This window comes from Microtetraspora fusca (genome assembly GCF_001570365.1).
GTDB classification, from domain to species: Bacteria; Actinomycetota; Actinomycetes; order Streptosporangiales; family Streptosporangiaceae; genus Microtetraspora; species Microtetraspora fusca.
The window spans coordinates 1-226346 of the sequence record NZ_BBYK01000039.1; the positions used below are offsets into that span (position 1 = coordinate 1).

Sequence of the window (226346 nt, forward strand, 5' to 3'; positions counted from 1 at the left end):
TTCCGGGGCAACCCCTCTAACTTACCAGGCCGGAGAGGTTCTCGCAAACACTTCTTCGGGACCAGCGTGTTTCAAGGGGTTGTCGGCGTGTCCCGCACGCACCCATGCTTGATCGCCGAAGTGATCGGAAGGGGTTGTGCCGGGCGTTGCCGACAGCAAAAGATTAGCAGTCCTCTGGAGTGGCCGAGTACGGATCACCGACGCCCGCGGCTCCGGCGAGGCCGATGCCGTACGAATCGGAGGGCCTCGACAGCGCGGAGGCCGACCATAGACTCGGCCCGTGAGCAGCGATATGCCGCCTGTGGCGAAGAAGGTCCCCACCACCCGCACGCATCACGGGGACACCGTGATCGACGAGTACGCGTGGCTGTTCAAGAAGGACGACGCGGACACGATCTCCTACCTGGAGGCGGAGAACGCCTATACGCAGGAGGCGACCGGCCACCTGAAGGATCTGCAGGAGAAGGTCTTCCAGGAGATCAAGGCCCGCACTCAGGAGACCGATCTGTCGGTCCCGACCCGCAAGGGCGCCTGGTGGTACTACTCGCGCACCGAGGAGGGCAAGCAGTACGGCATCCAGTGCCGGGTCGCCGCGGACGGGGACGATCCGCCCGCGCTGACGGCCGGCGAGGCTCTCCCCGGGGAGCAGGTCCTCCTGGACGGGAACGAGTTGGCCGGCGACAGCCCCTTCTTCGCGGTCGGCACCAGCGCCGTCAGCCCGGACGGCACGATGCTCGCGTACTCCACCGACTTCTCGGGGGACGAGCGCTTCACGCTGCGGTTCAAGGACCTGCGCAGCGGCGAGCTTCTCCCCGACGAGATCCCCGGCATCTTCTACGGCGGAGCCTGGTCGGCGGACGGTTCGACGTTCTTCTACACGACCATCGACGAGGCGTGGCGTCCGTACCGCGTCCACCGGCACACGCTGGGGTCGGACGAGGACGTCCTCGTCTACCAGGAGGACGACGAGCGGTTCTGGATCGGCATCGGGCTGACCCGCAGCCAGCGGTACCTCGTCCTCAGCGCGGGCAGCAAGATCACCAGTGAGGTCCGCGTGCTGGACGCGGCCGACCCGACCGGCGAGTTCACCGTCGTACGGCCCCGCCACACCGGCGTCGAGTACGACCTCGACCACGCGGGCGACCGCTTCCTGATCCTGCACAACGACGGCGCCCGGAACTTCGAGCTGGCCACCGCGCCGCTCGACGCCCCGGGCACGTGGACCCCGCTCATCGAGCACCGCGAGGACACCCGGCTGCTCGACGTGGACGCCTTCAAGAGCCACATCGTCGTGCACTTCCGGCGGGAGGGGCTGACCGGCATCAGGATCCTGCCGGGCGACGGGGGCGAGCCGTACGAGATCGCGTTCCCTGAGCCGCTCTACGACGTCGCGCCGTCGGGGAACCCCGAGTTCGAGACCTCCCGGCTGCGGCTCGGCTACACCTCGATGATCACGCCGCCGTCGGTCTACGACTACGACCTCCCCTCGCGCGAGCTGATCCTCCTGAAGAGGAGGCCCGTGCTCGGCGGGTACGAGCCCGAGGACTACGAGCAGTTCCGCGAGTGGGCGACGGCCGAGGACGGCACGCGCGTGCCCATCTCGATCGTGATGAGGAAGGGCGCCGGGCGGCCCGCCCCCACCCTCCTGTACGGCTACGGCAGCTACGAGACCTCGATCGACCCGTACTTCTCGGTGGCCCGGCTCTCGCTGCTCGACCGGGGATTCGTCTTCGCCGTGGCCCACGTCAGGGGCGGCGGCGAGATGGGCCGCGGCTGGTACGAGGACGGCAAGCTGACCAGGAAGAAGAACACGTTCACCGACTTCGTGGCCTGCGCCAGGCACCTCAAGGCCGCGGGCTGGTCCAGCCGGATCATCGCGAGGGGTGGTTCCGCGGGCGGGCTGCTCATGGGCGCGGTCGCCAACATCGCGCCGGAGGAGTTCGCCGGGATCGTCGCCGAGGTGCCGTTCGTGGACGCGCTGAACACGATCCTGGACCCGTCGCTGCCGCTGACCGTCATCGAATGGGACGAGTGGGGCGATCCCCTGCACAACCCGGACGTGTACGCCTATATGAAGTCGTACTCCCCATACGAGAACATCGACGGCAGGCCGTACCCGCCGATCCTGGCGATCACCAGCCTGAACGACACCCGCGTGCTCTATCACGAGCCGGCCAAGTGGATCGCCAGGCTGCGTGCCACCGCACAGGGTGGGCCGTTCCTGCTCAAGACCGAGATGGGCGCGGGCCACGGCGGCAGGAGCGGCCGGTACGACGCCTGGCGCGAAGAGGCCTTCGCGCTGTCCTGGATCCTCGACCGAGCTGGAGTGACCGAATGACGTACACCGCGGCGGCCGACCGCTACGGCCCCATGCCGTACAACCGGACCGGACGGAGCGGGCTGAAGCTGCCGGCGATCTCGCTGGGGTTGTGGCACAACTTCGGCGACGACAAGCCGATCGACACCCAGCGCGCCATTCTGCGCCGGGCGTTCGACCGCGGCGTCACCCACTTCGACCTCGCCAACAACTACGGCCCGCCGTACGGCTCCGCCGAGATCAACTTCGGCCGCCTCTTCCGGGAAGATTTCGCGAAATACCGGGACGAGCTGGTGATCTCGACGAAGGCGGGCTACGACATGTGGCCCGGGCCGTACGGCGAGTGGGGGTCGCGCAAGTACCTGCTGTCCAGCCTGGACCAGTCGCTCTCGCGGATGGGCCTGGACTACGTGGACATCTTCTACAGCCACAGGTTCGACCCCGAGACGCCCCTTGAGGAGACGATGGGGGCGCTCGACCACGCGGTGCGCTCGGGCAAGGCCCTCTACGCCGGGATCTCGTCGTACTCGCCGGAGCGGACGAAGGAGGCGGCGGAGATCCTGCGCTCGATGGGGACGCCGCTGCTCATCCACCAGCCGTCGTACTCCATGATCAACCGGTGGATCGAGGGCGGCCTCCTCGACACCTTGGAGCAGGAGGGCGTGGGCTGCATCGCGTTCTCTCCGCTGGCGCAGGGCATGCTGACCGACCGCTACCTGAACGGCATCCCGCGGGACTCGCGGGCCGCGCAGGGCAAGTCGCTCGACCCGGCCCTGCTCTCGGACGAGACGCTGCGGCACATCCGCACACTCAACGAGATCGCCAAGGGGCGTGGCCAGACGCTCGCCCAGATGGCCCTGGCCTGGGCGCTGCGGGACCGCCGGATGACCTCCGTGCTGATCGGCGCGAGCAGCGTCGCCCAGCTTGACGACAGTCTCGACGCGGTGCGGCGGCTCGACTTCACACCGGACGAGCTGGACGCCATCGACAAGGACGCCGTCGAGGCCGGCATCAACCTCTGGGCCGCCTCCAGCGCCGGCTGATCACGCCCGCTCTCGCCTGTACGGCCCGCACTCCGGTACGCCGGAGGCGGGCCGTACGCGTTACAGGGCGTTGTGGCGCTGGAGCCAGGCGAAGGACGCCCAGCCGGGCAGCACGGGAAGCCAGAACGTCATCAGCCGGTACAGCAGCACGGCCGACAGGGACACCGATCCGGGCAGGCCCGCGACGGTGAGGCCGAAGGAGAGCGCGCCCTCGACGGCCCCCAGACCGCCCGGCGTGGGGGCGGCCGAGCCGATCGCGTTGGCCGTGAGGAAGACCACCGCGATCGCGGCGAAGCTCAGATCGCCGCCGAACGCCCGTACGCACGCGCCGAGGCAGATCACGAAGGCGATCGTCAGCAGCAGCGTCCCGCCGAGCGCCTCGACGATCTTGGACGGCGACTGCAGCACGTCGAGGAGCCGGGGCACCACGCCGGAGAACATCGCCCGCAGCCGTACGGTCAGGAACCGGCGCAGCGGCCGTACGGCCAGCACGATCAGGCTGAGCACGGCGACCGCCAGCAGCGCGATCAGCAGGCCCCGGGACGGGGTGAGGGACGGCGCGGCCTGGGTGCCGGTGATGTATCCGAAGAGCAGCAGCAACAGGATGTGGCACATCAGGCCGACGAGCTGGGACGCGCCCACGCTCGCCACCGCCGGCCCGGGCGGGATGCCGCGTTTCTGCAGGTATCGGGTATTGATCGCGACGCCGCCGACCGCGGCGGGCGCGACCAGCTTGACGAACGACGCGGCGAACTGCACCAGCATGGTCCGCCCGAGCGGCAACTGCTCCGGAACGAACCCGCGCAACATGATCGCGGCGGCCAGGTAGCTGAGCGCGGCGCCGACGAGCGCCACACCGCCCCAGGCCCAGTTCGCGGTGAGCACCACCGACACCAGGTTGACCTTGCTGAGCTGGGACAGCAGGAAGTACGCGGCGAGCGCGCTCGCGATGATCGTCACCAGCGTCCGAGGCCGGAAGCGTTCGAGCCGGACCTCGTCCACCGCGACCTGCGGCTTCAACGCCGCGATCTGCTCGCGCAGCGCGGGCAGCAGGTTCTTCTCCTTGCGCGCGGCGGCGCGGGTGCCGCGGGTGAGCGCGATCTGCTGCAGCAGCGGCAACGCACCGGCCAGCGTGTCCGCGCCGAGCACGGCGGCGGCGGAGGCGACCGAGCGCTCGGGACCCACACGCAGGCCCAGATAGGTGAGGAGCTGGGCCAGGTCGAGGCGGAGCAGCAGGTCGCCGGCCGCGATCTCGCCGCTTCTGGCGTCGACGAGCAGCACCCGGCCGTCCTTGTCCACGTGGATGCTCTCGCCGGTGAGGTGGCGGTGGGCGAGCCGGTGCGCCTCGAGCAGCCGCACCTGCTCCCAGATCTGGGCGAGCAACGCATCGTCGATCTCGTCGTCGCTGAGCTCCTCCAGCGGGCGGCTGTCGACGTGCTCGTACGCGAGGAGCGCCGCCTCGGTGCCCACCTCGCTGGTGCCGAGGAGGCGCGGCAGGTTCGCCCCCGCCGCCTGCGCCGCGTACGCCATCAGGGCCTCGCGCTCCAGCTCGGCGCGCAGTGAGCGGATGGCCCGCCGCCGCGTGTCCGGGTGCAGCCACACCCGGCGCCACAGCCGGTACACGATGCCGGCCACCTGCCGGTCCCGGTCGAGGACCGTCACGTCGAGCTGGGCGCCGCCGGCGAGGCCGACGAGGTAGCGGCGGCTGCCGGAGCTGTCGTCCTCGACGCGCCGCCCGCTCATGGGAGCGAAGCCGAGCCGTCTGAGCGCGTGGATCACCGCGCTGCCCGGAGGCCGGGTGTTCGCGCTGCCGATGCCGTACAGCGTGCCGTAGCCCACGGCGAGGCCGACCATGTAGGTGACGATCACGCCGAGGGCGGTCACCTTGGTCGCGGTGAACAGGGCGAACACGTCGAGCACGATCGCCCCCGCCATCAGCGTGCGCCAGCGCGGCCGGCGCGTCATCCGCACCGCCGTGGCGTACGCGATGGCGGGGGTGAGCACGGTGTTGAGCGGCTCGACCTCCCTGCCCCCGGTGAGGAGCTGTTTGAGGTCCGCGGCTCCCGAGCCGATCAGCCACTCGTCCAGCGTGTACGAGATCAGCAGGGCGAGGATGGCGGCGATGAGCCCCTGGGTGACGCGCATGCCGTCGCGGTGGAAGACCCGTTCGACGGCGAAGGCCATCGGGACGATCAGCACGGAGATGCCGCCGAGCAGCCCCGCGGCGGACGACAGCACGTCGGGCGCGCGGCCGGTTCCCGCCTGGACGTCGGTCTCCAGACCGTTGAGAGTGCGCTGCAGGGCGAGGGCGAGCAGCACCACGGCGGCGAGCGTGACCAGGGTGAGCAGGAAGCGCAGGGCGTCGGAGGGGCGGCGGATGCGCTGGGGTAGCAGGGGCTCAACGACGAGGACGGCTCCGGAATCAGGAGTCTCCGTCGTCGTATTCTTCTCCTTTATGCCCCTCACCACCAGCGATTCTGTGCGATCTTCGCACTCCGTGTCCACAATCGATGCATGCGACTTTCACTCGCCTCGGACAGCCTTGACGGCATAGCGTCACAGATCGTGACCGAAGCGGAGCGGCGCGGTCATTCAGTCACACTCTATGGAGCATTGGCTCCCGGTGGCCGGACGGATTGGGCCTGGTGCTGCGCGCAGGCGGCCCGCGACGTCGCGGCCGGCCGATCCGAACAGGCCATCGTGTGCTGCTGGACCGGTACCGGCGCCTCGATCGCCGCGAACAAGGTACCGGGCGTACGCGCCGCGCTGTGCGTAGATGCCGCGACCGCCGCGGGTGCGCGCACCTGGAACGACGCGAACGTGCTCGCGCTCAGCCTCCGCCTGACCTCTCGGCAGATCCTGACCGAGATCCTCGACGCCTGGTTCTCCACCGGGCCGAGCACCGCCGAGGACGACCGGGCGAACATCGGCCTGCTGAAAGAGCTGGAAGGCGCCTCGTAAAGTTACCGTCATGGAGTTGCGCGTTCTCGGTGCCTGCCCGCTCGACTGTCCCGACACCTGCTCGTGGGAGGTGACGGTCAAAGACGGCCAGGCCGTCGCCCTGCGCGGCAACCGCGACCACCCCTTCACCCGCGGCGCGCTCTGCGTGAAGGTCAACCGCTACCTGGAGCACAGCCGGGCGGCCGACCGGATCCTCCACCCGCTGAAGCGGGTCGGGCCGAAGGGCTCCGGGCGGTTCGAGCGGATCAGCTGGGACGAGGCGCTCACCACGATCGCCGACCGGCTGACCGCCATCATCGCGGAGCACGGCGGGGAGGCCGTCTGGCCGTACCAGGGCACCGGGACGCTGGGGTACATCCAGGGCGAGAGCGGCCTGGCCGGGCGGCGCTTCTGGAACGTGCTCGGCGCGTCGTACCACGATCTCAACATCTGCTCGCGCGCGGGAAACCTCGGCGTCAAGTACGTCAACGGCAGCGCCGGGGGCATGGACCCCGAGACGTTCGCGCTGTCCCGGCTGATCCTGCTGTGGGGGACGAACACCCTGACCAGCGGCCACCACATGTGGAAGTTCGTGCAGGACGCCCGCGCGAACGGCGCCCACGTCGTGGCGATCGACCCGATCAGGACCCGTACCGCGGAGCAGGCCGACGAGCACCTGCCGATCCGTCCCGGCACGGACGGCGCGCTCGCGCTCGGCCTGCTCTACGTGGTGCTGGAGGAGGGCGCGGAGGACCGCGACTACCTGGAGAACCACACGGTCGGCTGGGACGAGTTCCGCGCCGAGATCCTGAAATATCCGCCGAGCAGGGTGGCCGAGATCACCGGGCTGCCCGAGGCCGACATCCGCGCCCTCGGCGTACGGCTCGCGCACACCCGGCCCACCGCCATCCGCGCGACCATGGGCATCCAGCGGCACGAGGGCGGCGGCGCGGCGATGCGGGTGATCTCCTGCATTCCCGGCGTGACGGGCGACTGGCGGCACCCGGGCGGCGGCGTCTCCTACTCCACGTCCGCGCACTTCCCGTTGCACGTGGACCCGCGTGACGACCTGCTGGAGAAGCCGGTGCGCACGCTGACGATGACCCGGCTGGCCGACGGCCTGGACGAGTCCGTCAAGTGCCTGTGGGTCTACGCCGCAAACCCGCTCGGCTCGACCTCCGACCAGAATCGGGTGCGCGAGGCGCTGCTGCGCGAGGACCTGTTCACGGTCGTGATGGAGCAGTTCCCGACCGACACCGTCGACTACGCCGACATCGTGCTGCCCGCGACCATGCAGACCGAGCACATCGACCTGCACGCCGGGTACGGCCACATGTACGTGGTGTGGAACGAGCCCGCCGTCGAGCCCCCGGGCGAATGCGCGTCCACGTCGGAGACGTTCCGCCGGCTCGCCCGGCACATGGGCCTGACCGAGCCCTCGCTGTACGACTCCGATCTCGAACTGGCCGAGCAGCTCCTCACCGGGACGCCCGCCATCACGCTGGAGCGGCTGCGCAAGGAGGGGTGGGCGCGGCTGCCGGTCCCCGACCCGTTCGTCCCCTTCGCCGACGGCTTCCCGACGCCGTCCGGGAAGCTGGAGTTCGTCTCGGACCAGGCCGAGGCCGACGGCCTGCCCCGGGTGGCCGGCTACGTCCCCTCGCACACCGCCCGTACGGCCGTGCCGGGGAAGCTGACGCTGATCACCCCGGCACAGCACAACTTCCTCAACACGATCTTCAGCAACAACCCCGAGCTGCTCAGGCGCTCCAAGGGGCCGCGGGTCACGGTCAACCCCGTGGACGCCGAGGCGCGCGGGCTCGCGGACGGGCAGCTCGCCAGGGTGTTCAACGACAACGGCGAGTTCTCGGCGTACGTGGAGATCAGCGACCGGGTCCGGCCGGGCGTGGCCGCGGCGCCGAAGGGGCACTGGCCCAAGCTCAGCCCGGGAGGGGCCAACCCGAACGCCGTGGTGGACGAGCGCGACGCCGACATGGGCCGCGGCGCCGTCTATCACGACAACTTCGTGGACATCGCCCCCGCATAGAGGCCATGGTGCATGTAAAATGCATGCATGGTGGCTCTTCAAATCCGGGACGTACCGGCGGAGGTTCGTGACGCCCTGGCAGAACAGGCGAACGCTCGCGGGATGTCTCTCCAAGGACTCCTGCTCGAACTGGTGACGACCGAGGCCCGCCGCTCGCGGAACCTCGCCATCCTGAAGCGTGCCGGCGACCGTCCGGGCACGCATCTCGGCGAGGTCGGGGAGGCCGCGAAGGAGCTCGCGGCCATCCGATCCGAGCGGCTGGACCGCTCGGAGAGCGACAAGTGATCGTCATCGACGCGTCCGTCCTCGCTGAGGCGTTGACGGGATCCGGCCCAGTCGGAGAGGCGGCCCGCGCGGCGCTCACAGCTGATCCGCGATGGGCCGCGCCGCCTCATTTGAAGGTGGAGACGATGTCGGTCATCCGGGGACGCCTGCTGGGAAAGAAGATCAGCGCGGACGCCGCCGCAGAGGCCGCCGACGATCTGAGGGACATCGTGGTCGACAGAGTCGACGAAGACTGCCTGTTGCCCAGGATGTGGGCACTGCGCGACAACCTCTCGTCCTATGACGCCGCCTACGTCGCCGCGGCCGAGGCACTCCAGTGCGCGCTCGTCACCGCCGATCGCAGACTCGCCTCCGCAGTTGGGCCTCGCTGCCCTATTCGCGCTATCTGAGTCAGATGCGGAGCTTGAAGCCCTCGTGCGTGGGGGTGAAGCCAAGCGAGGCGTAGAAGCGGTGGGCGTCGTGGCGCGCCTTGTCCGTCGTGAGCTGGACGAGGCGGCAGCCGCGTTCGCGGGCCCGCTCGACGGCCCACTCCATCATCCGGCGCCCGATCCCCCGGTTCCGGTGCGGCGCGGCCACCCGGACCGCCTCGATCTGGGCGCGCTCCGCCCCGCGCCGGGACAGCCCGGGGATGAAGGTGAGCTGGAACGTCCCGACCATCTGGCCGTCCTCCTCGGCCACGATCAGTTCGTTGCGGGGGTCGGCGTCGATGGCCTCGAACGCGGCCATGACGTCGATTCCCTCGACGGGCTCGCGGGCCGCGGCGACGGCGTCGTCGTCGAGCATCGCCAGGATGGCCGGCACGTCCTCGCGCCGGGCGGTACGGAATGAAACAGACACGCGCTGAGCCTAGCGGCGGGGCGTAGGGGACCAAAGGGGCGGCTCAGGGTGCGCTCAGGGGTCTCCCCGATGCCGCGCACGCCCGCCGAGTTGCAGCCTTGAGCTATGAACGAACTGACTCGACGTGACGAGATGTCCCTCGCCGGAGCGGCTCTGCGCGGCGCGCCGTGGAAGGTCGCCGCCGTCTCGGGCGGAGTGGTCGCCGCGGTCGGCTTCCTGATGGGCTGGGTCCTCCCCGGCCCCGCCGACCTGGCCTGGTCGCTGTGTCTGGGCCTCCGTGTCTTCACGGTGGTGGCGGCCGTCGGCGCGATCGCGAAGCCGGATCACGGCGATCGGGTCACCCAGCAGGCGCGGCGCTGGTCGCTGCGCCACCCCTGGCGGTTCGCGCTCTATCCGGGACTCGGCTCCGCGGTGCTGATGTACCCGGTGCAGCTGGTCATCGGCCGGGAGGGCGTCTTCGGCGCGGCGTGGGACGCGCTGTGGGGTGGCGCGCTCGTCTACGTGATCACCGCCGTGATCGCGCTGTCGATGGGTCGCCGCACGCAGGGCAACGGCTGACGGGCGCTCCCGGGCGTCGCCCGCGGGGGCGGCGACGCCCCTCAGGCGCCGCGCTCGGCCTCGCTGCGGCAGACGCAGAACTCGTTGCCCTCGGGGTCGAGCAGCGTGACCCAGCCGGTGCCGTCCGCGTTGCGGTGGTCCTCGTACAGCGTGGCCCCAAGGCCGACGAGACGTTCGACCTCCTGGTCCCGGGTGGCGCCGTCGACGCCGTTGACGTCGAGGTGGAGCCGGTTCTTGGTCGCTTTCCCCTCAGGGACCCTGATGAAGAGCAGGTGCGGCGGCCCGTCGGGCCGGTCGAGCATGACCTCGTCGTCGCCGGGCTCGGACTCGACCAGCGGCCAGCCGAGGGCGGTGCTCCACCACCCGGCCAGCTCGTACGGACGGGCGCAGTCGACGGTCACCATGTGAATCTCAATCATGCGCTCACCCAAGCGAAACACCGCCAAAGCTGTCAAGCCGGTTATCCGTTGAAGGCGTCAACACCTGAGGGTTCCGCCGGGCGCGGATCGGGTCGCGACCGACTCCGGCCGGGACGAGCGCCGGCCGTACGTATCCACGAAGGCGGACTGCACCGGCCACGGAGTGTGTCCATGGTCGCGGGGATACCGACCGTCTGCCCCGGGTCGATCACCAGGACCGCGCCCGCGTAGGGGCGGCAGTGGCTCAGTGAGCGGCGCCGCCGGCCAGGTTGAGGCCGATCACGCCCAGGATGATGAACACGATCGAGACGATCTTCAGCAGGGACGCGTTGTCTCCCAGCAGGGCGATGCCGAGGAGCGCGGTGCCGACCGCGCCGATGCCGGTCCACACGGCGTAGGCCGTGCCGACCTCAAGGCTCTTGAGCGCCAGCGACAGCAGGCCGAAGCTGAGCACGGCGAAGACGAAGAACCCGACCGACCACCACAGATGCGAGAAACCGGCGCTCATCTTGAGCGAGTAGGCCATCGCGACTTCGAACAGGCCGGCGACGACGAGCAGGACCCAGGCCATGGCTCCCCCTTGGTACGAGACTGAACTTCCTGGTTACAGGGAGTGCGTCGTCTTCGCTTACCGGGTACGGCGCGTCTCGTCCGGGATGGCCGCGCGGTCGATCGCCGCAGGACCCATCAGTGGAGAAAGTAACACATCTCCACTTATTTGCTGCTATCCCACCAAATCGTGACGAACTGCCGCGGTGGGAGCGGCCACATCCCCAGCTCCTCCGCGGCCCGCGCCACCTCAGGGCCCCGCGCGGGGTCGAGGCAGAGCCGCAGGCACGCGGAGGACGCCATCTCCTCGATCGACTCGAAGGGCGCGTCGGGCGCGGTGTGCGCCTCGCTCTGCGCCGCGAACCCCATCTCGCGGGCGATCGCCAGCACGTCCTCGGATGTCGGTCGATCGGGCCTGGTCAGGCCATGAAAACGGCCCCAGAGCGGGTTCAGCCAGGTCGTCGGGTGGACCAGCGGGAGTTCGAGCACCACCCTGCGCCGCGCGTGCGCGTCGAGCGCGGCCAGGAACGGCACGAGGTCGGGCACGTTGAAGACGACGTGCGCGCACACGGCCACGTCGGCGACGGGCGTACGGTCGGCCACGTCCGGCCAGCGCCCCTCGACCAGCCGGATGGTGCCGCACCCGCTCTCACGTCCGCGCGCGGCCAGCGCCTCCAGCATGGCGCGGTTCTCGTCCACGGCGACCAGCGCCGCCGGACGCAGCGGGAGACTCGCCGCACCGGTACCCGCCCCGACGTCCAGCACCGACCCCTCGTCGGGCAGCGCCTCCCGGGCCCGCTCGTACGTCGGCCCCTGCGGTGCCGCGAGGACGGCGTCGGTCCTCCTGGCGAAGCGGGCGACCCGATGCGTCCACGGGCTGGCCGGCGCCTTCGCCAGGATCTCCTCAGGGATGGCCCAGGACTCGAGGTCCGCCCGCCAGCGTGCTGCTCGCTCATCAAGGCTCACAGTCGCCCAGAGTATCCATTTGCGCTCGCTGTGTTCATTGCGCTCGCTCCGCTCGCGCGGGCTCGGGGCGCCCACAGGCGATGTCTTCCCTCGTCGCTCGGAGTCGCTCGTCCCTCGCTGTGTCTATTGGCCTCGCTCCGCTCGGCGGCTCAGGGCGCCCGAAGTCGGCTCGTGCCCTCGTCACGTCCTCACTCCTTCGTCGCTCCGGGCGTTCCTCGGTTACTTCACCGCCGCGCCCCTCGCTCCCCACTCGCTCCTCAGTCCAGACACCGCCGCGCCCCTCGCGGGTGAGCGGTTGGCCTGGGTTCATGCACATGGCGCCCCTCGCGCGCACGGTCGCTCCTCAGCGTCCCTCGCGGGGTTGTGGGACATACCGGCACATTGCTTGCATATTGCCGGTTACCGGCGGGTAGCATTCCTTTAGAGTTACTGACTAGTACGTAACCCCCGACTGTCGTGGTTTCGAGGAGCGCACGAGATGGGCCACTACAAGAGCAACATCCGCGACCTGGAGTTCAACCTGTTCGAGGTGTTCGGGCGCGGGGAGATCCTCGGCGGCGGCCCGTTCCAGGACATCGACGAGGACACCGCCCGCAGCATCCTGGACGAGGTGAACCGGCTGGCCACCGGCCCCATCGCCGCGTCTTTCGAGGACGCCGACCGGCACCCGCCGGTGTACGACCCGGCCACGCACACCGTCACGATGCCCGAGAGCTTCAAGAAGTCGTACCAGGCGTGGGTCGACGCCGAGTGGTGGCGCATGGAGCTGCAGCCCGAGCTCGGCGGCACCCCCGCCCCGCGCAGCCTCGTGTGGTCGGTGGCCGAGCTGGTGCTCGGCGCCAACCCCGCCGTCTGGATGTTCGGCAGCGGTCCGGCGTTCGCCCGGCTGCTGTTCGAACTGGGCACCGAGGACCAGAAGCGGTTCGCCGAGCTGGCCGTCGAGCGCAACTGGGGCTCCACGATGGTGCTGACCGAGCCGGACGCCGGCTCCGACGTGGGCGCCGGCCGTACCAAGGCCGTACGGCAGGAGGACGGCACCTGGCACATCGAGGGCGTCAAGCGCTTCATCACCAGCGCCGAGCACGACATGGCGGAGAACATCTTCCACCTCGTGCTGGCCCGCCCCGAGGGCCACGGCCCCGGCACCAAGGGCCTGTCGATGTTCCTCGTGCCGAAGTACCTGGTCGACCTCGAGACCGGCGAGCTGCGTGAGCGCAACGGCGCGTACGTCACCAACGTCGAGAAGAAGATGGGCCTCAAGGTGTCCACCACCTGCGAGCTCACCTTCGGCGAGAAGCACCCTGCCGTCGGCTACCTCGTCGGCGACGTCCACGACGGCATCCGCCAGATGTTCATGGTGATCGAGCACGCCCGGATGATGGTCGGCACCAAGGCCATCGCGACGCTGTCCACCGGCTACCTGAACGCGCTCGACTACGCGAAGAACCGCGTCCAGGGCGCCGACCTGGGCCGGTCCGCCGACAAGACCGCCCCGCGCGTCACCATCACCCACCACCCGGACGTCCGCCGTGAGCTGATGCTGCAGAAGTCGTACGTGGAGGCCATGCGGGCGCTGGTGATGTACACGGCGACCTTCCAGGACTCCGTCCAGATCGCCGAGGCCGAGGGGCGCAGGGACGAGGCCGCCGAGGCGATGAACGACCTGCTGCTGCCCATCGTCAAGGGTGTCGGCTCCGAGCGCTCGTACGAGCTGCTCGCCCGCTCGCTCCAGACGCTCGGCGGCTCCGGCTTCCTGCAGGACTACCCGATCGAGCAGTACATCCGCGACGCGAAGATCGACTCCCTGTACGAGGGCACGACGGCGATCCAGGGCCAGGACCTGTTCTTCCGGAAGGTGCTCAAGAACCAGGGCGTCGCCCTCGGCTCGCTGCTCGGCGAGATCGCCGCGTTCGCGGGCTCCGAGGCGGGCAACGGGCGGCTGAAGGCCGAGCGGGCGCTACTCGGCGAGTCCGCGGCCGAGGTCAAGGCCATGGCCGACACGATGGCGGGCTGGGCGATCGCGTCGCTCGAGTCGCCGAAGGAGGTCTACAAGGTCGGTCTCAACACCACCCGGTTCCTGATGGCGCTGGGCGACGTGGTCCTGGCCTGGCTGCTGCTGCGCCAGGCGGAGATCGCGCTCGCGGCCCTCGGCGCCCCCGAGGCGCCGGACGCCGCCGACACCGCCTTCTACACCGGCAAGGTGGCCGCCGCGACGTTCTTCGCGCAGACGGTCCTGCCCCGGGTCGCCGCCGAGCGCCGGGTACTCGACGCCACGTCCCAGGACGTCATGGAGCTGCCGGAGGACGCCTTCTAGCCGTACCGGCTCCGAATCCGGCGATCGCGCGGTTCCCTCGGGAGAGGGCGCGCGATCGCCGCGTTTCCGGGTGACGCGTCGGGAGCCGGATGGGCTGACCCCACGGCTGAAGCCGAGGCCGCGCCCGAGAATTTTCGATCAGCCAGAGCCGGGTATGACCGTGGCATACGCGTTGTTTACCGTCCGGAGGTTCGGCGATGGGCATCGGGGTCAGCCTCTTCTTTCTCACGCTCGGAGCGATCCTGAAGTTCGCCATCGACCCCGATGTGCTCGGAAAAGCCGTGCACATCGATGTGATCGGCGTGATCTTCATGATCGTCGGAGGCGTGGGGCTGCTCCTCAGCGTCGTCCTCGGCTCCCGCCGGGGTGCCACCTCGGACAGCCAGCTCATGGAACACGAGAACCACCCGCCCAAGCCCTGAGCCGAGCCCGCGCCGTCAGGGTCAGACGGCGTACTGCACGGCGGCGCGGGACGCGAGGATCGGCTTGATGTGCTCGGCGATGATCGACAGGTGCGTCGGGTGGTCCCGGTAGGCCAGGTAGTCCTCGACGGTGTCGAAGTCGGCGACCACGGCGAACTCGTGGTTGCCGGGGTTGATGCCCGCGTCGGCGCCGACGGCGTAGCTCCTGATCTGCGAGATGATCCCCGGCAGGGTGTTCAGCCGCGCGGCCACCTCCGCCTTCTGCTCGGCGGTGGCGTCCTCGGTCCAGGTGAACAGCACGACGTGCCGGATCATGGTCGTCCCCTTCGCGGTGTGACTGCGGGAGGAAGCCTAGTGCTCGGCCGCCGTCGATTGACTCGGCGAGGGCGCGTCACAGCCAGTGCCACTCGACCGACGCCGCCCGCCTCCTGGCGGCCAGCCAGTCGGTGAAGGCTGCGGCGCCCGCCTCGGCCAAGGTGGCCGGGTCCTCCCCGGCCGGGCGGCGCTCCAGGACCACACCGGTGAGATGGCCGTCTCCGTGGCGTACGGGGCCGACCACGGCGCCCTCCGGGGCATCGCGGAGCGGCTCCGGCAACTCCCACGCCCGGCGCTCGCCCAGCGTCACCCGGGCCTCGCCGTACCCGAGCAGGCCGCCCAGGCCGCCTGGGTCACCGAGGCCGAGCAGGGACGCGACGTCCACGGGCCGGGGGCCGGTCGCCCAGAGCGCGCGCACCAGGTCGAATCCGGGACGGTGGGCGGCGAGATAGCCGGGCGCCAGCTCCGCCTCCTTGCGGCGCCGGAACCGCCGCCGCCGGGCGACCCCGGCGATGAACGCCTCGAACTGGGGCCCGGACATCCCCATCTCCGCCAGCCAGGAGAGCGTGGCGGCGCGGTCGTGCAGCCCCCAGGCCCCGCGGATCTCCCGGGCGGCCTCCCGGAGCTCCTCGTCGTCCACCGGTTCGTCGTCCGCGAGCACCTCGTTGTGGACGAGGCACTGCTCGACGATCTCGTCGTGGACCGCCACCTCCCGGCGGGTGAGGGTGCGCAGCATGGCCAGGACCTCCGCGACCGGGACGTGTACCCGGTCGACGGTGAGCAGGTAACCGGCCGCCCAGTGGGTGGAGTGTTCGATCAGCCATGGGACGCCGTCGTCCGCGGGGGTGCTGATCGCGACCGTCCCGCCGCCCGGATGGTTCACCAGGAGGTCGTAGTCCACCACCGGGGAGCCGGGGCGCACGTCCACGACGAGCTGGACCCGCGCCGCCGGGTGCCGGGCCGACCACTCGGCCACCGCGCGCCGGGCGTCCGGTACGGCGGCGCGGCGCCGGCGCAGCCCGCGCAGAAGCTCCACGCCTTCGGAGAGGACGCGAAGGAAGTCCTCGGCGCCGGCTCCCGTCGTCAGGGGCAGGGGGCTGCTCACGGTCTCTCCTCGGATGAGCCGGTGCCGCGCGACGAGGCCGTCCAAGGGGGCTGGGTGATGGCCTCGCCGCGCAGGTCCGCGGTGGCGCCCGGGCGGCATCCGATCCGCACCGATCCCGTTCTCCCGGGCGCCTGCGTCAAACGCTAGGCCGCCCTGCTTGGGGCCTACTGGTCTTGATCTTGGAGACGACTTGGGGGCGGCCCCGCCGATGCGGGACCGCCCCCTCACGCGTTCCGTGACCCCTCACGGGATCGCGGAGATCATCCCCAGGCCAGCATGCGCAGCGGGTCCTCCAGCATGGCGCCCACGTCGCGGAGGACGTAGGAGCCTTGCTCGCCGTCGATCACGCGGTGGTCGAACGACAGCGCCAGCGTGGTGACCTTGCGGACCGCGAGCTGGCCGTCCACCACCCACGGCATGTCGCGGATCTGGCCGATCGCCAGGATCGCCACCTCGCCGGGGTTGATGATCGGCGTGCCCGCGTCCACCCCGAACACGCCCACGTTGGTGATCGTGATCGTTCCGCCGGTCAGCTCGGCGGGCGTGCACTTCCCGGCCCGCGCCCGCTCGGTCAGCTCGGCCAGCGCCCGGGCCAGCTCGGGCAGGGACATCGCGTGCGCGTCCTTGATCTTGGGCACGATCAGCCCGCGTTCGGTGGCCGCGGCGATGCCGAGGTTCACGTACCGCTTGACGATGATCTCCTCATCGGTCCACGCGGCGTTCGCCATCGGGTGCCGCTTCACGGCGGTGAGCAGCGCCTTGGCCACCAGGAGCAGGGGCGAGACCTTCACCCCGGCGAAGTCCGGCAGCTCGCGCAGCCGGCGGACCGCCTCCATCGTCTCGGTGACGTCCACCTGGAGCCACTCGGTGACGTGCGGCGCGGAGAACGCGCTGGCCACCATGGCCTGCGCGATCGCCTTGCGCACGCCCTTCACCGGGATGCGCTCCTCCCCACCCGCCGGTACGGCTCCCGCCTGGTACGGCACCGCCACGGGCGCCGCGACGGCGGCCTGGACGTCGTCGCGGGTGATCGACCCCTGTGGACCGGTGCCCACCACCGTGGACAGGTCAACCCCGAGGTCCTTGGCGAGCTTGCGCACCGGCGGCTTGGCCAGCACGGAGACCCGGCCGCCCTGCCGGGGCACGGCCGGGGCCGGCGCCTGGGGCTGCGCCGGCACGGGGGTGGGCGCAGGAGCGGACACCGGAGCCGACGGCGCGGCGGCCGGCTGCTTGCGGGGGCGGCGCGTCGTCGTACCGGGCTTGACGCCGTACCCGACCAGCACCGGCTGGCGCTCCGGCTTGGGCGCCGGTCCGCCGACCATCCCCGGCTCCACCGCGCCCTCGACCGGCGGGACCGACTCTCTCGGCTCATCGGCGCCGTCCTCCGGGACGACGTCCACCGAGATGATCGGCGTGCCGACCTCGACGGTCTGCCCCTCGGACACCATCAGCGCGGACACGGTGCCCTCGTACGGGCACGGCAGCTCCACCACGGCCTTGGCCGTCTCGATCTCGACGATCGTCTGGTTGATCTTGACGGTGTCCCCGGCGGCCACGTGCCACTTGACGATCTCGGCCTCGGTCAGCCCCTCGCCCACGTCGGGAAGCTTGAACTCACGCAACATGAGGATCCTCCCTTTCCTAGTAGGCGAAGACGCGGTCCACCGCGTCGAGCACGCGGTCGAGGTCGGGCAGGTAGTGGTCCTCAAGGCGGGACGGCGGGTAGGGCGTGGAGAACCCGCCGACGCGCAGCACGGGGGCCTCCAGGTTGTAGAAGCAGTGCTCGGTGATCCGCGCCGCCAGCTCCGCGCCGAAGCCGCTGAAGACCGGCGCCTCGTGGACGACCACGCAGCGGCCGGTCCGCGCCACGGACTCGACGAGCACGTCCAGGTCGAGCGGGTTGAGCGAGCGCAGGTCGATCACCTCGACGTCGCGCCCGTCCTCCTCCGCCGCGGCCGCGGCGGAGAGGCAGGTCTTCACCATCGGCCCGTACGCGAGCAGCGTCACGTCCGAGCCCCGCCGTACGGTCCTGGCCCGGTCGAGGGGCAGGCCGGAAGCGGCGAGGTCCACCTCGGCCTTGTCCCAGTAACGGCGCTTCGGCTCGAAGAAGATGATCGGGTCGTCGCAGCGGACCGCGTCCTGGATCATCGTGTACGCGTCGGCCGGGTTGGAGCAGGACACCACGCGCAGCCCGGCGGTGTGCGTGAAGTACGCCTCGGGCGACTCGGAGTGGTGCTCCACCGCGCCGATGCCGCCGCCGCAGGGGATGCGGACGACGACGGGCAGCTTGACCGCGCCGAGCGAGCGGAGCGGCATCTTGGCGAGCTGCGTGATGATCTGGTCGGCGGCGGGGAACACGAAACCGTCGAACTGGATCTCGCACACCGGGCGATAGCCGCGCAGCGCCAGTCCGATGGCGGTGCCGATGATGCCCGACTCGGCGAGCGGGGTGTCGATGACGCGGTCCTCGCCGAACTCCTTCTGCAGGCCGTCGGTGACGCGGAAGACGCCGCCGAGCTTGCCGACGTCCTCGCCCATCACGAGGACCTTGGAGTCCTCCTCCATCGCGCGGCGCAGGCCCTCGTTGATCGCCTTGGCCAGGGTCAGTGTGGTCATCGGCCGGCCCCCGTCTCAGCGCCGTTCTCGAAGCTCGCCAGGTATGCCAGGTACTGCTCCCGCTCCTCGTCCACCAGGGCGTGCGGGCCGCCGTACACGTGGTCGAACATCGCCTGGGGTTCGGGGTCGGGCAGTTCGAGGCAGCGCCGGCGCACGTCCTTGCCGAGCGCGTCGGCCTCGGCGTCGACCTTCTCGAAGAACTCCTGGTCGGCGAGCTGGTTCTTGAACAGGTACGCCTTGACCCGCTCGATCGGGTCCTTCAGCTTCCACGCCTCCAACTCGTTGGCGACCCGGTAGCGGGTGGGGTCGTCCGAGGTGGTGTGCGCGCCCATCCGGTACGTGAACGCCTCGATCAAGGTCGGCCCCAGACCGTTGCGGGCGTCCGCGAGCGCCTTTCGGGTCACCGCGAGGCAGGCGAACACGTCGTTGCCGTCCACACGGATGCCGGGGAAGCCGAAGCCGGAGGCGCGCTTGTACAGCGGGATGCGCGTCTGCTTCTCCAGCGGCTCGGAGATCGCCCACTGGTTGTTCTGGCAGAAGAACACCACCGGGGCGTTGAACACGGACGCCCAGATGAAGGACTCGTTCACGTCACCCTGGGACGTGGCGCCGTCGCCGAAGTACACGATCGTGGCGGCCTCGGCGCCGTCGCGCTGGACGCCCATGGCGTACCCGACGCCGTGCAGCGTCTGGGAGCCGATGACGATCGTGTAGAGGTGGAAGTTGTGCTCGTACGGGTCCCAGCCGCCGTGGTTGACACCGCGGAACATGCCGAGCAGCTTCACCGGGTCGACGTCGCGGCACCAGGCCACGCCGTGCTCGCGATAGGTGGGGAACGCCATGTCGGCGTCGGTCAGGGCCCGGCCGGAGCCGATCTGCGCGGCCTCCTGCCCGAGCAGCGAGGCCCAGAGTCCGAGCTCGCCCTGCCGCTGGAGGGCGACGGCCTCCAGGTCGATGCGCCGCACCAGGACCAGGTCCCGGTAGAGCGAGCGCACCTCCTCGGTGGTCAGCTCGATGTCGTAGTCGGGGTGCTCGACTCGCTCGCCTTCCGGCGTGAGCAGTTGGATGAGCTCCGGGGGTGCGTCGGCACCACGAGGGGCTTCGGCTGTCACGTGCCACTCCTGTGCGTCTAGGGCCGCGCGCGTGTGGGGTCGCCACCCGAGTACGGCCGGGTCCTCACGCGGTCGGCGTCCATGGTGTGAATACCGGCCGCGTATGCGGACATCGTGGCAGAGGCCACTCCCCGCCGCGCAAGCCCCTTCTCGACGCCCACCCTTCCACGTTCCCCGAACCCCTTGGGCGAACCATGGTCATCAGGTGGGCGCGAGAGGGACTCAGCCTCATCCGGCGCGGTACACCACCCGGCCGTCGATCATAGTCAGCCAGGCGTCCACCCCGGCCAGCTCGTCCACGCCGAGAGTGTCGAGGTCGCGGTCGAGGACGACCACGTCAGCCAGCTTTCCGGGGGTCAGCGAGCCGATCCTGTCCTCCATCCGGACCGCGTACGCGGCGTCGATCGTGTGTGCGCGCAGCGCCTCGTCCAGGGTCACCGCCTGGTCCGCGCCGATCGGGCCGCCCTCGCGGGTGCGCCGCCGTACGGCGTTGGCGACGGTCTCCATCGGACGCAGCGAGGAGACGAAAGCGTCGCTGGACAGCACGGGGCGCAGCCCGGCGTCGATCTCCTCGCGCATCGGCTGGAGGCGGTGGCCCCGCTTCTCGCCGAGCCGCCGGACGAAGTCCGTCCCGCTGTCGAAGAGGAAGTTGGGCTGGTTGACGGGGATCACGCCGAGCACGGCGAAGTCGCGCACCTGGGCCTCGGTCGGGTGGCCGCAGTGCTCGATGCGGGGCCGGGAGTCGTCGCCGGTGACCGCCACGGCGGCCCTGATCGCGTCCAGCGCGTAGGACATCGCGAGGTCGCCCTGGGTGTGGATGCCGACCTGCCAGCCCGCCTGGGCGGCCCGCCGTACGAGCGCGGTGAGCTCCTCGGGCGAGTGGTAGGTGGAGCCGGTGAACTGGCCGTGCTCGCCGTACGGCTCGCTGAAGAGCGCGGTGCCGCCGAGCAGGGTGCCGTCGGCGTAGAACTTCATCGCGCCGAGGCGCAGCCAGTCGTCGCCGAACGGCCCGGCCAGCCCGATCTCGGCCAGGTCGTCCAGCATGTGCGAGAGCGGCATGCAGATCGTGCGGACCGGCAGCGTGCCGGCGGCGCGCGCGGCCCGGTAGATCTTCAGCTCGCGCCGGGACACCTGGGGGTCGCACACGGTGGTCACACCGGCGGACAGGTACGCCTCGCCCGCGGACGCGAGCCAGGAAAGCAGCTGCTCGGCCGGCAGGTCGGTGTGGAAGTTGGGGCCGTGGCAGCCGATGTCCACGGCGAGCGGCAGCAGCAGCTCCATCGCGGAGTCGAGCACCATGCCGGTCAGCCGCCCGCCCTCGTCGCGGAGGAAGGCGCCGCCGGCCGGGTCGGCGACGTCGGCGGTGATGCCCCGCCAGGTCAACGCGGCCGAGTTCACGACGGCCTGGTGCCCCGACACGTGGTAGATGATCACGGGGTGCTCGGTCGTGGCCTCGTCGATCTGGCGCATCGTCGGGCGGCCCTCGGGGTACTTGGCGTCGTCCATGCCGAACGCCCTGATCCACTGGCCCGGCGGGGTGACCGCGGCCTCGGCGGCGATCGCCGCCACCAGGTCGGCCACGCTGCCCACCCGCGGGTAGCGGGCGTCCACCGACACCAGCGACTCGGCGGTGGAGAGCAGGTGGTTGTGCGGGTCGATGAAGCCGGGCAGGACGGTGCGCCCGGCCGCGTCGATCACCTCGGCCCCCGGTCCGGCCGCCGCCAGCACCTCCTCGGCCCGGCCCACGGCGAGCACCCGCCCGTCCCGTACGGCGAGCGCCTCAGCGATCGGCCGAGCCCGGTCCATGGTGCGGACCTTGGCATTGGTGACGACGACGATCGACGACAACTCTCCTCCTCTGAATCGTGAACAGCTGATCGTGCGGGGGGTGACGTGGTGGGGAACGTTCCAGGAGATCTCAGGCGGTGGCGGACGCCCGCGCCGTGCTGGCGGCCGGCGCGTCGCGGTGCCGCGGCGCGATCGCCAGGCAGATCACGCTGAGCGCGCACATGCCGATGAGCAGGCCGATGGCCGGGGCCGGGCCGCCCCCGCCCGCCCTGACCATGGCGGTGGCGGCGAGCGGCGAGAGCCCGCCGAAGATCGCGCCGGCCACCTGGTACGCCAGGGACATGGCGGTGTAGCGGACCCGCGGGGCGTACATCTCGGCCAGCAGGGTCGCCATCGGTCCGTACGTGGCGGACATGGCGAGCCGCATGACGCCCATCAGCAGGAAGATCAGCACGGTGTTGTGCGACCCCATCACCATGAACTGGGGGACGGCGAGCGCGGCCACGGCCACCAGGCCGGTGATGACCACGCGACGGCCGCCGAACCGGTCGCCGAGCCAGGCGACGCCGAGGGTGGCGACCAACTCGACGAAGGCCGCGAAGCTGAGGCCGTTGAGCACGAGCTGCTCGGAAACGCCGACGTCGGGGCCGGTGGCGTACGCCAGCAGGAACGTCGTGGCGATGTAGTAGCCGCCGATGGCGACCGGCAGGGCGCCGATGCCGAGCAGGACGGGCACCCACGAGGTGCGCAGGGTCTCCTTGATCGGCAGCTCGGCCGGGGTCTCGGCCTGCACCTGCTGGAAGACCGGCGACTCCTCGACCTTGAGCCGGATGAACAGGCCGACGAGCACGAGCACGGCGGAGGCGAGGAACGGCACCCGCCAGGCCCAGGCGCGCAGCGCCTCGTCGCCGAGCAGCGTCATGAGGCTGAACGCGCCGGTCGCCAGCAGGGCGCCGGCCGAGTTCCCGAGCTGGGCGAAGCCGCCGTAGAAGGTCTTCTTCTCCTCCGGGGCGTGCTCGACGGCCATGAGCGCGGCGCCGCCCCACTCACCGCCCACCGCGAGGCCCTGCACGAAGCGGAGCACCACGAGGATGACGGGCGCGAAGACGCCGATGCTGGCGTACGTGGGCAGCAGGCCGACGATGAAGGTCGCCGCGCCCATCATCAGCAGCGTGACGACGAGGGCGGACTTGCGTCCCACCCGGTCGCCGAAGTGGCCGAAGACGATGCCGCCGAGGGGGCGGGCGAAGAACCCGACCGCGTACGTCGCGAACGAGGCCATCACACCGACGAGCGGGTCGGTGGAGGCGGGGAAGAACAGGTCGCCGAACAGCAGGGCGGCGGCCGTCGCGTAGACGTAGAAGTCGTACCACTCGATCGTGGTGCCGACGAACGCCGCGAAAGCCGCCCGGCGGGGGGCGCTTGCCGTCGAGGGGGCGCGTCCGTCCATGTGGTCCTCCGTTGAGCTGGGAATTCTGCGACCTTAGGGCCACCCGAACACGGGTTAACCTGGGCAAATCGCCCGTCGCGAGTGTTATCAGAGTGCAAACCGCACAGGGGGTCCCATGCCGCTGACCGTCGCCGACGTGCTCGCCATGCCCGGGCTGGAGGTCCGGTTGCTGACCGGCCAGGAGGGCCTGGGCAACCACGTCCGCTGGGCACACGTCACCGAGCTGCCCGACCCCGTGCCGTGGCTGCGCGGCGGCGAGCTGGTGATGACCGTGGGCCTCGGGCTGCCGTCGTCGCCGGAGGGGCGGCGCGACTACGTGCGGCGGCTCGCGGGCGCGCGATGCGCCGCGCTGGCCTTCGCCCTGGACGAGCGGATCACCGCCGTGCCCCCGGAGGTCCTGGAGACGGCGGCCGACCTCCGGCTGCCCGTGCTCGAGATCATCGGCGTCACCCCCTTCATCGCCGTCGCCGAGGCCGTCGCCCAGTGGCACGCGGACGAGCGCGTACGCGGAGAACGGCGTGCGGTCGCGGCGCAGGAGGCCATGGCGCGGTCCGCGCTGCGGGCCGGCCCCCTGGGCATCCTGCGCGCGCTGGCAGAGCATACGGGCGGCGAGACACTGCTCCTGGACCCGCGCGGACGACCTCGCAGCGCCTGCCCGGCCACCTCCGCCCCCGCCGTCTCATCCGCCTCAGGCGGCCCCGGGTCGCCGGGCCGGCCCGGCTGGCACGCCGAGGCCGTCGCCGCCGTCCGCGACTCCGCCGGGACCCCGCGCCGGGCGATCTCCATCGACCGGGGCGAGCGGGTGCTGCTCGTGCAGAGCCTCGGTTTCTCCGGCCCGCCGCGTGGCTGGCTCGCCCTTTGGTGCGCGGGCCCGGTCGAGTGGCACGTACGCGTGCTGGCCAACCAGGCGGCCTGCCTGCTCGCCATCGACCTGATCGGCGCGCACCGGACCCGCACCCGCGCGCACGCGCAGCGCGCGGCGCTGCTCGCCGGGGTGCTGGACGCGGACGAGGCGACGATGCCGTACGCCGCCGACCGGCTGGCCGAGGTCTGCCCCATGGCGCCGCCGCCCTACGAGGTCGTGGTCGCGCGCCCCAGGGACCCCGCTCCGGCGGGAGGCGGCCAGGCGGATCTGGCCGAGGCGGCGATCGACGCGCTGGCCGACGTCCTCGGCGACCCCGCCGCCGAGGAGCTCACCTTCGTCTGCCGCCGCCCCGAGGGGCTCGTCCTCGTGGTTCCCGAGACGACGCCGCGCCTCGGCCGGGCGCTCGCCGAGCGGCTGACCGCGCTCACCGGGCGGGACATCGCCGCCGGAGCCTGCCGTGCCGCCGACCTGCGCGAGATCGCCCCCGCCGTACGGCACGCGGCCGCCGTGGCCGGACGGATTCCGGGGGGATACGGGCACGTGGACGAGATGGAGTCGTGGGCGCTGCTGCGCGACGCGCTCGACCCCGACGGCGCCGGTCGCTTCGCGGAGATCGTGTTGCGCCCGCTGCGCGACCACGACGCGCAGCACGACACCGCGCTGCTGCCCACGGTCCGCACGTTCCTCGACTGCGCGCAGAACCTCGAATCGGCGGCGCGACGCCTGCGGGTGCACCGCAACACGCTGCGGATGCGGCTGCGCACGGCCGAGCGGGTCTCCGGCCGGTCGCTCTCCGACCCCCGGCACCGGCTGGAGTTGTGGCTCGCGCTCTCCCTGGAGGAGATGGTCCCCCCGGGCCGCCGGGAATGAGCCCGCGCGCCTGCGGATACCCTTGACCGCGACATCGGACACCAGCCCAGGAGGACACCAGTGGCGCGCGTCATCGTCGACGTCATGCTCAAGCCGGAGATTCTCGACCCCCAGGGCCAGGCGATCGCCCGCGCGCTGCCCCGGCTGGGCTTCTCCGGCGTCCAGGACGTACGGCAGGGCAAGCGGTTCGAGGTGGAGATCGAGGGCGAGGCCGACGAGGCCGCGCTCGCCGAGGTCCGGAAGATGGCCGAAACCCTTTTGGCCAACACGGTGATCGAGGATTTCACCGTTCACGTGGAGCGGTAAAACAGCACATTCCACACTTCAAAAAGCCGACAAAGCACCTAAGACGTAACATTGGCGCGACCACTGAATAACAGGCGCGTCATTTTGCGGTTAGCCCGGATTCCTCGGGGAAGCCTTTCACGGTGACCTTCAACACCGGGAGGGGTCCGGTGGACATCGAGTTCTCGCTGGCTTTACCACGGGATGCGATCGGCATTCCCCTGGTCCGCCGGGTGCTCGGCGACGCGCTGCGTTCGCTGGGCGTGACCGAGAGCTGTGTGTCCGACATTCTCCTGGCGACCTCGGAGGCGTGCGCCAACGCCGTACGGCACGGCGGACCCGCCGATCGCTACCGGGTGATAGCGGCCATCGGTGCGGGCCGCTGCGAGGTGCGGATCATCGACTGCGGCCACGGGCTCAACGCCATCCCCCGGCAATACCCGCCCGGAGACGCCGAGCACGGCCGGGGCATCCTGATCATGCAGTCGGTCGTGGACGAGATCTCCTTCGACATCACGCCGGGCCGCGGCACCACGGTCCGGCTGTCCAAGGAGCTCGCCTGGGACGAGGACGCCGTCGCCCGCTTCCTCACCCTGGACCGCCAGCTCGCCGCCGTCTGACCCGCGCTCCCCCGCGATCGACCGCCCCTCAGATTGGGGCGGTTTTGGCTTCACCCGATAACCTGAGGCGTACCGCCACAGACCGCCGCCCATGAATGAGGCGGTGGCGTGGCGCGCCCATGCCTTGGAGGGGAACCGTGGGGGTCCTGTCATGAACGCTGCCCGTGTGGGCGTCGTCACCTTTCCCGGAACACTCGACGACCAGGACGCGGCCCGTGCCGTACGGCTGGCGGGAGCCGAGCCGGTGCCGCTCTGGCACGCCGACCACGACCTCAAGGGGGTGGACGCGGTCTTCCTCCCCGGCGGGTTCTCCTACGGCGACTACCTGCGCTGCGGGGCGATCTCCCGGTTCTCGCCGCTGATGGACGAGCTGATCCCGGCCGCCCGCGCGGGCCTGCCGGTCCTCGGCACCTGCAACGGCTTCCAGATCCTCTGCGAGGCGCACCTGCTGCCCGGCGCGCTCACCCGCAACGGGGGTCTGCACTACATCTGCCGTGACCAGGGCATCCGCGTGGAGAACGCGGACACCGCCTGGACGTCCGACTTCGAGGCCGGCCAGGAGATCGTGCTGCCGGTCAAGCACGGCGAGGGCCGCTACGTGGCGGACACGGAGACCCTCGCCGCCCTGGAGCGCGACGGCCGGGTCGTGTTCCGCTACGTCGGGGGCAACCCCAACGGCTCGCTCAACGACATCGCGGGCATCACGAACGAGGCCGGGAACGTCGTCGGCCTCATGCCCCACCCCGAGCACGCCGTCGAGGAGCTGACCGGCGCCCCCAGCGTGGACGGCCGGGGCTTCTTCACGTCCATCCTCAAGAGGCTGGTGAACGCATGAGGAGTGGTGAGCGACCGATGAGTCTCGACTCCGTGAAGCGGGCCGCCGAGACGCCCGACGAGCCGATGCCGTACGCCGAGCTGGGCATGAAGGGCGACGAGTACCAGCGGGTGTGCGACATCCTCGGCCGCCGGCCGACCGGCTCCGAGCTCGCGATCTACTCGGTGATGTGGAGCGAGCACTGCTCGTACAAGTCGTCCAAGGTGCACCTGCGCCAGTTCGGCACCAAGGCGCCGAAGTCGGACGCCCTGCTGGTCGGCATGGGTGAGAACGCCGGCGTGGTGGACATCGGCGACGGCTGGGCCGCGACCTTCAAGATCGAGTCGCACAACCACCCGTCGTACGTGGAGCCGCACCAGGGCGCGGCCACCGGCGTCGGCGGCATCGTCCGCGACATCATGTCGATGGGCGCCCGGCCGATCGCGGTCATGGACGCGCTGCGCTTCGGCGGCGCCGACCAGCAGGACACGCGGCGGGTGCTCCCGGGCGTCGTCGAGGGCATCAGCCACTACGGCAACTGCCTCGGCCTGCCCAACATCGGCGGCGAGGTCGTCTTCGACCCCTGCTACATCGGCAACCCCCTCGTGAACGCGCTCTGCGTGGGCCTGCTGCGCAAGGACCAGATCAAGCTCGCCACCGCCCCCGGCCCGGGGAACAAGGTCGTGCTCTTCGGCGCGCGCACCGGGGCCGACGGCATCGGCGGCGCGTCCGTGCTCGCGTCCGCGACCTTCGAGGACGAGTCGCAGGCCAAGCGGCCCGCCGTCCAGGTCGGCGACCCGTTCATGGAGAAGCTGCTCATCGAGTGCTGCCTGGAGCTCTACCAGGCCGACGTGGTCGTGGGCATCCAGGACCTCGGCGCGGCCGGCGTCTCCTGCGCGACGACCGAGCTGGCCGCCAAGGGCACCGGCGGCATGACCGTGGACCTCAACCTCGTCCCGCTGCGTGACCCGACGCTGCGGCCCGAGGAGATCCTGATGAGCGAGTCGCAGGAACGCATGATGGCCGTCGTCACGCCGGAGGACATCCCGGCGTTCATGGCCATCTGCGAGAAGTGGGACGTACCCGCGACCGTCATCGGCGAGGTCACCGACACCGGCAGGCTGGTCATGACCTGGGACGGCGACGTGATCGTCGACATCCCGCCGGGCACCGCCGCCGACGAGGGCCCCGTCTACGAGCGTCCCTTCCACGAGCCGGCCGGCCAGGCCGCGCTCAACGCCGACGGCCCGGAGCGGCTGCCGCGCCCCGAGGACCTGCGCGAGACGCTGCTGCGGCTGCTCGGCTCGCCGAACCTCGGGTCCAAGGAGTGGGTGACCTCCCAGTACGACCGGTACGTCCGGGGCAACACCGTCCTGGCGCAGCCCGCCGACGCCGGCATGCTGCGTATCTCCGAGGTCATGCCCGGCGCGGAGGAGACCACCCGCGGCATCGCGCTGGCGACGGACGGGAACGGCCGCTACGCCCGGCTCGACCCGTACGCCGGGGCGCAGCTCGCACTCGCCGAGGCGTACCGGAACGTGGCGGTGACGGGCGCGGCCCCGCTGGCCGTGACGAACTGCCTCAACTTCGGCTCGCCGGAGGACCCCGAGGTGATGTGGCAGTTCGCCGAGGCCGTGCGCGGCCTCGCGGACGCCTGCAAGACGCTCGGCGTGCCGGTGACCGGCGGCAACGTGTCGTTCTACAACCAGACCGGCTCCACAGCGATCCACCCGACCCCGGTCGTGGGCGTCCTCGGCGTGATCGAGGACGTGGCCACGCGGGTCAGGTCCGGATTCACCACGGAGGGGCTGCGCGTGGTGCTGCTCGGCGACACGCGCGACGAGTTCGGCGGGTCGGAGTGGGCGCACGTGGCGCACGGCCACCTGGGCGGGCTGCCGCCGGCCGTCGACCTGGAGGCCGAGCGCGCCCTCGGGTCCGTGCTCGTCGAGGCGGCCCGCGACGGCCTGCTGGAGGGCTCGCACGACCTGTCCGACGGCGGCCTCGCCATCGCCCTCGCCGAGGCGTGCCTCGCCCAGGGCGTCGGCGCGACCCTCTCGCTGCCCGGCGACGACGCGTTCGTCGACCTGTTCAGCGAGTCGACGTCCCGCGCCCTGGTCTGCGTACGGCCGGAGGCGTTCGAGGCGCTGGCCGAGCTGTGCGGCCGGTACGAGGTCCCCTGCTACGGCCTCGGCACGACCGGCGGCGCGTCGCTCGCCGTCGAAGGCGTCTTCGAGATCCCGGTCGCGGAGCTGCGGGAGACGCACGCCGCGCCGCTCCCGGCGATCTTCGGCTGATCCGTGTCATCCGCCGGGGCCCGGGTGGCCCCGGCGGACGCCGTACTCCTCCGCGAGACGGCCCAGCAGGGCGACGAACCCGAGCAGCCACGCCGCGAACGCGATCCACACCTGGACGTTCCCGATGCTGACGAGGGCGGGGATCGCGGCGACCGCACCGAGGTTGTGGCACGCCGCGCCGTACATGCCGAGGGGGAAGACGATGCTCCACCATCCCGGCTCGTAGCTGAGCGGGACCCGGTGCCGCACGTGCCGCCACCAGCCGACGAGGATGAGCGCGGGATAGAGCCACGTGCCGAAGGCCCAGAAGATCAGCGAGACGTGCGGCGTGAAGAAGCGGGTCGCGAGCGCCGCGGGCGCCGACGTCATGGTCGCGATCTGGGTGCCGGCGACCGTGCTGATCGCGGTGGCGCCCATCGCCACCCAGTACGGCGGGGTGAGATCCCCCGGCCGGACCGCGTGAACCGCCAACCGCAGCGCGACGCAGATCCCGACCAGGCCGTAGAGGCAGACCGAGACGGCCCAGAAAACGAGTGCAAGCAGCGCGAGCACGTCCCGCCCGGCGTCCGCCGTCCGTTCCAGCGTCGCGGCCAGCACGGCCACGGACTGGCCGCCGACCACCCAGACGAACCAGGTTCCCTCCGCCCCGCCGAGCGGCTCCTGGCCTCTGCGGCTGAGCACCACCGCCCACGGCACGGCGTAGCCGAGGAGGATCCAGCTCAGCATGCCCACGGCGAGGAGCGCCGTCGCCGTGGTGCCGTGGCCGTCCAGGGCGAGCCGGGTGCCGAGCACGTTCGTCCCGGCGGTGAACGTGAAGAATCCGAACCCCCGGTGGGGATCGTGCAGGTCGTGCCGGATCTTTCGGGGGAACGCCGCGACCCGCCACACGGTGAGGGCGAGGAGGACGGCGTAGCAGGCGGCCGCCACCCACATCAGCGCCGCGGACAGCGCGGGCATCCCCGTGGTACGCAGGTCGATCGAGATGATGCCGGTCGCCATGACCAGGGCGAAATAGGCCGGGTGGAGATCGTGTACGGCACGGCGCAGCGTTTCCCCGGCTCCCGACGGACGCGTCACGTGCCCCGCCTCCCTCCGCTCCCCGCCGGATCACGACGCGGCGCGGACCGGCACGCGGGTCATCTCGGGCATACCCCCGCCGCCCCGTCCCTCTTCCGGCGACGTCCAACCCGTACCGGCCGCCGCCGCAAACATTCCCCACCCTTGAGAGCCCCTCTTCGGCGGGTGGGGGGAAGGCCCTCCCGGACGGGGTCCGGGAGGGCCTTCGGGGTGCGTGTGTTAGAGACCGACGACGTTGCAGGTGGCGGTCATGGTCGTGGAGGGGTCGCTCTCGGACGTGGCCGTGAGCTTGACGGTGGCGTGCTTGCTGCCGCCGTCGGCCCGCTGAGCGAACACGGTGACGGTCTTGTGATCTCCGGAGCCGACGGTCGCGAGCGCGTTGGGCGTGATGGTGGTCCAGCCCGTCCCCACGACCTCGGCCTTGAGCCGGTAGACGTCGCTGTTCAGGTACGCGCTGACGTCCTGGGGGTGCTGCCCCTGGGCGGGAGCGGCCTTGCCGGTGTTGAACAGCGGGAACCGGCAGGAGGACACGCCCTTCTGGGCGGCCGGGACACCGGCGCCCGGCAGGAGCTTGACGCCGCGCTTCTGCGGGCCCGCGCCGTCCAGCGAGCGGATCGCGACCGTGTAGGACAGGGTCCCCTTGGCGTCGCGGCGCACGTCGATGACGTAGAAGTGCAGCCGGTTGGCCTGGTCGACGTACTCGTACTGGCTGCCGGAGTCGGTGCCCGCGTGGAAGAGGGCGTCGGAGAGCTGGCGGTAGTCGCCGATCGTGATCGGGACCTTGGTGCCGTCCGGCAGGACGTAGTCGGTCATCCCGATGTCCTGTGGGTTGGCGTCGATCACCCACTCGAACGGCGCGTTGTCCTGGTTCTTCGTCTTGGCCAGGAGCACCCCGGAGTCGGGGGTGAAGGAGTCGGTGCCCATCCGGTCCACGACTTCGATCGTGTAGTTGTCGTAGTTGCCGCCGTCACACAGCGGGTTGGTCCGCGTGTCGCACGATCCGGTGGACTTGTCGCCGGTGTCGAAGGAGACGTTGACGCCCGCCAGGCCGTTCTTGCCCGGTTGTACGGCACGGGCCGTGACGTCGGCGACGACGAGACCGGAGTCGCGCAGCGCCTCACGCGACAGGCGCAGGACGTTCCCCTCGTCCACCATCTGCAGCTTGATCTTGTTGCGCAGCATGTGCTGGGCGCCCATGGACGCGCCCGCCGTGGGCGGGATCAGCCAGCGGCTGTGCGGGCCGCCGGGGCCGTTGAAGCTGCCACGGCTGAGCATCTCCCAGATGCCGGTGTACGCCCGGCGCATCGGCGTGCCGTACGGGTTGTTGTAATTGTCGGCGATGCCCATGATGTGGCTCAGCTCGTGGGCGTAGACGCCCATGCCGGAGCTCTCGGTCTGGACCGAGTCGATGCCGAAGCGCGCGTTCGGCCAGAACGTGGAGCCCGCGGCCCAGGAGGTCCACTCCACGTACCGGGTCTTGGACCAGTTCGGCAGGTTCGGGTCCGGCGGGCCGAACTCGTCGGTGACGTCCTCCTTGGTGGGGAACTTCATCATGCCGAACTCCTGCCAGGTGGACGACTCGTCCTGGCCGGCGCTGACATAGAAGACGAAGTCGAACCCGCCGGCCACCTCCTGGCCGACGTCGGCGAGCCAGGCGGCGTTGCCGTCGGTACGCAGGTTCTTGTCGCACCTGTCGCCCGCCGGGCACGCGTCGCGCTGGTACTCCATCCCGTACTCGTGCGACTTCCCGGGCATGGTGTACGGGCCGAAGCCCTTCAGCTCGACCCCGTAGCGTCCGCCGGAGTCCTCCATCCAGTACTCGTGGATGGTGTGCCCCTTGTTGAGCGCGTTGGGGGTGTTGAGGAAGTCCTGGTAGAACTTGGCGACCTGATCACGCGGGACGTCGTGGGCCTCCGCGCTGGGGTTGCCGAAGACCGTGGACCCCTTGGGCTGGGTGACGACGAACGGCTGGTTCGGGTAGTCGAGCAGGACCAGCGCTCCCTTGAAGGTGCGTGCCGACCCCTTCTTGCCGGGATCGGCCCAGTCGGTGCCAGGGATCTTCTTGTAGTCCGCCCACGTCATGTGGTCGGGGTTCGTCCAGTTCTGAGGGTCGATCGGCGCGACCACGCGTGCGGCGCGGCCGTGCAGGGCCTGGGCCTCGTCGGGCTGGTCGCGCTGCCAGGGCTGGGTCTGGGGCCAGTGGTCACGCCGCCAGGGATGCTGAGGATCTTGGGGAGGATCTGCGGACGCGGGCGTCGCCGCCAGTGCCGCCGGAACCACGACAATGGCCGCGAACAGGCACTGAAGCAGCTTTCTGGGGGCTTTCACGATTCAAGACGCTATATACGGTCTTGACGCAGATCATCGGTCAAATATAAGGAAGACCAACGGACACCCGTCCGACAGATGTTGGAATGCCCAGTTGGAGGCCGGGTGGCTGATCTGCAGAGCATCGTGGACGATCTCTCCCTGCGCCTCAACCGCCCGCTGCTGCTGGAAGACGGCCGCCAACGCGTGGTCGCGTACAGCGAGCAGGACGGGCCGGTTGACGACGCCCGGCGGGACTCGATCCTGCGCCGCCACACCACGCCGGAGGTGCGCGCGTTCCTCCGGGCGGCCGGCATCCACGAGGCCACCGGCCCCCTGCGCACGCCCGGCGCCCCGGAACTCGGGCTGCTGCCGCGGGTCTGCGTCCCCGTGCGGCACGAGGGCCGGCCGCTCGGCTTCCTCTGGTTCATCGACGTCGATCCCGCCATGGCGGAGCCGGAGATCGCGGTCGCGGCGGCGGTCGCGACCGTGCTGGCCCTCGTCCTCTTCCACGAGAGCCTGGCCGCCGGCCTGGCCTCGCGCCGGGAGCTCGAAGCGATCATGGGGCTGCTGCGCGGGGAAGCCGAGGCCGCCAGGACGCTGATCGAGGCGGGCGCCTTCCCGCACGACGTCCCCGTCACGGTGGCGGTCGCCAAGCCCGTCTCCGCCGACGCCAGCGAGGCGCAGCGGCTGACGTTGGAGCGCGGACTGCTGGCCGTACGGCGGCGCCTGGCCGGGCACCACCCCCTCCACGTGATGCGCTACGACCACGCCGTGCTGCTCACCGCGGGCACCACCGCCTTCCCCGACGAGATGCGGGCGGCGCTGGGCACGTCGGCCCTGGTCGGGATCGGAGCGCCCCGCCCCTCGCTCGCACGCGCCGTCGAGTCGTACGAGGAGGCGCTGCACGCCGCGGAGGTCGCGGCGAAGGTGCCGGAGCTCGGGCGCTTGGCGGAGTGGGCCCGGCTCGGCGTCTACCGGCTGCTCACACGTGTCCCCCACGGCAACCTTCATCCGGGACTGGAGCGGCTGCTCGACGACGCCCAGCACCGGCCGCTGCTGGAGACGCTGGAGACCTACCTCGACCTGGCCGGCAACGCCCAGGCCACCTCACGCCGCCTGCGCCTGCACCGGACGTCCCTGTACTACCGGCTGCAGCGGGTCGAGGAACTGGCGGAGACCGATCTCAGAGACGGCGTGGAGCGGCTGAGCCTGCACCTCAGCCTCAAGCTGGCCCGGCTGTCCGGGCGCTACCACTCGTCCGTGCCGTCCCCCGACAGGGCCATGTGACGGTCCGGCCGAACGTCCTCCCACGGGGGAGGCGATGTCCGGCTCTCCCGCGAAACCGTCCATGGGCACGAAAGCCCTTCCGGCACCGGTGTCCGGAAGGGCCTTCTCTCTTGTCGGCTGTGACGACGCGCCGTCAGCCCCAGCCACGTCTGCCGGGGTGGCGGCGGGTGCCTCACAGCCCGCCGCTCACTCGCTCGGAAGCGTGCTCTGGCTAGACGCAGATGACGTACACGGTGCCCTCGGCGTTCTTACCGGAGATCCTCCAGCCGGTCGGCGTGCCACCGTTGGTCCCCGGGTAGGGGGCACTCTCATAGATCTGCGCCGAGTTGCTGCCATCCGTGATCATGTAGCCGCCGCCGGTGGCCTTACCACCGCTGCAGGACACGACCCCGTACTTGGAGCGGGAGAAGTCGAACGGCGCTGTCACGATCTTGGGGGTCACCGATCCGCCCGTACCGGGATCGCCCTTCTCGCCCTTCGGCCCCTGAGGACCGGCGGGGCCGGTGTCGCCCTTCGGACCGGTCGCGCCGGTGTCACCCTTCGCACCCGGAAGACCGCGCGGCCCCTGCTCGCCCTGCTTGCCCTGAGGACCGGCCGGGCCGGTGTCACCCTTCTCGCCCTTCGGGCCGGTGGCGCCGGTGTCGCCCTTCGCGCCCGGCGCGCCGTCCTTACCGTTCTGGCCGTTCTGGCCGGGCTCACCCTTCACACCCTGCGGACCGGCCGGGCCGCGCTCGCCCTGGAGGCCACGCGGGCCCTGTGGGCCCTGCGGTCCCTGCGCACCGGTCGCGCCGGTGCCGCCGACGCCGACGGCGCCGGGGGTCCCGGCCTGGTTCCAGTAGATCTTGTACTCGGTCGGCTTGCAGACGGTCGTCGCGTTGACGATGCGCACGTAACCCGTCTTCTTGTTCACGCAGCCGTAGATGACCTTGGCAGCCGTGGATGCGGAGGAGGCGGTAGCCATGCCGCCCACCGCGAACAGGGATCCGGCGAGCACGCCGACCGACAGAACACCGATCGTGCGTCCGCCCGGCAACTTGATAGCCACGGAGGCGTCCCTTTCTCAAGCAAGAGAGAGTGCTCAACACTCTTGGTGCTCAAGGGACGTTTCGACCGTTCCATTGGATGGCGGCTCAAACATCACAAAGTCATCTCTTTCACCATCTGCCACTTTTCGTCCCGCCTCATGGGATCGCCATGTCATCACACGTACGGCGTACGCAAGAATCACGGGCATGGTGAGCGTCCCGCTGGAGCCCGGAATGCCGGAGTACGCCCCCGCCCTGCGGTACGCCTGGCGCGTCTGCTCCGTCACCTCGCTCGGGATGCTGCTCATCGGGATGAGCGCGAGCACCCTGAACGTTGCGCTCCCGGCGGTCGTCCGGCACTTCGACGCGAGCCCGCTGGCGTCGAACTGGATCCTGCTGGCGTACCTGCTGGTCAACACCGCGACGCTGGTGTTCTTCGGCCGGGTGTCCGATCTGTTGGGCCGCAGAGAGATCTATCTCGTGGGGTTCGCCCTGTTCACGGTGGCCTCCCTGCTGTCCGGGCTGGCGCCCGGCGTGGGCTCGCTGATCGCGCTGCGCGCGGTGCAGGGCCTCGGCGCGGCGATGATCATCGCCAACGGCTCGGCCATCATGACCGACGCCTTCCCTTCGGACCGGCTGAGCCAGGGCATGGGCGTCTACTTCGGCGTCCTCTCCGTCGCCCAGCTCGCGGGGCCGACGCTCGGCGGGCTCATCGCCGACCTCCTCGGCTGGCGGTGGATCTTCTGGATCAACGTGCCCGCCGGGCTTTTCGCCGTGATCTGGGGACTGTCCACGCTGCGCAGGTTCCCCGCGCGCGGCCCCCGCCAGTCGCTCGACGCCTCCGGCAACCTGATCGTGCTCGCCGTGCTGTCGGCGACGCTGTTCGCGGTCAGCGAGGGCAGCCTCCCCGCCGGGCTGTTCGCGGGCGCGCTCGTCCCGGTGCTCGTGCTGGTCGAGCGCCGGGCGACGAACCCGGTGCTGGACTTCCGCCTGCTCGGCGAGCGCGTGCTGCTGATGGCCAACCTCGCGACGTTCTGCAACGCGGTGGCGCGGGCCTCGCTGATCCTGCTCGCCGGGCTGTACTTCCAGGCCGCGCAGGGCGCCGACGCGCTGACCGCCGGCCTCGGCGTGCTGCCCGTGGCGGCCGGGATGGCCCTCGGCTCGCCGGTCTCGGGCGCGCTCGGCCGCCGGGTCGGCCCGTACGCGCTGGCGCTCGGCGGGAGCATCCTCTGCGTCGCCGGGCTGCTGATCCTGTTGCTCGGCTCCGGCCCGGCCACGCCGTACGGGGTCCTGGCGCTCGGGCTGTTCATGGCGGGCTGCGGCAGCGGGACCTTCCTGACCGGCAACACCACCCAGGTCATGGCCGGCCTGGCTCCGGAGAACCTCGGCGTGGTCAACGGCTTCCGCCTGATGGCGATGAACGTCGGGGTCGCGGTCAGCGTCGCCCTCACGCTGGGCGTGCTGACCAGCGCCGTCACCCCGCAGCTTCGCGCCCAGGTGTACGCCGGGACGCTCTCGCGGCTGAGCCCGGTGGCGCTGGACCAGCTCATGACGGGCTTCCGGTGGACCTACGCCGTGCTGTTCGGACTGGCGGTGCTCGCCGCGGTGTTCTCCGCGCTGGCCCGCGCGCCGCGCCCGCGCACGCCGCGGCCGCACGGCCCGCACGGCGTGGACGGCTAGCCTTCCGCCAAGGCCGCCTCCGGCCGCCGCTCCGGCACACCGGGAACGTTCCGTACGGCGGCGACGCACGCCGCGCTGAGGAGCGCGGACACCGTCATCACCACGGTCATCGGCACGGCGGTGTGCGCGCCGCCGAGGCCGACGAGCGGGGACACCGCCGCCCCGGCGCCGAACTGGAGCGCCCCCATCACGGCGCCCGCGATCCCGGCGGACTGCGGGGCCCGGCCGATCGCCAGCGCGCTCGCGTTGCTCATCACCGGCGAGAGCAACGCCACGGCGAGGAACAGCAGGGGCAGCCCGACGGCGGGCACGAGACGGCCGGTGACGGCGAGCACCAGCAGGGCGGCCGTGAGCACCGCGACCGCGCTCTGGGCGGTGCGCAGCAGCGTGCGTGATTTGAACCGCCCGACCAGGCGGGCGTTGGCGGCGCTCGCCGCGACCATGCCGAGCGCGTTCATGGCGAAGATCGCCGAGTACGCCGCGGTGGACATGCCGAGCACGTTCTGCACCACGAACGGCGACGCCGAGATGTACCCCATCAGCGCCCCGAAGCCCAGCGCGTACGCGAGGGTGTACCCGAGGTAGGCGCGGTCGGCGAGCACGACGCGGGCCGCGCGGCCGGTCGCGCCGAGCCCTCCCGCGTGCCGGTGCTCGGGACGCAGCGTCTCCGGCACGAAGAACAGCGCCGCGAGGAACATGGCGACCGAGGTCCCGGCGAGGACCCACAGGATGCCGCGCCAGCCCACGGGGCCGAGGAGCGCGCCTCCGGCGAGCGGAGCGACCACGGGGGCGATGCCGCCGATGGCGACCAGCGTGCTGAACGCCCGGGCGGCGGCGACACCGCGAGCGGTGTCGGAGATCACCGCGCGGCCGATGACGATCCCGGCGGAGCCGGCCAACCCCTGCACGGCGCGACAGGCGACGAGCACCCACACGTTGGGGGCCAGCGCGCACAGCACCGAGGCCGCGGTGCAGACGCCGGCCGCCACCAGGAGCGGGCTGCGCCGTCCCAGGCGGTCCGACAGCGGCCCCACGATCAGTTGCCCAACGCCGAGACCGGCCAGGAAGGCGGTCAACGTGAGCTGCAACGCGGCCGCGTCGGTGCCCAGGTCGGCCGCCATCGACGTGAACGCCGGCAGGTACATGTCGGTGGCCAGCGGCGCGACGGCGGACAGCAACGCGAGCGCCAGCAGGAGCGCCGGACGTACGCGGGAACCCTCGTGACCTGGGGGAATGCCGGGGGACGCACTCATCTCATTCTCCTACAAAAGTTATGAAGTCATAACTAACATATGGAGGGTGAGACACGATCCACCGGGGGCCGCGCGCGAACTGGCCGCCGCCCTGCACGACATCGCCCGGCATCTGCGCCTCCGGGGCGAGGCCGTCGCCGGCCTGCGGCCCCTGTCGCCCACGGAGTTCGAGGTCCTGCGCCTGGTGGACCGCTCCCCGGGCATCTGCCCCGGCGCCGTGGCCGAGGCGCTGGGGATGCGGCCGAGCAACCTGAGCGCGACCGTGCGCAAGCTGACGCAACAGGGCCTGATCGAACGCCGCACCGACCCCGACGACCGGCGCGGCGTGCGCCTCGCCCTCACCGGCGAGGCCGCCAAGGACGTCGAACGGCTCGAAGCCGCCTGGGCCGCGAACCTCGCGGCGCTCCTGGACCGGCTGCCCTCCGAGCACGCGTCGGCGCTGGTCGCCGCGCTCCCCGCGCTGCGCGCCCTGCGCGACGTCAGCCTGCCGGGCTGACCGCCGTTCCCTCCTCGCTCCGGCTGGCGGCCATCGCCTCGACGCCGCCGACCAGCAGGTCGAGCCCGAACGCGTAGTAGCGCTCGACGTCGACCTCCTCCAGCGTTCTGGCGTACTCGACGATGCACGGGTACTCGTCGGCGGGCAGGGATTCGAGGGACAGCCGCCTCTGCCGCCGCCACTCGGCGGCCTCCTTCGGCGGCACGCTGGGCGGCACGCACGGCTCCTGGTCCACCAGGGTCATCGCGCCGTGCAGCAGGTACGTCGAGATCAGGTACCCCTCCTGGAGGGTGAACCCCGCCTGGCGGAGCAGGTCGAGGGCCGTGTCCGTGGCCCGGGAGAAGCTCTTCACGTCGCCCTTCGTGACCATGCCGAACAGGGCGGGCAGGAACCGGTGCCGCCGCATCAGCCGGACCAGCGCCTCGACCATCGCGCGCATCCGGACGTTCCACGCCGCGCCGGGGTCGAACTCCGGCGTGACCTCCCTGAGCAGGTGGTCGGCCAGGCTGCTCAGGAGCTGTTCCTTGTTCTTGACATGCCAGTACAGCGCCATCGGCGTGACGCCGAGCTCCTGTGCCAGACGCCGTACGGTGACCGCTTCCAGCCCCTCGGCGTCGGCGAGCAGGACGGCCCGCTCGACCAGGGACTCCCTGCTCAGCTTCTCGGATCCCACTTGACAACTATACGACGTACAAGGTCTCCTATGCACCGTACATGTACGTTGTACAAGTACGCCGTATAGGAAGGTCATGACATGCAGCGGAAATGGTGGGCTTTGGTCGCGGTCGCACTCGCGACGTTCATGAGCTACCTGGACAACAACGTGGTGAACGTCGCGCTCCCGACCATCCAGCGCGACCTGGGCCTCACGATCTCGGGCCTGGAATGGATCGTCAGCGCGTACATCCTGGTGTTCGCCGGGCTGCTGCTGGTCGGCGGACGGCTCGCGGACGTCTTCGGCGCCAGGACCGTCTTCTTCGCCGGGCTCGGCGTCTTCACCGTGGCCTCGGTCGCGGCCGGCCTGGCGGGTGGCCAGGAGACGCTGATCGCGGCCCGGGCGCTCCAGGGCGTGGGGGCGGCGCTGCTCACCCCGACCGCGCTCGCCCTGCTTTCCGCGATCTTTCCCAACCCGCGCGAGCGCGCCACCGCCGTGGGCGTCTGGAGCGCCGTGGGCGCCCTCGCGCTGGCCGTCGGCCCGCTCACCGGCGGCCTGCTCAGCGAGAACGCCCACTGGGGATGGATCTTCCTGATCAACCTGCCGATCGGCGCGGTGACCGCGATCCTCGCCTTCCTGACGATCCGCGTTCCTCGGACGGAGCGGCGCGGCGGCGGGCTCGACCTGCCCGGTCTGACGTTCTCGGCGGTCGCGCTCTTCGCACTGACCTACGCGCTCATCGAGGGCGAGTCGCGCGGGTGGGGCTCGTCGCCGATCCTCGGCGCGTTCGGCGTGGCGGCGGTCGCCGCGGTCGCGTTCGTGATCACGGAACTGCGCACCGCCCGACCCATGATCGACCTCTCGCTCTTCCGCGAGCGGGTCTTCAGCGGCGGCCTGCTGTCGCAGGGCCTCTGGTCGTTCGGCGTGTTCGGCATCTACTTCTTCACCGCGATCTACCTGCAGAACGCCCTCGGGTTCGCCCCGACGGAGGCGGGCGCGGCCTTCGTGCCGATGGCCCTGCTCATGGCGGTCGTCGCGGCCACCTCGCCCCGGATCGCCGCGCGGTTCGGCAGCGCCCCCACGGTCGCCGCCGGGCTCGGCCTGATGGCCGTCGCGATCGCCGGGCTGTCCGGCGCGGGCGAGGGCAGCCGATATCTCGACCTGCTGCCCTGGTTCCTCCTCTACGGCGCGGGCGCCGGACTGCTCGTGCCGCTGACCAACGTCATCCTGGGCGTCATGCCCGCCACGCGGGTCGGCGTGGCGTCCGGCGTCCTGAACGTCTCGCGCGAGGTGTTCGGACTGCTCGGCATCACGATCCTCGGGGCGATCATGAGCAACCGGCAGAGCGTCCTCACGGGGCCGCCCATGCACACCTTCCTGGAGGCGTACCGGTTCACGCTGCTCATCGCTGCGGCGATCGTCCTGGTCGGCGTCCCGGTGAGCCTGTACGCGCTGGGCACCCGCCGCGCGCAGCCCGCGCCGATCGAGGCCCCCGTCGCCGAGCCCGTCGGCTGAACACCGTGACACCACGCCCGTACGACCGTCACCACGCCGTGGTGCGGAGAGAATGGGCGGATGCCGCCACGCAGACCGGACCCGGCGAAGGTCCGCACCGCCCTCGACGCCCAGCTCGCCGCCCTCGGGGAGCCCCCGTTCACCGGGCCGGACACGGCGCTGCTCACCGCCTGCGTCGCCGCCGTCCTCCGTGTGTACGACGGCGGCGGCGAGCCCCTGCGGGACGCCGCCCGCTTCGCCGTACGGCACCTGCTGGACGAGTTGGTCGCGCGGGCACCGGGGCGAACCGTGGAGGTGCGGGTGCCGCCGTACGCGGCCGTGCAGTGCGTGGAGGGGCCGCGCCACACGCGCGGCACCCCTCCGAACGTCATCGAGACCGACCCGCGCACCTGGCTGGAACTGGCCACCGGCCGGGCCTCCTGGCAGTCCGCCCTGACGGCGGGCCGCATCGCCGCGAGCGGATCACGCGCCGACCTGTCGGCCTACCTTCCGCTCCGCTGACAGAAGCCGCGGTAGCGATTGAGCACGTGCCTCCGCCGGACCAACGCTGAGTCTCGAGGTCAGACCGGCCCTTCATTACCGATAGCGCGCCGTCTCGCGGAGATCCTCGCGAGACGGCGCGCTACCGGGACGGGACCGTGGGCGGCGGATCAGCCGGTGAGGCCCGACCCGCTCAGCTTCTCCTCGATGCAGCGCTGCGTGGACGCCTGCGTGGGATGCGTCCTGACGTCGAAGCACTCACCGATCTTGTTGGTCTGGAACCAGTTGTAGAACACGACACCGATCACGGCCGCGAGGACGAGCGTCAGGACGCTCAGGACGATGCCCGTGACCGCGCGGCCCTTGCTGGAGCCGACCGCGAGCGCGACGACGCCGAGGACGGCGCCCGCGAGCGCCGTGAGCGCGCCGACCCCACAGAAGAACAGCAGGATGATGCTGACGATGCCGAGCACCATCGAGGCCGTGCCCAGCCCCTCGCCCCGCCGCCGCGGCTGCTGGTAGTACACCGCCCCGCCGTGCCGTCCCGGCTCGCCCGGATGGACGCGCTGGTCGCCGGTGGGAGGCTGCCCGCCGTCGGCGGGCGGCGTCCGGTCGCCGAAACGCTCCGACGGCTCGCGCTCCTCAGGGGGCCGCGGAGGCGTGGGGAAGCGTTCGCCGTACTCGCTGGGACGGCCCTGGGGCTCCTCCGGCCCCTCCGGCCCCTCCGTTCCCGAGTCCTTGCCGACGATGCGGACGTAGTCTTCGCCGCCCTGTTCCCAGGCGTACGACTCGTCCTGGTTCTCCGCCTTGAGCACGTGAACGTGCCCGGCGGCCGGGCTGCCCCCTGCCGGGAGTCCCCGGGTCGCGGCCCCCTCACCCGCGTACGGCTCTCCTGGTGAGGGCCGCGTGCTCCAGACGGGCCGGTCCTGGGCGCTCTGCCCACCGGGGACGCCCAGGCGCTCCATCGGCCCCGTCGCCACATCCGTGGCTTCGAAGGCCCCCGGCCCGGCGCCGATCTGGCCGGATCCCTGCGTGCCGAACGCTCCCGTCCCCGCGTCACCGGACCCTCGTGTGCCGAACGCTCCCGTCCCGGCGTCACCGGATCCCTGCGCGCCGAACGCTCTGGCGCCGACGTCGGATCCTCCCGTCTCGACCGGCTCTTCCCGCCTCGGAGCCCCGAAGGCGCCGGTCGCGCCGTACCCGTGCGCTCCGAACGCCGTGCCGGGCCTCGACGAGCCTGCGCCGCTTGGCGGCATCCCGCAGTGCTCGCAGACGACGCGCTCCGCCGGGGCCGCTGCGGACGGCGGCACGGGCGTCGGGGCCGGATCCGGGTTCTGGGGCGGGTACGAGTTCTGGGGCGGGTACGGCAAGGCGGGCGGCAGCCCCCATCCGGTCGAAGCCGCCGACGTGTCAGATGGGTACGCGGCCGGCGATTCGGCCCCGGCGCGCGGCAGGCCGGACGCGTCCGCGCTCATGCCGTACCGGCCGTCCGTGTACGGGTCGTCGGCGGGGCCGATCCGGTGATCGGGCCGGCCGTCCATCGGGGCGTCGGGCTGCCGGTCGGTGTGCGGGTCCGTCTGCCGGCCGCCGCTCGCGGGCCCCGCATACGGGTCGTTCCATACACCCGGGGAGGTGCCGGGCGGCTGCTCGTCGTACGGCCCGCCCGGCCGGCCCGGTGGCCCGCTCTGCGACGGGACGTGCGGCGGCACCTGCGCGGCTCCGGCCGACGGAGGAGATGTCTGTGGCGCCCCCGGTGCCGTGTACGGCGGGACCTGAGGCGGCTGCGCGGCATGGGCGGGCGGGACCTGGGACGGAATGGCCGCGGGCGGCAGGCTCCGCTGCTCCGGGGCCTCCGGCCCGCCGAACCCGGGGGCCTCGTGGCCGCTGCCCGCGCCGTAGCCCGCCGCTTCCGGCCCTCCACGCCTGCCGTACCCGTGGACCTCGCCGTACCCGGGGGCCTCCCCGCCGTACGCGCCGTACCCAGGGGCCTCCGGCCCCGCGCCGTATCGAGCCTCCGGCGTGCCGTACGCGGGGGCCTCCGGCCCGGCGCCGTACCGGGCCTCCGGCGTGCCGTACGCGGCTTCCGGCCCCGGCTGAGTGCCGTGACCTGCCGCCGCCGCGCCGTACGCACCGGCGTCGGCCCGCGGTCCGCCGTTCCCGGCGCGATCGCGCTGCCCCGTCGCGGCACCCGTATCGGGACCGGTGGCCCCCGGGTGCTGGGGCGCCGGAGGCTCGTACGGAGACTCACTCGCCAGGGGATCCTGGGCTGCCCACGCCTTGAGGCTCTCCCAGGTGGTCTCCGGCTCCGCCCAGGAGCGGTAGCCCGGGTCGGTGGCGGCGAGATCGTCGGAGAACCCGCAGTCGGTCCAGTCGCTGAAGTCCGTCTCGCCCGACTCCGCTCGCCGGCGGCTCAGGTCGCGTTCACGTCGGTCACTTCTGTCCCCTCCGAGGGGGTCAACCGGCGGCCGGCGGTCCGTACGCGCCGGATCAGCGGCGATTTCGCGGAAAGCTGAGCGGTTCTCTTCGGGCCGAACCGGGTCGGGCTCCCGGTATCCGGAGGGCTCCCACCAGGACCCCTCCAGGTCGGGCTCGTCCCAGGAGTTCACCGGAAGGACCAGCCGCTGCTCGTCCGGACGGGTCTCGTCGTCGGGCCGCTGGTCACGCTGGGGCTCCCACGCGGGCTTGTCAGGTGTCGTCACGGTCGCTCTCTCCCGGACCAGAGTTGGGCATGCCGGAGACCCAAGGCTCTCCCGGAGGGTGTGGACGGAACCCGGGCGACACGGCAAAGCCACGTCGATCGTTTCGCCGAGACTTTCCGTACCCGCGTGCGCGAGCAGGGAGAAGGCCGAAATAGACTCAACCATGTGCTGAAAGGCGACGGCCGACTGAGCCATGACCTCGACTCCCTCGACCGCGCACCCAAGGACGCCTGCGGCGTCTTCGGCGTGTGGGCCCCCGGGGAGGATGTCTCCAAACTCACCTATTACGGGCTGTACGCGCTGCAGCACCGCGGCCAGGAGTCCGCGGGCATCGCGGTCAGCGAAGGCAGCCGAATCCTTGTCTACAAGGACATGGGCCTGGTCTCCCAGGTCTTCGACGAATCGATCCTCGGGACGCTCCGCGGCCATGTCGCGATCGGACACTGCCGCTACTCGACCACCGGGTCGAGCGTCTGGGAGAACGCGCAGCCCACGCTCAGCTCCACCGAGCACGGCGGCCTCGCGCTCGCCCACAACGGCAACCTGATCAACACCGGCGAGCTCGCGCTCCGCCTCCCGCCGGACGCCACACGCGCGACGACCGACACCGAGGTGCTGACGGCGCTGCTCGCGCGGGACCGCTCGCAGTCCATCGAGGACGCGGCGGCCGAGCTGCTTCCCCAGGTCAAGGGCGCCTACTCCCTGGTCTGGATGAACGAGACGACCCTGTTCGCCGCCCGCGACCCGCAGGGCATCCGGCCGCTGGTTCTCGGCCGGCTCGAACGCGGCTGGGTGGTCGCCTCCGAAACCGCCGCGCTCGACATCGTCGGCGCGTCGTTCATCCGCGAGATCGAGCCCGGCGAGCTGCTGGTGATCGACGAGCGCGGGGTCCGGTCCAGCCGGTTCGCCGCCGCCCAGCCCAAGGGCTGTCTGTTCGAGTACGTCTACCTCGCCCGCCCGGACACGACCATCGCGGGGCGCGGCGTGCAGGCGACCCGGGTCGAGGTGGGCCGCCAGCTCGCCCGGGAGCACCCGGTCGACGCCGACCTCGTCATTCCCACGCCCGAGTCCGGCACCCCCGCCGCCATCGGCTACGCCGAGCAGAGCGGCATCCCGTACGGCCAGGGCCTGGTGAAGAACTCCTACGTCGGCCGCACGTTCATCCAGCCGTCGCAGACGATCCGCCAGCTCGGCATCCGCCTCAAGCTCAACCCGCTGCGCGAGGTCATCCAGGGCAAGCGGCTGATCGTGGTGGACGACTCGATCGTGCGCGGCAACACCCAGCGGGCCATCGTCAAGATGCTGCGCGAGGCGGGCGCCACGGAGGTCCACGTGCGGATCTCCTCGCCGCCGGTCGCATGGCCGTGCTTCTACGGCATCGACTTCGCCACCCGGGCCGAGCTGATCGCCGGGTCGCTGTCCGTCGGCGAGATCCGCGCCTCCCTGGGGGCCGACTCGCTCGGCTACATCTCCCTCGAAGGGCTGACCCGGGCGACCACGATCCCGGCCGATCGGCTCTGCCGTGCCTGCTTCACCGGCGAGTACCCCATTCCGATCGACCAGGACCAGGTCGGCAAGTACGTCCTGGAAGGGCAGCTGTGACGGGTCGCACGGGCGACCGGGCACGACCGACGAAGGGGAGCACATGACCAGCTACGCCGCCGCGGGTGTGGACATCGAGGCCGGTGACCGGGCCGTCGAACTGATGAAGTCCCGGGTGGCGCGCTCCCGGCGGCCCGAGGTGGTGGACGACGCCAGCGGGTTCGCCGGGCTGTTCGACGCCTCGGCCTTCCTGCGCTACCGCCGTCCCCTGCTGGCGACCTCGACCGACGGCGTCGGCACCAAGGTGATGCTGGCGCAGCGGCTCGGCAAGCACGACACGATCGGCATCGACCTCGTGGGCATGGTCGTCGACGACCTGGTGGTGTGCGGGGCGGAGCCGCTGTTCATGACCGATTACATCGCCTGCGGCAAGGTGGTGCCCGAGCGCATCGCCGACATCGTGGGCGGTGTCGCGGAGGGGTGCCGGCTCGCGGGCTGCGCGCTCATCGGCGGCGAGACGGCCGAGCACCCGGGCGCCATGGGCCCCGACGAGTACGACCTGGCCGGCGCGGGCACGGGCGTCGTCGAGGCCGACAAGCTGCTCGGGCCGGACCGGGTACGGCCCGGCGACGTGGTGATCGCCCTGGCCTCCAGCGGGGTCCACTCCAACGGATACTCCCTGGTCAGGCATGTGATCAAGACCGCCGGCCTGGACCTTGAGCGGGAGCTCCCCGAGCTGTCCCGCACGCTCGGCGAGGAGCTGCTCGAACCCACCCGCATCTACTCGCTCGACTGCCTCGCGCTGATCCGCGAGGTCGAGGTGCACGCCTTCGCGCACATCACCGGCGGCGGCCTCGCCGCCAACCTGGCCCGTTCCCTGCCCGGCACGGCCGACGCCCTGCTGGACCGGGGATCCTGGAGCCCGCCCGCGATCTTCGAGGTGCTCGCCGGGCACGGCGGCGTCCCGCAGTCCGAGATGGACCGGACGTTCAACCTCGGTGTGGGGATGTGCGCCGTCGTCCCTGCGGACCAGGCCGATCGCGCGCTGGCCCTGCTCAACGGGCGCGGCATGCCCGCCTGGGTGCTCGGCGAGGTCGTCCCCGGCTCGGGCGTGGCGCGCTACCGCTGATCATCGCGATCCCGGGCCGGCCGTCGGCCGGCCCGTACGCCAAAAGGCGCCCCGGCTGGGCCGGGGCGCTCGATCGGACCCGGACAACGTGAAGTCACCCGGCGTGGAAAGGGCCCCCGCCGGGTGTTTCAACCTCGACCGCTGTCAGGAACGGCTAACGGCGTCGGGACGAGTCTTTGCCCTCGCCCTCGTCATCGTCGATGGCGTAATCGGCGTACCGATCAGCCAGCTCGTCGTAAGGGTCATGCTCGTCACTGTGGCCGGAATCGCCCTCGTCCACGACTCCGAGCTCCGCGCGCAGACGCTCAAGATCAGTCCCGCCGCTGTTGTACTTCAGCTGGCGGGCGACCTTGACCTGCTTGGCCTTGGCTCGGCCGCGCCCCATTGGCTCGACCCCCTCATGCGGGGTCGCACCGGACCCCTCGTCGCTAACGCACCGCGCACTGGCGCCACCTGACTTTAGGCGCCAGTCTCTCGTTCGCCTATAACCGTACCTGTTTTGCGCGCCGCTCGGTACGCCGTATAGGCGTCAGCGGTCAGCGGCGGAGCCATATGCCCCTAAGCCGCCCCACTTCCGACATTCTGCGCTCGGCCAGCCTATCCGCAGCGGTGGCAGGCGGGACGCCGTCGTCGGCCGCCAGGGCGAAGATTCTGGCCGTCGTGTCGAAGATCTGGGCGGCCCTCGCCCGGGCTCGCTCCATGTTGAAACCCTCGATCTCGTCGGCCACCTGGATGACTCCGCCGGAGTTCACCACGTAGTCCGGGGCGTACAGAATGCCGCGTTCCACCAGCAGCTTTCCGATGCCCGGGTCGGCGAGCTGGTTGTTGGCGGCGCCGCAGACGACCCGCGCCCGCAGGAGCGGGACGGTGGTCTCGTTCAGCGCGCCACCGAGCGCGCACGGGGCGTAGACGTCGAGGTCGGACGCGATCAGCGCGGCGGTGTCGGCGACCACGTCCACCGAGGGCCGGCTGCGCCGTACGAGATCGGCGGCCTCCTCGTTGACGTCGCAGATCACGACCTCGGCGCCGTCCTCCAGCAGGTGGTCGACGAGCCTGCGGCCGACCTTGCCGACTCCCTCGACGCCGACCCGCCTGCCGCGCAGTGTGGGGCTGCCGAAGGTGTGCTCCGCGGCCGCCCGCATGCCCTGGAAGACGCCGAACGCGGTGAGGATCGAGGAGTCGCCGGCGCCGCCGTGCGCCGGGGTCCGCCCGGTCACATAGGACGACTCGCGGGCGACGATGTCCATGTCCTCGCTGTAGGTGCCGACGTCGCAGGCGGTGTAGTAGCGCCCGCCGAGCGACTCGACGAACCGTCCGTACGCGCGCAGAAGCGCCTCGCTCTTGTCCCTGGACGGGTCGCCGATGATCACGGCCTTTCCGCCGCCGAGGTCGAGCCCCGCGAGGGCGTTCTTGTACGCCATGGCCCGGGAGAGGTTGAGCACGTCGGCCAGCGCCGCCTGCTCGCTCTCGTACGGATAGAACCGGGTGCCGCCGAGCGCGGGCCCGAGCGCCGTGCTGTAGACGGCGATGATCGCGTAAAGGCCGCTGCGCTCGTCCGAGCAGAAGACGACCTGCTCGTGCCGGGGGCCTCGCCTGCCGGGAGAACTGGGGGATTCCGTCGCGGACTCGTTCCGGTCCGCTCCGGTCGTGACGCTGAGGGGCCCACTGTCCTTGTGGGAGAGCCCGAAGACGTCGATCACGGTGGTGACTCCTGACCGCTTCTGTCCGCCGCTCCGTTACGGCGGATCCTTCTGCCCGCCCGGCCGATCCGCCGTCGCAAGGGGTGGGGCGACGCCGAGGTCGAGAGCGGGCCGTCCACAGCCTAACCGGGCCGCGGCCCTCGGATCATGAAAAGCCGAGACGGCCCTCCCCAGCGTCCCCGGCCTCGTGGCACGATTCAGGTGTGCTGCCCTATGCCGCCTACCTCCGCGTCTATGAGCCGCTGGCCGCCTTCTCCCCCCGGGACCAGAAGATCTGGGCCGCATACGCCGAGTCCCGCGACCGCCCGCGCCGGGCCGGCGCGCTGGAGGTGGAGCACGGCGAGGCCGTCCGCCGGATCGTCGGCGTCCCACCGGCGCCCGCTCCCGAGCAGGAGAGCCGCAACGCGTACCTGCGCCGGGTCGAGGACGTGCTCTACGTCTGCCCGTGGCAAAGCAGGCTGCGGTCCTGGCTGGCGTTCGCCGCGTTCCGCGGCAGCACCCCGGTGAAGCTGGCCCACCGGTTCGTGCCGCAGGCGGTCGCCGAGCGGACGGCCGACGACTTCGACCGTTACAAGCGGTCGGGCACGCCGTTGCGCACGCACATCAGGAGCAGCACCTGGCACGTGCCGACGTCGTGGTTCGCCCCCTTCGACTCGACGGAGCGGTGGCTCGTCCTGGGCGGGGAGCCGGTGGAGAGCCCCGAACAGCCGGCGCAGGCCGTGGCCGCCCCCGCGCGCACCATGCTGTACGTCACCTCGATGGCCCAGGCGCGTCGGCGGGTGGCCAGGGCGCTCGGGGTGATCAGGAGGCACGCGCCCGAGACCGCCGCGTACGCCGATTTCGAGGACATCGGCAGGTGGCTCGAGGAGTTCCACCCCCACTCGCTCGTGGAGCTCGACTACGGCGGCCTGGTCCACCTCATGGACGACAAGACCCTGGAGGCCGACCAGTCGGTCGCGGAGCTTTCCGCCGCGCTCACTGGTTTGGACAACGGTCAGGAAGAACTTGCTTTCGCGATGTACCAGCGTGTCGTACTTCGCTGGAGGTCGATCCAGGCTCTCCAGTCTGCCAACTAAAGCCCATATCGCACCCCCAGACCTGCACTATTGGGTCATGAGATGTTCGATCTCAACATCTGCGAACTGAGTAGTTTGCCGTTTTCACTGCGATACCACGAAGCGTGTCGCTAGAATCACCGAGCGTGACATCACCACGTGGTCGTGGCGTTGCTCCCAGAGGGCTCGCCAATCGCGTTACGTGGCTGTATGGTCACATCGGGTGATACCGAAAATGATCCATGAAACCGCACTTATGGATCATTGGCGGACATCCGTGACAAGCGCCAGGACAAGTCGCAGGATCGCTGTCGCCGGTCCAACGGAGGAGAGGCCGCACACATGTCAGCTCGTACACCCGAGGCCGAGCCACTGCTCACCCCGGCGGAGGTCGCCACCATGTTCCGCGTCGACCCCAAGACCGTCACTCGGTGGGCGAAGGCGGGCAAGTTGACGTCCATCCGCACTTTGGGCGGGCACCGCCGCTACCGGGAGACCGAGGTCCGGGCGCTGCTGGCGGGGATTCCGCAGCAGCGCTCCGAGTAGGTCCGGGCGTCGCCCACCGGTTCGAGGGAGAGTCGTCCGCCGGTCGAGGGGAGACGGCGCGCTCGCGTCAGGGACGCAAGAGATGTGAGCGCGTCCATCACGGCATCGCACGCCCGTGGCCGCTACGGGCCACGGGAGGTGCCGTAGGCGCCGCCCTCCCGGCGCCACCGTCCCCCCGAGGTGCTTTCTTCCCGATCAGGACGTCTACTCGACCGTGACGATCTCCCGTACACGGTGGTCGTGTCGCCCGGCGACCTCCAGCAGCGCGGTCATGTGGTCGATCAGCATGCGTTCCAGCTCCGACCGCTCCATGTCGCGATGCTCCAGCCAGTCGAGGGCCGCGGTCTCCACCGAGGCGATCCACGATCTGAGCGTGATCCGCAGCACCGGGCCGGGATCGGCGACCCGCATCTCCTCGATGATCATCCGGAGCAGGCGTCGCCGTACGCCCTCGACGATCTCGCCCACCTCGCCCGCCCGGTTGGCCGGGCCTCCCTTGAGCAGCGCCGCGAAACCGGCGGCGTGCTCCTCGACGAAGTCGAAGTATCGGCCGAGCGCCTGGGAGAGCCGCTCCACCGGCCGTCCGGCGTTCTCTGGGCGAAGCCGGGCCTCGAGTTCCTCCGCCGCGCTGCGCAGCGAGGCGAGGTAGAGCTCCTGCTTGCCGCCGAAGTAGTGGTAGACGAGCGCCCGCGAGGCCCCCGCGGCGATGGCCACGTCGTCGATCGAGACGTCCTCGGCCTCGCGCCTGCTGAACAGCTCCAGCGCCGCGGTGATCAGCTCCTCGCGACGCCGATCGACGCTGAGCCGGCGGCGGACCGGTCGCGCGGCCGCCCTGTCCGGAGTCTTCCTGTCGCTTTCCGCCCGGGATATCGCGCGCACACACCGCAGACTAGCGGAGCACGATCGGAACTCTCGCGTGATTTGATCATGCTCGGCTTATCCCCGCCGGGGAGCCGCTCGTACCCGCGCCTCCGCGGCGGATAACCCCGGAAATACGGGCGTTGCCGAGAGAAACCCGTACCCTTACGGCTTCTCGATCGTTTGGTCAGACAGGTGCACGTCCGCGCATCGTGTGGGGAGAACCATGTCAGGACCGTCCATACAGACCACCGCCCGGCACGCCGTCGTGTCCGCGCCCGCCGCGGGACTGCCCGATGGCTTCAGCCCGCGGCCACGGCCGACGATCCGAAACGTGGCCGAGCGTGCCGGCGTCTCGAAGTCGCTGGTGTCGCTCGTGCTCCGGGGATCGCCGCACGTGAGCGAACACCGGAGGGAGGCGGTGCTGCAGGCCGCCAGGGAGCTGGGCTACCGGCCGAACGCGGTGGCGCGCAGCCTGGTCGAGGGCCGCACCCACCTCGTCGGCGCGCTCGTCGCCGACCTGCACAACCCGTTCTATGCGGAGTGCCTCGACGGCCTGCAGGAGAGCCTCCACGGCGACGGCCTGCGGCTGCTGATCGGCAGCGGCCGCTGGGACCCGGCGTTCGAGGACGAGGCCGTGGAGGCGTTCCTCGAACTCCGCGTGGACGGCCTGGTCCTGCTGGGGGTCGCCCCGTCCAGCCACACCCTCGCCGAGGCCGCCGCCTACACGCCGACCGTGGTGGTGGGCGAGCGCGACGTCGATCTCGACGGCGTGGACATCGTGGTGGACGACGACCAGCTCGGCGCCCGGCTCGCGGTCGACCATCTGGTCGAGCTGGGCCACCGCCGCATCGCGCACATCGAGGGCGCGCCGTCGTCGGCGGCCAGGTGCCGCTGCGAGGGCTACCTGGTGGCCATGCGCCGCCACGCGCTCGCGCCGTACATCATGGTGGAGCACGGCGACTTCACCGAGGAGGGCGGGCGGCGGGCCGCCAGGGCGCTGCTGGAGCGGCAGCCGAGGCCGACCGCGATCTTCGCCGCCAACGACATCGTCGCCATGGGCGCGCTCACCGCCGCCAGCGAGCTGGGTCTGCGGGTGCCCGAGGACCTGTCGGTCATCGGTTACGACAACACGCATCTGGCCGCGATCAACCACGTGTCGCTGACCAGCGTCGACCAGCCGCGCCGGGCGATGGGCCGGTCGGCGGCCGCCCTGCTCAGCCAGCGCATCACCGAGCCGGGGAAGGCCGGTCGGCTGCGCGAGGTCACGCCCCAGATCGTCGTACGGCACAGCACCGGGCCCGCTCCAAGCGATGTCCAAAGCTAGGTCAACCGGCGCGGCGTCCGCTCGTCGAGGGTGTTGACTCGGGGCAAGACGCCGACCCCCGGCGGGTCGCTCGGTGGGCGGCCAGAGCGACAACGGGGGGATTCATGCGTGATCCGGAACTGGTCTCCTGCGCGCAGCGGGCCGCCGCCGAACTGGAGCGGGCCTGGGCGCACTGGCTGGAGACGCGAGGGCGGAGCAGCGAGGTCGGCGGGGAGTCCGTGGCCAGCTACGTCGCCCACTCGATCGACCATCCGTGGGGGCGGCCCCGGGTGGTCCTCGGCCTGGACGCCGAGGACGCCCGCGAACTGGCCGCCCTTCTGGAGAAGCAGGAGATCACGGAGCCCGCTTGGTGACCTCGTTTACCCGACAACGCCGACATAGCGTCTGATCACGCGGACAGCTCGCGTAGGTTGGTGAGCTGACTTCTGCGAAGGGATCCAAGCGTGATCAGACGACCACTCATCGCCACGATTCTTGCCTGCTCCGGGCTGGGAGTCGCCGCGTGCGGTGGCACGGCGGGTCAGGCCGCCGCGGGCGGGGCGAACACCGGGCACACCGCCGCCTCGGCCCCCGTCGCGCCGCAGAGCCGTACGGCCGCGGTCGACACGGGGAAGGTCTCCGAGCGGGCGGCCACGGCGCCGACCGGTCCCGCCGCGAAGCCGCTCACAGGCAAGGTCATCCTCATCGATCCCGGGCACAACGGCGGCAACTTCAAGCATCCCGAGGTCGTCAACAAGCCGGTGAACGTCCTCACCAAGCGCAAGCCGTGCGACACGACCGGCACCTCGACCAACGACGGGTACAGCGAGGCCGCCTTCACCTGGGACGTCTCGAACCGGCTGGCCAAGCTGCTGCGGGCGGAGGGTGCGACGGTCAAGCTCGCCCGCGACAGCAACAGCGGCGTCGGCCCGTGCATCACCGAACGGGCGGCGATCGGCAACAAGGCCAAGGCGGACGCCGCGATCTCGATCCACGGCGACGGGGCCCCGGCGAGCGGGCACGGCTTCCACATCATCATGCCGAAGAAGATCAACGGCCCGGTGGACCCGGTGGTGAACGACTCACGGAAGCTGGGCGTCACGGTCCGGAACGCGTTCCACGCGGGGACCGGCCAGCCGTACTCGACCTACATCGGAAAGAACGCGCTGGACTTCAGGAACGACCTCGGCGGGCTGAACCTCTCGACCGTGCCCAAGATCTTCATCGAGGTCGGGAACATGCGCAACGCGGGTGACGCGGCCAAGATGAAGAACCCGCAGTTCCGCCAGAAGGCGGCGGCGGCGCTGGCGAAGGGGATCACGACCTACGTGTCCTGATCCGGTCAGCTCAGACCCGTGGGCGCGGAGTGAGCGATTTGGCATGATTCAGCCATGGATCACCTGCTTCCCCGCCCACAGTTGGCCGAGAGCGCGCCGGGATCGTTCGCCTTCACGCCCGGCACCGCCGTGTCGGGCCCCGCCGACCTGGTCGACTCCGTACGGCTCGCGCTCGCCGTCCTCGACCTCGGGAGCGGGGACGACGCGTCCGCGCGGGTGCGGGTGACCCGGGACCCGGGCCTGGGGCCCGAGGCGTACGCGGTCACGATCGGCGAGGACGAGGTGCTGATCGCGGCCGGAGCTGCGGCGGGGGCGTTCTACGCGGGTCAGACACTGCGGCAACTGCTGCCGGTGGAGGCGTTCCGGTCGGTCGCGCTCCCGGGGACCGAGTGGCGGGTGCCGTGCGGGCGGGTCGAGGACTCCCCCGCGTTCTCCTGGCGCGGCGCGCATCTCGACGTGTCCCGGAACTTCCTGCCGAAGCGGGAGGTGCTGCGGATGATCGACCTGCTCGCGCTGCACAAGATGAACCGGCTCCACCTGCACCTGGCGGACGACCAGGGATGGCGGCTGGAGAGCAGGGCGTACCCGCTGCTGCACGAGGTCGGCTCGCACCGGACCCGGACGATCACGAGCTTCTACCACGAGGAGCCGACCTACGACGGGGTGCCGCACGGCGGCTACTACACGCTCCGCGACCTCGCCGAGATCGGCGCGTACGCGCGGGCGAGGGCGGTGACCGTCGTCCCCGAGATCGACGTGCCGGGTCACGCCTCGGCGATCCTCGCGGCATACCCGTCGCTGGGGGCGACCCCGGGCGAGCGGCACCACGTGCTGGACCGCTGGGGCATCTCCCCGGCGATCCTCTCGCCGCTGCCGGGCACGGTGGACTTCCTGGCCGCCGTATTCGACGAGATCATCGAGGCGCTGGGCGAGGTTCCGTTCCTGCACATCGGCGGGGACGAGTGCGTGCTGGACGCGTGGGAGGCGTCCGCCGAGATCAGGGCGTACCAGGCGGAGCTGGGTCTGGACTCGTCCGGCGACCTGCACGCCTGGTTCCTGCGCCGGCTGGCCGACCTGCTCGCCGAGCGCGGCGTACGGGCGGTCGTCTGGGACGAGGCGTTCGTCAGCGGGATGCTGCGCGACGACACGCTGGTCATGCCGTGGCGCGGCGCTGCCGTGGGCCGCCGCGCGGCCGCCGCCGGGCACGAGCTGGTGGCGACCCCGGTCTTCCCGACGTACTTCGACTACGGCGAGGCGGCCTCGGCCGAGGAGCCGCTGGCGATCGGCGAGACCACCACGGTCGCGGACGTGGCGGCGTTCGAGCCCGCCCCCGCGACGTGGGAGGACGCGGAGCGCGCCCGGGTCGCCGGCCTGCAGTTCCAGCTCTGGAGCGAGCGCATCCCCGACGGCCGGACGCTGGACTACCGCGCCTGGCCGCGTGGCTGCGCCGCCGCCGAGGTGGGCTGGACGGGAGGCCCGGCGCGGCCGGACTTCACCGAGCGGCTCGCCCGCCATCTCGAACGGCTGGACGCCTTCGGAGTGGAGTACCGCCCGCTCGAGGGGCCGCGGCCGTGGCAGCGGGGCGGCGGGGCCAGGCGGCACCGTCCGGGTGTCATCGACGTCCAGGAGGTCATGCGGCGTCTGGACGAGATGACCCTCACCGCGGACTCCACCCGGCCCAGCATGTGACCGCCGCCGGGGTCGTCGCAGGCGATCGGTCCCGGCCCCTTTATGCGACGAACGGCCCGCGTCCCCGTGCTTCGGGACGCGGGCCGTCGTCGCGGTGTGGAGAGCGGCCTCAACCGAGGCGGTCGGCCGCTCCGACGACCTCGGAGATCGAACGGTAGCCGTGCCGGCGGAGCCGCCGGGAGAGCCCGCGGTGGATGCGCGAGGCCCACAGCGGACCGGCGTAGATCATGCCGGTGTATCCCTGGACCAGGGTCGCACCGGCCAGGATGCGCTCCCACACGTCGTCGAGATCCTCGACGCCGCCGACGGAGACCAGGGTCAGCCGGTCGCCCACCCGGGCGTGCAGCCGGCGCAGCACCTCAAGCGACCGGGCCTTGAGCGGCCGGCCGGACAGCCCGCCCGCCTCGTCGCTCACGACGCCGGGCCGCCCGATCGTGGTGTTGGTGGCGATGATGCCGGACAGGCCCAGCTCGACGGCCAGGTCGGCGACCGCGTCCACGTCCTCGTCCGCGAGGTCGGGCGCGATCTTCACCAGCAGCGGCGTGCGGCCCGCCACGCTCTTAACGCTCTCAAGGAGGGGACGGAGCAGCTCGACGGCCTGCAGGTTGCGCAACCCGGGAGTGTTGGGCGAGCTGACGTTGACGACCAGGTAGTCCGCGAGAGGCGCGAGCTCCTTGGCACTGGCCATGTAGTCCTCGGCGGCCCGCTCCTCGGGCACCACCTTGGTCTTGCCGATGTTCACCCCGACGACCGCGGGAATCCCCCGGGGACGGCGCAGCCGGGCCGCGGCGGCACGGGCTCCCGAGTTGTTGAAGCCCATCCTGTTGATGATCGCGCGGTCCTTCGTCAACCGGAAGAGGCGGGGCCGCGGGTTCCCCGGCTGGGGCCGCGCGGTGATGGTTCCCACCTCGACGTGGCTGAACCCGAAGGCCGCGAGCGCCTCGAAGCACTCGGCGTTCTTGTCGAACCCGGCGGCCAGGCCGAAGGGGCCGGGGAAGTGCACTCCGAAGGCGCGGACGCGGAGCGCCTCGTCACGGGGGGCCAGCCGCCGGTGCAGCACCCGTTTGGCGACCGGGAGGACCGCCGCCAGGCGGAGCGCCCTGATCGTCCAATGGTGGATGTCCTCCGCGTCGAGGCGGCTCAGGACCTGCGTGAACACGAATCGATACATCACCGGTCAGGGTAGCGGTTCGCCCCCGAGCACCGGTCGCCGGGCGGACCGGCGGGGTCGGGCGCCGCTTGCCGCGACGCCGGAGAGCTCGTCGCCCGGGCCGGTGAGCCCGGGGCGACGAGTGTCGGGTGGAGCCGGAACCTCGGGAACCGAGGCGGCCGGCGCTAGCCCACCTTCTTACCGTCCGGGCCCACCGCGTACCACTCGGCGCCGAAGTCCTTGAGCTTCTGACCCTTGGTGTCGCCGGGCTTCTCGTCCTTGACGAAGTAGTACAGCGGGTGGTTGTTGTACGTCACCTGCATCTTGCCGTCGGCGCGCTTGTGGGTGCCGAGGAGGTTCGCCTTGATGCCCTCGCCCGCCACGGGCTTGCCCTCGGAGAGGACCGGAGGCCAGGCCTCCGCGCAGGCGCCCGTGCAGGACGACTTGCCGTTCTTGTCCTTCTCGAAGAGGTAGACCGTGTGCTGGTTGGAGCCGACGAGGATCTTGCCGATGCTCGTCGGCATCACCGAGAGCCTGGCGGGGCCGGTCTCGGCGGGCATCGGCGTCATCATCTCCGAGGGAGACATCATGCCGGGCGAGGTCTCCTCACCGGCGACGGGGCTGGCTCCGCTGGTGTCGGTGCCGGAACCGCAGCCGGTCGCCAGAACGCCGAGCGCGAGCGCACCGACGTAAAGCAGTTTCTTCATGTTCGGCCTCCAAGGCAGTAGGCGAATACGGCTATCTAGGAGACACGCCACGGAGCCTTTCCACAGGCGAGACACGAAGTACTGAGAGATGCCTTTACAAGTCTTTTGAATTGGCGGTCGCCGGCCATTCCGCAGAAGCGCCGAATCGGCGACGCTTGGCCGTACGGGACGGATATTTCCGGCAGATCACATTTCGCGGCGCGCCGGGCGGGTGCGGGGCGGGCTCTCCGGAAGCCGCCGCCCGGCGCGGGGTGCGAAGTTCTGCGGCAACCACCGTTCCGAACGGCGACGGGGAGCGGCGCAGGGGCCGGGGAGACCGGCGTTCCCGGCGGGTCTAGGGCGGAGAACGCCGTTGGCCGTCCGCACGGCGTACGAGAAGGCCGGAACCCGGCCCGGACTGCGCGAAATATAACGATATGAGGGTTTTAATCGCCTATCGCGCGGCGATCGACTAGCGTCCCTGGTCACGGTCGAACTAGAGCGAGACGGGACAGATGAGCACGGAACAGGCACCCCCAGGGGTCGATCCGACCATTCCAAGCGTGGCGCGGATCTATGACTACCTGCTGGGCGGAAAGGACAATTTCGCCGCCGACCGGGCCGCGGCCGAGAAGGTCATCGCCCTCACCCCCAACGTGCGGGAGGGCGTGCAGGCCAACCGGCGCTTCCTGAGCCGCGCGGTGGAGTTCCTGGCCGGGACGGGGATCCGCCAGTTCCTGGACATCGGCGCCGGGCTGCCCACGCAGGAGAACGTGCACCAGGTGGCGCTGCGCGCGGCCCCGAACTCCCGTGTCGTGTACGTCGACAACGACCCCATCGTGCTCGCCCACGGGCGCGCCCTGCTGGCGGACAACCCCCGGACCATCGTCGTGGACGGCGACCTGCGGGATCCCGCGGCCATCCTCGGCGATCCGCGGGTCACCGGGCACCTCGACCTGGACCGGCCGGTCGGGCTGCTCATGCTCGCCGTCCTGCACTTCATCCCGGAGGACGACCTCGCCGAGCAGGTGGTCAGGACGCTGCGCGACCGGCTCGCCCCCGGGAGCGCGATGGTCATCAGCCACCTCTCGTTCGGCGACCTCGACGACGACGCGCTGCGCGAGGGCCGCGAGTTGTACGCGCGGACCTCCGCGGGCAACGCCACGCCCCGGACCAAGACGCAGATCCTGCGCTTCTTCGACGGCTTCGAGCTGGTGGAGCCGGGCCTGGTCTCCACCGGCGACTGGCGTCCCGAGGAGGGCGAGCCCGAGCTGCCCAAGCTCCCCGGCGTCGACGGCTTCAGCGGGGTCGGCCTGCTCCGGTAATGCACCGATACTGGGTGGATGCTGAGCAGCCACCGCCTGAGGGTGCTTCTCGAGGTCTTCAGGACGGGGAGCATCGCCGGAGCCGCGCGTAACCTGCGACTCTCCCCCTCCGCCGTCTCCCACCAGCTCTCCCGGCTGGAGGAGGAGGCCGGGGTGGGGCTGGTGGAACGCGCGGCGCACAGCCTGCGGCTCACCGCGGCCGGCCGGCGGCTCGCCACCCGGGCGCACGAGGTGCTCGACCTGATCGAGGCCGCGGAGAAGGACCTGCTCGCCCAGGCACGGGCCGACGCCGGGCAGCTCCGCATCGGGTTCTTCGCCTCGGCGGGCTACCGGCTGCTGCCGCTCGCGTTGTCCACCTTCACCGCCCGGCATCCCGCCGTCGAGCTGGACCTCGTCCTCGGCCAGCCGCACGACTTGCTGCCGGACGTGGAGCGGGGCGCCCTGGACGTGCTCGTCGTCTTCGAGCACGCGCTCGACCCGTGGAAGCCGCCGAAGGGCGTGGAGGTCACCCACCTGTTCGACGAGCCGCAACTGCTCGTGCTGCCGCTCGGGCACCCCGCCGGGCAGCGCCCCCGGGTGCGGCTCGCCGACCTGGCCGACGAGCCGTGGATCACCACGTACGGCACGGACACGCCGGTGTCGGTGCTGGAACGCGCCAGCGCGCTGGAGGGGTTCAGCCCGACCATCCGGTGCCGCAGCGACCACTACGAGGTGACCCTCGGCCTGGTGCGGGCCGGGCTGGGGGTGGCGCTGGTGCCGAGCCTGGGCGCGCACGGCGCCGGCGGCATCCAGGTGTGCCAGGTGGACGCGCCCAAGCTCTATCGGAGGATCGGCGCCGCGTCCCGGCCGACCAACCCCAACCCGGCGCTCCGCTCCTTCCTGGACTACCTCCGCGACGCCTCGGCCCGGATGCGCATCGCCCTGCGCTGACACCGCGAGGGGCTGTGTCTATTTGCGCTCGCTTCGCTCACGCGGGGCGCGGCGGTTTCTGGACTGAGGAGCGAGCGGGGAGCGAGGGACGAGCGACCCCGAGCGACGAGGGAAGACATCGCCTCAAGGGCGCCCCGAGCCCGCCGCGCCGAAGGCGCGGCAATTAGACACAGGCGCGGCGGTGAAGTAACCGACGAGCGAGCGGGCGAGGGACGAGCCCCGAGCGAGGAGGGCACGAGCCGACTTCGGGCGCCACGTGTCTACCTGCCGCGCCGAAGGCGCGGCAGGTAGACACGTCAGTGGACGAGCGCGGCGACGGCGCGGCCCACCTCGCGGATGGCCAGGACCAGGTCGTGCTCGCCGCCCTCCGGTCCGTGCGCCAGCACGGCGTACCCCACCCGGCGGGTTCCGACGAGCAGGCCCACGTCGGCACGGGTCCCCGCGTCGGTGCCCGTCTTGTTGGCCACCCACACCCCCGGGTACGGCACGGCCGTGCGGATCTCCCGGTCCTCGGGGTCGTGCGGCAGGAGCGCGGGCACCAGGCCGCGGTCCGTGTTGTGCGCCATCCAGCCGAGCATCAGGCGCTTCCACGGCTCCGGGCCGTCCAGGGAGGCGGCGAGGGCGGCCAGCTCCCGGGCGGTGCCGAGGGCGAAGGCCGGGGGGTGGACGGGAAGCCGCGGCTCCCTGATCCGGTCCAGGATCCGGGTCCTGACCAGCCCGAGCCCGGCCGCGACCGCGTCGACCCGGTCCAGGCCGAGCCGCCGCAGCAGCGCGTTCGTGGCGGTGTTGTCGCTGACCGACGCGGTGAGCAGCGCCAGGTCCCCGATCGTCCAGGTCCGGGCGGACAGGCCGGTCAGCAGGCCGGAGCCGGCCGCGTAGTCGTCATCGGCCAGTTCGACCGGCTCGCCGGGGTCGAGCTCGCCGTCGGCCACCCCTTGGGCGACCGCGGCGAGCAGCAGCAGCTTGCCCGTGCTGGCGAGCGGCAGCTCGACGTCCTCGTTCACGCCGATCAGGCCGGGCACGCAGGCGGCGAGCGTCCCTGGGCAGGACGCGGCGACCTCCTCGACCCGGGCGACCGCCGCCCGCACCCGCTCGTCAACCGTCATGGCCTCATCGATCCCGCTGCTCAATCTCCACTCCACCGTCAAAGCGCCAGTACCGTTCCCGGCCGCGCGCCGGTCTCCACACCCTCGCGGACGACGACCGCGCCGCCCACGACGACCGCGTCCACGCCCGAGGGCGGCAGTAGCGGATCGGTGAAGGTCGCGCCGTCCGCCACCGTGTCCGGGTCGAAGACCACCAGGTCGGCGTGCGCGCCGTCGCGGATCACACCGCGCCCGGCGAGCCCGAACCTGGCGGCCGCCATTCCGGTCATCTTGTGCACCGCGCTCTCCAGCGTGAGCAACCCCAGCTCGCGGACGTAGTGTCCGAGAACGCGTGGGAACGTGCCCGCCCAGCGCGGGTGCGGCCGGCCGCCCGGCTTGGGCACGCCGTCCGAGCCGATCATCGCGTACGGCGCGGCCAGCACGCGGCGCACGTCGTCCTCGATCATCGAGTGGCTGATGATCGTCACCTCGCCGCCCTCGGACAGGAGGAGCTCCGCGACCATGTCGAGGGGGTCGGCCGCCGCGGCGGCGGCCAGGTCGGCGACGGTCCTGCCCTCGGTCTGCGGGTTGCGCGGCGCGCAGGCGATCGAGATGCGGTCCCAGCCGCCGTTGCCGACCGTGTTCTCCCAGCCGGGCACGCCCTCGGCGATGGCGCGGCGCATCCGGCCCCGCTCCTCGGGGCTGCCCAGCCGGCGGGTGAGCGCGGCCATGCCGCCGTCGTTGGCCCACGGCGGGAGCATCGCGGCCAGCGCCGTGCTGCCCGCCGTGTACGGGTACACGTCGCAGGTCACGTCCATGCCGCCGGCCCGCAGCTCGGCGATCCTCGGCAGGGTGCGCTCCGTGCGGCCCCAGGCGTACTTGCCGGCCGTCTTGTGGTGGGAGACGTGCAGCGCCGCGCCGCTGCGGCGGGCGATCTCGACGGCCTCCTCCAGCGCCTCCTCCACGCGGGACATCTCGTCGCGCAGGTGGGTGACGTACGGCTTGCCGTGCCGGGCGGCGACCGCGGCGAGGGCCACCACCTCGTCGGTGCTCGCGTACGTGCCCGGGGTGTAGATCAGGCCGGTGGAGAGCCCGGCGGCGCCCTGGGAGAGGGCGCGGTCGAGCAGGTCGCACATGGCGGCCAGTTCGGTGGGGGTCGCCGGCCGGTCCACGGGGCCGAGCACTCCGGAGCGCAGGGTGCCGTGGCCGACGAGCGAGGCGATGTGGTTGGCCCTCGGCACCCGGGCGTGCGCCTCGGCGAATCCCGCGAAGTCCTGATACATGCCGACGTCGCCGCCGAAGGTCACCCGGGTGTCCGCCCGCATCGCGTCCACGCGATCGGGCAGCGCCGGGAACAGGCCGGACCCGCAGTTGCCGCTGATCTCCGTGGTCACACCCTGGATCACCGAGGCGCGCACCAGCTCGCGGTCGTCCTGGCGGAGCAGGGACACGCCGTCGGAGTGGGTGTGGACGTCGATGAACCCGGGCGCGACGGCCCGGCCGCGGGCGTCGATCACCTCGGCGGCGTCCACGGCGGCGCCGGGCGGCAGCACGGTCAGCCGTCCGCCGTCGGCGGCGACGTCCGCCTCGCGGCCGGGACGTCCCGTCCCGTCGAACACGAGGCCGCCGCGGATCAGGAGGTCGAATCGGCTCACAGAACCTGCCCGAGGAAGGTACGGAAACGGTCGTTCTTGGGCGCGGCGAGGACCTCGCGGGGGTCTCCCCGCTCCACGATCACACCACCGTCGACGAACACGAGCTGGTCGCCGACCTCGCGGGCGAAGCCCATCTCGTGGGTGACGACCATCATCGTCATGCCGCTCGCGGCGAGGTCGCGCATGACCGCGAGCACCTCCTGCACCAGCTCGGGGTCGAGCGCGCTGGTCGGCTCGTCGAACAGCATCAGCTTGGGCCGCATCGCCAGGCTGCGGGCGATGGCGACGCGCTGCTGCTGGCCGCCGGAGAGCTGGGCGGGGTAGTGATCGGCGCGGTCGGACAGACCGACCCGCTCCAGCAGCTCGGTGGCCTGCCGCCGGGCCTCGGCCCGGGACGTGCCGAGCACGGTGACCGGGCCCTCCATGACGTTCTCGATGGCCGTACGGTGCGGGAACAGGTGGAAGCGCTGGAACACCATGCCGATCGGCCGCCGCTGGCGGCACAGCTCGGCCGGGGCCAGCAGGTGCAGCCGGCCGCCCCGCTCGGCGTAGCCCATCAGCTCGCCGTCCACCCAGATCCGGCCGGAGTCGATGGTCTCCATCCGGTTGACGCAGCGCAGCAGGGTCGACTTGCCCGACCCGGACGGGCCGACCACGCACACCACTTGGCCGTGCGGCACGTCGAGGTCGATGCCCTTGAGCACCTCCACCGAGCCGAACCGCTTGCGCAGCGAGCGGATCTTGACCATCGGCTCGGCCTGCCCGGTCGTCATGCCGGCTCCTTCGCGAACGGCCGCAGGTTGCGGCGGACCCGTGCCCCCAGCGCGGCGTGGCCGCGCTCGAACCGCTTCTCGATGAAGTGCTGGCCGATGCTGGCGATCGTGGTGAGCACGACGTACCAGATCGACGCCACGATGAGCATGGCGATGACCTCGAAGTTGCCCAGGTAGATGCGCTGGGCGACGGTCAGCAGCTCGGCTCCGGCGATCACCGAGACCATCGACGTGGTCTTCAGCATGGAGATGAACTGGTTGCCGGTCGGCGGAATGATCACCCGCATCGCCTGCGGGAGCACGACCCGGCGCAGCACCTGCCCGTGCGACATGCCGAGCGCCTCGGCGGCCTCGCGCTGGCCGGGGTCCACCGAGCGGATGCCGGCCCGCACGATCTCGGCCATGTACGCGCCCTCGTTGATCGCGAGGCCGAGCAGCGCCGCCGTGAACGGCGTGATCAGCTCGTTGGCCTGCCACTCGATCAGCTTCGGCCCGTCGAACGGCACGCCGATCCCGAAGCTCGGGAAGACCAGCCCGATGTTGAACCAGAAGATGAGCTGCACCAGCAGGGGCGTGCCCCGGAAGAACCAGGTGTAGAGGCCGGAGGTGCCGCGCAGCACGGGGTTGTCGGAGAGCTGCATCACCGCGGCGAGCACGCCGAGGACCAGGCCGATCGCCATCGAGAAGACGGTGAGCTGGATCGTCACCCACAGGCCGCCGAGGATCCGGCCGTCCATGAGGAACGAGACGATCACGTCCCAGTGGAGGTTCTCGTTGACGATGACCGTGTACGCGAGCCAGACCAGGAAGAGGAGCGCGACGCCCGCACCGATCACGCGGCCGGGGCGCGGGGGCCGCACCGCCTCGATCGGCAGCTCGACCGGCACCTGGGCGGACGGCTCGCCGTCCTGGGATCCGGCGGAGCTCCCGGTGGAGGTCACTTCCATGGCGCGGTGTTCACCATGACCTCGGACACGGCGTTGGCGCCGACGCCGTACTTGTCGAGCACGCCCTTGTAGCCGCCGTCGGCCTGGAGCTCGCCCATCGCCTTGGCCACGGCGTCACGCAGCCCGGTGTTGCGCTTGTCGATCGCGATGCCCCACGGGCCGGCGTCGTACTGCTCGGAGAGCACCTCGTAGTTGCCGGTGTCGTTCGCGTACATGTGGGCGACGGGCGAGTCGACGATCGTGGCGACCGCGCGGCCGGAGTCCAGGGAGAGCAGGCCGGTCGGGGCGTCCTCGCTCTGCATGATCTTCATCTTGGTGGCGCACTTCTCGTTCTGCCGCTCGCCGATGGCCAGGTTGGAGCTGCCCTTGGCGAGGACCACCGTCTTGCCGCAGAGGTCGTCGAGGGTCTTGATGCCCTCGGGGTTGCCCTTCTTGACCATGATCGCGCCGCCGGCGTTGAAGTAGTCGACGAAGTCGACCGCGCCGCGCCGTTCCTCGGTGTCGCTCATCGACGACATCACGATGTCCCAGCGACCGCCCTGGAGGCCGGGGATGAGGCCGTCGAAGGCGGCGTTGGTGATGGTGAACTTGAGGCCCAGCTTCTCGGCGATGGCGGCGCCGAGGTCGGGGTCGACTCCGGTGAGCTCCTGGGTGCCCTTCTTGTACATCTCCATCGGCGGGTACCCCTCGGATGTGGCCACCCGCAGCTCACCGGTCTTGCGCACGGCCTCGGGCACCAGATCCTTGGCGGACTTGTCCGCCGTCGCCGCCGCGCCCTCGCCCGCGGCGGTTCCCGACGACGAACGCCCGCAGCCGCCCGCGAGCGCGGACACCACCAGCGCGCCAGCAATGGCAACAAATAGGCGATTTGCCATGGATCCTCCTATTTTGCGAACGATTGAGCATATGCTGGCGATGCCATGTCACAGCCCCAAGAGTCGTGAACGCTTGCGGGTCTGAGCCCCGAATTCTTCGATGCTCCTGCCGGGCCGCATCCCGCGCACCGCCTCCGTGCCATGCCCCGGCCGACGCTCTCCCTGCGTGGTACGACGGCGTAGACCGCCAGGCCACGGGGGCTTTCGTGGCCGCCGGTCCCCATCAACATCGGGGCCGGCCATCCGCCCTCGGCCGGATGGGCGAGCCGAGAGTGGCGAAGCTGGTGGGAGGTCAAGCCGCGCCTACGGCGGTCGTCCTTCTCGGTGACCTGATTGAACGGATATTCGGCGCGCTCCCACGACAGCCGGCCGCGGCCGGTGTGGGGGCGCAGGCCGGCGATCGCGGGTGTGCGGAGGTCATGGGGCCGCGATGGTTGGCCCTGACGCAGGGTCAATCTCCCAGCATGGTGGCATGACCACGAAATCCAGGGCGACGGAGGTCGCCGGACCGCACAAGTCGTACGGCGACCACGGCGACGATGGGGAGCGGGCCGAGAGAGGCGACAGGACGATGCGGCATTTCACGATCCATCACGACGGGGTCACGATCCCGGTGTCTCGCGGCGGCCGGGGACGGCCGCTGGTCCTGTGCCCTGGGCTGAACTCGACTCAGGCCGACCTACACGAGCTGACCGAGCTGCTGCGGCGCGACCACGACGTGGTGACCTTCGACCTGCGGGGCCATGGCCTCGCCTCGGCCGCCGACAGGTACTCCTTCGAGGGGTTCCTCAGTGATCTGATCGCCGTGTTCGCGGAGCTGGGACGCCTCGACCTGCCCGCGGCACCCGTGCTCGTGGGCTACTCACTGGGCGCGGACCTGGCTGTGCACTATGCCTCCGAGCATCCCGGCACCGTCGCGGAGCTTGTTCTCATCGACGGGGCGAACCCGGTGCCCGAGCCGTTCGTCACCGGGGCCCTCCTGTCGGAGTTCCGCGCGATGTGGGAGGAACTGGCGACGCAGCAGGAGGCCGTACGGGGCACCGCGCGTCAGGTGTTGCTCACTGCCCAGGAGATTCTCGACCTGAATGTCGAGATCGATGTGGTTCGGTCCGACATCCTTGACCGGTACAGGAAGATCGACCGCCCGATCAACATGATCATGTCAACCCGGATGGCCGGCGACAGCGGCGAAGGGCATGCGCCGCAGCTCAATCAGAACTGGCGTGCCGGCGTCGAGCGGCTGGTCCGCGAGCAGCCGCACATCGCCACGTTCCGGCTCGACGCCGACCACCGGCTCGTCTTCACCCACGCCCCGGAAATCGCCCGGATCATCCGGCGTACACAAGGCATGGCCGGCCGGGCCGACTCTTGAACACACCCTGGAGAGACTGGGGCGATGCTGACTATCGGTGAGCTCGCGTCGTACACCGGAGTGACGGTGCGCGCGGTGCGGCACTATCACGCGAAGGGGTTGCTGCCGGAGCCGGAGCGGGACCACTTCGGCTACCGCAGATACGACGCCGGCGCCGTGATCGAACTGATCAAGATCCGGACCCTTGCCGAGGCCGGAGTCCCGCTGGCACGGGCGCGGGAGCTGCTGCGGGCCGACGAAGAGGCGTTCGCCGCGGCGGTCGCCGACATCGACAAACGGCTGCGGGCGGAGATCCGGCAGCGGCAGCGGCACCGGGAGCAGCTCGCCCGGCTCGCCGCCGGGGACAATCTGGCGCTGCCACCGGAGGTGGTCGAGTATCTCGACCGGCTGCGGGTGCTCGGGGTCGACGAGCGGATCGTCCAGGTCGAACGCGACGGCTGGATCCTGCTGGCCGCGCGCTCACCCGAGCGAGTCCCGGAGTGGATGGCACGCAAGCGGGAGCAGATCGCCGACCCGCAGCTCATCGACTTCTATCTCACCCTGGGCCAGGCTCTCGACCGGACCGCCGACGATCCACGGCTGGTCGAGCTGGCCGACGAACTGGCCGCCTACATTTCGCGGTTGGCCGACGAACAGGGCGAGGACTACATAGACGACACCGACATCGAGCCGCCGCTGGTCAAGCTGATGGACACACTGGCGTTCGACACTGTGCCGCCGGCCCGTCGGCTGATCGAGCTGTTGAAAGGGCGAGGCTGGACCGGCTGGACCAAGCTCGAGCGCGTGGACCCCCCACGGGATGCGGCCGGAATCGGCCCCGGGCCCGTTCACCGTCCCCGGTTCCCGGTTCCCGGCCCCGACGCGTGATCGGGCGGAGCGCTCCCGGTAGCGTCCTCCTGCGCGTGGCGAAGGGAGAGCGGTGGCGGAGGCGGCGTCGATCGTTCTGCTCCTGCTGGTGCTCGCCTTCGCCGTCGTCAAGCCGAAGGGCCTGCCGGAGGTCGTGGCCGCCGCCCCCGCGGCCGTCGTGGTGGTCCTGGCGGGCCTGGTCTCCCCGGAGGTCGCCGGCGCCGAGGTGCTGCGCCTGCTGCCGGTGGTCGGCTTCCTGGCCGCGGTGCTCGCGCTGGCCCACCTCTGCGACCGGGAGGGGCTGTTCGAGGCCGCGGGCGCGCTGATGGCGCGCGGACCCGGGGGCCTGCTGATCCGGGTCTTCGCGGTCGCCTCGGTGGTCACGGCGGTGCTCAGCCTGGACGCGACCGTCGTGCTGCTGACCCCCGTGGTCCTCGCCACCACGTCACGGCTGCGCGTGCACCCCGCCCCGCACCTTTACGCGTGCACCCACCTCGCCAACACTGCGTCGCTGCTGCTCCCGGTCTCCAACCTGACGAACCTGCTGGCGTTCACGGCGAGCGGGCTGTCGTTCGGGCGGTTCGCGGCCCTCATGGCGCTACCGTGGCTGGCCGCGATCGCGGTGGAGTACGCCGTCTTCCGCCGGTTCTTCGCGGCGGAGCTACGGCCCGCGGAACGCCGCGCTCCGGCGCCGGGGCCGGGAGCGCCAGGGGTGCCGGTCTTCGCGATCGTCACGGTCGCGCTGACTCTCGCAGGGTTCGTCGTCGCGTCCGCCGCGGGCGTCAACCCCGCCTGGGCCGCGCTCGGGGGCGTGCTCGTGCTGGCCGTACGCGCGCTTACCCAGGGGCGGGTGACCGCGCGGGCCGTGCTCAGGTCCGCCGACCTCCCGTTCTGCGGGTTCGTGCTCGCGCTCGGGATCGTCGTACGCGCGGTGGTGGACGGCGGGCTGGGCCGTGCCGTACGGCCTCTGGTGCCGGAGGGGGCGTCGCTCCTCGGACTGCTCGCGATCGCGGCCATCGCCGCCGTGCTCGCGAACCTGTTCAACAACCTGCCCGCCGTGCTCGTGCTGCTGCCGATCACCGCCGTGAGCGGCCCCGGTCCCGTGCTCGCGACGCTGATCGGGGTGAACGTCGGCCCGAACCTCACCTACGTCGGCTCGCTGGCCACACTCCTGTGGCGGCGGGTGCTGCACGCCCACGACCACGAACCCGACCTGGGCCGGTTCCTGCGCCTCGGCCTGCTCACGGTCCCGCCGGCGCTCGTCGTGGCGGTGGCGGGGCTCTGGGCGGAGCTCCGCGTGATCGGCCCCTGAGCGCGTCCCTTCACAGGCTGCGCAGCGTGGCCAGCAGCTCCCGCTCCGCCCACTCGAAGAACTCCTTCTGGTGCTCGTGCCCGATCTGGACCAGGGCGACGTGGGTGAACCCGGCGTCCGTGTACTTGCGCACCGCCTCCACCACGGCGTCCACGTCCGCGCCGCAGGGCACCTTCTCCGCGACGTCCTCGGGCCGTACGGTCCCGGCGTACGCGTCGAAGTTCACCGGGGCGGGCAGCTCGGCCATCACCTTCCAGCCCGCGGCCGACCAGCGCCACAGCCGGTGGGCCCGCTCGACGGCGGCCTCCCGGTCGGTGTCGTAGGAGATCGGGAGCTGGCCGTAGACCGGCTTGTCCCGGCCGCCCTCGGCGAAGAACTTCGCGACCAGCTCGGCGTCCGGATCCACGGTGACCAGGCCGTCCCCGTACTCGGCGGCGATCTCGCCGGACTGCTCGCCCGAGGCGGCGATCGCGATCGGCACCGGCTGGTCCGGCAGGTCGTACAGGCGGGCCGAGTCGACGTCGAAGTGCGCCCCGCGATAGCTGGTGTAGCCGCCCTCGAACAGCTCCTGGATGATCTCGATGGCCTCCCGGAACATGTCGTGCCTGGTGTTGACCGGCGGCCAGCCGTGGCCGATCACGTGCTCGTTGAGGTTCTCGCCCGCCCCCAGGCCGAGCGTGAACCGCCCTTCGGACAGGACGCCCACCGTGGCGGCCTTCTGCGCGACCACCGCCGGGTGGTAGCGCATGATCGGGCAGGTGACGTACGTCATGAGTGGCAGCCGCTGCGTCGAGACGGCCGCCGCGCCCAGCACCGACCACGCGTACGGCGCGTGCCCCATCTCCTCCAGCCAGGGGAAGTAGTGGTCGGAGATTACGGCGTAATCGAACCCGACCCGCTCGGCCGTGACCACGTCGTCGACGAGCTGCCGGGCGGGCGTCTGCTCGGTCATCATCGTGTACCCGATTTGCACCATGGGGCACGAATACCCATCTCGCGCCCGCCCTCGCCGGGGCGGACGGTCTCTTTGCCGGAACCGGTTCCTGGGCAGTTCCGGGGCAAGTCGTGAATTTTTCACTGCCGCCGTGCGGCGCGGCTCCGAAGAATCGGAGCCATGGAAGCAATCCAGGTGGACGGGCTCAGGAAGAGCTACGGCGACTTCGAGGCGGTCCGGGAGATCTCCTTCTCCGTCGCCCGGGGCGAGATATTCGCCCTGCTCGGCAGGAACGGCGCGGGCAAGAGCACGACGATGGAGGTCCTCGCCGGGTTCCAGCGCCCCGACGGCGGCACCGTACGGGTGCTCGGCCTCGACCCGGTGAAGGACCGGGCCAAGGTGCGCAAGAGCACGGGGATCATGCTCCAGGAGGCGGGCTTCTTCCCCGACCTGACCGTGGCGCAGACGGTGGACTCCTGGCGGCAGCTCGTCCCGGCCGCCCGGCCGCGCGCCGAGGCCCTGGAGTTGACCGGGCTGACCGGCAAGGCGGGCACCAAGGTGCGCCAGCTCTCCGGCGGCGAGAAGCGGCGGCTCGACCTCGCGCTGGCCACGCTGGGCCGTCCCGACCTGCTCTTCCTGGACGAGCCGACGACGGGCATGGACCCGGAGGCGCGCAAGGCCACCTGGGACGTCGTCACTGACCTGGCGGCGCACGGCACCACCGTCCTGCTCACGACGCACTACCTGGAGGAGGCCCAGCGCCTCGCCTCCAGGATGGCGATCATGGACAGGGGCGCGATCGTGGCCGCCGGAGGCATGGCCGAGACGCTCGCCGCGCAGACCGGGCGGGTGGCGTTCGAGCTGCCCGACGGCGTGGAGATCCACGACCTGCCCGTGGAGGCCACGGCCGTGGAGGGCGGCACCGTGATCTGCCGGGTGCCCGACCCCGACGTGGCCGCGCAGACGCTCCTCGGCTGGGCCGGCGAGCGCGGACTGCGGCTGCGCGGCCTGGAGGTCCGTACGGCGACCCTCGAAGACCTGTTCCTCGATCTGGCGAGCAAGGAGAACGCGTGATGACGGCTCGTGAGACCCTGGCGGTCGCCCGCCTCGGCGGCCGGATCTACTGGCGGGACAAGCAGGCGCTGACCGCGACCGTGCTGACCTCCCTGGGACTCGGCATCGGCCTGCCGGTGCTGATGGACCGGGTACGTGCGGGCGACCCCTCGGTGGTGGCCGCCCAGTTGCTCGGCATGCTGGCGGTGGTTCTCACGCTCAGCGGGTTCAACCAGAGCGCCGTCTCGCTGACCGCCCGGCGCGACCAGCTCGTCCTCAAGCGGCTGCGCGCCACCGGGCTGAGCGACGGCGCGGTGCTCGGCGGCGAGCTGCTCAACATCATGGTCCAGGGCGTGCTGATCGCGCTGGTCACGACGGTGGCGGTGGTGAACCTCACCTCGGCTCCCGCGCCGCGCGACCCGATCCTGTTCGCCGTCTTCGTGGTGCTCGGCGCGGCCGTGATCACGCTGCTCGGCGCCGCCTGGACCGTGGTCATCCCCCGGGCCGAGGTGGCTGCCCCGATGAGCATCCCGTTCTTCATGATCGCCGGGCTGGGCGCCGGGGCCTTCGGGCCGATGGGCCAGCTCCTCCCCGGCTGGCTGACGACCGCGCTCGACCTGCTGCCCACCGCGGCGGTGGTCAAGGTGGGCAGGGCGACCTTCGCCGACGGCACCTTCGCCGACGATCTGCAGGCGGCGGCGGTGCCCCTGCTGATCCTGACCGTCTGGGCGGCCATCGCGCTCCTGGTGATCAGTCGCTGGTTCCGCTGGGAAGCGCGCCGGTCATAATCGAGCCGGTCGTCATCAAGTCCGGTCGCAATCAAGCCGGCCCGATCACGTCTGATCACGCCTGACCAAGCCTGATCGAGCCTGATCGAGCCGGTCATAATCGGGACGTCATGCGTATACGCTCGCAAACCTTGGCCATCGCCGTGGTCGGCACGATCTCGGTGGGGTTCACGATCAACCTGATCGCCTCAGTCCTGATGTTCGGCTCCCTGCCGCACGACGGAATCATGGTCGTCGCGATGGTCGCGTTCTTCGTCCCCCACTACCTCCATATTCGTGCGGCCCTGCGCGGACAGGCCTTCCGGGGGTTCCCGGTGGCTCTCCTCGTTCAGGCGGTGGCCACCTACGCGCCGTCCTTGGCCTTCGGCGGCATGTGGTACTTCTGGATCGCCCCGATGGTTCCGATCCTCATGGGCTCGGTGCTGCTCCGCCTGCGGTTCGCCGTGGCCCTGCCGATCGTGGCCTGCGCGATGGCCGTACACGCCTGGGTGTTCACGACCGTGCCGCCGGGCGGAAGCCTGTCGAGCGGGTTCTACTTCGCCATCACCGTTTTCGTCACCGGATTCGTGATCTACGCGGTGACCCGGCTCGTGGTCGTGACCAGAGAGCTGGAGCGGGCCCGCGCCGACCTGGCCGAGGCGGCGGTGCTGAAAGAGCGGCTGCGCATCTCCCGCGACCTCCATGACGGCCTCGGGCACAGCCTGTCTGCCATCGCGCTGAAGGGCGATCTCGCGCGGAGGCTGGTCGAGCGCGACCCCGCCGTGGCCGCCGGCGAGCTGGAGGAGCTCGTCCGGGTCGCCAGGGACGCCGCCCAGGACGTACGGCAGGTGGCCCGGGGGTTCCGGGAGATGTCGCTGTCGCAGGAGGTCGATCGCGGCGTGGCGCTGCTCGCGGCCTCGGGCGTCCGGTGCCACGTCAACCTCGCGGACGTCGAGGTGCCGAAGGTCGTGGGCGAGACCCTCGCCTGGGGCGTGCGCGAGGGGATCACCAACGTCGTACGGCACAGCCGCGCGACGACCTGTTCGATCACCACCTCCCTGCGCGGCCGGGCCGTACGCCTTGAGGTCGTGAACGACGGCCGCATCGAGGGGGACGGCGGCCCCGCCCCCGTCTCCGGCCGGAGCGGCGGCGGCGGCGGGCTGGCGGGCCTGCGGGAACGCGCGGAGCAGGTCGGCGGCTCGGTGGTCGCGGAGCGGGTCGGTGACAGCGGGTTCCGGCTCGTCATGGAGATCCCCGTGCCCGACGCGTCCTCCCTGGGGACGGCGGCCGGTCCCGGGACATCGGAGCTTTCCCAGCCGGAGGTGACCGGATGATCAAGGTGCTGCTCGCCGAGGACATGCATATGATCAGAGCGGCCCTGACGGCGTTGCTGCGCCTCGAATCGGACATCGAGGTGGTCGCCGAGGTGACCAAGGGTGACGAGATCGTCCCCGAGGCGCTCCGCACCCGTCCGGACGTGGCGGTCGTCGACATCGACCTCCCCGTCGTGGACGGCATCACCGCCGCGGCCGAGTTGCTCGGCCGCCTGCCCTCCTGCCGCGTCCTGGTGCTCACCGCGATGGGCCAGCCCGGGCAGGTACGGCGTGCCCTGCAGGCCGGCATCGAGGCGTTCCTGGTCAAGGACGCCCCCGGTGACCGGCTGGCGGACGCGATCCGCCGCACGGCCCAGGGACTGCGCGTCCTGGATCCGGAGCTCGTCGCGTCCGCGATGGAGTACGGCGCGAGCCCGCTGACTCCCCGGGAGGCGACCGTGCTCAAGGAGGCCGCCCACGGGGCGGCGGCGGAGGAGATCGCGGCACGGCTGCACCTCTCCCCCGGCACCGTGCGCAACTACCTGACCAGCGCGATCACCAAGATCGGCGCACGTAACAAGATCGACGCCATCCGGGTGGCCCAGGACGCCGGCTGGCTGTGACGAGGCGGCCCCGGGGCCGCACCGCGCGAGGACGAGGAGGCGGCCGGATGCCGGTCCGGGCAGGAGACCCAGCAGAGTTCGTCGTCATCACCGGAGGTCCCGGTTCCGGGAAGAGCACGCTGATCGACCGTCTTGAGGGCGCCGGGTTCGCGCGGTCGCAGGAGGCGGGACGCGCGATCATCCAGGACCAGACCGCGATCGGCGGGCGCGCCCTGCCCTGGCTCGACCCGGAGCTGTTCGCCGAGCTGATGCTCTGCTGGGAGCTGCGCTCGTACCAGATCGCGCGCGGCCACCAGGGGCCGGTCTTCTTCGACCGGGGAGTGCCGGACATCGTGGGATATCTACGTCTCGAAGGGCGCGCGGTGCCCGATCACGTGGACGCCGCCGCGCGGACCTTCCGGTACCACCCTCGCGTCTTCATCGCCCCGCCCTGGCCGGAGATCTACCGCCAGGACGTCGAGCGCAGGCAGTCGCTCGACGAGGCCGAGCGGACATACGCCTCCATGGTCGCCGCGTACACGGACTACGGGTACGAGCTGGTCACGCTGCCGCGCGGCTCGGTGGAGGAGCGGGTGCGCTTCGTCAGGTCGGAGATCGGCTGATCCGCGAGAAGTACGGATCAGTCGCAGCGGCCGAGCTCCTCGCAGAGGAGGCTGGCCCCGATGCCCACCAGCCAGATGTCCTTGGCGATGGCGACGCCCTCCTGCGTCGGCCGCAGGCTGCCCTCCTGGCGCAGGCCCGGCGTCTTCAGGTAGAGGCCCATCAGCCCGCCGGCGAACGCGGTGAGCGCCGCCCCGGCGACGACGGAGGGGACGACCGGGAGCACCAAGGCCACGCCGAGCGCGATCTCGCTCTTGGACAGCAGCTTGGCGAAGGTCATCGGTTCCATGTTCTTGAGGAAGGGATAGGTTCCGGACGCCATCCCGTGCAGCGCGGTGGCGGTCTCCTCGTCCACCGACGCCTTGCCGAGTCCCGAGTTCAGCATGAAGAGCCCGGTGGCCAGCCGTACGGGGATCTGGTGTGGCCGGACGAAAAGCCTCATGTCGCCCCCCGAAGAGTGATTTATCCGGTCTGTTCGCCCTACCCGGTGAGGTCGCCGCTATCCGCCGTCCGGGACGTTCATCGCGGCTCCCGCCCCCGGTCGGCTCCCGTCGCGGTCGGTACGGCCCTCGTACGGCAGGATGGCCGCTCATGAGGACGCTTTATCCGCCGATCGAGCCCTACGACTCCGGCCTGCTCTACGTCGGCCACGGCAACCGGATCTACTGGGAGGTCTGCGGCAATCCGGAGGGCAAGCCCGTCGTCATGGTGCACGGCGGCCCTGGAGGCGGCTGCACCGCCGACCACCGCCGCCAGTTCGATCCGGAGGCGTACCGGATCGTGCTGTTCGACCAGCGCAACTGCGGGCGCAGCCTCCCGCACGCGTCCGACCCCGCGGTGTCGCTGGAGGACAACACCACGGGGAATCTCATCGCCGACATGGAGCGGCTCCGCGAATTCCTGGGGATCGACCGCTGGATGGTCTTCGGCGGGTCGTGGGGCAGCGCGCTCTCCCTGGCGTACGCGCAGACCCATCCCGACCGGGTGTCCGAGTTGGTGCTGCGCGGCATCTTCACGCTGCGGCCGTTCGAGCTGCGCTGGTTCTACCAGGAGGGCGCCTCGATGGTCTATCCCGACCTGTGGGAGAGCTACGTCGCGCCGATCCCGGAGGACGAGCGCGGCGACCTCATCGCCGCCTTCCACCGGCGGCTGAACGATCCCGACCCGGCCGTACGGATCCCCGCCTCGCGGGCGTGGAGCGTGTGGGAGGGCTCGACCATCACGCTGCGCCGCGATCCCTCGATCGTCGCCAAGCACGCCGACGACGACTACGCCGTGGCGTTCGCCAGGATCGAGTGCCATTACTTCGTGAACGGCGGCTTCTTCACCGAGGGGCAGCTGATCCGGAACGTCGATCGGATCAGGCACATCCCCTGCGTCATCGTCCAGGGGCGGTATGACATGTGCACTCCGGCGATCACCGCCTGGGATCTGCACCGGGCGTGGCCGGAGTCGGAGCTCCACATCGCCGACGACGCCGGGCACTCCTACGCCGAGCCGGGCATCCTGGACCGTCTCATCGAGGCCACCGACCGGTTCGCCCGGCGCCGCTGATCTCCCGTCCTCACGTCGAGCGGCCGTCCCGGGCACTTCTAGGATCGAGGCATGTACCAGGGAACCGTGGACGGCCTGCACCGCTGGCCGGTCAAGTCCTTGCGCGGGGAGCGCCTCTCCGCCGCCCTCCTGGACCACCGGGGTCTGGCGGGCGACCGCGCGTACGCGCTGATCGACGAGCGCCCGACGCACGCGGGCAAGCGGCTCACCGTGCGCCAGTCGCCGCCGATGCTGGCCTGGGAGGCGGCCTACCCGGCCACCTGCGACGGCTCCCCCGAGCCGCCCGGCCCTCCGGTGCTCTACTCACCCGGCGGCGTGCCGTGGGCCTGGGACGACCCCGGTCTCCCCGACGAGCTGACGGAGTCGTACGGCGTGCCGCTGTCGCTGCGGGCGCAGGACGGCCAGCAGGATCGGGGCCCGACGGTGCTGGTCACCTTCGCGGCGTCGTTGCACGGCCTGGAGGAGGAACTCGGCGCGAAGGTCGAGCTGGAGAGGTTCCGCCCCAACGTCCACCTCACCACCGACGCGCCCGCGTTCGCCGAGGAGTCCTTCACCGAGGGCACGGTGATCACGCTGGGTGAGGCGGTCCTGGAGGTGACCGGCGACAACGCGGGCCCGTGCATCCGCTGCGCGGTGCCGAGCTGGGACCCGTACGGCCGGGAGCGCCGGCCCGAGCTGCAGAAGCATCTGATCGCGGCGCACGAGAACAAGTTCGGCGTGATCATGCGGGTGACCCGGCCCGGCACGGTGCGCACCGGGGACCCCGTGGAAGTCCGGCGGTAGCCGCCGCATCCCCGGTTTCGCAAGTCTCCCGTACGGCTTTATTCAGTGGCGTTCCCGACAAAGCGCACGAGACAGTGTGCGGATGGAACGTGACCTGATCAGCCACATCGCGCACGGCGACCACCCGATCGCCTCACCCATCAGCGAGGCGCACATCGATCGCCTGCTCACCCGGGCGAAGCTGCCCGAGGGCGCGCGAATCCTCGACCTGGGCTGCGGCGGCGGGGAGTGGACGCTGCGGGCGCTGGCGCTCTGTCCGAGCGCGACGGCGGACGGTGTGGACATCTCGGTGCACGCGCTCGACTCCGCCGCCCGAGCGGCGAAGGAGCGGGGCGTGAGCGACCGGATCCGCCTGCACCGGACGTCCGCGACCGAGTTCGGCGGCCCGGAGGGCGGCGAGCCGTACGACCTGGTGATGTGCATGGGGTCGACCCACATCTTCGGCGGGCTCGTCCCGACGATGGAGGCGGTCGCCGGTTTCCTGCGCCCGGGCGGCCTCGCCCTCGTCGGCGAGGGCTTCTGGGAGAGCCCGCCCTCCCCTGAGGTGGCCGGCCTGCTGGTCGACGACCCGGACGACTACGCGGACCTCGCCGGGACGGTGGCGCGGGCGGAGAGCGCGGGCTACGTGACCGTCTACGCGCACACCAGCGAGCGCGGCGAGTGGGACGAGTACGAGTGGTCCTGGACCGGCACCCTGCTGCGCTGGGCCGAGGAGAACCCCGGCCCCGACGGTGAGGCGGCGCGCGAGGCGGCGCTGGAGCACCGCGACATGTGGCTGAACGGCTATCGGGGCGTCTTCGGCTTCGTCTCGCTGCTGCTGCGCCGTACGCGGTAGGGCGGGGAATTCCGCACCACCCCGCACGGCCGTCGCGGAGGCTCTCGCGGCGCGGAGTCCGCGCCGCGAAAGCGACATTCTCCAGACCGGTCGATCTGATCACATCTCGTGCGATTTTCCGGAAATGGGGAACTGTTCGGCAATCACTAGCATCATCGTTTAATGTGACATAAGTGCCTATTGACGATCAGGTTGCCATAACCAGATACAGATGGCTCGACGCTCTTCGCGGGCTGGGCGCGACAGCGGTGCTGCTCGAACACATGACCTACCGCTTCCTGCCCGATCTCCGTCCGACCTGGTTCAACCTGGGGAACTATGGCGTCCTGGTGTTCTTCCTGGTCAGCGGCTACATCATCCCCGCCTCACTGGAGCGCAGGGGCGACGTGCGGGCGTTCTGGATCGGCCGGCTGTTCCGCCTCTATCCCCTGTACGTCCTGACCATCGCCGTCGTCCTCGCGATGACGCCGGTCCAGCCGCTGCGCGACAACATCGACCCCGTCGGGCACATCACGATGCTCATGGAGGTCACCGGCTCGTGGGCGTTCACCGAGCCGATGTGGACCCTTTCCTACGAGATGGTCTTCTACCTCCTCGTCACCGCCCTTTTCGTGGGCGGTCTGCACCGGCGCAGCACACTGTTCGCCCTGGCGTTCGCGGCACTGTCGGTGCTGGTGGCGTTCGTCATGCCGGCCCGGGGCCTGCTCGGCGGCCCGGTCGTGCCGGTCATCGTGCTCGCGGTGATCGTGGCGAGCCTCGGAGGCGTGCTGTTCGGCGCCGGGCGGGTCCGTACGGCCGGGGCGTTCGGATTGGGCGCCCTCGCCGTCGGGCTGATCGTGGTCGGCAGCCGGGTGCCCTGGCAGGGGGCGATGGTCCTGGCGGTCATGTTCACCGGCACGGTGATCTACCGCTGGGAGCGGGGCGAGATGTCGGGGATGTGGCCGGTCCTGGGCGTCGCGTTCCTGATCTGCCTGACGCCGTTCCTGAAGCCGGTGACGGTCAACGGCATGGCCAACCTGGCGACGGTCGCGCTGGCCGGGGGCACGTTCTGGCTCTTCCACGCCCTACGCGGGCGCCGGATCCCGTACGCGCTGGCCTGGCTGGGGTTGATCAGCTACTCCGTCTACATGCTGCACATGCCGGTGCTGCGGCTCTTCATGCTGGTCTCCGGCAACCCGCTCAGGTTCTCCTGGCCGGTCCAGCTCGGGCTCGGCCTCGCCGCCCTCGCGTGCATCTGCGGCGTGAGCTGGCTCACGTACCGCTTCGTGGAGCTGCCGATGCAGCGACTCGGGCGACGGCTGGCGAGGCGGCATCCGGCGCCCCTCATCCCCGCCCCGGAGCGCATTACCGTCTCTTAGCTCAGGTACGTAGATGCGAATACGTACCCATACGGGGGTTTATCCCCTCACGACCTGGGCGCGTCCCTCGGCATCCTGATGGTGGAAGAAAACCACGACGACCGGCCACGACCACCAGCGAGGATCTACCAAGGACACGACCATGTGCGAGCACCTGCCTTCCTGTCCTCCCGCCTCCGCCTCCGACCACGAGGCGGCCGTCCTGGTGGCCTACCACCCGGAACAGGGATGGGGACTGCTCTGCAACGGCGTGGTGGTCTTCGACGACAGCGGTGAGCTGCTGCCCGACGGGCGCAGTCTCCCGGCCGATCGGAAGCTCACGGGGTGTACGGCATGACCATCGACATCGCGACGGCGGGCGTTCGGAACGTCCCGTCGACTACTTTGTTCTCCGCGCGACGTAGCTGGGCCGTGAACTGGGACAGGTCGCAGGCCCCGGCCGAGGCCCCCCGCGGGCCGGAGCCGAGCGAGGATTTCACCGCCACCTGGGAACTCCCGCAGCGCCTGTCCTCGACGTGCATGGCCCGCCGGGTGACCCGCGCCCGGCTCTCCGCCTGGGGCCTGCCCGGCGAGACGATCGACATCGCCGAGCTGCTCGTCAGCGAGGTGGCCGGCAACGCGCTGCGGCACACCCACGGCCCGGTCCAGCTCTCCCTCTCCCTGGCGGACGGCCTGCTGCGGTGCGAGGTCGAGGACGCCGACCGGAACCCGCCGCGGCTGCGCGATCCGGGCCCGGACGACGAGCGCGGCCGGGGCCTGAACATTCTGCGACAGCTCGCCTGCTGCTGGGGCGCCGTCCCCACGTTCACCGGCAAGGTCGTGTGGTTCGAGCTGCCCGCGGACTCAAAGTTCTGATCCCGGCAGCAGCCCGAGCTGGGCGAGCAGCTCCAACTGGTCGAAGTAGAAGCGCAGGCTGACGATGAGCCCGCCCTCGACCGTGCACATGGAACAGCAGCGAAGCTGGATGGGGCGGCCGGTCCCGGGGATCGCCCGCCCGCCCGGCATCAGGTAGGTGCCCGCGTGGGTGCCCACCATCATCAGTTCCTCGGCCGCCAGGTCACCGTTGTCGACGGTCTCCCAGACCAGGGCGCGTACGTCGGGGAACGCGGCGAAGAAGTGCCCGATGTAGGAGGCGATCTCCTCGTGCCCCTCGGCGGGGCCCTCCGGGCTGATCCACACGGCCGCGGGGCTCACCACCCGTAACAGTGCGGCGATGTCGTGCTCGTTGAACGCGGCCGTGTGCCTGTTCAGGACCTCCCGGGCCTCCGTCATGGCGTCCCCCTTCCCGATCCGGCGACGCTCGAACGCGGAGGCCCGGCGACGGGGACGCCGCCCCTCGCGAGGGGCGGCGTCCCCGCGCTGTGTCAGCGGAGGAAGGCCGCCGCCACGCCGGCGTCCACCGGGATGTGCAGTCCGGTGGTCAGCGACAGGTCCCCACCGGTGAGCGCGAAGACCGCCGCCGCGACGTGCTCGGGCAGCACCTCGCGCTTGAGCAGAGTGCGCTGGCCGTAGGCGGGGTTGACGCCGTTGACCCGGATGCCGTGCTCGCCCAGCTCGGCGGCGAGCAGCCGCACCTGGTGCGCCTGGTCGGCCTTCGCCGCGCCGTACGCGACGTTGTCGGGGCCGGCGAAGACCGAGTCCTTGGACGAGATGGAGACGATGTCGCCGCCCATGCCCTGGTCGATCATGATCCGGGCGGACTCCCGGGAGACCAGGAACGAGCCGCGCGCCATGACGTCGTGCTGGAGGTCCCAGTCCTGGACGGTGGTCTCCAGCAGGGAGCGCGACAGCGACAGGCCCGCGTTGTTGACGATCAGGTCGACGCCGCCGAAGGCCAGCACGGCCTCCCGGAAGGCGGCGGCGATCTGCTCCTCGTCGGTCACGTCCACGCCCGCGGCGATCGCCACGTCCGAGGGCCGGTACGCGCGGGCGCCCAGCTCGGCGGCGACCTTCTCGGCGGCGGCGAGGTCGCGGTCGGCGACGACGACGCAGGCGCCCTCGGCCGCGAGTCGGCGCGCTGTGGCGGCGCCGATGCCGGAGCCGCCGCCGGTGACCAGGGCGATCCGCCCGGCCAGCGGCTTGGGCGCGGGCAGACGGCGCAGCTTGGCGTCCTCCAGCTCCCAGTACTCGATGCGGAACTTCTCCACCTCGGGGATCGGCGCGTACGCGGAGACCGCCTCGGCGCCGCGCATCACGTTGATCGCGTTGAGGTAGAACTCGCCGGCGACCCGGGCGGTCTGCTTGTCCTTGCCGAAGGAGAACATGCCGACGCCGGGGACCAGCACGATCGCCGGGTCGGCGCCGCGCATGGCGGGCGAGCCGGGGACGGCGTGCCGCTCGTAGTAGGCGCGGTACTCCTCGCGGTAGGCGGCGTGCCGCTCGCGGAGCCGCGCCACGGCCTCCTCGAACGGCGCGCCGGCCGGCAGGTCGAGCACCATCGGGACGACCTTGGTGCGCAGGAAGTGGTCCGGGCAGGAGGTGCCGAGCGCGGCCAGGCGCGGGTGCTCGGCCCGGGACAGGAAGTCCAGGACCTCGGGGGTGTCGGTGAAGTGGCCGACCTGGCGCACGTCGGTGCTCGCCAGCCCCCGGATGATCGGGAAGAGCGCGGCGGCCCGGGCGCGCCGCTCCTCCTCCGGCAGCGCCTCGTAGCCGGGCAGCACCGGCCCGAACGGCTCGGGCTTGCCGTGCTCGGCGATGTACGCCTCCGCGGTGCGGATGATCTCCAGCGAGTTGGCCTCGCACTGGGCGGAGGTGTCGGCCCAGGCGGTGATGCCGTGGCCGCCCAGGATGCACCCGATGGCCTGCGGGTTCTCCGCCTTGATCGCGGCGATGTCCAGGCCGAGCTGGAAGCCGGGCCGCCGCCAGGGCACCCAGACGACTCGGTCGCCGAAGATGCGCCGGGTCAGCTCCTCGCCGTCGGCGGCGGCCGCGATGGCGATGCCGGCGTCGGGGTGCAGATGGTCCACGTGCGCGGCCTCGACCAGGCCGTGCATCGTGGTGTCGATGGACGGCGCGGCGCCGCCCTTGCCGAAAGCGCAGAATTCGAACGCGGCGACCATCTCGTCCTCACGCTCGACGCCCGGGTAGACGCCGGTCAGCGCGCGCAGCCGGTCCAGACGGAGCACGGCGAGGCCGGCCTCGGTCAGCGTGCCGAGGTCGCCGCCCGACCCCTTGACCCACATCAGCTCGACGTCGGACCCGGTCGCCGGGTCGACGGCCGTGCCCTTGGCCGAGGCGTTGCCTCCGGCGAAGTTGGTGTTGCGCGGGTCGGCCCCGAGCCTGTGCGACCGGTTCAGCAGCTCTTCAACCGGCGAACTCATGAAATATCCCCCAAAGTGTGTCAATACGCCCACGATGGTGCCAGGCGCCCCAACCGGCCTGGCGACCGCCCACCCGCTCCTGTGCCGGATGACCACCGACGCCACCGGTCTTCCCGTGGCCGCCGAGCCGGTGGAGGCCGCCGCGCTCGGCGACGCGCCGGTGCAGGCCAGGGCGTGATCTCCGACATCTGCTCGTACAGCGAGCGGCTCGTCACCTACGAGCTGCCGGGGGACGAGGCGTCCTGGGACGACGCCGAATCCCGCCTGGTCCAGCTCACCGCCACGACCTGACCAGCTCATCCGGCCCGTACGCCGCCACTCCAGAACAGGCGACCCCGCTCCTGGACACCGCGACCAGCGGGAGCGTGCGGTCAGTCAGCGCGGCGCGGTGCCGGATCAGCCGCTGGAGGTCGTGGTCGTCGAACGGGCTTTCCAACCACTTGATGGAGCCGACGAAGCGCAGCTCTCTCGCGATGGGCGCGCGATCCGCTCCTACGATGTCGATCTCCACGTCATTGCTGCGCGTCCAGTAGGCGCCGATCGCCTCGGCCGCCGGAAGACGGTCGTCAGGCAGCAGCCGGGCCAGCGCCTCGCGTACGAGGGGCTCGATCGCCTGCCCTCGCCAACTGCTCCAGCCCGCGACGATGGTGGATCTCCGGGGCACCGGCGGGTCCGCGACACCGGAGGACACCGGCTCCTATCGCTGTGACCGCCAGGTGGACGACGTCGAGGCGCTGCGCGAGCACCTGGGTCTGGAACGGATGGACCTGATCGCACACTCCGCGGGCGCGAACCTCGCGGTGCTGTACGCCACCCGGCATCCGGAGCGCGTCGGCAGGCTCGTGCTCGTCACCCCGAGCACCAAGGCGGTCGACATCACAGCGACCCCGGAGATCCGGCGTGAGGTGACCCGGCCCCGCGCGGCCGAACCGTGGTATCCGGCCGCGTCCGCCGCACTCGAAGCGGTCATGGCGGGCGACGCCACGGACGAGGACTGGGAGGCCATCACCCCCTTCTTCTATGGCCGGTGGGACGCGGTGGCGCAGGCCCATCACGCGGCCGAGGACGAGTGGCGTAACGTGGAGGCCGCGGCGGCCTTCGCCGCCGAGGGCGCGTTCGACCCGGACGCCATCCGCTCGACGCTGGCCGGGTTCCCGGCGCCGGTGCTGCTGCTCACCGGCGAGGTGGACGTGGGCGCCGCCCCGCGGGTGATCGCCGAGTACGCCACGTTGTTCCCGAACGCCGAACACGTCGTACAGCCGGGCGGCGGACACTTCCCGTGGCTCGACGACGCCGAGTGGTTCACGACCGCCATCGAGGCGTTCCTGACCCGGCACGCCGCGCACCCGACCCGATGAATTCGCAGCCGGGAGCGTGCGTCGAGGCGATACCGTCGGCGATCGACGTGTTCACGCCTCTCCGAGGCGGCGCAGCAAGTGCCGGCGCCTCAGTTCGAGGTCCTCGATCAGCGCCTCCTGCTGCTCCACATTGGTGATCAGGGCGGACATCTCAGCGGCATCGGTGGTGCCGTCGCGGCGCTCGCCGATCTCGCGGCGCATCTCCTTCACCTCCTGGCGCAACCGCGCCAGGTCCGCGTCCACCCGCTCCAACTGGCTCCGGTAGTCCGGCTCGCTCATGGCTTCCCGCCCGTCGTCGTCAACCGTTCTTCAACGACATTCCACCGACAGACCGGACTAATCGGACTTTCGGCAGCGCGTGGTCAGGGAGACAGGTAAACGACGGTCCCCGCCGTACGCGCGGCCTGGGCTGCCCGCAGTCGGGCGGCCAGATAGGACGGCATCAGCGCGTCGGCCTCGCGGGCCGTGAAGAAGCCGAAGCCGTCGAGTTCCTCCTCCTGGAGGACGATGCCGTCGCCGTCGGCCAGCGTGCCGCAGTCGAACAGGAAGTGGACCAGAGGCATCGGCCGGTCGTCCAGCGGATCGACCCAGTTGACGACGAGCAGCGGGCCGACCGGCAGGCTCAGGCCCAGTTCCTCGCGCAACTCGCGCCCGCAGGCCGCCTCCGGCGACTCGCCCTCGTCGACGTGGCCGCCGGGCCAGCCCCAGTGGTCCCGATAGTTGGGCTTGACCAGCAGCACCCGGCCCTCGGAATCGGTGATGAAGCCGGCGGCTGCAGCGATCACCTTGTGCAGCCCGGCGTAGAACACGTCGGGCGGGATCATGGGCGGGCCGGGCGGCAGGAGACGCACATGGGACGAGCTTATGCGCGCCCTCCCGGACTGCCGTGCCCTCCCGGACTGCCGCGCCGGGTCGATGGACTTCAACGAGCGGCTCGGCCGGAGCCTGCCTCTCGTGTTCGGGTTCGTGCTGCTGTTCGCGTTCGTCCTGCTGCTGGCCTCGTTCCGCTCCCTGGTGGTCGCGATCAAGGCCATCGTGCTCAACCTGCTGTCCGTCGCGGCGGCGTACGGCGTGCTCGTGCTGGTCTTCCAGAAGGGGTACGGCGAGAGCCTGCTGGGCTTCCACTCGACCGGCACGATCACCAACTGGCTGCCGCTGTTCCTGTTCGTGATCCTCTTCGGGCTCTCGATGGACTACCACGTCTTCATCCTGAGCCGGGTCCGTGAGGCGTACGACAAGGGCATGCGCACGGAGGACGCGGTCGCACACGGCATCAGGAGCACGGCCGCCGTGGTGACCAGCGCGGCGCTCGCAGTCCCGGTCGGCTGAGGCCGAGGTGCGGCGGCTCAAAGCGCGGAGGCCGGCAGGCCGCCGCGCTTTGAGCCGTCACTCAGCGCCCAGAAGCCCGAAAGCTACGGGGTCAGGCCGAGCAGGCCGAACTTGCGGGCCTCGGCGGGCTCGATGACCCGCTGGATCTCCTTCAGGTTGCCGTCGAGCACCGCGACGGTGTTGTTCTTGGCGCCCTTGACCCGCACCGCGAGCCGGCCGTCCTTCATGTAGAGCGCGCCGATGAGGCTGCCCTTGACCGGCAGCTTGATGGTCGCGCCGGTCATGGTGTCCACCAGCGTGGGGCGGAAGGCGAGCGGCCACGTCCCGTCGCCGCCGGGAGCGTTCGCGCCGATCTTGTTCACGATCACCCGGCGGCCGTCGGGCGACAGGCTCTGGACATGGTTCGCGAGCTTGATCCCCGCGGCCCGCCGGGACTTGCCGGTGGTCGTGTCGAGCAGGAAGACACCGTCGGTGGTCCCGGCGTAACCCGCGAGATAGCGGCCGCCGGCCGACCAGGCGAGGTGGCACACGCCGTACGTCTTGCCGATCGTGCGGCGGTTCTTGCCGTCGGCGCCGACGATCGCGATGGGGGCCATCGACTCCGCCGCGGTCATCGCGTACGCGATGCGGGTGGAGTCGGCCGACCAGACGGGGGTGGCGCACGGCACGCCCGCCACGGCGCCCTTGGCCACGACGGTGTCCTTCGTCCCCTGGGTCACGTGCAGGCCGCCGTTGTCGTCGATCCAGGCGACCTTCTTGCCGTCGGGCGCGGCGGAGAACTGGAACGCGCTGCCGCCGACCTTGGCCGTGGTGAATCCCCGGCCCGGCAGGTACGTGTAGACCGTGGCGCCGGATCCCCCGTACCCCACGAAGGTCGCCCCGCCGACCTGCTTGGCCGCCGCCTGGGCCGGCGCCGGGATCGCAAGGAGGGGGAGGGCCAACGCGGACAGAGCCGTCATGATTCGCATAGGCGTAACGACTATCGGATCATCGCCGCCACCGGCAATCCACATCACCTCTTGTCCACAAAAATCACGATTTGTGGGGATTTCCCCGCGCGCCGGGGTCAGCGCGCGGACGTCGGTGTGAAGGGCTCGGGGAAGTGACCGGTGGCGAGGACGGCGACCCGTTCAAGGAGGGCCGTGCGGCTCCGCGCCGCCAGCTCCGGGTCCTCATCGTAGACGTAGGTGATCGCGGGGTCGCGGAGTTGCACCGGGTGGAGCACCACGTCGCCGCTCAGCGCGAGATCGCCCACCTCGACCGTCTGGTGCCCCGGGGTGTGGCCGGGCGTGTGGACGGCGGTGATCCCGGGGAGCAGCTGCGTCGTCCCGTCGAGGATCTGCAGCGAGTCGCGGAGCGGAGCGACGACCTGGTCGAGCATGGGCCCGCGCACCCAGTCCAGATCGGCCCGCTGTACGGCATAGCGCGCGTTGGGGAAGGCCGGGCCGTCGCCGCCGACGCAGCCGCTCGCGTGGTCGCTGTGCAGATGGGTGAGGACGACCAGGTCCACGTCCTCGGGGGCGACGCCGACGGCGGACAGCTCCTCGGGGAGCCGCCCCGGCACGGGGGCCCAGCCCGCCGCGGGCGACCCGGTCCCGCCGATCCCGGTGTCCACCAGGACGGTGCGCCCCGCCGCCCGCAGCAGGTAGCAGTGGAAGTGGAGGATCCACTCCTCGCCCTCCTCGAACACCCCGCCGGGGAACATCTCGGGCAGCGGCTTGCGGATATGCGACCCCATCGGCCCGACGGCGTCGCACAACGGGACGACCTCGACACCGGACACGATCTTCGTCTCATGCGGCATGGCGCCCACAATAGGGAGGAAAAAGCGCCAACCGTCCCGCTACCACCGCCCCGGCTTCAGCCGTGGGGGTCGGCCCATCCCTTGGTAGGGTTTTGGTGCTCGCGATGACCAAGCGGGCTGCGCTGACAGTACGTGGACACCTCGCCGTCGGGCGGTCTGTGCAGCGCCGACCACCGACCTCCGGGTTGGAATCCCCCGCCGTCAGCCGTGGGGAGGAAGTCAAGGGACCCATGCTCGCCGACGTGATCGACCACCTGATCTGCCCGGTCTGCCGGGAAGGGCTGGCGCTGACCGGGAGCACGGTCCGGTGCGGGCGCGGGCACAGCTTCGACGTCGCGCGGCAGGGATACGTCAGTCTCTTGACCGGGTCCGCGGCGCCCGGCACGGCCGACACTCCCGCGATGGTCGCCGCCCGCGCCGATTTCCTCGCCGCCGGGCACTATGCCCCACTCGCCGACCGGCTGGCCCGGCTCTGCGCCGACGCCGCCGTGGTCGCGGACGCGGGAGCCGGGACCGGCCACTACCTGGCCCGCGCCCTGCCCGAGGGGGCCGTCGGCATCGCCCTCGACATCTCCCGGCACGCGATCAAGCGGGCCGCGCGGGCGCACCCCCGCGTCGGCGCCGTCGTCGCGGACGTCTGGCGCCCCCTCCCCGTACGCGACGCGAGCGTGGACGTGCTGCTCAACGTGTTCGCGCCGCGCAACCCCGACGAGTTCGCCCGCGTGCTGCGGCCGGAGGGCACGCTCGCGGTGGTGACCCCTGACGCCGGGCACCTGCGCCCATTGGTGGAGCGCCTGGGCCTGCTGTCGGTGGACGAGGACAAGGAGCGGCGACTGGAGGCGGCGCTCGGCGACCGCTTCACGCGGTCCGGACGCGAGGCGGTCGAGGTCACGCTCGACCTCTCCCATCCGGAGGTCGAGGCCGTGGTGGGGATGGGGCCGAGCGCCTGGCACACCGACCCCGCCACCCTGGCCGGCCGCGTCCGCGATCTGCCCGATCCGGTACGGGTGACCGCGTCCTTCCAGATCACCACCTGGGCGCGACGGCACTCCTGATACTGCTGGTACCAAAGGGGCATTTCCCCAGAATTTCGGGTTTGACTTCCCGTCGTTCTCCGGCGATTCCGCAGATTCGCGGGACATACTTGACGCGACCCCGCCGGCACCGAATGCAGGAGGCCGCGTGAAAGTCGAGGAGCGCTGGCAGGCCAGGTTCCGGGCCCCGCGCATGACCCTGCCGATCTGGGCCAGGCAGGCGCCGCACCGGGCCGTCTACCGCAGCGACGCCTCGGGGGCCTGGGAGATCCACGCCTGGGACCGCTCGACCGGGCGCACCCGCCAGGTGACCGACCGCCCCGGCGGCACCGTCCACGGCGCCATCGACCCCACCGGCCAGTGGATCTGGTGGTTCGCCGACACCCGCGGCGACGAGTACGGCGGGTGGATGCGCCAGCGGTTCTCAGGCGGACCCGACGTGCCAGTGAACGTGCCGCCCGGCCACCCCGGCGGGCTCGGGCTGTCCGTCGCGGGCGTCGCCGCGGTGGGACGCTCCGGCCGGGACGGCTTCCAGGTCCTGCTCGTCCGCGACGAGGAGGAGCCGGTCACGATCTACGAGCATGCCGAGCACGCCTCGGTCGCCGCGATGTCGCTCGACGGGTCGCTCATCGCCGTCGAGCACAGCGAGCAGGGCGACTCGCGCCACCCGGCCCTGCGCGTGGTCAGGGCGAACGGCCGCACGGTCGGTGAGCTGGACGACGGCGTGGGCAAGGGCCTGACCGGCGTCGGTTTCGCCCCCGCGCTCGGCGACCGGAGGCTGCTCGTCCTGCACGAACGGCGCGGCCGGCGCGAGCCGCTGGTCTGGGACCCGCAGACCGGGGAGCTGCGCGAGATCTGGCTCCGCGTGCCCGGAGACATCGACGCGACCTGGTACGGCGACGGCCGGGCCCTGCTCATCGTGCACAGCCACCGCGGCCGCACCGAACTGCTGAAATACGACCTCACCGGGGGCGGGCTCACCCCCATCGACACCCCGCGCGGCGTCATCGAGGCGGCGGCCCCGCGCCCCGACGGCAGCGTCGAGTACGCGTGGTCGAGCGCGTCCCAGCCTCCGGTGATCCGGTCGAGCAACGGTCACGTGGTGATGAACCCCGGCCGGGCCGCCCCGGCCTCGGTGCCCGTCGAGGACGCCGACGTCGAGGGTCCCGGCGGGCGGATCCACGCGCTCGTCTCCCGGCCCGAGACCGGCGCCCCGCCGTACCCCACGGTCTTCCTGCTGCACGGCGGCCCGGCCGCGCGGGACGGCGACGCCTTCCTGCCCGCCGTCGCCGCCTGGGTGGACAGCGGGTTCGCGGTGATCCGGGTCAACTACCGCGGCTCCACCGGGTATGGCTCCGTCTGGCGCGACGCCCTGCACGGGGACGTCGGGCACATCGAGCTGGCCGACGTGACGGCCGTGCGCGAATGGGCGGTCCGCCGGGGCGTGGCCCACCCCGAGCGGCTCGTCCTCGCCGGATCATCGTGGGGCGGCTATCTCACCCTGCTCGGCCTGGGGACCCAGCCGAAGGTCTGGGCCGCGGGCATCGCCGCGTCGCCCATCGCGGACCACGTCGCCATGTACGAGGACGAGACGGAACGGCTGCGCGCCCACCACCGGGCGCTGCTCGGCGGCTCACCCGAGGAGCTGCCCGAGCGGTATGCCGGGTGCTCCCCCATCACCTATGCCGACCTGGTGCAGGCGCCGCTGCTGGTCCTCGCCGGGGAGAACGACCCGCGGTGCCCGATGCGGCAGATCGAGGGCTATCTCGACGCGCTCGCCAGGCGCGGCCACCAGGCCCACATCCACCGGTACGACGCGGGACACGGCACCCTGGTGGTGGCCGAGCGCGTCCGCCAGATGTCGCTCCAGATCGACTTCGCGATCAGGGCGCTCGCAGAACGAGAATAGCCAGGTCGTCGGCGCTCGGCTCGGGCGCGAAGTCCTGACAGGCGCGACGGATCCGCTCGGCCACGGCACGCGCGGACAGGTCCACGCACTCGGCCAGCAGCTTGGCCAGTCCGCCGTCGTCGTCGAGCAGCCGCGCGCCGCACCGCCGCTCGGTCACCCCGTCGGTGACCCCGAGCAGGACGTCGCCGGACTCCAGCCGGACGCTCTCCTCGTGGAACTCGGCCTCGGGGAAGACGCCGAGCAGGGACTGCGGCGACGCCACGGCCTCCACCACGCCGCTCGGCCGCAGCCGCAGCGCCTCGGGGTGCCCGGCCGACACCAGGCTGATGTCCAGACCGCCCTCAGTGCGGGTGATCTCGCCGTGCAGCAGCGTCAGGAACCGGGCCCGGTCGCCCTCCTCCAGGATCGCCTGGTTGAGCCGGGCCACCACGGCGGCGACGCCGTACCCCTCCCGGGCGAGCAGGCGGAGCGCGTGCCGGGCCAGGCCGGTGACCGCCGCCGCCACCGGTCCGGTGCCGCAGACGTCGCCGATGGCGAAGCGCCACACGCCGTCGCCCACCGGGAACAGGTCGTAGAAGTCGCCGCCGACCTCGTTGGTCTCCCCCGCCGGCTCGTAGATGACGTGCGCATCCAGGCCGGGCGTGTGCGGCTCCTCCGGCGGCAGGAGGCTGCGCTGGAGCGCCAGGTTCGCCGCCGCCTGCTGCGCGTACAGCCGGGCGTTGTCCATCGCGAGGGCGGCCCGCCGGCAGAGGTCCTCGGCGAGCTGCATCACCTCGTCCGGGAAGCGGTCGCTGCGGCCCAGGCACATGACGCCGAGCCGCCGCCCGCGCGCGGTCAGCGGGAAGGCCAGCGCCTGCCACTCGCCCACGTGCAGCACGGCCGGCCCCTCCCCCGGCGGCATGGCGAGCTCGTCCAGCTCCTCGCGCAGCGCGTCCATCTGGGCCTCGTCGGCGTGCCACAGGTAAGCCGGGAGCACCTCGCCCGACCTGTCCTCCATCGTGTAGACGGCGCACCAGGTCGCCAGCCTCGGGACCACGATCTGGGCGATGATCGCCGGGACCATGTCCGGGTCGAGCGTGCCGGCGAGCAGATCGCTGGCGTCGGCGAGGAAGCCGAGCCAGCCCGGCCCGTGCATCGGCTCGCCCACCCAGTCGTCACTCGTACGGCCGACGATGCCGGGGAGGTCGATCCTCGCCCACCGGGTGCGGGTCGAGCCGCTGAACGTGACCCCCCAGGAGATGGCGTTCGTGGGCGGCTCGGGCACCTCGGCGTCGCCCTTCTCGCGCACCTCGACCTGCACGGAGTCGCCGTGGTGCACCCACATGACCTCGAACGGCCCGTCGCCCGCCTCCCGCACCAGGTCGCCGGCGAGTCGCTCGGCGTCATCGCTCACGGACATGGCGGCCCACGCGGTCATCACCTCGCGGGTGAACCGCCTCGCGGCTGGTACGGCTTCGTCGCCCGGCGCGAAAGACGCGGCGAGCACGGCTCGTGGGGTAGTCGTCACCGCTTCCGTGTTATCACACTTCTTCCTGACCCTCGTAAAACAAGCAGACGACTACATGCCACGGAACGTGACAGACTGGCATGAGGTTCGTGCCAGACACGGCGTTGTTTCGCCGTGCCCGCCGGCCGGGAAATCCCGCAGGGGAAGGAGTCTCGATGTCGCGCGCCAACGGTGAGGTCGCAGAATCGGAGCTGCGTTACGCCGAATCCGACCTGAGGCCGCTGCTCGACACGCTCGCCTCATGGCGAGACGGCGACTTCCGCCGTCGCGTCCCGCACGCGGCCCCCGGCATCTTGAGTGAGATCACTCTCCTCCTCAACGAGGTCGCCGACCGGCGCGAGCATCTCGCGAACGAGCTGTCCCGGGTCCGCCGCGAGGTCGTGCGCGAGGGCCAGTTCTCCGAACGGCTCATGCCCGGGCTGGGCACCGGGCAGTGGGCCGAGAGCGTGGAGGCCGTCAACGACCTGCTCGACGCGCTGGTCACGCCGGTCAGCGCCGCGGCCGACGTGATCGACGCCGTCGCCAAGGGCGACCTCTCCCGGCGCATCGACATCTCACGGGCCGCCCGGGGCGAGGTGCGGCGGCTCGGCAAGGCCGTCAACGGCATGGTGGATCAGCTCGCGCTCTTCACGTCCGAGGTGACGCGGGTCACCAGGGACATCGGCACCGAGGGCAAGCTCGGCGGCCGGGCCAACCTGCGGGGCATGTCGGGAAGCTGGCGCGACCTGACCGAGGCGGTGAACACGATGTCCGGCCGCGTCTCGGCGCAGGTCCGCGACATCGCCGTCGTCACCACCGCCGTGGCCCGCGGCGACCTCAGCCGCAAGGTCACGGTCGACGCGGTCGGCGAGATGGACGAGCTGAAGAACACCGTGAACACGATGGTGGACCAGCTCTCCGCCTTCGCCGAGGAGGTCACCCGCGTCGCCCGCGAGGTCGGCACCGAAGGCCGCCTCGGCGGCCAGGCCCAGGTCCGCGGCGTCTCCGGCGTCTGGAAGGACCTCACCGACAACGTCAACTTCATGGCGAACAACCTCACCTCACAGGTCCGCCAGATCGCCGCCGTCTCCACCGCCGTCGCCCAGGGCAACCTCTCCAAGAAGATCACCGTCGACGCCCAGGGCGAGATCCTCGAGCTCAAGGACACCCTCAACACGATGGTGGACCAGCTCTCCGCCTTCGCCGACGAGGTCACCCGCGTCGCCCGTGAAGTGGGCACCGAAGGCCGACTCGGCGGCCGAGCCGAGGTCAAGGGCGTCTCGGGCGTCTGGAAGGACCTCACCGACAACGTCAACTCGATGGCCAAGAACCTGACGTACCAGGTGCGGAACATCGCCCAGGTGACCACCGCCGTCGCGAACGGCGACCTCACCCGCAAGATCGACGTGGACGCCCAAGGCGAGATCCTCGAGCTCAAGAGCACGATGAACACGATGGTCGACCAGCTCTCCTCGTTCGCGGACGAGGTGACCCGCGTCGCCCGCGAGGTCGGCACCGAAGGCCGCCTCGGCGGCCAGGCCCAGGTCCGCGGCGTCTCCGGCGTCTGGAAGGACCTCACCGACAACGTCAACTTCATGGCGAACAACCTCACCTCACAGGTCCGCCAGATCGCCGCCGTCTCCACCGCCGTCGCCCAGGGCAACCTCTCCAAGAAGATCACCGTCGACGCTCAGGGCGAGATCCTGGAGCTGAAGGACACCATGAACACGATGGTGGACCAGCTCTCCGCCTTCGCCGACGAGGTCACCCGCGTCGCCCGCGAGGTCGGCACCGAAGGCCGACTCGGCGGCCAGGCCCGCGTCCTCGGCGTCTCCGGCGTCTGGAAGGACCTCACCGACAACGTCAACTCGATGGCGAACAACCTCACCTACCAGGTGCGTGACATCGCCGAGGTGACCACCGCCGTCGCGAACGGCGACCTGACCCGCAAGATCGACGTGGACGCCCAGGGCGAGATCCTGGCGCTGAAGACGACGATCAACACGATGGTGGACCAGCTCTCCTCGTTCGCCTCCGAGGTCACCCGCGTCGCCCGCGAGGTGGGCTCCGAAGGCCGGCTCGGCGGCCAGGCGCGAGTCGAGGGCGTCGAGGGCATCTGGAAGGGCCTCACCGAGAACGTGAACGAGCTGGCCGGTCGCCTCACCACCCAGGTGCGCGCGATCGCCGCCGTGACCAGCGCGGTCGCCCGGGGCGACCTCACCCAGTCGATCACGGCGGAGGCCGAGGGCGAGCTGGCCGACCTGAAGGACAACATCAACACGATGGTGGGCAACCTGCGGCTCACCACGAAGGCCAACCAGGAGCAGGACTGGCTCAAGTCCAACCTGGCCAGGATCTCCCGCCTGATGCAGGGCCACCGCGACCTGATCGAGGTCGCCCGGCTGATCATGAGCGAGCTGACGCCGCTGGTGTCCGCCAGCCACGGCGCGTGCTACCTCATGGTGGACGGCGAGCTCACCCTGATCGCCGGGTACGGCATCCAGCCCGGGTCGAGCCCCCGGCAGCGGTTCACGCTCGGCGAGGGCATCGTGGGCCAGGCGGCTCTGGAGGCCCAGCAGATCATCCTGGAGAACGTCCCCGGCGACCACATCACGATCGAGAGCGGGCTCAGCAAGTCCACCCCGGCCCAGATCGTGGTCCTGCCGATCCTGTTCGAGAGCCAGGTGCTCGGCATCCTGGAAATGGCGTCGTTCAACCAGTTCAGCGAGGTGCACCTCGCCTTCCTGACCCAGCTCGTCGAGACCATCGGCGTCACGATCAACACGATCATCGCCAACTCGCGTACCGAGGACCTGCTCAAGGAGTCCCAGCGCCTCGCGATCGAGCTGCAGGAGCGCTCCGACGAGCTGCAGCGCCAGCAGGAGGAGCTGCGCCGCTCCAACGCGGAGCTGGAGGACAAGGCGGCGCTGCTGGCCAAGCAGAACCGCGCGATCGAGATCCAGAACTTCCAGATCGAGCAGGCCAGGCGCACCCTGGAGGAGCGGGCCGAGCAGCTCGCCGTCTCCTCGCGCTACAAGTCCGAGTTCCTCGCCAACATGTCGCACGAGCTGCGCACGCCGCTGAACAGCCTGCTCGTGCTGGCCAAGCTCCTCACGGAGAACGCCGAGGGCAACCTCACCGCGCAGCAGGTCGAGTTCGCCCGGACCATCCACGGCGCCGGCTCGTCCCTACTGCAGCTGATCAACGACATCCTCGACCTGTCCAAGGTCGAGGCCGGCCGCATGGACATCCACCCGCAGCAGCTCTCGCTGCCCCGGCTGGTCGACTACATGGAGGCCACCTTCGCCCCGCTCGCCCAGGACAAGGGGCTGGCGTTCTCGGTCGAGGTCGATCCGACCGTGCCCGGCGAGCTGCGCACCGACGAGCAGCGGATGCAGCAGGTCCTGCGCAACCTGCTCTCCAACGCGATCAAGTTCACGCCCAAGGGCGAGGTCAAGCTCAAGGTCAGCCACGCGCCCGTGAGCGTGCCGTACGTCGACGAGACGCTCCATGCGACGGACAACATCCTCGCCTTCCAGGTGATCGACTCCGGCATCGGCATCGCCCCGGACAAGCTTGAGGTGATCTTCGAGGCGTTCCGCCAGGCCGACGGCACCACCAGCCGCAAGTACGGCGGCACCGGGCTCGGCCTGTCCATCTGCCGGGAGATCGCCCGCCTCCTCGGCGGCGAGATCCACGTCGACAGCGAGCCGGGCAAGGGCAGCACGTTCACCCTCTACCTGCCCATGGCGTACTCCGGGCCGCTCGCGGCGCGCGACGGCGGTGCCACGACCAGCGGCGCGCCCGCCGCCGATCTGGGCGACGATCTCATCGAGAGGGAGCGGGACGAGGTCCTGCCCGAGATCCCGCTGCCGACCGACCTGCCGGTGGCCCAGCTCGCGCCGCTGATGAACGGCCACGACTGGCAGGGCGATGACCCGCTCAACGGAGCCAAGATCCTCATCGTGGACGACGACATCCGCAACGTGTTCGCGCTCACCAGCGTGCTGGAACGGCACGGCTCGACCGTCGTGTACGCCGAGAACGGCCGCGAGGGCATCGAGCAGCTCGAACGCAACGAGGACGTCGCCCTCGTCCTGATGGACATCATGATGCCGGAGATGGACGGCTGGGCCACCACCTCGGCCATCCGGCAGATGCCCCAGTTCGCCGACCTGCCCATCATCGCGCTGACCGCGAAGGTTATGCGCGGCGACCGGGAGAAGAGCATCGCCTCCGGTGCCTCCGACTACGTGCCCAAGCCGGTGGACGTCGACCGGCTGCTCGAGCGCCTGCGCGGCTGGCTGATGCGCGGCCGTGAGGCCACCTCCGAAACCCGCGAAGGAACCTGATCGATGCCGGACCGCGCCAAGATCCTCCTTGTCGACGACCGCGAAGAGAACCTGATCGCCCTGGAAGCGATCCTCAGCTCGCTCGACCTGACCCCCGTCCGGGCCAGGTCGGGCGAGGAGGCGCTGAAGGCCCTACTGAGCAACGAGTTCGCGCTCATCCTCCTCGACGTCCGGATGCCCGGAATGGATGGCTTCGAGACCGCCGCCCACATCAAGCGTCGCGAGCGCACCCGCAACATCCCGATCATCTTCCTCACCGTCGTGGACAGCGCCCCCGACTACGCCTTCCGCGGCTACGCCGCCGGAGCGGTCGACTACCTCACCAAGCCCTTCGACCCCTGGGTGCTGCGCGCCAAGGTCGCCGTCTTCGTCGAGCTCTACTACATGAACCAGCGCCTCACAGAGCAGGCCTCGCTGCTCCGCGAGCGGGTGACCTCCGAGCTGCCCGAAGGAAACGGCGCCGGGCACGGCGAGGTGCTGCCCGAGTTGTCCCGTCGGCTCAGCTCCGTCGAAGAGGAGCTGACCCGGGTACGCGAACTGGTCGGGAAGACGGGCGACGTCCACCTCATCGGCCCCGTGGCCGACCTCGCCGAGCGTATCGGCCGTCTCAGAGCCGGCTTCGACGCCCTCACCTGACCTGTCCCCCCCGCTCAGTGTCGCGCCCGCACAGCGCCCAACGGCCTCACTCCGTTCGGCGGGAGCAGGCGCCTCAAGCCGCTGGCCTCCGTCCTCGCTCGGGACTCCTCCGTCGCCCGCTCGCTCGTCGGTCGGCTCAGTGTCGCGCCCGCTCCAGGGCATCCCAGAAGCCGCGGCGGAGGGCTTGGCGTACCTCCTCGTGGAGGAGGAAGTCGATCGGGAGAGAGGAGCCCTGGAGCAGCCGGGCCTCCAGGTCGGAGGGCATCCGGGGCTTGCGGGCCAGCACCGCCTCCAGCCACAGGACGGGGGCGTCGCGGGCGACCGACTCGCCGAAGTCGAACCCCTCCTTGTGCGCCGACTGCACCGACTCGGCGAGCGTCGTCGCGTTGCCCGCGCTGTGCGACGCCACATGCGTGGGCTGCGGCCCCGTGTACGGCCCGAGCGGCACCGGACCGGGCGACGGGTAGGCGCTCCCGGACGCACCGGAATAGCTCCCAGAACTCGCCGAATGGTGGCTCTGTGCGTGAGCGGGCGCTGACGACGCCTGCTGCCCGGGCGGTGTCGAAAGGGGCGCGGGAAGCGGCGGCGAGGCCGGAGCGAGCGAGGAGATCTGCACCGGAGGCGAGCTCTGGGGCGGCGACGAAACCGGTGGCGCCGCCTGCGGCGCGGCGTGGGCGGGCGGAGGCGTCTGGATCGGCCCTGGCATCGAGACGGACGGCGTGGCGGGCGCGGGGATCGGAGCCGGCGCGGGCAGCTGCGCGGGCTGCGGATCCGGCGTGTACGCGGCGTACACGGGAAGGGCGGGCTGCGCGTGCGCGGCGCCCGAGGAAGGAGCGGACGCGGGGAGGGCGGGCTGCGCGTGCGCGGCGCCCGAGGAAGGAGCGGACGCGGCACCGCCGCCGGACCCCGCGACGACGTTCCCATCGGAAGATCCGCCGTTCGGCGTGCCTCCGCCGAAGGCGCCCATCGTGCCGTTGGCGAAGCTCCCGCCCAGCGCGCCGTTAGCGGAGTGGGCGCCCGAAAGCCGGCCGGAGCCGTTCTGCCGGGACTGGCCGTTCAGGGCCGGCGCCTGCCCGTTCCCCTGGACGGAAGCCGGTTCGGCGTTCAGAGTGGCATACGGCCGGAGCTCGTCGCCGCCGATCTCGATGAGGTCGTCGCACTCCTGGCGCAGGGCGCGCGAGACCGCCCAGCCGCCCTCGACCGCGACGTGGATCACGGTCACCCTGATGCCGAGGTCCTGCGCGTCGCTGACGACCTGGGCCAGGTCCTCGTCGCCGCTGACCACCACGGCGTCGCAGACGGCGTTGTTGCGCGCGAGCGTCATCAGGTCGCGGTGAACCTGGGCGTCGACGCCCTCGCGGCGGCCGGGACGGATCCGGGCCAGGCGGAGCTTGAGCCCGGGGAGGTCGGCCAGCACGTCGTGATCGGTCGTACGGCGGCCCTCCACTGTCGCCTCGTACCAGTAGCAGCGGAGGAGCGGGAGGCCGGTGCGGTCCTTGCACAGGCCGGTCAGCAGCTTCAGGAGGCCGGGGTAGTCCCAGGAGACGGACTCTCGGTGGCGGGTCCCGTGCGCGGCGAGCGCGCCGTCCGCCAGCAGGTAGCCGGCGTCAACGAACAACGCGCAGCGATCCACGCGACACCGCCCTTCCTACGTGGCCATCTCAGGGTAATCAAGCCGGTGAGGCGGCGAGGGTGAATCGACACGATTCAGGCCCTGCCGACACGATGGGGGTCTCGTGCGCCTCAGCCCCGATGCCATGGCGTTCACGGAGACCGTACCAGTTTGTCCTGGTCTTGCCTGCCCCTCATTTCGCTATGGATCAGGCGCTATGGAATGGTCGGCACGCTGATCGCGGCCACCCCGAAGAGCAGCGCGTCCTTTCTGGTCAGGACGTTGAGCGCGGGGCTCTGACCACGCAGCGTCACCGCGTCGCGCCGCGGCCCGGCCTTCCCCGGCCAGCTCAGGACCTCCAGCCGGGCCTCCCGACCCCCGGCCCCCAGCCCGCCGAGCGTGACGTTGAGCGGACGCCCGCCCCGCAGCAGCGACGCGGTCTCCAGCACCGCCGCCTGCCCGTACGGCTGCCGCGGATCGGAGGCGACCACGACCAGCGTCCATCCGGCCCGGCCCGCGGAACCGGCGGCACGGGCCGGGCCCGGGGCTGCGGTTCCGCTCCGGCTCGGTGCGGGAGTGGCGGAGGAACCAGCGCCGGTCCCGGAAGCGGCCATGGAAGGAACGGCCGGGGTGGGCGAGGCGGCGGCCGTGGAAGGAACGGTCGCCTTGCGAGAGGGAGATCCGGAGGGCCGGAGCACCTTCCCGGAGGCCGGTGCGACGGTCGCGATGGACGGGTCCGCAACCCACCACACGCCGTTCGGGCCGGCGGCGCGCACGAGGCGCGTCACGTCGGCGAACGCGAGATAGCCGGTCCCGGAGGAAAGCGACCGTCGGGTCAGCTCGGTGGCGCGCACCGTCACATAGCTCGCCGATCGCGGCGCCCGGACCCGGACGACCCCGGCCGGGGAGCTCCCCTCCCTGCCCGCCGACCAGTACAGCCCGGCCCAGAGCACCCGGGCGCGGCTCGGCAGCGAGAGGCGGGCCGAGCTGGAGCTCCGCGTCGAGGGGTCGCGGTCGCGGTCGACGAGGACCTTCGCCGCGCAGCCGGACGTCTTCGATGGGCAGGCCAGCAGGTCGCCGCCGACCGCCTGGCCGGTCAGGTGCCCGTCGGCGGCGAAGCGCGCGGTGGCCCCCGACGCGCTGACCCCCTTGGCCGACGTCGCCGCCGCCCGCAGCGTCCCGGCCCGCACGCGTACGGCGGGGCCGCGGTCGCGTGGCGCGTTCCCGGCCACGGTCACCGGCAGGAAGAGCGAGGTGGCCTGGCCCGGCGCGAGCCCGTCGTGCGCGCACCGCACCCCCGTCCCGCTCGTATGGCACGCCCACCCGCCGGGCGCCGCCGAAGCGGCGGTCGAGCGCCCCTTGCCCGCCGAGGCCGCCGCCGGGGCGACCCCGCGGGGCAGGTCCACGGCCGCCTCGACCTCGGCGGAGGCGGCGTTCCCGGTGTTGCGCAGCCGTATCGCGACGACGCCGCGCCGGTCCCGTACGAGCGCGCCGACCGGCTCGACGGTCGCGGCGAGCCGGGCCGTCCGAGGGACCGGCGCCTGTGCCTGCTTCCTGGTCATGACCGGCCGCTCGGCCGCCGGGGCGGGGGTCGTCGCTCCCGAGGACGACCCGCCGCCGGCCGTCCGGGGACGCGCGGAGCCGGTGGCCGACGGAGAGGGCGACCGCCCAGGCGAGAACGGCACGAGAGAGGAGGGCGCCGACGGGACGGACACGGGTGAGCGCGCGGGCGGCGAGGGCACCGGCTGCGGCCCCGATCGACCCTCGACATCGCTCTCCATGGCGCCGGTGCCATCCCGCTGGTCGTGGACGCCCTGGGCGGCGGGGTGCCGTCCGCTGACAACCGTGGTGGAGAGGAGCAGGCCGCCGGCGGCGGCCGTGGCCGCACCCGCGGCGGCCCAGTACGCCAGCGGCACCCCCCGCAGCCGCCCCCACACGCCGCCGGCCCGCGTCCCGCTTCCCTCCTCCGCCACCCCGTTCAGCGCGGCGAGATACCCGGTGAGGAAGGGCCCGGCGATGAGCGGGCCGACGACGACCCGCAGCCCCTGGACGAGGTCGGACAGTTCGAGGAAGACCGTGCGGCAGTCGACGCAGTCGGCGACGTGGCCGTCCACCATGCGGGTCTCCCGCCGGCTCAGACCGCTCCGGACGTAGGCCCCCATCTTCTCCAGCATGGTGCGGCAGCCGGGAAGCGGCCCGGCGTCGAGGTGGATCTGCAGGAACGCCTGGCGCAGCCCCTCCCGCGCGCGGAACGCGAGCGCCGCGACCCCCTTCGCCGACAGGCCGAGCATCGGGGCGATCTCCATCGCCGCGCAGGTCTCCACCTCGGTGTGCCACAACACCATGCGCCACCGCTCCGGCAGCGAGAAGTACGCCGCGGCGACCGGCGAGCGCTCCAGCCCCGCGTACGCCGGGTCCACGTACGGGGCGCCGAGCTCGTCCTCGTCGCGCTGCCCGGCGGCGGTACGGCGCAGCGCGGTCAGGAGGTAGGGGCGGAAGGCCGTCTCGGGACCGCTCCCGCTCCTGATCGCGTTGAGCACGGCCGCGAACGTCTCGGAGAGGATCTCGTCGGCCTCGGCGTCGCCCTCGACCATCTGCCCGGCCAGGGAGCGGGCCGCGGTGACGTGGCGGTCGAAGAGGGCGGCGTAGGCCGACACGTCGCCGCCCCGCACCGCGTCCAGCAGTTCTGCATCGGTTTGCCGCATTCCCGCACCCATTGTTACCTCACGATTACGCTCCGTCGTCCCGCACATGATTCCGCCGACCATGTACCGGCTAAACCGATGACGGGCCCTTACCTCCGGAGCGGTGCTCGTGACCTCGTAGGCTGGGCGCCATGAACGACCGCGAGAAGCTGCTTGACGAGATCAAAAAGAAGGGGGTCGTGCACGGCAGGGTCGTGCTCTCCTCGGGCAAGGAGGCCGACTGGTACGTCGATCTCCGCCGCATCACGCTGGACGGCGTGGCGGCACCGCTCGTGGGTCGGGTGATGCTCGACCTGACGGAGGACCTCGGCTACGACGCGGTCGGCGGCCTGACGCTCGGCGCGGACCCCGTCGCGACCGCGATGCTGCACGCCGCCCACGCCCGCGGCCGGGTGCTCGACGCCTTCGTCGTACGGAAGGCGGGCAAGGCGCACGGCCTGCAGCGCCGCATCGAGGGGCCGGACGTGAAGGGGCGCCGCGTGCTCGCGGTGGAGGACACGACCACCACGGGCGGCTCCGTGCTGACGGCCGTGGAGGCGCTGCGCGAGGCGGGCGCCGAGGTGGTGGGCATCGCGACGATCGTCCACCGGGGCGGCGACGAGAACCTGGCCGCCACCGGCCTGCCGTACCGGTCGGCCTACGGCCTCACCGACCTGGGTCTCGCGTGACTTTGAACGACTGGCGTTCCCCGGCCTCGCCCGGGGGACGCTGGGCCCCGTTCTCCAGCACCGTGACGGTGCTCGCGTCGCCGAGGACCACGTCCAGCTCGGGTTCGAAGTAGGAGGCCTGCTCGCCTCTGGTCATGTCCCGGTCCATCAGCACGTCTCCGCCGGGGACACGGACGAACACCGGGCATCGGTCGGCACTGCACACGATCTGCACGGTCGGGGCACGCGTCCCCGCGGGCGAGGGCGAGCCATCGGTGGCCGCGGGGGTGGCGGCGGCCCCGGCCTCGTCCGTGCCGAGGGCCGTCATCAGCGCTTTCCCTCCGACGGCGAGGAGGGCCAGCGCGAGAAGGACCACCAGGCCGATGAGTACCAGCCGGGCGATCCCCATCGGGTCAGACCTGTGGCGTCCCACATACCGGAGAGTAGCGGTTCAGCGAACAGGTCAACAGGACCCAAATGGGGATTTATCGCACTTTCAGCAAGTAAAGGGTCAGCGTCGGGCGTGGTGCTTGCCCCTCGGGGCGGTGGCGTCGCCCTTGGCCTTCCGGTTCTTCAGAACCTCGCGGACGATCGGCACCAGCGACAGCACGACGATCACGAAGACGCCCGGCAGGATGTACTTGTCGATGCCCTCGACCTTCGCGCCGAGGAAGTGGCCGAGCAGCAGCAGCGCCTCGACCCACACGACGCCGCCCAACACGTTCCACAGGAAGAACTTGCGCGCGTCCATTTCCAGAACGCCGGCCACGGGGTTCATGAAGGTGCGCACGATCGGCATGAACCGCGCGGCGACCACCGCCTTGGCCGGGCCGAACTTCTGGAAGTAGAACTCGGCCTTTTCGACGTGCTCCTTTTTGAACAGCCGGGAGTCGGGCTTGTCGAAAAGCTTGCGGCCGATTCGCGCGCCAAGAAAATGGCCGAGCTGGGCGCCGAGGATCGCGGCCAGCGGCGTTCCGATGAGCAGCGTCGGCAGCGACAGGGGTTCGATGCCCAGTCCCTGGGCCGCCGCGGCCGAACTGAAGATCCCGGCTGCGACCAGCAGTGAGTCGCCGGGCAAGAAGAAACCGACGAGCAACCCGGTCTCGGCAAAGATGATCGCGATGACGCCGACCGTCGCGAAGGCGCCGAGCATGGTCAGCCACCACTGCGGGTCAAGGAGGTTCAGGATCACGTCCACGCCCAGAGCTTACCGGTCCGATATGAGGCAAGACTGAAAGAAGACAGGCCGCGGACCCGAGCCTGCTTCACACATCGGCGGGGGCTTCGGGATACTTGCGACCGCCGGTAACTGTCTCAGAAGGAGATGAATTTCCGATGCCTATCGCGACTCCAGAGGTCTACGCCGAGATGCTCGACCGGGCCAAGGAGGGCGGCTTCGCCTACCCGGCGATCAACGTGACCTCGTCCCAGACCCTGAACGCTGCGCTGCGCGGCTTCGCCGAGGCGGAGAGCGACGGCATCATCCAGGTGTCGACCGGCGGGGCGGAGTTCCTCTCCGGCACGACGGTCAAGGACATGGTGACCGGCTCGGTCGCGCTGGCGGAGTACGCCCGCGTGGTTGCCGCGAAGTACCCGGTCACGGTGGCGCTGCACACGGACCACTGCCCGAAGGACAAGCTGGACGGCTTCATGCGGCCGCTGATCGAGATCTCTCGTGAGCGGGTCGCCCGTGGCGAGGAGCCGCTGTTCCAGTCCCACATGTGGGACGGCTCCGCCGTACCGCTGGAGGAGAACCTCTCCATCGCCTCCGAGCTGATCGACAAGTGCGCCGAGGCTCGGGTGATCATGGAGATGGAGATCGGCGTCGTCGGCGGCGAGGAGGACGGTGTCGTCGGCGAGATCAACGAGAAGCTGTACACCACGCCGCAGGACGCCATCGCCACGGCCGAGGCCGTCGGCCTGGGCGAGCGCGGCCGCTACCTGCTGGCCGCCACCTTCGGCAACGTGCACGGCGTCTACAAGCCGGGCCACGTCAAGCTGCGCCCGACCGTCCTGAAGGAGATCCAGGAGGCGGTCGGCGCCAAGTTCGGCAAGGACAAGCCGTTCGACCTGGTCTTCCACGGCGGCTCCGGCTCGCTGCTGGAGGAGATCCACGAGGCCATCTCGTACGGCGTGGTGAAGATGAACATCGACACCGACACGCAGTACGCCTTCACGCGACCGGTCGCGGACCACATGTTCCGCAACTACGACGGCGTGCTGAAGGTCGACGGAGAGGTCGGCAACAAGAAGGCCTACGACCCCCGCTCGTACGGCAAGGCCGCCGAGGCGGGCATGGCCGCGCGCGTCGCCGAGGCGTGCGCGCACCTCAAGTCGGCGGGCACCAAGCTCGGCTGATCCGAGGCCGGGTGTCACAAGGCGTCGCGCGGAGCGGGCGTGATCCGCTCCGCGCGACGCCGCGTCTTCCCCGCGACACCGCGTCTGCCCTGTGACGCCGTGTCTGTCCTGTGACGCCGCGTCTTCGCTGGGCGCGGAAAAGACACCGCGTCTTCGCGGCATGGAAAAGCGGCGCGGAAAGTAGATTCACCCCCGGGTGAATCCGGCGATCCCCTCGTTAGAATCGATCGATGGAAACGCACGAAAACCTCCTGGCCGGTCCGCCGCCCACACTTCTCCCGGACAACACCGAGGCCCGGCAGATGCTGGAATCCGGTGCCAAGGCGGCCGACGTGGCCGCGCGCTTCCCCGCCTACTCCGGCGCCTGGGCGTCGCTCGCCGACGACTACTTCGCGGCCGGCCACGCCGTCACCTCGTACGCGTTCGCGCGCACGGGCTACCACCGCGGGCTCGACCAGCTCCGGCGCGCCGGTTGGAAGGGCCACGGCCCGGTCCCCTGGGACCACGCCCCCAACCGCGGCTTCCTCCGCTGCCTGTACGCGCTGAGCCGCGCGGCCAACGCCATCGGAGAGAAGGACGAGGCCGAGCGGTGCGCGCAGTTCCTGCGTGACAGCAGCGCCGAGGCCGCCCGCTTCCTCAGCGGCAACTGACCTGCCCGAGCCGGCGGAGCCGTACATCGGGGGTGGGACGCCCACTTAGCACCCGTGGATCCCATTTTCCGACCGGCTCAGGTAGTCTCAGGTTGCAAGAGGCCCCTGTCGTACTTGCGTCAGGGGTTTTCGTTTTGTGGTGCAGGAGTCAGACCATGCCGGCTGTGGTTCTCGTAGGTGCCCAATGGGGCGATGAGGGCAAGGGAAAGGCCACCGACCTGCTCGGCGGTGACGTCCACTACGTCGTTCGCTACCAGGGCGGTAACAACGCGGGCCACACGGTGGTCATCGGTGACCAGAAATACGCCCTGCACCTGCTGCCCACGGGCGTGCTCTCCCCCGACGTCGTCCCGGTGATCGGCAACGGCGTCGTGGTGGACCCGGGCGTGCTGCTCAGCGAGATCGACGGTCTGGCCCAGCGTGGGATCGGCGCCGAGCGGCTGCTGATCTCGGCGAACGCCCACCTGATCATGCCGCACCACAAGGCCATCGACAAGGTCAGCGAGCGCTACCTCGGCAAGGCCAAGATCGGCACGACCGGCCGCGGCATCGGCCCCTCGTACGGCGACAAGATCTACCGCATGGGCATCCGCGTCCAGGACCTGCTGGACCCGGGCATCCTCAAGCAGAAGATCGAGATCTCCCTGGGCGACAAGAACCAGATCCTCACCAAGATCTACAACCGGCGCGGGCTCGACCCGGCCAAGGTGCTCGACGAGTACCTCGGGTACGCCGAGCGGCTCAAGCCGCACATCACCGACACGTCGCTGGTGTTGAGCAAGGCGCTGGACGAGGGCAAGGTCGTCCTCCTCGAAGGCGGCCAGGGCACGCTGCTGGACATCGACCACGGCACCTACCCGTTCGTGACCTCCTCGTCGCCGACCTCCGGCGGCGCGTGCATCGGCTCGGGCATCCCGCCGTCGCGGCTCACGCGCGTCATCGGCATCCTCAAGGCGTACACCACGCGGGTCGGTTCCGGGCCGTTCCCGACCGAGCTGACCGACGAGATGGGCGACTGGCTGCGCTCCACCGGCGGCGAGTACGGCGTGACCACGGGCCGCAACCGCCGCTGCGGCTGGTTCGACGCGGTGATCGCCCGGTACGCCACCCGGATCAACGGCGTGACCGACTTCTTCCTCACCAAGCTGGACGTGCTGTCCGGGCTCGAGCGGATCCCCGTCTGCGTCGCGTACGACGTGGACGGCGTGCGTCACGAGGAGATCCCCATGACGCAGACCGAGTTCCACCACGCCAAGCCGATCTACGAGGAGCTGCCCGGCTGGCAGGAGGACATCACCGGCGCCAAGACGTTCGAGGACCTGCCGCCCAAGGCGCAGGACTACGTCAAGGCCCTGGAGGAGATGAGCGGCGCCCCGATCTCGGCGATCGGCGTCGGTCCGGGCCGCACCCAGACCCTCCAGATCCGTCCGCTGATCTGAGCGGGCTTCCCTCACTTCGCGGGACTTCGCGACGTTTGAGGGGATGCGCGCCCAACGGGGTACGGATGCACGGGGAGCGAAGGGCGACACAGTAGGGTTCGCCGTTGTGCACGGACACGTTGAAATACACGGCCATCGGGGGGCACGCGGGCTACGGCCCGAAAACACGCTCCCCGGGCTCGCCTTCGCGCTGGAACTCGGGGTCGACGCGCTGGAGTTCGACGTCGCCCTGAGTTCCGACGGTCAGATCGTGCTGACCCACGATCTGATCGTCTCGCCGGTGACCAGCGCGGACACCGGGATGGCCATTCCTGGCGACGAGATGTTCCCCTATGTCGGCAAACCGATCGCCTCCCTGTCGCTCGCCCAGCTCAGGACGCTCGACGTCGGCATCCGGCTGCCGAAGCGCCCCGACGACCCCTTCGCGCTCACCCAGGTCCCGCTGCCCGACACCCGGATGCCCACGCTGGGCGCCGTGCTCGGCCTCGTCGACGCGTACGGCGCGGACGGGGTCAGGCTGCACGTCGAGCTGAAGTCCAACCCGGAGCGCCCCGATCTGACGGCCGATCCCCGCGAGTTCACCGAACTGGTGGCGGAGGAGCTCGACCGGCACGGCAGGCTCGGCGACGCCGCCCTGCTCAGCTTCGACTGGCGCATCCTGGTGGCCGCCCAGCCGCTGGTGGATCGCCGGTTCGCGCTGGTCGAGGAGGTCACGATGGCTCCGGCCTGGATGAACGGCCTCGACCTGGCCGACTTCGACGGCGACCTGGCGGCCGCGGCCGAGGCGGTCGGGGCCACCACACTCTCCCCCGACCGCGTGCTGGTCGACGACACCCTGATGGCCGCCGCGTCGGATCGCGACCTGCCGGTCGTCGTCTGGACGGTCAACGACCCCGACGAGGCGGCCACGCTGCTCGACCTCGGCGTGGCCGGCCTCGTCACCGACTATCCGGACCGGATGCGGCGGGTGTGGGCCGCCCGCGGCCTCCCCCTGCCCACGCCGATCCCCCCGCTCCGCACCGCCGTCGCCTAGTCCCGCTCGGCCCGGTCCCTGTCCGCGTACGGCTCCGCGAGGGACAGGGCGCCGGACGGGCAGAGCTGCACCGCCCGCCGGACCGCGTCCGCCATCGACGCGGGCGGCTCGGGATCGAGCAGCACGACGGTGCCGTCCTCCTCGCTCTGGTCGAAGACCTCGCCCAGAGCGAGGACACACATGCCGGCGCCGATGCAACGGCCGGTGTTCGCGATGATCTTCATCGCTCCCCCTCTCCTACCAGGTGACCGGCAGCCGGTGCACCCCGTAGATCGCCATGTCGGTCCGCATCGGGACCTCCTCGGCCGGTACGGCGAGACGCAGGCCGGGGAACCGGCGCAGCAGGGCCGGGTAGGCGATGCGCATCTCCGTCCTGGCGAGTTGCTGGCCGAGGCACTGGTGGATGCCGTGGCCGAAGGTCAGGTGCCCGCTCGCCGGCCGCGTGACGTCGAGCTGGTCAGGCTCGGGGAACCGTTCGGGGTCGCGGTTGGCGGCGGCCACCGAGAGGGTCACCGACTCGCCCGCCCTGATGAGGCGACCGTCGATCTCGACGTCCTCCAGAGCGGCGCGTATCGGGCCGATGTGGATGACGGTCAGATAGCGGAGCAGCTCCTCGACCGCGTGGTCCACCACCTCGGGATGGTCGCGCACCGCGGCGAGCTGCTCGGGGTTGCGCAACAGGGCGAAGGTGCCGAGCCCCAGCATGTTGGCGGTCGTCTCGTGCCCCGCGATGAGGAGCAGGGTGGTGATGCCGGTGAGCTCGTCGTCGGTCAGGTCGGTTTCGGTCGCGAGCCCGCTGACCAGGTCGTCGTCCGGCTCGGCCCGCTTGCGCCGTACCAGGTCGTCGAGGTAGTCGAGCAGGTCGTTCATCGCGGCCTCCACCTGCTCCACCGAGGAGTTCAGGCTGAGCAGCACCGACGAGTCGCGCTGGAACTTCTCCCTGTCGGCGTACGGGACGCCGAGCAGCTCGCAGATCACGAGGGACGGGATCGGCAGCGCGAACGCCTGGACGAGGTCGGCGGGGGCGCCCACGCGCTCCATGGCGTCGAGGTGGTCGCGGGTGATCTCCTCGATCCTCGGCTCGAGCCCCTTCATCCGGCGTACGGTGAACTGCCCGGCCAGCAGCCGCCGGTAGCGGGTGTGATCCGGGGGGTCCATCCGCAGGAAGAAGCCGGGCCGCCGCAGGGTGTTGCGGAACTGCGCGGCGCGCTGCGCCACCGGCGTGTGCAACAGGTCGATCCGCGTGCTGAACCTCGCGTCGGCGAGGATCGCCCGGGCGGCGGCGTAGCCGGTCACCAGCCAGCCCTGGTGGCCGTCGGGGTAGGCGAGCGGGCGGATGGGATCCTCGTCGCGCCACAGTCCGAGGGCGTCCGGCGGATCGAAGGGGCGTTCACGCGTAAGGGGGAGTGTCACAGGACGGGTCGTGGCCTCGGTCATGACGGGCTCCTTGTGGGAGAACGCGATGGGAATAGGGTGCGGATGTCGCTTCGCCTCTCCTCACGGAACAACATTTAATGCAAAATTGCAATGGATGAAGATATATCTGCGGTAAATTCAGAACATGTCGGACCCTCCTGGCCTGCGGGAACGCAAGAAGATCCGCACACGGAACGCGCTGATCGACGCATCGTTGCGGCTGTTCGACGAGAAGGGATTCGACGAGACCACAATCGCGGAGATCGCGGCCGCCGTCGATGTCTCGCCGAGAACGTTCTTCAGCTATTTCACGAGCAAGGAAGACGTGGTCTTCTACGACAATGAGGCGCGGGTCGCCGAGGCGCTCGACGTGATCGCGAGCCGCCGCCCCGGCGAGACCGCGATCGACCTCCTGGCCCGTGCCGCGCGGCACACCGTGGACCGCGACTTCCACGGACCGGAGCGCTCGCCGGAGTCGGCCGCGCGGCGCGAACGCCTGATCGAGTCGGTCCCGGCGCTCCAGGCGCGGGCGCTCCGCCTGCTCTTCGACACACAGCGGCGGGTGGCCCGCGCCCTGTACGAGGCCTGCCCCGGTGAACTGGATCCCGTGGAGGCGGCCGCGGCGGTCGGCGCGCTGGTCGGCGCGGCCAGGCTCGCCGCCATGACCAGCCACGACAGCGGGGCCTCCTGGGAGGAGACCCGGGCCGCCGCCCAGAGGGCGATCGACATCACGATCAGCGGGCTCGCCTCCCTCCGCTCCCGCGAGGACGAGCCCGGATAGGCGCTATGCGCCGTTGTACAGACGGTCGAGATCGACCAACTCGACGTCCACACGCGCGTCCGCGACCCGCCGCAGACTCTCGGTGAACCCCGAGCGGCCGAAAAGCAGCAGCTTGGGAAGAGGACCGACCTTCGCGGCCGGCAGGAGGCCGCGAAGGTGTTCGAGCCGTTGCAGATGCGGGACGTCCATCGCCGTACTGGTCCCCTTCGCCTCGCCTATCGCAGTGATCCGCTCCGTGGAGAACGAAGGAGACTCGGTCACGACGATGTCGATCTCATGTCCCTGCCGGTGCTCACGGCAGGCGATCTCGGTGGGGCGAACCCTGGAAGCCACTCCCCCGACCGTCTCCGGATCGGCGTGTTCGAAGCACCACTCCCGGGCCAGATCCTCGAAGTGCGGCCCGTAGATCTTTCCGGCCACGGTGTCGGCGGCCTCCGCCCAGACCCGGCTTGCCCGGCCGATCACCAGCTCGGGCTCGTGCCGTTGGATCAGGAGCTGATGGAAGCGGACGACCGGCTCCGCGATCCGGTACATGCTCCGCTTCTCCCGGAACGCGTCGTCCACCTGGTCGATCAGGCCGATGTCCCGCAGACCTGACAGCAGATGACCGAGCGCGCTGCTCGGACGCCCGAGCACCGACGCGATCTCGGAGCGGCGATGGTTTCCCGCGCTCAGGGCCGCCAGGGTCGCCGCGTACGAGGTGGGGTCGCTGATGGACGTGTCCTCCCGCAGAAGCAGGCTGCCCTCGCGGAACATGGCCGAGGCGGGATTCAACAAACGGCGCGCCACCCACTCGTCGAAGTCCGCCACGGAGGAGGGGGGCGAGCCTCCGCTCATTTCGAGGTATGCGGGGGTTCCCCCAAGCAGCGCGTGCAGCCGGAACGCCAGTTCCGGGTCATGTGACACCCGCCAGAAGGCCGCCGTCTCCCGGTAGCGGAACGGGCGGACGACCAGCTCCATGCTCGCTCGCCCACGGAGCGGAGCCCCGCCGCCGAGCAACTCGGCCATCGTGGTCAACGCGCTGCCACAGAGGATCATCCTGGTGCGGCTCCGCTCCTTGGCGAAGCTCAGCGGGCTGAGCGCCTGCTGAATGTAGGAGGGAAGCCCCGGACTTGCGGCGATCAAGTAGGGAAACTCGTCGATGATCATGGGGACGGCGCGGTCCTCACCCAGCCGGAACAGTTCCTCCAGAGCCTCCCTCCAGGACGGGAAGCTCACGGGCTGCCGAAGGCCGAGAAAGGCACCGTACGCGGCGCCGAGATCGGCCAGGTTCTGCGCCTCGCTCTGCTGCGTGGCGGCGAAGAGGAAGCCTGAAGTCTGCCGGGCGAGAAGTTCGAGCATCAACGTCTTGCCCTGGCGTCGCCTCCCGTAGACGAGGCCCAGCGTTGCGCCCAGAGTGGACGTGGAGGCGAACTCCGTGAGCTCCCGCCACTCCGTGTCGCGCCCGAACAGCCGCTCCGGCTTCCCCGTGCTTGACATCCATCACCCCAGGGCTGGCAGAACTATGATAGCTACAACTATCATAGTTTTAGCTATCATTCTTCCCCGGGAACTCGCGCAGAGAACGCGGTCGGCCTCTCCTCGTCGGAATCGCCCGGGGGAACGGGGCGCGAATGTCCCGGCCTCGACCTTGGGGGTCGCCGAACCACGCCGACGTCACCGCGTCTTGCAGGGCGTGGTGGTCGGCGTCGGAGGCGCGGTCTCAGAGCCAGCCGTTGCGGCGGAAGGCGCGATGGAGCAGCGCGCAGACGACCGCCATCAGACCGAGCGCCGCCGGATACCCCCAGTACGTGTCGATCTCCGGCATGTGGGTGAAGTTCATGCCATACAAACCGGCGATCATCGTGGGCACGGAGATGATGGCCACCCAGGCCGAGATCTTGCGCATGTCCTCGTTCGCCAGCGCGTTGGAGCGGGCGAGCGCGGCCTGCAGGATCGAGTCGGACAGCTCGTTGGACGACTGGACCTGCTCGCACACCCGGGACAGGTGGTCGCCGACGTCGCGGAAGTACTCACGCATCTCGGAGGGGATCATCCGCCGCTGGGGAAGGGCGTTGAAGGGGCTCTGCAGCGGGCCGACGGCGCGCTTGAGCTCCAGCATCTCGCGCTTGAGCTGGTAGATCCGGTTGATGTCCCGCGAGCTGACCTCGGCGAAGACGGCCGCCTCGACGTCCTCCAACTCGTCCTGCATCAGGTCGGCGACGTACAGGTACTTGTCCACGACGAAGTCGGCGATGGCGTGGAGGACGCCGGTCGGGCCGCGCCCGAGCAGCTTGGGGTTGTCCTCCAGCTTCTCGCGGACGTCCGCCAGGGAGCACTGCTCGCCGTGCCGTACGGTGACGACGAAGTCGGGGCCGACGAACGCCATGATCTCGCCGATGGCGATGATCTCGCTCGTGGCAGTGGGCGTCTGGTGGTCGAGGAAGGCCACGGTCTTGAGCACGACGAAGAGGGAGTCGCCGTACCGCTCGACCTTGGGCCGCTGGTGCGCCTTGATGGCGTCTTCGACGGCGAGCGGGTGCAGGCCGAAGACCTCGGCGAGCCACTCGACCTCGGGGGCGGCGGGCTCGTAGAGACCGACCCATACGTAGGCGTCGGTGGCGGCGCTGGCGTCGTTGTGCGCGCGGACCATGCTGACGGCCTCGGGGATGCCCGCGGCCTCGACCTTCTCGCCGCCGATGTAGGCGCCGTATTCGATCAGGGAGGTACTCGGCGGCACGCAGCGGTCGGTCACGGGCTTGTCAAGCACGGGCTTGACCAGTCGCGGCGGGATCACCCGGGCGTGCCGTGAAATCAGTGGAAAAAGCGTTGAGGAGCGCATGGCGGACCCTTCCCGCCCGAGTCGGCACGCTCCACGCGCGACGCAACGTCACCCCTTTTTCAGGCGTGAGCTTGCCTCTCGGGCTCACAGATCAGGTGGTCGGGAATGCGCACGTCGTACGTGCGCCGGCACGTACTAACGGGGTCACCAGAAGACACCCGAACCACCTCCAATCGCCACGAGACACAGCGAAGCTGGGCTAACCTATCACATTCGCCTGGCTCGTCTCTAGGATAACGAGCCCCTCCGCCGCGATCAGGTACTTCCCCACAAAAAGCCACCAAGCACCCTGAGCCCCTCGATCCCGCCAGGGGCCGAGCGGACGAAGAACCGCCGGCGCCCCCCAAACCCACCCACAAGGGGCGCCGCATGCACGAAGCCAGGCCACCACCCGCCCGCCCGCCCGCGAGGGGCGCGGCGGTGTCTGGACTGAGGAACGAGTGGGCTGAGGAACGAAGCCCCGAGTGACGAGGGAAGACATCGCCGCGCCCCTCGCCGCGCGAGCGAAGCGAGCGCAAATAGACACGGGCGCGGCGGTGTCTGGACTGAGGAACGAGTGGGCTGAGGAACGAAGCCCCGAGTGACGAGGGAAGACATCGCCTCAAGGCGCCCCGAGCCGCGCGAGCGCAGCGAGCGCAAATAGACACGGGCGCGGCGGTGTCTGGACTGAGGAGCGAGCGGGGAGCGAGCGGGGAGCGAGGGACGAGCGACTCCGAGCGACGAGGGAAGACACCGACTCAAGGCGCCCCGAGCCCGCGCGAGCGAAGCGAGCGCCAACAAACACAGCGAGCGCAAATAAACTCAGCGGGTGCGCGTACTAGTCATTGGATCCGGTGGTCGTGAGCATGCCCTGTGCCGGGGGCTGCGGCTCGACCCCTCCGTTTCGGAAGTCCACTGCGCCCCCGGCAACGCCGGGATCGCTCAGGTGGCGACTCTGCACAAGGTGACGCCGACCGACGGCGCCGCGGTGTCGGAGCTCGCGGTCTCGCTGGGGGCCGATCTCGTGGTGGTCGGCCCTGAGGCACCGCTGGTCGCGGGGGTCGCCGACGCGGTCCGGGCCGCCGGGATCCCGTGCTTCGGCCCGTCGCGGGAGCCGGCCGCGATCGAGGGGTCCAAGTCCTTCGCCAAGGACGTCATGACGGCCGCCGGGGTGCCGACCGCCCGCGCGTTCACCTGCACGACGCCGGACGAGGCGGCGGCCGCGCTGGACGAGTTCGGCCCGCCGTACGTCGTGAAGGACGACGGCCTGGCCGCGGGTAAGGGCGTGGTGGTGACCGGGGACAGGGACCAGGCGCTCGCGCACGCCGCGGCGTGCGAGCGGGTCGTCATCGAGGAGTACCTCGACGGCCCCGAGGTATCGCTGTTCGCGCTGTGCGACGGCGAGACGGCCGTGCCGCTCCAGCCCGCACAGGACTTCAAGCGCGCCGGGGACGGCGACACGGGCCCCAACACGGGCGGGATGGGCGCGTACACGCCGCTCCCGTGGGCGCCCGAGGGGCTGACCGAGCAGGTGATGTCCGAGATCGTGCGGCCCACGGTGGCCGAGCTGGCCGCGCGCGGCATGCCGTACACGGGCGTGCTCTATGCGGGCCTGGCGCTCACGGCGAAGGGTCCGCGGGTCATCGAGTTCAACGCGCGGTTCGGCGACCCCGAGACGCAGGTCGTGCTGGACCGGCTGGAGACGCCGCTCGCTGGGCTGCTGCTGGCCTGCGCCAAGGGCGAGCTGGCCGGGCACGGCCCGCTCCACTGGCGCGACGGCGCGGCGGTGACCGTGGTCGTCGCGGCGGAGAACTACCCGGCTGATCCGGTCAAGGGCGACGTGATCGAGGGCCTCGACACGGAGGTGCCCGGGGCGTACGTGCTGCACGCGGGGACGACGTTCGACGCCGAGGGGCGGATCGTCTCCAGCGGCGGCCGGGTGCTGAGTGTGGTCGGCACCGGACCCGATCTCGCCGAGGCGCGCTCGCGCGCGTACGAGCTGGTCGGGCACATCCGGATGCGCGGTTCGCACCACCGCTCCGACATCGCGCTGCGCGCCGTCGAGGCGTAGGAACCGGTCCGGCTCCGGCCGGGCGCCGACGCGCGTCCGGCCGGAGCGAGGCCCGGAACGGGCCTCATCGGCCGCCGCCGGCGCGAGGGATTGGGTCGGTCGGCAAAGAGGTCTGAACCACTGGCAAAATGGCATAGTGAAGCACCTCCACTCCGGCAAGGTCCGCGATCTGTACGAGACCGACGACGGGCTGCTCCTGATGGTGGCCTCAGACCGGATCTCGGCGTTCGACCATGTTCTGACGCCCGGCATCCCCGACAAGGGCGTGATCCTCACCCAGCTCTCGCTGTGGTGGTTCGAGCAACTCGCGGACGTGGTCCCCAACCACGTCGTCTCGACCGACGTGCCCGCCGAGTTCGCCGGCCGCGCCGTGCTGTGCCGCAGGCTGCGGATGGTTCCGGTGGAGTGCGTGGCACGCGGTTACCTGACCGGATCCGGGCTGGCCGACTACCGCCGTGAGGGCGTGGTCTCGGGCGTGTCACTGCCCGCCGGACTGACCGACGGCTCCCAGCTGCCCGAGGCGATCTTCACACCGTCGACCAAGGCCCCGATCGGCCAGCACGACCAGCCGATGACCTATGACCAGGTCATCGAGGAGGTCGGGGCGGACGTCGCGGAACGGTTGCGGCGGATCACGCTCGACGTCTATGTGCGCGGCGCCGAGATCGCCCGTGAGCGCGGCATCATCCTGGCCGACACGAAGATCGAGCTCGGCTGGGACGCCGACGGCGGGCTCGTTCTCGGCGACGAGGTGCTCACCCCCGACTCCTCCCGCTTCTGGCCGCTGGACGAGTGGCGGCCGGGCCGGCCTCAGCCGTCGTTCGACAAGCAGTTCGTCCGCGACTGGCTGACCTCTCCCGAGTCCGGCTGGGACAGGTCCTCGGACGAGCCGCCGCCGCCCCTTCCCGACGAGATCGTCGAGCGCACCCGGCAACGGTACGTGGAAGCGTACGAGCGGCTGACCGGCCGCGTCTTCCGCGGGTAGTTCCCCTCAAAACGCCCGTCCCAGCGGCTACTCTGGTCACACTCAGCCGCCGCGTCGTGCGAGTTCCCCACCTTTGACTTAGGAGTCTCATCGATGGTCCGTTACCGCGTGCGCGGAGGCAACGTACTGCGCGGAACCGCCTTCATCCAGGGGGCGAAGAACGCCGTGCTCCCCATGATCGGCGCGGCGCTCCTCGCAGCGGAGGGCCAGACGGTGCTGCGCAACGTGCCCGTGATCGAGGACGTGCGCCGCGCCGTCGAGCTGGCCGAGGCGGTCGGCGCCAAAGTTCAGTTCCACGAGGCCGAGCGGACGCTGGTCATCGACGCGTCCCAGCTCACCAGCCCGGTGCTGCCGGCGGAGATCGCGCGCCGCTTCCGCGGCTCGGTGCTGTTCGTCCCGGCCCTGCTGCACCGGCTGGGTGAGGCGATCATCGAGGGCGTGGGCGGCTGCAACCTCGGCAGCCGGAACCTGGACTTCCACTACCTCGGCTACAAGCGTCTCGGCGCGGTGGTGGACGAGGGTGAGTCGGTCATCCACATCAAGGCGGCCGGCCTGGTCGGCGCCCCGCTGTACCTGGACACCCCGTCGCACACCGGCACCGAGAACCTGATCATGGCCGCCGCCCTGGCCGGGGGCACCACCGTGATCGAGAACGCCGCCCTCGAACCCGAGGTGCTCGACGTCATCGTCATGCTCTCCCGGATGGGCGCGCGAATCCGGGGCGGCGGCACCGGCTTCATCACCGTCGAGGGCGTCAACGAGCTGTCGGCGGTCGAGCACACCGTGATGCCCGACCGGCTGGACGCCGGCGTCTTCGCGATGGCCGCCGCGATCACCGGCGGCGAGGTCAACCTGGTCGGCGCCTCCCTCGAGCACCTCGGCGTGGTCCGCTGGAAGCTGGAGCAGATGGGCGTCGAGTTCGCCGTCGACGGCGCGGTGCTGAACGTCCGCAGGGACCGCCGGCTGCGCCCGATCAACGTGATCACCGACACCTACCCGGGCTTCGCCACCGACCTGCAGTCGCCGCTGATGACGGTCGCGTGCCTGGCCGACGGCTCCAGCTACATCCACGAGCGGATCTTCGACGGGCGTTTCGCGCTCGCCGGCGAGCTGAACAAGATGGGCGCCAACATCGAGGTCGACGGCAGCCGCGCCGTCGTGCACGGCCCGACGCCGCTGCGGGGCACCGAGGTCACCGCGCACGATCTCCGGTCGGGCATCGCGCTCGTGCTCGCCGGGCTCTGCGCCGAAGGCGAGACGACAATCGACTCCGGTTATCTCATCGACCGCGGTCACGCTCATCTCGCGCAGCGTATGCAGGCGCTCGGGGCAGATGTGGAACGCCAGATTTCCTCTTTCGCCACCGACTGATCCCAGGGGCCAATTTTGCCCGCCTGAGCTGGTAAGACGTTCTGATTGGCCACATCCGGCCACTATGCAGAACGGAATTCCGGAAAATTTGGGCGTGACATTACGGCCGCCAGACGCGATCGTTTCAAAGAGAGCTTCAACGAATTCAGAAACGGTCACGGATGGGACAGACATTGGTGGAGCGCACGGAAGAGAATCCGCGCGGGTCACGGGTGGGCACGATGACTCCGGATCTCACTATCGGTGTGGTGGGGCCGCATGATCTGGTCGAGCGAGTGATGCTCATGGGTCATGCGGCCGCGCCCGTGCCGTGCCGCCTGGTGGCGGCGGCCTACCGGGACGAGCAGGAGGCGGCCGACAAGGTGACCCGCCTCGGCCCGAACGTGGACGCCTGCCTGTTCTCCAGCCCCGCGCCGTACGAGATCGCCCGGCGCGCCGGGGTGCTCACGATGCCCGCCACGTTCGTGCAACTGGGCGGCGCGGCCCTGTCCGCCGCGATCGCCCAGGCCGCCATGGACGAGCGGATCGACCCCCGGCGGGTGAGCGTGGACGTGCTCGGCCGCGCGGAGATCGACGAGGCGTACACCGATCTCGGCCTGCCCTCGGACGAGGTGCACTGCCGCGACGAGCCCGGGGGCGCCGGCGCGATCGCCGCGTTCCACGAGCGCCTGATCCGTCAGGGGGCGTCCACGGGTGCGCTCACCTGCGTTCCGGGCGTCGCCGACCGGCTGGCCGCCACCGGCCTGCCCGTCGTGCGGATCCGCCCCACCTCGGCCGCGATCCGTACGGCGCTGCACACCGCGGCACTTCTTGGAGCGCACCATCGGCTGGAGGAGTCGCAACTCACGGTGGTGCTGGTGGAGGTCCCCACGCTGCGCGAGCCGGTACGGCGGGCCGCGCCCCGCTACTGGCGGGACGAGTTACGGCTGTCGCTGCACCGCCTGCTCGTCCAGGAGGCCAACCGGATGAACTCCAGCGTGTGGCCGATCGACGACCACAGCTACCTGGTGGTGGCCTCGCGCGGCTCGATCGCCGCCGCGACGGACGGGTTCCGGGTGCTGCCGTTCGCGGCCAAGATCAGAGACGAGCTGGGCCTGGCCGTCGAGGTGGGGGTCGGCATGGGCCGGACGACGCACGACGCGGAGACGCACGCCCGGGGCGCGCTGGGGCGCAGCCAGGGTGCCAAGAACTCGCAGGGCTTCGCGGTGGACCGGGAGGGCCGAGCGCTGGTCCCGGCGCCCCGGATGCCCCCGAACGCGGCCGGGGCGGCCAAGCCGAAGGGCGTCGAGGTGCTCGCGCGCCTCGCGGCCAAACTGGAGGGCGGCGACACCGTGGTGGACGCCGAGAGTGCGGGCAAGATGCTCGGCGTGACGCCGCGCACGGCCCGGCGGTTGCTGCGCACGTTGGTGGACGAGGGACTCGCGTGGCCGCTTCCGCCGAACCGGACGCCCGCCCCCGGACGGCCGCGCCAGCTCTACCGGCTCATCGTGGAGAAACTCAACCGCTGAGTCAGGATGCGTCCCGCTATTGTAAGGAGCCATGGGGAAGAACACTCATGGCGTGCGAGTCTGGCTGGCGTTGGCGACGGTCTACATCGTGTGGGGATCGACGTACCTCGGCATCCGCATCGCCATCGAGACCCTCCCCAGCATGCTGAGCGGCGGCCTGCGCTTCATCGCCGCCGCGCTGATCCTCGGCGTGGTGCTGCTGCTCCGCAAGGGGCGGGAGCCGTTCCGCGTCACCGGGCGGGAGCTGGGCGGGGCCGCCCTGGTCGGCCTGTTGCTGCTGACCAGCGGGAACGGCATGGTCGCGATAGCCGAGCAGCACATCGGCAGCGGACTGGCGGCCCTGCTGGTCGCGTCGGTCCCGCTCTGGCTGGTCGTCCTGCGGACGGTGTTCCGCGACCGGCCCCAGGTGCTCACGCTCGCCGGGGTGTTCATCGGGTTCGTCGGCGTGGCGGGGATCTCGCTCGGCGGCGGCACGGCGTCGAACCCCGTCGGCGTGGTCATCATCCTGGTGGCGTCGCTGTCATGGTCGATCGGCTCCTTCCTGTCGGGGCGCATCCCCATGCCGCGTGACCCGTTCGCGGCGAGCACGGTGGAGATGGCCGTCGGCGGCGTCGGGCTGCTGATCATCGGCACCGGCCTGGGCGAGCGCCTGGATTTGGCCGCCGTCAGCGGCCGATCCTGGGCGGCGCTGGCCTACCTGATCGTGGTGGGCTCGCTGGTCGGCTTCACGTCGTACGTCTGGCTGCTCGGCAACGCGCCCATCTCGCTCGTGTCCACGTACGCGTACGTGAACCCGGTCGTGGCGGTGCTGCTCGGGGTGGCCGTGGTCGGGGAGAGCGTCACGGCGGCCATGCTCGGCGCCGGCGGCCTGATCGTGATCGGCGTCGCCTTGGTGGTGTCCACCGAGCGTCGCAGCCGGACCGCGCAGGCCGTGCCAGAGGTGGAGACGGCGCCGAGCTGACCGGTGGCCGGCGGCGGGGTGTGGGGCCCCGCCGCTGCCCTCTCGGCGTCCCTCGGGCGCCTCTCAGCGATCCTCAGCGCCTCTCAGCGACCCTCGGCGCCTGCCTGCGTCAGGGCTATTCGACGCCGAACGCCTCGGCGGCGGCGAGGAAGGCGTCGTTGGCCTCCCGGTCGCCGATCGAGATCCGGACGCCCTCGGCGCCGAAGGGCCGCACGGCCACGCCGTACCCGGCGCAGAACTCGGCGAACGCGGGGCTCCGGTCGCCGAGGCGCATCCACACGAAGTTGGCCTCGGTGGGCGGGATCGTCCACCCCTGGGCGATCAGCGCCTCCCTGACCCGGGCACGCTCCTTCACCACGGTCTCGACCCGCTCCAGCAGCTCGTCCTCCGCCTTGAGGGACGCGACGGCGGCGGCCTGCGCGATGCGGTTGATCGCGAACGGCACCATGGTCTTGCGCGCGGCGGCGACCACCGGCTCGTGCCCGATCAGGTAGCCCACCCGCAGCCCGGCCAGCCCGTACGCCTTGGAGAACGTGCGCAGGACGGCGACGTTGGGGCGGTCGCGGTAGAGCGCCAGGCCGTCGGGGACGTCCTCGTCGCGGACGTACTCGCGGTAGGCCTCGTCGAGGATCACCAACACGTCATCCGGGACGCGGTCGAGGAACTCCACCAGCTCGGCGGTGCGCTTGACCGTGCCGGTCGGGTTGTTCGGGTTGCAGACGAAGATCATGCGGGTGGCGTCGGTGATCGCCTCCGCCATCGCGTCGAGGTCGTGCGCCTCGTCCTTCAGCGACACCTTGACCGAGGTCGCCCCGGACAGGTCGGCGAGCACCGGGTACGCCTCGAAGGACCGCCACGCGTACATCACCTCGGCGCCCGGCTCTCCGACGGTCTCGAAGAGCTGCTGCGCCAGCGTCACCGAGCCCGCGCCGAGCGCGACGTGCTCGCACGGCACCGCGAACCGCTCGGCGAGCGCCTCCGTGAGCGCGACCGAGGCCGGGTCCGGGTAGAGGTGCATCTCGGCGGCCGCCGCGGCGATCGCCTCGCGCACGCTCGGCAGCGGCCCGAACGGGCTCTCGTTCGAGGACAGCTTGAACGACCTGCCGTCAGGCCCGACGACGACCTTGCCCGGCGTGTACGCGGGCATGGTGTCGAGTACGGCCCGGAAGCGCGGCGCCGTCATGCTCGTCCTCCTCAGATCAATGCCTTTGTCCAGCATTAACCCTACTGAGAACGGGGTACTGCACGGCACCCACCTAGGAGTCGGCTTCTGCCTCCTCGTCGTCGAGCCGGTGGCGTTCCCGCCACGAGGTGACCAGCCGAATGGTCACGAAGGCCAACACGACGATGACGACCAGGACGAGCACTCCCTTGGAGTAGACGTCCACATAGTCCTGGACAAGCCACCAGTTCTCGCCGAGCTCGTAACCCGCCAGCACGAACGTGCAGTTCCAGATCAGGCTGCCGAGCATGGTGTACACCAGGAAGATCGTCGGCCGCATCCGCTCGATCCCGGCCGGGATCGAGATCAGGCTGCGGAAGATCGGCACCATCCGTCCCAGGAACACGGCCTTGCCACCGTGACGATGGAACCAGGCCTCCGTGCGGTCGATGTCGGAGACCTTCAGCAACGGCATCTTGGCGGCGATCAGCCGGATCCGGTCGGCGCCGAGCAGCATCCCGAGCAGGTACAGCACCACCGCTCCCGCCAGGGAGCCGCACGTGGTCCAGAAGATCGCCCCGGCGAGGCTGAGGTCGCCCCGGCTCGCGGTGAACCCGGCCAGCGGCAGGATCACCTCACTCGGCAGCGGCGGGAACAGGTTCTCCAGCGCGATCGCCAGCCCGGCTCCCGGGCCGCCCAGCGTCTCCATGATGTGCATCGCCCATGCGGCGAGGCCGTCCGTCGTCTCGATCACGCGATCAACGCTAGGAACCGGGCGCCGGTCCACCCCCAGGAAGCCCTCGGACCTGGCGCGGTCTTGCCCCAGTGCCGACCCGCGTAAGACCGTACGGGCCCGGGCGAGACCCGTACGGGGACGCCGCAGGGGCGTCCCCGCCTCTCAGGTCAGATGCTTCACCCAGCGGCCCCACTGGGGCTGAGGCCCGTAGCCGGACGCCGACCAGGCGCGATGGGCGAGCTCGTTGTCGTGCAGGACCATCGCGTCCGCGCGGAAGGCCCCGAACTTCCGGAACCGGTCCTCCGCCGCCTCGATCAGGCGGGATCCGACGCCCATGCGCCGGTGCCCGGGGTCCACGGCGAGCCGGTAGAGATGGGCCCGCCAGCCGTCCCACCCGGCGATGAGCGTGCCGACCAGCGTCCCGTCGATTTCGGCGATCAGCAGCGCCTCGGGGTCACGCTGGACGAGCTGGACGACCTTGTCCGCGTCGTCGTGCCGATCGGTGCCCTCGGCCGCCTCGGCCCAGAAGCGGAGCACCTGCTCGACGTCGTCCCGCCCGCCGTACCTGATCGTGACCCGGGGTGTCGTCATGGCAGACAAACTTAATCGGGCATCGGGCTTCCGGCCTCGGCGGGTCAGCCGCCCCGTGGCGCGTACATGATCACAGCGACACCGGCGAGGCAGATCAGGGCACCGATGACGTCGAACCGGTCCGGCCGGTAGCCGTCCATCGCCATGCCCCACGCGAGCGAGCCCGCCACGAACACCCCGCCGTACGCCGCCAGGATGCGCCCGAAGTTGGCGTCCTGCTGGAGCGTGGCGACGAATCCGTACAGGCCGAGCGCGATCACTCCGGCGCCGATCCACGCCCAGCCGCGGCTCTCGCGGGTGCCCTGCCACACCAGCCAGGCTCCGCCGATCTCCAGCACCGCGGCCAGGACGAACAGGAGCACAGAACGCACGACGGTCATGTCGGTGGAGTCTATGTATTGCACCCCGATACTCGCGGACGTATATTCGCGTACGAGTAGGGGGGGTGCCGGATGGCCAAACGCCGCAAAGTGAACAACATGCTCGGCCTGGCCGTGCTCGCGACGGTCGTGGACAGGCCGATGCACCCGTACGAGATGGCCTCCCTGATGCGCGCCCGCGGCAAGGACCGGGACATGGACGTCAAGTGGGGCTCGCTCTACACCGTCGTGCGCAACCTGGAGAAGCACGGGTTCCTCGAAGTGACCGACAGCGTCCGCGACCGCGGGCACCCCGAGCGCACGATTTACCGCATCACCGAGGCCGGACGCGCGGAGCTGGCCGACTGGATCCGGGACCTCCTCGCGACACCGGAGCGGGAGCAGCCGAAGTTCGAGGCCGCGCTCTCTGTCTGCGGGGTACTCCCGCCCGACGAGGTGACGAGTCTGCTCCGGCGGCGCGTGGACCTGCTGGAGGCGGAGGTCGCCGGCCAGCGGGAGTCGCTGGCCGCGTATCTCCAGGAGGTCCCCCGGCTGTTCCTCGTGGAGGCGGAGTACGACCTCGCCATCCGGGAGGCCGAGCTGGCCTGGACCCGGTCCCTGCTCGACGAGCTCGCCTCCGGAACGTTCCCCGACCTCGCGCTGTGGCGCGACTGGCACGAGACGGGCCGGAAACCGGCCGAGATCGCCGAGCTCGCGGAAAGGGGCGCCGTAACGGACTGACCCCGGAAACGACGACCCCGGCGGCGTGCGCCAACACGACCGCCGGGGAGCCCTCGAACCGAACCCGCGGAAGGCGGCCCGGCCACGAGGTGGCACTGGTAAGAATAGTCGGGCTCTTTCCCGGGCCGGTTCGGAAGAACATCCGAAACCGGAGGGAACATGGAGAAGACACACACCACCCGCTCCCAGGCCCCGGGGATGGAGGGAGCGATGGCGCGCTGGTACTCCCGCCAGCGCGGCTCGGCCCCCCAGGTCGCCGCCGTCCGCCGCTACGCCGCGCAGCTCGCGGAGAGCCTGCCCGGCGGAGCCGCGGTATTGGAGGTGGCCCCGGGGCCCGGCTACCTGACCGTCGAGATGGCACGGCTCGGGTTCGCGGTGACCGGGCTCGACATCAGCCACACGTTCGTGGAGATCGCGAGCGAGCGGGCCCGCCGCGCCGGCGTGTCCGTCCGGATCGAGCAGGGCGACGCCGCCGACCTGCCCTTCCACGACGCGTCCTTCGACCTGGTCGTCTGCCAGGCCGCCTTCAAGAACTTCGGACGGCCCGTCCGCGCGATGGACGAGATGCACCGGGTCCTCCGGGACGGCGGCACGGCGTTGATCCACGACCTGAACCGGGACGCGTCCGGGGCCGACATCGGCGAGGAGGTCAGGAGGATGAAGCTCAACCGGCTGAACTCCGTACTGACCAGGGTGCCGCTGACGATGCTCAAACGCCGCGCCTACTCACGGGCCCAGTTCGAGCGTCTCGCCACCGAGAGCGCCTTCCGCACCTGCGACGTCCGGACCGACGGCATCAGCCTTGAGGTCCGGCTGACCAAACCCGCCTGATCCAGCACGGTGTCGCGGGTGGAGGTCCCGCGAGGGGCGTCCCGGCGATCGAATCGAGGACCAAGGGCGACCGTGCCACACGGCACGGTCGCCCCACGCGTGTCTGACCCGGCGATCTCGGCTCGGGGCGGTTCCTGACCTTCTGGGGGCAGCCGAGCCGTCGATCAGCCGACCTGGGCCACGATGGCCCGCGCGCACATCAGGGACTCCGTACGCGTGGTGTCCACCTCCAGGTCGTAGACCACGCCCTGGTGGACCACCTCCGCCTGAGACGCGGCCATCCCCGAGACCCGATCGCCCCGGGCGAGCTCACGGCCCGCGGCGACCGCGCTCTCACACCTGACGCCGACCCACAACACGTTCAGCCCGCCGAGAGCCTTCTGCCACCGCTGCTGCGACGCCGTTCCACTGAGGAAAACGTCATCGATGATGACCCGAGCGCCCGCACGGACCATCGCGGCGACTCCCTCCATCCATGCCGTCTCCAGTGTGCGGAACTCCGACCCGACGCTCACCCCGCCATCCGTGGCGAACTCGATCCCCGTGTCCGATGTCTGCATGGACGCGGGCATCGCCTGGATCAGCGTGTCGACCCCGACGGCAAGCCACGGATCCGGCAAGACCGCCTGCAGGCACCGGACGATTCCGGACTTGCCCGAGCTGGATCCGCCATTGAGAACGATCACCTGAGTTGTCACGGCGTCACAGTAGACGTCCTCCCCGCGAGGCCCGAAACGGATTTCGGCGGACGTGGCCCTACTTCCTGGACACTTCGGTCGCAGCGCTAGACGCGGAGCATCGGCGGATGCAGGACGACGGCGGGGCCGCGCCGGTAGAGCATCGCCGGACGTCCCCCGTCACGGGTCGTGGTCTCGCCCGTGGGGATCAGGAAGCCCTCGGTCTTGGTGACCTTGCGGTGGAAGTTGCGCGGATCCAGGGGCCTGCCCCACACGATCTCGTACACGCGGCGCAGCTCCGCCACGGTGAACTGCGGCGGGCAGAAAGCGGCACCCAGCGGGCTGTACTCCAGCTTGGCCCTGGCCCGCTCGATGCCGTCGAGCATGATGCGCCGGTGGTCGAACGCCATGCGGGTCAGCGAGTCGACCGGCTGCCAGCTCATGTGGGCCTCGGTCGAAGCCGGCAGGTCGGGCGCGAGCCCCAGATAGGCCACGCTGACCACGCGCTGCCGGGGGTCGCGGTCCGGATACCCGTATGTCTGGAGCTGCTCCAGATGGACGGGGGCCCCCGGAAGCCCGGCGCGCTCCGCGAGCACCCGGGCGGCGGCGGCCGGAAGGTCCTCGTCAAGCTGGATGAACCCGCCGGACAGCGCCCAGCACCCTTCGTACGGGGGCCTGTCCCGCCGCCAAACCAGCGCGCAGAGCACCTGCGACCTCACCGTGAGCACGACGAGATCCACGCTGACGGGGATACGCGGGATCATGCACAGAACGCTACCTGAACGCGCCCACCTCGGTATCCCTCCATTCGATCACTGAGGCGCCCCTCGCCCCAAGAAAGCGGAGAACGCCCCCGCCATCGGTGGCCCGGTCGCCCTCCACACGAGAGAGCGGAGCGGGCGGGAGCGAGGACCGGAGCTTCCGGACGGCGCAGCGAACCCCTGAACAGACCGGACGGCGCAGCTAACGCCCCCGTGGAAACCGGACACCCCAGAATCCAGCGGCGGGGCCCGGGCTCAGCCGGTGTTCTTGTAGTAGACGGGCTCGGCGGCCTTGCGGCCGTCGAGGGAGCTCACCTCGATGCGGACCCACACGTCCGCCGGCACGGTCGCCCAGTCGACCGGGATCCAGATCCTCTCGACTCCCTGCGGGAGGTTCTCGAGCGGGGTGGCGTCGTGCCAGCCGACGGAGGCCGAGTCGACGACCCGGGGGGTGTCGAGGCCGGGCCAGCTCAGCGTGACCTTGGCCGAGCCGAGGTGGTAGCCGCGGACCTCCAGACCCTCCTGGATCTGCCGGGCCTGCCGGACCGCCTGCACGGCGATCGGGCGGTCCCAGTCCTGGGTGATCTCCTCGGACAGCGAAGGCGAGCCGCAGGTGAAGAAGTCGCTCCACATGTACGAGATGACCTTCGACACGTACGGGCCGGCCAGCGTCACCTGGGTGTCGAGGCGGGGCTTGACGGTGCGGCTGCGGAAGGTCTGGGTGCCGCACTTCGGGGTGCCCGACTGCTCGGGGGTGGACGGTTCGAACGCCTCCACGTTGGCCCAGAGCTGGACCTGTACGCCTTCGGAGGCGAGTTCCTCCCTCGCCTGCGCCATCTCCCGGTAGTAGTCGCGCGTGCCGCCGTAGTACGCGGCCGCGTACGTGCTGTCGCCCACGCCGTTCACGATCTTGAGCTGGTCGTCGACCTTCTTGTTCTTCCAGTTGGGCCAGAAGAGGCCGACCTTGCCGGTGCCGCGGCCGTCCTGCGGGGCGATGATCTCCACGCCGGTCTTGGCGAGGGCCTTGAAGCCCTGAGCCACCTGTTTCGGCGTGGCGGTGAACTTCTGCTTGCGACGGGCGTCGATGTACGGGCTGACCAGGATGGGCTTGCCCGGCAACTCCTGCTCGACGATGCGGTGCTGCTCGGCGTAGACCGTGAGGGTCTGGACCTTGGACGGGTCGGGCCAGTCGCGAAGCTGCAGCTCGAACGGCTGGTAGACGCCGCCGAGCGACTGCCGGTCGGCGAACCGGGCGCCGTAGTCCTGCACGATGCGCCGGGTGAGGGTGGTCAGCGTGCCGATGTGGCGCGGGTCGGCCCGGGTGCTGTTGGCCGGGTCGCGGGGGGCGAGCGGCAGCGCGGGGAAGACCTGGATGCCGAACTGGTCGCCGAGGTCCAGCAGCTCGGTCAGGCTGTCCTCGGCTCCGGCCGACACGATGATCACGTGATAGTTGCGTCCCTTGGACGAGAAGTCGCAGGTCGCGTCGTCGGAACCGTCTTCGGGGGCGACCAGCCGGTAGAACACGGACGAGCCGACGACGATCTTGCGTTCCATCGTGGGACAGCGGAAGATCCCGTCTCCGTACTGCTCGTCGGTGCGGTAGACGTACGTCCAGGTGATCCGGTTGCCGGGGTTGGCCGCCTGGAGGTCCTTCTCGGCCGCCTTCACACAGGGAACGCCGTTCTCCACGCAGGCGGCGTACCGCGCTTCGGGGCTCTCGCCGGTCTTGTCCTTGATCTCGCCGGTCTGGTAGTTCACCTGGCGCGGCGACAGGCCGAAGCCGAGCCGGACCACGGTGTCGCCGCCGACCTTGTGGATGGCCTGGAGCTGGCGCCGCCAGGTGCAGCGGTCGGCCGTCGGCACCAGCCAGTACCCGCTCACCGCGTACGGCGCGGGCGTCGTGGTGTCGAACGTGCCGCAGGGGTCGGTGAACGCACTGGCCGTCGGGGTGAGCGGTGCCGGGGAGGCCGGCGGGTTCGCGGGGGTGGTGTTGCCGACTCCGGCGACCTTGGAGGAGGGCTGGTCGTGCCGCATGACGATCACTACGGAGGCGACACCGGCGAGGATCGCGATGCCCAGGAGCAATGTGAGCCAGCGCACCTTCAGGACACTACCGCCCATCGTTTCAGGACCGGATAAATCGAATCCGCCCGTCGGCGGGAACGGTCAGCGCCGGACGCCCGCCCACTCTTCGAGCTGGGTGACGAAGCGGCGGGCGGAGTTCGGCCAGTGATGGTTGGCCCGCGCGGCCGCGTAGCCGCGGGCGCCGATGGCGCGCCGCTCCACGGCGTTGTCCCGGAGGAAGAGGACGGCCCGGGCCACCGCCTGCGGGTCCTGCCAGGGGACGACGAGGCCGGAGCGGTAGCGCTCGACCAACTCGACCGCGCGCGGGGACGGCGTGGTGATCACGGGGATGCCGTGCGCCATGTACTCCACGATCTTCGTGGGCATGGAGTGCCGGTAGTTGGGCTCGTCGTGCAGGAGCGAGAGGCCGCCGAGCGCGCCGTCGAGCCGCTTGAGCGCCTCGTCGTTGGGCATGAAGTCGCGCCATTCGAGCACGCCCTCGGCGACGGCCTGGTTCAGCAGCGGACGGCTCTGCGGGTCGGCGTAGCCGATGAGCTCGACGACCACCCGGTACGGCTGGAGCAGCCGGCCCACCTCGACCGCCTCGCGGACGCCGCGCGCCTCGGACAGCCAGCCGAGGTAGACCACCCGGTCGTCGCCGGGGGCGCTGACGGTGTCGGGGACCCAGGTCTCGTTGGGCACGACGAGGTGCTGCCGCTTGAAGCGTCCCGCGTAGGCGGTCTCGGCGAGCAGCAGGCGCAGGCGGCGTTCGGCGGCGCCTTCGAGCAGCCGGGCGAGGAACCGGGTGGGCGGGCGTAAGAACGCGGGCAGCCACGGCTTCAGGGAGAGCGTGGCGGGGGTGTCCTCGTGGACGTCCCAGACGACCGGCGGACGGCCGCGCACGCCGACGACGGCGAGCAGCAGCTCCGGGTCGTGGATGAGCGCGAGATCGATCTTGTCTCGCATGCTCTTGAAGAGCTTGCGGGCGGCCCGTACGGCCGTGATCCTGCGCCGCTCGGCGGCGCGCGGCAGGTCCACCCCGTTGACCCAGGACCGTGGGACGACCCCGCGCGCGGAGTACGGCGCGGCGTACGTGACCTCATGACCGGCGTCGACGAGCGCGCGGATCTGCCGGTGCAGGATCCGGGCGTCCTCGGGGTGATGCACCACCGTCATGACGAGCACGTGCACGCGCGGACCCTCCTACAGTCGCTCGACGCGATCGCTCGTGGCCAGGACGCCGCGAGTGTCGAGCACGAGCTGGGCCCGTTCCTCCACCAGACCGAGGTCGAACGTCGAGTGCTGCTGCAGCAGCAGCGTGACGTCGGCGTCGGCCACCGCGGCGGCCAGGTCGTCCACGCGGGGAACCTGGTTGCCCTTGACCGTCCATTCCTTGACGTACGGGTCGCAGAAGACGATCTCGGCGCCGAGATCGAGGAGCGCCTCGGCGACGGGCACGGCGGGAGTCTCCCGCTCGTCGGCGATGTCGGGCTTGTACGTGACGCCGAGCAGCAGCACGCGGGAGCCGTTGACCGGCTTGCGGGCGCGGTTGAGCAGCCGCTGCGCGCGGGCCACGACGTACGACGGCATCCGCTCGTTGATCTCCTGGGCCAGCTCGACGAACCGGAACGGGTAGCCGAGCTTGCGGACCGTGTAGGAGAGGTACGACGGATCGACGGGGATGCAGTGCCCGCCGACGCCGGGGCCGGGCAGGAACTTCTGGAAGCCGAACGGCTTGGTGGAGGCGGCCTCGATGGCCTCCCACAGGTTGATCCCGAGCTCGTCGCAGAAGATCGCCATCTCGTTGACGAGGGCGATGTTGACGTGCCGGTAGGTGTTCTCCAGCAGCTTGGCCATCTCGGCCTCGCGGGTGCCGCTGACGGGGACGACCCGCTCCACGAACTGGCTGTAGAAGGCGACGGCGTGGTCGCGGCAGGCGACGGTGTAGCCGCCGACCACCTTGGGCGTGTTGCGCAGGCCGTACTTGGTGTTGCCCGGGTCGATGCGCTCGGGCGAGAAGGCGAGGTGGAAGTCGGCGCCGGCGGCGAGCCCGGTGCCCTCCAGGATCGGCCGCGCGACCTCGTCGGTGGTGCCGGGCCAGGTGGTGGACTCCAGCACGACCAGAGTGCCGGGCCGCAGGTGCTGGGCGACGGCGCGCGTCGCGCCCTCGACGGCCGACAGGTCGGGGCGGTGGTCCTCGTCCAGCGGCGTGGGCACGCAGATGACGATCGTGCGCGACTCGGCCAGCACCGAGGCGTCCAACGTGGCGGTGAAACCACCGGCCAGCATCGCGTCGAGGTCGGCGTCGGTCAGGTCGTCGATGTAGGACTGACCGGCGTTCAACGCCTCGACCTTGCGGGGGTCGACGTCCAGACCGGCCACCCGCAGGCCCGCCGCCGTGGCCTCTTTGGCCAGCGGCATACCCACGTATCCCAGTCCGATGACCGTGAGGTCGAAGCCGGTTCGCTCGCTCACGATGTGACCTGGGGGCGGAAACAACACTTCATGGTGGCAAAGGCTATCTCAAGTCAGCACCAACGGTGCCTGATGCCGTACATACGAAGTCCCCGTCATATCCATTATGAGGTCAAAGATTGGTAGATCGCGCGGTATGTCCGGGCGAGGCTGCTCCATGTGCGTTTCGCCGCGACCTCGGCCTTTCCGGCCTCACCCATCTCGCGGCGCCGTTCCGGATCGTCGCGCAGCGCGGCCACCGCATCGGCGAGCGCGCGGGGGTTCCCGGCGGGTACCAGCATCCCGGCGCCCTCACCCCCGACGAGTTCGGAAAGCGCGGGCAGATCGCTCAGCACGACCGGCTTGCCGAGCGCCATCGCCTCGACGGGTTTCAATGGCGTAACAAGTCGGCAAACCCGGAGGTCCTCGCGCGGGCAGGTGAAGATGTCGATCGCCGCCTGGGCCTGGAGCGCCTCGTCCGGGCCCACCCGGCCGGGCAGGATCGCGATGTCGCGCAGGCGCAGCCGTTCGACCTGCTGGAGCAGGTTCGGCCGCTCGACGCCGTCGCCGACCAGCAGGACCCTGACCGGCGTGCCGGCGTCCCGCAGCAGCGCCGCCGCGTCCAGCAGGGTGGCGAACCCCTCGTAGGCCACGATGCTCGACACCGAGCCGATGACGATCTCGTCGTCGCCGATGCCGTACTGCCTGCGGAAGGACGCGCCGTCGTATTCGGCGGTCAGCAGGGAGTCGTCCACCGCGTTCGGCGCGAGGTGGATCCGCTCCCGTGGCACACCGCGCTCGACGATCTCCGCGGCCATCGTCTCGGCGAGCGTCACGACCGCGTCCGCCTCGCGCATGATGTACGCCTCGCGCTCGCGCTGCATGATGTGGCGCTCGCTGCCCACCCGCTTGGGGTCCCTGGAGGCCCAGGTCTCCTCAAGGAAGCCGCGCACCTCGTAGACGACCGGCGTGCTCGTCCGCTCGCGTACGGCGAGCGCCACCGAGCCGTTGCGGTGGTCGGTGGCCGCGTGCAGCACCTGCGGGCGCAGCCTCCTGACCAGCTCGGTCACCTGGGCGGCCCCCCGGATCAGCCGCCCGCGGGTCTCGAACGGCAGGTCCCCCCCGCTGGGCAGCTGCCGGTGGTAGGGGATGTCGTCGATCTCCTCGTACGACGTGGCGTCGGTGTGGCCCTGGAGCATCGGCCAGCCCCAGCTCGTCACGACGTGCGGGTCGAGCCCGGCCTTGCGCTGCGCGGTGACGATGCGGTGGGTCCGCACGGTGTACCCCGCCTGCGTGTACGGCAGGGCGTTGGTGACCATGTGGAGGATCCGGCCCTCGTGCCGGGTCCCCATGATGACCTGGGGCTTCGGCGGGATCGGGTTGGGGCCGATCGCGGCCATCTCACCCTGGTAGAACAGGATCCTGCGGCGGACGAACGGCCACCTCATGTGCGGCCGGAGCACCTTGACCGCGTCGGTCATCCGGCCGGCGTCGAAGTAGATCTTCGCCGCCTCCATGGGGCCGTCGGCCATCCTCCGGACGATCTTGCGCACCTTGACCTTGGCGTACCGGGCGGCGGGCCAGGCGACCTTGCCGATGATGGGGCGCATCGCGGGCGGCATCGCGTCCGCCGCCGCCTGCGCGACCCGCACCGGGTCGGACTTCACCTTGCTCACCACGATGCGGGAGACGACCACCGGATTCTTCACGAAACCGCGGAGCAGGCCGCCCATCCCGGCCCTCGCCGACTTGGCTGCCACGGAGGGTTTCTTGGCCTCGGATACCACGGCGTGACCGTACCATAGGCAACGTTTGCCCCAATCCCACCATGAAAGGCGAGGTCAATGAGGGACAACCCCCTCGTCCTGCACGTGTTGGGTGCCCGGCCCAACTTCGTCAAGGCCGCCCCGGTCGTCCGGGCGCTGGACGAGCTCGGCGTACGGCAAGGCATCGTTCACACCGGGCAGCACTACGACGCGCTGATGTCGGACGTGTTCTTCGCCGACCTCGGCCTGCCCGAGCCGATCGCCAATCTGGGCGTCGGCTCCGGGTCGCACGCGCGGCAGACGGCGGCGCTGCTGACCGGCCTCGAAGACGTGGTGCTCGAACACCGCCCCTCGCTCGTCGTCGTGTACGGCGACGTGAACTCGACGCTGGCCGCGATCCTCGTCTGCGCCAAGCTGCACGTGCCGACCGCGCACGTGGAGGCGGGCCTGCGCTCCTTCGACCGGGAGATGCCCGAGGAGGTGAACCGCGTCGTCACCGACGCGCTGAGCGACATCGTGTTCGCCACCTCGCCGGAGGCGCTCTCGCACCTCGCCCGCGAGGGCGTCGACCCCGAGCGGGTGCACCTCGTCGGCAACCCGATGATCGACAGTCTCTTCTCCGCACTGCCCAAGCTCGACCCGGCGCCGGTGCAGGAGCGGCTCGGCATCCCCGGCAGGTACGCGGTGGCGACGCTGCACCGCCCGGCGAACGTGGACGACCCGGAGTCGGCGCGCGAGCTGGTCGACGCGGTGCTCGCGGTCGCCGAGCGGGTCCCGGTCGTGGTGCCGCTGCACCCGCGCGGCCGGCAGCGGCTGGCGGATGCCGGGCTGGTGAACCGCGAGAACCTCACGATCGTCGATCCGCTCGGCTACGTGGACTTCCTCTCGCTGGTGCGCGGCGCCGCGCTCGTCGTGACCGACTCGGGCGGCGTGCAGGAGGAGACCACCATGCTGGGCGTCCCCTGCCTGACCGTACGGCCGAACACCGAGCGGCCGATCACCGTCACGCACGGCACCAACCGCCTGGTCACCCCGGCGGGACTGCCCGCCGCCGCCGACAAGGCCCTCGCCGACGGCTCCACCACCCCGAGCGGAGAGCTTCCGCCGCTGTGGGACGGCGCGGCCGGGCCCAGGATCGCCCGCGTCATCGCCGCCTGGCTGCGTGGCGACAACCTCTCCCCCGCCGCCAAGGGCCGCGTCAGCTAACTGGTGATACGAGCGAACCGGAGGGGCGCGGCCTTGTCTGGACCGAGGAGCGCACGGGAGCGCAGCGACCACGCGCGACGAGGGAACGAAAGGCGCATAAGCGCCCCAATGGTGAGCCGGAGACACATACGATGGCAGATTCCCGGAAGCGATGGAGGCGTTAATGTCTGACCAGAACCCTTCAGATGAGCCGAAATTCCAGCGCCTCGGGCCGGTGAACTGGCTGCCGGAGGAGCGCAAGGTCGTCGAGCGCTACGAGCAGCGGATCCGCGAGCTGGAAAAGAAGGTCGCCATCCAGGAGGCGCGGGCCGACTACGCCATCTGGAAGCTCAAGGCCACCCAGACGCAGCGGCCGTACCGGGTCGCGCAGGCGTTGACCGGCGCCACGAAGCCGACGAAGTTCGCCCGGCTGCCGCGCGACCTGAGCAAGGCCATGAAGGCCGGGAAGAGCCCCAAGGCGCCGATCCCCGTGACCGAGGCCGCCGAGCTGGTCGAGGCCAAGGGCCCCGAGGTCAAGATCCCCACGTTGCAGTGGCCGGACGGACCGGTGGTGCGCCCCGACCTCAAGGTGGCCGTCATCCTGGACGACTTCTCCCGGCTCGCGTTCAAGTACGAGTGGGACCAGATCGAGTTCGGGCTGGCGGACTGGCCGGAGATCTTCGCCGAGAACCGCCCGGACATGCTGTTCTGCGAGTCGGCCTGGCACGGCAACCAGGGCCGCTGGCGCTACCAGATGACGGGGACGAACGCTCCGAAGCAGGAGCTGCGCGACCTCATCGCCTGGTGCAAGTCCCAGGGCATCCCCACGGTCTTCTGGAACAAGGAGGACCCGCCGAACTTCGACTTCTTCATCGACACGGCCAAGCTGTTCGACTACGTGTACACGTGCGACGGCGACATGATCCCGAAATATCGGGAAATCTTGGGACATGATCGGGTGGGCGTGCTGCAGTTCGCCGCCCAGCCGCGCATCCACAACCCCATCCAGACCAAGCAGGGCCGGCCGTATGACGTCGTCTTCGGCGGCATGTACTTCCGCGACAAGCACCCCGAGCGGCGCGAGCAGATGGAGACCCTGCTCGCCCCCGTGCGCGAGCTCGGCCTGCACATCTTCGCCCGCAACGGCACCGTGGACGACAAGTACGCCTGGCCCGAGGAGTACCGCCCCCACATCGTGGGCGAGCTGCCGTACGAGCAGATGCTGGCCGCGTACAAGATGTACAAGGTCTTCCTGAACGTGAACTCGGTGATCGACTCGCCGACGATGTGCGCGCGACGCGTCTTCGAGCTGTCGGCCTGCTCGACCACCGTGCTCTCCGGCTGGTCGCGGGCCATCGAGGAGACGTTCGGCTCGTTGATCCCGATCGCCCATTCGCAGGAGGAGGCGTACAACCGGGCGCTGTACTTCATCAACAGCCCCGAGCTGCGCGCCCGGCAGGCGCACCTGGCGATGCGCGAGGTGTTCGACAAGCACCTCTTCTCGCACCGGGTCGACCAGATCCTCACCGACCTCGGCCGGCCGGTGGCGTCCCGGTCGCGTTCGGTCTCGGTGGTGCTGCCCACCAACCGTGCCGGACAGCTCGAACACGCCATCGCGCAGGTCGCCCGGCAGCGGCACCGCAACATCGAGCTGATCCTCGTGCTGCACGGGCTCTCCGAGGACCCCGGCGTGGTCCGCGACAAGGCCCTCGCCGCCGGCATCCCCGGCGTGAAGGTGCTGACCGCCGACCCGGCGTGGACGCTCGGCGAGGTGCTCAACCACGGCATCGCGCACGCGGACGGCGAGCTGATCGCCAAGATGGACGACGACAACATCTACGGCGAGCACTACCTGTCCGACCTGCTGCGGGCGTTCGACTACGCGGACGCCGAGATGGTGGGCAAGGGCGCGCACTACACGTACTTCCCCGACCAGAACGTGACGGTGTTCCGCCTGCCCGGCCTGGAGAACCGCTACGCCCACCTGATCCAGGGCGCCACGATCGTCGCCAAGGCCGACATGCTCCGGTCGATGCTGTTCGAGCCGGTCAACGCCGGCGAGGACACCCGGCTCGTCCGGCGCTGCAAGGAGGAGGGCGTCCGCATCTACTCCGCGGACCGCTTCAACTTCGTCTACATGCGCGGGTCCGACGCCACCGCGCACACCTGGCAGGCTCCGGACTACAAGCTGACCCGCAACGCCCAGTTCTGCTTCGTCGGCAACCCGGAGCAGCACGTCCTGATCTGAATCGCGTTCCTCGGAATGTACGGGTGTGGCCGGCGGTTGGCCACACCCGTAACGGCAGCACGCCCAGAGGAGTTTCGCCACGTGAGCACGAAGACAGGTGAGAAACAGGACGGCATCGGATTCAGGTCGGAGCGTGGCCCGGTGCTCGCCGCCATCATGCTGTGCACCGGTCTCGTGGCCCTGGACAGCACGATCATCGCGACGGCGGTGCCGTCCGTCGTCGGCGACCTCGGCGGGTTCTCGCAGTTTCCGTGGCTGTTCTCGATCTACCTGCTTACGCAGGCCGTGACCGTGCCCATCTACGGCAAGCTCGCCGACGTCTTCGGGCGCAAGCCGGTGATGTTCTTCGGCATCGCCGCGTTCCTCCTCGGTTCCGTGCTGTGCGGCGTCGCCTGGAGCATGCCGGTGCTCATCCTCTGCCGTGCGATCCAGGGCATCGGCGCCGGCGCCATCTCGCCGATCAGCATCACCATGGTCGGGGACCTGTACTCGGTGGAGGAACGTGCCCGGGTGCAGGGCTACCTCGCCAGCGTCTGGGGCGTCTCGGCCGTCGTCGGACCGACGCTGGGCGGCGTCTTCTCCGAGTACGTGTCCTGGCGGTGGATCTTCTTCATCAACCTGCCGCTCGGGGCCGTGGCCGGCTGGACGCTGGCCCGGCGGTTCAAGGAGCGGGTGACCCGCGGCTCACACCGGATCGACTACCTGGGCGCCGTGCTGCTCACCGCCGGTTCCTCCCTGCTCATCCTCGGCCTGCTCGAAGGAGGGGTCGCCTGGAGCTGGGGGTCGCCGGTCAGCCTGCTCATCTTCGCGGGCGGCGCCGCCATGATGATCGCGTTCGTCCTTGTGGAACGCCGCGCGGCCGAGCCCATCCTGCCGCTGTGGGTGTTCCGCCACCGTGTGCTGACCGGCGCCAACCTCGCCGCGCTGGGGATCGGCACACTCACCATCGGCCTGAGCTCCTATGTGCCCACATACGCCCAGGGCGTGCTCGGCACCGGCGCCCTGGTGGCGGGTTTCACCCTGGCCGCGCTCAGCATCGGCTGGCCCCTCGCCGCGGCGGTCTCCGGCCGCATCTACATGCGCATCGGCTTCCGCGACACCTCGCTGATCGGCGGCGCCGTCACCGTGGCCGGGGCCGTACTGTGCGCCGTGCTCGGCCAGGAATCACACATCTGGCAGGTCGCGACCGCGTGCCTGATCGTCGGCGTCGGCCTGGGCCTCACATCGAGCCCGACGATGGTCGCCGTGCAGTCGGTCGTCGGATGGGAGCGCCGCGGTGTGGTCACGGCGACCAACATGTTCTTCCGCTCCATTGGCAGCACGGTCGGCGCCGCCGTCCTGGGCGCGGTCTCCAACGCGACGCTGTCCGACCGCTTCGCCCACCCGCCGGCCTCGGTCGGCGGTGACCACCTGCCGAAGAGCGTCGACGCCACGAGCGACGTGCTGACCGGGCAGGGTGGGGGAGGTATGGGCGGTGTGAGCTCGGCCGTGACGACCTTCGTCCGCGGAGCGCTCAACGACGCCGTCCACAACGCCTTCCTCACGACGCTCGTCGTGGCCGTGCTCATCGTGGGCGCGGTGCTGCTCATGCCCCGTGTCCGCGCCGAGACCGGCAACAGGACCGGCTCCGAGGCCCACTGAGCGGGCCTCGCCGACCAGGCGGGTCGCCGTGGCCTCCGTACGCAGCGACTCGGCGGCACCGCTCCCCGATCGACAGAGCATCTGGCCACATCGATCTCACAACGCGGCGAACGCCTAGCGACTAAGCTCACCTAAACCCATTTCGTCGAAGTGGAGTTAGATGAGATGCAGGCGAAGCCCGCGAAATCTTCGACCGCGATACTGAGTGGGACGAACTCGTACGGTTCGTGACCAACCCCGACCCCGGGCCCAACCTTGCGGTGGTCTACGGCCATCGTCGTCAAGGCAAGAGCTTCCTCCTCGATCATCTGGCCAGGCGGTACGGCGGGCTTTATCACGTGGCCGCGGAGGATGATCCGCGCACGGCGCTGGACAGTTTCGCCACGTCCGTGGCCGAGTGGCTCGATCTGGCGGTCCCCCTGAAGTTCGAGGACTGGAAGTCCGGAATCGAAACCGCCATGGAGCAGTTGACGCGACGTTCCGCCGAGACCGGCAGACCGGCTCTCATGGTGATCGACGAGTACTCCTACCTGCTCTCCGGAACACCCGCCCTGTCGTCCTACATCCAGAACACCTTCGACCGCTACAAGCGTGACCGGCGTGGGGTCGTCCGCGTCGTGTTGTGCGGCTCGGCCTTCTCCCTGATGGCCAACCTGCTTTCCGGCGACAAGCCGTTGTACGGAAGAGCCGCACTCAGCAGGCTCATCGGGCCCTTCGACCACCGCGTAGCCGCCCGCTATTGGAACGCCACGGATCGTCCGACGGCTCTCAGCTTGCATGCCATCGTGGGAGGCGTCCCCGGATATCGGATGTTGTCCGAAGCCATTCATCCCAGCACCGGGTTCCACTCTCCACGCGACTTGGACGAATGGGTGATCGCAACCGTCCTGAATCCCGCGTCTATGCTCTTCCAAGAGCATGATCGACTACTCCGAGAAGACCCGAGGATCAGCCACCGAGCCCTGTATCAGGGAGTACTCCGGCAGATCGCCCAAGGCGTGACCAAACCCGGCAAGATCGCTGCCGCCTTGGCCCGCGACGCACGGAGCATGAAGCATCCGCTCGACACGCTGGTGGACACCGGCATGGTGCGGCGATCAGAAGACCTCGTGTTCTCCGGAAAGAACAGCTAGCACATCGCCGAGCCGATCCTCCGGTTCGCGCACTCCATCATCCTGCCCCGCCTCAGCCAACTCGGCCGCGGCAGATCCCGCCTGGTCTGGGAGCGTTCGGCCGGCGTCTTCCGCAGCAACATCCTCGGCCCACATTTCGAGGACCTCGTTCGAGACTGGCTCGCCGACCAGGGCTGGGCCAGGCTGGGCTTCTCCGAACCGGGCGAGGTCGGCCAGACGACGATCAGCTCAGGAGCCGACGGACAACGCGGTCATCAGGTCGACGTGGTGATGCTGGACCCTGATTCCTCTCCACGTGGGGACCGGGTTCGCATCCGACTCCTGGGCGAGGCCAAATGCACTGCGGAGCCGCGCAGCGGACACGATCTGCGACGACTGGAGAAGATCGGGGAGCGTATGCGTTCCATCAGCAAGATCGATGTCTCGGCCACGCAGTACGCCATCTTCAGCGAATCCGGCTTCGCGGCGGACCTCATCGCAGAAGCGAGTCGTCGAGATGATGTGCACCTGCTGGATCTCGACGACCTCTACGGCGACTGATCTGATCGCTCACCAGCGCGCCGGGCCATGTTCGTATGCCCAGATCACGGCCTGTAAGCGGTCGCACGCCGAACTTGCCCAGGATCCGTCCGACGCTCGGGTTCTGGGAAATGTAACCAGAAGCCAGGTAAATGCGACCGAAGCCTGGTTGCATTCGGTACGGATCACCCACCCGCGCACCGGCGGCCCGCGACCCGCTGGACGAGCGGGCCGCGGGCCACGGCGGAGGTTCGGCTAATCGCGGATGACGTCGTCGCGCGGGCCGCCGTAGACCGGGTTCCTGTCGTAGCGCTTGTCTGTGACGAGCAGGCGGACCACCCCTGGGGCGCCCTTGTCCTCTTCCGCCTCCCAGACGATCCAGTCGTCGCCGACCGGGGTGTCCTGCCTGCGCAGTTCCCCGAAGCCGCCGGGGTTCCCCGGAGGGATGGCCATGATCAGATAGGTGGCCTTCAGCCCGCGCTTCTCGATCTCCGGCAGGACCTCGCCTACGGTCTTCTCGTCCACCCGGTACCCGGCGAGCGAGCCACCCTTCCTGGTCGCCCGGCGGGACGACGAGTCGACCACCTTCATCTTGGGGGTGTCGTCCGGCACGAGTACGCAGGGCGCCACCGGGTCGTGCATGAGAATGGTGCTCGTGCCGCCCCCTCCGCCGGGCAGGTCGGTGATGGTCCAGACGAAGGTCTGGCCCGGCTTGAAGAGTTTGGTGTCGATCCGCATCCTCCAGCCGGTCCGCTCACCCGGGATGTTCTCCGGTACGGAGTAAAGGCCGGGTGGGAAGTCCCTCACGTAGGTCGCACGCGGCTCCCCGCACTTCTTGTCCGCCGGTACGTAGTCGACGATGGCGGGGACCCCGAGGTCACGCAACCGCTTCTGCAGCCCCGCGGCGTCGCGAAAATCGCGGACCTCGATGTAAACGATCCCGTCGGCGTCCCTGGTGACGGCGTAGGCGGCTGAAACGCCGTGGCCGTCCTGGAGCAGGCCGGGGCCGACAACGACGCCGGTGGCGACCACGGCCGCGGCGGCCAGGCCCAGGACCAACCGCCGGGGACCGTAGCGCCAGGCACGGCGCGGCGCGGCGACAGCCGTACCGGGGTCCTCCGAAGTGATCGACGCCAGCAGCGTCCGCGCCCCCGCCCCGGACGGGCTGCCTCCATGCCTCCCGGGCGCGACCCGGGCCAGGGGCCGCACCATCGTCTCGATCTCGTCGATGTGCTTCACAGTGACCTCCCTGCCGGCACCAGCCGGCTTTCCGGTGTCGGGCGGACGCCCGCTTCGGCGAGCGCGCGGGAAAAGCGCCTGCGGGCGCGATGGAGCCTGATGCGTACCGCGTTGCGCGACACGCCGAGCGCGGTGGCGATCTGGTGGCGGTCCAGCCCCTCCCAGGCGACCAGCGACAGCAGTTCGCGGTCGTCGTCCGGCAGGCTCCGGAAGACCTCGGCGATGGCCGTCAGTGCGACTCCGCTGTCGGGAGCGGCTCCGTAGAGATCGGCCATCTCGGCGTCGAGCTCGACGCTGCGCGCCTGGCGGCGGACTTCACCTCGGCGATGGTTGGCCAGCACGTTGCGTGCCACGCCGTAAAGCCACAGGACGGCCTCCTCGCCCGGCGGCAGCTCGCCGATCCGACGCCAGGCGACGGTGAAGGTCTCCGCCACGATGTCCGCGGCGTCCTGGGGCGAATCGCAGCGGCGTACGGCATACGCGGTGATTTGGCCATAGGTCTCTCTGTAGACGGCCTCGAACCTGGCCAGGCGTGGATCATCCACGTGTGGTTCCCATGATCGGCTTCCTTGATCGGCTTCCTTTGGAAGTGCGAAATACGGACACCCTCCCTATGTGTCGGGCAAGGCCACCATTTCTCGCCGAATCGCAGAAATTTCAGCATCCGGGAAGCACCCCCTCGCCGTCGGCGAGAGCCGGTTCCTTCCGGGCGGACCGAGCACGGGCGCCAGGTGTGCACATGACGCCACATCACGCACGAAAACGGCCGCCCCGCGCTGATGGCGGGGCGGCCGTGTGCCTTCAGTGAACCTTCGAGGTCAAGAGGCGGTGTCCACGCTGCTCTTGGCCGGCGGCTCGGAGCCGTTGAGACCGGCCGGGGTGCCGCCGGACAGCAGGGTGCGGGCCAGGCCCAGACCGGTGCCGCCGAGCGTGAGGGCCTTGGCGAGCATCTCCTCGATGCCCTGCGCGCCGTTCAGCACGACCATGTGGTCCACGTTGCCGAACGCCTTGGCCCCGGCCTCGACGATCTGCGGCCAGTTCTCGGCGAGCTGCTGGGCGATGACGGCCTCCTGGTTCTCGGCCAGCGCCTCGGACCTGGCGCGGATCGCCTCGGCCTCGGCCAGACCCCTCGCCTTGGCCGCCTCGGCTTCGGCGAGACCCTTGGCCTTGGCCGCGTCGGCCTCGGCGACACCGGTCGCCTTGGTCGCCGCCGCCGCGGCCTCTCCGCGGAGCCGTACGGCCTCGGCGTCGGCCGCCGCGGCCTGCTTGACCTGGGACGCCTGGGCGGTGGCGCGGAGCTCGGTCTCGCGGGCCTCGGCCTCGGCCTGCGCGATGCGGGCGTCACGCTCGGCCTGCGAGAGCGTCACGGTCTCGTACGCCTTGGCGTCGGCGGGCTTGCGCACCTGGGACTGGAGCCGCTGCTCGGAGAGCTGGGCCTCGAGCTCGGCCGCCCTGGTCTCCTGGACGACGACCTCCTGGCGGGCGGTGGCCTCGGAGAGCGGGCCGGCCTGCCGGGCCTTCGCGGCGGCCTGGTCCACCTCGGCCTGGTAACCGGCCTGCTGGATCTGGGACTCGCGGATCGCGGCGGCCTTCCTGGCGGCGGCCACCTGCTCGGCCTCGGTGGCCTCCTGGTCGCGCTGCGCCTCCGCGATGCGGGCCGCCGCGGCGATCCTGGCGGCGTGGGGCTTGCCCAGGTTGACGATGTAGCCGGTCTCGTCGTCGATCTCCTGGATCTGCAGCGAGTCGACGACCAGGCCCAGCTTGCTCATCTCGTCGGCGGCCGAGCTGCGCGTCTCGCTGGTGAGCCGCTCACGGTTGAGGATGAGGTCCTCGACGGTCAGGTTGCCGGTGATCGAGCGCAGGTGGCCGGTGAACAGCTCGTGGATCGCGCCGTTCATCGAGTCCTGCTGGTCGAGGAAGCGCCGGGCGGCGTTGGCGATGCTGGTGAAGTCGTCACCGACCTTGTAGATCACCACGCCGCGCACCTGGACGGGGATGCCCTGCTGGGTCACACAGGACACCTGGAGGTTGGTCGCCCGGCTGTCGAGGCGCAGCCGGCGAGCGGTCTGGAACCCCGGGATCACAGCGGTGCCCTTACCAGTGACGATCTTGAAACCGAGGCTGTCGGCGAGTTCGTTCTTCGTGTGCGCGCCGAGGCCAGAAATGATCAACGCCTCGTTGGGCTCGGCGACCCGCCAGATGGCCTTGAACAACAGGATGATGACGATGAGAGCGACGACGATCGCGCCGCCGAAAACCAGGAATTCTGTGGGCATCTACGCCTCCACTTCCGGGGGACAGGGAGTCAGGCGATCGCGCGCGTGACGTAGACCGTACGCGGCGGCGAATACTCGACAATGACGACGAGCGACCCGACCGGGATCTCTTCCTCCGGAAGGCTCGGATGCGCGTAGAACGCCTCGACGCCCCCGCGGATCGGCACCATCACTTCACCAACAAGGCCCGGGCCGATCTTGCCCGTCACCCTGCCCTGCTTGCCGACCACTGCTTCACCCCGTCGTCTCACTTCACCGCGAACGCGCACGTTACCCCGATCGCGTGCGCTACGTCATCATGGGCGATGCTCCCTTGGCGGTCACCCGGGACGACGTTCGCCGTCCGCGCCGACGTGCCGTCAACCCGGACAACGAACACCTTGCGCGAAACGTTCCGACATCGCAACACCTCGCCGGAAATCGAGATGCGAACGTCATGTTCCGGAAATTCACGACTCATCGGCGTGCTATTTCCGGCGATTTAATCCGGTGTTCTCGGTCGAGTTTTCCGGGACGCATGACGAAAAAATCGGATTTCCATTCCGCCGGGATTCCCTGAATACGAACCACGACGTTGCCTCTCGCTATTACATCACCCCGTCGGCCACCCCGGCACCGGCGTCCGGCTCTCCACACGTGCGCGTCGCCCTCGCGTCACCTGCCGCCGACACCCGCCGCCGTCCTCGCGCACCACGTGTCCCCTCATGGCGCGTGCCTGCCGCCGTGCGCGTCCGTGTGAACCGGCGCGGCGACCGTACACGCGCCACCCGGGTGTCGGTCCGGAGAGCGCCGGGCCGACGGCCGATCGCCCGCGCCCCAATGGCGCCGCCTCCTGAGAGCCCCATGCGATCGCCCCATACCGGCCTCCGCCGATCGATCCCCCACGGCCGCGTCCTGGGCCCGTCCCGAGGGATGTCCACGATGTGGACCACGACGGCCCGCACGCGGAGAGTAAGGACCGGCGGCGCGTACGCGGTCGCCCCGTGGGGGACGGCTGCCCCCCACCGATCGGGGCGGCGGTCAGGACGGCTGGAGGCCGGTGGCGGCGAGGCTGGCGGTCCAGAGGCCGGCGGCCAACGTCGGATCGGACATCTGGGGGGGCACCTCCACGGGCGCGTTCCCGGCGAAGTACCGGCCCGGGTGATCCACCCCGTCCTGGTGGGCGGCGAGGTGGGCGAGCCTGGCGGCCCCCGCCTCGACCGGCTCCCCCATTCCCGGAACATGGAGCACCAACTTCATGAGGAACGTTCCCGGCGCGAACCCGGTGCGGATGACGCCGGGGTGCACGCAGGTGGCCGGGATCCCCCGCTCGGCGAGCGAGACCGTGAAAAGAGCGTTCGCCTGCTTGGAGTCGCCGTACTGGAGCCATCCGCTCCACCGGCGGCGCTCCCGCGAGAGGTCGGCGGGGTCGAGACGTCCGGTCTTCGCGGCGCGCGAACAGGTGGTGACCACCCGGCCGGAGGACTCCTTGATCCGGTCCAGCAGCAGGTTCGTCAGCAGGAACGGCGACAGGTGGTTCACCTGGATCATCAGCTCGTGCCCGTTCGCCGTGCGCTGCCGCTTCGTGGACATCACTCCGGCGTTGTTGACCAGGACGTCGATGCCCTCGGATCGCTCCAACAGCTCACCGGCCAGCCTCCGGACGTCGTCGAACGAGGTGAAGTCCACGGTCAGCGTGGCCGGCCGGTCGCCCGCGACCTCGGCGACCTGGTCCGCGACCGCCGCCAGCTTGGACGCGGTCCGGCCCACGAGGACGAGGCGGTGTCCCATGCGCGCGAGCTGCAGCGCGGCCGCCGCACCAATTCCGTCACTTGCTCCGGTAATGACAGTATTCATCAGGTCCCTCCAATGCGCCGGAACTGTATCGGTGCTAGTCTCCTGTGCGATCTTCCGGAGGTGCATTTCCCCATAAATGCGGCGCGACCTCCACGCACTGCAGGAGTGGCCATGGGCTCGAGAAACCGGTCGATTCGGTTCAAGATCTTCTTATTGCTGCTCCTACCACTGCTCACCTTGAGTGCTTTGTGGGGGTTTGTCCTTAATCTCACCGTCGGCGACGGCCTGGCCCTCATGCGGGCCGCCGCGCTGTACGACTCGATCGGCGTGACCTCCACCGATCTCGGCCTGCAGATCCAGTCCGAGCGCGCCCTCGTCGCCGACGCGCTGAGCTCCGGGCAGACCACGTCAACCGCACTGAGCGTCCAGCAGCAGAAGACCAACGCCTCGGTGGACAAGTTCACCAAGTCCGCCAAGAGCGAGGACTCCCGCGCGTCGATGGGCGAGGACGTGGTCGCCCCCGTCGACACCCTGGTCAAGGGCCTCGGCCGGCTGACCTCCATCCGCGAGTCCGTGGCGCTCGGCAAGTACACCCGGCTCGACGCGCTCACCGCGTACAACGAGCTGATGGACGACCTGTTCGACGTCTACGCGCGGCTCGTCTCCCTCCCCGACCTCGGCGTCCACGAGCAGGGCCAGGCGATGCAGGCCATGGGCGTCGCGTACGAGATGACCGCGCGAGAGGACGCCCTGATCCGCGGCGCGCTCTCGCGGGGCCAGATGAGCCAGCAGGAGCACAACGCCTTCAGCGAGTGGGTGGCGACCCGCCGCTTCCTGTACCAGACGAACCGCCCCATCCTGCGGGATGGCATGCGTGAGCCGTACGAGAGGGTGCTCACGTCCGAGCTGTTCAGCGAGTTCAGCGGGCTCGAGGACCGGATCGTGGACCAGGTGCGCTCCGGCGGCCCGCTCCCGACCGACGCCCGGCAGTGGAAGAAGACCGCGAACGCGCTGTTCACCGCGCTGGACAACGCGCGGATCGAGGCGTCCGACGCGCTCAACGAGCGGTCCACCTCGGTCGCCGGCACCATCATGATCCGCATCGCGGTCGCCGGAGGCGTCGGCCTGATCGCGGTGATCGCGACCATCATCTTCTCGGTCAGGTTCGGCCGCCGCCTGGCGCGCGATCTCGCCGGGCTGCGGCAGGCCGCCCTGGAACTCGCCGACGTCCGCCTGCCCAACGTGGTCGAGCGGCTGCGCAGGGGCGAGGACGTCGACGTCAACGCCGAGGCGCCGCCGATCCAGGCGCACGGCTCCAGCGAGGTCGAGGACCTGGCGCACGCCTTCAGCTCGGTGCAGCGCACCGCGGTCGAGGCGGCGGTCGGTCAGGCCGCACTCCGGCGCGGCGTCAACCAGGTCTTCCTCAACCTGGCCCGGCGCAAGCAGGGCCTGCTGCACCGCCAGCTCACGATGCTGGACGGGATGCAGCGGCGGGCCACCGACCCGGAGAGCCTGGAGGACCTGTTCCGGCTCGACCACCTCACCACGCGCATGCGCCGGCACGCCGAGGGCCTGATCATCCTCTCCGGCGCGACGCCGGGCCGCGCGTGGCGCAAGCCCGTCGCCGTGGTCGACGTCGTACGCGCCGCGATCGCCGAGGTGGAGGACTACACCCGCATCACGCTGCTGCCGATGCCGAACGCGTCGCTGGTGGGATCGGCGGTCACCGACCTCATCCACCTGATCGCGGAGCTCCTGGAGAACGCGACGATCTTCTCTCCGCCGCAGACCCGGGTGCAGGTGCGCGGCGAGCTGGTGGCGAACGGCCTGGTGATCGAGGTCGAGGACCGGGGTCTCGGTCTGTCGCCCGAGGAGTACGGCGTCATCAACGAGCGGCTGGCCACGCCGCCGGAGTTCGATCTGGCGGACAGCGACCGGCTCGGCCTGTTCGTGGTCAGCCGGCTCGCCTCCCGCTACGGGGTCAGCGTGGTGCTGCGTGCCTCGCCGTACGGCGGCACGACGGCGATCATCCTCATCCCGCGCGACCTGGTGGCCAAGGACGGCACTCCGCAGGCGATCACCGGCTCGGCGGTGCCGGACGGCGAGGCCATCACGGGCACGGTGACGCCGGCTCCGGTCACCGGGTCGATGACGGCGGCCGACATCGTGGGCGGCGGCTCCCCGGCCCCCTTGGCCCCCTCGCCCCTTCCGGCCCCGGCGCCGGCCGACGCGGAGCGGTCGCCGTTCTTCACGCCGGCCACGCGGCGCACCGACCCCGTGCCGTCGGCGGCGCGCGAGGACGCCCCGGAGGAGACCCGGGTGCGCAGCCTCAGCATCGTCCAGAACGGCTCGGAGACCGGGCTGCCGACCCGGACCAGGGGCTCGGGACTGCCGGGCCGACGAGCCAAGGCCCCGGACCAGCCCGGCGGGCCCAAGGATTCGAGTCTGCCGAGCCGCCGGTCCGGTGTGGACGGCACGCACGCCGGTCTCCCCCGGCGCGTACGGCAGGCGAGCATCGCCCCCCAGCTCCGCGAGACGTCTCAGCCGTTGTCGGCGCCCGTCCAGGTGCCCGAGGAACGCTCGCCGGAGCAGGTCAGGGCGACGTTCTCGGCCTTCCAGAGGGGCGCGCTGCGCGGCCGGGAGGACGCGGACGACAATTCCGGAAACACGCATGGCGAGAAGGGTGACGAATGACCAGCAAAGTGACATCGGCCGGCGAACTGAACTGGCTCCTGGACGATCTCATCAGCAGGGTCGCCTCCGTCCGCCAGGCGGTGATCCTCTCCACGGACGGCCTCGTCGTCGGGGCCTCCCAGGGGCTCAGCCGTGAGGACTCCGAGCACCTGTCCGCCGTCGCCGCGGGCTTCCAGAGCCTGGCGCGCGGCGCGGGCCGCCACTTCGGCGGCGGAGAGGTGCGCCAGACCATCGTCGAGATGGAGTCGGCGTACCTGTTCGTGACCGCCGCGGGGCAGGGCACCTGCCTCGCCGTGCTGGCCGCCTCCGACGCGGACGTCGGCCACATCGCGTACGAGATGGCCATGCTCGTCAAGCGAGTCGGCCAGCACATCTCGACCAATCCCCGCCGATAACGAGGGCCCCGAGGAGGAGGCGTGACGGAACCGCAGTGGCTTGACGAGGAGGCCGGTCCCATCGTCCGGCCGTACGCGCTGACAGGAGGTCGTACCCGGTCGTCCGGTGACGACTTCGACCTCATCTCGCTGGTCACCGCCGTCGTGGGACGGCAGGCGGACGAGGCCGCCCTCGGGCCGGAGCAACGCCGTATCCTCGCGATCGCCCAGGAACCCATGTCCGTCGCGGACATCGCGTCCGAGATGGACCTGCCTCTCGGCGTGGTCCGTGTCCTTCTCGGGGATCTGCACGACCATGAGCTGATCAGCGTGCGACCACCCGCCCAAGTGGCGCCGCTGCCCAGCGAGCGCATTCTCAAGGAAGTGATCAATGGCCTACGCGCCCTCTGAGGAGCCCGTCGCCCTCAAGATCCTTGTCGCCGGCGGCTTCGGCGTGGGGAAGACCACGCTCGTCGGCGCGATCAGCGAGATCCGTCCCCTCCGCACCGAGGAGGTCCTCTCGGACCGCGGGGTCGGCGTCGACGACGTCGACGGGGTGGAGGGCAAGACCACCACCACCGTGGCGATGGACTTCGGCCGCATCACGATCCGCGAGGGTCTCGTCGTCTACCTGTTCGGCACGCCCGGACAGGAGCGCTTCTGGTTCATGTGGGACGAGCTGTCCTACGGCGCGCTCGGAGCGGTCGTCCTCGCCGACACCCGGCGGCTCACCGACTGCTTCCCGTCGATCGACTACTTCGAGCAGCGGGGCACGCCGTTCATCGTCGCGGTCAACTGCTTCGACGGCGCCGACAAGCACGAGCCCGACGACGTCCGGGTCGCGCTCGACCTCGACCCCGACGTCCCCGTCCTCCTCTGCGACGTACGGCGGCGCGCCTCGGCCAAGGTCGTCCTCGTGACCCTCGTCGAGCACGCACTGAAGACGCTGACGGCGGCACAACGCAAGTAGCCCGCGACCGGCATCGCAGGGAGAACCCCATCGAGCGGCACGACGCGGAACCCAGGCGCGGGCGTGCCGCCCGGACATGAGACGCGTCATCACACCCTGCGGCGCGTCGCTTCCGAGCAGAGACTCCCCGGCGGCACCCGGCCGGGGAGCCGGTCCAGAGCCCGCTACAGCGCGCGCAGGCCGTTGATCACCTCACGCAGGATGCTCTCCATGGGCGACGACTCCGGCGCCGGCGGCCGTACCAGCACCAGGCCGTGATCGAGCAGGTCGCCGATCAGCACCCGGACCACGCTCAGCGGCAGCGCCGCCTCCGACGCCACGTCGGCGAGCGGCCGGGCCCGGCGCACCAGCTCCAGCAGCCGCAGATGGTGGTGCCCCAGATCCGCGTGGAACGGCACGGTCGCCCCGGTCGCACCGACCACGGCGACCAGGTCGAGCGCGGCCGCCGACGTCGGCTCCACCCGCCCCTTGGTGAGGGCGTAGGCGCGGACGACCGGGCCGTCCTCGACCAGCTCCTCGTCCCAGTGCTCGTGATCGGTCACGTACCCGCTCCTTCCGGGATGCCGAGCCGTACGGGCTCCTGGCCCTGGTCGTCGCCCGAGGCGGCCAGCAGGGTCACCGGCAGCAGCACGATCGCGGTGGTCCCGCCGAACGGCGAGGGACGCAGCTCCACGCGCACGCCGTGCCGGGAGGCGAGCCGGGAGACCACCACGAGGCCGAGCCGGTCGGTGTCGGCCAGGTCCAGCTCGGGCGGGCTGGCCAGCCGGTGATTGATCGTTGCGAGTTCCTCGGCGGAGAGCCCGAGCCCGCGGTCCTCCACCTCGACGACGTATCCCCTGGCCACCGACTCCCCGCGCAGGGACACCTCGGTGTGCGGCGGCGAGAAGGACACCGCGTTCTCGATCAGCTCGGCGAACAGGTGGATGATGTCGGCCACCGCGCCGCCGCCGATCCTGGCCTCGGGCATGGGATAGATCCGGACCCGCGTGTAGTCCTCCACCTCGGCGACCGCGCCCTGCAGCATGTCCGCCACGGGCACCGGCCTGCGCCACGTACGGCCGGGCGAGCCGCCGGCGAGGACGATCAGGCCCTCCGCCTGGCGGCGCATCCGGGTGGTCAGGTGGTCGAGCCGGAAGAGGTCCTCCATCGTGGTGGCGTCCGTGGTGCGGCGCTGCATGGCGTCCAGCAGGCGGAGCTGGCGCTGCAGCAGCCCCTGGCTGCGGCGGGCGAGGTTGCGCAGGGCCTGGCCGACGCTCTCCCGCGTACGCGCCTGGTCCACCGCGGCGTCCACGGCGGTGTGCTGCACGACGCTGAACGCGGCGGCCACGTCGCGCACCTCGGCGGTGCTGCCGGTCGGTTCCAGCGGGGGCGCCTCGGCCTCGACGTCGCCCACCTTCTCGCCGCGCCGCAGGCGCCGGACCAGCAGCGGCAGCCGTACCTCCGACAGCTCGGTCGCGGCCTCCTTCAGGCCGACGAGCTCGCGGGTGAGCCCGCGGCCCATCCGCAGGGAGATGATCAGCGAGGCGACGACCGCGCCGAGGCCGAGCAGGCCGGCCACCCCGGCCCGCACGAAGACGCCCATCGCCTCGGACTCGGTGCGCGCGAACTGCACCGCCTCGGCCTTGCTCTGCGCGTTCGTGTACGCGTTGTCCACCCGGTCGACGACGGACCGCCACAGGACGGGCGAGACCTGCCCGGTGACCTCGCCCTGGAGGATGCGGTCCTCCAGGTTCGTCAACTGCCGGTACGCCTCCGACTTCGCGAGCACCTCGATGGGGGCGCGCAGCTCGTCGTCCAGCTCGTTCATGCCCTGGGCGAAGAGCACCCGGCGGGTCGTGACGTACTCGGAGAATCTCAGCTTCTCCGCCTCGGTGAACTTCCTCGACTGCCCGAGGACGCCGGCCACGAGCGCCCGCTCCTTGGCCAGTACGTGCTGGGCGCCCGAGATCGAGGTGAGGCTGCGCGTCTGCTGGCCGCTCGTCGCGACCGAGCCCATGGCGGCGATCACGGAGAAACGCTGCGCGGCGTCGGGGAAGGGCTGGTAGTTCTCACCCAGGTTGACCAGGTCGAGCTGGCCGGCGTCGAACTCCATCCGCACGGTGTCCAGCCGGTCCGCCGCGGATTTCATGTCCTGGTAGGGCTTCCTCGCCTCGGCCAGGATCAGCTCGTCCGCGTCGCTCTCCGCGGCGAGTTCGCGCATCCGGTCGCGCGCCCGGTCCACCGCGGCGCGCTGGGCGGCCAGGTCGGCTCTGTCGGCATCGGACCGCGTAGCGAGATATTGGGCCGAGACGAGCCATTCGCGTTCGATCTCGGTGGACAGCACGCGGGCCGGCTCGCCGAGGCTGTCGTACACCGTCTTGCTGTGGAGCAGTCGGAACGCGTCGCTCACGGTCAGCGAGGAGGAGAAGATCCACAGCGCGACGAGCGAGGTCAGGGGGATCACCAGCAATAAAGTGATCTTGAAGCCGATGGACCTGCTCGTCGACATGCGCCCTCTTCTCGATCTTTAAAAGATCGACGGAAAGGCTAGCAGTGAAGCGGTCCAATTTCTATATAGCTGTTATATGCCGCGAAGCCGGTGAAGCACCTGGTCAGCCCGGCGGGCGACATTTCCGGCGACGGCCGGCTGGTGGAGAAATGCGTCCCTCCACGCCAGCCGGGCGAGTTGTACGGCGAGCACGCCGAGAACGGCCACCTCGACCGCCAGGAACAGCCGCTCCGCCAGCCCGATCAGGAGGCCGTGGCCGGGCAGCGCGAGATAGGTCATCGCGGCGAGGCCGAGGCCCGACGCGAGCGTCAGCCACTCGACCGGCCGGGCGACCGCCCGCCAGCGCCCGTCCGCCGCGAACCTCCCGACGAGCTGCGCCGTCGCGGCCGGCAGACTGACGAACGCGACCACCGAGACGTACCGGTGGACCTGCGCCGACCAGCTCACCCCCTCCGAGACGGCCGACGCCGGCATGATCGCGGTGGCCACCAGCGCGAGGCTCCACACGAGCATGAGCCGCTCCGGCCAGCCCGACACCGGCGCCCGTACGGCCCGCATCCCGGCGAGCAGCGCGAGCGAGCCGCCACCCAGGACGACCATGGCCACCTCGGTCGCGCCGCTCCGGTCGAGCACCACGTAGTCGGTCAGCGCGAGGTCGAGCGGATCCAGGTACGGATCCGGGTCGAGCTGCCCCACGACCGCCGCCGCGACGGCGATCATGATGCCGGCGCAGGCGAGCAGCGGGTAGATCCTCTTGACCATATTTTGAGAATCTCGCGAAAGAGCCGTCCCGACTATCCGGAGAACTCCCTACCCGCCCCTGATGCCCTCCCCTGAGACGAGGTAGGGGTAGCCCCAGGGATCGGGCTCAGGTCCGGGCCGTGGCCGAGGCCGCCGCCGCGGCTTCGGCGTAGCGCTCGCGCAGGCCGGGCGTGGGTGGCGCCTCGTAGCGGACCGGTTCGCCCACCGTCCACTCCGGGGGCTCCGGCCCGCCCGCGAGCAGCCAGGCCGCCTGCCGCGCCGCCCCGTCGGCCACGTACTCCCCCGGCTCGGGCACCAGCACCGGACGGCCGAAGACCGTGGGCGCGATCCGCCGTACCGCCTCCGAGCGGGCTCCGCCGCCGATCAGCAGCACCCGCCGGGGCTCCAGGTGGAGCGCGTCGAGCGCGTCGGCCAGCCCGCACAGCATGCCCTCCACCGCCGCCCGTGCCAGGTGCGCCGGAGTCGCCGTGGCGAGCGTCAGGCCGCGCAGCGAACCGGTCGCCTCCGGCAGGTTGGGCGTGCGCTCCCCCTCCAGGTACGGCACCAGCACCAGACCGCCCGCCCCCGGGGGCCCCTGCAGCGCGAGCTCGTCGAGCTCCTCGGGGGTGACCCGCAGCAGGCGGGCGGCGGCGTCGAGCACGCGCGCCGCGTTCAACGTGCAGACCAGCGGCAGGAACCGGCCGGTGGCGTCGGCGAAGCCCGCGACCGCGCCGCTCGGGTCGCTCGACGGGGTGTCCGCGACCGCGAACGCCGTGCCGGACGTGCCGATCGACACCACGACATCGCCCGGCCGCGCGCCCACGCCGAGGGCCGCCGCCATGTTGTCCCCCGTGCCGGGCGCGAGCCGCACCGGGCCCCCGCCGGCGCCCGCCGTACCGTCGTGGAGCGCCCCGGCCTGCTCGTTCGGCGCGAGGACACGGGGCAGCTCCGGCGCCGCGCCGAGGGCCAGCTCCAGGAGGTCGGTACGGTACGCCCCGGTGGCGGGCGACCAGTAGCCGGTCCCGGACGCGTCGCCGCGATCAGTCGTGATCTCGCCGGACCCGCCCGCGAGCCGCCAGGTGAGCCAGTCGTGCGGCAGGCACACCCGAGCGGTGCGCCGCGCGTTGTCCGGCTCGTGCTCGGCCAGCCAACGGAGCTTGGCCACCGTGAACGACGCCACGGGCACGCTGCCGACGGCCTCGGCCCACCGCGCCGGGCCGCCCAGCTCGTCGACCAGGTCCCGGGCCGCCCCCGCCGAGCGGGTGTCGTTCCACAGCAGCGCGGGCCGTACGACGTCTCCCGACTCGTCCAGGCAGACCATGCCGTGCTGCTGGCCCGCCACGCTCATCGCGGCGACGCCGTCCAGGCCGCCGGCCCGCTCGATCGCCTCCTGGAGCGCGGCCCACCAGCGCTCGGGGTGGACCTCGGTGCCCTCGGGGTGCGCCGCGCGGCCCTGGCGGACCAGGGCGCCCGACCGGGCGTCCCTGATCACGACCTTGCAGCTCTGCGTCGAGGAGTCGACGCCGGCGACAAGCGCTCGGCTCACCCGCGCACTCCGAGGATGTGCTCCAGGGCGAGCTGGTTGAGACGGGTGAAGTGGAAGCCGCGCTCGGCCGCCTTGTCCGGGTCGAACTCGTCCCTGGCCAGGTCCTCGTACGTCTCGCCGGGTTCCAGGGTCGGCCGCGCCAGTTCGGTCACCCGCGAGTTCGCCAGCGCCTCCTGGACCTCCGGGTCGGCCCGGAACGCGGCGGCCTTCTCCTTGAGGATGAGGTAGGTCCGCATGTTGGCCGCCGCCGAGTCCCACACGTCCGCCGCGTCCTCGGTGCGCAGCGGCTTGTAGTCGAAGTGCCGTGGGCCGTCGTAACCGCCGTGCTCCAGCAGGTCGACGAGGAAGAACGCGTTCTTCACGTCACCGTGTCCGAAGATCAGATCCTGGTCGTACTTCGGCCCGTGCTGGCCGTTCAGGTCGATGTGGAACAACTTGCCGTGCCACAGCGCCTGGGCGATGCCGTGCGCGAAGTTCATCCCGGCCATCTGCTCGTGGCCCACCTCGGGGTTGAGGCCGACCCGCTCCGAGTGCTCCAGCTCGTTGATGAAGGCGAGGGCGTGGCCGATGGTCGGCAGCAGGATGTCCCCACGCGGCTCGTTGGGCTTGGGCTCGATCGCGAACCTGATGTCGTAGCCCTTGTCGATCACGTATTGGCAGAGCAGGTCCATGCCCTCCTTGTAGCGGTCGAGGGCGGCCCGGATGTCCTTCGCGGCCTCGGACTCCGCTCCCTCACGGCCGCCCCAGCAGACGTACGTCGTCGCGCCCAGCTCGGCGGCGAGGTCGATGTTGCGGATGACCTTCCGGAGGGCGTACCTGCGGACGTCGCGGTCGTTGCTGGTGAAGGCGCCGTCCTTGAACACCGGGTGGGTGAACAGGTTGGTCGTGGCCATCGGCACCTTGAGCCCGGTCTCGTCCAGCGCGCGCCGGAAGTTCGCGATCGCCCGCTCCCGGTCCGGCTCGACGGCGAGCAGGTCGTCGTCGTGGAAGGTCACACCGTACGCACCGAGCTCGGCCAGCCGGTGAACGCTCTCGACCGGGTCGAGCGGGGCCCTGCTCGCGTCGCCGAACGGGTCGCGGGCCTGCCAGCCGACGGTCCACAGGCCGAAGGTGAAACGGTCTTCGGGGGTGGGTGTGTACACGTGACTCCTCCGAATTAGTCTAAGTTATGGACTAAATATCCGGACGGTGAGGCGGCAGGTCAAGAGCCGCCTCGCTTCAAGGCGGACCGGTCGCGTACATGAGGGGCCGCGCGAGTCATCGACAGTCCGGGGGCGGCGACGACTTCCCCGGCGTGGGCGAGTCACGATGGTCTTGGATGGGCGGCGAGGCGGCGACGGTCGGCCCGCACGCGCGAGCAGGCCGAGATCGGTTCGCCCGCCCGGCAGAACGAGAGGTGCGATGACTCAGGCGGTCCGGCATGACGCGATGCGCGCGCGCAACCTGGCGCTCGTCCTCGGCGAGGTCAGCGCGCGCGGCTCGGTGACGCGCGCCGCGCTCGCCGAGATCACCGGACTCGCCAAGACCACGGTGTCGAAACTGATCGCCGACCTGATCGAGGCCGGACTCGTGGTCGAGACCGGCGTCGTGCGCGCGGGCGAGCGCGGCCGCCCCGGCATGGAGGTACGGATCAGCGGCCTGAGCGTCGCCGCGATCGGGCTGGAGATCAACGTCGACTACCTCGCCGCGCACGTCGTGGACCTCTCCCGGTCGGTACGGCTCCGTCGTGCACAGCCTGTGGACAACCGCCTGGCCCCGCCTGGGGATGTCATCGCGAACCTGCAGCATCTGGCGCTTTCGGTTGTGGACGAAGCTGTGGACATCGGGCTCCGGGTTGTGGGTGGAGTGCTCGCCGTCCCCGGGACGGTGGACCTGGCGACCGGCACCGTCCGCCGGGCGCCCAACCTGGGATGGCGCGATGTGCCACTGCTCTCGCTGCTGCGGATGCCGTTCCCGATGCGTGTGGACAACGAGGCCAACCTCGCGGCGTTGGGCGAGCTGTGGTTCGGCGCCGGACACACGGACTTCCTCCACGTATCCGGCGAAATCGGCGTCGGCGCGGGCCTCGTCGTGCGGGGCGAGCTCTTCCGTGGGTTCCGCGGTTTCGCCGGAGAGCTCGGACACGTGGTCGTCTCCCCCGGCGGCCCGCCCTGCCACTGCGGAGGACGGGGATGCCTCGAAAGGTACGCCGGCCAGGACGCCCTCCTGTCCGCCGCCGGTCTCGCCCCCACGGCGCCGTCCTCGGGTGAGACCGCTCCCCGCCTTCCGGCGTCCTCGGGCCCGGACAAGACCACTCCCCGCCTTCCGGCCTCCTCAGTACCCCCCATCCCCGCGCAGGGTCCCCGCCCCGGGGCGGGGATCGCGGAACTCCTCCGACGGCTCGAAGCCGGCGACAGTGACGCGCTGGCCGCCTGCGAGCGTGCGGGATGGGCACTCGGCATCGCCCTCACCTCGGCCGTCAATCTCGTCGACCCGGAACGGATCGTGCTCGGCGGGATCTACGCGCCGCTCTTCCCGTGGATCGGCGGCGTGGTGACCGAGACGCTGGCCGCCCGGCTCGGAGAGATGCGCGAGGTCGTGCCGTCCGTCGAGGTGTCCCGGCTGGGCACCGAGGCGGCGCCCCTGGGCGCGGCCGGGCAGGTGATCCAGCAGATCATCGCCGACCCCGCCGGCCTCATGAACGCCTGACGAAGGAGTTCGCCGCGGCGCCCAGCGCATGACGACGTGTTCCGCCAGGACAGGTGGCGGTCACGACCTCACCCCGCAATCACGCCGCGCCGGTGCCCCCACCGCATGACCAAGAGGACGGGCAGGCGCCTGCGAGCGCAAAGCGGCGACACAGCCTGACCCAGGACCAGGAGGCGACATGGCCTGGCCGAGGGCCACGACATGATGCTCGGCCCCGTACGCCCCACCGCGGACGCCGCGGCACCGTCGAGCGAGGGACGGGGGCAGCAACACATGCCCCCGTCCGCGACGCTCACAAACCCGAAGGGTCGCGCCCGACGGCGATCTGCTCGGCGATGCGGCGGACCTCCGGCTCGTCCAATCCGGGAACGGGGGGAAGGGCGCTTCGGAGGATGGGAAGCACCTCATGGAGCGGCCGCCCGCCATGGCGCACGGCCACTTCGTGAACGACCCGGAACAGGGTCAGGTTGGCCTCGCGCTCCTGGGTGACCCGGTCAGCGATCATCAAACGCCCCCTCCGTCGGCACCAGTCCGCAGGCCACCGTACGACCTCCCACCGACAGTTTCCGAGAACGCCGCGTCGCGTAGAATGATTGAGAGTTCAATTAATTGAGGAGGGGCCATGCCAGTCCAGCGGCTCAACCACGCGGTGCTGTACGTAAGGGACGTTTCGGCGAGCGTCGCGTTCTACCAGGAGGCGCTCGGCTTCCGGGTCGTCATGAGCGGCCCCGGGGCGGCGTTCCTCCAGGCCTCCGGTTCGGCGAACGATCACGACCTCGGTCTCTTCGAGCTCGGCCCGCAGGCGGGACCGTCCCCGGCGGGCCGGTCGACCGTCGGGCTCTATCACCTCGCATGGGAGGTCGACACCCTCGCCGAGCTGCAGCGCATCGCGGTCAAGCTGAGCGAGATGGGCTCCCTGGTCGGCGCGTCCGACCACTCCACCACCAAGGCCCTGTACGCCAAGGACCCTGACGGACTGGAGTTCGAGGTCTCCTGGCTGGTCCCGCTCGACCTGATCGACGACGAGACCCTCGCGGGCCGGGCGCGCGTCAGGCCGCTGGACCTCGCCAAGGAGCTGGAGCGGTACGGCGCGCAGACCCGAGGCGGCGTCGGGGTCTCCATCCCGGCCTGACCGCCACCTGTCTTCGGGAGCCGCCGAGCCGGCCCGCGTTCCACGCGTACCCGCCCCTCGCGTGCTGGGGTTCCCGAACCGGCAACCGCCGGAGCCCGGTCCCGACGTCACATCGAGTCAGGACATTCAACAGGGATCCGGCGGTTCGCGACATTGGGTCCGGCATGCCCTCGTGCGAGAACGTCCACCAGATCGCCCAGGTGATCGCACCCAAGGCACGGGCGTCAATGTGGACAACGGCCCCATAGTGCTCGCCCACTCCAAGGCGGCCCCCCGTACGCGCCGCAGGGAGGCCGCGCCCCATCCCCCGCCGACGGAGCTGATCAAGGCGTCATGCGGCCAGGGCGACTTACGCGGTCTCGGCCGTAAACGTAAAGTGCGGACGCATGCGCATCTTCACCAGCCTCGCGGAACTGAAGGCGGCCAAGGGCGAGCACCTCGGCTACACCGAATGGCGCGAGATCACCCAGGAGCAGGTCAACCTCTTCGCCGACGCCACCGACGACCATCAGTGGATCCATGTGGACACGGACCGGGCGAAGGAGGGTCCCTTCGGCCGCACCATCGCCCACGGGTACCTCTCCCTGGCGCTGCTTCCGTCCCTGATGCAGGAGCTCTACCGGGTCGAGGGCCTGCGGATGGCCATCAACTACGGGCTGAACAAGGTCCGCTTCCCGAGACCGGTTCCTGTGGGCTCGCGCGTCCGCGGCGGCGCCGAGATCCTCGATGTGAAGGGCACACCGTCCGGAACGCTCTCGACGATGCGGGTCACGATCGAGGTCGAGGGCGCTGAGCGCCCCTCCTGCATCGCCGAGTCCCTCTCCCTCTACGTCCCGGCAGAGGACTCCTGACCCCACACCTCATGAGAGGGGGCAGGCCGCTTTCGGCCGCCGGTGCTCGGTGCGGCGCGGGGTGCGGCATCCCGACGCCGCCGCCCCCTTCCGGCCCGGAACTCGCCGCACGCGTCCGAATCTGTTTTCCACCCTGCCATCACCCTTTCCACCGTCCCCATAGGCCTGTGAGCAGGGAGAACGCCCTTCCCGTACGGCACCGCGACGACATTGGGCGGTGGCCGGCGGCCGCCTCGGTGCGGCACGCAGCAAATCCAGTTCGGAGCACAGCGCGGAACCCGCTATGCTTACTGACGTCAGCGAGCGGCCGTAGCTCAATGGATAGAGCATCTGACTACGGATCAGAAGGTTGGGGGTTCGAGTCCTCCCGGCCGCGCCAGACAAAGAAGGCCCGTCACCAGGGAAAACCTGGGAACGGGCCTTCTTGCTTCCTAGATCACCCAGGCCACTTGCTAACACCCTTGCTAACAGGGGCTCCACTCCGTCCCGATCGCCTTGGTGAAGATCTCAGAGGACGTTTCGCGAGCGAATGCCCGAACTGCGAAGTGTGATCGCGTGAGTTTGTAGCGTCACGGCCGATCGGTGGGCTTGGGCGTGCTGAGATGACCCGGTGAGTGAGCGCAAGCCGTACCCGAGCGACTTATCCGACGAACGGTGGGCCCTGATTGAGCCCGTGATCACGGCGTGGAAGGCCGCGCATCCCTCGGTGAGCGGTCATCAGGGCGGCTACCACATGCGGGAGATCGTCAACGCGATCCTCTTCCAGAGCCGGACCGGCTGCCAGTGGGCATTCCTGCCCCACGACCTGCCGCCCCGCAGCGCGGTGTACTACTACTTCGCCAAGTGGCGCGATGAAGACAACCCCCCGAGGTCCAGGCAGCTCAGGTGGGGCTGCGCCGTACCCGCCAGATGGTGGCAGTGCCCAGCAGGATCGCGATGGCGAGCATCCAGCCCGCCTCGATGAACTGGAAGGGCCAGAACCGGCTCGCCGGTTGGTAGCTCATCACAGGCGAGTAGTGGTTCTGGGAGCTCCACAGGAGCCTGGCCGCGTTGCCCGCCGGGCCCTTAGCGGGCAACTCGGATACGGATTTGTCGGCGAGTTCGGCCATCTGCTCGTTGGTCAGCCGCTGCCCCTGCGGACCGACCCACCAGGTGTCGAGCTTCCACTCGTTGGTCGCGATCTGGATCGGCCCCTCCACCGCAGGCATGTAGTTCGCGCGCAGGGCTGGCGTCAGGATCATGATGACGGCCAGAGAGACAGCGAGGGCTACGGAGACCGCGGGCATCACCCGGCGGATGACGACGCCGGCGAAAGCTCCGACCGCGAGGCAGAACAGCAGATGAACGGCGAACATCAGCCCCATCGCGTCGAAGACGTTCATCCCCTCCAACCGGTTGTCGAAGCGCTCCTCCGGCCCGTACCACCAGATGATGAGCCATCCGATCGCGAGGCCGACGACGGTCACCCCGGTCACGAGCAGCGCGAGTTTGACCCGCAGCCAGCGCATCCGCCCGCACGCCTGGGTCCAGGTGAACCTGAAGGTCCCCGTCTCATATTCCCTGGCGAGCAGCGAACCGCCGAGGATCGAGCCGATCAGGAGCGGCATGAACATGGCGACCAAGCTGGTCAGGCCGATCAGGTTGTCGTACTTCTCGCTGAAGGGGCCGAACCGCTGCTGGCAGGCGAACGTGTCGGCCTGGCAGGTGTCCATGGCCATGCTGTGCTCGTCGCCGCGCATGGCCAGCCCGCCGACCAGCAGGACGAGCGCGAGCGCGCCGACCATGGCCAGGCTCGCCACGAGGGCGGTGCGGTGCTGGCGCCAGGCCACCCAGGACAGCCCGCGCGTGCTCACCGGTGTGTCGATCACGGTCATGAGAACGTCGCCTCCTTGGTCGCATCGCTGGTCCGCGGGCCGGGAAGCGCGAACGCGTCAGGCTCTCGCAGGTAGGCCAGCACCAACTCCTCCAGCCCCACCGGCTCCTTGCGCCATCCCGGTGGTGTGGCGAGGGTCTGTCCCGTCGCGCGGATCAGCAGGTGTGTCTGGGCTGTGGCCCGCCGGTCCCGCACGACCGGCAGCGTCGCGGCGACCTGATCGGCCTGGGCGGTCGGCCCGACCAGCACGTGGTGCCCGGCCAGCAGGTCCTCGGTCTGGCCGGCGACCTGGACCCGGCCGCCCGCCAGCACGACCAGGTAGTCGCAGACCCGCTCCAGATCGGAGACGATGTGCGAGGAGAAGATCACCGACAGGCCGTCCTGTGCCACCGCGGTCATCAGCGCGGACTTGAACTCGTGCCTGGCCAGCGGGTCGAGGGCGGACATTGGCTCGTCCAGCACCAGCAGGTCGGGGCGCCTGGCCAGGGCCAGGGTGAGCGCGACCTGGGCGTGCTGGCCGCCCGACAGCCTGCCGATCCGGCGGGTGAGCGGGATGTCCAGCTCGGCCAGCCGGTCACGGGCTCTGGCCTGGTCCCAGCGCCGGTTCATGCTGCGCCCCATCTGCAGCATGTCGGCGACCGACAGGCCGCTGTAGAGCGCGGCGTCCTGATCCATGAACGCCACTCGATCCAGCGCTGGCAGGGAGCCTGCCGCGTTTCCCAGGACGCTGATCGCACCGGTGCTCTGCTTGGCCAGGCCGACCGTCAGGTGCAGCAGGGTGGATTTGCCCGCGCCGTTCGGCCCGGCAAGCGCTACCACGTGCCCGGCCGGGATGGCCAGCGTGCAATCGCGCAGCGCCCAGGTCCCGCCGTACCGCTTGCCCAGCCCTGAGGTTTCCACTGCGTTCACGCCACCACCTCCTCATTTTCCGCGTGGAGGTCGTGGAGCGCGCTGGAGACCAGCGCGACGATGCCCTCCTCGTCCAGGCCCGCCGCGGTGGCGGTCCGCATCCAGCGCAGCAGGCCGCGCCGCAGCGCCTCCTGCTCGCGCAGCCCCACCATCGGGAGCGCGCCATCGACGAAGGTGCCCTGGCCGCGTCGCCCCGATGCCAGTCCCCTGTGCTCCAGCTCCCGGTAGGCCTTGAGCACGGTGTTGGGGTTGATGGCCAGCCCCGCGACCACGTCCTTGACCCGGGGCAGTTGGTCGCCCTGCTTCAGGTAGCCGAGCCGCAGGGCCTGCTCCACCTGCTGCACCAGCTGCAGGTAAGTCGGGACTCCAGAGCCGGGGTCGAGCCGGAACTCGATCGGTGAAGGTAGCTCTTTATCTACTTCCATAGTTAAAAAGATAAGCGGGGTGATCGTGAAATGTCAACGCGCCTCCTGAGAAGGCGCTTCGTGAGTTGATGTCCCTTTCGTCATTGGGGTTGGAAGAGGCGGGCTGGTCAGGCGGTCAGCTGCTGGGCTACGGGCGTGGCTGAGTGAACAAGCCCGGCTCGGTCTCGACGAGGGTGCCGCGGCTGACCAGGCGGTTGAGCTTGGAGCGGATGTTCTCGGTGTTCTTCGACACGATGGGCAGGTCCAGGGCCTGGCACAGGTCGCGAGCGCGCAAAGGTCGGTCGACGTCGGCGAAGACGGTCAGAATCTGCTGGTAGGCGGGGTGGTCGGGCAGCGCGGGAGGTGGTGCGGCCGGCTCGGTGTCACATTCGCTGGCGAGCGAGACGAGGGTCTTGCGGGTGATCTGCAGGTGATCGATCGCCTCGTCGACGCGAAACTCCCTCTCAGCAGCCGAGGCTCTGCTGCTCACGTCCTTGCGAGCCGAATGGCAGACGTATGTGCCCTTCTTGAACTGACCGAGGGGCAGGCGCCCGGATCGAAATTTGTGAGAATGAGCAAGGTGCACCTGTCGGCTGACCGTCGATGCCGTCCGCTGTCCTTCGTCCTGACTCCCGGCCAGGCCGGAGACAGCCCGCAGTTTCGCGCCGTGCTGGAGCACATCAAGATCCGCCTGCGGATCGGCCGTCCGCGCACCAGGCCGGGCGCGCTTGCCGCTGACAGGGCGTACTGGTGTACTCCTCCCGCGGCAACCGCGCCTACCTGCGCCGACGCCAAATCAAGGTGGTCATTCCGGAGAAGGCCGATCAGGCGGCCCACCGCAAGAAGCGCGGCTCTCGCGGCGGACGCCCGGTCAGCCATGATCCCGATCTCTACAAGCAGCGCAACACAGCGGAACGGTGCATCAATCGAATCAAGGAGTGGCGTGGGCTGGCCTTCCGGTTCGACAAGACGCCCGACAGCTATCTGGCAGGCCTGCACCTACGCGGAGCCGTCTTGTGTATCCGAAGCCTCTGACCGGCCTGAAGATCCGAACCTCGTACAGGCTCTAGCGGGGAGCGCCCTCAGTGTCAACCTCAAGTTGGCCTTGACCTCCCCTCCGGGTGGACAGGTGCTTCCTTCATTCGTATGAGTGCCAACATCATCTCCGGTGGGGAATTTCTGGACAGCGAGCCTCCCTAGCGTGGCCGTTATGAATTGCGCATTGCTCAGACGGGGCGTGGCCTCTGCCGTGGTGGTCGGCCTTCTGCTCACCGGACCCGCCGTACAGGCCATGTCAAAGCCCGTCACTGTGGCCCTGCCCCAGCCGACAGGTCCACGCGAGATCGGCACTGTCGCGCTGCACCTGCGTGACGGCTCCAGGGCCGACCCGTGGATCAAGGCACATGACCGGCGTGAGCTGATGATCAGCCTGTGGTACCCCACCCGTCATCCGGACGGCCACCCCGCTGCGCCTTGGCTGCCGCCTCGCGCCGCCGAGGCCTTCTATCGCAACAGCAGCCTCTCGCCTGCGGCTGTCAGCCTGCCTTTGACCCATGGCCGCGAAGGGGCCCCTGTGGCGGGCCGAGGGCTGCCCGTCGTACTGTTCTCACCCGGCAACGGCGCCGACCGATCCATGAACACCGCCACGGTCGAAGAACTGGCCAGCTGGGGCTACATGGTGGTCACGATCGATCATCCGGGCGATGCCGGCGAGGTGGAGTTCCCCAACGGCACGGTCACCGGCCGTGTCCTGAAGCCAGTCCCGGTGAGCCGGCTGGACGAGAAGGCCGAAGAGATCAAGGTGCGGGTGGCTGACACGCGCTTCGTGCTGGACCGGCTCAAGGAGCTGAACAAGGGGCAGAACCCCGATGCTGAAGGCCGGAAGCTGCCGGAGGGGCTGCGTGGCGCGTTCGACCTGAGCAGGGTCGGCATGTTCGGCCATTCCGCGGGAGGAGCGACGGCCGCCGCGACGATGCTGGAGGATCGGCGGGTCAAGGCGGTTCTGAACCTGGACGGACCCGCCCTCGGCAAGGTGGCCACCAAAGGATTGGCCAAGCCGTACATGCTCATGGAGGCCGAGATCTTCGACAAGCCCATCCGCGGGCAGAAGGCCTTCTGGTCCCGGCTGAAGGGCTGGCGGCTGCACGTGAAGACCAAGGGTGCCAAGCACAATTCCTATACCGACCTGCCGCTGGTGTACGAGCAGGCGGCCCCGGTGATCGGCCTGTCAAAGGAGCAGTTGCGAGCGGCAAACGGGACACTGTCGGCGGCGCGTTCCGTGGCCGTCACCCGCGCCTACACCATGGCCTTCTTCGATCTGCATCTACGGCGCAAAGGCGACCTGCTCGACAGGCGTTCCTCGCGGTTTCCCGAGGTGCAGGTGATCGCCCGTTAGGGCGGAAGCGCGGCTGCACCGCGTGCCGCGCCAGACGAAGAAGGCCCGTGACCGGGGAAAACCTGGGAACGGGCCTTCTTGCTTTCTAGATCATCGCCCTCCGGGATCATCTCGGGGGGCCTTTCGCATGTCTGTACAGCAGCGAAATACGGCAACCGCCCCTCACAGACGTTCTTGCGGTGCTGCGAGTCCATAGCCGGCCTGGGTCGCACAGCAGAAACGGTGAGCGGCTGCGGGCAGGCGCCTGCACCGACACCGCGGGGGTTACTGCCAGGGCAACGAGGCGCGACGTATGGGGAGTCTTCTCCCGAACGTTGCTCGGCGAGGTCGCCGGTGCCCACCGGGTCGGTGCTTCTGCTCGCTCGCCGTCCGGTCCTGGGGCATGCCGGGCCCCATCACGCGTTCTCCCTCCTGCGGCTGCGGCTGCGGCTGAGAAACCAAGGCAACCTTCGCGGCGTGCTGTGCGTGTATGGGGTCATGATTTCGAAGGGCGTTCAGTGACGCCGCATACGGACGGGTTCACGGAGTTCGTGGCCGCCCGCAGTACAAGCCTGTTGCGTACGGCGTACCTGACCTGCGGTTCGCTTGGGGAAGCCGAAGATTTGCTGCAGACCGCGCTGGAGCGGGCGTGTCTGCATTGGGACAGGCTGTGCCGTGGCGGCGACCCCGAGCCCTACATCCGGCGGATCATCGTCAATCTGGCGATCAGCCGGGCGCGGCGTCTGGCAATCATGCGATTGATTCCGACGCACACCCCTCCCGAACAGCCCGCCGCGCGGGAGGACATCGAGTTACGGCATGTCGTCATGGACGCGTTACGGGCGTTGCCGCCCCGTCAGCGCGCTGTGGTGGTGCTCAGGTTCTGGGATGACATGACTGAGGCCCAGACCGCGAAGATGCTCGGCTGCTCCGTCGGCACGGTCAAGAGCCAGACGTCCAAGGCGCTGAAACGCCTGCGGGCGCTGCTGGGTGAGGAGGTGGCGAACAGTGCGCGGTATTGAGGAACGACTACGCCAGGGAATGACCGACGCGACCCGACCAGTGCGGGGGGCACCGGAGCTGGCCGTACGGGTGACGGCCCGGGTGGCGCTGCGCAGAAGGCGGCGCAGACTGGCGGCGAGTGTCGCCGCGGCCGCCGCCGCCGTGCTGGTGGTGATCGGTGTCATGTCGTCGTACATCGTCACCCGGCCCGACCCGGTCGCCACCTCCCCGGAACTGGATGGCGTGCGGATCGGCTACGTCCCGGAGAGGCTGGGTGCCCCGCAACGTCTGCGAACGCAGGAGAAAGACATCAACGGAGGGATCCGGCTGCGCGGTGAGGCGCTGAGATGGCAGGCCGGCAGCGATTTCGTCCAGGTTTCGGCCTACCGCACGGATGGCACCGTGCTCGACGCGATGGACATCCTGGCCATGAATGTCGTCGACTCACCAGTCGAGCCGCGATCCGGCGGCGATCCGGTGTTGTCCGGGGACGGCACCAGCGCCATGTGGGTCGCTGACTACCGCCTTGTACTGAAAGTCACTGTCTCGGCGACTCTGAAGGGAGAGCGCGACCGAATCGCCGACGCGCTGCGAGTGGTCGGCTGGAGTCCCGCCTTCGCCGGACTCCGCGTCACGTACCTGCCGGCCGGCATGTGGGTCTCAGGAGCGGGCGCGAATCCCGACGCGCTGACCCGGCTCTGGCAAGGTGAGTCCGGCCGCCGCGTCTCCATCGAGGTCGTATACGGCCGGGCCGCGGCGACACTGGAGAAGTTGCGTGCCGCCGGACAGCCACCGGAGGTTCTGACCGATGTGCGTCCGGCCTCGGTGCACGGCCAGCCGGCCTACGCGGCAGCCGCCGGACAGGGAGGCCGGGTGTTGCTGTGGCTGGTCAAGCCGGGAATCGGCGTGCGGGTCCGGGAGGACCACCTGCCGGAGGGGGACCTGGTACGGATCGCCGAGGGCATCCAGTCGCCTCCCGAAAGCCAGGGCGAGTCCCTCGACGGCATCGCGATCTCCCTCGCTGGTCTAGATCTGCGGCCGGGTCCTGTGGAGACCGCCATTGCGGCACGTTGGCGTTCCACCACCCGGCGATGGATCGGCCCGGACGGCGAGGACACCGTCACTGTCTCCATCCAGCGTGGCGCGGCGCTTCCGAGCAGCACCTGGTGGAGGAGCGTGTCCAGAGGCGAGCCGAAGCCGGCGACCATTGCTGGAGTACAAGGGCATCTGCTCGACACGGGGGCCTCCACAACCAGCCGGAAGTTCACCTGGACTCCAGAGTCCGGCCTGGCCATCGTGGTCACCGCCCCGGCGCATGATCTACGGCGAATCGTGAAAGGTATCGCGGTGCCATGACGCTGGAACCCGTGCCGGTTCCAAAGACGCACGCCAGGCCACCGCCATGGAATGTGGGCGGGACCGCAGCCCCCTCCCGCTATTCCGCGGACAAGATCGACGTCCACCCGATCCTGTCCGGGCCGGATCGGGTTGCCTGCGACGAGCCAAACCCGCTCGGATTTGCGGCAGCACTGAGCGGGGTGACGATCAACAGCAGCTATCGCAGATAGCGGATGCTTATCTGCGATAGCGCGGGTGCCATGCTGGGAGAACACCCCGCTGCGGGCCCGATGACTCCCCATCACAAGCGGCGAAGCCGCCGATCTTGCTAAGGCCGGTGCTAACAACGTCCCTGGACGGCCTTGGACATCGCTGGAATCTCGGAAGCCGGATACCGCCTCTGAGCAGGCGTTCACGTCAAGGGTGGACCGATGTGGACGTCCTTGACCTTGCTACGGATCAGAAGGTTAGGGGTTCGAGTCCTCTCGGCCGCGCCAGACGAAGAAGGCCCGTCACCAGGGAAACCTGGGAACGGGCCTTCTTGCTTTCTAGACCATCCAGGCCGTTTGCCAACAAGGTGGCTCCCCTCTGTCCAGACCGGCCGCAGAGTGAAATAGCTACTGGTCAGAGTGGTGCGGGTGGCTCCGGTGATCGACCTACCTCTTGACGGCGCCGTACATCCCCGAGCCGGGGCAACTGCGGTCACGGCCGTCTTTGCGTCCAGCTCCCAGCCTTTCGTGTACGCCGCGGCCAACTCTTCCCCGCCCAGCGCGGCCTGACCACAGCGGGCGAGCGTCGCGGACCTGCGGATCGGTATGGTCGTGCGCGCCCCGCAGCCGGACGGCGGCCCCGAGCAGCATGGCCGATCACGCGCCCCTTGACCGGTGACGAGTGCCGGATACAGTCCGAGGCCCCTGAAGAAGGAGAGGGGAAAGATACGTGCCCCGGCGTGCCGCGGCTCCGCTGGTTCGGCTAGCTCACAGCGCCGGCCCATAGCCTCGAGCCGTCCGATGCCAGGCCGGTTGCTTCAGTCGGTGTCTATGTCTCGGCGCAGAGACGGGCATCAAGGCGGAGCGCGATCGCGACAAGCACGTCGGCCCGGCGCGTCCACCGGGCACCGACCCGAGCGGATCATGGCGCGACGGGTTCAAGGGCGTCATCGTGGAGTTCTTTGACGGATTTCACGAACCCGGGTTCGACATACGCTGCCACTGAAGCCTCCGGCTGGGGCGCTCCGGCTCCAGGGTCATCGCCCGCACATTGCTGCCGGCTCAACCGATCGAGCGCCTTTCGGGTCTCAGCGGAGGGGATCTGCGCGTAGACATCCATGGTCATCGAGATCTGCGAGTGCCTCAGGATGCGCATCGCGACTCGGGGATGAACGTCGAGCGCGGCCAGGAGCAAGGCGCAGGTATGCCGGTGTCGTGGACGCGCATCTTGGACACCCCGCCTTACGGCAGTGAGCCTCAAAGGCCCGGTTGAAGTTGCGCGGTTCGATCGGCGTCCTGTTCCTCGTGGTGAAGACAAGATCCGAGTCCTGCAACCTGGCCCCGCATCCTTGCGGGCGTCCTCGAACGGCGATGGAAAACTAGTTAATAAGGTTGCGCCTACCGAATTCGGATTCTACGAATCGCATGTGGAGCTTCAATACGACAAAGCAGGTGCCTGGTGTCACACGACGACAAGCGCGAACCGATAACGGGAACCGTCACGGAATGGCATGACATCGATGGCCTAGGAGTGATCACTTCCGAGGACCTCCCCGGCGAGGTCTGGGTGCACTTCTCGCACATCGTCATGAAGTCCCCACGGAACCTCACGGTAGGCCGGTCAGTCCGCTTTACCTGGGAAGAGTTTCCACAAGACGGCTACCGGTTCCGAGCCGTGCGCGTCTGGCCAGATGAACATCAATTCGATGGAAATCTAGCCAATGAGGTTCCGTCGGCCGAATTCGGAGGCTACGAGTCGCACGTGGAACTTCAATACGACGACGTAGAAGCCGAGTAGGGCAAGGCAAAGCTACGCCTCCGCCTCAACGCACGAGGCGGGGGCACCGCGTGTAGATCACTCTCCACGACGTGGCTCCGGCATGGCTCGGCTGCTTTACCACAGGCCTCATGACATCACGCCGTCTCATCTGACGTGACAAGCACCGGACTCGGTGGGCAGAGGGTGCCTGGCCATCTCACGGCGTGGCCCCGCTTGACCTTGACACAGTGAGAAGGGCTTCACTGCAGTCAAGGAGGTGGTCCCGATGACCATGCCGAAAGAGGACACGAACACGATGCGAGCTCTCCAGGGGCTGGAGAACGGCACCTCGTCGGTGCGGCTGCAGGCAGCGCTGACGGTCGGCACGACGCCAGACCCGCGGTTCATCGACAAGCTCATCGAACGCTGCGCGATCGAGCCCAACTTTTACGTGCGCGACATGCTTACTTGGGCACTCACCCGCCATTCATCATCAATGACGGTCCCGAAGCTCATCGATGAACTCCGCTCGGAGCGTGCGCAGGCACGAAGCCAGGCGTTGCACACGCTGTCCAAGATCGGGGATCGCCAAGCGTGGCCGGCGATCACTCGGGCGCTTCTGACCGACGCCGACGACGAGGTGGCGCGGACCGCCTGGCGCGCAGCGGTCGTACTCGTGCCCGAAGGTGAGGAACCCGAGTTGGCCGGAGTGTTGGCGACACAGCTCGGGCGCGGCGAGCGTGAGACGCAGTTGAGCCTCAGCCGGGCGCTGACCGCGCTCGGTGAGGTGATCATGCCGACCCTGCGCGCCCCGATGACGGATCTCGACCCTCGCGTGCGTCAGCACGCGATCGCCACGGAACGGCTGTTGCGCAACCCGGATGCCGGATTCGAGTTCGCGATCGAGGAGGCGAAGCGCATCGTCGCCCTCGGCACGACCGGCCAGGAGGAGTGATAAGCAGTGTTGATCGGTGATGTGGCACGACGGTCCGGGGTCAGCGCCCGCATGCTCAGGCATTACGAATCGCTCGGCCTGGTGCGGCCAACGGGTCGTACCGAGGCCGGCTATCGAGAGTACTCCGGCGAGGACATCCGGCGGATCTTCCATATCGAGAGCCTGCGGTCATTGGGGCTGTCGCTGCGTGAAGTCGGGCGCGCGCTGGATGATCCCAACTTCACGCCCTCGGAGCTCGTCGACGACCTCATCCGCCAGACGCGAGAACGCATTGCGGGTGAGACCGAGCTGCTCACCCGACTCCGTCGGATCGGTGCCGCGGAACCCGCCGACTGGGAGGACGTCCTCCAGATCGTTGCACTCCTTCAGGCCTTGGGGTCGGAGAGCGCTGGGAAGCGCCAGCGCGCGGCCTTGTCCTCGGTCGAAGAGGTTCCGGTGCCAGTGGAAGCTCTGGTCGAGGCAGCGTTGAGCGAGACGGATCCGAACGTCGCCGGAGCCCTTCGTTGGGCTCTGGCGCGCTCGGGCGATGGCGGATTGCCCCTGTTGGCGGAGGGCCTTGGCTCACCAGTAGCCGAGGTGCGGAAACGTGCCGTCCAGTCCATAGCCGAGATTCCGAACGGTGAGGCGACCGCACTGCTGCAGGACGCCCTCACGAACTCCGACATCGTGGTCCGCAGGTGTGCGGCTCTGGCGCTCGGGGCACGTGGAGTAGCCGACGCTGTCCCGACGCTCATCGACATGATCGTCGAGGGGACGAACGACGCCGATGCAGCCGATGCACTGAGCGCGCTGGCGAGGGATCCCGCGTTGGCGGATCAGATCGCTACCGGGCTCGTTGACTGCCTCACCCACGGCACCATTGATTCGCCTGCACGTCGACGGCTGACACAGGCGCTCGCCGACATCCCGGGGATGACGACGTCACTTGCCCTCGCAGATCTGTCACATGACGAGGACCGTGCCGTTGCGCTTACTGCGACATACATTCTCAAGCTACGCAACGCACGATAACGGATCTTTCCTGGAGTGCTGTGTGCGTGGGGACCGGTTGTTGCCGGTCACCGCCGACAGAGCCACGGCATCGCCGAGCATCCTGCGAAGGTTTGCGCGAACGGAGCGGTGTCCAGGGAGTGCATCGCGATGCGGAGGAGGAGGGGCACACGGCACGGGGACAGATCCGCCGCCGGCCCCACCACTTCGGAGCTCACTCCATGACGGTCAGGCGGGTGTCCAGCCCGAGGAACACGCCGATGTCCTCGGTCTCGGCCGCGAGGGCCGGCAGGACTGCCTTCGGCAGAGGTTCGAACGGCTCCACGGTGATGTCGATGCGTCCGGCCGTACGGCGTGTTCGCCAGGTACCAGCCGCCCGGCCGTCCAGCAGCAGCGCCGATCGGATCACGCCGCCGCCCGGATGGATCAGCGCCCGGTAGGGAGCGGGGACCGCGTGCTCCCTGCTCCGCCAGCCGAGCAGATATTCGTCGAATCCCGGCACCAGTCGTACGACCGGCTCACGGCCTGGTTGTGAGCGTGGGTCCTCCTCGGCCGAGTCCGGCGCTTCACGCCAGGCTCGCTCGACCTCACGCAGCGGCAGGCCTGACCACGCGGCGAGATCCGGGGGACCGGCGGGGTCATGGGCCCGGCGGTAACGTACGACCAGCTTCCGCATGGCCGTCTCACGGTCCGGGACGTCCGTGGGGACAGGCGAACCCAGCCAGTCACCGGCATGAACGTAGGTCGCCTTACCGTCCCGCTCCGGGCCGAGCACTACCTTCCCCGACCCCGCGGAGAGCATCGCCAGGTGCACGATCGCCTGTCCCTGCGCGGGCAGCCCCGCCTCGGTCAGTCGTCCGCCCAGTTCCGGCTTGGTGAGCGGGCCCTGACCCGCCAGGGCCGACTCTGTCACGCTCACGGCTCTGTCGGTGTCGGTGTCCACGCCGAGCTGCCGCAACCTGCGCAGCGAACCGGCCGGAGCGGGTTTGACCAGGGGATAAAGCCAATCAAGGTCATCCGCAGCGATCAGGTGCAAAGTGCCCCGTGGCCCCCAGCAGCGCACGACCGCGCCGGCTTCTCGGGTCGCGGTCAACTCCCAGGCCGTCAGGCCTGACATCCGCGCCCGCAAGGCCAAGGGGAACGCGCCCGGGTCCTGGGCCTGCACGGCCAGCAGGTGTCGCACGACCCCGACCGCCCCGCCGTTCCCCGACCGATCCAGGAGCTGGGCGCGAACACGCCGGGCGCGCACGTCCTCTGTACCGGTTGACCCCGTATTCACGCTCACTACGCCTTTCCCTTGCCGCGTAACCCACTTCCTCGGGCGACTACGTGGCGCCGGGCTCTGTGGCCTCGTGTCGCGGTTCGGGACAGCGGCCCGGTGCCGACGCCGGTCGTCACGTGCTCCTCAGGACGGAAGAGCCGGCTCCGACGCCATGGAGGAGCGTGTCGACGACGAGCGTGGCGAGCGCGTCGGTGCCGCCGACGACCTCGGGGCCGCTCCGCGTCGCCTCGTGGATGAGCGCGTAGTAGGCACGGCGCGCCCAGTCCAGGTCGACGTCGGCACGGAGCAGCCCCGCGTCGCGTGCGCGCTTCAGCAGTCGATCGCACCCGTCGCGCACCTCCGCGTGGATGCGCTCCACCTCCGGATCGGACGACGGGCGGCTCATCGCGAACTCCCATCCGATCTTGACCTGCAGGACGTTCGCGGTGACCTGGTAGAGCGCGACCAGTGGCGGCGTGGTGTCGGGGCGGGCAGCCAGCACGGCGGCGTGAAACCGCTGGGCGGCCCATCGGGTCATCGCGCCCACCAGCGCCTCGCGGCTGGCGAAGCGGCGGTGGACCGTGGTCCTGGCGACGCCGGCCGCCTCCGCGATCTCCTCCATCGAGGCCGCCGGGTTCCTGCTGAGCGTGCGCTCAGCGGCCTCGAGGATCGCCTGTGCGGTCCGTTGTGCGTCCGCACGGAGCGGGCGGTCCTGCAGTTCCACGTGCATCTCCCTTCTCGCGAAACAGTAACGCGGAACGACAGATGAGCGCCTAACTTGCATCATCTATGTTGCATCTAATACGTTCGCCGCGTCTACAGTGACGCCAATCGGTGAGGATGATCTGCATGGACATGCGGTTGAACGGCAAGATCGCCGTGGTGACGGGCGCGAGCAGGGGCGTGGGGCTCGCCATCGTGAGGGCGCTGACAGAAGAGGGCATGCGGGTCGTGGCCGGAGCGCGGACCGTCTCCCCCGAGCTGGACGCGACCGGCGCGATCACCCTGCCGGTGGACCTGTCCGTACCCGACGGGCCGGCCGCGCTGATCGAGCGGGCGCTGGACGAGGTGGGCGACATCGACGTGCTCGTCAACAACGTTGGAGGAGGCGACGGCGGCGAGGGGCAGACGGGTGGCTTCCTGGGCTTCGAAGAGGAGCACTGGCGGCAGGCTTGGGACCTCAACTTCCTGAGCGCGGTCCGCGCCACCCGGGCGGCGATGCCCAGCCTCCTCCGCCGCCGCGGAAGCGTGATCAACATCTCCTCGAACGGCGCGCGCACGCCACACGCGGGACCGATCCCCTACACGACGGCCAAGGCGGCCCTGACGGCGTTCGGGAAGGCGCTGGCCGAGGAGTTCGGCCCGCAGGGCGTGCGGGTCAACACGATCTCCCCCGGCCCCGTCCGCACATCGCTGTGGGAGAGCGAGAAGGGGTACGGGGCGGCGCTCGCCGCGTCGATGGGCATGGAACTGGACCAGCTGATCGACCAGCTGTCCGGTTGGATGGGCATGTCGACGGGCCGGCTGATCGAGCCCTGGGAGGTGGCGGCGCTGGTCACCTACCTCGCGTCCCCCAACGCGGCCAGCATCGTCGGAGCGGACCACCTCATCGACGGCGGCGCCGTCAAGACCGTGTGAGCACGCGGCACGCCGAACGGCAACCTTGCTGACGCCGGTGCTGACAACAGTCCTGGAAGGGAGGCGCCAGCCGTGCACGCGTCAACGCGGTGGCGGGCGTTTCCGTGCGGGTGGCGCTCAGGAATCGGCTAGGCGGCGGAACGGCCGGCGATCGGGCGCCGACGGCGGGCGGTGTCGGCCAGCACCGGCGGGCGCCAGGCGCCGTCCGGCTGGTAGATGTTCGTCCCGGGCGGCACGATTTCGTCGATCCGGTCAAGGGCGGCGTCATCGAGGGTGAGCGAGGCGCCCTTCAGCAGCGACTCCAACTGGTTCATCGTTCGCGGCCCGGTGATCACCGACGTGACGCCGGGATGCGCCACGGTGAAGGCCACGGCCAGTTCGGGCAGCGAGCAGCCGAGGCCGTCCGCGACCTCGACGAGCTGTTCGACGATGTCCAGCTTGGTGGCGTTCACGGGAAGCGAAGGATCGAAGCGCGCCGGCGTCAGCGCCGCGCGACCGGTGGTGAGATCGATGGACTGTCCCTTGCGATATCTGCCGGTCAGGAAGCCCGAGGCCAACGGGCTCCAGGTCAGCACACCCATTCCCAGACGCTGGCAGACCGGCAGCACGGAGGTCTCGATGCCCCGGGCCAGCAGCGAATACGGCGGCTGCTCGGTCCTGAAGCGCAGCAGGCCACGGCGCTCGGCGACGTGATACGCCTCGACGATCTCATCGGCCGGGAACGTGGAGCAGCCGAAGGCGCGGATCTTGCCCTGGTGTACGAGGTCGCTCAGCGTGGAGAGCGTCTCCTCGATGTCGGTCGTGTGGTCGGGACGATGAATCTGGTAGAGGTCGATCCAGTCGGTCTGCAGGCGCTTGAGGCTCTCCTCGACCTCCTTGATGATCCATCGCCGGGAGTTGCCGCCCCGGTTGGGGCCCTCGCCCATCGGGAAATGCACCTTGGTGGCGAGCACGACGTCGTCACGACGGCCGCGCAGCGCCTTTCCCACGATCTCCTCTGACTCGCCCGCCGAGTACATGTCGGCGGTGTCGACGAAGTTGATCCCGTGATCGAGGGCCGAGTGGATGATGCGGACACATTCGTCATGGTCGGAGTTGCCGACAGCGCCGAACATCATGGTTCCGAGGCAGTGGACGCTCACTTCGATGCCGGTACCGCCGAGGACGCGGTAACGCATGGTCATGCTCCCTTGGTGGTGGGGGTGATCATGTGGCCGAACTCTAGGTTCTAGAGTCGGCTCTAGGGCAACCCCCTACTCTGGGGGCATGCCAGAAACACCGTGCGCACAGGATCTGAGCATCGGACAGGTCGCAGAACGCACCGGTTTGAGCGTGCACACGCTGCGTTTCTATGAGCGTGAAGGCATCCTGGCCAATCCCGTACGACGCGGACCGGGTGGGCGTCGTTTCTACAACGAGGACGACGTGGAGTGGCTGCGGGTCTGCATCCTCCTGCGCGCCTCGGGCATGCCCCTGCCCACGATCCGCCAGTACACCGAACTCGTCAGGCAGGGGTCCGGCACCGAGGAGGAGCGGCTCACGCTGCTACGCCGACACCAGGAGCACGTGGTCGCCCAGATCGAGAAGCTGACCCAATGCCTGGACCTGATCACCTTCAAGGTCGGGGTGTATGAAGACCACCTCGAACAGGGTCCCGCCGGTCAGTTGTGCGCCGCTTCGTCATTGCCGGGAAACGCCGAAGACGATTAGTGCGGGGCGGCGCCGGAAATTCACGGTGGTTCAGAGGATTCCCGGTCGCCGCCATTGAAAGATCGGCCGGCGGTGATGGGGCACAAAGGCTCTGGCGGAGCCTCGCGCTGGACCTGGCCCGTCGCTCGCGGGGTCCGCAGCTCATCGGTTACGCCCACCCGAGCCTCGATCTGGAGAACGGGCGCACGGCTGTGGACTACGGGTCAGTCGCCCGCGGGACGGCGGAACAGGGCGGTTATCAGGAAAGAAGCACCGAAGACGGGGGCGTCGGCCGGCTGCTCCTCCATCCGGCGCATCTCGACCTCGGCGTAGTCGGAAAAGATCCAGCGCACCTCGTCCGGCGTGTACGCGAGGCCGCCGTGCAGACGGGCTTCGCGGTAGAACTCCTCGTCGGGCAGTTCGGAACCCATCGCCCCGGCGGCGAAGCAGCCGAGACCGAGATGACCGCCGGGGACCAGCACCCGATCCAAAAGGGCCAGGTAACTCACCCTGCGGTGCGGCGGCAGGTGGTGCAGACAGCCGGAGTCGTACACCAGGTCGTATCCGCCGGGCGTCAGGTCGGCGGTGAAGGCGTCGCCGCAGTGGAAGCGGATCTCGGCACCCGCCTCCCGGGCACGCTCCTCGGCCCAGGCCACGGCCGTCGGTGAGAGATCGATGGCGTCGACCTCGAAGCCCATCGAGGCCAGGTAGATGGCGTTGCGGCCGGGTCCGCACCCGAGATCCAGCGCTCGCCCCGGCTTGAGCAGCCCCCGCTCGATGTAGGACACCAGGCTCTCATCCGGCTTGCTCGCGAAGAAGGGGACCGGTTTCCCGCGATCGGCGTAGAAGTCGTCCCACCAGGACGACGCGTTGCCCGTCCACCGGTCCGCGTCGGGTGCGAACAGCCGGTCCAGCAGGTCCAGGACGTCGTCAATCGTGCGGATGGTTCGGTTCACTCGGTCTCCCTCAAGCGATGATCCGGCGTTTCTGATCGTATTGATGTGGAGGCTATATAAGAGCTGGTCAGATGCCGTTTCCCCGCACTCCAGCGGTCGCGGAGAGGGCTGTGGAGAGGCGCGCTGACATCACGAGACCAGCCGCCTCCGGGCACCGGCCGTCGCTCGGCAGCCCCTCACTCAGAGGTGGCCGCGGGCATCTCAGCGTCGCTTCCGGACCCGCTTCCCCGGAACGCGAATGTGTCCTTGATCACAATCTCGAAGAGGCCCGAGCCGTCGTCCCGGCTCGCCGACAACGTCCTTGCCGGCATCTCGGGATCGCCCTGGCGGACGACCATGGTGGGCCGGGTCTCGCATCGCTAGTGTGAGGGGATCACCGCGCATGGAGGAGCCGATGCCCGCTGGCCCGTTGGAGCCGGGAGACCCGCGCGCACTGGGGGATTTCGAGGTCGTCGGGCGGCTGGGCGAGGGCGGGCAGGGCATCGTCTACGAAGGCTGGAGCCGCTCCGGCGAGCCGGTGGCGATCAAGGTGCTTCGCAGCAGTGCGGATCCCGCCTCGCGCCGCCGGTTGGCCAAGGAGTTGCAGTCGGCGCTTCGGGTGCCTCCCTTCTGCACGGCCCGGGTGTTGGCGGCGGAGACCGACGGGTCGGCCCCTTACGTCGTGAGCGAGTTCATCGCGGGCCCCTCACTGCAGGATCGGGTGCGTGAACAAGGTCCCCTGAGAGGGGGCGACCTCGATCGCCTGGTGATCGCCACGGCTACCGCGCTCACCGCCATCCACAGCGTGAGAGTCGTCCATCGGGATTTCAAACCGGCCAACGTGCTCCTCGGCCCGGACGGCCCGCGGGTGGTCGACTTCGGCATCGCCCAGTTGCTCGACGCGAACACGATGCCCTCGTCGCTGTCCGGCACCCCGCCGTACATGGCTCCCGAGCAGCTCAAGGGCGTGCACGGATCGCCCGCGGCGGACGTGTTCTCCTGGGCCGCGACCATGGTCTACGCCGCCACCGGGCGGGCGCCGTTCGGCAACGACACAGTGGCCGCGATCTTCGGCCGGATTCTCAACGACGAGCCCGACCTCACGGACGTCCCGTCGCCGCTGCGGGAGACGCTGGCCGTCTGCCTGGCCAAGGACCCGGAGGCACGCCCCTCCGCTCGGGCGCTCATGATCCGCCTGGTCGACCCCGGAGCCGCGACCGTCACGGTCCCCGACGTCGGACCGGTGCCCACCGCCTACCTTCCCTCTGACTGGAGCGGCGCGGCGGATCAGGTTCCGGTCGCGACCGGTCCCGCGCCGACCAGACCGCTCCCCACTGCACCGCCTGAGGCCCAGAGTCCGCCCGGACCCGCGTACGGCCCTGCCCCAACCCGCCGGCTTGGCGGTTCCGATACGGCGCCCCGGCGGACGCGTGCCGTACTGATCGCGGTCACCGGCGTCACCGCGGCGCTCGTGGCGGCGGCGGTGCTGTACGCCACGGGGACGCTCGGCGGCTCCTCCGGCGACGGCGCGGCGCGGCCGGGGGGCGGCACCGGCACCGGCACCGGAAGCGGCACCGACAGCGGCACCGACAGCGGCGGCGACGCCGGGTCCCGCTCGGTCGCAGACGGGCAACCGCCTTCCACCGCATCGTCGACGCCGCCCCCGGCCGACGCGGGAGGCGGAGTTCCAGAGGCGTTCGCCGGAACGTGGACCGGCCAGGTCGTCTCGCAGGACGATCGGAAGAAGACCGCCGACGTCACGCTCACCCTGCTACGTGACCAGCCGACGGGGACGTGGCGTGCCGGTGCCTGCGAGCAGCAGGTCACGGTGACCCGGGTCAGGGATGGGAACGTCCTCGACCTGACCCGTGCACAGCGGGACCTGTGTCTGGGCGGGGACATGACCCTCACTCTGAAGGACTCGGCGACGCTGGACTTCGTGGGCCAGGAGGGCGCCGGAGCGCTTGAGTATCGCGGGAGCCTGCGCCGGTCCTGACGCGGACCGGCGCAGGCCCATAACCAGCGATCAGATGCCCGGACGGACGCTCAGCCCGCCCGCACGATCTGGAACGAGTAGGGCCCGGTCTTCGCCGTACCTGATCGGACCACGATCGCGTACCGGCCGTCTCCGTTGGAGAGCGGCATGTCGAACTCGTATCCGCAGAGGGGGACGGGCTGCCGCGGGCTCGCGATGTTCTTCTCCGCGGCATCGGTGAGCTCCAGCTCGATGGCCGTGCAGGCCCCGGCCCCACCGATGATCTTGATGGCCGACGCGCCGTCCGCATCGAACTCGAAGCGGTCGATGCGTCCCGGGACGTCCAGCCGCCCCGCGCCCGCCGGACTGCCCTCGCCGATCTGCAAGCCGATCGTCGCCTGGAACGTGCGGACCTTCACCGTCGCGATCCGGAAGCTGTACGGCCCGATGACGTTCGTGTTCCCGAAGATCTCCAGTCGGTGCTTGCCCGCCTTGGTCAACTTGACGGACGCCGTGCCCGCGCTGAGCGCGACGCCGGCCGGGCTGATCGGCTGGCCGTCGACCTCGGAGAACACCTGGAACTGGATGTCGTCGCCCGCCATGTCGGTGACGTAGAACTCCCTGGCGTCACCCAGGTCCAGGGTGAACTTGTCCCTCTGCCCGGCCCGGGTGAGCTCGGCCGCGACGGTGCTGCCGTCGACGAGGGCCCCACCCGGTTGCACAGCCGTCTGGGCCTGAGCCGGACCGGCCGTCTCGGTCGGCTCGGTCGGCTCGCTGTTCTCCACGGGTTGGGCGGTCTCGGCGGTCGGGGTGGTCTCGGCGGTGGCCGCGCTGGTCGCGCGCTCCGGAACGGACTGGTCGTTCCGGAGCGTGTTGACGCCGGCACCGCATCCGGTGACGGTCAGAAGCACGAGGGTCGCACCGGCGGCGAGCCGGAGTGGCACGCTGAGGCGTCCGCTGGGGGGAACTTTCATGACAGCCATTGTGCGAAGCCCGCTTGCAGCCCGCTTGCTTCACCACGAATTCCACGTGCGCCAGGCGACCGCCGTGCGTCACTCGGCGCGCCGACCTTCTCGACCGGCGGTTTTCCTCAACGGTGTCAGGAATGCGACGAGGCTGACGCCGAAGAAGACGGCGGGCAGCAGCGCCGCCGCACCCACGACCCAGAGTCCGCTGTTATCCGAAAAGAGTGCGTTGACCGACCAGGACACCCACATGACACCCGCGACGCTGATCGTGCCGATCCACGGATGACCGCGCCGTCCGGAAACGGCGGCGAGGATTCCCATGACGACGACCAACCCGGCCACCTGCCACGGCTGATAGGGGCCGCTGAGACTGCCGTCCGGCTCGACATCTCTTTCCTGGTCCCATCCCAGCCATGCGAGGTAATTCACCAATGACGCGACGGCCAGAATCACGCCGATCCGGGCGCCGTCTCTAATTCGGCGAGCACGTGATGATCCCTCGTTCACCATGGTCCCCACGCTTCCGACGGCTCTGGACGTCCGCAGCATATGAGCCGCCGGATCGCGTTCATAGGGATCAGGGGCCCGGCAGAGAGCATCACACGGTCCGTTCCGGACTCGGCTCCGATGGGCAAAGCTCCTGGACAAGGTCATCGGAGCCCAGCTCGCTGAAGGCGGGATATCCCTGCAGCGGGGGCGTTTCCCACCCTCTGGCGACATCTCTCAGCAGCGTCCGCATCGTCGCAGCGAGCGCCGGAAACTCCTCAAGGGTGCTCGCCATCCCCCAACGATGCTCCAGCAGTTGCCTCCTCGTGGGAACCGGCCGACGAGTGGGGTGAAGCGGCCCGTCCTCCAGGGTGCGCGGCAGCAGCGCCACCGTCGCGTCGACCGTCCAGACCACGATCGCCCGCCGCACCCCGGCCTGCCACACGGCGTCCCCAGCCAGTTCCGGGTACGCGTTCACGACCTCCGCGCGGAAGGCACGCTCGATCCCCTCCGCCAACCCGGTCGGCAGTCTGAAGACGCACCAGCAGGTGGAGAACGGCATGCGGCAGTACGCGGCCGTCAGAAAGACGGACTGAAAGCAGGCGGCCTCGAAGTCGATCAGGCGGAGACCGTCTTGGGTCAGCAGGTTGTTGTCCGGGCAGGTGTCGCCCGGTGTGAACGCCAGATATTCCGCCCCGACCGCCCCGATCTCCGCCAGTTCCCCGGCCAGTCCCTTCGGCACTGCGACTGAGGTTTGGTCAAGTAGTGCGAGCAGGTCGGCGAAGTTCCGCTCGATCCACGGTTCGTCCTCCCAGGACGGCACGCCCTTGTCATATCGGGCCCGCAGTCGCGCGAGATCCGCCCTTTTCGGCACGGATCCGGCGGCCAGCCGTCCAAGTCCGCGAGCCCAGGCCAGCAGGCCCGTGGCCGCGGCTTTCGGATCGTCCCCGAGTAACAGGTCGGCCAACGTCGGCGCGTCCCCGAGATCCTCCAACACCAGCAGCGGCACCGCGGCGTCCACCGCGATCAGCTCGGGACCGGCCAGCCGCAGCGAGAGCCCGGCCGCCTCGGACGCGAAGGAGCGCAGCCCCTCCGGCTCACCCGAGAACGCCTTGACGATCACACTGCCGCCGGAGGCCGTACGGCAGCGCACCACGGTGCTGCGCCGGCTGCCGCCCAGCTCGATCGGATCCGATAGTTCGGTGTCCAACAGATCGCCCGCCGCACGCAGGATCGAGTCCATCTCGGCATCCTGTCACCGCGACGTACGGCGCGGCACCTGCTTATCCATCACCGGGTGCGCTCGCTTCTCGGCGACTGCTCTGGCGTACTGAATCTGACGAGCAGGCTGGATTTCCTGCCGTTCAGCAACGGCGTCCATGACGACCTCGACGAGCAGCCAAGGCGTACGCGCTACCGCGAACTCGTCGGCCGCGGCGAACTCCCACCGGGGCACGCGACCGAGGACGGCGTCGCTCTGCACTACGTGGGCACCCGGCTCCACGACGTGCTCGGCGTCCTTCCTGATCGGAACGCATGGTTCGTCGAGCCGGACGGAGCAGGCCACTACCGCGAAAAGGTCCTTCCTGCTCGTTACTGGATCTCCTGACCCGCGCGCGAATGGCATGAATCGTGCCAAGCGCTCGTGGCGGCGTGCCCTCCTGGTGGCTTCCGAAGTCCCGTCGACGGCGGCCGCGCGTGCGGCCCCCGGATGCTCGGTCGGCCCGCAACTCGTCGGCTGCGACGTCAGTGGGCGGGACATGGGTAGTCCGCGTGCCGGTTGGGCGAGCAGCAGATGACCGCGCAGGTGAAGAATCGTCCGGCCGTCAGCCAGATCCCCCACTGCACGTCCACGCCGGAGCCCAGATCCTGTTCCGCGAACGCCAGCCGTACGGCCAGCCCGATGCGGGCCTCGTCCTCGGGGCGCAGGAACGAGGGTTCGGCGGCGCGATAGCGGTCCGCCAGCCACTCCACGGCCTCCCGTACGGTCGCCGGTGACGCGTCGATCCTTTGCGCCGGCTTGAGCAGCCAGTCGCACGTACGCATCGGGGGCAGCGGCGACGCCAGGAACACGTCGGCGTCGGCGGGCGGAGGCGGCGGGCGGCGTTCGCCTTCCAACTCCCGGTCTTCACCCGCGCCCGTCCAGGAGTAGCAATGGAGGTGCATCGGTCCCCGCCTTGTGGAGAACGGACCCGGCGCGCGATCGCGCGGGACAGGGGCGGCACGTGTCGGTGGCGCTCACCCCGATGGTGGCCGCACCGGCGGCGCGAGGCTCGGCACCGGGCGATGCGGAGCGTCGGGGCATCCGGGCCCTTGGCGTCACGCGGCGCGTAGGCGTAGTCAGCTCCCATAATCCGGGCCAGACCGACGTACCCGTCATCCGAGGGCCGGAGCGTCGCGCCTCTCGATCCCCTGGATCGGCGCGCGCCGTCGGTCCGCCAATCGGGGCCGAGAAATTCGTTTGCGCCTGTACGCCTAGGATCCCTAGGCTTAAACCTATAAGACATAGCAAGTTCCGTGCGGCCGCGTATGGCCTGAGGGCGGTCCGCCGCCGCACGGCGTCCGCTTCGACGGGGAGTCGTGACATGCAGCCCATCAGTGACAAAGAGATCCGCGGATCCTTCGTGAACTGCTCCAAAGGTGACGCCCGCCGGGCCAACCTGCCCAAAGGGCTGTCGGATCTCCCCTGGGACGATCTCGACTTCCTCGGCTGGCGCGACCCCGGCGCCCCTGAGCGCGGCTACATCGTCGCTGAGCGGAACGGCGGGGTCGTCGGCGTGACCTTGCGCCTCGCCCAGGACGTCCGCAGGAGCATCACCAAGAGCACGATCTGCTCCATCTGCCTGACCGCGCACTCGGGCACCGGTGTCGCCCTGTTCACCGCGCCCAGGGTCGGAGCGGCGGGCCGCCAGGGCAACACCGTCGGCACGTACATCTGCGCGGACCTCGCCTGTTCCCTGTACGTACGCGGCAAGAAGCGGGCGGACCTGGAGACGACGTTCGAGACGCTCACGGTCGAGGAGCGGGTCGTCCGCGCCGTCGTCAACCTGTCGGGATTCCTGGACAAGGTCTTCGAGGGCACACCCAGCGCCGCGACCTGAACCCTCCGCCCCCGCTGACCGGCGACAAGGACCGCGTCCGGTTCAGGCTCACCTGCTTGCGCTTGAGCCCTTCCGGACGCGGATAGGCCCGCTGACGCCTCCTTCAGAGCATCACGGCGGATGCGGTCGCCGCCCGGCGTCGCCGGTCGCCGGCGCGGTCTCCCGCTCCCCGCCGGACAAGACCGACCGTAGTGGTTGACATGAGTCCAGAACAGCGGGGACAGCGCTCGCCAGCTCATGATCACACGCCAAGTGGCCTGAGACATCTGCCTCGGCACGCCTTAATCATTGAGGCATTCGCTTTCGCGTTGTCTCACATAGGTTGGCGAGCCGCAGCTCAGCCGCACGGTCACACGCCAACTCGTTTGAGATGGGACATCCGAGCGGGAGTATGCGCGAGAAGTCGCTGGATGGCCAGGCCGCTGTCGGGGCAGATGTCGCGGGGTTGACGACCTTGCCTTGTCAGAACGCCTGGTGGGTAATGAAGACCGGGCCGCGGGTGCGGCCTTTGAGCAGGCGAGGGAGCAGCCGGGCGGCGTCGGCGTCCGAGTAGACGGTCTCCAGCACGAAGTCCTCCCGCGCCTGGCCGCGGCGGCGGATCTTTGCGCGCGCTCTTGGCCTTCACCCGAGCCTCCGCGCGGTCGGCAGCGTCCCGTGAACTCGTTTCCTGACTCGTGTGAAAGACGGGCGACACTACTTCCTTTGGAAGGCCCAACCCCATGCCGCTCAGTACGACCCTGTCTGACGCCGCCCTGGTCGAACGGTCGTGGCGAGATCCCGAGGATTTCGCCTTGCTGTTCGACAGGCACGCAGGACACATCCACCGTTATGTGGCCCGCCGGCTCGGCGACGACACGGCCGACGACGTCGTCTCCGAGACGTTCCTCACCGCGTTCAGGCAGCGCCGCGACTACGACACCGCCCGTCTGGGGGCCCTCCCCTGGTTGTACGGCATCGCGACCAACTTCATCCGCCGGCATCAGCGCACCGAGATACATCGCTATAAGGCGTACTCGAAAATGGGCGTGCTTCCCGACGCCGACGACTCCGCGGAACAAGCTCTTGAGCGGGCGAGCGCGCATGCCGTACGCCGCCCTCTAGCCCAGGCGCTCGCCTCATTGAAGGCCCGCGACCGCGACGTCCTCTTACTCGTGGCCTGGGCCGACCTCACCTACGAGGAGGTCGCCAACGCCCTGTCCATCCCGATCGGAACAGTCCGTTCCCGGCTCAACCGCGCGCGGGCCATTGTCCGCAACGCCCTCGGCAGCACCGACCCCACGACGGAGCAGACCTCATGAATGAACGGACCGACCTGACCGAACTCCGCGACCTGTTCGCCGACAAGGCACACCCCACGGCGGACCGCCTCGCCCCCGCCCGTACCGCCCTCCTGGCCGAAGCCCGCACGAAGCGCCGGCCCCGGGCCCGGGTGGCCGGCCTGCGGCGCCTGATGCTGGCAGGCGGCCTGGTCGCGGCGATGACCGCAGGAGTGATCGCCGTCCAGACGTTCAAGCCTGCCGCGCCCGCGAGCGCCGCCGAGGTGCTGAGGCTGGCGGCCGAGGCCGCGATCGCCACCCCGTGGCCGGAACCCCGCGACGACCAGTACCTCCACTACGAGCAGATCGCGGAGTCGCGCCCCGAGAAGGGGGTTCCCGATCCCGGTCCGCGCCGCATCAACGGCGAGTTCTGGGATTCCGTCGACGGCTCCCGCCCACGACTCAGCTGGGGCAAGCCGTCGAAGTCCCGCCCCCATCGCGGTCGCGGCGAGTACAAGGAACTCGCAACCCGGTGCCCCGGCCACGACCGCCTCACCTACGCCGACCTGCGGGGGTGGCCGACCGACCAGGAGCAGCTCCGGCACAAACTGGCCGAACACGGTAAGGAGATGGTCCTCAAAAAGGACACCGCGACCCAGATCTGGCGCGCCCTCGGCGTCCTCGCCCACCCGATGCCGCCCAAGCTGCAGGCGGCCATCTTCAAGATCGCCGCGACCCTGCCGGGCATCGAGACGGAAGAGCTCACGGACGCCACCGGCAAAACGGGCATCGCCGTGACCCGGGTGGACGACCGGGGCCGCGAATCCTTCATCTTCGACAAGACCTCCTACGTCTTCCTGGGCGGCCAGGAACTCGCGCCGGGACTAGGGCGTGAAGTCTGGTCCGTCACCCGTCCGCAGATCACCGACGAACTTCCGGCCTGGTCCAAATCCCTGAAGCCGGGCGGCTGCGTCTGAGCCTGCATCCGCCGGACGACAGGCGGGCCGCGTCGGCCCGCCTGCCTGCCTGCCTGCCTTGATCCAGCAGCCGGGCGGCGGGCGCCGCACCCGACTACGCGACGACGCGTGAATACGAATCGACCCTCCAGCGGAGTACAGGGTGTACCCCCACAGAAGGGACACCCGCGCATGGCCGCTCCTCCTATGCGCCGACGCGATCCGGCGACGGCGCGCTCCTCGCGCGATCGCGCGCCGAGCCCGTCGCCTCACCCACTCCACATCACATCGCGATTTTTCGCACCATTCCGGCAGATTTCCAGATTTTTCGAGGCGGACGCGACGGTCGGCGCACCCGTACGCCGGAAAAGCGAGCCGTTCACCGGAAACGCCGTGCGGGCGACGAAATTCCGTGAGCTAATGAATGGATGGCGAAGAGTCAGATGAAACGCCACCCAAGGGACCGAGTTGGATGCTTGCGATGAATTTTCAGCAAATGGCGACACTGTTCGGAGCCGACGACGACCTCCACCTGGGAGACGACGCTCACGCACTTCACCAGGATGGATATCCGGATGACACGGACTACCTGGACGATTTGGACGACGATTTCTGACATTTCCTGATTTATCCAGGACCGCGACGACCGGCCGAGGCATCGACGCCCCGCGCACACGACTCGACTCGCCGGTCAGTAATCGCGGCCAACGCACCATCCCCCTGCACGCACCACGATCCCTCAACCCATCAAAACGGGAATTGACCGAATTTTCGGCATTTCGTCGTTCCGGAGTCGCGGCCGATCCCCAGGCCGGAGCGGTTCCGACCGAGGGACCAGATCACGAGGTTTTTCCGGCATGAAGTTCACATTGGACGACGTACGGTCACGGACCTACAAGGCACGAGACGCGTGGTGGACCGTGTTCCTGGTGGACCCCCTCGCGGGTCGCCTGGTGGTCGGGACCGCGAACCGTACCTCGATCACCCCCAACCAGATCACCTGGGGCGCCTTCCTGCTCGGCCTGGGATCGGCCGGGTGCTTCCTGGCGGCGGACCGGGCGTGGCTACTCGCCGGAGCCGCGCTGTACCACCTGAGCTTCGTGCTCGACTGCATGGACGGCAAGATCGCCCGCCTCAAGGGCACGGGAACCGCGCTGGGCGGCTGGCTCGACTACGTCTTCGACCGGATCCGCGTGCTCGTCTGCGCCCTCGCCCTGATGTGGGGGCAGTACCAGGCGACCGGCGAGGACCTCTACCTGCTCCTCGGCATCGGGGTCGTCTTCCTCGACATGCTGCGCTACGTGGACGCGCTCCAGGTGGCGAAGGTACGGCGCCAGATGCGGCGGACCCTCAAGAATGCGTACGACGAGTCCGCCTCGGCCGGAGGGTCGCCCGCCCTGCCCCGGCGGCTGCTCCGTGACGACCCCGACCTGGACACGGTTCTGGATCTCGACCGCGACCCCGACCTGGACGCCGACGAGATCAGGCTCCGCACGCTGGACGTCGTCGACCTGCAGGAGGAGTTCCGCAGCCGGTTCGCCTGGTACATCGGCGTCCGTGAATGGCTGCGCGACCACCGGGTGCGGACGCACCTGGTCAGCGGCATCGAGTTCCAGATGGCGGTGTTCATCGTCGGCCCGGTGCTCGGGCTCATCGTCCCGGTCACCGTCGGCGCGGCGGCTCTCCTGCTGCTCTTCGAAGCCGCGATCATGTACAAGCTCTGGCTGTCGTCCCGCGACCTGGTACGAGCGCTCGGAGAGATCAAGGACGCGTCTCCGCAGGTGCAGGCCACGGCCGGAAACTGAGCCGCGCCCGCCCGGGTGCGGGCGGGGCCGGGATCCGGATACGGTCAGTCGCGTGGACGACTTCTTCGCGGGCGACAGCCGTACGAACCGGGAACGGATGCTGGCGGGCGACCTCTACATCGCGGACGATCCCGATCTGGCCGCCGCGTCGAAGCGGGCCATCCTCCTCGCGCACCGGTACGGCGAGGTCTACGCCACCGACCCGGACGCCGCGCGGCCCATCCTGGAGGAGCTGATCGGCTCGATCGCGCCGGACGCCCACATCCGGCCGCCGCTGTACGTGGACTACGGGGCGCACATCACGATCGGCCCCGGCACGTTCGCCAACTACGGTCTGACCGCGCTGGACGTCGCTCCGATCACGATCGGGGCGGACGTCCAGATCGGCCCGAACGTCCAGCTCCTCACGCCGACGCATCCCGTCGATCCGGACATGCGCCGCGCGAAGCTGGAGGCGGCCGAGCCGATCGTGATCGGCGACAACGTCTGGCTCGGCGGTGGCGTGATCGTGCTCGCCGGCGTCACCATCGGCGAGAACAGTGTGATCGGCGCGGGGGCGGTCGTCACCAGGGACATCCCGGCCGGGGTCGTCGCGGTGGGCAACCCGGCCAAGGTCATCCGCCACATTTAAGACGTACACCCCCGGACGGGCCGCTCCGGCTCAGTCCGGCTTCCGGGCGACGCCCCCGGCGAACGTGTGATAGGTGATCCCCTGCGCGGCCTGGTCACCGGGGCCCGGCCGCCACTCGGGCAGCGGGACCAGGCCGGGGTCGAGCAGCTCGAAGTCCCCGAAATAGGCGAGGATCTCGTCGCGCGTACGCCACCGGCCGGTGCCGAGGTTCTCGTTGAACAGCTTCTCGGCCGCGGCCGCCTGCTCGGCGACCTCGGGGTGAGCCGCCCCCGGGTTGTGGAAGTGCGAGATCGCCACGAAGCTGCCCGCGGGCAGGGCGTCCCTGAGCCGGGCGGCGATGCTCTCGGGGGCCTCGTCGTCGTTCAGGTGGTGCAGGATCCCGAACAGCAGCAGGCCGACGGGCTGGGAGAAGTCGATCAGCCGCCGCAGGTCCGGGTGGCCCGTGATCTCCTCCGGCTGCCTGATGTCGGCCTGGATGACCATGGTGGTGTCGTTCCTGGCCAGCAGCGCCCGGCCGTGCACCAGGACGATGGGGTCGTTGTCCACGTAGACCACGCGCGCCGCCGGGTCCACCTCCTGCGCGATCTCGTGGACGTTGCCCCGCGTCGGGAGGCCGGAGCCGATGTCGACGAACTGTCGCACGCCCGCCTCGGCGGCCAGGTGGCGGACGACCCGGCGCAGGAACTCGCGGTTGGCGCGGGCCGCCTGGGGAGCGTCCGGCGCGATCTGGAGGGCCATCTCGGCCACCTTGCGGTCGGACGCGAAGTTGTCCTTGCCCCCGAGCATGAAGTCGTAGACGCGCGCGACGCTCGGCCTGGCGATGTCGATGCCGGCCGGGGCCCGCTCCTGCCCGCCTTCGGCCGGGCTCCACTCCTCGGACACAGTGCTTCCTCCCGCTCGATCGATCAGGGACCGAACGAGATGATCCTAATGGGCAGATATCAAAAGATGTCAGCCTTGCGGCGCTTTTCGGGGAAATTCAGGAGGCCCGGCCACCGGAACGCCACAACTTCGGCAGTAGCACTGTTTGTTTATCGATGTCCCAGAAAAATCCCTTTTCGACCTGATTTACCGGGGCGGGGACGCGGGCTCCCTTTCCCCAGGTCCCGGCCCGCGCGGCTACTGGCATCTGCCTCGCAGCCAGGCCCGATACTCCTTCGTGTAGTTCGTCATCACGCTCTGCGGGGCCTGGTCGAGCACGGCCTTCCACTGGGACGCGTTGCCGCTCCAGGAAGGGGCGGGCTCGTTCCATCGCACGCTGTCGGTCCACCGCGCGGCCGCCCCCTTGAGAAGCGCGGGATGGCGCTTCGCCAGCTCCCCCTGGATCCAGGAGTCGGTCGAGTAGACCATGATCCGCTGCGAGCCCTGCCGCTCCTTGATCGGGTCCGAGATCTCCTTCCACGCCTGCGCCGCGTACCGGGAATCACTAAGGATGCTCTTCGTCTCCGGCTTGATCTCCAGCAGCGCGATCAGTCCCCGTGACCGCACGTGGTCCAGCCACTGCCGCAGCGAGTAGACCCCCTCCCCCTTGTACGGACCGCGGTTGATGCGCCGGCTGTTCAGGTTCCCCGCTCCGTACGCCCACCAGATATCGGTGATCTTCTGCTGGCCACCGGTGAGGCCATTGGTGGTGGTGTTGTGCCACATCACCGCCTTCGTCCCCTCCTTGGTGAGCTGAACGTCAGCCTCGACGCCGTTGGCTCCCCAGGCCTTCTGGTCGTCCACTCCCCGGAGGTTGTTCGGCTGGCGCACCTGGTCCTTCGCCCAGCCGTTCGCACCCTCGGGGTAGCCGCCGTGTCCGAAGACCAGCGGACACTTCGGCAGCGCGGCCGTCCCCGTCGGTGCGCCGGAGGCCGCGGCGGGCGAGGCGTTCACCACCGCGCCGCAGGCGAGGACGGCCGCCGCCGCCGACAGACCGGCCATCGTCTTCGTGATCGTCACGCGCTCCACCTATCGGAAATCGATCCGCCGAATCAGCAGGGGCAGGGTAGTGACGGGTTCCCGCACGATCAAGGCGTACAGGTCGCGTGGTGTTCACCGTCGGCATGGCGGACGCGGATCCCCGGCTCCGGTTACCGGCACAAGCCCGGCTGCTCTGATCACGGCGCCGCGGGTCCCGCCGGGGCGGCACTCGGCTCGGTATCCATCCCGCCGAAATCAGGACAAGCGTCCCTACCAAACAGGACGCATCATGATTGATCATTAAAACTCGGCATAATCGCCCAGCTCCGACCTGCGGACCGCGGGGGCGGTGACGGCCGCGGTACCCGGCGTACCGATCACGCGCGGGTGTGCTCACGGAGGTGGACAGGTGGTCTCGATCTTCGATACGGCGGCATCGGAAGGTGACGTCACGGGACGCGACCTGGGGCGGGCGGTGGAATCCCTGCTCGCCGGATGGGCCGAGCGCCTGGCCGTCCCCGTGGAGGTGTGGGCGCTGCCGACGAGAGAGGTGCCCGACGACACCGCCCGGCTCGCGTACCGCGTCCTGCTGGACGCGCTCGGCCGCGTGGCCGGCGCGCGGGAGATCTCCGTCGCGATGACGACGGGCCGGAGCCTGCGGCTGACCGTCTCCTGTGACGGCGTGCCCGCCGACGACGCGAGGGCGGACGAGGGGGCCGCCGCGGCGACCCCGCTGCGCGCCCAGGTGGCGGCGATGCGCGGGGTCTACTCCACCGGCTCAGGGGCGAGCGACCACATGACGATCACCCTGGAGCTCCCGCTGCCCTGACCGGCGACCGCGCTCCGACTTCCAGTGCGGCTCCGCGCAACGACCGGCGCCGTTCCCCTGCGTGCCTCATGCGCGGCGTCACGCGGCCCCCGACAGGCGCGCTCTACCTCGTCCACAGCGACTCCTGGACCGTCCGGGCCAGGGCCATCAGCTCGGCGGAGACCCGGTCCGGATGCCAGGTGAGCCCGTACGTCATGCGCAGGTCACCGGCGTCGAACGGCACGAAGCGCACGTCGTGGCGGCGGATCGAGCCCACGACCAACTGCGGCACCGGCAGCAGCCCGACGCCGGCCGCGACGAGGTCGAGCGCCGCGGCGAAGTCGTCGATCTCGTCCGCCACCGCGTGGAGCCGGTGCGGCCCGCCCAGCAGGCCGGCGAGCCGGGACCACATGCCGCCCGGCGGGCGGTTGCGCGGCGCCAGGACGCGATGCCCGGGCAGCCGCTCCGGACGGATCGTCGCCGCCGTCGCGAGCGGATCCCCCGCCGGGACCGCCAGGTGGCCGACCGGTACGTGGAACCGCGCGGCGGTGGTGAGCCCCAGCGGGAACGGAGCGCCGAGGATCGCCGCGGACACGTCTCCGGCCTCCAGGGCGGCGGTGGCGGCGCTCCAGCCCGCCGCCCGCAGTTCCACGCCGATCGCCGGTCGGCGGCGGGCCAGCCGCCGGGCGACCCGTGCCGCGAGGCCGCCGACGAGCGGCGCGTACGCCAGCCGGATCGCCGGCCGCTGCGCCGCCGCCAGCCGGGCGGCCTCGGCGCCGAAGGCGTCCGCCGTCTCCAGCAGCGCCTCCGCGCGCGGCAGGAGCGCGGCCCCGGACGGCGACAGCCGTACCTCCCGGCTGGTCCGCTCGAACAGCCGGAGCCGCAGCGCGCGTTCGAGCCGGCCGATCGCCTGGCTCATCGCCGGCTGCGACATGCCCATCTCGGCCGCGGCCCGCGAGAAGCTGCGGTGACGCGCGACGAGCGCGAAGCACCGGATGTCGCGCACGGGAGGGCTGGGATCCATGCTCCAGTATCGCCCGCTGATCCATAAGCGACGGCAATGGATCAAGCAGCCGCCGCGCCCGAGACGATCGGGGCTAGGATGCCCGGCCATGATTGAAGCCGACCATCTGCACACCACTCGTGAGTCCTACGACCGGCTCGCCGGAACCTACGCCGACTTCGCCCGCCCGTTGTTCGAGCAAGAGCACCTGGACCGCGCGATGATCGCCGCGTTCGCCGGATTCGTACGGGCCGGCGGTGACGGCACGGTGGCCGACATCGGCTGCGGCCCGGGGCACGTGACGGCCCACCTGCACACGCTCGGGCTGACCGCCTTCGGCGTCGACCTGTCGCCCGAGATGATCGATCTGGCCCGCCGTGCCCACCCGCACCTGCGGTTCGACGTCGGCTCGATGACCGAGCTCGACCTGGCGGACGGCACCCTTGGTGGCGTGCTCGCCCGCTACTCGATCATCCACACGCCACCGCAGCGGGTGGCGGAGGCGTTCGCCGAGTTCCACCGGGTGCTCGCCCCGGGCGGCCTCCTGCTGCTCAGCTTCCAGGCCCACGACGAGCCGTCGGCGCAGCCGGAGCCGTTCGACCACAAGGTGGCGCTCGCCTACCGGTGGTCGCCGGACCACGTCGTGGGCCTGTTGCGGGAGACCGGGATGGTCGAGGTGGCCCGGCTGATCCTCGCCGGACGTGAGGACACGACGCGGGGCTTCCCCCAGGCGCACCTGCTGCTCCGCAAGAGTGCCGAAGCCCAGCCATAAGCAAGGGCAATTGATCGGCGACGGGGCGCGGCGGCGTGGGCAGGATGCGCTCGTCCGTTCCGCCCGACCGCGCGCCGCGGTCTCGTCAGGGAGTCGCCATGACCGCCGTACGTCCGTCGCCCTTCCCCGCCTCCACCGTCCTCGGCTATCCGAGGATCGGCCCGGCGCGTGAGCTGAAACACGCCCTCGAGTCCTATTGGAGCGGCCGGACCGCGTACGACGAACTGGACAAGATCGGCACCCGGCTCCGCGAGGACACCTGGCGGCGGCTCCATGCCCTCGGCCTCGGCGCGGTGCCGTCCGGCACGTTCTCGTACTACGACCAGGTGCTCGACACGGCCGTGCTGTTCGACGCGGTGCCGGAGCGCTATCGAGGGCTGCCTCCCGAGGACGCCTACTTCGCGATGGCGAGGGGCGCGGCCGGGATCGCGCCGCTGCGCATGACCAAGTGGTTCGACACGAATTACCACTACATCGTGCCGGAGATCGGCCCGGACACGGCGTTCCGTCTCGCGGGCGACGCCCCTCTGGCCGAGGTACGGCAGGCCCGCGCACTGGGCCACGACACGCGTCCCGTCCTGCTCGGCCCGGTGACGTTCCTGCTGCTGTCGGAGCCGGCCCCGGACGCACCCGCCGGGTTCGCGCCGCTGGACCGGCTGCCCGACCTGCTCCCGGCGTACGAGCGGCTGCTGGCGGCGCTCGCCGCCGAGGGTGTCGCCTGGGTGCAGCTCGACGAGCCCGCGCTCGTGGCGGACCGCTCGGCGGAGGAACTCGCCGCCGTACGGACGGCGTACCGGCGGCTCGGCGCGGTGGCGGCCCGGCCCGCCCTGTTCGTCGCCACGTACTTCGGGGACCCGGGCGAGGCGCTGCCGGTCCTCGCCGAGACGCCCGTCGAGGCGATCGGCCTCGATCTCGTGCGCGGCTCCCTGCCCGCCCCTGACATCGATCTGAGCGGCAAGACCGTCGTCGCGGGCGTGGTGTCCGGGCGCGACGTGTGGCGCACGGACCACGACCGGGCGCTCGCCGCCCTCGTCGCCGTACGGGAGCGCGCCGCGCACGTCGTCGTCGGGACCTCCTGCTCTCTGCTGCACGTGCCGTACGACGTGGAGCGGGAAACCGACCTCGATCCCGCGCTGCGGGAGCGCCTCGCCTTCGCCGAGCAGAAGGTCGCCGAGGTGGTCGAGCTGGCCTCCCTCCTCGCCTCCGCCCCGGACGGCGCGCCCCGAGGAGCCGAAAGCCGCGCCACCCCCTCGCCCCCCTCCCCGGGACCGGCCGCGCCCTGTCCCCCGCGCAGCCCGTACGCGGTGCGCGCGGCGGCGCAGGCGGAGCACCTGCGGCTGCCGACGCTGCCCGTGACGACGATCGGCTCGTTCCCGCAGACCGGTGAGCTGCGCGAGGCGCGAGCGGCGCTGGCCGCCGGGCGCCTCGACGAGGCCGCCTACGAAGCCCTGGTCAGGAACGAGATCGCCCGCGCCGTCGCCGTGCAGGAGCGGCTCGGCCTGGACGTGCTCGTCCACGGCGAGCCCGAACGCAACGACATGGTGCAGTACTTCGCCGAACACCTCGACGGCTTCGCGGTCACGAGGCACGGCTGGGTCCAGTCGTACGGCTCCCGCTGCACCCGGCCCCCGATCCTGTACGGCGACGTGCGACGCCCCGAGCCGATCACCGTGCGGTGGGCCACGTACGCGCAATCTCTGACGGACCGCCCGGTCAAGGGGATGCTGACCGGGCCGGTGACCATCGTGGCGTGGTCGTTCGTCCGCGACGACCTGCCCCTGCGCGACGTCGTCTCGCAGGTGGCCGACGCCGTACGCGACGAAGTGCGCGACCTGGAGGCGGCGGGCCTCTCGATCATCCAGGTGGACGAGCCCGCGCTGCGCGAGCTGCTGCCGCTGCGCCGCGCCGAGCAGGACGGCTATCTCGCGTGGGCCGTGGACGCGTACCGGCGGGCGACGTCGGGCGCGAGCGACCGGACGCAGATCCACACGCACCTGTGCTACTCGGACGCCGATGAGATCATCGCCGCGGTGGACGCGCTCGACGCGGACGTGACGAGCGTGGAGTCGGCCCGTTCGCACGCGCGGCTGCTGCGCGAGCCCGCGGTCGGCGGGTTCGAGCGCGGGCTCGGCCCGGGCGTGTACGACATCCACTCACCCCGCGTTCCCGAGGTCGAGGAGATCGAGGAGTCGCTCCGCGCGGCGCTGAAGGTGCTGCCCGCGCACCGGCTCTGGGTCAATCCGGACTGCGGGCTGAAGACCCGGACGTACGAGGAGGTCGAGGCGGCCCTCGCGAACGTCGTCACGGCCGCGCGCAATCTGCGGGGAGATCACAAATGTCGTCCCCTGACCGTGGAATGACCCGACACCGAGATTAGGCTCCGAACCCGGCGTGTCCGAGCTGGTATTCATGGTCGGCAGAGATCCGAAAGGCGTGTCCCCCCAGCCTTCAGGTGTACGACCACAAACATGAAGGACGGACACAGTGAGATCAGCCAAGCTGATGTTGGCCGTGGTGTCGATCGCGGCCTCGGCTTCGCTCGTCGCCTGCGGCAGCAGCTCCTCCTCCGACGGGGCGTCGGAGACGGCGGCGACATCCGCCGCCGCGGCGAAGGGAGCCGAGAAGGCCGTTAAGACCGGTAAGACCGGCAAGGTCTCCGCGAACAACGCCCCCGAGAACGAGCTCGTCGCGGCGCTCCACGCGGCCGGGGTGCCGAACGCCGACCGCTGGGCGCGCGAGGTCATCGAGTACCGGCCCTACGCCGCGGACGACACCAAGCTCACCTCGCTCCGCAAGAACCTGGCAAAGCACAAGCCGGGCGAGAAGACCATGAGCAAGATCATCTCCGCGCTGACGGTGCCGTAACGCCGACGACGCGCGCAGCGCGCCGACACGGCGACGCCGCCCCATGCAACGGGCGCACGGCGGGAGCCCGCCGCCAGGGCGCCGGGGAAGAGCCCGGCGTACCATGTCACGCCCAGCGAGCTGGGGCGCGCGTCCCGGCGCGGAACACTCACGCGCTCGCGGCGTAGAACGCTCTCACGGGGAAGGGAATCCCTGTGACCGCAGGTCGCCGGAGACTCCGGCGCACGACGGACCGCTACCAGTGGGAGAAGGACCGCGCACTCCTCCCCGAGGACGAGCGGCGCCGGGCCGGCGCGGCCGAACGGGACACCGGGCTGTCCCGTGAAGAGCTGGAGTTCTCCACGGAGTTCGGCTCGGCCCCGGCGGGGGCCGAGCTGGCCCGGCGGTTCGGCGTGCCGGAGGGCACCCGCATGCTGTGCCGCACCTACCGGACCTGGGCGCGCGGCGAGAGCGCGCCGCTGAGCCTGGTCATCTCCTGGCTCGTGTACGACATGGCCGCCGCCAACCCCGCCCTCCTCGCGCCGGAGAACGAGCCCTGGCCGGGCGGCACGCCGCACCAACTCTCCACGATCGGCATCGAGATCGACCGGGTCGTGGACGAGGTCACCGTGCGACTTCCTCTGCCCGAGGAGGCGCGGACTCTGGACGTGCCCGGCGGCTTCCCTGTGCTGGTGCTCCGCAAGACCTCGATCGACACCGCGGGGCGCGTGGTCGAGATCGCCGAGTGCGTCCTGCCCGGCGACCGCACCGAGATCGTCTCCACCACGCGGCTGCTGCCCTGGCCCAGGCGGGATCGATGACGGCCGGGTGCCGGTTCTGTTGAGCCATTGGCCGCATGACGCGCCGCCATTTATAACGTCTCCGCCAAAGGGCGTGGAGGCAGGCATGGAGAAGGAATCGCGCATCGGCCTGGCCGAGACGCTCGGGGGAACGGACGAGGCGGCGGCACGGGCGACCGCAGGGGCGGCGCTCGTCTCCTCGCTTACCGTGGCCTTCGGCGCGCTGGTCGTGGCCCATGGCCGGCTCGCCCAGCACCTGGCCCGGAGCCTCGCGCGCCGCCTGGTCGCACGTCAGGCACGTTCCGTGGCCTGACGCGCTGGGCACGGGGCGTTTCCGGCCCGGTCGATACCATCGGCACCATGACATCTTCCGGCGCCGGGCAGGACGTGTTCCGCGGGCGGCCGGTGAGAGGGCGCGGGCGCGCGTTCGGTGTCCTCGGAGCGATCGCGGTCGGCGGGGGGCTGGGCAGCGTCGCGCGTTTCCTGGTCACCTCCGCCGTACCGGTGGGAGCGAGCGGCTTCCCCTGGGGCACCCTGGTCATCAACCTGTCCGGCAGCTTCGCGCTGGGCGCGCTGATGGTGTTCATCCTCCAGGTGTGGCCGCCGAGCCGGTACGTCCGGCCGTTCCTGGGCGTGGGATTCCTCGGCGGATACACCACCTTCTCCACCGTTGCCGTCGAGATCACACGGCTGGCCGCGCCCACGGCGGCCGTCTACGCGGCGGTCAGCCTCGTCGCCGGGCTGGCCGCGGTCTGGTGCGGCATGACACTCGCCCGGCTCGCCGCCCGCGTCCCCGTACGGCGTGGCCCACGGAAGGAGACGCGATGAGGCTGCACGGCGACGCCTGCCGGCTGACGATCTACGTCGGTGAGACCGACCAGTACCGTCACCGGCCGCTCTACACGGAGATCGTCCACCGGGCGCACCGCAAGGGCCTGGCGGGAGCGAGCGTGTTCCGGGGGGTCGAGGGGTTCGGGGCGTCATCGCTCATCCACACGAACAGGCTGCTCTCCCTGAGTGAGGACCTGCCGGTGTCCATCGTCATCGTGGACACCGAGGAGCGGATCACGGATTTCCTCTCGGATCTGGACGAACTGGTGACCGAGGGGCTGGTCACCGTGGAGCCGGTCGAGGTCTACCGCTACGTCGGGCGCCGCGCGTGACCCTGCTGCTGGTGTTCCTCGGCGGCGCGGTGGGTGCCCCGACCCGCTATCTGATGGACTGGCTGGTCCAGCGGTGGCACGACACGGTGTTCCCCTGGGGGACGTTCACGGTCAACATCTCCGGCTCGTTCGTCCTCGGCCTGCTCACCGGGCTCCAGCCGGGGCCGTTCGTCGCCACGCTGGTCGGGAGCGGCTTCTGCGGCGCCCTGACGACGTTCAGCACGTTCGGGTTCGAGACCATGCGGCTGATCGAGGAGGGGGCGTACGCGGAGGCGGCGCTGAACGCGGTCGGCAGCCTGCTGCTCGGCGTCCTGGCCGCGGCCGCCGGGTACGGCCTGGCCGTCCACGTCCTGTGAGCCGGAAGCGCTAGAGGATCTGCGGTTCCGCGCAGAAGACGGTGCCGTCGCCGGAGATCGTGACCGGGCCCTCGGAGGCGGGGACGTAGACCGAGTCGCCGGCGCGGAGCTTTACCTCGTCCCCGGCCTGGACCACGCCCTCGACGCAGAGCAGGATCCGCGGCAGCTCACCCGGCAGGGTGCGTCCGGCGCCCGGGACGATCCTGCGCAGCAGGAACTCGGGGCAGGGCGGCACGTACGCGTCGTCGCTCGGCTCGACGGGCAGCGGGACGGCTGAGGCGTCGGTGATCCGCAGCAGCTCGTCCACGTCGATCGGCTTGCCGGTGAGCCCGGCGCGCAGCACGTTGTCGGAACTGCCCATGATCTCGACGCCGAACCCCGAGATGTAGCTGTGCAGCACGCCCGCGCCGAGGAACATCGCCTGGCCGGGTTCGAGCTCGTGCCTGCGCATCAGCAGCGGCGCGAGGACGGCGGGATCCTCCGGGTACAGCCGGGCCAGCCGTGTGATCAGCTCATAGTCCGGCTGGTGGACGGCGGAGGCGGCCCACACGATCGACTTCACCAGGTCGGCCCGGGAGCCGGGCAGGCCGAGCAGCTCGCGCAACGCGGCCAGCATGTCACCGGCGGCGAGGCGCGCCACGACGGGCCGCAACGCCGCCACGCCGAGCCGCTCGACGAGCATCGCGGCCTGCTCGGGCGCGCGCAGCCCGGCGAGCGCGGTGAACGGCGTGAGCGCGCAGATCAGTTCCGGCTTGGGCCACGGGTCGCAGTAGTTCCCGTCTCCCCTGGCGTGGCCGTCAGCGGCCTGGCCCGCGGTGGGATGCACCTGGAGGGAGAGCGGGCGGTCCACCGCGATCAGCTTCAGCAGGTACGGCAGGCGCGCGCCGAAACGCTCGACCGACGGCCGCCCCAGCTCGGCCTCCGGGTCGGCGGCGATCGCGTCGATGAGGGTCAGCTCGACGCCGTCGCGGGTGAGCCGCGACGGCCCGGAGGGGTGGGCGCCGAGCCACATCTCGGCCTCCGGTCCCGAAGCGGTCCGCCCGGTCAGCCCGGCGATGGCGGTGCGGGAGCCCCAGGGGTAGGGCTTGATCGGGTTGGTCAGCAGATCCATCTCGAATTCCTCGTGGGTGGGGGAGCCGGGCTCACTCTGCCCGGACACGCTCAACGACGAATGAACCCGGGCTGAACCGCATGAACATTCCTCGCTCGTCAGGTCGATCCGCACCGTCGTGGACGGCGCCAATGCTACCCAGAGATCACGCGCTTCCGGCCGAACCGGCGCGACGCCGTCCTGCGGGACGTGCCTCGTTGACGCAGCGCAGCACCGGGTGGCGGACGAGTGCCTCGGGGGCGAGGTCGCCGCCGCTCACTCGGAACACCGCGGTCTCGCCGGGGAGCAGCGTGACGAGTTGGTCGGGGAAGGGTGAAGACGGTCTCGTAGGCCCAGTCGGTGCGGCCGATCCAGGTCAGCCGGTCCTCGTTGTCGTCGAGATAGGGGTCGTCGATGAGCCCCGCGGCGAGCAGGTCGGTGTGGACGCAACCGGGAACGGTCGCGGGACCCCGGCGACCACCGGGCGGAACTGCCCGGTGGAGGACACGGCGGTGACGGTCCAGCCGTCGTGCAGCGGGTGGTACGAGCTCACACTCTCTCCTTGGCCGGGGGCTGTCGGAACTCGGCGGCCGGGCACACGCCGGGCCCGGCACACGCCACGTAGTGGTCCTTCTCGGGCTCGGCCAGGTCACCGCGTACGGGCGTGCCCGGGGCGCGGTCGTGGAACGGGCAGGCGGTCGGGCCCGCCTGCTCCTCGCCCCGCCGCTCCGCCCGTTTGACGTGCAGCCGGGGGACGGAATCCAGCAGCGTCCGGGTGTACGGGTGCAGCGGGTCGCCGAAGACGCGCTCAGCTCCCCCAACCGGCCGACCGCGATCGTCTACGACAACGACATCATGGCGGTGGCCGGACTGTCCGTGGCCCAGGAGATGCGGCTCGACGTCCCGGCCGACCTGTCCATCGTGGCCTGGGACGACTCCCCGCTCTCCCAGGTGGTCCGCCCGCCGCTGACCGCGCTCAGCCGTGACATCCCCGCGTACGGCGCGCACGCGGCCCGGCGGCTGCTCGCGCTGATCGACGGCGCCGAGCCCGGCCCGCTGGAGGACGACGCCGCCCGCCTCACTCCCCGCGGCAGCACCGCCCCGCCCCCGGAGTCCTGACGCGATTCGCCCCACCCGCCCCGGGGCAGATCACGCCCGCCCTCCCTGTCCCCGGAGGGGAAGTCCGGCTGGCAGACGGCGCGAGGATGCCGGAACGGCGTCACTCCCCGGCGATCTCCCGTTCGTAGGCGGCCAGGGTGTCCACGAACAGCTGCCGCTGCTCGGCCGTGAGAGGTTCGAGCGCCTTCCGCCAGGCGGTGGCGCCGTGTCCCAGCCAGCCGTCGATCGCCGCACGGTGCTCGTCGGCGATGCTGACGATCTTCCTGCGCCGGTCGGCGTCGTCTTCGCGCCGCTCCAGGATGCCCTTACGACTGAGCTCGCTCACCATCAGGCTCACGGTCGTGGGCGCGACCTCAAGTCGGGCGGCCAGCCCGTTCACGCTCATCGGCCCGTCGAAGAGCAGGTAGGCGAGCAACGAGAGGTGCCGGGGCGCCAGCGAGAACGATCTCAGCTCCTCCGGGACCCCGAGCCGCTTCGCGCGTCCCACCATCCGTGGCATCACCAGCAGCAGTGTCCGGATCGCCTCGTCGACGTCCAGGCCGGGTCCACGACGCCCCGGGCTACCGGTTGACACTCGCGATCCCTCCAAATAGCTTGCGGGGCGACACGCCACCGGGCAGGCCGTGCCGTACGGCTCCGCGCGGCCGGGTCTGAGCCGGAAGCTCAGCCGGCACTGCCTTCTCTTCTGCGACGCGCTCCATGGCCACCACACCAATGAGGACGGGGCGTTCGCCGACTTCGAGAAGCGGTTCCCCTACCTGGCTCCTGCCCTGGACCGGCTCCGCAAGGAACACCGTGTGGTGGCCCAGGCCGTCGCCGACCTCCAGGCGCTTCTCGCCAACCTCACGCCCGAGGCCGACGAACTCTCCACCGGCACGTCGGTCCCCGAAGCCCGTGACACGGCCACTCCCGGCACCCGTCCCGCCCCAACCGACACCGACGACGCCGCCGCACTCCTGGCCGAACTGGAGCGGCTGTCCTCCCAGTTGGAAGAGCACTTCGCGTACGAAGAAGCTCACCTCATACCGGCACTGACCGGAGAACCCCCACGCACCAACTGAGCACATCCGGACTCGCCGCTCTTCTCCCAGGGCAGCGTCGGTGACCTCGTGCTCCTGAATGAACGCGGCCTAATGTGCGGATATTGATCTCTCAGAGCCAGCCGTACTCCTCGGCGATGAGGGCGGCCTCGGCGCGGGTGGCGGCGCCGGTCTTGCCGATGGCGGCGGACAGGTGGTTGCGTACGGTCCCGTTCGACAGGTGGAGCGCCTTGGCGATCTCGCTCACCGTGCCGCCGCGCCTGGCCTCGCGCAGCACGTCGCGTTCCCGTGCGGTGAGCGGGCCGGTCCCGCTGGCCAGCGACTCGGCGGCGAGGGCGGGGTCGACGACCCGCAGACCGGTGTGCACCCGCCGTACCGTCTCCACCAGGTGCTCCGGCGAGGAGTCCTTGACCACGAACCCGGAGGCGCCGTGCTCCATCGCGCGGGCGAAGTAGCCGGGCCGTCCGAAGGTGGTGCAGATCACCACCCGGCAGCCGGGGAGCAGGGCGCGCAGCTCCGCCGTGGCCTCCAGGCCGTCCTTGCCTGGCATCTGCACGTCGATCAGGGCCACGTCGGGACGCGTACGGCGGGCCGCGTCGAGGACCTCGTCGCCCGATCCGACCTGGGCCACGATCTCGATGTCGGGTTCCAGGGCGAGCATGGCGGCCAGTGCGCCCCTGAAGAGAGTCTGATCGTCGGCGAGGAGCACCCGGATCATGGACGGCTCGCCCTCAGCCGGAAGCCACCCTGCGGGAGGGGACCGGCCTGGAGGGTGCCGTTCACCGCGTGAAGCCGTTCCTCCAGCCCGGACAGCCCGTTGCCAGGAGCGGCCTCGGATCCGCGGCCGTTGTCGCGGATCTCCAGCGACGAGTCGCCGAGCTGTACCTCGCAGCGGGTGGCGCCACTGTGTCTGATCACGTTGGTGACCCCCTCCCGGAGCACGTAGGCGAACGGTTCGCGCAGATCGGCGGGCACGTGGTCGACGGCGGTGGGCAGGGTGGCCGAGATCCCTGCGGCCCGCAGCGCGACCCGGACGCCGCCCAACTCGACGGAGAGCGCCGGCCTGCGGTAGCCGGACACGGTGGCCCGGATCTCGGTGTGCGCCTCGCGGGAGAGGCGTTCGACATCGCGCAGCTCGGCGAGGGCCTGCTCACGGTCGCCGCCGCGCTCCAGCAGGCGGCGGGCCAGGCCGGTCTTGGCGGTGACGGTGGTGAGGGTGTGACCGAGCACGTCGTGCAGGTCGCGGGCGAGCCGGGCCCGCTCGGCCGCCGCCGCCAGCGTCTCGATCTCCTCCTGTGCCCTGCCGAGCTGCACCAGCAGCCGGACCAGCAAGATCACCACCGCCGGGGTCACCGTGCCGCCGACGGTACCCAGGATCTCGGTCCAGCCCAGCGAGCCCCGCGCGATCCAGGTAGCGGCCAGCCCCGCCGCCGTGACCGCCGCCGCGACCAGCAACACCCACTGCGAGGGCAGCAGCCAGGCCACGGCGGTGAGCGCGTAGGCGAGGACGCCGATGGCAGCGGGGTCACCGCGCAGCACGACCAGGGCGGCGCCGAGGACGAGCAGCACGCCGGCCAGCACGAGCCGGTGAGCCGGGCGCAGTGCGATGCCTAACAGCATGGCGAGCAGCCAGCACCCGCCGTAGACCACCGCGAGGGCCACCATAAGCGCTGACCCAGCCCTCGCGGCCTCGTAGAACAGCCACACCAGGAACAGCGCCAGGACGGCGATCACCCGCGCCGTCGCCCACCGGCTCTGGGACCGGGCGACGCTCCACACCGGCCACGCCGTGTCGCGGATCAGGCCCCTTCGTCGCACAGCAAGCACCTTAAGCCGTGGTCACCGGGCCCGTGCGGCGTCCTGCTGGTAGCGCAGGACCACGGCCGTGCCCAGCACCAGCGTGTACACGGCGAGTACGGCGGCGGCCCCCGTAACATCGCCATTCAGGGTCTCGGCGCGGCCGATCAGCCCCAGCCAGTAGGTCGGCAGGGCCTTGGCCACGGTCGCCAGCACGCCGGGGAACTCGGTCACCGGTATAAACAGCCCGCCGAGGAAGCTGAGCAGCAGCACGACGCCGCCCTGGTAGGCGGCCAGGTTCTGCGGCGTGGCGAACTGGCCGATGACCAGGCCCAGCAGGGCGAACGGCAACGTGCCCAGCCACACGCCGAGCACAGTGAGCAGCCAGCCCCCCGGGGAGAGGGTGATCCCGGAGGCGAGCGCGGCCGCCAGCGCGACCCCGGCGACCGGGGGAAGCGCCACCAGCATCGCCACGGCCCCCTTCGCCGTGAGGTATCCGCCCCCGGACAGCGGGGTGAGGCGGAGCTGGCGCTGCCAGCCCATGCCGCGCTCGACCGCCGTACGCGCCCCGACATCGATGGCGGCCTTGAACGCGCCGAAGGCGGCCAGCCCGCCCATGAGGTAGAGGTCGACGTCGCGGGTCCCGCCGACGACGTTCGACTCCAGCAGGTAGAGGCCGATCGGCAGGCCCAGCGCGAAGATGAGGAACCTCCCGCTCCGCGCCATCCGCCTGATCTCGAACGACAAGTACGTGGACAGCATCACGCCGACTCCTTCGCGGTCAGCCTGACGAACGCCTCTTCCAGTCCCAGGGCGCGAATCTCGACGTCGCGCGCGGCCGGGTGCACGGCCAGCAGCTCGCGCAGCACCCGGTCGGGGTCGCTACAGTGCAGCTCGGCGCGCTCGCCCCGCAGCTCCGCCGTTGTCACCCCGGGCAGCCCGAGCAGGCCCTCCAGCCGGGCGCCCGGCACGGTGGCTCGCAGCACCCGGCCGCCGACCGAGGCCAGAACCATGGCCACCGGGCCGTCGGCGACGACCTTTCCGGCCCGCATGAACACCACCCGGTCGGCGTAAGCCTCGGCCTCCTCCAGGTAGTGGGTGGCGAACAGTACGGTCCGCCCGGTGTCCGTGAAGTCGCGCATCGACCGCCAGAAGTCCCTGCGGCTCTCCACGTCCATCGCCGCAGTCGGCTCGTCGAGCACCAGCAGGTCGGGATCGCTGACCACGGCCATGGCGAACCTGACCCGCTGCTTCTGGCCGCCGGAGAGCAGCGCCCCCCGACGGTCCCCCAGTTCCTCGACCCCAGCGCGGCGCAATGCCTCGTCCACCGGCATGGGGGTGCGGTGCAGGCCGGCGATCACCTCCAGGGTCTCGCGCACGGTCACGTCGTCGAGCAGGGCGGCCTCCTGGAGCATCACGCCCACCCCGCCCTTCACCATCGCCTCGCGGGGCGGCAGGCCCAGCAGCGCGACCTCCCCCTCGTCAGGCGAGGCCAGGCCGAGCATCAGGTCGACCGTGGTGGACTTGCCCGCGCCATTCGGGCCGAGCAGCGCCACCACCTCGCCCGGAGCGATCACCAGGTCCACCCCGTCGACGGCACGGACCTCGCCGTAGTGCTTCCGTAGGCCGCGTACGGCCACCGCGGGTTCCACTTCATGTGTCATACGGCTCAGCATTCGCCCCCGGCGCCCGCCGTTCCTGCGCCGTTTGTCACGACGGACCCACGACAGATGTCACCCCTGGGGGTGATGGGACACATCCAGCCCGCGACCCACAGCGTTGGCATGACCGCCACCCCCACCAGGCCAACACGCGGAAACACCCCGCGGATACCGGGCAGAACCCGGATGTGCCCGCCCTGTCCTACACCGAAGCCGAGTTCACCACCCCGCAAGAACAAGGCGATCGCGTCCACCAGCAGGTGCCGCTTACGGCCCCTTACGGCCCTGCACCTGCTTGCGCGTCATAGCCGATCTGCTCGGCCCTCGCGGCTCTCGGCGGACTGTGAGCCCAAACGGCAGGGGGCAGCGGGTCGCGGCCGCCCGCACGGGTCCATCGTCGGACCCACAGCTGCACGGACCCATATCGCGACCCTCAGCCGCAGGCCCCGTGCGGGCGGTGTGGCGGTGCTTCTCGCGAATCATCACCTTCCGCGGCTTCGGTCCTCGCCGGGTCTCATCGTGCGAGCGCTTTCCGTCACCGAGGAAGACCGCCCTTCAATAGAGGGTCTTCATCGCGGCCCGCACATCGTCGAGGGTGGCCTGTGCGACCTCGTTGGCGATCTCGTTGCCGTCGCGGAGGATTCGGCGTACGTAGCCGAGGTCCTGGGCGTAACGGGCGCGGCGGTCGCGGATCGGGGCGAGGTGCTCGTTGACGGCCTCGGTCACGGTCGCCTTCAGCGCGGCGGCGCCCTTGTCGCCGATGTCCGCCGCCACGTCACGCGGGTCGCGGCCGAGACACAGCGCCGCCAGCAGAACGAGGCTGGACACCTCGGGCCGGGCGGCCGGGTCGTACGTGATGTGCCGCTCCGGGTCGGTCTTCGCGCCGCGAATGAGCCGGGCGGTCTCGTCCGCGGTGGCGGCCAGACTGACGGCGTTGCCCCGGCTCTTGCTCATCTTGGCGCCGTCGGTGCCCAGCAGCAGCGGCGCGGCCGACAGCAGGGCGTCGGGTTCCGGGAAGACCGGGGCCGCGCCGTTGCCGTACCGGTCGTTGAACCGGCGGGCGATGGTGCGGGTGAGCTCCAGGTGGGGAAGCTGGTCCTGGCCGACCGGGACCAGGTTGGCCTTGCAGAACAGGATGTCGGCGGCCTGGTGGGCGGGGTAGGTGAACATCAGGCCGCTGACCGCGGACTGGCGGGACTGGGCGATCTCGTCCTTGACGGTGGGGTTGCGGCCCAGCTCGGCGACCGAGACCAGGCTGAGGAACGGCAGCAGCAACTGGTTGAGCGCCGGGACGGCGCTGTGCGCGAAGATCGTGGTCCGCTCGGGATCGATGCCCGCCGCGAGGTAGTCCAGGACCAGGTCCTCGACGTATTCGTCCAGGCGCTCGGCGACGTCCCGGTCGGTCAGGACCTGGTAGTCGGCGATGATCAGGAAGGTCTCCACCCCCAGCCCCTGGAGCCGGACGCGGTTGTGGAGAGTGCCGAAGTAGTGGCCCAGATGCAGCCGCCCGGTGGGCCGGTCCCCGGTGAGGACCCGGAACCGTCCGGGATCCTTCCGGATGAGTTCCTCCAGCTCAGCGCTGCGTTGCCGGGCGGCGAGCACCCCGGCCGTCGTCCCGCCGGTCGTCTCGGCGGTCGTCATGGATGCCTGTGGATCGCCTGTGGATATCCCCTCGTCGTCTGTGGACAGGGATGTGACGGTGGTCGTCATGTTTCTCCTCCTCGGTCTGTGGCCGGCACGCCATCCGGAGGAGGCCCCGTTGTACGGGAGAGCATCAAAAAGGGCCGTCCATCCGAACGGCCCTGGGTCGCGCGCGTGAGAGTGGCCGCTCCTACGAGGAGCGCCACCAGCTCAGGCACGACGAACGACGCATGGGAAGAGCATACTTCCGCTTTCGCAGCGGGAACACCATGCCGGTTGCACAATGAGGATCCGGCACGGCGTCGCCGTACCGGATCTCACGTGTTCTGGGCCGGGAGGGCCGACCAGTCGATGGCCAGGCGCTGCGGGTTCGCGGGATCGGCCCAGATCTGGACGACCCTGCCAGGAAGGACGGCACCCATCAGGAGGCGCGGCAGGATCTGGCGGTGGCTCACCGGGTACGGCGCCCCGCCCGCGGGCTGGACCTGGAGGTCGAAGGCGACGACCACCTGGTCGTTCACCATCGTCCCGGTGTCCCGCATCGCGGTGATCAGGGCGCGACAGGGGACGCCGGAGCCGATCAGCTCCTGGTTGCCCGTCCCCATGAAGTCCTTCATCCGCCCCAGTACGCCGGTGGAGGGCCCCTGGCCTCCGGCCAGCCTGGTGGTGAACACCGTCACCCCGGTGATCAGCAGGAACAGCCCGATGATGAAGACCGGTACGCCCCAGGACATGGTGGACAGGGAGCTCATGCCGTACACGCCGCCGATGAGGAGGACGAGGCCGACGGCAGCGCCGACTAAGAACGCATTTCGCGCCATACTTCACAACCTTTCGCCTGTTTCATACGTCACAGGGATAGGGACGCTCACTTGACCATCGCTTGCAGCCCGGTTGCCGCCACGGCGATACGCGATGTTCAGGGTGCATCGCTACACTTTCCGCGATTTGCCGCTTTCGGGCTCTCTGACGCGGGCGACGGCCCCCGTCCGAATCTCAGGAGTTAAGAACGTGGGTCTTGTCGACGTGCGGCCTGCGCTTCCCGTGGAGGAGCCGCCCGCTCCGCCATCCCCGCCCAAATGGCGGGCCTGGCTCTGGGCGCTGCTCGCGGGCGTCCTCGGCGCGGTGACCGGCGGGGCGACCTTCCTCGTCGGCGGGTACGTCAAACTCACCGGGAACGTCAAGCACGAGGTCATCGCCAAGCAGGACCTCGGCGAGCGCCCGGTGAAGATCAGCAAGGCGATGAACGTGCTGATCGTCGGGTCGGACCAGCGGGACGGCGCGAACGCCAAGTACGGCAAGTTCGAGGGCGAGCGGACCGACACGATCATCCTCGCCCACATCTCGCCGAAGCGGGACGGCGCGATGCTGATCAGCTTCCCCAGGGACTCGCTCGTCCAGCTCCCCGCCTGCCCGGCGAAGAACGGCCTCCCCGGCCAGCGAGCGCACGTCGGCATGATCAACGAGTCGTTCAACTCCGGCGGCATCGCGTGCACCTGGCGCACCATCGAGGCACTGACCGACATCCACATCGACCACTTCGTCAAGGTGGACTTCACGGGCTTCAAAGGGATGGTCAACGCGCTGGGCGGCGTGCCGGTCTGCATCCCCGAGGCGATCAACGACAAGAAGGCGCGGCTGACCCTGCCCGCCGGCCGCCAGGTGCTCAAGGGCGAGCAGGCGCTCGGCTACGTGCGGGCCCGCTACAGCCTCGGCGACGGCTCCGACATCGGCCGGATCCAGCGACAGCAGATGTTCCTCGCCTCGATGGCCAAGAAGGCGATGAGCGGCGACACCCTGACCGATCCGAAGACGCTCTTCGGCTTCCTCGACGCGGTCACCAAGTCGATCACCACGGACCCTGACCTGACCGTGGGCGTGATGAAGGACCTCGCGATGAGCGCGGAGGGCCTGACCGCCGGGCAGATCCGGTTCGTGACCACGCCGTGGCGCTACTCCGTGGCGAGCCCTGGCCGGGTCGAGTGGGTCCAGCCGCAGGCGAACCGCCTGTTCAAGATGGTCGCCGCCGACCAGATCAGCAAGGGCGTCAAGAGCGGCGAGCAGAAGATCCCCAAGTCGCAGATCCACGTCATCGTGGAGAACGGAACCGGCAGGCAGGGACTCGGCACGACGGTCGCCGCCGAGTTGGAGCAGCGCGGCTACCACATCAGGAAGATCTCGTCCGCGGCCAAGCCGTACGCCAAGACCGTCCTCATGTACTCGCCGAACGGCGAGGGCCGGGCGCCCCGGCTCTACCGCGAGCTGCTCACCGCGCGGACCCACCGCGCGCAGAACGCGAAGACGCAGACGCTGGTGCTCGTCCTCGGCGCGGACTGGCAGGGACTGAAGCCGCCCAAGACTCTGGACGACGTCGAGGGCTTCGACGCGACCCAGGACAGTTGCACCGCGAGCTGACCGGGATTCCACCGGATCCGTTACTGATCTGTTATGTCGTTCGTTCGGCGGGCAGTAGCCACGGATACCCGGACGTGGAGTGCTGCGGATGCGGATCGACTGGCGGAACCTCGGACAGGCACTGGGGCTGACCCTCGCCTCGGCCATGGTCTGGGGGATCGCCCACCTGGCTGCGGGCCGCACCCGAACCGGCCTCGTGCTCGCGGGCGCGTACACGCTGCTCCTCGGGACCGTGTTCACCGCTGTCACGGCGTTCCGCTCCGCGCTGCTGGATCTTGTCGTACGACCGAACTGGCTGACCGGCCTGATCGCGACGGCGCTGGCGATCGGGTTCTGCTGGTCGGCCGTCATCGTCTCGTCGTACCGGGTGGTGCGGCCGGCGGACCTCGACCGGGTGGAGCGCGCCATCGGGACCGGGGCGGTCGCGCTGCTGTGCCTGCTGGTCACCGTGCCGATGGCGTTCGCCGGGCGGCTGGCCTACGTGTCGCGGGACGTGCTGCTCACGGTCTTCGACGGAGGGGCGCATCGGCCGGACCCCTGGGCCGGGAAGCAGCGGGTGAACATCCTCCTCGCCGGCGCGGACGCGGCCGGCAACCGGCCGGGCGCGCGGACCGACAGCGTGACCGTCGCGAGCGTGGACACCCGCACCGGCGACACGGTGCTCTTCGGCCTGCCGCGCAACCTGGAGCACGTGCCGATGCCGCCCGGCCCGGCGCGGGACGCCTTTCCCAAGGGGTTCACCGGCGACGGCGACGATGAAACGCCCGGCCTGCTGAACGAGGTGTACCAGTGGGCCGAGGACCACCCGCGGATCGCCCCCGGCCCGCCCAAGGACCGCGGGATGCGGCTGCTCAGGGACACCGTCTCCGGCATCCTCGGGCTGCGCATCGACTACTACGCCATGCTCGACATGAAGGGCTTCGCCCAGATGATCAACGCCATCGGCGGGGTCACGGTCACCATCAGGCAGGACATCCCGTACGGGCTGGAGGGCGGCGTGCTGCAGGCGGGCCGGCGGCGCCTGGACGGGCAGCAGGCCCTCTGGTTCGGCCGCTCGCGTACGGACAGCGACGACTACGTGCGGATGGCCCGGCAGAAGTGCCTGCTCAACGCGGTCGCCAAGCAGGCCGACCCGATGGCGGTGCTGCGCGGCTTCGAGCAGATCGCGGACGCGACCAAGCGCTACGTCACGACGGACGTGCCGCAGGACATGCTGCCCGCGGTACTCCAACTCTCGGAGAAGATCAAGACCGCGCACATCCGGAGCCTGCAGTTCGTGCCGCCGCTGGTGAACACGGCCCACCCGGACTGGGGCCTCATCCGGCGCGAGGTGGCCACGGCCCTGCGCCCCCAGCGACCGGGACACTCAGGGCACGCGGCGCGTTCCCCTCAGCCGTCGCCGCACCCGTCGTCGCGGAGCACTCCCCAGTCGCTCGACAACATCTGCTGATCCTCGCCGAAAAACCTATCGGGCTTGACGGGAATATGACCCTGGGCTTCAATATCTGCTAAGCCGACTTATTTAGTAGGAAAAGCAGGGAGAAGCCATGAGCGTTCGCAGGCTCCGGGGGATCACGGCCGCCGCCGTCGCGACCACCGCCCTGATCACGGCCTGCGGGGGAGGCAGCGGTTCGGGGGGAGACGGAAAGGTCAAGCTGGCGCTCGTCGCCTACTCCACCCCGCAGGCGGCTTTCACGGAGATCATCGCCGCCTTCCAGAAGACTCCCGAGGGGAAGAACGTCACCTTCACCCAGTCGTACGGCGCCTCCGGCGACCAGAGCCGCGCGGTGGCGTCCGGGCTCAAGGCGGACATCGTCGAGTTCTCCCTGGAGACCGACATCACCCGCCTGGTCAAGGCCGGACTCGTGGCCGAGGACTGGAACAGCGGCGCGACCAAGGGCATCCTGACCAAGTCGATCGTGGTGATCGGCACCCGCAAGGGCAACCCGAAGAACCTCAGGACCTGGGACGACCTGGTCAAGCCCGGCGTCGAGGTCATCACCCCGAACCCCTTCACCTCCGGCGCCGCCCGGTGGAACCTGCTCGCCGGGTACGGCGCGAAGTCCGACAAGGGCGCGAACCAGGAGGCCGGGCTCGCCTACCTGGACAAGCTGCTGCACAACGTTCCGGTCCAGGACGACAGCGGACGCAAGGCGCTGCAGACCTTCACCGTCGGCAAGGGCGACGCACTGCTGACCTACGAGAACGAGGCGATCTTCGCCCAGCAGAACAAGCAGGAGCTGGAGTACGTCGTCCCCGACGCCACGCTCCTGATCGAGAACCCGGTCGCGATCACGAAGAACTCGGCCCACCCCAAGGAGGCCGCGGCCTTCCTCAAGTACCTCTACTCCGTCGAGGCCCAGACGATCTTCGCCAAGAACGGCTACCGCCCGGTGGTCGACGGCGTGAACGGCTTCACCTGGCCCAACCCGCCGCAGCTCTTCACGATCCGGGACATCGGCGGCTGGGACACGATCACCAGCGAGTTCTTCGACCCGAAGACCGGCAAGGTCGCCGAGATCGAGCGCAAGCTCGGCGTCGCGACCGAGAAGTGACCGCCATGACCGGCCGGAGTGATCCCCGCCAGGGGTCCCACACGCTTACGGGGTCGACATGAGCGTGGAAACCCCCTCCCGCACCGCTCCCCCGCCGCGCGCGGGGGCGCGGCGCCGCCGGCGCGTCTCCGGGGGCACCGCCCTCGGCCTCGGCTCCGCCGTGCTGTACCTGAGCCTGATCGTGCTGATCCCGCTCGCCCTCGTGGTGGTGCGGTCCACGGACGAGGGGCTCGGCTACTTCTGGAAGGCGGTCACCACGCCCGACGCGTGGGCCGCGCTCACCCTCACGATCGGCGCCTCGGCGGTCGTCGCGCTCGTCAACCTCGTCCTGGGCACTCTCATCGCCTGGGTGCTGGTCCGCGACCGCTTCCCCGGCAAGGCGATCGTGGACACGCTGATCGACCTGCCCTTCGCCCTGCCGACGATCGTCGCCGGTCTGGTCCTGCTCGCGCTGTACGGCCCGGAGAGCCCGCTCGGGGTGAACCTGGCCTACAGCAGGGCCGGCGTGGGGCTCGCGCTGCTCTTCGTCACGCTGCCGTTCGTGGTCCGCACGGTGCAGCCGGTGCTGATCGAGCTGGACAAGGACATGGAGCAGGCCGCGGCCTCGCTCGGGGCGAGCCCGTTCCAGACCTTCCGGCGGATCATTCTGCCGAACCTGGTGCCCGCGATGCTGTCCGGCACCGCGCTGGCGTTCACGCGCGCGATCTCGGAGTTCGGCTCGACCGTGCTGATCTCGGGCAACCTGCCGTTCAGGACCCAGGTCGCGGCGGTCAACATCTTCAGCCAGATCGAGGGGGACAACACCACCGGCGCGGCGGCGATCTCGACGGTCCTGCTGGTCGTGGCCCTGGTCGCCCTGCTGGCGCTCGACCTCCTGCAACGATGGGGGAGCCGCCGTGGCTGAGTCCGGAACGATCGACACGAGCACGGTCGACACGAGCACGGTCGACACGAGCACCGGCACCACCGCCCAGAACGGCACGCGCGGCGTCTCCAGGTACGTCCTGCGCGTGATCGCCGTCGGCTACCTGTTCTTCCTGCTGGTACTCCCGGTCGCGCTGATCGTCTGGCGGACCTTCGGCGACGGCCTGGGCCCGTTCGTCGAGGCGCTGACCTCGTCCTCGGCACTGCACGCGTTCCAGGTCACCCTCGTCGTCGCGCTGTGGGCGGTCGCCCTGAACACCGTCTTCGGCGTCGGCGCCGCCCTCCTGCTCGTCCGGCACGACTTCCCGGGGAAGCGTCTCCTCGGCGCGTTCGTCGACCTGCCGATGGCGGTGTCCCCGGTCGTCGTCGGCCTCGCGCTCATCCTGCTGTACGGCAGGTTCTCCCCGGTGGGCGGGCTGCTGGAGAGCTGGGGCCTGCAGATCATCTTCTCGACGCCCGGCATGGTGCTCGCCACGGTCTTCGTGGCGCTGCCGCTCGTGGTGCGGTCCGTCGTCCCCGTCCTGGAGGAGCTCGGCGACGAGCAGGAGCAGGCCGCGCACACGCTCGGGGCGAGCCGCTTCCAGACGTTCCTCCGCATCACGCTCCCCGGCATCCGCTCGGCCCTGGCGTACGGCGTGGTGCTGTGCCTGGCCCGCTCCCTCGGCGAGTACGGCGCGGTCGCGGTCGTCTCCGGACGTCTGGTCGACCAGACCCAGACCCTCACCCTCTTCGTCGAGGAGCGCTTCCAGAACTTCGACCAGCCGGCGGCGTTCGCGGCGGCCACGGCGCTCGCGCTGCTCGCCGTCGTCACCCTGCTGCTCACCAGGCTCCTGCGCCCAAAGGACTGACATGGCCATCGAAGTACGCGACGTGAACAAGTCCTTCGGGACCACCCCCGTGCTGCGCGACGTCTCCGTGGACGTCGCCTCCGGATCGCTGACCGCCCTGCTCGGCCCGAGCGGCGGCGGAAAGTCGACGCTGCTGCGCGTGATCGCAGGGCTGGAGCACCCCGACACGGGGACCGTACGGATCTCCGGTGTGGACGCGACGCGGCTCTCGCCGCAGCGGCGCAACGTCGGTTTCGTCTTCCAGCACTACGCCGCCTTCAAGCACATGACGGTGTTCCGCAACGTGGCCTTCGGGCTGGAGATCCGCAAGCGGCCCAAGGACGAGATCCGCAGGCGGGTCATGGAGCTGCTGGAACTGGTCCACCTGGAGCGGATGGCCGACCGCTATCCGTCCCAGCTCTCCGGCGGCCAGCGCCAGCGGATGGCCCTCGCCCGCGCCCTCGCCGTCGAGCCCGAGGTGCTGCTCCTCGACGAGCCGTTCGGCGCGCTCGACGCGCAGGTGCGCAAGGAGCTGCGGACCTGGCTGCGCCGCCTGCACGACGAGGTCCACGTCACGACCGTGTTCGTCACCCACGACCAGGAGGAGGCGATCGAGGTCGCCGACACCGTCGTGGTGCTCGCCGACGGCGCGGTGGAGCAGGTCGGCAGCCCGTCGGACGTGTACGACAACCCGGCGAACCCCTTCGTCATGCGCTTCCTCGGCCCGGTCACCGAGATCGGCGGGAGTCTCGTCCGCCCGCACGACATCGAGATCAGCACGGAGCCGCGGCCGGGCGGCGACGAGGCGTCGGTCACCCGGGTGGTCCGGCTCGGCTTCGAGGTGCGGGTGGAGCTCCTGGTCGACGGCCGGGAGGCGTGGGCGCAGGTGACCCGCGGCACCGCCGAACAGCTCGCGCTGGCCCCGGGCGCCACCGTCCACGTCCGGCCCACACCGGGCGCGCGGTCGCTGGCCCTGACCGGGGCGTGACCCCGACGGCACATGCGGCTTTCCGCCCGTACCCAGTACGCCCTGCGCGCCGCAGTGGAGCTCGCGGCGGCGCCACCCGGTCCCGTGCCCGCGGAACGGATCGCGACCGCGCAGGACATCCCCCGCAGGTTCCTCGACAACATCCTGCTGCAGCTCCGCCGGGCCGGGCTGATCAACAGCCAGCGCGGCCCGGACGGCGGCTACTGGCTGGCCCGGCCCGCCGACCAGATCTCCCTGGCCGACATCATCGTGGTGATCGAGGGCGTGTCGCAGGAGAGCGAGCGCTTCCCGGGGGTTGCCGGGCCGCTCGCGGGCGTCTGGACCGCCCTGCGCGAGTACGAGCACACCACGCTCACCGAGATCACCCTGGCGCACATCGCGAGCGGGTCTCTCCCGCCTTTGTAGTGTTCGCGATGGTTCGTGGCAAAGATCCACAGAGCGTGTGCTTCATGTGCAAGACTCCCGATCCAGTCATGTTCGCCGTTGCGCAGAGGCAGGCGGGATGGGAACTCCGGGGCAGCTGATCGTCCGGCGCTACCGGCTGGTACGGGCCCTCGGACAGGGCACGACCGGCGTCGTCTGGGAGGGCCGCGACACCCTGCTCGACCGGCCCATCGCCGTCCGGGAGGTGCTGCTCCCCCCGTGGCTGCGCGAGGGCCGCCGCCTGGAGATCACCCGGCGACTGGCCGGCGAGGCCCGCCAGGCCGAGCGGCTCCGGCACCCCAACATCGCCGCCGTCTACGACTACGCCGAGGACGAGGGCATCCCGTACGTGGTCATGGAGCTGGTCCGCTCCCGCTCGCTGGACGGCGTGGTGGCCGGCGACGGACCGCTGCCCGCGCCGCGCGCCGCCGCCGTCGCCCGCCAGGTGCTCTCGGCCCTCGCCTACGCCCACGCCGCCGGGGTACGGCACGGCGACGTACGGCCCGCGAACGTCCTCCTCGGCCACGACGGCCGGATCCTGCTGGCCGACTTCGGCGCCTCCGTGCTCGCGGCCGACCCCGCGTTCGCCCGGGAGGCCGCCGGTCGCTCCCCCGCGCACGGAGCCCCGGTCAGCGCCCTCCGGAGCGCGTTGGCCTTCCTCGCTCCGGAACGGCGGGACGGCGTCGGCCCCACGCGCGCGGCCGACCTGTGGGGCCTGGGCGCGACCCTCTACGCGGCGGTCACCGCCCGGCCTCCCGTGGCCGAGCGGGGGGCCGATCTGGCTTCGGTGCCGGAGGCGCTGCGCCCGGTGGTGGGCGGCCTCCTGGCCAGGGATCCGCGCAGGCGGCTCGACCCCGAGGACGCCGACCGCCTGCTCGCCGAGTTGGAGCCCCCCGCCGAGCCGCCGGTCACGACGCGGAGCCGTACGCGACTGGTCACGGGAGTGGCGACGGCGGCGGTGGTCGCCGGGGCGCTGGGCGGTTGGGCGGTGCTCCGGCCCGGCGCCACCGTGGACGCGGCGCGGATCCCGCTCGCCGGGCCCCTCGACCCCACCTCGGCCCAGACGTCGGCGGCAGCGCTGACGTCGAGCGCCACGCCGTCGCCCGAGCCCGTACGCGCTGCCAGGCTGAAGCTGCGGTGGTACCGGCCGAGCCCACCCGACCACGGATGGCGGGCGGCGGTCCCCCGCGGCTGGACCCGGTCCCCGGGCAGCCCGTACCGGTGGCTTGATCCGGCGGGGGACGCGCGGTTCGAGATCGAGATCACCCGCCAGCGCGGAACCGACCCCCTCGGCTCCCTGCGTGAGGCCGAGGCGGTCCTCTACCCCGACGTGAAGGCCTACCGGCGGCTCGGCCTCGCCTCCGTGTCCAGCGAGTACGGCACGGCCGCCGACTGGGAGTTCACCTTCCGGCCCGGCCCGTCGCAGGCGCGTACCGGCCTGAAGAGGGGCGTGACCTATCACCAGTTCCGGCGGGTGCTGTCCACGGAGGCGACTACGAGCGTGCTGACGTGGACGACCACGGCCGAGGACTGGGAGACGCTGCGTCCCACCTTGTCGAGGATCGTCACCCTTTTCACCCCGCCCACGGCCTGACGCCGGCTCTCCACCGCCCCTTCCTGCGCGGTTCTCCTTCGCGAACGCCCTCGCCTGTGACATCATCACGCTTGTCGCTGGAAATGATTTTCATAACCATGTTAAGGAGGGCAGCATGCGAGTGGCGTTCGTCGGCAAGGGCGGCAGCGGCAAAACGACGTTGTCGTCGCTTTTCGCGAGATATGCCGCGCAGATCGGCACAGTCGTCGCCATCGACGCCGACATCAACCAGCACCTCGGCCTGGTGCTCGGCGCGGCCACGACGCCGCGCCCGCTCGGCGGGATGATCGGCGAGATCAAGGAGTACCTCCGGGGCGACAACCCCCGGATCCGCGACGCCGCCTCGATGGTGAAGACCACCCCACCCGGCCGGGGCTCCCGGCTGATCCGGCTGGACGACCCGTTCTTCCCGTCGGTGCGGGTCGAGGGCGTCGCGCTGATGGTCACCGGCCCGTTCGAGGAGGAGGACCTCGGCGTCGCCTGCTACCACTCCAAGGTGGGAGCCGTCGAGCTCTACCTCAACCACCTCGTTGACGACCAGGGCGAGTACGTCGTCGTCGACATGACCGCCGGGGCCGACTCCTTCGCCTCGGGGCTGTTCACCCGGTTCGACGTCACGTTCCTGGTCGCCGAGCCGACCAGGCAGGGCGTGAGCGTCTACCGGCAGTACCGCGATCACGCGGCCGACTTCGGCGTCGCCCTCGCCGTCGTCGGCAACAAGGTTCAGGATCAGCGCGACGTCGACTTCCTGCGCGAGCACGTGGGAGACGACCTGCTCGCCTGGTTCGGGCACTCGCCCGCCGTTCGCGCGCTGGAACAGGGGCGCCCGTTCACGCTGGACGACCTGTCGGGCGACGACCACGACGCGCTCGCCATGCTGCTGAAGCGGGTCGACGCGCAGCCCAAGGACTGGCGGAGGTTCGGCACGCAGGCGGCGGAGTTCCACCTGCGCAACGCCCGGGCGTGGGCCGACCGCGCCACCGGCGAGGACCTCTCCACCCAGATCGATCCGGAGTTCGTGTACGGCCCCTAGCCCGGCAACTTGTCGCCTCCGCGACATCTGGAGGCGCGTCCTCCCGGCCTAGCGTCACGCTCTGAGGCAGGCCAGTCCTTTTCATCCCTTTCGAGAGGAGAAATCATGTCCCTGACCGTTTCCACCGAACTGCTCGACCAGGCCCGCACCGGCGAGGTCGACGACGCCGCGTTCGTCGCGTGCGTCCGCGACTCGCTGCCGTACGCGTGGTCCGTCATCAGCGGCCTGGCCGAACAGCGCGACCGCTCCGGCGCCGAGTTCGCCGACAACGAGGTGCCCCCGCCGGACGAGGCCGCCCGCGGCCAGTTGCTGCGCTGCCTGGCCAGCGACGCGATGCGCGGCGCGCTCGAACGCCACTTCGGCGTACGGCTCGCCTTCCAGAACTGCCATCGCGTCGCGGTGTTCCACCCCGCGGCCGCCGAGGCGTACGACGAGTTCGTGACGCCCCGGGCCCAGATCCTCAACCAGAAGCCCGAACTCGTCGACTGCTGACGGGGACGATCGGGCGGCGGTCAGCCGAAGAGGGAGAGCTGGCCCTCTCCGGCGAGGGCGTTGCGGTGCCGCTTGAGATGCCGCCACTTCGGCAGGTCGTCCATGTACGACCACGACAGGCGGTGGTGGGGCGTGGGCCCGAGCTCCGCCAGCGCCTCCTGGTGCGCGGGTGAGGGATACCCGGCGTTGTCGGCGAAGCCGTACTCGTCGTAGCCGAGCGAGGCCATGAGCGCGTCCCGCCGGACCTTGGCGATCACGGACGCGGCCGCGACGGACACGCAGGAGAGGTCGGCCTTCGTCTGGCACCGCACCGCCCAGGGCGAACCGAGGTAGTCGTGCTTGCCGTCCAGGATCACCGCGCCGGGCCGCTCGGGCAGTTCCGCGAGCGCCCGGCGCGCGGCGCGGCACAGCGCCTCGGTCATGCCCAGCGTGTCGATCTCCTCGACCGACGCCTCGCCGTACCCGATGCCGACGGCCCACGCCTCGATCTCGGCGACGAGGGCGGTACGGCGGGCGGGGGTCAGCAGCTTGGAGTCGGTGAGGCCGTCCGGCGGCGGCGACATGTCGGTCACCACGGCGCAGACCGCGACCGGGCCGGCCCAGGAGCCGCGGCCCACCTCGTCGACGCCGGCGACCGTACGCGCTCCGGAGGAGCACAGAAGCCGCTCCAGATCATAAGTTGGACTCACATCAGGACAAGCTACTGTCCCGGTCGCGGGACACGCGTAGATAGCCGAGATCGGCGGCGAGATAGCGGGCGGCCACGTGGAGAGCGCGCAGCGTGGCCGCCACCGAGGGCCGCTGAACGCTCGACTCCCGGGCCACCGCGTACACCCGGCGCTCGATCGGCGAGCCGGGGAACTCCCGTACCACGACGCCCCGCACGCCGGCCGCGAGCGCGAGGGCGGGCACGGCGGCGATGCCGATGCCCTTGGCCACGAGACTGAGGATCGTGCCGAGCCCCTCGAACTCCCAGGCGATCGGGGGCAGCCCGCCCACGTCGGCGAGCAGCCGGTCGACGGCGGTGCGGGACGGCTCGCCGTCGGGTGTGGCCATCCACGACTCCTCGCGCAACGCGGCCAGATCGACCGGCACCGAGGTGTCGGCCATCGGGTGGCGGCGCGGCACGACGAGCACCAGAGGGTCGGTGAGCAGGGGGAACGCCTTCAACGTCGCCTGGCCGTGCACGCGTCCCCACCAGTCATCCACCAGGGCGATGTCCACCTCGCCCGACTCGACCTCGCGCAGCCCCCGTCCGGAACGGCTCTGCCGCAGCCGCAGCGACAGCTTCCGGTGACGCCGCAGCGACTGGGCGAGCGCGGGCGCGAAGGCCACCGCGGCGGTCGGGAAGGCGGTGACCACGACCCTCCCTGAGGGGGTGGACGCCTGCGCGGACAGCTCCGACTCCGCCGTCTCGACCATGGCGAGGATGCGCTCGGCGTGCGCGACCAGCCGCCGGCCGGCGTCGGTGAGCTCGGCGCTGCGGGACGTGCGGTCGATCAGGACCGCCCCGGCCTCCCGTTCCAGCGCGGCGAGTTGCTGCGAGACCGCCGACGCGCTGTAGCCCAGGGACGACGCGGTGGCCGCGATGCTCCCCCTCCTGGCGAACTCACAAATCAAGATCAATCGCCTTAAGTCGAGCATCGGTTTTCCTTACTCCTACCACCGAAAAGCCTCGCTTGTGCTGATGCCTATACCCAACCACTCTGGGAACGTTCCGAACACACCGGGCCTATCCGGCGATTCTCTAAAACGGGATGAGGGCCGCCGGAATCCCAGGAAAGGCAACCCCAATGAATGTCACCCTGTCGGCCACGCTGGCGGCCAACGAGGACATCGAGCGAAGACGCCGCGCCGGGCAGCGAGTGCTCCACCTCGCCTTCGGCGAAGCCGGCCTGCCGGTCCACCCCGAGCTCCGCCGCAGGTTGTCCGAGGCCGGCGGCAGCAACAGCTACGGGCAGGTGGCCGGATCCCCCGAGCTGCGCGAGGCCGTCGCCGGCTACTGGTCGCGCCGCGGCCTGCCGACCGACCCCGGCCTCGTCGCGTGCGGCCCCGGCAGCAAGGCGCTCCTCTTCGGGCTCATGCTCGCGCTGGGCGGCGACATCGTGCTTCCCAGGCCGAGCTGGGTCAGCTACGCCGCGCAGGCCGAGATCATCGGCGTCCGCCCGATCATGGTCCCGGCGCCCCCCGGCGAGGGTGGGGTGCCCGACCCCGATCTGGTCGCCTCCGCCGTCCTGCACGCGCGGGCGCAGGGCCGTACGGTGACGGCGCTGCTGGTCACGCTGCCCGACAACCCGACCGGCCGGCTGGCCCGCCCCGAGACGGTACGGCGTCTCGCCGAGCTGGCCCGAAGCCTCGACCTGACCATCATCTCGGACGAGATCTACCGCGACCTCGTCCACGACCCGGTCGCGGCGTACACCAGCCCGGCCGAGATCGCGCCCGAGCGCACGATCATCACCAGCGGGCTGAGCAAGAGCCTGGCGCTCGGGGGCTGGCGCATCGGCGTGGCCCGGCTGGTCGACCACCACCTGCGCGACCGGCTGCTCGCGGTGGCCAGCGAGATCTGGTCCAGCGCGGCGGCCCCGGTCCAGCACGCGGCGGCGTACGCCTTCACCGAGCCGGGCGAGCTGGTCCAGCGCGTGGCGGAGAGCAGGAGGCTGCACGGGATCGTGGCCCGCGCGGTCGCCGACCGGTTCGTCAAGGCCGGGGCGTCGGTCGCGCAGCCGCAGGGCGGTTTTTACCTATATCCGGAAATTCCGGGTTTCTCGTCGTCGGCGGAGCTGACCGCGACCCTGATCGAGGAGCACGGCATCGGCGTCCTCCCCGGCACGGCCTTCGGCGACCTGCCCGCCGCGCCGCGCGTCCGCGTCGCCACCAGCCTCCTGTACGGCGAGACCGCCGAGCAGCGGTTGGCCGCGCTGCGGGCGGACGATCCGCTCGCGCTGCCGTGGATCGCGGAGGCGCTCGACCACCTCGAACGGGCCCTCACCACCCTCGCCGAAACCCGGCATGTTCGGGGAGGTGAGGCCGCTTTCGGGGCCTCGTCACACATCACCGTGGGGGCTGCCACGCCCGCCTGGTGATCGTTTCCAAATTTTTACTCTCCGTGGCCGCCGATCATGCCCACACTCACCGCCCTGACCTGCGGTTATACGGCTAGCCTGGATGCTTCACCGGAGGCTTCGAAAGATGTCTCCTACCATTTGGCACCGAGAGCGTACTCGAGCCCTCATCATGTGCTCATGCCCGCTTTTGTCACCCTGTCCGGGCGCTCCGTGCGCCTGGAACCGCTCAGCCTCGCGGTCGTCGACGACCTCGTCGCCGCGGCGAGTGAGGACCGTTCTACCTACGCCTTCACTCGCGTTCCCGCAGGCCGGGAAGAGATGGTCTCCTACGTGGAGGCCGCCCTGGCTGAGCAGGCGGAGGGCCGTACGCTGCCCTTCGCCATCCGGTGGCTGCACACCGACCGCGTGGTCGGTGCCACCCGTCTGATGCACCTGGAGTACTGGCAGGGCCCCATGCCCTGGCCGCCGGGCGCCAAAGGCGTGGTGGGCGAGGTCCCGTCCGTGGCGGACATCGGTTACACCTGGCTGGCGGCGTCAGCCCAGGGCACCGGTGTCAACAGGGAGAGCAAGTTCCTGATGCTCTCCCACGCCTTCGAGACCTGGCAAGTACACCGGATCACCCTGAAGGCAGACGTACGCAACAGCCGATCCCGGGCCGCCATCGAGGCCCTCGGCGCACGCCTGGACGGCGTGCGACGAGCGGACAGCCGAGGCGCCGACAACACGGTCCGAGATACCGCGTACTACTCGATCCTCAGCCCTGAATGGCCGGCGGTTCGAGAACGGCTCCTGGCGAGGCTCGGCCTCGTCGTAGCCGCCTGACCTTCCATCCACGGACCACCACACGAAACGACGCGGCCCGTCCTCTTCGCGAGGACGGGCCACGCTCGTTTCCGGGCCCAGGCCGGCGGGATCGAGGACGGTGCGGGCGTAGCGGCGCATTTTTCCGTTCTTCCGCTTTCGAGGACGGTCCCCCGGCCGACGCCCCGCGATAAGCCGCCGTTCCTCCAGGGTTCTTTCACCGCTCTGCCCGCCATTTGCCCCCGTCGGGAAAAGGAAGAAGTCCCCCGCCGGGCACCCCACGCCCGGGGAGGACCTCGCCATATCGCCAGAGCATGGCCGCCCCCGCAGGGGCCATGCTCGATGTCCACAGCATCACTCGCCGGACTTGTCACCCGATCAACGGACAATCAACGCTTCGATTAACGACTCGGACGCTCCCTATTGGCCCGGTCTTCGCGCATCTATCATTTGGGCAGGAAACTTCCCATTGAATATGCGTATGGAGACGACGTAATGGCAGGTCGCGCCACCGGGGACGGTCTGCGCTTCGCGATCCTCGGCCCCGTCCTCGCCTGGCGCGACGGGATCGAGCTCGATCTCGGCACGCCCCTGCAACGTTCCATCCTCGCGATGCTGCTGCTCAGGCAAGGCCACCCCGTCACACCGGACGAGATGATCGACGGCATCTGGGGCGAGGAGGCGCCACCCCGGGCCCTCGGAGCGCTGCGGACATACGTGTCGCGGCTGCGCACCGTCCTGGAACCCGGCCGCTCGCCGCGGACCCCGCCCGAGTTGATCACCTCTGTGGGCCGCGGCTACGCGCTGGTCCTCGGCGCGAGCGGGCTGGACCTCGCCGACTTCCAGCGCCGCGCCGCCTCCGCCGACGCCGCCCGGCAGGCCGGACGTACGCGCGACGCGGCGGAGGCGCTGCGCGCGGCCCTCGGCCTGTGGGCCGGAGAGCCGCTGGCCGGCGCGGTCGGACCGTACGCCGAGCGGCAGCGGGACCGGCTGGCCGAGCGGCGGATGACCGCCGTCGAGACCCTGATGGACCTCGACCTGGAGCTCGGACGGCACGCCGACGTCGTGTCCGAGCTGGTCGCGCTCACCGCCGACCATCCGCTGCGCGAGCGGCCGCGCGCCCAGCTCATGCTGGCCTACTACCGCTGCGGACGGCAGGCGGACGCCCTGGCGGTGTTCACCGAGACCAGGCAGGCGCTGATCGACGAGCTCGGCATCGAGCCCGGCGCCGACCTGACCACCCTGCACCGGCGCATCCTCGCCGCCGACCCGGCGCTGTCCATCGCCACGCCGTCCTTCGCGGAGACCTCCGACGCGACGCCGGAGGCGGCGAGCGGGAAGCCGGCCGCGGAACAGGGAGCGGCCGTCGAGATGCCGCGGCCCGCCCAGCTCCCGGCCGCCGTCACCGACTTCACCGGGCGCGCCGCGCTGGTCAGCCGGCTGCTCGCGCTGCTCGCCGAGGACGAGGGCGTGCCGGTCGCGGCCATGTCCGGCATCGGCGGCGTGGGCAAGACCGCGCTCGCCGTCCACGTCGCCCATCTCGCCCAGGACCTGTTCCCCGACGGCCAGCTCTACGCCGACCTGCGCGGCTACGGCGCGGAGCCGACGCCGCCCGAGACGGCGCTGGTCGCCTTCCTGCGCGCGCTCGGCATCCCGGTCGACGTCATCCCTGACGGCCTGGCCGAGCGGTCCGCGCTGTTCCGCTCGCTGCTGGCCGAGCGTCGCATGCTCGTCCTGCTGGACAACGCGCGCGACGCCGAGCAGGTCGAGCACCTCCTGCCCGGGTCGGCCGGGTGTGCCGCCGTCATCACCAGCAGGGGCAAACTGGCCGACCTGCCCTCGGCCCGGCTCGTCGACCTCGATGTGCTGGAACCCGACGAGGCGCTGTCGCTGTTCGCCGCCGTCGCCGGCCCCGACCGGGTCCGGGCCGAGCGGGCCGCCGCCATGGACGTGGTCGCCGCCTGCGGCTTCCTGCCGCTCGCCGTACGCATCGTGGCGGCCAGGCTCGCCGCCCGTCCCTCGTGGACGGTCGCCTCGCTCGTCCCCCGGCTCGCCGACGAGCGCCGCCGCCTCGACGAGCTCAAGATCGGCAACCTCGCCGTGTCCGCCACCTTCGCCCTCGGGTACGGCCAGCTCGACCCGCAGCAGGCGCGGGCCTTCCGGCTGCTCTCCCTGCCCACCGGATCGGACATCTCCGCCCTCGCGGCCGCGGCCGTCCTGGACATGCCGCAGGGTCCGGCCGAGGACCTGCTGGAGTCACTCGTCGACGCGAGCCTGCTCGAAGCCCCCGCGCCGGGGCGGTATCGGTTCCACGACCTGCTCAAGCTGTTCGCCCGCAGGCAGGCCGAGGACGCCGAGGAGCCCGCCGAGCGGACGGCCGCGCGGCGCCGCCTGCTCGGCTTCTATCTCGCCTCGGCCAGGTCCGCACACCGGCTGGCCTACGAGGGGAGCGCGATCGCCGACGCCCTCACCGACATCGGGGTGCCCGGCCACACGTTCTCCTCCGCCGACGAGTCGGTCGCCTGGCTGTCGGTCGAGGCCGAGGACCTGTTCGCCGCGATCGGCCAGGCCGTCGAGTCCGAGAGCCTGCTGCTGCCCGCCGCCGACCTGCTGCTCGCGATGGAGCCGCTGCTGGAGTCCGGCACGAGCAGCCGGGAGTTCGAGCAGCGGACCCGGGCCGTCCTCGCCGCCGCCCGGCGGGCCGGTGAGCGGCACGGCGAGATCCGCTGCCGCTACGTCCTCGGCCGCGTCCTGTTCGGGATGAACCGGCTGGACGAGGCGGAGCGCCAGTTCCAGGAGGCGCGCGCGCTTTCCCTGGAGACCGGCGACCACATCGTGCTCGGCGAGACGTACAACGCGCTCGCGGTGGTCGCGGGCCGCCTGCGCCGCCACACCGAGGCCCTGGAATGGTTCGGCCGGGCGACCGAGGTCTACCGCGAGGTCGGCAACCCGGCGGGCGAGGCCCTCGTGCTGAGCTACTCCGCCCGCGACCATCTCGGACTCGGGCACGTCGAGGAGGCCATCGCCGCGTCCGAGCGCGGCCTGGCCATCTTCACGGAGATCGGCAGCGGCGCCGGCGTGGCGCGGGCCCGCTACCACCTCGGCATCGTCCTGTCCTACGTCGGCAGGCTCAACGAGGCGGTCGTCCACCACGCCGAGTGCCTGAACTTCTTCCGCGCGAGCGACCAGCGGGTGTGGGAGCAGCGGGTCTGCTACCGCCTGGCCGCGACGTTCATCGCCGCCGGGCGCTTCGCCGAGGCGTCCCGGCACGCCGAGCGCGCCCTCTCCGTCAGTCGCGAGATCACCCACCCGTACGGCGAGGCGCAGTCGCTGACCGCGCTCGGCAAGGCGCAGTGCGGCATGGGCGACAAGGCGCGGGGCAGGGAGGCGCTAGAGAAGGCTCTCGGGCTCTTCATCCGGCTCGGCTCCCCCGAGGCCGACGACGTCCGCGCCCTCCTCCTGGACCTCGACCGGGTCGACGCCTAGGTCGGCGGGCACGCCGACGTTCGGATCGATCCGCAGATCGTCGTCCAGGTGCGTCATGCGGACGTGATTGATCACCCTCGACCACTTTCATCAGGGGGAGCCTCGCGGCGGACAGAAGACCCGGCCGGCCGCCTGACCGCCACCTGGCGCAGGGGGCCCGGTTATCCGGAGCGCCAGGTGACGGCTCGCCGCCTATCTCGACGGCCGGCCGGGTGGCGACCCGGATCTCGAACCCCCCAGATCCGAGTCGACGCCCCCAGGGTGGCGACCCGGGGTCAACATCGGATCAACGCGTGTTTGCAGCCGTACCGGCGATGCGGAAGAACCCCTCGGCGATCAGCGGGCGCAGCGCGGCGGGCGCCCGGTCGAGCAGCTCCCGCTCGTCGTCTCCGGTGAGCTCGGCGATGGCGGCGAGCAGGGGGCGCAGCGGCAGCTCGCCGTCGCACACCCCGGCGAGCGCCGCCTCCACGGTGCCCACGGTCGCCGCGCGGTGCAGCCCGGCGGTCTGACGCAGCACGATGCGCGACGGATGATCCGCGCCGGGCGGGCCGACCCGCTCCTCCACGACGCCTTCCGCGACCGCCAGATGAGCGTCCAGCAGCTCCTCGTCGCCGATCCGGTGCGCGACGGCGACGCCGTCCAGCACGTCCGGCACGTACGCGCCGACCGGGAGCTCGACCCGCTGCGAGAGCTCCTCCACGCGGACGACCGGGTCCATCGCGCCCGAGTTGTGCAGCGAGATCCAGCCGAACCCGACGCCGACGACGCCGAGCGACTCGAACCACGCCAGCCACTCGTCGTAGTGCTGCCGGTAGGCGGTCGTCCCCTGCTCGGCCGCGTCCCGCAGCCACAGCTCGACGTACTCCGCGGGATCCTGCACGTCCCGCTGCACCACCCAGCCGTCGCAGCCGGTGCCGGTGAGCCATCCGCCCACGCGGTCCTGCCAGTCCTCGCCCTTCAGGTGCAGCCAGTTGGCGAGGAACCGGCCGTGGCCGTCGGGGTTGAGGTGGCGCGGCACGCGGTGCAGCATCTCGCGGCAGAAGCCGTCCGCGGGGAAGCCGGACTCGCGGTAGGTGAACCGCCCCTCCGGCGAGATCACGAAGGGCGGGTTGGAGACGACGAGGTCGAACCGCTCGTGCTCGACCGGCTCGAACAGCGAGCCCGCTCGCGCGTCGACGTCCTCCACGCCGGACAGCCGCCAGCTCAGCTCGGCCAGCCCGACCGCCCTCGGGTTCACGTCGGTGGCGACGATCCGCCGGGCGCGACCGGCGAGGTGGAGGACCTGCACGCCGCATCCGGTGCCCAGGTCGAGCGCGCTCTCCACGGGCGGCGTCCAGGCGAGCTGGGCCAGGTTCGCCGAGGCGCCGCCGGCCCCGACGACGTGGTCGCGCCGGAGCGCGGGGTCGCCGGGCCGTACCTTCCGGTCGGAGACCACCCAGGCGAGGCGATCGCCGCCGACGTCCCACGGCTGGAGGTGCACGGTCGCCTGTACGGCGTCGCCGACCCTGACGGCCAGCCCGGCGTCGATCAGGTCGGCGAGCGGGAGGTCCGCGGCGGCGGTGCTCACCGGGACGCCGAGCCACCACAGGCGGATCAGGGTGCCGAGCGGGTCGTTGTCTCGGGTCGCCCGGAGCGCGGGAACGAGTTCCTCGCGCGCCAGCGCGGCGGCGGCCACGCCGCCCAGCCGCTCTCGCACGCCGTCGATGGTGTAGCCGGACTCGGCGAACCGGTCGCGGAGCCGGTGAACCAGATCGGAAGGCACGTGCACAGAGGAAATCTATCCCTGTAAGTCCACTGCAAGCCGCCTTCAAGGCCCCGGACCTATCTGTTGACTAATCCACCTGGTCCGGGAGGAACCCACGATGATGCTTCCCTGCCTGGCCTGCGAGGCGCGGTTCGTCCCGGACGACTACTTCGGTGCCTGCCATGACTACAACCGGGGCCGGGACCTGGTCGCGTGGACCTGCCCGCGCTGCGGCAACAGGGACGAGATCCGGGTGCTTCCCGGAGAGCTGGGCTTCGGCTACCGCTCGCACGGCCGGTACGACGTGCTGGACCGGATCCGGGTGCCCGGGATGAGCCGCAGACGGCACGACCTCAGACTGGACATCTCGCTCGACAGGCGGGTGTGGCGGGTGCCGACCCGCGTCCTGACCGTGCGGACCGCTACGCCTGCTTGAGGCTGTTCCAGGCGGCCTCGCACAGGCTCTTGATCTCCTCCTCGGTCGGCTGGTGCGCGCCCGCGAACCACAGGCGGCACATCTCCTGCGCCGGGCCGAGCCACAGCACGTAGCACATGGTCGGCGGGACGGGCTGCAGCAGCCGGGCGTTCATGTGCGGCTTCCACCAGTCGGAGACCTGCCGGAAGAACGCGCGCCTGGCGTCGGCGACCTCGGGGCCGCCGGGCTCCTCGCGCCGCGGCGGGCGCTCGCTGATCAGCAGCCGGGCCCGCTCCGGGTGCTCTCCGCACCACGACATGTGCAGGGCCACGATCGCCTCGATGCCGCCGCGGGCCTCCTCGTGGCGCGTGAGCTCGGCGAGGAACGCGTCCTGGTACATCTGCAGGGTTTCGGCGTACAGAACGCCGAAAACGTGTTCTTTACTGGCGAAGTGGTGATAGAAACTACCCACGCTGACGCCGCTCTCCTCGCGGAGGCTGGCGAGGGTCGTGGCGGAGACACCGTCCTGGCTGAAGCGGCGCAGGGCGCCTTCGATGATCCGGCTTCTGCCGTCACGCCCGTTCTTTCCGGTTCTCACCCCCCAATGGTGACCTAACAGAACCTTGTTCTGCAAATACGGCACCCTTTCTACCTCGATCGATCTCGATCTCGCCCGACCTGGGTACGCCTTTTAGACTGAGCGGAGGGGCGAGAGGGATGACCTACGATGCGTGACATGTGGCCCTCCCGGGTGGACAACTGCTCCATCGAGCGGACCCTCGCCGTGGTCGGCGAGAAATGGACCTTCCTCGTGCTCCGTGAGGCCTTCTTGGGGATCCGCCGGTTCGGCGACTTCCAGGCGGCGACGGGCGCGCCCCGGCAGGTGCTCAGCGCCCGGCTCTCCCGCCTCGTCGAGGAGGGCATGCTGCGCAAGGCGCCCTACCAGGAGCCCGGGCAACGCCAGCGCGACGAGTACCGCCTGACATCCAAGGGCATGGATCTCTACCCGATCCTGGTCGCGCTGATGCACTGGGGCGACCGCCACCTCGCCGACCCCGAGGGCCCGCCGGTCTCGCTGACCCACCGTGACTGCGGCGCGCCGGTGGCCCTCCGGCTGACCTGTGACGAAGGCCACGAGCTCCCCGGACCGTGGGCCGTCGCCCCGCTCCCCGGCCCCGGCGACCGTTCCGGGCGGCTGAACTCGCCCGACGGACGGGACCGGTAACGAGACCACTCCCTCCCCTGCCTACGCTGGATGGCGTGTACCGGTTCCTGCTGACCCGCCGCTGGCTGGGCTTCCACCTGCTGGTGCTGATCCTCATCCCCACGTTCTTCTTCCTGGGGAAGTGGCAGCTCGGGCGGTACGAGGAGCGGTCGGCGGCCAGCGAGCGGGCCACGGCCAACCTGAGCAGCGCGCTCGTCCCCCTCGACCGGCTCGACAGCGTCGGCGGAACCGTCCCGGACGCGGTCAAATACCGCCCGGTCACCGTGACGGGCGCATACGACTCGTCCCACGAACTGCTCGTACGGCGCCGCCCTCAGAACGGCCGGGTCGGCTTCTACGTGATCACCCCGCTGGTCACCCCCCAGGGCGCGGTCCTGGTCAACCGCGGCTGGGTGCCGGCGGGCGCGACGGCGGATTCCCGGCCCGACGTACCCCCTGCTCCGACCGGCCAGGTGACCGTCACCGGACGGCTCAGGCCCACCGAGACGGAGGACACGACCGGCATCAGGAACCGCACCTCCGGGCTGCCCGCGGGTCAGGTCCTGCTGATCAACACGGCCGACATCGGCACCGCCCTGCCGTACCGGCTGTACGGGGGGTTCGTCGAGCTGACCGGGCAGCAGCCCGCCGTCGACCCCGCGCCCGAACCGGTGCCCGCGCCCGACCTCGGCGGAGGCGGCGGGCTCAACCTGGCGTACGCGGTGCAGTGGTGGCTGTTCATCGGCGTGGCCATCGGCGGCTGGTTCCTTCTCATCCGGCGCGAGGCGCGTGATCTCGCGGCCGCGGGGGCTGACAACGAGGCGTCAGGAGAGGGCCGGAAAGAGGATCAGGCAGAGGTTCGCACCCAGCCCTGAAGCGCCTGGTGAACGAACGGATACCAACCGGAGACCTCGCAGCTTGTTAGGTGTTATTCCTTGGCTCTACGGTTTACTCCTGTGACTACGCCGCTGCATCCCGACCCAGAGCCGAGGCGGCGGGACTATGTGATCATCTCCGCCGACGATCACCTGATCGAGCCCCCCGATCTCTTCGACGACCGCCTCCCGGAGAAGTACAAGGACCTCGCTCCCAAGATCGTGGAGACGGAGGCCGGTCACCAGGTCTGGCGGTACGGCGGGGCCACCTACCCCTGCGCGGGGCTCGACGTGGGCGCCGGCCTGCCCAAGGAGCAGTGGACGCTCGACCCGGTCCGCTTCGAGGACATGCGGCCCGGCTGCCACGACATCGAGGCCCGCATCGAGGACATGGACCTAGCCGGGATCTGGGCCGCCCTGTGCTTCCCCGGCATGCTGGCCAGCCAGTCCGGCATGCTGTTCGCCAAGACGCGCGATCAGGAGCTCGGCCTGGCCCTGGTCAAGGCGTGGAACGACTGGCACGTCGACGTGTGGGCCGGCACCTACCCCGAGCGGATGATCGCGCTCCAGCTGCCCTGGCTGCCCGACCCCGACGTGGCCGCCAAGGAGATCCGGGCCAACGCCGCGCGCGGTTTCAAGGCCGTGGTCTTCCCCGAGTTCCCCACCCGGCTGCGGCTGCCGTCCATCCACAGCGGCCACTGGGACCCGTTCTTCGCCGCCTGCGAGGAGACCGGCACCGTCGTGTGCCTGCACACCGGCGCGTCGTCCTGGGCGCCCGTCCCCTCGCCGGACACCCCGATCGAGGCGATCACCACGCTGATCCCGGCGAGCGCGATGTTCGCCTGCGCCGACTGGCTGTGGTCCGGGGTCCCGCTGCGCTTCCCCTCGCTGCGCATCCTGATCGTCGAGGGCGGCGTCGGCTGGCTGCCCATGCTCGCCGAGCGCGCCGACTACGCCCTGGACCACCCCGTCGCCGGCGAGGCGAGCTGGGAGGGCGGGCTCAAGCCGAGCGAGGTGCTGCGGCGCAACTTCTTCTTCGGCACGCTCGACGACAGCGCGCTCAGCGGGGTCCGGCTCGCCGTCGGCATGGAGCACGTCCTGCTGGAGAGCGGCTACCCGCGCGCCGAGTCCTCCTGGCCCGACACCCAGCGGACGGTCACGCGCAACCTCGGCACGCTGCCCCCCGCCGACCTCGCCCGGGTCGCGTACGGCAACGCCGCCCGGCTGTTCGGCCACCCGCTCCCGTCACGGGCGTGGCTGCTCGCCGAGCGGCTTTAGGCCTTCACGCTCCCACTCGACGTACCGGCCGCTCGCGACCAGCAGCGACGACATCAGCCAGATGAAGACGCCGAAGTCGTCGACGATGCCGATGCCGACCAGGAAGTCCGGGATGGCGTCGATGGGCGAGATGATGTAAGCGAGGCCGACCGCGAACATGCCGATCTGGCCCTTGCCGAGGTGCGGATAGTTCCCCTTGAGGGTCCCCCGGATCATCCGGGGCACCGCCTTGAGCCGGGCGCCGAGTCCGGGGGAACCGGGCTTGGCCACCTCCCGGTAGGCGCGCCAGGTCGCCGCCGCACGTCCTGCCTTCGCCATGAGGCCACCTCCAGCGGGCATCCTGCCCCTTTTGTCGTCTCATTAACGTTCGGCGGTCTTACGGCGGTTCCAGCTGCCCCTGCGGGCCTTCAGGTACAGAAGCTCGTGCGCTGTCCGCAAACGTTCACCGGGATCGAGGGAGCGGAAGGGAGCGAAGGCCCAGCGAAGCGGGCTTCGTGAGGACCGGAGGTGCCTTCCGGCGAAGTGACCGACCCGTCCGAGGTTGGGAGACCCCCATTAGACACGCAGGGCGGCGGTGAGTTCATCGGTACGAGGCCGGCTGCCCCAGAACCACTCCACGTGGGCGTGCCGCCGTCGCTCCGCCAGCCACTCATCGAAGATCCGCCGCTCGACGAGCCCGCGGGTCACCTCGTCGAGCACCGCCGGTTCCAGGGCCAGCACGCTGACCACGCAGAAGCCGCCGTCCGGGAGCCGCGCGGGTCCGAGCACCTGACCGGCTCGCGCATCCGTCGCCGGTACGCCGAAGAGCGCGACCAGGTCGTCCCTGCTGTTCGCCTCCATGCGGCAGGTGGCCACGCCCGCCAGCGCCTCCTCGGCCGCCAGCGCGACGGCATTGGATCGTTCCTCGCCATCGACCCGCACCGCCTCGGCGCTCCCGGTGGGTCCGGCCGGTCGCCCCGCACGCAGGAGATCGGCGACGGCCTCGGCGCGATCGGGGTCCGCGTACCGCAGCCTGACCACGCGTAGCCGGTCGAAGCGCTCGCGATGGGCGGCGAAGAAATCCTCCACCCGCCCTTCGGCCACCTCCCCGCGCAGATCGGCCACCGCCGCCTCGTTCGCCACGATCTCCTCCAGGCGGGCGTGGCTCAGACCGCGCTCGGCCATCCACTCCCTCACCACCTGCGCGGTCAGCAGTCCCCGCGCCCGGCGGAAGGCGTCCATCGCCTCTTGGAGCCGGCCGCCGGACAGATCGGTCCGCCGGGT

Annotated in this window: 216 protein-coding genes, 1 tRNA gene, 3 pseudogenes and 1 riboswitch (1 of these 221 running past the window's edge); of the genes and pseudogenes, 122 read left to right on the forward strand and 98 right to left on the reverse strand. The window is 70.5% G+C overall.

Annotated elements, in window-relative coordinates; genetic code table 11:
* Positions 1–280: 280 nt before the first annotated feature.
* Positions 281–2338 (forward strand): S9 family peptidase, encoded by a 2058-nt coding sequence (locus AWQ68_RS03015; protein WP_066934303.1) that lies wholly within the window; start codon positions 281–283, stop codon positions 2336–2338.
* Positions 2335–3360 (forward strand): L-glyceraldehyde 3-phosphate reductase, encoded by a 1026-nt coding sequence (mgrA, locus tag AWQ68_RS03020; RefSeq protein WP_066934306.1) that lies wholly within the window; start codon positions 2335–2337, stop codon positions 3358–3360. Before AWQ68_RS03015 ends, mgrA begins: the two co-directional genes overlap by 4 nt.
* Before the next feature lie 60 nt (positions 3361–3420).
* On the opposite strand, the gene AWQ68_RS03025 is transcribed toward mgrA, so the two are convergent.
* The gene (locus tag AWQ68_RS03025) at positions 3421–5826 is read right to left on the reverse strand and encodes a lysylphosphatidylglycerol synthase transmembrane domain-containing protein (RefSeq protein ID WP_245655722.1); all 2406 of its coding nucleotides are present in this window, start codon (positions 5824–5826) and stop codon (positions 3421–3423) included.
* Positions 5827–5925: 99 nt separating this feature from the next.
* Here AWQ68_RS03025 and AWQ68_RS03030 point away from each other — a divergent pair, with 99 nt between their 5' ends.
* The 4 genes from AWQ68_RS03030 (at position 5926) to AWQ68_RS03040 (ending at position 9018) form a co-directional block, all read left to right on the forward strand.
* Positions 5926–6321, forward strand: a complete 396-nt coding sequence (locus AWQ68_RS03030; protein WP_245655723.1) for an RpiB/LacA/LacB family sugar-phosphate isomerase — start codon at positions 5926–5928, stop codon at positions 6319–6321.
* 10 nt (positions 6322–6331) lie between these two features.
* Entirely contained in the window at positions 6332–8344 is a 2013-nt protein-coding gene (locus AWQ68_RS03035; protein WP_066934310.1) for a molybdopterin-containing oxidoreductase family protein, read from the forward strand.
* Positions 8345–8446: 102 nt separating this feature from the next.
* A complete protein-coding gene (locus tag AWQ68_RS40400; protein ID WP_169808846.1) occupies positions 8447–8629 on the forward strand; it encodes a hypothetical protein in 183 nt (60 codons plus the stop codon).
* A complete protein-coding gene (locus AWQ68_RS03040) occupies positions 8626–9018 on the forward strand; it encodes a type II toxin-antitoxin system VapC family toxin (protein ID WP_066934314.1) in 393 nt (130 codons plus the stop codon). Before AWQ68_RS40400 ends, AWQ68_RS03040 begins: the two co-directional genes overlap by 4 nt.
* A gap of 1 nt (position 9019) precedes the next feature.
* Here AWQ68_RS03040 and AWQ68_RS03045 read toward each other — a convergent pair whose 3' ends face one another.
* On the reverse strand, positions 9020–9466 hold the full coding sequence (locus AWQ68_RS03045; RefSeq protein WP_084463597.1) for a GNAT family N-acetyltransferase: 447 nt from the start codon (positions 9464–9466) through the stop codon (positions 9020–9022).
* 105 nt (positions 9467–9571) lie between these two features.
* Between AWQ68_RS03045 and AWQ68_RS03050 the strand changes: the two genes are divergently transcribed.
* Entirely contained in the window at positions 9572–10024 is a 453-nt protein-coding gene (locus AWQ68_RS03050) for a hypothetical protein (RefSeq protein ID WP_066934317.1), read from the forward strand.
* 41 nt (positions 10025–10065) lie between these two features.
* Here AWQ68_RS03050 and AWQ68_RS03055 read toward each other — a convergent pair whose 3' ends face one another.
* The 3 genes from AWQ68_RS03055 to AWQ68_RS03065 all read right to left on the reverse strand — a co-directional run bounded on the left by AWQ68_RS03055 (position 10066) and on the right by AWQ68_RS03065 (position 11958).
* The gene (locus tag AWQ68_RS03055) at positions 10066–10443 is read right to left on the reverse strand and encodes a VOC family protein (protein ID WP_066934321.1); all 378 of its coding nucleotides are present in this window, start codon (positions 10441–10443) and stop codon (positions 10066–10068) included.
* Positions 10444–10687: 244 nt separating this feature from the next.
* Complete coding sequence (locus AWQ68_RS03060) at positions 10688–11014, reverse strand: DMT family transporter (protein WP_066934323.1); 327 nt, start codon at positions 11012–11014, stop codon at positions 10688–10690.
* A gap of 41 nt (positions 11015–11055) precedes the next feature.
* Positions 11056–11122, reverse strand: a riboswitch (guanidine-III (ykkC-III) riboswitch).
* A 35-nt stretch (positions 11123–11157) separates the two neighbouring features.
* A complete protein-coding gene (locus AWQ68_RS03065; protein WP_066934326.1) occupies positions 11158–11958 on the reverse strand; it encodes a class I SAM-dependent methyltransferase in 801 nt (266 codons plus the stop codon).
* Positions 11959–12436: 478 nt separating this feature from the next.
* Here AWQ68_RS03065 and AWQ68_RS03070 point away from each other — a divergent pair, with 478 nt between their 5' ends.
* On the forward strand, positions 12437–14272 hold the full coding sequence (locus AWQ68_RS03070) for an acyl-CoA dehydrogenase (protein ID WP_066934329.1): 1836 nt from the start codon (positions 12437–12439) through the stop codon (positions 14270–14272).
* Between the two features lie 197 nt (positions 14273–14469).
* Positions 14470–14694, forward strand: coding sequence for a hypothetical protein (locus AWQ68_RS03075; RefSeq protein ID WP_066934332.1), 225 nt, complete (start codon positions 14470–14472; stop codon positions 14692–14694).
* Between the two features lie 21 nt (positions 14695–14715).
* Here AWQ68_RS03075 and AWQ68_RS03080 read toward each other — a convergent pair whose 3' ends face one another.
* From AWQ68_RS03080 to AWQ68_RS03110, 7 genes are all read right to left on the reverse strand, one after another.
* Complete coding sequence (locus tag AWQ68_RS03080) at positions 14716–15009, reverse strand: Dabb family protein (protein WP_066934335.1); 294 nt, start codon at positions 15007–15009, stop codon at positions 14716–14718.
* A gap of 76 nt (positions 15010–15085) precedes the next feature.
* On the reverse strand, positions 15086–16114 hold the full coding sequence (locus AWQ68_RS03085) for a TIGR04500 family putative peptide maturation system protein (RefSeq protein ID WP_169808847.1): 1029 nt from the start codon (positions 16112–16114) through the stop codon (positions 15086–15088).
* Between the two features lie 260 nt (positions 16115–16374).
* Complete coding sequence (locus AWQ68_RS03090) at positions 16375–17739, reverse strand: dihydrolipoamide acetyltransferase family protein (protein ID WP_066934342.1); 1365 nt, start codon at positions 17737–17739, stop codon at positions 16375–16377.
* A 16-nt stretch (positions 17740–17755) separates the two neighbouring features.
* On the reverse strand, positions 17756–18730 hold the full coding sequence (locus AWQ68_RS03095; RefSeq protein WP_066934345.1) for an alpha-ketoacid dehydrogenase subunit beta: 975 nt from the start codon (positions 18728–18730) through the stop codon (positions 17756–17758).
* Positions 18727–19842: a pyruvate dehydrogenase (acetyl-transferring) E1 component subunit alpha gene (gene pdhA / locus AWQ68_RS03100; protein ID WP_066934348.1), complete on the reverse strand. Its 1116-nt coding sequence runs from the start codon at positions 19840–19842 to the stop codon at positions 18727–18729. Before pdhA ends, AWQ68_RS03095 begins: the two co-directional genes overlap by 4 nt.
* A gap of 228 nt (positions 19843–20070) precedes the next feature.
* On the reverse strand, positions 20071–21690 hold the full coding sequence (locus tag AWQ68_RS03105) for an amidohydrolase (RefSeq protein WP_373281490.1): 1620 nt from the start codon (positions 21688–21690) through the stop codon (positions 20071–20073).
* Between the two features lie 70 nt (positions 21691–21760).
* Positions 21761–23080, reverse strand: a complete 1320-nt coding sequence (locus AWQ68_RS03110) for an MFS transporter (protein ID WP_066934351.1) — start codon at positions 23078–23080, stop codon at positions 21761–21763.
* Between the two features lie 115 nt (positions 23081–23195).
* Here AWQ68_RS03110 and AWQ68_RS03115 point away from each other — a divergent pair, with 115 nt between their 5' ends.
* From AWQ68_RS03115 to purL, 5 genes are all read left to right on the forward strand, one after another.
* Entirely contained in the window at positions 23196–24815 is a 1620-nt protein-coding gene (locus AWQ68_RS03115) for a PucR family transcriptional regulator (RefSeq protein WP_066934354.1), read from the forward strand.
* Between the two features lie 60 nt (positions 24816–24875).
* Positions 24876–25121 (forward strand): phosphoribosylformylglycinamidine synthase subunit PurS, encoded by a 246-nt coding sequence (purS, locus tag AWQ68_RS03120; protein WP_066934357.1) that lies wholly within the window; start codon positions 24876–24878, stop codon positions 25119–25121.
* A 122-nt stretch (positions 25122–25243) separates the two neighbouring features.
* Complete coding sequence (locus AWQ68_RS03125; protein ID WP_245655724.1) at positions 25244–25720, forward strand: ATP-binding protein; 477 nt, start codon at positions 25244–25246, stop codon at positions 25718–25720.
* A gap of 151 nt (positions 25721–25871) precedes the next feature.
* On the forward strand, positions 25872–26555 hold the full coding sequence (purQ, locus tag AWQ68_RS03130) for a phosphoribosylformylglycinamidine synthase subunit PurQ (RefSeq protein ID WP_066934363.1): 684 nt from the start codon (positions 25872–25874) through the stop codon (positions 26553–26555).
* Positions 26552–28828, forward strand: coding sequence for a phosphoribosylformylglycinamidine synthase subunit PurL (gene purL, locus AWQ68_RS03135; protein ID WP_066934368.1), 2277 nt, complete (start codon positions 26552–26554; stop codon positions 28826–28828). Before purQ ends, purL begins: the two co-directional genes overlap by 4 nt.
* 6 nt (positions 28829–28834) lie before the next feature.
* Here the strand turns inward: purL and AWQ68_RS03140 are convergent, their stop codons facing one another.
* Positions 28835–29905, reverse strand: coding sequence for a tellurite resistance/C4-dicarboxylate transporter family protein (locus AWQ68_RS03140; protein ID WP_218006754.1), 1071 nt, complete (start codon positions 29903–29905; stop codon positions 28835–28837).
* A 219-nt stretch (positions 29906–30124) separates the two neighbouring features.
* The gene (locus AWQ68_RS03145) at positions 30125–32233 is read right to left on the reverse strand and encodes a M6 family metalloprotease domain-containing protein (protein ID WP_245655725.1); all 2109 of its coding nucleotides are present in this window, start codon (positions 32231–32233) and stop codon (positions 30125–30127) included.
* A 105-nt stretch (positions 32234–32338) separates the two neighbouring features.
* On the opposite strand from AWQ68_RS03145, the gene AWQ68_RS03150 reads away from it, so the two are divergent.
* Positions 32339–33502: a PucR family transcriptional regulator gene (locus tag AWQ68_RS03150; RefSeq protein ID WP_066934371.1), complete on the forward strand. Its 1164-nt coding sequence runs from the start codon at positions 32339–32341 to the stop codon at positions 33500–33502.
* Positions 33503–33713: 211 nt separating this feature from the next.
* On the opposite strand, the gene AWQ68_RS45600 is transcribed toward AWQ68_RS03150, so the two are convergent.
* Positions 33714–34547, reverse strand: a complete 834-nt coding sequence (locus AWQ68_RS45600; RefSeq protein ID WP_218006755.1) for a collagen-like domain-containing protein — start codon at positions 34545–34547, stop codon at positions 33714–33716.
* 187 nt (positions 34548–34734) lie between these two features.
* Here AWQ68_RS45600 and AWQ68_RS03160 point away from each other — a divergent pair, with 187 nt between their 5' ends.
* Positions 34735–36207, forward strand: a complete 1473-nt coding sequence (locus tag AWQ68_RS03160) for an MFS transporter (protein WP_066934376.1) — start codon at positions 34735–34737, stop codon at positions 36205–36207.
* On the opposite strand, the gene AWQ68_RS03165 is transcribed toward AWQ68_RS03160, so the two are convergent.
* Entirely contained in the window at positions 36204–37460 is a 1257-nt protein-coding gene (locus AWQ68_RS03165; RefSeq protein WP_066934379.1) for a multidrug effflux MFS transporter, read from the reverse strand. The genes AWQ68_RS03160 and AWQ68_RS03165 overlap by 4 nt on opposite strands.
* A 46-nt stretch (positions 37461–37506) precedes the next feature.
* Here AWQ68_RS03165 and AWQ68_RS03170 point away from each other — a divergent pair, with 46 nt between their 5' ends.
* On the forward strand, positions 37507–37956 hold the full coding sequence (locus AWQ68_RS03170) for a MarR family winged helix-turn-helix transcriptional regulator (RefSeq protein ID WP_066934383.1): 450 nt from the start codon (positions 37507–37509) through the stop codon (positions 37954–37956).
* Here AWQ68_RS03170 and AWQ68_RS45605 read toward each other — a convergent pair.
* Positions 37940–38629, reverse strand: coding sequence for a TetR family transcriptional regulator (locus AWQ68_RS45605; protein ID WP_066934386.1), 690 nt, complete (start codon positions 38627–38629; stop codon positions 37940–37942). The genes AWQ68_RS03170 and AWQ68_RS45605 overlap by 17 nt on opposite strands.
* An 81-nt stretch (positions 38630–38710) precedes the next feature.
* On the opposite strand from AWQ68_RS45605, the gene AWQ68_RS03180 reads away from it, so the two are divergent.
* Both AWQ68_RS03180 and AWQ68_RS03185 read left to right on the forward strand, forming a co-directional pair.
* On the forward strand, positions 38711–40126 hold the full coding sequence (locus AWQ68_RS03180) for an MFS transporter (RefSeq protein WP_066934389.1): 1416 nt from the start codon (positions 38711–38713) through the stop codon (positions 40124–40126).
* A gap of 60 nt (positions 40127–40186) precedes the next feature.
* Entirely contained in the window at positions 40187–40627 is a 441-nt protein-coding gene (locus tag AWQ68_RS03185) for a sterol carrier family protein (protein ID WP_066934391.1), read from the forward strand.
* 149 nt (positions 40628–40776) lie between these two features.
* Here the strand turns inward: AWQ68_RS03185 and AWQ68_RS03190 are convergent, their stop codons facing one another.
* Positions 40777–43305: a hypothetical protein gene (locus AWQ68_RS03190; protein ID WP_066934394.1), complete on the reverse strand. Its 2529-nt coding sequence runs from the start codon at positions 43303–43305 to the stop codon at positions 40777–40779.
* A 165-nt stretch (positions 43306–43470) separates the two neighbouring features.
* On the opposite strand from AWQ68_RS03190, the gene purF reads away from it, so the two are divergent.
* Together purF and purM are read left to right on the forward strand one after the other, a co-directional pair.
* Entirely contained in the window at positions 43471–44907 is a 1437-nt protein-coding gene (purF, locus tag AWQ68_RS03195; RefSeq protein WP_066934397.1) for an amidophosphoribosyltransferase, read from the forward strand.
* A gap of 43 nt (positions 44908–44950) precedes the next feature.
* Positions 44951–45976, forward strand: a complete 1026-nt coding sequence (gene purM, locus AWQ68_RS03200) for a phosphoribosylformylglycinamidine cyclo-ligase (RefSeq protein WP_066934400.1) — start codon at positions 44951–44953, stop codon at positions 45974–45976.
* 154 nt (positions 45977–46130) lie between these two features.
* On the opposite strand, the gene AWQ68_RS03205 is transcribed toward purM, so the two are convergent.
* Both AWQ68_RS03205 and AWQ68_RS03210 read right to left on the reverse strand, forming a co-directional pair.
* Complete coding sequence (locus AWQ68_RS03205) at positions 46131–46361, reverse strand: DUF3073 domain-containing protein (RefSeq protein WP_066934403.1); 231 nt, start codon at positions 46359–46361, stop codon at positions 46131–46133.
* Positions 46362–46512: 151 nt separating this feature from the next.
* Positions 46513–47676, reverse strand: a complete 1164-nt coding sequence (locus AWQ68_RS03210; protein WP_084463601.1) for a Leu/Phe/Val dehydrogenase — start codon at positions 47674–47676, stop codon at positions 46513–46515.
* 203 nt (positions 47677–47879) lie between these two features.
* On the opposite strand from AWQ68_RS03210, the gene AWQ68_RS03215 reads away from it, so the two are divergent.
* Both AWQ68_RS03215 and bldC read left to right on the forward strand, forming a co-directional pair.
* A complete protein-coding gene (locus AWQ68_RS03215; RefSeq protein ID WP_066934406.1) occupies positions 47880–48752 on the forward strand; it encodes a DUF8083 family protein in 873 nt (290 codons plus the stop codon).
* Between the two features lie 321 nt (positions 48753–49073).
* Positions 49074–49277 carry a developmental transcriptional regulator BldC gene (bldC, locus tag AWQ68_RS03220; protein WP_013133571.1) on the forward strand — a complete coding sequence of 68 codons (204 nt, stop codon included), beginning with the start codon at positions 49074–49076 and terminating at the stop codon, positions 49275–49277.
* A gap of 204 nt (positions 49278–49481) precedes the next feature.
* Here bldC and AWQ68_RS03225 read toward each other — a convergent pair whose 3' ends face one another.
* Complete coding sequence (locus AWQ68_RS03225) at positions 49482–50156, reverse strand: TetR/AcrR family transcriptional regulator (protein WP_245655726.1); 675 nt, start codon at positions 50154–50156, stop codon at positions 49482–49484.
* Positions 50157–50361: 205 nt separating this feature from the next.
* Between AWQ68_RS03225 and AWQ68_RS03230 the strand changes: the two genes are divergently transcribed.
* The 4 genes from AWQ68_RS03230 to AWQ68_RS03245 all read left to right on the forward strand — a co-directional run bounded on the left by AWQ68_RS03230 (position 50362) and on the right by AWQ68_RS03245 (position 54467).
* A complete protein-coding gene (locus AWQ68_RS03230) occupies positions 50362–51462 on the forward strand; it encodes a LacI family DNA-binding transcriptional regulator (protein ID WP_084463602.1) in 1101 nt (366 codons plus the stop codon).
* Between the two features lie 104 nt (positions 51463–51566).
* Positions 51567–51815 (forward strand): hypothetical protein, encoded by a 249-nt coding sequence (locus AWQ68_RS03235; RefSeq protein ID WP_066934407.1) that lies wholly within the window; start codon positions 51567–51569, stop codon positions 51813–51815.
* 90 nt (positions 51816–51905) lie between these two features.
* A complete protein-coding gene (locus AWQ68_RS03240; RefSeq protein WP_066934410.1) occupies positions 51906–52778 on the forward strand; it encodes an N-acetylmuramoyl-L-alanine amidase in 873 nt (290 codons plus the stop codon).
* Between the two features lie 54 nt (positions 52779–52832).
* The gene (locus tag AWQ68_RS03245) at positions 52833–54467 is read left to right on the forward strand and encodes a beta-N-acetylhexosaminidase (protein ID WP_066934414.1); all 1635 of its coding nucleotides are present in this window, start codon (positions 52833–52835) and stop codon (positions 54465–54467) included.
* Positions 54468–54576: 109 nt separating this feature from the next.
* Here AWQ68_RS03245 and AWQ68_RS03250 read toward each other — a convergent pair whose 3' ends face one another.
* Positions 54577–55638 carry a quinone-dependent dihydroorotate dehydrogenase gene (locus AWQ68_RS03250; RefSeq protein ID WP_066934417.1) on the reverse strand — a complete coding sequence of 354 codons (1062 nt, stop codon included), beginning with the start codon at positions 55636–55638 and terminating at the stop codon, positions 54577–54579.
* A gap of 164 nt (positions 55639–55802) precedes the next feature.
* The gene (locus tag AWQ68_RS44120; RefSeq protein WP_066934420.1) at positions 55803–56324 is read right to left on the reverse strand and encodes a COG4315 family predicted lipoprotein; all 522 of its coding nucleotides are present in this window, start codon (positions 56322–56324) and stop codon (positions 55803–55805) included.
* Positions 56325–56818: 494 nt separating this feature from the next.
* On the opposite strand from AWQ68_RS44120, the gene AWQ68_RS03260 reads away from it, so the two are divergent.
* Positions 56819–57628: an SAM-dependent methyltransferase gene (locus AWQ68_RS03260; protein ID WP_066934423.1), complete on the forward strand. Its 810-nt coding sequence runs from the start codon at positions 56819–56821 to the stop codon at positions 57626–57628.
* 18 nt (positions 57629–57646) lie between these two features.
* On the forward strand, positions 57647–58558 hold the full coding sequence (locus tag AWQ68_RS03265; RefSeq protein WP_066934427.1) for a LysR family transcriptional regulator: 912 nt from the start codon (positions 57647–57649) through the stop codon (positions 58556–58558).
* A gap of 296 nt (positions 58559–58854) precedes the next feature.
* Here AWQ68_RS03265 and AWQ68_RS03270 read toward each other — a convergent pair whose 3' ends face one another.
* Genes AWQ68_RS03270 through AWQ68_RS03290 form a run of 5 tightly spaced genes read right to left on the reverse strand, consistent with a single transcriptional unit; the run spans position 58855 to position 63893 of the window.
* Positions 58855–59664, reverse strand: a complete 810-nt coding sequence (locus AWQ68_RS03270) for a serine hydrolase (protein WP_066935508.1) — start codon at positions 59662–59664, stop codon at positions 58855–58857.
* A 38-nt stretch (positions 59665–59702) separates the two neighbouring features.
* Positions 59703–61298: an N-acyl-D-amino-acid deacylase family protein gene (locus tag AWQ68_RS03275; protein ID WP_066934429.1), complete on the reverse strand. Its 1596-nt coding sequence runs from the start codon at positions 61296–61298 to the stop codon at positions 59703–59705.
* Positions 61295–62071, reverse strand: coding sequence for an amino acid ABC transporter ATP-binding protein (locus AWQ68_RS03280; RefSeq protein WP_066934432.1), 777 nt, complete (start codon positions 62069–62071; stop codon positions 61295–61297). The genes AWQ68_RS03275 and AWQ68_RS03280 overlap by 4 nt, the downstream gene beginning before the upstream one ends.
* Positions 62068–63018, reverse strand: a complete 951-nt coding sequence (locus AWQ68_RS03285) for an amino acid ABC transporter permease (RefSeq protein ID WP_084463603.1) — start codon at positions 63016–63018, stop codon at positions 62068–62070. The genes AWQ68_RS03280 and AWQ68_RS03285 overlap by 4 nt, the downstream gene beginning before the upstream one ends.
* Positions 63009–63893, reverse strand: a complete 885-nt coding sequence (locus AWQ68_RS03290) for an ABC transporter substrate-binding protein (RefSeq protein ID WP_066934435.1) — start codon at positions 63891–63893, stop codon at positions 63009–63011. The genes AWQ68_RS03285 and AWQ68_RS03290 overlap by 10 nt, the downstream gene beginning before the upstream one ends.
* A gap of 472 nt (positions 63894–64365) precedes the next feature.
* On the opposite strand from AWQ68_RS03290, the gene AWQ68_RS03295 reads away from it, so the two are divergent.
* The 3 genes from AWQ68_RS03295 to AWQ68_RS03305 are packed head-to-tail and all read left to right on the forward strand — an operon-like array spanning position 64366 to position 67423.
* Entirely contained in the window at positions 64366–65265 is a 900-nt protein-coding gene (locus AWQ68_RS03295) for an alpha/beta fold hydrolase (protein ID WP_066934438.1), read from the forward strand.
* A 24-nt stretch (positions 65266–65289) separates the two neighbouring features.
* The gene (locus AWQ68_RS03300; RefSeq protein ID WP_066934441.1) at positions 65290–66132 is read left to right on the forward strand and encodes a MerR family transcriptional regulator; all 843 of its coding nucleotides are present in this window, start codon (positions 65290–65292) and stop codon (positions 66130–66132) included.
* 52 nt (positions 66133–66184) lie between these two features.
* Positions 66185–67423, forward strand: a complete 1239-nt coding sequence (locus tag AWQ68_RS03305; protein WP_066934443.1) for an ArsB/NhaD family transporter — start codon at positions 66185–66187, stop codon at positions 67421–67423.
* 10 nt (positions 67424–67433) lie between these two features.
* Here AWQ68_RS03305 and AWQ68_RS03310 read toward each other — a convergent pair whose 3' ends face one another.
* Complete coding sequence (locus AWQ68_RS03310) at positions 67434–68399, reverse strand: TIGR03557 family F420-dependent LLM class oxidoreductase (RefSeq protein WP_066934446.1); 966 nt, start codon at positions 68397–68399, stop codon at positions 67434–67436.
* A gap of 138 nt (positions 68400–68537) precedes the next feature.
* Here AWQ68_RS03310 and AWQ68_RS03315 point away from each other — a divergent pair, with 138 nt between their 5' ends.
* From AWQ68_RS03315 to AWQ68_RS03335, 5 genes are all read left to right on the forward strand, one after another.
* Entirely contained in the window at positions 68538–69431 is an 894-nt protein-coding gene (locus AWQ68_RS03315; protein ID WP_066934448.1) for an ABC transporter ATP-binding protein, read from the forward strand.
* Entirely contained in the window at positions 69431–70198 is a 768-nt protein-coding gene (locus AWQ68_RS03320) for an ABC transporter permease (RefSeq protein WP_066934451.1), read from the forward strand. Before AWQ68_RS03315 ends, AWQ68_RS03320 begins: the two co-directional genes overlap by 1 nt.
* Positions 70199–70329: 131 nt before the next feature.
* Entirely contained in the window at positions 70330–71511 is a 1182-nt protein-coding gene (locus tag AWQ68_RS03325; protein ID WP_066934453.1) for a sensor histidine kinase, read from the forward strand.
* Positions 71508–72113 carry a response regulator transcription factor gene (locus tag AWQ68_RS03330; RefSeq protein WP_066934457.1) on the forward strand — a complete coding sequence of 202 codons (606 nt, stop codon included), beginning with the start codon at positions 71508–71510 and terminating at the stop codon, positions 72111–72113. Before AWQ68_RS03325 ends, AWQ68_RS03330 begins: the two co-directional genes overlap by 4 nt.
* Positions 72114–72160: 47 nt before the next feature.
* On the forward strand, positions 72161–72715 hold the full coding sequence (locus AWQ68_RS03335) for an AAA family ATPase (protein ID WP_066934460.1): 555 nt from the start codon (positions 72161–72163) through the stop codon (positions 72713–72715).
* 17 nt (positions 72716–72732) lie between these two features.
* On the opposite strand, the gene AWQ68_RS03340 is transcribed toward AWQ68_RS03335, so the two are convergent.
* Positions 72733–73155: a hypothetical protein gene (locus AWQ68_RS03340; protein ID WP_066934463.1), complete on the reverse strand. Its 423-nt coding sequence runs from the start codon at positions 73153–73155 to the stop codon at positions 72733–72735.
* A gap of 149 nt (positions 73156–73304) precedes the next feature.
* On the opposite strand from AWQ68_RS03340, the gene pip reads away from it, so the two are divergent.
* From pip to AWQ68_RS40410, 6 genes are all read left to right on the forward strand, one after another.
* Complete coding sequence (pip, locus tag AWQ68_RS03345) at positions 73305–74267, forward strand: prolyl aminopeptidase (protein ID WP_066934466.1); 963 nt, start codon at positions 73305–73307, stop codon at positions 74265–74267.
* A 51-nt stretch (positions 74268–74318) separates the two neighbouring features.
* Positions 74319–75050, forward strand: a complete 732-nt coding sequence (locus AWQ68_RS03350) for an MOSC domain-containing protein (protein WP_066934469.1) — start codon at positions 74319–74321, stop codon at positions 75048–75050.
* 82 nt (positions 75051–75132) lie between these two features.
* Positions 75133–75885, forward strand: a complete 753-nt coding sequence (locus AWQ68_RS03355; RefSeq protein ID WP_066934472.1) for an SAM-dependent methyltransferase — start codon at positions 75133–75135, stop codon at positions 75883–75885.
* Positions 75886–76058: 173 nt separating this feature from the next.
* On the forward strand, positions 76059–77243 hold the full coding sequence (locus tag AWQ68_RS03360; protein ID WP_084463604.1) for an acyltransferase family protein: 1185 nt from the start codon (positions 76059–76061) through the stop codon (positions 77241–77243).
* A gap of 142 nt (positions 77244–77385) precedes the next feature.
* Entirely contained in the window at positions 77386–77580 is a 195-nt protein-coding gene (locus AWQ68_RS03365) for a DUF5999 family protein (protein ID WP_066934475.1), read from the forward strand.
* Entirely contained in the window at positions 77577–78098 is a 522-nt protein-coding gene (locus AWQ68_RS40410; protein ID WP_157544836.1) for an ATP-binding protein, read from the forward strand. The genes AWQ68_RS03365 and AWQ68_RS40410 overlap by 4 nt, the downstream gene beginning before the upstream one ends.
* On the opposite strand, the gene AWQ68_RS03380 is transcribed toward AWQ68_RS40410, so the two are convergent.
* Together AWQ68_RS03380 and rhaD are read right to left on the reverse strand one after the other, a co-directional pair.
* Positions 78087–78515, reverse strand: coding sequence for a nuclear transport factor 2 family protein (locus tag AWQ68_RS03380; RefSeq protein WP_066934482.1), 429 nt, complete (start codon positions 78513–78515; stop codon positions 78087–78089). The two genes, AWQ68_RS40410 and AWQ68_RS03380, sit on opposite strands and share 12 nt — an antisense overlap.
* Positions 78516–78607: 92 nt before the next feature.
* Positions 78608–80563 carry a bifunctional rhamnulose-1-phosphate aldolase/short-chain dehydrogenase gene (gene rhaD, locus AWQ68_RS03385; RefSeq protein WP_066934485.1) on the reverse strand — a complete coding sequence of 652 codons (1956 nt, stop codon included), beginning with the start codon at positions 80561–80563 and terminating at the stop codon, positions 78608–78610.
* Between the two features lie 37 nt (positions 80564–80600).
* On the opposite strand from rhaD, the gene AWQ68_RS41985 reads away from it, so the two are divergent.
* Positions 80601–80741 (forward strand): hypothetical protein, encoded by a 141-nt coding sequence (locus AWQ68_RS41985; RefSeq protein ID WP_157544838.1) that lies wholly within the window; start codon positions 80601–80603, stop codon positions 80739–80741.
* Between the two features lie 96 nt (positions 80742–80837).
* Here AWQ68_RS41985 and AWQ68_RS03390 read toward each other — a convergent pair whose 3' ends face one another.
* The gene (locus tag AWQ68_RS03390) at positions 80838–81227 is read right to left on the reverse strand and encodes a DUF234 domain-containing protein (protein ID WP_245655727.1); all 390 of its coding nucleotides are present in this window, start codon (positions 81225–81227) and stop codon (positions 80838–80840) included.
* Between AWQ68_RS03390 and AWQ68_RS03395 the strand changes: the two genes are divergently transcribed.
* On the forward strand, positions 81208–81921 hold the full coding sequence (locus AWQ68_RS03395; protein WP_084463606.1) for an alpha/beta fold hydrolase: 714 nt from the start codon (positions 81208–81210) through the stop codon (positions 81919–81921). The genes AWQ68_RS03390 and AWQ68_RS03395 overlap by 20 nt on opposite strands.
* A gap of 51 nt (positions 81922–81972) precedes the next feature.
* Here the strand turns inward: AWQ68_RS03395 and AWQ68_RS03400 are convergent, their stop codons facing one another.
* A complete protein-coding gene (locus tag AWQ68_RS03400) occupies positions 81973–82200 on the reverse strand; it encodes a hypothetical protein (protein ID WP_066934494.1) in 228 nt (75 codons plus the stop codon).
* 83 nt (positions 82201–82283) lie between these two features.
* The gene (locus AWQ68_RS03405) at positions 82284–82772 is read right to left on the reverse strand and encodes an NUDIX domain-containing protein (RefSeq protein ID WP_218006756.1); all 489 of its coding nucleotides are present in this window, start codon (positions 82770–82772) and stop codon (positions 82284–82286) included.
* Between the two features lie 13 nt (positions 82773–82785).
* On the opposite strand from AWQ68_RS03405, the gene AWQ68_RS03410 reads away from it, so the two are divergent.
* Positions 82786–83250 carry an MMPL family transporter gene (locus tag AWQ68_RS03410; RefSeq protein WP_066934501.1) on the forward strand — a complete coding sequence of 155 codons (465 nt, stop codon included), beginning with the start codon at positions 82786–82788 and terminating at the stop codon, positions 83248–83250.
* 83 nt (positions 83251–83333) lie between these two features.
* On the opposite strand, the gene AWQ68_RS03415 is transcribed toward AWQ68_RS03410, so the two are convergent.
* Both AWQ68_RS03415 and AWQ68_RS03420 read right to left on the reverse strand, forming a co-directional pair.
* Positions 83334–84209, reverse strand: coding sequence for a TolB family protein (locus AWQ68_RS03415; RefSeq protein WP_066934504.1), 876 nt, complete (start codon positions 84207–84209; stop codon positions 83334–83336).
* A 107-nt stretch (positions 84210–84316) separates the two neighbouring features.
* The gene (locus tag AWQ68_RS03420; RefSeq protein WP_066934505.1) at positions 84317–85054 is read right to left on the reverse strand and encodes an MBL fold metallo-hydrolase; all 738 of its coding nucleotides are present in this window, start codon (positions 85052–85054) and stop codon (positions 84317–84319) included.
* A 230-nt stretch (positions 85055–85284) separates the two neighbouring features.
* Between AWQ68_RS03420 and AWQ68_RS03425 the strand changes: the two genes are divergently transcribed.
* Entirely contained in the window at positions 85285–86109 is an 825-nt protein-coding gene (locus tag AWQ68_RS03425; protein WP_066934508.1) for a putative RNA methyltransferase, read from the forward strand.
* Positions 86110–86281: 172 nt separating this feature from the next.
* Complete coding sequence (locus AWQ68_RS03430; RefSeq protein WP_066935517.1) at positions 86282–87997, forward strand: S9 family peptidase; 1716 nt, start codon at positions 86282–86284, stop codon at positions 87995–87997.
* On the opposite strand, the gene AWQ68_RS03435 is transcribed toward AWQ68_RS03430, so the two are convergent.
* Positions 87972–89504: a SpoIIE family protein phosphatase gene (locus tag AWQ68_RS03435; RefSeq protein WP_066934511.1), complete on the reverse strand. Its 1533-nt coding sequence runs from the start codon at positions 89502–89504 to the stop codon at positions 87972–87974. The genes AWQ68_RS03430 and AWQ68_RS03435 overlap by 26 nt on opposite strands.
* A 155-nt stretch (positions 89505–89659) precedes the next feature.
* Between AWQ68_RS03435 and AWQ68_RS03440 the strand changes: the two genes are divergently transcribed.
* Both AWQ68_RS03440 and AWQ68_RS03445 read left to right on the forward strand, forming a co-directional pair.
* Positions 89660–93835 carry a HAMP domain-containing protein gene (locus tag AWQ68_RS03440; protein ID WP_066934514.1) on the forward strand — a complete coding sequence of 1392 codons (4176 nt, stop codon included), beginning with the start codon at positions 89660–89662 and terminating at the stop codon, positions 93833–93835.
* Between the two features lie 3 nt (positions 93836–93838).
* Complete coding sequence (locus AWQ68_RS03445; RefSeq protein ID WP_066934518.1) at positions 93839–94471, forward strand: response regulator; 633 nt, start codon at positions 93839–93841, stop codon at positions 94469–94471.
* A gap of 136 nt (positions 94472–94607) precedes the next feature.
* Here the strand turns inward: AWQ68_RS03445 and AWQ68_RS03450 are convergent, their stop codons facing one another.
* Positions 94608–96104: an NYN domain-containing protein gene (locus AWQ68_RS03450; protein WP_066934521.1), complete on the reverse strand. Its 1497-nt coding sequence runs from the start codon at positions 96102–96104 to the stop codon at positions 94608–94610.
* Between the two features lie 194 nt (positions 96105–96298).
* A complete protein-coding gene (locus tag AWQ68_RS03455) occupies positions 96299–98788 on the reverse strand; it encodes a sigma factor (protein WP_066934534.1) in 2490 nt (829 codons plus the stop codon).
* 131 nt (positions 98789–98919) lie between these two features.
* On the opposite strand from AWQ68_RS03455, the gene AWQ68_RS03460 reads away from it, so the two are divergent.
* Positions 98920–99456, forward strand: a complete 537-nt coding sequence (locus AWQ68_RS03460) for an orotate phosphoribosyltransferase (protein ID WP_066934537.1) — start codon at positions 98920–98922, stop codon at positions 99454–99456.
* Here the strand turns inward: AWQ68_RS03460 and AWQ68_RS03465 are convergent.
* Together AWQ68_RS03465 and AWQ68_RS03470 are read right to left on the reverse strand one after the other, a co-directional pair.
* Positions 99434–99868 (reverse strand): hypothetical protein, encoded by a 435-nt coding sequence (locus AWQ68_RS03465; RefSeq protein ID WP_157544840.1) that lies wholly within the window; start codon positions 99866–99868, stop codon positions 99434–99436. The two genes, AWQ68_RS03460 and AWQ68_RS03465, sit on opposite strands and share 23 nt — an antisense overlap.
* 78 nt (positions 99869–99946) lie before the next feature.
* The gene (locus tag AWQ68_RS03470; protein ID WP_066934540.1) at positions 99947–100633 is read right to left on the reverse strand and encodes a DedA family protein; all 687 of its coding nucleotides are present in this window, start codon (positions 100631–100633) and stop codon (positions 99947–99949) included.
* Positions 100634–100770: 137 nt separating this feature from the next.
* On the opposite strand from AWQ68_RS03470, the gene fbaA reads away from it, so the two are divergent.
* From fbaA to AWQ68_RS03490, 4 genes are all read left to right on the forward strand, one after another.
* Positions 100771–101793, forward strand: a complete 1023-nt coding sequence (gene fbaA, locus AWQ68_RS03475; RefSeq protein ID WP_066934543.1) for a class II fructose-bisphosphate aldolase — start codon at positions 100771–100773, stop codon at positions 101791–101793.
* 230 nt (positions 101794–102023) lie between these two features.
* On the forward strand, positions 102024–102443 hold the full coding sequence (locus AWQ68_RS03480) for a DUF3151 domain-containing protein (protein WP_066934545.1): 420 nt from the start codon (positions 102024–102026) through the stop codon (positions 102441–102443).
* Between the two features lie 155 nt (positions 102444–102598).
* Positions 102599–103882 (forward strand): adenylosuccinate synthase, encoded by a 1284-nt coding sequence (locus tag AWQ68_RS03485; RefSeq protein WP_066934548.1) that lies wholly within the window; start codon positions 102599–102601, stop codon positions 103880–103882.
* A gap of 106 nt (positions 103883–103988) precedes the next feature.
* Positions 103989–104915, forward strand: coding sequence for a glycerophosphodiester phosphodiesterase family protein (locus AWQ68_RS03490; RefSeq protein WP_066934552.1), 927 nt, complete (start codon positions 103989–103991; stop codon positions 104913–104915).
* Here the strand turns inward: AWQ68_RS03490 and AWQ68_RS03495 are convergent.
* Both AWQ68_RS03495 and AWQ68_RS03500 read right to left on the reverse strand, forming a co-directional pair.
* On the reverse strand, positions 104912–105139 hold the full coding sequence (locus tag AWQ68_RS03495; protein ID WP_066934554.1) for a ferredoxin: 228 nt from the start codon (positions 105137–105139) through the stop codon (positions 104912–104914). The two genes, AWQ68_RS03490 and AWQ68_RS03495, sit on opposite strands and share 4 nt — an antisense overlap.
* Positions 105140–105152: 13 nt before the next feature.
* Entirely contained in the window at positions 105153–106352 is a 1200-nt protein-coding gene (locus AWQ68_RS03500) for a cytochrome P450 (protein WP_066934556.1), read from the reverse strand.
* Positions 106353–106476: 124 nt separating this feature from the next.
* Here AWQ68_RS03500 and AWQ68_RS03505 point away from each other — a divergent pair, with 124 nt between their 5' ends.
* Positions 106477–107112 carry a TetR family transcriptional regulator gene (locus AWQ68_RS03505; protein ID WP_066934558.1) on the forward strand — a complete coding sequence of 212 codons (636 nt, stop codon included), beginning with the start codon at positions 106477–106479 and terminating at the stop codon, positions 107110–107112.
* Positions 107113–107115: 3 nt separating this feature from the next.
* Here AWQ68_RS03505 and AWQ68_RS03510 read toward each other — a convergent pair whose 3' ends face one another.
* Complete coding sequence (locus tag AWQ68_RS03510; RefSeq protein ID WP_066934560.1) at positions 107116–108591, reverse strand: AAA family ATPase; 1476 nt, start codon at positions 108589–108591, stop codon at positions 107116–107118.
* A 223-nt stretch (positions 108592–108814) separates the two neighbouring features.
* The gene (locus AWQ68_RS03515; RefSeq protein ID WP_245655728.1) at positions 108815–109861 is read right to left on the reverse strand and encodes a magnesium and cobalt transport protein CorA; all 1047 of its coding nucleotides are present in this window, start codon (positions 109859–109861) and stop codon (positions 108815–108817) included.
* 880 nt (positions 109862–110741) lie between these two features.
* Here AWQ68_RS03515 and purD point away from each other — a divergent pair.
* The 5 genes from purD to AWQ68_RS03540 all read left to right on the forward strand — a co-directional run bounded on the left by purD (position 110742) and on the right by AWQ68_RS03540 (position 116808).
* Positions 110742–111983, forward strand: a complete 1242-nt coding sequence (purD, locus tag AWQ68_RS03520; RefSeq protein ID WP_066934564.1) for a phosphoribosylamine--glycine ligase — start codon at positions 110742–110744, stop codon at positions 111981–111983.
* Positions 111984–112119: 136 nt separating this feature from the next.
* The gene (locus tag AWQ68_RS03525) at positions 112120–112968 is read left to right on the forward strand and encodes a phosphoribosylaminoimidazolesuccinocarboxamide synthase (protein WP_084463612.1); all 849 of its coding nucleotides are present in this window, start codon (positions 112120–112122) and stop codon (positions 112966–112968) included.
* A gap of 93 nt (positions 112969–113061) precedes the next feature.
* Complete coding sequence (gene murA / locus AWQ68_RS03530) at positions 113062–114339, forward strand: UDP-N-acetylglucosamine 1-carboxyvinyltransferase (protein ID WP_066934567.1); 1278 nt, start codon at positions 113062–113064, stop codon at positions 114337–114339.
* 221 nt (positions 114340–114560) lie between these two features.
* Positions 114561–115847: a transcriptional regulator gene (locus tag AWQ68_RS03535; RefSeq protein ID WP_084463667.1), complete on the forward strand. Its 1287-nt coding sequence runs from the start codon at positions 114561–114563 to the stop codon at positions 115845–115847.
* Positions 115848–115899: 52 nt separating this feature from the next.
* The gene (locus tag AWQ68_RS03540) at positions 115900–116808 is read left to right on the forward strand and encodes an EamA family transporter (RefSeq protein WP_245655729.1); all 909 of its coding nucleotides are present in this window, start codon (positions 115900–115902) and stop codon (positions 116806–116808) included.
* 115 nt (positions 116809–116923) lie between these two features.
* On the opposite strand, the gene hisC is transcribed toward AWQ68_RS03540, so the two are convergent.
* The 4 genes from hisC to AWQ68_RS03560 all read right to left on the reverse strand — a co-directional run bounded on the left by hisC (position 116924) and on the right by AWQ68_RS03560 (position 119677).
* Positions 116924–117991: a histidinol-phosphate transaminase gene (gene hisC / locus AWQ68_RS03545; protein ID WP_066934573.1), complete on the reverse strand. Its 1068-nt coding sequence runs from the start codon at positions 117989–117991 to the stop codon at positions 116924–116926.
* Between the two features lie 73 nt (positions 117992–118064).
* Positions 118065–118724: a DedA family protein gene (locus AWQ68_RS03550; protein WP_373281491.1), complete on the reverse strand. Its 660-nt coding sequence runs from the start codon at positions 118722–118724 to the stop codon at positions 118065–118067.
* Between the two features lie 144 nt (positions 118725–118868).
* Entirely contained in the window at positions 118869–119297 is a 429-nt protein-coding gene (locus AWQ68_RS03555) for a GNAT family N-acetyltransferase (protein ID WP_157544842.1), read from the reverse strand.
* 44 nt (positions 119298–119341) lie between these two features.
* On the reverse strand, positions 119342–119677 hold the full coding sequence (locus AWQ68_RS03560) for a YnfA family protein (protein ID WP_066934578.1): 336 nt from the start codon (positions 119675–119677) through the stop codon (positions 119342–119344).
* Positions 119678–119749: 72 nt separating this feature from the next.
* Between AWQ68_RS03560 and AWQ68_RS03565 the strand changes: the two genes are divergently transcribed.
* Complete coding sequence (locus AWQ68_RS03565) at positions 119750–120397, forward strand: PadR family transcriptional regulator (protein WP_066934581.1); 648 nt, start codon at positions 119750–119752, stop codon at positions 120395–120397.
* 159 nt (positions 120398–120556) lie between these two features.
* Positions 120557–121228, forward strand: coding sequence for a class I SAM-dependent methyltransferase (locus AWQ68_RS03570; RefSeq protein WP_066934584.1), 672 nt, complete (start codon positions 120557–120559; stop codon positions 121226–121228).
* 164 nt (positions 121229–121392) lie between these two features.
* Here AWQ68_RS03570 and cpt read toward each other — a convergent pair whose 3' ends face one another.
* The 6 genes from cpt to AWQ68_RS03600 form a co-directional block, all read right to left on the reverse strand.
* Entirely contained in the window at positions 121393–121926 is a 534-nt protein-coding gene (gene cpt, locus AWQ68_RS03575; protein WP_157544844.1) for a chloramphenicol phosphotransferase CPT, read from the reverse strand.
* An 86-nt stretch (positions 121927–122012) separates the two neighbouring features.
* A complete protein-coding gene (locus AWQ68_RS03580; RefSeq protein ID WP_066934590.1) occupies positions 122013–122669 on the reverse strand; it encodes an NUDIX hydrolase in 657 nt (218 codons plus the stop codon).
* Between the two features lie 252 nt (positions 122670–122921).
* Positions 122922–124766, reverse strand: a complete 1845-nt coding sequence (locus AWQ68_RS03585; RefSeq protein WP_066935540.1) for a DUF4434 domain-containing protein — start codon at positions 124764–124766, stop codon at positions 122922–122924.
* 66 nt (positions 124767–124832) lie between these two features.
* Positions 124833–125921: a glycosyltransferase gene (locus tag AWQ68_RS03590; RefSeq protein ID WP_174554076.1), complete on the reverse strand. Its 1089-nt coding sequence runs from the start codon at positions 125919–125921 to the stop codon at positions 124833–124835.
* A 12-nt stretch (positions 125922–125933) separates the two neighbouring features.
* Entirely contained in the window at positions 125934–127205 is a 1272-nt protein-coding gene (locus AWQ68_RS03595; RefSeq protein ID WP_281217588.1) for a nucleotide sugar dehydrogenase, read from the reverse strand.
* A 104-nt stretch (positions 127206–127309) separates the two neighbouring features.
* Positions 127310–128944, reverse strand: a complete 1635-nt coding sequence (locus tag AWQ68_RS03600) for a glycosyltransferase family 4 protein (protein WP_245655730.1) — start codon at positions 128942–128944, stop codon at positions 127310–127312.
* Between the two features lie 84 nt (positions 128945–129028).
* Here AWQ68_RS03600 and wecB point away from each other — a divergent pair, with 84 nt between their 5' ends.
* The 5 genes from wecB (at position 129029) to AWQ68_RS41990 (ending at position 135697) form a co-directional block, all read left to right on the forward strand.
* Positions 129029–130156, forward strand: coding sequence for a non-hydrolyzing UDP-N-acetylglucosamine 2-epimerase (gene wecB, locus AWQ68_RS03605; protein WP_066934599.1), 1128 nt, complete (start codon positions 129029–129031; stop codon positions 130154–130156).
* 163 nt (positions 130157–130319) lie between these two features.
* A complete protein-coding gene (locus AWQ68_RS03610) occupies positions 130320–132383 on the forward strand; it encodes a glycosyltransferase family protein (RefSeq protein WP_066934602.1) in 2064 nt (687 codons plus the stop codon).
* 81 nt (positions 132384–132464) lie between these two features.
* Positions 132465–134024, forward strand: coding sequence for an MDR family MFS transporter (locus tag AWQ68_RS03615; protein ID WP_066934604.1), 1560 nt, complete (start codon positions 132465–132467; stop codon positions 134022–134024).
* Between the two features lie 185 nt (positions 134025–134209).
* Positions 134210–135157 carry an AAA family ATPase gene (locus AWQ68_RS40415; RefSeq protein ID WP_373281494.1) on the forward strand — a complete coding sequence of 316 codons (948 nt, stop codon included), beginning with the start codon at positions 134210–134212 and terminating at the stop codon, positions 135155–135157.
* A 264-nt stretch (positions 135158–135421) separates the two neighbouring features.
* Positions 135422–135697 carry a hypothetical protein gene (locus AWQ68_RS41990; protein ID WP_157544846.1) on the forward strand — a complete coding sequence of 92 codons (276 nt, stop codon included), beginning with the start codon at positions 135422–135424 and terminating at the stop codon, positions 135695–135697.
* A gap of 234 nt (positions 135698–135931) precedes the next feature.
* Here AWQ68_RS41990 and AWQ68_RS03625 read toward each other — a convergent pair whose 3' ends face one another.
* The 5 genes from AWQ68_RS03625 to AWQ68_RS03645 all read right to left on the reverse strand — a co-directional run bounded on the left by AWQ68_RS03625 (position 135932) and on the right by AWQ68_RS03645 (position 141027).
* Positions 135932–136915, reverse strand: a complete 984-nt coding sequence (locus AWQ68_RS03625; protein ID WP_066934607.1) for a hypothetical protein — start codon at positions 136913–136915, stop codon at positions 135932–135934.
* Positions 136912–137460 carry an RNA polymerase sigma factor gene (locus AWQ68_RS03630; protein WP_066934610.1) on the reverse strand — a complete coding sequence of 183 codons (549 nt, stop codon included), beginning with the start codon at positions 137458–137460 and terminating at the stop codon, positions 136912–136914. Before AWQ68_RS03630 ends, AWQ68_RS03625 begins: the two co-directional genes overlap by 4 nt.
* A 273-nt stretch (positions 137461–137733) precedes the next feature.
* Positions 137734–139191 carry a flotillin family protein gene (locus AWQ68_RS03635; RefSeq protein WP_066934613.1) on the reverse strand — a complete coding sequence of 486 codons (1458 nt, stop codon included), beginning with the start codon at positions 139189–139191 and terminating at the stop codon, positions 137734–137736.
* Between the two features lie 29 nt (positions 139192–139220).
* Entirely contained in the window at positions 139221–139421 is a 201-nt protein-coding gene (locus tag AWQ68_RS03640; RefSeq protein ID WP_066934616.1) for an NfeD C-terminal domain-containing protein, read from the reverse strand.
* Positions 139422–140211: 790 nt separating this feature from the next.
* Positions 140212–141027, reverse strand: a complete 816-nt coding sequence (locus AWQ68_RS03645) for an SDR family NAD(P)-dependent oxidoreductase (RefSeq protein ID WP_066934619.1) — start codon at positions 141025–141027, stop codon at positions 140212–140214.
* A 186-nt stretch (positions 141028–141213) separates the two neighbouring features.
* On the opposite strand from AWQ68_RS03645, the gene AWQ68_RS03650 reads away from it, so the two are divergent.
* The 4 genes from AWQ68_RS03650 to AWQ68_RS03665 are packed head-to-tail and all read left to right on the forward strand — an operon-like array spanning position 141214 to position 145005.
* A complete protein-coding gene (locus AWQ68_RS03650) occupies positions 141214–143661 on the forward strand; it encodes a sensor histidine kinase (RefSeq protein WP_169808848.1) in 2448 nt (815 codons plus the stop codon).
* Entirely contained in the window at positions 143658–144056 is a 399-nt protein-coding gene (locus tag AWQ68_RS03655) for a roadblock/LC7 domain-containing protein (RefSeq protein ID WP_066934625.1), read from the forward strand. The genes AWQ68_RS03650 and AWQ68_RS03655 overlap by 4 nt, the downstream gene beginning before the upstream one ends.
* A 21-nt stretch (positions 144057–144077) precedes the next feature.
* Positions 144078–144446, forward strand: coding sequence for a DUF742 domain-containing protein (locus AWQ68_RS03660; RefSeq protein WP_066934626.1), 369 nt, complete (start codon positions 144078–144080; stop codon positions 144444–144446).
* The gene (locus AWQ68_RS03665) at positions 144427–145005 is read left to right on the forward strand and encodes a GTP-binding protein (RefSeq protein ID WP_066934627.1); all 579 of its coding nucleotides are present in this window, start codon (positions 144427–144429) and stop codon (positions 145003–145005) included. Before AWQ68_RS03660 ends, AWQ68_RS03665 begins: the two co-directional genes overlap by 20 nt.
* A gap of 164 nt (positions 145006–145169) precedes the next feature.
* On the opposite strand, the gene AWQ68_RS03670 is transcribed toward AWQ68_RS03665, so the two are convergent.
* The 5 genes from AWQ68_RS03670 to xylA form a co-directional block, all read right to left on the reverse strand.
* Positions 145170–145547, reverse strand: a complete 378-nt coding sequence (locus AWQ68_RS03670; RefSeq protein ID WP_066934630.1) for a DUF742 domain-containing protein — start codon at positions 145545–145547, stop codon at positions 145170–145172.
* Positions 145544–147493: a sensor histidine kinase gene (locus AWQ68_RS03675; protein WP_066934633.1), complete on the reverse strand. Its 1950-nt coding sequence runs from the start codon at positions 147491–147493 to the stop codon at positions 145544–145546. The genes AWQ68_RS03670 and AWQ68_RS03675 overlap by 4 nt, the downstream gene beginning before the upstream one ends.
* 72 nt (positions 147494–147565) lie before the next feature.
* Positions 147566–148255: a DUF998 domain-containing protein gene (locus AWQ68_RS03680; RefSeq protein ID WP_066934635.1), complete on the reverse strand. Its 690-nt coding sequence runs from the start codon at positions 148253–148255 to the stop codon at positions 147566–147568.
* Positions 148256–148361: 106 nt separating this feature from the next.
* Complete coding sequence (gene xylB / locus AWQ68_RS03685; protein ID WP_066934638.1) at positions 148362–149780, reverse strand: xylulokinase; 1419 nt, start codon at positions 149778–149780, stop codon at positions 148362–148364.
* Positions 149777–150922, reverse strand: coding sequence for a xylose isomerase (gene xylA, locus AWQ68_RS03690; RefSeq protein WP_066934640.1), 1146 nt, complete (start codon positions 150920–150922; stop codon positions 149777–149779). Before xylA ends, xylB begins: the two co-directional genes overlap by 4 nt.
* Positions 150923–151181: 259 nt before the next feature.
* Here xylA and AWQ68_RS03695 point away from each other — a divergent pair, with 259 nt between their 5' ends.
* Positions 151182–152468 carry an ROK family transcriptional regulator gene (locus tag AWQ68_RS03695; protein ID WP_066934642.1) on the forward strand — a complete coding sequence of 429 codons (1287 nt, stop codon included), beginning with the start codon at positions 151182–151184 and terminating at the stop codon, positions 152466–152468.
* A 292-nt stretch (positions 152469–152760) separates the two neighbouring features.
* Here the strand turns inward: AWQ68_RS03695 and AWQ68_RS03700 are convergent, their stop codons facing one another.
* Complete coding sequence (locus AWQ68_RS03700; RefSeq protein WP_066934644.1) at positions 152761–152973, reverse strand: hypothetical protein; 213 nt, start codon at positions 152971–152973, stop codon at positions 152761–152763.
* Positions 152974–153090: 117 nt separating this feature from the next.
* Between AWQ68_RS03700 and AWQ68_RS03705 the strand changes: the two genes are divergently transcribed.
* From AWQ68_RS03705 to AWQ68_RS46065, 5 genes are all read left to right on the forward strand, one after another.
* A complete protein-coding gene (locus AWQ68_RS03705) occupies positions 153091–153600 on the forward strand; it encodes a VOC family protein (protein WP_066934648.1) in 510 nt (169 codons plus the stop codon).
* 152 nt (positions 153601–153752) lie between these two features.
* Entirely contained in the window at positions 153753–153848 is a 96-nt protein-coding gene (locus tag AWQ68_RS46060; protein ID WP_373281495.1) for an SAM-dependent methyltransferase, read from the forward strand.
* 138 nt (positions 153849–153986) lie between these two features.
* Positions 153987–154451: a MaoC family dehydratase gene (locus AWQ68_RS03710; RefSeq protein WP_066934652.1), complete on the forward strand. Its 465-nt coding sequence runs from the start codon at positions 153987–153989 to the stop codon at positions 154449–154451.
* 303 nt (positions 154452–154754) lie between these two features.
* Positions 154755–154830 (forward strand) — tRNA-Arg (locus AWQ68_RS03715).
* 231 nt (positions 154831–155061) lie between these two features.
* On the forward strand, positions 155062–155415 hold the full coding sequence (locus AWQ68_RS46065) for a transposase (RefSeq protein WP_373281492.1): 354 nt from the start codon (positions 155062–155064) through the stop codon (positions 155413–155415).
* On the opposite strand, the gene AWQ68_RS03720 is transcribed toward AWQ68_RS46065, so the two are convergent.
* From AWQ68_RS03720 to AWQ68_RS03735, 4 genes are all read right to left on the reverse strand, one after another.
* Positions 155333–156325 (reverse strand): ABC-2 membrane transporter-related protein, encoded by a 993-nt coding sequence (locus AWQ68_RS03720; RefSeq protein WP_066934657.1) that lies wholly within the window; start codon positions 156323–156325, stop codon positions 155333–155335. The genes AWQ68_RS46065 and AWQ68_RS03720 overlap by 83 nt on opposite strands.
* Positions 156322–157233, reverse strand: a complete 912-nt coding sequence (locus AWQ68_RS03725; protein ID WP_066934660.1) for an ABC transporter ATP-binding protein — start codon at positions 157231–157233, stop codon at positions 156322–156324. The genes AWQ68_RS03720 and AWQ68_RS03725 overlap by 4 nt, the downstream gene beginning before the upstream one ends.
* Positions 157230–157658, reverse strand: coding sequence for a GntR family transcriptional regulator (locus AWQ68_RS03730; RefSeq protein ID WP_066934663.1), 429 nt, complete (start codon positions 157656–157658; stop codon positions 157230–157232). The genes AWQ68_RS03725 and AWQ68_RS03730 overlap by 4 nt, the downstream gene beginning before the upstream one ends.
* A 127-nt stretch (positions 157659–157785) precedes the next feature.
* Entirely contained in the window at positions 157786–158127 is a 342-nt protein-coding gene (locus AWQ68_RS03735; RefSeq protein ID WP_218006758.1) for a hypothetical protein, read from the reverse strand.
* A gap of 36 nt (positions 158128–158163) precedes the next feature.
* On the opposite strand from AWQ68_RS03735, the pseudogene AWQ68_RS03740 reads away from it, so the two are divergent.
* The 7 genes and pseudogenes from AWQ68_RS03740 to AWQ68_RS03765 all read left to right on the forward strand — a co-directional run.
* Positions 158164–158672 (forward strand): annotated as a pseudogene (locus AWQ68_RS03740) (transposase); the annotation flags it as partial.
* 175 nt (positions 158673–158847) lie between these two features.
* On the forward strand, positions 158848–160032 hold the full coding sequence (locus AWQ68_RS03745; protein WP_066934669.1) for an alpha/beta hydrolase family protein: 1185 nt from the start codon (positions 158848–158850) through the stop codon (positions 160030–160032).
* A gap of 497 nt (positions 160033–160529) precedes the next feature.
* On the forward strand, positions 160530–161033 hold the full coding sequence (locus tag AWQ68_RS03750) for a SigE family RNA polymerase sigma factor (protein WP_066934671.1): 504 nt from the start codon (positions 160530–160532) through the stop codon (positions 161031–161033).
* 142 nt (positions 161034–161175) lie between these two features.
* Positions 161176–162369 carry a hypothetical protein gene (locus AWQ68_RS03755; RefSeq protein WP_157544848.1) on the forward strand — a complete coding sequence of 398 codons (1194 nt, stop codon included), beginning with the start codon at positions 161176–161178 and terminating at the stop codon, positions 162367–162369.
* Positions 162370–164019: 1650 nt separating this feature from the next.
* Positions 164020–164358: a cold-shock protein gene (locus tag AWQ68_RS40435; protein ID WP_218006759.1), complete on the forward strand. Its 339-nt coding sequence runs from the start codon at positions 164020–164022 to the stop codon at positions 164356–164358.
* A 253-nt stretch (positions 164359–164611) separates the two neighbouring features.
* Positions 164612–165274, forward strand: coding sequence for a HEAT repeat domain-containing protein (locus AWQ68_RS03760; RefSeq protein ID WP_306306767.1), 663 nt, complete (start codon positions 164612–164614; stop codon positions 165272–165274).
* 6 nt (positions 165275–165280) lie between these two features.
* A complete protein-coding gene (locus AWQ68_RS03765) occupies positions 165281–166285 on the forward strand; it encodes a HEAT repeat domain-containing protein (RefSeq protein WP_066934683.1) in 1005 nt (334 codons plus the stop codon).
* Between the two features lie 193 nt (positions 166286–166478).
* Here AWQ68_RS03765 and AWQ68_RS03770 read toward each other — a convergent pair whose 3' ends face one another.
* On the reverse strand, positions 166479–167543 hold the full coding sequence (locus AWQ68_RS03770; protein ID WP_169808849.1) for a winged helix DNA-binding domain-containing protein: 1065 nt from the start codon (positions 167541–167543) through the stop codon (positions 166479–166481).
* A gap of 115 nt (positions 167544–167658) precedes the next feature.
* The gene (locus AWQ68_RS03775; RefSeq protein WP_245655731.1) at positions 167659–168249 is read right to left on the reverse strand and encodes a TetR/AcrR family transcriptional regulator; all 591 of its coding nucleotides are present in this window, start codon (positions 168247–168249) and stop codon (positions 167659–167661) included.
* Between the two features lie 125 nt (positions 168250–168374).
* On the opposite strand from AWQ68_RS03775, the gene AWQ68_RS03780 reads away from it, so the two are divergent.
* A complete protein-coding gene (locus AWQ68_RS03780) occupies positions 168375–169163 on the forward strand; it encodes an SDR family oxidoreductase (RefSeq protein ID WP_066934692.1) in 789 nt (262 codons plus the stop codon).
* 128 nt (positions 169164–169291) lie between these two features.
* On the opposite strand, the gene AWQ68_RS03785 is transcribed toward AWQ68_RS03780, so the two are convergent.
* A complete protein-coding gene (locus AWQ68_RS03785; RefSeq protein ID WP_066935549.1) occupies positions 169292–170341 on the reverse strand; it encodes an aldo/keto reductase in 1050 nt (349 codons plus the stop codon).
* A gap of 88 nt (positions 170342–170429) precedes the next feature.
* On the opposite strand from AWQ68_RS03785, the gene AWQ68_RS03790 reads away from it, so the two are divergent.
* Complete coding sequence (locus AWQ68_RS03790) at positions 170430–170873, forward strand: MerR family transcriptional regulator (protein ID WP_066934695.1); 444 nt, start codon at positions 170430–170432, stop codon at positions 170871–170873.
* 203 nt (positions 170874–171076) lie between these two features.
* Here AWQ68_RS03790 and AWQ68_RS03795 read toward each other — a convergent pair whose 3' ends face one another.
* Positions 171077–171808: a class I SAM-dependent methyltransferase gene (locus AWQ68_RS03795; RefSeq protein WP_066934698.1), complete on the reverse strand. Its 732-nt coding sequence runs from the start codon at positions 171806–171808 to the stop codon at positions 171077–171079.
* Positions 171809–172202: 394 nt separating this feature from the next.
* Between AWQ68_RS03795 and AWQ68_RS03800 the strand changes: the two genes are divergently transcribed.
* Positions 172203–173783: a serine/threonine-protein kinase gene (locus AWQ68_RS03800; RefSeq protein WP_169808850.1), complete on the forward strand. Its 1581-nt coding sequence runs from the start codon at positions 172203–172205 to the stop codon at positions 173781–173783.
* Positions 173784–173833: 50 nt separating this feature from the next.
* Here AWQ68_RS03800 and AWQ68_RS03805 read toward each other — a convergent pair whose 3' ends face one another.
* From AWQ68_RS03805 to AWQ68_RS03815, 3 genes are all read right to left on the reverse strand, one after another.
* On the reverse strand, positions 173834–174736 hold the full coding sequence (locus AWQ68_RS03805) for a hypothetical protein (RefSeq protein WP_157544850.1): 903 nt from the start codon (positions 174734–174736) through the stop codon (positions 173834–173836).
* A gap of 78 nt (positions 174737–174814) precedes the next feature.
* Positions 174815–175240 carry a hypothetical protein gene (locus AWQ68_RS03810; protein WP_157544852.1) on the reverse strand — a complete coding sequence of 142 codons (426 nt, stop codon included), beginning with the start codon at positions 175238–175240 and terminating at the stop codon, positions 174815–174817.
* Positions 175241–175328: 88 nt separating this feature from the next.
* On the reverse strand, positions 175329–176459 hold the full coding sequence (locus tag AWQ68_RS03815; protein ID WP_066934709.1) for a protein kinase family protein: 1131 nt from the start codon (positions 176457–176459) through the stop codon (positions 175329–175331).
* A 54-nt stretch (positions 176460–176513) separates the two neighbouring features.
* On the opposite strand from AWQ68_RS03815, the gene AWQ68_RS42005 reads away from it, so the two are divergent.
* Positions 176514–176825 (forward strand): type 1 glutamine amidotransferase family protein, encoded by a 312-nt coding sequence (locus AWQ68_RS42005; protein WP_157544854.1) that lies wholly within the window; start codon positions 176514–176516, stop codon positions 176823–176825.
* 137 nt (positions 176826–176962) lie between these two features.
* Here the strand turns inward: AWQ68_RS42005 and AWQ68_RS03825 are convergent, their stop codons facing one another.
* Positions 176963–177382 (reverse strand): hypothetical protein, encoded by a 420-nt coding sequence (locus AWQ68_RS03825; RefSeq protein ID WP_157544856.1) that lies wholly within the window; start codon positions 177380–177382, stop codon positions 176963–176965.
* A 419-nt stretch (positions 177383–177801) separates the two neighbouring features.
* Here AWQ68_RS03825 and AWQ68_RS03830 point away from each other — a divergent pair, with 419 nt between their 5' ends.
* From AWQ68_RS03830 to AWQ68_RS03850, 5 genes are all read left to right on the forward strand, one after another.
* Entirely contained in the window at positions 177802–178317 is a 516-nt protein-coding gene (locus AWQ68_RS03830) for an FBP domain-containing protein (protein WP_066934719.1), read from the forward strand.
* A gap of 791 nt (positions 178318–179108) precedes the next feature.
* Positions 179109–179615, forward strand: a complete 507-nt coding sequence (locus AWQ68_RS03835; protein WP_306306768.1) for an RNA polymerase sigma factor — start codon at positions 179109–179111, stop codon at positions 179613–179615.
* Complete coding sequence (locus tag AWQ68_RS03840; RefSeq protein ID WP_066934724.1) at positions 179612–180550, forward strand: CU044_5270 family protein; 939 nt, start codon at positions 179612–179614, stop codon at positions 180548–180550. Before AWQ68_RS03835 ends, AWQ68_RS03840 begins: the two co-directional genes overlap by 4 nt.
* 836 nt (positions 180551–181386) lie before the next feature.
* A complete protein-coding gene (locus AWQ68_RS03845; protein WP_066934726.1) occupies positions 181387–182334 on the forward strand; it encodes a CDP-alcohol phosphatidyltransferase family protein in 948 nt (315 codons plus the stop codon).
* A gap of 97 nt (positions 182335–182431) precedes the next feature.
* Positions 182432–182965, forward strand: coding sequence for a sugar O-acetyltransferase (locus tag AWQ68_RS03850; protein WP_157544940.1), 534 nt, complete (start codon positions 182432–182434; stop codon positions 182963–182965).
* 30 nt (positions 182966–182995) lie between these two features.
* On the opposite strand, the gene AWQ68_RS03855 is transcribed toward AWQ68_RS03850, so the two are convergent.
* Both AWQ68_RS03855 and AWQ68_RS03860 read right to left on the reverse strand, forming a co-directional pair.
* A complete protein-coding gene (locus tag AWQ68_RS03855) occupies positions 182996–183847 on the reverse strand; it encodes an SAM-dependent methyltransferase (protein ID WP_066934731.1) in 852 nt (283 codons plus the stop codon).
* Between the two features lie 237 nt (positions 183848–184084).
* Entirely contained in the window at positions 184085–184906 is an 822-nt protein-coding gene (locus tag AWQ68_RS03860) for a glycerophosphodiester phosphodiesterase (protein ID WP_245655732.1), read from the reverse strand.
* Positions 184907–185276: 370 nt separating this feature from the next.
* Between AWQ68_RS03860 and AWQ68_RS03865 the strand changes: the two genes are divergently transcribed.
* A complete protein-coding gene (locus tag AWQ68_RS03865) occupies positions 185277–185696 on the forward strand; it encodes a sensor histidine kinase (protein WP_066934732.1) in 420 nt (139 codons plus the stop codon).
* 103 nt (positions 185697–185799) lie between these two features.
* On the opposite strand, the gene AWQ68_RS03870 is transcribed toward AWQ68_RS03865, so the two are convergent.
* Positions 185800–186681: a LysR family transcriptional regulator gene (locus AWQ68_RS03870; protein ID WP_066934735.1), complete on the reverse strand. Its 882-nt coding sequence runs from the start codon at positions 186679–186681 to the stop codon at positions 185800–185802.
* Between the two features lie 106 nt (positions 186682–186787).
* Between AWQ68_RS03870 and AWQ68_RS03875 the strand changes: the two genes are divergently transcribed.
* From AWQ68_RS03875 to crcB, 8 genes are all read left to right on the forward strand, one after another.
* On the forward strand, positions 186788–187450 hold the full coding sequence (locus tag AWQ68_RS03875; RefSeq protein ID WP_066934737.1) for a class I SAM-dependent methyltransferase: 663 nt from the start codon (positions 186788–186790) through the stop codon (positions 187448–187450).
* Positions 187451–187548: 98 nt separating this feature from the next.
* Entirely contained in the window at positions 187549–189810 is a 2262-nt protein-coding gene (gene metE / locus AWQ68_RS03880; RefSeq protein WP_066934739.1) for a 5-methyltetrahydropteroyltriglutamate--homocysteine S-methyltransferase, read from the forward strand.
* 124 nt (positions 189811–189934) lie between these two features.
* On the forward strand, positions 189935–190315 hold the full coding sequence (locus tag AWQ68_RS03885) for a hypothetical protein (RefSeq protein WP_218006760.1): 381 nt from the start codon (positions 189935–189937) through the stop codon (positions 190313–190315).
* Between the two features lie 194 nt (positions 190316–190509).
* Positions 190510–191115, forward strand: a complete 606-nt coding sequence (locus AWQ68_RS03890; protein ID WP_066934744.1) for a UTRA domain-containing protein — start codon at positions 190510–190512, stop codon at positions 191113–191115.
* A gap of 85 nt (positions 191116–191200) precedes the next feature.
* Positions 191201–191407 (forward strand): hypothetical protein, encoded by a 207-nt coding sequence (locus AWQ68_RS03895; RefSeq protein WP_066934747.1) that lies wholly within the window; start codon positions 191201–191203, stop codon positions 191405–191407.
* A 47-nt stretch (positions 191408–191454) separates the two neighbouring features.
* A complete protein-coding gene (locus AWQ68_RS03900; protein ID WP_084463620.1) occupies positions 191455–191922 on the forward strand; it encodes a fluoride efflux transporter FluC in 468 nt (155 codons plus the stop codon).
* The gene (locus AWQ68_RS03905) at positions 191919–192257 is read left to right on the forward strand and encodes a DUF190 domain-containing protein (RefSeq protein WP_066934749.1); all 339 of its coding nucleotides are present in this window, start codon (positions 191919–191921) and stop codon (positions 192255–192257) included. The genes AWQ68_RS03900 and AWQ68_RS03905 overlap by 4 nt, the downstream gene beginning before the upstream one ends.
* Complete coding sequence (gene crcB / locus AWQ68_RS03910) at positions 192254–192613, forward strand: fluoride efflux transporter CrcB (RefSeq protein ID WP_066934752.1); 360 nt, start codon at positions 192254–192256, stop codon at positions 192611–192613. Before AWQ68_RS03905 ends, crcB begins: the two co-directional genes overlap by 4 nt.
* Positions 192614–192623: 10 nt before the next feature.
* Here crcB and manA read toward each other — a convergent pair whose 3' ends face one another.
* The 3 genes and pseudogenes from manA to AWQ68_RS46075 all read right to left on the reverse strand — a co-directional run bounded on the left by manA (position 192624) and on the right by AWQ68_RS46075 (position 194492).
* Entirely contained in the window at positions 192624–193724 is a 1101-nt protein-coding gene (gene manA / locus AWQ68_RS03915) for a mannose-6-phosphate isomerase, class I (protein ID WP_066934756.1), read from the reverse strand.
* A 314-nt stretch (positions 193725–194038) separates the two neighbouring features.
* Positions 194039–194256, reverse strand: a pseudogene (locus AWQ68_RS46070) (glycosyl hydrolase 2 galactose-binding domain-containing protein); the annotation flags it as partial.
* Positions 194253–194492: an ABC transporter ATP-binding protein gene (locus AWQ68_RS46075; protein WP_373281496.1), complete on the reverse strand. Its 240-nt coding sequence runs from the start codon at positions 194490–194492 to the stop codon at positions 194253–194255. The gene AWQ68_RS46075 and the pseudogene AWQ68_RS46070, both read right to left, overlap by 4 nt.
* Between AWQ68_RS46075 and AWQ68_RS40450 the strand changes: the two are divergent.
* Positions 194376–194822: pseudogene (locus tag AWQ68_RS40450) on the forward strand (substrate-binding domain-containing protein); the annotation flags it as partial. The gene AWQ68_RS46075 and the pseudogene AWQ68_RS40450 sit on opposite strands and share 117 nt — an antisense overlap.
* 100 nt (positions 194823–194922) lie before the next feature.
* Here AWQ68_RS40450 and AWQ68_RS03925 read toward each other — a convergent pair.
* Positions 194923–195396, reverse strand: coding sequence for a MarR family transcriptional regulator (locus tag AWQ68_RS03925; protein ID WP_245655733.1), 474 nt, complete (start codon positions 195394–195396; stop codon positions 194923–194925).
* 49 nt (positions 195397–195445) lie between these two features.
* On the opposite strand from AWQ68_RS03925, the gene AWQ68_RS03930 reads away from it, so the two are divergent.
* Entirely contained in the window at positions 195446–195883 is a 438-nt protein-coding gene (locus AWQ68_RS03930) for a hemerythrin domain-containing protein (RefSeq protein WP_066934762.1), read from the forward strand.
* Between the two features lie 91 nt (positions 195884–195974).
* Here AWQ68_RS03930 and AWQ68_RS03935 read toward each other — a convergent pair whose 3' ends face one another.
* The 6 genes from AWQ68_RS03935 to AWQ68_RS03960 all read right to left on the reverse strand — a co-directional run bounded on the left by AWQ68_RS03935 (position 195975) and on the right by AWQ68_RS03960 (position 201782).
* Entirely contained in the window at positions 195975–196580 is a 606-nt protein-coding gene (locus AWQ68_RS03935; RefSeq protein WP_066934765.1) for a response regulator transcription factor, read from the reverse strand.
* A complete protein-coding gene (locus AWQ68_RS03940; protein WP_084463621.1) occupies positions 196577–197680 on the reverse strand; it encodes a sensor histidine kinase in 1104 nt (367 codons plus the stop codon). Before AWQ68_RS03940 ends, AWQ68_RS03935 begins: the two co-directional genes overlap by 4 nt.
* Positions 197681–197701: 21 nt before the next feature.
* The gene (locus AWQ68_RS03945; RefSeq protein ID WP_066935564.1) at positions 197702–198421 is read right to left on the reverse strand and encodes an ABC transporter permease; all 720 of its coding nucleotides are present in this window, start codon (positions 198419–198421) and stop codon (positions 197702–197704) included.
* Positions 198421–199323, reverse strand: coding sequence for an ABC transporter ATP-binding protein (locus AWQ68_RS03950; RefSeq protein ID WP_066934767.1), 903 nt, complete (start codon positions 199321–199323; stop codon positions 198421–198423). The genes AWQ68_RS03945 and AWQ68_RS03950 overlap by 1 nt, the downstream gene beginning before the upstream one ends.
* 552 nt (positions 199324–199875) lie before the next feature.
* The gene (gene trpS, locus AWQ68_RS03955) at positions 199876–201030 is read right to left on the reverse strand and encodes a tryptophan--tRNA ligase (RefSeq protein ID WP_245655734.1); all 1155 of its coding nucleotides are present in this window, start codon (positions 201028–201030) and stop codon (positions 199876–199878) included.
* A gap of 248 nt (positions 201031–201278) precedes the next feature.
* A complete protein-coding gene (locus AWQ68_RS03960; RefSeq protein WP_066934773.1) occupies positions 201279–201782 on the reverse strand; it encodes a hypothetical protein in 504 nt (167 codons plus the stop codon).
* A gap of 190 nt (positions 201783–201972) precedes the next feature.
* Here AWQ68_RS03960 and AWQ68_RS03965 point away from each other — a divergent pair, with 190 nt between their 5' ends.
* From AWQ68_RS03965 to AWQ68_RS04010, 10 genes are all read left to right on the forward strand, one after another.
* Positions 201973–203376 carry an LCP family protein gene (locus AWQ68_RS03965; RefSeq protein ID WP_245655735.1) on the forward strand — a complete coding sequence of 468 codons (1404 nt, stop codon included), beginning with the start codon at positions 201973–201975 and terminating at the stop codon, positions 203374–203376.
* Positions 203377–203464: 88 nt separating this feature from the next.
* The gene (locus tag AWQ68_RS03970) at positions 203465–204826 is read left to right on the forward strand and encodes an LCP family protein (protein WP_245655736.1); all 1362 of its coding nucleotides are present in this window, start codon (positions 203465–203467) and stop codon (positions 204824–204826) included.
* Between the two features lie 97 nt (positions 204827–204923).
* On the forward strand, positions 204924–205931 hold the full coding sequence (locus AWQ68_RS03975) for a sulfate ABC transporter substrate-binding protein (RefSeq protein WP_066934780.1): 1008 nt from the start codon (positions 204924–204926) through the stop codon (positions 205929–205931).
* A gap of 58 nt (positions 205932–205989) precedes the next feature.
* The gene (gene cysT / locus AWQ68_RS03980; protein ID WP_066934783.1) at positions 205990–206835 is read left to right on the forward strand and encodes a sulfate ABC transporter permease subunit CysT; all 846 of its coding nucleotides are present in this window, start codon (positions 205990–205992) and stop codon (positions 206833–206835) included.
* Positions 206828–207703, forward strand: a complete 876-nt coding sequence (locus AWQ68_RS03985) for a sulfate ABC transporter permease subunit (RefSeq protein WP_218006761.1) — start codon at positions 206828–206830, stop codon at positions 207701–207703. Before cysT ends, AWQ68_RS03985 begins: the two co-directional genes overlap by 8 nt.
* Before the next feature lies 1 nt (position 207704).
* On the forward strand, positions 207705–208670 hold the full coding sequence (locus AWQ68_RS03990; RefSeq protein ID WP_066934786.1) for a sulfate/molybdate ABC transporter ATP-binding protein: 966 nt from the start codon (positions 207705–207707) through the stop codon (positions 208668–208670).
* A gap of 12 nt (positions 208671–208682) precedes the next feature.
* Positions 208683–209075: an RrF2 family transcriptional regulator gene (locus tag AWQ68_RS03995; protein ID WP_066934788.1), complete on the forward strand. Its 393-nt coding sequence runs from the start codon at positions 208683–208685 to the stop codon at positions 209073–209075.
* Between the two features lie 97 nt (positions 209076–209172).
* Positions 209173–210687, forward strand: coding sequence for a serine/threonine-protein kinase (locus AWQ68_RS04000; protein WP_066934790.1), 1515 nt, complete (start codon positions 209173–209175; stop codon positions 210685–210687).
* Positions 210688–210802: 115 nt separating this feature from the next.
* Entirely contained in the window at positions 210803–211720 is a 918-nt protein-coding gene (locus AWQ68_RS04005) for an ATP-binding protein (protein WP_066934794.1), read from the forward strand.
* A gap of 105 nt (positions 211721–211825) precedes the next feature.
* Complete coding sequence (locus AWQ68_RS04010) at positions 211826–212212, forward strand: SCO5389 family protein (RefSeq protein WP_066934797.1); 387 nt, start codon at positions 211826–211828, stop codon at positions 212210–212212.
* Positions 212213–212232: 20 nt separating this feature from the next.
* On the opposite strand, the gene rnhB is transcribed toward AWQ68_RS04010, so the two are convergent.
* Together rnhB and AWQ68_RS04020 are read right to left on the reverse strand one after the other, a co-directional pair.
* Positions 212233–212901 (reverse strand): ribonuclease HII, encoded by a 669-nt coding sequence (gene rnhB / locus AWQ68_RS04015; RefSeq protein WP_066934800.1) that lies wholly within the window; start codon positions 212899–212901, stop codon positions 212233–212235.
* Between the two features lies 1 nt (position 212902).
* Positions 212903–213856 (reverse strand): LysR family transcriptional regulator, encoded by a 954-nt coding sequence (locus tag AWQ68_RS04020; protein ID WP_066934803.1) that lies wholly within the window; start codon positions 213854–213856, stop codon positions 212903–212905.
* A gap of 149 nt (positions 213857–214005) precedes the next feature.
* On the opposite strand from AWQ68_RS04020, the gene AWQ68_RS04025 reads away from it, so the two are divergent.
* The 3 genes from AWQ68_RS04025 (at position 214006) to AWQ68_RS04035 (ending at position 219567) form a co-directional block, all read left to right on the forward strand.
* Complete coding sequence (locus AWQ68_RS04025) at positions 214006–215298, forward strand: pyridoxal phosphate-dependent aminotransferase (protein ID WP_084463624.1); 1293 nt, start codon at positions 214006–214008, stop codon at positions 215296–215298.
* A 159-nt stretch (positions 215299–215457) separates the two neighbouring features.
* The gene (locus AWQ68_RS04030; protein ID WP_066935573.1) at positions 215458–216102 is read left to right on the forward strand and encodes a GNAT family N-acetyltransferase; all 645 of its coding nucleotides are present in this window, start codon (positions 215458–215460) and stop codon (positions 216100–216102) included.
* Between the two features lie 474 nt (positions 216103–216576).
* A complete protein-coding gene (locus AWQ68_RS04035; RefSeq protein ID WP_066934806.1) occupies positions 216577–219567 on the forward strand; it encodes an AfsR/SARP family transcriptional regulator in 2991 nt (996 codons plus the stop codon).
* A 286-nt stretch (positions 219568–219853) separates the two neighbouring features.
* Here AWQ68_RS04035 and AWQ68_RS04040 read toward each other — a convergent pair whose 3' ends face one another.
* Positions 219854–221344, reverse strand: coding sequence for a DUF7059 domain-containing protein (locus tag AWQ68_RS04040; RefSeq protein WP_066934817.1), 1491 nt, complete (start codon positions 221342–221344; stop codon positions 219854–219856).
* 85 nt (positions 221345–221429) lie between these two features.
* Here AWQ68_RS04040 and AWQ68_RS04045 point away from each other — a divergent pair, with 85 nt between their 5' ends.
* Positions 221430–221747, forward strand: coding sequence for a hypothetical protein (locus AWQ68_RS04045; RefSeq protein ID WP_066934821.1), 318 nt, complete (start codon positions 221430–221432; stop codon positions 221745–221747).
* Here the strand turns inward: AWQ68_RS04045 and AWQ68_RS04050 are convergent.
* On the reverse strand, positions 221734–222324 hold the full coding sequence (locus AWQ68_RS04050; RefSeq protein WP_066934824.1) for a TetR/AcrR family transcriptional regulator: 591 nt from the start codon (positions 222322–222324) through the stop codon (positions 221734–221736). The genes AWQ68_RS04045 and AWQ68_RS04050 overlap by 14 nt on opposite strands.
* A 138-nt stretch (positions 222325–222462) precedes the next feature.
* On the opposite strand from AWQ68_RS04050, the gene AWQ68_RS04055 reads away from it, so the two are divergent.
* The 3 genes from AWQ68_RS04055 (at position 222463) to AWQ68_RS04065 (ending at position 225083) form a co-directional block, all read left to right on the forward strand.
* Complete coding sequence (locus tag AWQ68_RS04055) at positions 222463–222951, forward strand: winged helix-turn-helix transcriptional regulator (RefSeq protein WP_066935576.1); 489 nt, start codon at positions 222463–222465, stop codon at positions 222949–222951.
* 35 nt (positions 222952–222986) lie between these two features.
* Complete coding sequence (locus AWQ68_RS04060) at positions 222987–223805, forward strand: SURF1 family cytochrome oxidase biogenesis protein (RefSeq protein WP_084463626.1); 819 nt, start codon at positions 222987–222989, stop codon at positions 223803–223805.
* A gap of 81 nt (positions 223806–223886) precedes the next feature.
* Entirely contained in the window at positions 223887–225083 is a 1197-nt protein-coding gene (locus AWQ68_RS04065; RefSeq protein ID WP_066934827.1) for an amidohydrolase family protein, read from the forward strand.
* On the opposite strand, the gene AWQ68_RS04070 is transcribed toward AWQ68_RS04065, so the two are convergent.
* Both AWQ68_RS04070 and AWQ68_RS04075 read right to left on the reverse strand, forming a co-directional pair.
* A complete protein-coding gene (locus AWQ68_RS04070; protein WP_066934830.1) occupies positions 225051–225401 on the reverse strand; it encodes a YkvA family protein in 351 nt (116 codons plus the stop codon). The genes AWQ68_RS04065 and AWQ68_RS04070 overlap by 33 nt on opposite strands.
* 237 nt (positions 225402–225638) lie before the next feature.
* Positions 225639–226346 carry the 3' portion of a TIGR04500 family putative peptide maturation system protein gene (locus tag AWQ68_RS04075; RefSeq protein ID WP_066934833.1) on the reverse strand. The gene runs 408 nt beyond the window's last position, so 708 of the gene's 1116 nt are visible here — the last part of the coding sequence; its start codon lies beyond the right edge, outside the window — the gene reads right to left on this strand; the stop codon is at positions 225639–225641.

Excerpts from the sequence above, each read along its gene's own strand:
- wecB (WP_066934599.1), top strand. The coding sequence starts at position 129,029 with ATGAGGGACAACCCCCTCGTCCTGCACGTGTTGGGTGCCCGGCCCAAC.
- mgrA (WP_066934306.1), top strand. The coding sequence starts at position 2,335 with ATGACGTACACCGCGGCGGCCGACCGCTACGGCCCCATGCCGTACAAC.
- AWQ68_RS03655 (WP_066934625.1), top strand. The coding sequence starts at position 143,658 with ATGACCAGCAAAGTGACATCGGCCGGCGAACTGAACTGGCTCCTGGAC.
- AWQ68_RS03060 (WP_066934323.1), bottom strand. The coding sequence starts at position 11,014 with ATGGCCTGGGTCCTGCTCGTCGTCGCCGGCCTGTTCGAAGTCGCGATG.
- AWQ68_RS03350 (WP_066934469.1), top strand. The coding sequence starts at position 74,319 with ATGTACCAGGGAACCGTGGACGGCCTGCACCGCTGGCCGGTCAAGTCC.
- AWQ68_RS03990 (WP_066934786.1), top strand. The coding sequence starts at position 207,705 with ATGGCCATCGAAGTACGCGACGTGAACAAGTCCTTCGGGACCACCCCC.
- AWQ68_RS03645 (WP_066934619.1), bottom strand. The coding sequence starts at position 141,027 with ATGAATACTGTCATTACCGGAGCAAGTGACGGAATTGGTGCGGCGGCC.
- AWQ68_RS03800 (WP_169808850.1), top strand. The coding sequence starts at position 172,203 with ATGCCCGCTGGCCCGTTGGAGCCGGGAGACCCGCGCGCACTGGGGGAT.
- AWQ68_RS03335 (WP_066934460.1), top strand. The coding sequence starts at position 72,161 with ATGCCGGTCCGGGCAGGAGACCCAGCAGAGTTCGTCGTCATCACCGGA.
- AWQ68_RS03095 (WP_066934345.1), bottom strand. The coding sequence starts at position 18,730 with ATGACCACACTGACCCTGGCCAAGGCGATCAACGAGGGCCTGCGCCGC.
- AWQ68_RS03900 (WP_084463620.1), top strand. The coding sequence starts at position 191,455 with ATGACATCTTCCGGCGCCGGGCAGGACGTGTTCCGCGGGCGGCCGGTG.
- AWQ68_RS03160 (WP_066934376.1), top strand. The coding sequence starts at position 34,735 with ATGGTGAGCGTCCCGCTGGAGCCCGGAATGCCGGAGTACGCCCCCGCC.
- AWQ68_RS03780 (WP_066934692.1), top strand. The coding sequence starts at position 168,375 with ATGGACATGCGGTTGAACGGCAAGATCGCCGTGGTGACGGGCGCGAGC.
- AWQ68_RS03265 (WP_066934427.1), top strand. The coding sequence starts at position 57,647 with ATGCTGAGCAGCCACCGCCTGAGGGTGCTTCTCGAGGTCTTCAGGACG.
- AWQ68_RS04020 (WP_066934803.1), bottom strand. The coding sequence starts at position 213,856 with ATGCTCGACTTAAGGCGATTGATCTTGATTTGTGAGTTCGCCAGGAGG.
- AWQ68_RS03565 (WP_066934581.1), top strand. The coding sequence starts at position 119,750 with ATGGCCAAACGCCGCAAAGTGAACAACATGCTCGGCCTGGCCGTGCTC.
- AWQ68_RS03245 (WP_066934414.1), top strand. The coding sequence starts at position 52,833 with ATGGATCACCTGCTTCCCCGCCCACAGTTGGCCGAGAGCGCGCCGGGA.
- AWQ68_RS03090 (WP_066934342.1), bottom strand. The coding sequence starts at position 17,739 with ATGTTGCGTGAGTTCAAGCTTCCCGACGTGGGCGAGGGGCTGACCGAG.
- AWQ68_RS03075 (WP_066934332.1), top strand. The coding sequence starts at position 14,470 with ATGGGCATCGGGGTCAGCCTCTTCTTTCTCACGCTCGGAGCGATCCTG.
- AWQ68_RS03760 (WP_306306767.1), top strand. The coding sequence starts at position 164,612 with ATGCCGAAAGAGGACACGAACACGATGCGAGCTCTCCAGGGGCTGGAG.
- AWQ68_RS03935 (WP_066934765.1), bottom strand. The coding sequence starts at position 196,580 with ATGATCCGGGTGCTCCTCGCCGACGATCAGACTCTCTTCAGGGGCGCA.
- AWQ68_RS03055 (WP_066934321.1), bottom strand. The coding sequence starts at position 10,443 with ATGATTGAGATTCACATGGTGACCGTCGACTGCGCCCGTCCGTACGAG.
- AWQ68_RS03790 (WP_066934695.1), top strand. The coding sequence starts at position 170,430 with ATGCCAGAAACACCGTGCGCACAGGATCTGAGCATCGGACAGGTCGCA.
- AWQ68_RS03570 (WP_066934584.1), top strand. The coding sequence starts at position 120,557 with ATGGAGAAGACACACACCACCCGCTCCCAGGCCCCGGGGATGGAGGGA.
- AWQ68_RS03080 (WP_066934335.1), bottom strand. The coding sequence starts at position 15,009 with ATGATCCGGCACGTCGTGCTGTTCACCTGGACCGAGGACGCCACCGCC.
- AWQ68_RS04025 (WP_084463624.1), top strand. The coding sequence starts at position 214,006 with ATGAATGTCACCCTGTCGGCCACGCTGGCGGCCAACGAGGACATCGAG.
- AWQ68_RS03945 (WP_066935564.1), bottom strand. The coding sequence starts at position 198,421 with ATGCTGTCCACGTACTTGTCGTTCGAGATCAGGCGGATGGCGCGGAGC.
- AWQ68_RS04035 (WP_066934806.1), top strand. The coding sequence starts at position 216,577 with ATGGCAGGTCGCGCCACCGGGGACGGTCTGCGCTTCGCGATCCTCGGC.
- AWQ68_RS03440 (WP_066934514.1), top strand. The coding sequence starts at position 89,660 with ATGTCGCGCGCCAACGGTGAGGTCGCAGAATCGGAGCTGCGTTACGCC.
- AWQ68_RS44120 (WP_066934420.1), bottom strand. The coding sequence starts at position 56,324 with ATGAAGAAACTGCTTTACGTCGGTGCGCTCGCGCTCGGCGTTCTGGCG.
- AWQ68_RS03165 (WP_066934379.1), bottom strand. The coding sequence starts at position 37,460 with ATGAGTGCGTCCCCCGGCATTCCCCCAGGTCACGAGGGTTCCCGCGTA.
- hisC (WP_066934573.1), bottom strand. The coding sequence starts at position 117,991 with ATGACGGCGCCGCGCTTCCGGGCCGTACTCGACACCATGCCCGCGTAC.
- AWQ68_RS03070 (WP_066934329.1), top strand. The coding sequence starts at position 12,437 with ATGGGCCACTACAAGAGCAACATCCGCGACCTGGAGTTCAACCTGTTC.
- AWQ68_RS03785 (WP_066935549.1), bottom strand. The coding sequence starts at position 170,341 with ATGCGTTACCGCGTCCTCGGCGGTACCGGCATCGAAGTGAGCGTCCAC.
- AWQ68_RS03110 (WP_066934351.1), bottom strand. The coding sequence starts at position 23,080 with ATGGACGGACGCGCCCCCTCGACGGCAAGCGCCCCCCGCCGGGCGGCT.
- AWQ68_RS03975 (WP_066934780.1), top strand. The coding sequence starts at position 204,924 with ATGAGCGTTCGCAGGCTCCGGGGGATCACGGCCGCCGCCGTCGCGACC.
- AWQ68_RS03395 (WP_084463606.1), top strand. The coding sequence starts at position 81,208 with ATGGTGGATCTCCGGGGCACCGGCGGGTCCGCGACACCGGAGGACACC.
- AWQ68_RS40400 (WP_169808846.1), top strand. The coding sequence starts at position 8,447 with ATGTCTCTCCAAGGACTCCTGCTCGAACTGGTGACGACCGAGGCCCGC.
- AWQ68_RS04030 (WP_066935573.1), top strand. The coding sequence starts at position 215,458 with ATGCCCGCTTTTGTCACCCTGTCCGGGCGCTCCGTGCGCCTGGAACCG.
- AWQ68_RS03500 (WP_066934556.1), bottom strand. The coding sequence starts at position 106,352 with ATGACCGAGGCCACGACCCGTCCTGTGACACTCCCCCTTACGCGTGAA.
- fbaA (WP_066934543.1), top strand. The coding sequence starts at position 100,771 with ATGCCTATCGCGACTCCAGAGGTCTACGCCGAGATGCTCGACCGGGCC.
- AWQ68_RS03310 (WP_066934446.1), bottom strand. The coding sequence starts at position 68,399 with ATGGTGCAAATCGGGTACACGATGATGACCGAGCAGACGCCCGCCCGG.
- rhaD (WP_066934485.1), bottom strand. The coding sequence starts at position 80,563 with ATGAGTTCGCCGGTTGAAGAGCTGCTGAACCGGTCGCACAGGCTCGGG.
- AWQ68_RS03340 (WP_066934463.1), bottom strand. The coding sequence starts at position 73,155 with ATGAGGCTTTTCGTCCGGCCACACCAGATCCCCGTACGGCTGGCCACC.
- AWQ68_RS03720 (WP_066934657.1), bottom strand. The coding sequence starts at position 156,325 with ATGACCGTGATCGACACACCGGTGAGCACGCGCGGGCTGTCCTGGGTG.
- AWQ68_RS03805 (WP_157544850.1), bottom strand. The coding sequence starts at position 174,736 with ATGAAAGTTCCCCCCAGCGGACGCCTCAGCGTGCCACTCCGGCTCGCC.
- AWQ68_RS03995 (WP_066934788.1), top strand. The coding sequence starts at position 208,683 with ATGCGGCTTTCCGCCCGTACCCAGTACGCCCTGCGCGCCGCAGTGGAG.
- trpS (WP_245655734.1), bottom strand. The coding sequence starts at position 201,030 with ATGACGACCACCGTCACATCCCTGTCCACAGACGACGAGGGGATATCC.
- AWQ68_RS03950 (WP_066934767.1), bottom strand. The coding sequence starts at position 199,323 with ATGACACATGAAGTGGAACCCGCGGTGGCCGTACGCGGCCTACGGAAG.
- AWQ68_RS03115 (WP_066934354.1), top strand. The coding sequence starts at position 23,196 with ATGCCGCTGACCGTCGCCGACGTGCTCGCCATGCCCGGGCTGGAGGTC.
- AWQ68_RS03400 (WP_066934494.1), bottom strand. The coding sequence starts at position 82,200 with ATGAGCGAGCCGGACTACCGGAGCCAGTTGGAGCGGGTGGACGCGGAC.
- AWQ68_RS04055 (WP_066935576.1), top strand. The coding sequence starts at position 222,463 with ATGTGGCCCTCCCGGGTGGACAACTGCTCCATCGAGCGGACCCTCGCC.
- AWQ68_RS03845 (WP_066934726.1), top strand. The coding sequence starts at position 181,387 with ATGAAGTTCACATTGGACGACGTACGGTCACGGACCTACAAGGCACGA.
- AWQ68_RS03415 (WP_066934504.1), bottom strand. The coding sequence starts at position 84,209 with ATGACGGCTCTGTCCGCGTTGGCCCTCCCCCTCCTTGCGATCCCGGCG.
- AWQ68_RS03510 (WP_066934560.1), bottom strand. The coding sequence starts at position 108,591 with ATGTCAAGCACGGGGAAGCCGGAGCGGCTGTTCGGGCGCGACACGGAG.
- AWQ68_RS03580 (WP_066934590.1), bottom strand. The coding sequence starts at position 122,669 with ATGATCCCGCGTATCCCCGTCAGCGTGGATCTCGTCGTGCTCACGGTG.
- AWQ68_RS03320 (WP_066934451.1), top strand. The coding sequence starts at position 69,431 with ATGACGGCTCGTGAGACCCTGGCGGTCGCCCGCCTCGGCGGCCGGATC.
- AWQ68_RS03285 (WP_084463603.1), bottom strand. The coding sequence starts at position 63,018 with ATGGAAGTGACCTCCACCGGGAGCTCCGCCGGATCCCAGGACGGCGAG.
- AWQ68_RS03315 (WP_066934448.1), top strand. The coding sequence starts at position 68,538 with ATGGAAGCAATCCAGGTGGACGGGCTCAGGAAGAGCTACGGCGACTTC.
- AWQ68_RS03280 (WP_066934432.1), bottom strand. The coding sequence starts at position 62,071 with ATGACGACCGGGCAGGCCGAGCCGATGGTCAAGATCCGCTCGCTGCGC.
- AWQ68_RS04070 (WP_066934830.1), bottom strand. The coding sequence starts at position 225,401 with ATGGCGAAGGCAGGACGTGCGGCGGCGACCTGGCGCGCCTACCGGGAG.
- AWQ68_RS03485 (WP_066934548.1), top strand. The coding sequence starts at position 102,599 with ATGCCGGCTGTGGTTCTCGTAGGTGCCCAATGGGGCGATGAGGGCAAG.
- cysT (WP_066934783.1), top strand. The coding sequence starts at position 205,990 with ATGAGCGTGGAAACCCCCTCCCGCACCGCTCCCCCGCCGCGCGCGGGG.
- AWQ68_RS40410 (WP_157544836.1), top strand. The coding sequence starts at position 77,577 with ATGACCATCGACATCGCGACGGCGGGCGTTCGGAACGTCCCGTCGACT.
- bldC (WP_013133571.1), top strand. The coding sequence starts at position 49,074 with ATGTCAGCTCGTACACCCGAGGCCGAGCCACTGCTCACCCCGGCGGAG.
- AWQ68_RS03295 (WP_066934438.1), top strand. The coding sequence starts at position 64,366 with ATGACCACGAAATCCAGGGCGACGGAGGTCGCCGGACCGCACAAGTCG.
- AWQ68_RS03460 (WP_066934537.1), top strand. The coding sequence starts at position 98,920 with ATGAACGACCGCGAGAAGCTGCTTGACGAGATCAAAAAGAAGGGGGTC.
- AWQ68_RS03830 (WP_066934719.1), top strand. The coding sequence starts at position 177,802 with ATGCAGCCCATCAGTGACAAAGAGATCCGCGGATCCTTCGTGAACTGC.
- AWQ68_RS03675 (WP_066934633.1), bottom strand. The coding sequence starts at position 147,493 with ATGTCGACGAGCAGGTCCATCGGCTTCAAGATCACTTTATTGCTGGTG.
- AWQ68_RS03290 (WP_066934435.1), bottom strand. The coding sequence starts at position 63,893 with ATGGCAAATCGCCTATTTGTTGCCATTGCTGGCGCGCTGGTGGTGTCC.
- AWQ68_RS04000 (WP_066934790.1), top strand. The coding sequence starts at position 209,173 with ATGGGAACTCCGGGGCAGCTGATCGTCCGGCGCTACCGGCTGGTACGG.
- purM (WP_066934400.1), top strand. The coding sequence starts at position 44,951 with ATGACCAGCTACGCCGCCGCGGGTGTGGACATCGAGGCCGGTGACCGG.
- AWQ68_RS03745 (WP_066934669.1), top strand. The coding sequence starts at position 158,848 with ATGAATTGCGCATTGCTCAGACGGGGCGTGGCCTCTGCCGTGGTGGTC.
- AWQ68_RS03355 (WP_066934472.1), top strand. The coding sequence starts at position 75,133 with ATGGAACGTGACCTGATCAGCCACATCGCGCACGGCGACCACCCGATC.
- AWQ68_RS03895 (WP_066934747.1), top strand. The coding sequence starts at position 191,201 with ATGGAGAAGGAATCGCGCATCGGCCTGGCCGAGACGCTCGGGGGAACG.
- AWQ68_RS03365 (WP_066934475.1), top strand. The coding sequence starts at position 77,386 with ATGTGCGAGCACCTGCCTTCCTGTCCTCCCGCCTCCGCCTCCGACCAC.
- AWQ68_RS03905 (WP_066934749.1), top strand. The coding sequence starts at position 191,919 with ATGAGGCTGCACGGCGACGCCTGCCGGCTGACGATCTACGTCGGTGAG.
- AWQ68_RS03665 (WP_066934627.1), top strand. The coding sequence starts at position 144,427 with ATGGCCTACGCGCCCTCTGAGGAGCCCGTCGCCCTCAAGATCCTTGTC.
- AWQ68_RS03420 (WP_066934505.1), bottom strand. The coding sequence starts at position 85,054 with ATGCCGCATGAGACGAAGATCGTGTCCGGTGTCGAGGTCGTCCCGTTG.
- AWQ68_RS03410 (WP_066934501.1), top strand. The coding sequence starts at position 82,786 with ATGCGCGCCCTCCCGGACTGCCGTGCCCTCCCGGACTGCCGCGCCGGG.
- AWQ68_RS03555 (WP_157544842.1), bottom strand. The coding sequence starts at position 119,297 with ATGACGACACCCCGGGTCACGATCAGGTACGGCGGGCGGGACGACGTC.
- AWQ68_RS03635 (WP_066934613.1), bottom strand. The coding sequence starts at position 139,191 with ATGCCCACAGAATTCCTGGTTTTCGGCGGCGCGATCGTCGTCGCTCTC.
- AWQ68_RS03680 (WP_066934635.1), bottom strand. The coding sequence starts at position 148,255 with ATGGTCAAGAGGATCTACCCGCTGCTCGCCTGCGCCGGCATCATGATC.
- purQ (WP_066934363.1), top strand. The coding sequence starts at position 25,872 with ATGAACGCTGCCCGTGTGGGCGTCGTCACCTTTCCCGGAACACTCGAC.
- AWQ68_RS03695 (WP_066934642.1), top strand. The coding sequence starts at position 151,182 with ATGACTCAGGCGGTCCGGCATGACGCGATGCGCGCGCGCAACCTGGCG.
- AWQ68_RS03380 (WP_066934482.1), bottom strand. The coding sequence starts at position 78,515 with ATGACGGAGGCCCGGGAGGTCCTGAACAGGCACACGGCCGCGTTCAAC.
- AWQ68_RS03300 (WP_066934441.1), top strand. The coding sequence starts at position 65,290 with ATGCTGACTATCGGTGAGCTCGCGTCGTACACCGGAGTGACGGTGCGC.
- murA (WP_066934567.1), top strand. The coding sequence starts at position 113,062 with ATGGTCCGTTACCGCGTGCGCGGAGGCAACGTACTGCGCGGAACCGCC.
- AWQ68_RS03035 (WP_066934310.1), top strand. The coding sequence starts at position 6,332 with ATGGAGTTGCGCGTTCTCGGTGCCTGCCCGCTCGACTGTCCCGACACC.
- AWQ68_RS03850 (WP_157544940.1), top strand. The coding sequence starts at position 182,432 with ATGCTGGCGGGCGACCTCTACATCGCGGACGATCCCGATCTGGCCGCC.
- AWQ68_RS03730 (WP_066934663.1), bottom strand. The coding sequence starts at position 157,658 with ATGGAAGTAGATAAAGAGCTACCTTCACCGATCGAGTTCCGGCTCGAC.
- metE (WP_066934739.1), top strand. The coding sequence starts at position 187,549 with ATGACCGCCGTACGTCCGTCGCCCTTCCCCGCCTCCACCGTCCTCGGC.
- AWQ68_RS03495 (WP_066934554.1), bottom strand. The coding sequence starts at position 105,139 with ATGAAGATCATCGCGAACACCGGCCGTTGCATCGGCGCCGGCATGTGT.
- AWQ68_RS03700 (WP_066934644.1), bottom strand. The coding sequence starts at position 152,973 with ATGATCGCTGACCGGGTCACCCAGGAGCGCGAGGCCAACCTGACCCTG.
- AWQ68_RS03250 (WP_066934417.1), bottom strand. The coding sequence starts at position 55,638 with ATGTATCGATTCGTGTTCACGCAGGTCCTGAGCCGCCTCGACGCGGAG.
- AWQ68_RS03480 (WP_066934545.1), top strand. The coding sequence starts at position 102,024 with ATGGAAACGCACGAAAACCTCCTGGCCGGTCCGCCGCCCACACTTCTC.
- AWQ68_RS04010 (WP_066934797.1), top strand. The coding sequence starts at position 211,826 with ATGTCCCTGACCGTTTCCACCGAACTGCTCGACCAGGCCCGCACCGGC.
- AWQ68_RS03610 (WP_066934602.1), top strand. The coding sequence starts at position 130,320 with ATGTCTGACCAGAACCCTTCAGATGAGCCGAAATTCCAGCGCCTCGGG.
- AWQ68_RS03840 (WP_066934724.1), top strand. The coding sequence starts at position 179,612 with ATGAATGAACGGACCGACCTGACCGAACTCCGCGACCTGTTCGCCGAC.
- manA (WP_066934756.1), bottom strand. The coding sequence starts at position 193,724 with ATGGATCTGCTGACCAACCCGATCAAGCCCTACCCCTGGGGCTCCCGC.
- AWQ68_RS03445 (WP_066934518.1), top strand. The coding sequence starts at position 93,839 with ATGCCGGACCGCGCCAAGATCCTCCTTGTCGACGACCGCGAAGAGAAC.
- AWQ68_RS03810 (WP_157544852.1), bottom strand. The coding sequence starts at position 175,240 with ATGGTGAACGAGGGATCATCACGTGCTCGCCGAATTAGAGACGGCGCC.
- AWQ68_RS03430 (WP_066935517.1), top strand. The coding sequence starts at position 86,282 with ATGACCCTGCCGATCTGGGCCAGGCAGGCGCCGCACCGGGCCGTCTAC.
- AWQ68_RS03260 (WP_066934423.1), top strand. The coding sequence starts at position 56,819 with ATGAGCACGGAACAGGCACCCCCAGGGGTCGATCCGACCATTCCAAGC.
- AWQ68_RS03560 (WP_066934578.1), bottom strand. The coding sequence starts at position 119,677 with ATGACCGTCGTGCGTTCTGTGCTCCTGTTCGTCCTGGCCGCGGTGCTG.
- AWQ68_RS03960 (WP_066934773.1), bottom strand. The coding sequence starts at position 201,782 with ATGGCGCGAAATGCGTTCTTAGTCGGCGCTGCCGTCGGCCTCGTCCTC.
- pip (WP_066934466.1), top strand. The coding sequence starts at position 73,305 with ATGAGGACGCTTTATCCGCCGATCGAGCCCTACGACTCCGGCCTGCTC.
- purL (WP_066934368.1), top strand. The coding sequence starts at position 26,552 with ATGAGGAGTGGTGAGCGACCGATGAGTCTCGACTCCGTGAAGCGGGCC.
- AWQ68_RS03230 (WP_084463602.1), top strand. The coding sequence starts at position 50,362 with ATGTCAGGACCGTCCATACAGACCACCGCCCGGCACGCCGTCGTGTCC.
- AWQ68_RS03455 (WP_066934534.1), bottom strand. The coding sequence starts at position 98,788 with ATGCGGCAAACCGATGCAGAACTGCTGGACGCGGTGCGGGGCGGCGAC.
- AWQ68_RS03185 (WP_066934391.1), top strand. The coding sequence starts at position 40,187 with ATGCCGCCACGCAGACCGGACCCGGCGAAGGTCCGCACCGCCCTCGAC.
- AWQ68_RS03425 (WP_066934508.1), top strand. The coding sequence starts at position 85,285 with ATGCTCGCCGACGTGATCGACCACCTGATCTGCCCGGTCTGCCGGGAA.
- AWQ68_RS03705 (WP_066934648.1), top strand. The coding sequence starts at position 153,091 with ATGCCAGTCCAGCGGCTCAACCACGCGGTGCTGTACGTAAGGGACGTT.
- AWQ68_RS03270 (WP_066935508.1), bottom strand. The coding sequence starts at position 59,664 with ATGACGGTTGACGAGCGGGTGCGGGCGGCGGTCGCCCGGGTCGAGGAG.
- AWQ68_RS03205 (WP_066934403.1), bottom strand. The coding sequence starts at position 46,361 with ATGGGGCGCGGCCGAGCCAAGGCCAAGCAGGTCAAGGTCGCCCGCCAG.
- AWQ68_RS04045 (WP_066934821.1), top strand. The coding sequence starts at position 221,430 with ATGATGCTTCCCTGCCTGGCCTGCGAGGCGCGGTTCGTCCCGGACGAC.
- AWQ68_RS03050 (WP_066934317.1), top strand. The coding sequence starts at position 9,572 with ATGAACGAACTGACTCGACGTGACGAGATGTCCCTCGCCGGAGCGGCT.
- AWQ68_RS03330 (WP_066934457.1), top strand. The coding sequence starts at position 71,508 with ATGATCAAGGTGCTGCTCGCCGAGGACATGCATATGATCAGAGCGGCC.
- AWQ68_RS03235 (WP_066934407.1), top strand. The coding sequence starts at position 51,567 with ATGCGTGATCCGGAACTGGTCTCCTGCGCGCAGCGGGCCGCCGCCGAA.
- AWQ68_RS03505 (WP_066934558.1), top strand. The coding sequence starts at position 106,477 with ATGTCGGACCCTCCTGGCCTGCGGGAACGCAAGAAGATCCGCACACGG.
- AWQ68_RS03970 (WP_245655736.1), top strand. The coding sequence starts at position 203,465 with ATGCGGATCGACTGGCGGAACCTCGGACAGGCACTGGGGCTGACCCTC.
- AWQ68_RS03535 (WP_084463667.1), top strand. The coding sequence starts at position 114,561 with ATGACTCCGGATCTCACTATCGGTGTGGTGGGGCCGCATGATCTGGTC.
- AWQ68_RS03180 (WP_066934389.1), top strand. The coding sequence starts at position 38,711 with ATGCAGCGGAAATGGTGGGCTTTGGTCGCGGTCGCACTCGCGACGTTC.
- AWQ68_RS04005 (WP_066934794.1), top strand. The coding sequence starts at position 210,803 with ATGCGAGTGGCGTTCGTCGGCAAGGGCGGCAGCGGCAAAACGACGTTG.
- AWQ68_RS03875 (WP_066934737.1), top strand. The coding sequence starts at position 186,788 with ATGATTGAAGCCGACCATCTGCACACCACTCGTGAGTCCTACGACCGG.
- AWQ68_RS03825 (WP_157544856.1), bottom strand. The coding sequence starts at position 177,382 with ATGCACCTCCATTGCTACTCCTGGACGGGCGCGGGTGAAGACCGGGAG.
- AWQ68_RS03815 (WP_066934709.1), bottom strand. The coding sequence starts at position 176,459 with ATGGACTCGATCCTGCGTGCGGCGGGCGATCTGTTGGACACCGAACTA.
- AWQ68_RS03710 (WP_066934652.1), top strand. The coding sequence starts at position 153,987 with ATGCGCATCTTCACCAGCCTCGCGGAACTGAAGGCGGCCAAGGGCGAG.